This window comes from Pseudomonas sp. Tul2A7, from assembly GCF_054790505.1.
This window is the reverse complement of the sequence record NZ_CP186499.1, coordinates 5706761-5937446: the sequence shown is the minus strand read 5'-3', so window position 1 is coordinate 5937446 and position 230686 is coordinate 5706761. Positions and strand designations below refer to the sequence as shown.

Annotated in this window: 198 protein-coding genes, 3 tRNA genes, 2 pseudogenes and 2 riboswitches (1 of these 205 only partly in view); of the genes and pseudogenes, 110 read left to right on the top strand and 93 right to left on the bottom strand. The window is 59.6% G+C overall.

What is annotated here, in order from left to right; translation table 11 throughout:
- The 7 genes from araD1 to ACOYXJ_RS26355 form a co-directional block, all read left to right on the top strand.
- On the top strand, window positions 1-213 hold the end of the coding sequence (gene araD1 / locus ACOYXJ_RS26385) for an AraD1 family protein (RefSeq protein ID WP_150730912.1). The gene continues 780 nt to the left of window position 1, outside the view; the window shows 213 of its 993 coding nt (coding positions 781-993); the start codon falls outside the window, past its left edge; the stop codon is at window positions 211-213.
- Window positions 214-222: 9 nt separating this feature from the next.
- Window positions 223-1803 carry an aldehyde dehydrogenase (NADP(+)) gene (locus ACOYXJ_RS26380; protein ID WP_460372446.1) on the top strand — a complete coding sequence of 527 codons (1581 nt, stop codon included), beginning with the start codon at window positions 223-225 and terminating at the stop codon, window positions 1801-1803.
- A gap of 178 nt (window positions 1804-1981) precedes the next feature.
- Complete coding sequence (locus tag ACOYXJ_RS26375; protein ID WP_460372444.1) at window positions 1982-2293, top strand: DUF5629 family protein; 312 nt, start codon at window positions 1982-1984, stop codon at window positions 2291-2293.
- Window positions 2280-3455: a lactonase family protein gene (locus ACOYXJ_RS26370; protein ID WP_150751947.1), complete on the top strand. Its 1176-nt coding sequence runs from the start codon at window positions 2280-2282 to the stop codon at window positions 3453-3455. The genes ACOYXJ_RS26375 and ACOYXJ_RS26370 overlap by 14 nt, the downstream gene beginning before the upstream one ends.
- Window positions 3456-3611: 156 nt before the next feature.
- On the top strand, window positions 3612-3791 hold the full coding sequence (locus ACOYXJ_RS26365; RefSeq protein ID WP_007917967.1) for a hypothetical protein: 180 nt from the start codon (window positions 3612-3614) through the stop codon (window positions 3789-3791).
- Between the two features lie 348 nt (window positions 3792-4139).
- Window positions 4140-4352 carry a hypothetical protein gene (locus ACOYXJ_RS26360; RefSeq protein ID WP_095122900.1) on the top strand — a complete coding sequence of 71 codons (213 nt, stop codon included), beginning with the start codon at window positions 4140-4142 and terminating at the stop codon, window positions 4350-4352.
- Entirely contained in the window at window positions 4349-4606 is a 258-nt protein-coding gene (locus ACOYXJ_RS26355; protein WP_038368124.1) for a hypothetical protein, read from the top strand. Before ACOYXJ_RS26360 ends, ACOYXJ_RS26355 begins: the two co-directional genes overlap by 4 nt.
- Window positions 4607-4742: 136 nt before the next feature.
- Here ACOYXJ_RS26355 and ACOYXJ_RS26350 read toward each other — a convergent pair whose 3' ends face one another.
- From ACOYXJ_RS26350 to ACOYXJ_RS26295, 12 genes are all read right to left on the bottom strand, one after another.
- Entirely contained in the window at window positions 4743-5327 is a 585-nt protein-coding gene (locus ACOYXJ_RS26350; protein WP_460372442.1) for a glutathione S-transferase, read from the bottom strand.
- A complete protein-coding gene (locus ACOYXJ_RS26345) occupies window positions 5324-8965 on the bottom strand; it encodes an AAA family ATPase (RefSeq protein WP_460372441.1) in 3642 nt (1213 codons plus the stop codon). The genes ACOYXJ_RS26350 and ACOYXJ_RS26345 overlap by 4 nt, the downstream gene beginning before the upstream one ends.
- The gene (locus tag ACOYXJ_RS26340; protein WP_460372440.1) at window positions 8962-10206 is read right to left on the bottom strand and encodes an exonuclease SbcCD subunit D C-terminal domain-containing protein; all 1245 of its coding nucleotides are present in this window, start codon (window positions 10204-10206) and stop codon (window positions 8962-8964) included. The genes ACOYXJ_RS26345 and ACOYXJ_RS26340 overlap by 4 nt, the downstream gene beginning before the upstream one ends.
- A gap of 75 nt (window positions 10207-10281) precedes the next feature.
- Complete coding sequence (locus ACOYXJ_RS26335; RefSeq protein ID WP_460372439.1) at window positions 10282-11412, bottom strand: hypothetical protein; 1131 nt, start codon at window positions 11410-11412, stop codon at window positions 10282-10284.
- Window positions 11402-14998, bottom strand: coding sequence for a toxin VasX (locus ACOYXJ_RS26330; protein WP_460372438.1), 3597 nt, complete (start codon window positions 14996-14998; stop codon window positions 11402-11404). Before ACOYXJ_RS26330 ends, ACOYXJ_RS26335 begins: the two co-directional genes overlap by 11 nt.
- A gap of 139 nt (window positions 14999-15137) precedes the next feature.
- On the bottom strand, window positions 15138-16775 hold the full coding sequence (locus tag ACOYXJ_RS26325; RefSeq protein WP_460372437.1) for a BatD family protein: 1638 nt from the start codon (window positions 16773-16775) through the stop codon (window positions 15138-15140).
- Window positions 16772-18511, bottom strand: a complete 1740-nt coding sequence (locus tag ACOYXJ_RS26320; protein ID WP_460372436.1) for a tetratricopeptide repeat protein — start codon at window positions 18509-18511, stop codon at window positions 16772-16774. The genes ACOYXJ_RS26325 and ACOYXJ_RS26320 overlap by 4 nt, the downstream gene beginning before the upstream one ends.
- Complete coding sequence (locus tag ACOYXJ_RS26315) at window positions 18508-19587, bottom strand: vWA domain-containing protein (protein ID WP_460372434.1); 1080 nt, start codon at window positions 19585-19587, stop codon at window positions 18508-18510. The genes ACOYXJ_RS26320 and ACOYXJ_RS26315 overlap by 4 nt, the downstream gene beginning before the upstream one ends.
- A complete protein-coding gene (locus ACOYXJ_RS26310; RefSeq protein WP_038369283.1) occupies window positions 19580-20077 on the bottom strand; it encodes a DUF4381 domain-containing protein in 498 nt (165 codons plus the stop codon). The genes ACOYXJ_RS26315 and ACOYXJ_RS26310 overlap by 8 nt, the downstream gene beginning before the upstream one ends.
- The gene (locus tag ACOYXJ_RS26305) at window positions 20074-21018 is read right to left on the bottom strand and encodes a DUF58 domain-containing protein (RefSeq protein WP_150652195.1); all 945 of its coding nucleotides are present in this window, start codon (window positions 21016-21018) and stop codon (window positions 20074-20076) included. The genes ACOYXJ_RS26310 and ACOYXJ_RS26305 overlap by 4 nt, the downstream gene beginning before the upstream one ends.
- A 5-nt stretch (window positions 21019-21023) precedes the next feature.
- Entirely contained in the window at window positions 21024-21983 is a 960-nt protein-coding gene (locus ACOYXJ_RS26300) for an AAA family ATPase (protein WP_007913915.1), read from the bottom strand.
- A 269-nt stretch (window positions 21984-22252) separates the two neighbouring features.
- Window positions 22253-22606 (bottom strand): hypothetical protein, encoded by a 354-nt coding sequence (locus ACOYXJ_RS26295; RefSeq protein WP_460372431.1) that lies wholly within the window; start codon window positions 22604-22606, stop codon window positions 22253-22255.
- 504 nt (window positions 22607-23110) lie between these two features.
- On the opposite strand from ACOYXJ_RS26295, the gene ACOYXJ_RS26290 reads away from it, so the two are divergent.
- Window positions 23111-28006, top strand: coding sequence for an NAD-glutamate dehydrogenase (locus tag ACOYXJ_RS26290; protein WP_460372429.1), 4896 nt, complete (start codon window positions 23111-23113; stop codon window positions 28004-28006).
- Window positions 28007-28171: 165 nt separating this feature from the next.
- Here ACOYXJ_RS26290 and ACOYXJ_RS26285 read toward each other — a convergent pair whose 3' ends face one another.
- From ACOYXJ_RS26285 to pdxR, 4 genes are all read right to left on the bottom strand, one after another.
- Window positions 28172-28885, bottom strand: a complete 714-nt coding sequence (locus ACOYXJ_RS26285) for an ATPase (RefSeq protein WP_460372427.1) — start codon at window positions 28883-28885, stop codon at window positions 28172-28174.
- A gap of 216 nt (window positions 28886-29101) precedes the next feature.
- Entirely contained in the window at window positions 29102-29506 is a 405-nt protein-coding gene (locus tag ACOYXJ_RS26280; protein WP_460372425.1) for a cupin domain-containing protein, read from the bottom strand.
- Between the two features lie 191 nt (window positions 29507-29697).
- Window positions 29698-29991, bottom strand: coding sequence for a putative quinol monooxygenase (locus ACOYXJ_RS26275; RefSeq protein ID WP_460372423.1), 294 nt, complete (start codon window positions 29989-29991; stop codon window positions 29698-29700).
- A gap of 123 nt (window positions 29992-30114) precedes the next feature.
- Window positions 30115-31548, bottom strand: coding sequence for a MocR-like pyridoxine biosynthesis transcription factor PdxR (pdxR, locus tag ACOYXJ_RS26270; protein ID WP_460372421.1), 1434 nt, complete (start codon window positions 31546-31548; stop codon window positions 30115-30117).
- A 313-nt stretch (window positions 31549-31861) separates the two neighbouring features.
- Between pdxR and ACOYXJ_RS26265 the strand changes: the two genes are divergently transcribed.
- Window positions 31862-32302, top strand: coding sequence for a carboxymuconolactone decarboxylase family protein (locus tag ACOYXJ_RS26265; RefSeq protein WP_150795771.1), 441 nt, complete (start codon window positions 31862-31864; stop codon window positions 32300-32302).
- A gap of 130 nt (window positions 32303-32432) precedes the next feature.
- On the opposite strand, the gene ACOYXJ_RS26260 is transcribed toward ACOYXJ_RS26265, so the two are convergent.
- Window positions 32433-32747, bottom strand: coding sequence for a hypothetical protein (locus ACOYXJ_RS26260; RefSeq protein ID WP_134173621.1), 315 nt, complete (start codon window positions 32745-32747; stop codon window positions 32433-32435).
- Window positions 32748-32954: 207 nt separating this feature from the next.
- On the opposite strand from ACOYXJ_RS26260, the gene ACOYXJ_RS26255 reads away from it, so the two are divergent.
- Genes ACOYXJ_RS26255 through ACOYXJ_RS26245 form a run of 3 tightly spaced genes read left to right on the top strand, consistent with a single transcriptional unit; the run spans window position 32955 to window position 35138 of the window.
- Entirely contained in the window at window positions 32955-33620 is a 666-nt protein-coding gene (locus ACOYXJ_RS26255) for a secretin and TonB N-terminal domain-containing protein (RefSeq protein ID WP_460373048.1), read from the top strand.
- The gene (locus ACOYXJ_RS26250; protein ID WP_064119825.1) at window positions 33617-34168 is read left to right on the top strand and encodes an RNA polymerase sigma factor; all 552 of its coding nucleotides are present in this window, start codon (window positions 33617-33619) and stop codon (window positions 34166-34168) included. Before ACOYXJ_RS26255 ends, ACOYXJ_RS26250 begins: the two co-directional genes overlap by 4 nt.
- Before the next feature lie 31 nt (window positions 34169-34199).
- Window positions 34200-35138 (top strand): FecR family protein, encoded by a 939-nt coding sequence (locus ACOYXJ_RS26245; RefSeq protein WP_460372419.1) that lies wholly within the window; start codon window positions 34200-34202, stop codon window positions 35136-35138.
- Between the two features lie 655 nt (window positions 35139-35793).
- Here ACOYXJ_RS26245 and ACOYXJ_RS26240 read toward each other — a convergent pair.
- On the bottom strand, window positions 35794-36474 hold the full coding sequence (locus ACOYXJ_RS26240) for a hypothetical protein (protein WP_460372417.1): 681 nt from the start codon (window positions 36472-36474) through the stop codon (window positions 35794-35796).
- Window positions 36475-36567: 93 nt separating this feature from the next.
- On the opposite strand from ACOYXJ_RS26240, the gene ACOYXJ_RS26235 reads away from it, so the two are divergent.
- Both ACOYXJ_RS26235 and ACOYXJ_RS26230 read left to right on the top strand, forming a co-directional pair.
- Window positions 36568-37092, top strand: coding sequence for a Crp/Fnr family transcriptional regulator (locus ACOYXJ_RS26235; RefSeq protein WP_460372415.1), 525 nt, complete (start codon window positions 36568-36570; stop codon window positions 37090-37092).
- A gap of 3 nt (window positions 37093-37095) precedes the next feature.
- On the top strand, window positions 37096-37239 hold the full coding sequence (locus ACOYXJ_RS26230) for a helix-turn-helix domain-containing protein (protein WP_460373046.1): 144 nt from the start codon (window positions 37096-37098) through the stop codon (window positions 37237-37239).
- Between the two features lie 9 nt (window positions 37240-37248).
- Here the strand turns inward: ACOYXJ_RS26230 and ACOYXJ_RS26225 are convergent, their stop codons facing one another.
- Both ACOYXJ_RS26225 and gspH read right to left on the bottom strand, forming a co-directional pair.
- Window positions 37249-37857 carry a prepilin-type N-terminal cleavage/methylation domain-containing protein gene (locus ACOYXJ_RS26225; protein WP_460372413.1) on the bottom strand — a complete coding sequence of 203 codons (609 nt, stop codon included), beginning with the start codon at window positions 37855-37857 and terminating at the stop codon, window positions 37249-37251.
- Entirely contained in the window at window positions 37854-38300 is a 447-nt protein-coding gene (gene gspH / locus ACOYXJ_RS26220) for a type II secretion system minor pseudopilin GspH (RefSeq protein ID WP_460372411.1), read from the bottom strand. Before gspH ends, ACOYXJ_RS26225 begins: the two co-directional genes overlap by 4 nt.
- 315 nt (window positions 38301-38615) lie before the next feature.
- Between gspH and ACOYXJ_RS26215 the strand changes: the two genes are divergently transcribed.
- The gene (locus ACOYXJ_RS26215; RefSeq protein WP_460372409.1) at window positions 38616-38930 is read left to right on the top strand and encodes a hypothetical protein; all 315 of its coding nucleotides are present in this window, start codon (window positions 38616-38618) and stop codon (window positions 38928-38930) included.
- Between the two features lie 59 nt (window positions 38931-38989).
- Here the strand turns inward: ACOYXJ_RS26215 and ACOYXJ_RS26210 are convergent, their stop codons facing one another.
- Window positions 38990-39127: a hypothetical protein gene (locus tag ACOYXJ_RS26210; protein WP_460372407.1), complete on the bottom strand. Its 138-nt coding sequence runs from the start codon at window positions 39125-39127 to the stop codon at window positions 38990-38992.
- A 56-nt stretch (window positions 39128-39183) separates the two neighbouring features.
- Window positions 39184-39255, bottom strand: a complete 72-nt coding sequence (locus ACOYXJ_RS26205) for a prepilin-type N-terminal cleavage/methylation domain-containing protein (RefSeq protein ID WP_460373044.1) — start codon at window positions 39253-39255, stop codon at window positions 39184-39186.
- Between the two features lie 118 nt (window positions 39256-39373).
- On the opposite strand from ACOYXJ_RS26205, the gene ACOYXJ_RS26200 reads away from it, so the two are divergent.
- A complete protein-coding gene (locus ACOYXJ_RS26200; protein WP_460372405.1) occupies window positions 39374-39805 on the top strand; it encodes a type II secretion system protein N in 432 nt (143 codons plus the stop codon).
- Window positions 39806-39894: 89 nt separating this feature from the next.
- On the opposite strand, the gene ACOYXJ_RS26195 is transcribed toward ACOYXJ_RS26200, so the two are convergent.
- Together ACOYXJ_RS26195 and ACOYXJ_RS26190 are read right to left on the bottom strand one after the other, a co-directional pair.
- Entirely contained in the window at window positions 39895-40617 is a 723-nt protein-coding gene (locus ACOYXJ_RS26195; RefSeq protein ID WP_460372403.1) for an HNH endonuclease, read from the bottom strand.
- Between the two features lie 141 nt (window positions 40618-40758).
- The gene (locus ACOYXJ_RS26190; protein WP_460372401.1) at window positions 40759-42381 is read right to left on the bottom strand and encodes a hypothetical protein; all 1623 of its coding nucleotides are present in this window, start codon (window positions 42379-42381) and stop codon (window positions 40759-40761) included.
- Between the two features lie 420 nt (window positions 42382-42801).
- On the opposite strand from ACOYXJ_RS26190, the gene ACOYXJ_RS26185 reads away from it, so the two are divergent.
- From ACOYXJ_RS26185 to ACOYXJ_RS26150, 8 genes and pseudogenes are all read left to right on the top strand, one after another.
- A complete protein-coding gene (locus ACOYXJ_RS26185) occupies window positions 42802-43584 on the top strand; it encodes a phage Gp37/Gp68 family protein (protein WP_460372399.1) in 783 nt (260 codons plus the stop codon).
- A gap of 31 nt (window positions 43585-43615) precedes the next feature.
- Window positions 43616-44845: a three-Cys-motif partner protein TcmP gene (locus tag ACOYXJ_RS26180; RefSeq protein WP_460372397.1), complete on the top strand. Its 1230-nt coding sequence runs from the start codon at window positions 43616-43618 to the stop codon at window positions 44843-44845.
- Window positions 44846-45492: 647 nt separating this feature from the next.
- Window positions 45493-45852, top strand: coding sequence for a DUF6124 family protein (locus ACOYXJ_RS26175; protein ID WP_460372395.1), 360 nt, complete (start codon window positions 45493-45495; stop codon window positions 45850-45852).
- A 306-nt stretch (window positions 45853-46158) separates the two neighbouring features.
- A complete protein-coding gene (locus ACOYXJ_RS26170; RefSeq protein ID WP_460372394.1) occupies window positions 46159-46578 on the top strand; it encodes a hypothetical protein in 420 nt (139 codons plus the stop codon).
- A gap of 317 nt (window positions 46579-46895) precedes the next feature.
- Window positions 46896-47279, top strand: a complete 384-nt coding sequence (locus ACOYXJ_RS26165) for a hypothetical protein (protein ID WP_460372392.1) — start codon at window positions 46896-46898, stop codon at window positions 47277-47279.
- A 53-nt stretch (window positions 47280-47332) separates the two neighbouring features.
- Entirely contained in the window at window positions 47333-47722 is a 390-nt protein-coding gene (locus tag ACOYXJ_RS26160) for a hypothetical protein (protein WP_457465828.1), read from the top strand.
- A gap of 123 nt (window positions 47723-47845) precedes the next feature.
- Window positions 47846-48226, top strand: a complete 381-nt coding sequence (locus tag ACOYXJ_RS26155) for a hypothetical protein (RefSeq protein WP_460372390.1) — start codon at window positions 47846-47848, stop codon at window positions 48224-48226.
- Window positions 48227-48662: 436 nt separating this feature from the next.
- Window positions 48663-49023, top strand: a pseudogene (locus ACOYXJ_RS26150) (DUF6124 family protein).
- 270 nt (window positions 49024-49293) lie between these two features.
- Here ACOYXJ_RS26150 and ACOYXJ_RS26145 read toward each other — a convergent pair.
- The 3 genes from ACOYXJ_RS26145 to gspI form a co-directional block, all read right to left on the bottom strand.
- Window positions 49294-49863: a LemA family protein gene (locus ACOYXJ_RS26145; RefSeq protein ID WP_150793524.1), complete on the bottom strand. Its 570-nt coding sequence runs from the start codon at window positions 49861-49863 to the stop codon at window positions 49294-49296.
- A gap of 3 nt (window positions 49864-49866) precedes the next feature.
- Window positions 49867-50970, bottom strand: a complete 1104-nt coding sequence (locus ACOYXJ_RS26140; RefSeq protein WP_460372388.1) for a hypothetical protein — start codon at window positions 50968-50970, stop codon at window positions 49867-49869.
- Between the two features lie 1103 nt (window positions 50971-52073).
- The gene (gene gspI / locus ACOYXJ_RS26135) at window positions 52074-52460 is read right to left on the bottom strand and encodes a type II secretion system minor pseudopilin GspI (protein WP_460372386.1); all 387 of its coding nucleotides are present in this window, start codon (window positions 52458-52460) and stop codon (window positions 52074-52076) included.
- Between the two features lie 147 nt (window positions 52461-52607).
- Here gspI and gspG point away from each other — a divergent pair, with 147 nt between their 5' ends.
- The 10 genes from gspG to ACOYXJ_RS26085 all read left to right on the top strand — a co-directional run bounded on the left by gspG (window position 52608) and on the right by ACOYXJ_RS26085 (window position 76329).
- The gene (gene gspG, locus ACOYXJ_RS26130; protein WP_460372384.1) at window positions 52608-53066 is read left to right on the top strand and encodes a type II secretion system major pseudopilin GspG; all 459 of its coding nucleotides are present in this window, start codon (window positions 52608-52610) and stop codon (window positions 53064-53066) included.
- Between the two features lie 8 nt (window positions 53067-53074).
- A complete protein-coding gene (gene gspK, locus ACOYXJ_RS26125) occupies window positions 53075-54034 on the top strand; it encodes a type II secretion system minor pseudopilin GspK (RefSeq protein ID WP_460372382.1) in 960 nt (319 codons plus the stop codon).
- Window positions 54031-55209 (top strand): type II secretion system protein GspL, encoded by a 1179-nt coding sequence (gene gspL, locus ACOYXJ_RS26120; protein ID WP_460372380.1) that lies wholly within the window; start codon window positions 54031-54033, stop codon window positions 55207-55209. The genes gspK and gspL overlap by 4 nt, the downstream gene beginning before the upstream one ends.
- Window positions 55202-55750 carry a type II secretion system protein GspM gene (gene gspM, locus ACOYXJ_RS26115; protein ID WP_460372378.1) on the top strand — a complete coding sequence of 183 codons (549 nt, stop codon included), beginning with the start codon at window positions 55202-55204 and terminating at the stop codon, window positions 55748-55750. The genes gspL and gspM overlap by 8 nt, the downstream gene beginning before the upstream one ends.
- Window positions 55747-58116, top strand: a complete 2370-nt coding sequence (gene gspD / locus ACOYXJ_RS26110) for a type II secretion system secretin GspD (protein WP_460372376.1) — start codon at window positions 55747-55749, stop codon at window positions 58114-58116. Before gspM ends, gspD begins: the two co-directional genes overlap by 4 nt.
- Before the next feature lie 151 nt (window positions 58117-58267).
- Window positions 58268-59674 carry a type II secretion system ATPase GspE gene (gene gspE / locus ACOYXJ_RS26105; RefSeq protein WP_460372374.1) on the top strand — a complete coding sequence of 469 codons (1407 nt, stop codon included), beginning with the start codon at window positions 58268-58270 and terminating at the stop codon, window positions 59672-59674.
- A complete protein-coding gene (gene gspF / locus ACOYXJ_RS26100) occupies window positions 59674-60882 on the top strand; it encodes a type II secretion system inner membrane protein GspF (protein ID WP_460372372.1) in 1209 nt (402 codons plus the stop codon). The genes gspE and gspF overlap by 1 nt, the downstream gene beginning before the upstream one ends.
- 472 nt (window positions 60883-61354) lie before the next feature.
- Window positions 61355-62467: a substrate-binding domain-containing protein gene (locus ACOYXJ_RS26095; protein ID WP_150793514.1), complete on the top strand. Its 1113-nt coding sequence runs from the start codon at window positions 61355-61357 to the stop codon at window positions 62465-62467.
- A gap of 96 nt (window positions 62468-62563) precedes the next feature.
- Window positions 62564-63619 carry a substrate-binding domain-containing protein gene (locus ACOYXJ_RS26090; RefSeq protein ID WP_460372370.1) on the top strand — a complete coding sequence of 352 codons (1056 nt, stop codon included), beginning with the start codon at window positions 62564-62566 and terminating at the stop codon, window positions 63617-63619.
- A 215-nt stretch (window positions 63620-63834) separates the two neighbouring features.
- Window positions 63835-76329: a filamentous haemagglutinin family protein gene (locus ACOYXJ_RS26085; protein WP_460372368.1), complete on the top strand. Its 12495-nt coding sequence runs from the start codon at window positions 63835-63837 to the stop codon at window positions 76327-76329.
- 53 nt (window positions 76330-76382) lie between these two features.
- Here the strand turns inward: ACOYXJ_RS26085 and ACOYXJ_RS26080 are convergent, their stop codons facing one another.
- The 3 genes from ACOYXJ_RS26080 to ACOYXJ_RS26070 all read right to left on the bottom strand — a co-directional run bounded on the left by ACOYXJ_RS26080 (window position 76383) and on the right by ACOYXJ_RS26070 (window position 78047).
- Window positions 76383-76604 carry a type II toxin-antitoxin system RelE/ParE family toxin gene (locus ACOYXJ_RS26080; RefSeq protein ID WP_256661311.1) on the bottom strand — a complete coding sequence of 74 codons (222 nt, stop codon included), beginning with the start codon at window positions 76602-76604 and terminating at the stop codon, window positions 76383-76385.
- Window positions 76605-76650: 46 nt separating this feature from the next.
- Window positions 76651-76845, bottom strand: a complete 195-nt coding sequence (gene relB / locus ACOYXJ_RS26075) for a type II toxin-antitoxin system RelB family antitoxin (RefSeq protein ID WP_102901959.1) — start codon at window positions 76843-76845, stop codon at window positions 76651-76653.
- A 254-nt stretch (window positions 76846-77099) separates the two neighbouring features.
- Window positions 77100-78047 carry a SphA family protein gene (locus ACOYXJ_RS26070; protein WP_460372366.1) on the bottom strand — a complete coding sequence of 316 codons (948 nt, stop codon included), beginning with the start codon at window positions 78045-78047 and terminating at the stop codon, window positions 77100-77102.
- Between the two features lie 211 nt (window positions 78048-78258).
- On the opposite strand from ACOYXJ_RS26070, the gene ACOYXJ_RS26065 reads away from it, so the two are divergent.
- The 11 genes from ACOYXJ_RS26065 (at window position 78259) to ACOYXJ_RS26015 (ending at window position 89329) form a co-directional block, all read left to right on the top strand.
- Entirely contained in the window at window positions 78259-79356 is a 1098-nt protein-coding gene (locus ACOYXJ_RS26065; protein WP_460372364.1) for an AraC family transcriptional regulator, read from the top strand.
- Between the two features lie 316 nt (window positions 79357-79672).
- Entirely contained in the window at window positions 79673-80560 is an 888-nt protein-coding gene (locus ACOYXJ_RS26060) for a Dyp-type peroxidase (protein WP_150793509.1), read from the top strand.
- A 23-nt stretch (window positions 80561-80583) separates the two neighbouring features.
- Window positions 80584-81552 (top strand): Gfo/Idh/MocA family protein, encoded by a 969-nt coding sequence (locus ACOYXJ_RS26055; RefSeq protein WP_460372362.1) that lies wholly within the window; start codon window positions 80584-80586, stop codon window positions 81550-81552.
- 210 nt (window positions 81553-81762) lie between these two features.
- Entirely contained in the window at window positions 81763-82530 is a 768-nt protein-coding gene (locus ACOYXJ_RS26050; RefSeq protein WP_460372360.1) for a GntR family transcriptional regulator, read from the top strand.
- The gene (locus ACOYXJ_RS26045; RefSeq protein ID WP_460372358.1) at window positions 82527-84257 is read left to right on the top strand and encodes a fumarate reductase/succinate dehydrogenase flavoprotein subunit; all 1731 of its coding nucleotides are present in this window, start codon (window positions 82527-82529) and stop codon (window positions 84255-84257) included. The genes ACOYXJ_RS26050 and ACOYXJ_RS26045 overlap by 4 nt, the downstream gene beginning before the upstream one ends.
- Before the next feature lie 28 nt (window positions 84258-84285).
- The gene (locus ACOYXJ_RS26040) at window positions 84286-84531 is read left to right on the top strand and encodes a 4Fe-4S dicluster domain-containing protein (protein ID WP_003225615.1); all 246 of its coding nucleotides are present in this window, start codon (window positions 84286-84288) and stop codon (window positions 84529-84531) included.
- A 211-nt stretch (window positions 84532-84742) separates the two neighbouring features.
- Window positions 84743-86155, top strand: coding sequence for an ABC transporter substrate-binding protein (locus ACOYXJ_RS26035; protein WP_460372356.1), 1413 nt, complete (start codon window positions 84743-84745; stop codon window positions 86153-86155).
- A gap of 312 nt (window positions 86156-86467) precedes the next feature.
- The gene (locus ACOYXJ_RS26030; protein WP_102901951.1) at window positions 86468-87247 is read left to right on the top strand and encodes an ABC transporter permease; all 780 of its coding nucleotides are present in this window, start codon (window positions 86468-86470) and stop codon (window positions 87245-87247) included.
- Entirely contained in the window at window positions 87247-88095 is an 849-nt protein-coding gene (locus ACOYXJ_RS26025; RefSeq protein ID WP_460372354.1) for an ABC transporter ATP-binding protein, read from the top strand. Before ACOYXJ_RS26030 ends, ACOYXJ_RS26025 begins: the two co-directional genes overlap by 1 nt.
- Window positions 88092-89054: a HEAT repeat domain-containing protein gene (locus ACOYXJ_RS26020; RefSeq protein ID WP_460372352.1), complete on the top strand. Its 963-nt coding sequence runs from the start codon at window positions 88092-88094 to the stop codon at window positions 89052-89054. Before ACOYXJ_RS26025 ends, ACOYXJ_RS26020 begins: the two co-directional genes overlap by 4 nt.
- The gene (locus tag ACOYXJ_RS26015; protein WP_460372350.1) at window positions 89051-89329 is read left to right on the top strand and encodes a DUF971 domain-containing protein; all 279 of its coding nucleotides are present in this window, start codon (window positions 89051-89053) and stop codon (window positions 89327-89329) included. Before ACOYXJ_RS26020 ends, ACOYXJ_RS26015 begins: the two co-directional genes overlap by 4 nt.
- Window positions 89330-89452: 123 nt before the next feature.
- Here the strand turns inward: ACOYXJ_RS26015 and ACOYXJ_RS26010 are convergent, their stop codons facing one another.
- Together ACOYXJ_RS26010 and ACOYXJ_RS26005 are read right to left on the bottom strand one after the other, a co-directional pair.
- Window positions 89453-90190, bottom strand: coding sequence for a TorF family putative porin (locus ACOYXJ_RS26010; protein ID WP_460372348.1), 738 nt, complete (start codon window positions 90188-90190; stop codon window positions 89453-89455).
- Between the two features lie 147 nt (window positions 90191-90337).
- Window positions 90338-92080 carry an amidohydrolase gene (locus tag ACOYXJ_RS26005; RefSeq protein WP_460372346.1) on the bottom strand — a complete coding sequence of 581 codons (1743 nt, stop codon included), beginning with the start codon at window positions 92078-92080 and terminating at the stop codon, window positions 90338-90340.
- A gap of 103 nt (window positions 92081-92183) precedes the next feature.
- Here ACOYXJ_RS26005 and ACOYXJ_RS26000 point away from each other — a divergent pair, with 103 nt between their 5' ends.
- The 8 genes from ACOYXJ_RS26000 (at window position 92184) to ACOYXJ_RS25965 (ending at window position 101031) form a co-directional block, all read left to right on the top strand.
- Window positions 92184-93101 (top strand): LysR family transcriptional regulator, encoded by a 918-nt coding sequence (locus ACOYXJ_RS26000; protein ID WP_460372344.1) that lies wholly within the window; start codon window positions 92184-92186, stop codon window positions 93099-93101.
- Between the two features lie 175 nt (window positions 93102-93276).
- Window positions 93277-93894 (top strand): transcriptional repressor LexA, encoded by a 618-nt coding sequence (lexA, locus tag ACOYXJ_RS25995; RefSeq protein WP_095121012.1) that lies wholly within the window; start codon window positions 93277-93279, stop codon window positions 93892-93894.
- Window positions 93894-94511, top strand: a complete 618-nt coding sequence (gene imuA, locus ACOYXJ_RS25990) for a translesion DNA synthesis-associated protein ImuA (RefSeq protein ID WP_095121011.1) — start codon at window positions 93894-93896, stop codon at window positions 94509-94511. The genes lexA and imuA overlap by 1 nt, the downstream gene beginning before the upstream one ends.
- Window positions 94512-94518: 7 nt before the next feature.
- Complete coding sequence (locus tag ACOYXJ_RS25985) at window positions 94519-95934, top strand: Y-family DNA polymerase (RefSeq protein ID WP_460372342.1); 1416 nt, start codon at window positions 94519-94521, stop codon at window positions 95932-95934.
- Entirely contained in the window at window positions 95910-99008 is a 3099-nt protein-coding gene (locus ACOYXJ_RS25980) for an error-prone DNA polymerase (RefSeq protein WP_460372340.1), read from the top strand. Before ACOYXJ_RS25985 ends, ACOYXJ_RS25980 begins: the two co-directional genes overlap by 25 nt.
- A gap of 280 nt (window positions 99009-99288) precedes the next feature.
- Complete coding sequence (locus ACOYXJ_RS25975) at window positions 99289-99975, top strand: CsgG/HfaB family protein (protein WP_176470095.1); 687 nt, start codon at window positions 99289-99291, stop codon at window positions 99973-99975.
- Between the two features lie 28 nt (window positions 99976-100003).
- Complete coding sequence (locus ACOYXJ_RS25970) at window positions 100004-100375, top strand: DUF4810 domain-containing protein (protein ID WP_150730713.1); 372 nt, start codon at window positions 100004-100006, stop codon at window positions 100373-100375.
- Entirely contained in the window at window positions 100372-101031 is a 660-nt protein-coding gene (locus ACOYXJ_RS25965) for a DUF799 domain-containing protein (protein WP_141130022.1), read from the top strand. The genes ACOYXJ_RS25970 and ACOYXJ_RS25965 overlap by 4 nt, the downstream gene beginning before the upstream one ends.
- Before the next feature lie 129 nt (window positions 101032-101160).
- Here the strand turns inward: ACOYXJ_RS25965 and ACOYXJ_RS25960 are convergent.
- Window positions 101161-101415, bottom strand: a pseudogene (locus ACOYXJ_RS25960) (flavin reductase family protein); the annotation flags it as partial.
- A 103-nt stretch (window positions 101416-101518) separates the two neighbouring features.
- On the opposite strand from ACOYXJ_RS25960, the gene ACOYXJ_RS25955 reads away from it, so the two are divergent.
- The 3 genes from ACOYXJ_RS25955 (at window position 101519) to ACOYXJ_RS25945 (ending at window position 107119) form a co-directional block, all read left to right on the top strand.
- Window positions 101519-102208 (top strand): GntR family transcriptional regulator, encoded by a 690-nt coding sequence (locus ACOYXJ_RS25955; protein ID WP_110719136.1) that lies wholly within the window; start codon window positions 101519-101521, stop codon window positions 102206-102208.
- Window positions 102209-102342: 134 nt separating this feature from the next.
- Window positions 102343-104454 carry a hybrid sensor histidine kinase/response regulator gene (locus ACOYXJ_RS25950; protein WP_460372337.1) on the top strand — a complete coding sequence of 704 codons (2112 nt, stop codon included), beginning with the start codon at window positions 102343-102345 and terminating at the stop codon, window positions 104452-104454.
- Window positions 104455-104485: 31 nt separating this feature from the next.
- A complete protein-coding gene (locus ACOYXJ_RS25945; protein WP_460372335.1) occupies window positions 104486-107119 on the top strand; it encodes an excinuclease ABC subunit UvrA in 2634 nt (877 codons plus the stop codon).
- A gap of 212 nt (window positions 107120-107331) precedes the next feature.
- Here ACOYXJ_RS25945 and ACOYXJ_RS25940 read toward each other — a convergent pair whose 3' ends face one another.
- From ACOYXJ_RS25940 to ACOYXJ_RS25915, 6 genes are read right to left on the bottom strand one after another with little or no spacing between them, the layout of a single operon-like run.
- Window positions 107332-109275 carry a response regulator gene (locus ACOYXJ_RS25940; protein ID WP_460372333.1) on the bottom strand — a complete coding sequence of 648 codons (1944 nt, stop codon included), beginning with the start codon at window positions 109273-109275 and terminating at the stop codon, window positions 107332-107334.
- Complete coding sequence (locus tag ACOYXJ_RS25935; RefSeq protein WP_077573176.1) at window positions 109265-110140, bottom strand: sensor histidine kinase; 876 nt, start codon at window positions 110138-110140, stop codon at window positions 109265-109267. The genes ACOYXJ_RS25940 and ACOYXJ_RS25935 overlap by 11 nt, the downstream gene beginning before the upstream one ends.
- Window positions 110133-111143 (bottom strand): ATP-binding protein, encoded by a 1011-nt coding sequence (locus ACOYXJ_RS25930; protein WP_460373042.1) that lies wholly within the window; start codon window positions 111141-111143, stop codon window positions 110133-110135. The genes ACOYXJ_RS25935 and ACOYXJ_RS25930 overlap by 8 nt, the downstream gene beginning before the upstream one ends.
- Window positions 111140-111544 carry an anti-sigma regulatory factor gene (locus ACOYXJ_RS25925; protein ID WP_077573175.1) on the bottom strand — a complete coding sequence of 135 codons (405 nt, stop codon included), beginning with the start codon at window positions 111542-111544 and terminating at the stop codon, window positions 111140-111142. Before ACOYXJ_RS25925 ends, ACOYXJ_RS25930 begins: the two co-directional genes overlap by 4 nt.
- Window positions 111541-111903, bottom strand: a complete 363-nt coding sequence (locus tag ACOYXJ_RS25920) for an STAS domain-containing protein (RefSeq protein ID WP_007912539.1) — start codon at window positions 111901-111903, stop codon at window positions 111541-111543. The genes ACOYXJ_RS25925 and ACOYXJ_RS25920 overlap by 4 nt, the downstream gene beginning before the upstream one ends.
- A gap of 4 nt (window positions 111904-111907) precedes the next feature.
- Complete coding sequence (locus tag ACOYXJ_RS25915) at window positions 111908-112759, bottom strand: STAS domain-containing protein (protein WP_095120999.1); 852 nt, start codon at window positions 112757-112759, stop codon at window positions 111908-111910.
- 248 nt (window positions 112760-113007) lie between these two features.
- Here ACOYXJ_RS25915 and ACOYXJ_RS25910 point away from each other — a divergent pair, with 248 nt between their 5' ends.
- Window positions 113008-113271: a hypothetical protein gene (locus ACOYXJ_RS25910; RefSeq protein ID WP_460372331.1), complete on the top strand. Its 264-nt coding sequence runs from the start codon at window positions 113008-113010 to the stop codon at window positions 113269-113271.
- Window positions 113272-113630: 359 nt separating this feature from the next.
- Here ACOYXJ_RS25910 and ACOYXJ_RS25905 read toward each other — a convergent pair whose 3' ends face one another.
- Together ACOYXJ_RS25905 and ACOYXJ_RS25900 are read right to left on the bottom strand one after the other, a co-directional pair.
- Window positions 113631-114152 carry a DUF4142 domain-containing protein gene (locus tag ACOYXJ_RS25905; protein ID WP_016983387.1) on the bottom strand — a complete coding sequence of 174 codons (522 nt, stop codon included), beginning with the start codon at window positions 114150-114152 and terminating at the stop codon, window positions 113631-113633.
- A 30-nt stretch (window positions 114153-114182) separates the two neighbouring features.
- Window positions 114183-114359 (bottom strand): hypothetical protein, encoded by a 177-nt coding sequence (locus ACOYXJ_RS25900; protein ID WP_460372329.1) that lies wholly within the window; start codon window positions 114357-114359, stop codon window positions 114183-114185.
- Between ACOYXJ_RS25900 and ACOYXJ_RS25895 the strand changes: the two genes are divergently transcribed.
- Window positions 114358-114600: a YdcH family protein gene (locus ACOYXJ_RS25895; protein WP_016983385.1), complete on the top strand. Its 243-nt coding sequence runs from the start codon at window positions 114358-114360 to the stop codon at window positions 114598-114600. The genes ACOYXJ_RS25900 and ACOYXJ_RS25895 overlap by 2 nt on opposite strands.
- Window positions 114601-114707: 107 nt before the next feature.
- A complete protein-coding gene (locus ACOYXJ_RS25890; protein WP_007912545.1) occupies window positions 114708-114872 on the top strand; it encodes a hypothetical protein in 165 nt (54 codons plus the stop codon).
- Window positions 114873-115059: 187 nt separating this feature from the next.
- Here ACOYXJ_RS25890 and ACOYXJ_RS25885 read toward each other — a convergent pair whose 3' ends face one another.
- The 4 genes from ACOYXJ_RS25885 to ACOYXJ_RS25870 form a co-directional block, all read right to left on the bottom strand.
- Window positions 115060-116136, bottom strand: a complete 1077-nt coding sequence (locus ACOYXJ_RS25885; RefSeq protein WP_460372327.1) for an SMP-30/gluconolactonase/LRE family protein — start codon at window positions 116134-116136, stop codon at window positions 115060-115062.
- Window positions 116133-117278 carry a sterol desaturase/SRPBCC family protein gene (locus tag ACOYXJ_RS25880; RefSeq protein ID WP_460372325.1) on the bottom strand — a complete coding sequence of 382 codons (1146 nt, stop codon included), beginning with the start codon at window positions 117276-117278 and terminating at the stop codon, window positions 116133-116135. The genes ACOYXJ_RS25885 and ACOYXJ_RS25880 overlap by 4 nt, the downstream gene beginning before the upstream one ends.
- 111 nt (window positions 117279-117389) lie before the next feature.
- Window positions 117390-118253 carry a LysR family transcriptional regulator gene (locus ACOYXJ_RS25875; protein ID WP_007912548.1) on the bottom strand — a complete coding sequence of 288 codons (864 nt, stop codon included), beginning with the start codon at window positions 118251-118253 and terminating at the stop codon, window positions 117390-117392.
- A 241-nt stretch (window positions 118254-118494) separates the two neighbouring features.
- Window positions 118495-120213, bottom strand: coding sequence for a hydrogenase maturation protein (locus ACOYXJ_RS25870; protein ID WP_460372323.1), 1719 nt, complete (start codon window positions 120211-120213; stop codon window positions 118495-118497).
- Between the two features lie 297 nt (window positions 120214-120510).
- On the opposite strand from ACOYXJ_RS25870, the gene ACOYXJ_RS25865 reads away from it, so the two are divergent.
- From ACOYXJ_RS25865 to ACOYXJ_RS25820, 10 genes are all read left to right on the top strand, one after another.
- Window positions 120511-121017: a sigma-70 family RNA polymerase sigma factor gene (locus ACOYXJ_RS25865; RefSeq protein WP_034152323.1), complete on the top strand. Its 507-nt coding sequence runs from the start codon at window positions 120511-120513 to the stop codon at window positions 121015-121017.
- Window positions 121014-121961, top strand: coding sequence for a FecR domain-containing protein (locus ACOYXJ_RS25860; RefSeq protein WP_460372321.1), 948 nt, complete (start codon window positions 121014-121016; stop codon window positions 121959-121961). Before ACOYXJ_RS25865 ends, ACOYXJ_RS25860 begins: the two co-directional genes overlap by 4 nt.
- A 91-nt stretch (window positions 121962-122052) precedes the next feature.
- On the top strand, window positions 122053-124962 hold the full coding sequence (locus ACOYXJ_RS25855) for a TonB-dependent receptor domain-containing protein (RefSeq protein ID WP_460372319.1): 2910 nt from the start codon (window positions 122053-122055) through the stop codon (window positions 124960-124962).
- 270 nt (window positions 124963-125232) lie between these two features.
- Complete coding sequence (locus ACOYXJ_RS25850; protein WP_180988161.1) at window positions 125233-125709, top strand: antitoxin Xre/MbcA/ParS toxin-binding domain-containing protein; 477 nt, start codon at window positions 125233-125235, stop codon at window positions 125707-125709.
- Window positions 125706-126209 (top strand): RES family NAD+ phosphorylase, encoded by a 504-nt coding sequence (locus tag ACOYXJ_RS25845; RefSeq protein WP_095120991.1) that lies wholly within the window; start codon window positions 125706-125708, stop codon window positions 126207-126209. Before ACOYXJ_RS25850 ends, ACOYXJ_RS25845 begins: the two co-directional genes overlap by 4 nt.
- 118 nt (window positions 126210-126327) lie before the next feature.
- Window positions 126328-128982: a TonB-dependent receptor gene (locus tag ACOYXJ_RS25840; protein WP_460372317.1), complete on the top strand. Its 2655-nt coding sequence runs from the start codon at window positions 126328-126330 to the stop codon at window positions 128980-128982.
- Between the two features lie 226 nt (window positions 128983-129208).
- Window positions 129209-131050: an extracellular solute-binding protein gene (locus ACOYXJ_RS25835; protein ID WP_460372315.1), complete on the top strand. Its 1842-nt coding sequence runs from the start codon at window positions 129209-129211 to the stop codon at window positions 131048-131050.
- Complete coding sequence (locus tag ACOYXJ_RS25830) at window positions 131037-132101, top strand: microcin C ABC transporter permease YejB (RefSeq protein ID WP_460372313.1); 1065 nt, start codon at window positions 131037-131039, stop codon at window positions 132099-132101. Before ACOYXJ_RS25835 ends, ACOYXJ_RS25830 begins: the two co-directional genes overlap by 14 nt.
- The gene (locus ACOYXJ_RS25825) at window positions 132101-133123 is read left to right on the top strand and encodes an ABC transporter permease (RefSeq protein ID WP_460372311.1); all 1023 of its coding nucleotides are present in this window, start codon (window positions 132101-132103) and stop codon (window positions 133121-133123) included. The genes ACOYXJ_RS25830 and ACOYXJ_RS25825 overlap by 1 nt, the downstream gene beginning before the upstream one ends.
- Window position 133124: 1 nt before the next feature.
- A complete protein-coding gene (locus ACOYXJ_RS25820; RefSeq protein WP_460372309.1) occupies window positions 133125-134744 on the top strand; it encodes an ABC transporter ATP-binding protein in 1620 nt (539 codons plus the stop codon).
- Window positions 134745-134887: 143 nt separating this feature from the next.
- Here ACOYXJ_RS25820 and ACOYXJ_RS25815 read toward each other — a convergent pair whose 3' ends face one another.
- Window positions 134888-135205, bottom strand: coding sequence for an SCP2 sterol-binding domain-containing protein (locus tag ACOYXJ_RS25815; RefSeq protein WP_150793477.1), 318 nt, complete (start codon window positions 135203-135205; stop codon window positions 134888-134890).
- 63 nt (window positions 135206-135268) lie between these two features.
- Window positions 135269-135979, bottom strand: coding sequence for a histidine phosphatase family protein (locus ACOYXJ_RS25810; RefSeq protein ID WP_116029025.1), 711 nt, complete (start codon window positions 135977-135979; stop codon window positions 135269-135271).
- Window positions 135980-136184: 205 nt separating this feature from the next.
- On the opposite strand from ACOYXJ_RS25810, the gene sohB reads away from it, so the two are divergent.
- Window positions 136185-137216 carry a protease SohB gene (sohB, locus tag ACOYXJ_RS25805; RefSeq protein WP_077573155.1) on the top strand — a complete coding sequence of 344 codons (1032 nt, stop codon included), beginning with the start codon at window positions 136185-136187 and terminating at the stop codon, window positions 137214-137216.
- A 68-nt stretch (window positions 137217-137284) separates the two neighbouring features.
- On the opposite strand, the gene ACOYXJ_RS25800 is transcribed toward sohB, so the two are convergent.
- Window positions 137285-137779, bottom strand: coding sequence for a DUF934 domain-containing protein (locus ACOYXJ_RS25800; protein ID WP_038368934.1), 495 nt, complete (start codon window positions 137777-137779; stop codon window positions 137285-137287).
- Entirely contained in the window at window positions 137763-139421 is a 1659-nt protein-coding gene (locus ACOYXJ_RS25795) for a nitrite/sulfite reductase (protein ID WP_007912574.1), read from the bottom strand. The genes ACOYXJ_RS25800 and ACOYXJ_RS25795 overlap by 17 nt, the downstream gene beginning before the upstream one ends.
- A gap of 526 nt (window positions 139422-139947) precedes the next feature.
- Here ACOYXJ_RS25795 and ACOYXJ_RS25790 point away from each other — a divergent pair.
- A complete protein-coding gene (locus ACOYXJ_RS25790) occupies window positions 139948-141021 on the top strand; it encodes an ABC transporter substrate-binding protein (RefSeq protein ID WP_460372306.1) in 1074 nt (357 codons plus the stop codon).
- Window positions 141022-141026: 5 nt separating this feature from the next.
- Here the strand turns inward: ACOYXJ_RS25790 and ACOYXJ_RS25785 are convergent, their stop codons facing one another.
- Window positions 141027-141245 carry a DUF2970 domain-containing protein gene (locus tag ACOYXJ_RS25785; protein WP_110719153.1) on the bottom strand — a complete coding sequence of 73 codons (219 nt, stop codon included), beginning with the start codon at window positions 141243-141245 and terminating at the stop codon, window positions 141027-141029.
- A gap of 180 nt (window positions 141246-141425) precedes the next feature.
- A complete protein-coding gene (gene metH / locus ACOYXJ_RS25780; RefSeq protein WP_460372304.1) occupies window positions 141426-145136 on the bottom strand; it encodes a methionine synthase in 3711 nt (1236 codons plus the stop codon).
- 155 nt (window positions 145137-145291) lie between these two features.
- Here metH and ACOYXJ_RS25775 point away from each other — a divergent pair, with 155 nt between their 5' ends.
- The 3 genes from ACOYXJ_RS25775 (at window position 145292) to nfuA (ending at window position 149423) form a co-directional block, all read left to right on the top strand.
- Window positions 145292-147574 (top strand): fatty acid cis/trans isomerase, encoded by a 2283-nt coding sequence (locus ACOYXJ_RS25775; protein WP_460372302.1) that lies wholly within the window; start codon window positions 145292-145294, stop codon window positions 147572-147574.
- Window positions 147575-147758: 184 nt separating this feature from the next.
- Window positions 147759-148781 carry an acyltransferase family protein gene (locus tag ACOYXJ_RS25770; RefSeq protein WP_150793473.1) on the top strand — a complete coding sequence of 341 codons (1023 nt, stop codon included), beginning with the start codon at window positions 147759-147761 and terminating at the stop codon, window positions 148779-148781.
- A 57-nt stretch (window positions 148782-148838) separates the two neighbouring features.
- Complete coding sequence (nfuA, locus tag ACOYXJ_RS25765; RefSeq protein WP_460372300.1) at window positions 148839-149423, top strand: Fe-S biogenesis protein NfuA; 585 nt, start codon at window positions 148839-148841, stop codon at window positions 149421-149423.
- Between the two features lie 144 nt (window positions 149424-149567).
- Here the strand turns inward: nfuA and cobM are convergent, their stop codons facing one another.
- From cobM to ACOYXJ_RS25745, 4 genes are all read right to left on the bottom strand, one after another.
- Window positions 149568-150314: a precorrin-4 C(11)-methyltransferase gene (cobM, locus tag ACOYXJ_RS25760; RefSeq protein ID WP_150793472.1), complete on the bottom strand. Its 747-nt coding sequence runs from the start codon at window positions 150312-150314 to the stop codon at window positions 149568-149570.
- A gap of 81 nt (window positions 150315-150395) precedes the next feature.
- A complete protein-coding gene (locus ACOYXJ_RS25755) occupies window positions 150396-150809 on the bottom strand; it encodes a cobalamin biosynthesis protein (RefSeq protein ID WP_460372298.1) in 414 nt (137 codons plus the stop codon).
- Entirely contained in the window at window positions 150806-151507 is a 702-nt protein-coding gene (locus ACOYXJ_RS25750; RefSeq protein ID WP_460372296.1) for a CbtA family protein, read from the bottom strand. Before ACOYXJ_RS25750 ends, ACOYXJ_RS25755 begins: the two co-directional genes overlap by 4 nt.
- An 11-nt stretch (window positions 151508-151518) precedes the next feature.
- Window positions 151519-151716, bottom strand: a complete 198-nt coding sequence (locus tag ACOYXJ_RS25745) for a CbtB domain-containing protein (protein ID WP_034152302.1) — start codon at window positions 151714-151716, stop codon at window positions 151519-151521.
- A gap of 124 nt (window positions 151717-151840) precedes the next feature.
- Window positions 151841-152062, bottom strand: a riboswitch (cobalamin riboswitch).
- A gap of 891 nt (window positions 152063-152953) precedes the next feature.
- Window positions 152954-153165: riboswitch (cobalamin riboswitch) on the top strand.
- A gap of 99 nt (window positions 153166-153264) precedes the next feature.
- Here ACOYXJ_RS25745 and cobW point away from each other — a divergent pair.
- The 6 genes from cobW to ACOYXJ_RS25715 all read left to right on the top strand — a co-directional run bounded on the left by cobW (window position 153265) and on the right by ACOYXJ_RS25715 (window position 163932).
- Window positions 153265-154338, top strand: coding sequence for a cobalamin biosynthesis protein CobW (cobW, locus tag ACOYXJ_RS25740; protein WP_105708975.1), 1074 nt, complete (start codon window positions 153265-153267; stop codon window positions 154336-154338).
- A gap of 3 nt (window positions 154339-154341) precedes the next feature.
- On the top strand, window positions 154342-158190 hold the full coding sequence (cobN, locus tag ACOYXJ_RS25735; RefSeq protein WP_460372294.1) for a cobaltochelatase subunit CobN: 3849 nt from the start codon (window positions 154342-154344) through the stop codon (window positions 158188-158190).
- 348 nt (window positions 158191-158538) lie between these two features.
- Entirely contained in the window at window positions 158539-159540 is a 1002-nt protein-coding gene (locus tag ACOYXJ_RS25730; RefSeq protein ID WP_460372292.1) for an ATP-binding protein, read from the top strand.
- A complete protein-coding gene (locus ACOYXJ_RS25725) occupies window positions 159465-160205 on the top strand; it encodes a vWA domain-containing protein (RefSeq protein WP_460372291.1) in 741 nt (246 codons plus the stop codon). Before ACOYXJ_RS25730 ends, ACOYXJ_RS25725 begins: the two co-directional genes overlap by 76 nt.
- A gap of 175 nt (window positions 160206-160380) precedes the next feature.
- Window positions 160381-162027: a phospholipase D-like domain-containing protein gene (locus ACOYXJ_RS25720; protein WP_460372289.1), complete on the top strand. Its 1647-nt coding sequence runs from the start codon at window positions 160381-160383 to the stop codon at window positions 162025-162027.
- A 345-nt stretch (window positions 162028-162372) separates the two neighbouring features.
- Window positions 162373-163932 carry a TerC family protein gene (locus ACOYXJ_RS25715; protein ID WP_460372288.1) on the top strand — a complete coding sequence of 520 codons (1560 nt, stop codon included), beginning with the start codon at window positions 162373-162375 and terminating at the stop codon, window positions 163930-163932.
- A gap of 245 nt (window positions 163933-164177) precedes the next feature.
- On the opposite strand, the gene ACOYXJ_RS25710 is transcribed toward ACOYXJ_RS25715, so the two are convergent.
- Window positions 164178-164615: a thioredoxin family protein gene (locus ACOYXJ_RS25710; RefSeq protein ID WP_460372286.1), complete on the bottom strand. Its 438-nt coding sequence runs from the start codon at window positions 164613-164615 to the stop codon at window positions 164178-164180.
- A gap of 337 nt (window positions 164616-164952) precedes the next feature.
- On the opposite strand from ACOYXJ_RS25710, the gene ACOYXJ_RS25705 reads away from it, so the two are divergent.
- The 8 genes from ACOYXJ_RS25705 to kdgK all read left to right on the top strand — a co-directional run bounded on the left by ACOYXJ_RS25705 (window position 164953) and on the right by kdgK (window position 171794).
- Window positions 164953-165801: a transporter substrate-binding domain-containing protein gene (locus tag ACOYXJ_RS25705; protein ID WP_460372284.1), complete on the top strand. Its 849-nt coding sequence runs from the start codon at window positions 164953-164955 to the stop codon at window positions 165799-165801.
- Window positions 165802-165852: 51 nt separating this feature from the next.
- Window positions 165853-166515 carry an amino acid ABC transporter permease gene (locus tag ACOYXJ_RS25700; RefSeq protein WP_003225455.1) on the top strand — a complete coding sequence of 221 codons (663 nt, stop codon included), beginning with the start codon at window positions 165853-165855 and terminating at the stop codon, window positions 166513-166515.
- 9 nt (window positions 166516-166524) lie between these two features.
- A complete protein-coding gene (locus ACOYXJ_RS25695; protein WP_150793463.1) occupies window positions 166525-167187 on the top strand; it encodes an amino acid ABC transporter permease in 663 nt (220 codons plus the stop codon).
- Window positions 167184-167975, top strand: a complete 792-nt coding sequence (locus tag ACOYXJ_RS25690) for an amino acid ABC transporter ATP-binding protein (RefSeq protein WP_110719164.1) — start codon at window positions 167184-167186, stop codon at window positions 167973-167975. Before ACOYXJ_RS25695 ends, ACOYXJ_RS25690 begins: the two co-directional genes overlap by 4 nt.
- A 29-nt stretch (window positions 167976-168004) precedes the next feature.
- Window positions 168005-168394: a RidA family protein gene (locus ACOYXJ_RS25685; protein WP_007912330.1), complete on the top strand. Its 390-nt coding sequence runs from the start codon at window positions 168005-168007 to the stop codon at window positions 168392-168394.
- Window positions 168395-168704: 310 nt separating this feature from the next.
- Window positions 168705-169469, top strand: a complete 765-nt coding sequence (locus tag ACOYXJ_RS25680) for an IclR family transcriptional regulator (RefSeq protein WP_110719165.1) — start codon at window positions 168705-168707, stop codon at window positions 169467-169469.
- Window positions 169470-169508: 39 nt separating this feature from the next.
- Window positions 169509-170723, top strand: coding sequence for an amino acid deaminase (locus ACOYXJ_RS25675; RefSeq protein WP_460372281.1), 1215 nt, complete (start codon window positions 169509-169511; stop codon window positions 170721-170723).
- Window positions 170724-170855: 132 nt separating this feature from the next.
- Entirely contained in the window at window positions 170856-171794 is a 939-nt protein-coding gene (gene kdgK / locus ACOYXJ_RS25670; protein WP_460372279.1) for a 2-dehydro-3-deoxygluconokinase, read from the top strand.
- Between the two features lie 108 nt (window positions 171795-171902).
- On the opposite strand, the gene ACOYXJ_RS25665 is transcribed toward kdgK, so the two are convergent.
- Both ACOYXJ_RS25665 and ACOYXJ_RS25660 read right to left on the bottom strand, forming a co-directional pair.
- Window positions 171903-172178 (bottom strand): peptidylprolyl isomerase, encoded by a 276-nt coding sequence (locus ACOYXJ_RS25665; RefSeq protein ID WP_007912322.1) that lies wholly within the window; start codon window positions 172176-172178, stop codon window positions 171903-171905.
- Window positions 172179-172229: 51 nt separating this feature from the next.
- Window positions 172230-174767 carry a PAS domain-containing hybrid sensor histidine kinase/response regulator gene (locus ACOYXJ_RS25660; protein WP_150731086.1) on the bottom strand — a complete coding sequence of 846 codons (2538 nt, stop codon included), beginning with the start codon at window positions 174765-174767 and terminating at the stop codon, window positions 172230-172232.
- A 128-nt stretch (window positions 174768-174895) separates the two neighbouring features.
- Here ACOYXJ_RS25660 and ACOYXJ_RS25655 point away from each other — a divergent pair, with 128 nt between their 5' ends.
- The gene (locus tag ACOYXJ_RS25655) at window positions 174896-176008 is read left to right on the top strand and encodes a PilT/PilU family type 4a pilus ATPase (protein ID WP_460372277.1); all 1113 of its coding nucleotides are present in this window, start codon (window positions 174896-174898) and stop codon (window positions 176006-176008) included.
- A gap of 4 nt (window positions 176009-176012) precedes the next feature.
- On the opposite strand, the gene ACOYXJ_RS25650 is transcribed toward ACOYXJ_RS25655, so the two are convergent.
- The 10 genes from ACOYXJ_RS25650 to ACOYXJ_RS25605 all read right to left on the bottom strand — a co-directional run bounded on the left by ACOYXJ_RS25650 (window position 176013) and on the right by ACOYXJ_RS25605 (window position 189006).
- Window positions 176013-177968 carry an acetoacetate--CoA ligase gene (locus tag ACOYXJ_RS25650; protein ID WP_460372275.1) on the bottom strand — a complete coding sequence of 652 codons (1956 nt, stop codon included), beginning with the start codon at window positions 177966-177968 and terminating at the stop codon, window positions 176013-176015.
- Window positions 177969-178038: 70 nt separating this feature from the next.
- Window positions 178039-178812, bottom strand: coding sequence for a 3-hydroxybutyrate dehydrogenase (hbdH, locus tag ACOYXJ_RS25645; protein ID WP_016984333.1), 774 nt, complete (start codon window positions 178810-178812; stop codon window positions 178039-178041).
- A 7-nt stretch (window positions 178813-178819) separates the two neighbouring features.
- Window positions 178820-180211, bottom strand: coding sequence for a GntP family permease (locus ACOYXJ_RS25640; RefSeq protein ID WP_460372273.1), 1392 nt, complete (start codon window positions 180209-180211; stop codon window positions 178820-178822).
- 294 nt (window positions 180212-180505) lie between these two features.
- Window positions 180506-181912 (bottom strand): sigma-54 interaction domain-containing protein, encoded by a 1407-nt coding sequence (locus ACOYXJ_RS25635; RefSeq protein WP_460372271.1) that lies wholly within the window; start codon window positions 181910-181912, stop codon window positions 180506-180508.
- A gap of 168 nt (window positions 181913-182080) precedes the next feature.
- Window positions 182081-183655 (bottom strand): ABC transporter ATP-binding protein, encoded by a 1575-nt coding sequence (locus tag ACOYXJ_RS25630; protein WP_460372269.1) that lies wholly within the window; start codon window positions 183653-183655, stop codon window positions 182081-182083.
- Window positions 183656-183664: 9 nt separating this feature from the next.
- Window positions 183665-184687, bottom strand: a complete 1023-nt coding sequence (locus ACOYXJ_RS25625; RefSeq protein WP_095047801.1) for an ABC transporter permease — start codon at window positions 184685-184687, stop codon at window positions 183665-183667.
- On the bottom strand, window positions 184687-185748 hold the full coding sequence (locus ACOYXJ_RS25620) for a microcin C ABC transporter permease YejB (protein WP_460372267.1): 1062 nt from the start codon (window positions 185746-185748) through the stop codon (window positions 184687-184689). The genes ACOYXJ_RS25625 and ACOYXJ_RS25620 overlap by 1 nt, the downstream gene beginning before the upstream one ends.
- Complete coding sequence (locus ACOYXJ_RS25615) at window positions 185748-187616, bottom strand: extracellular solute-binding protein (RefSeq protein ID WP_460372265.1); 1869 nt, start codon at window positions 187614-187616, stop codon at window positions 185748-185750. The genes ACOYXJ_RS25620 and ACOYXJ_RS25615 overlap by 1 nt, the downstream gene beginning before the upstream one ends.
- A 133-nt stretch (window positions 187617-187749) precedes the next feature.
- Window positions 187750-188031 carry a peptidylprolyl isomerase gene (locus ACOYXJ_RS25610; protein ID WP_003445034.1) on the bottom strand — a complete coding sequence of 94 codons (282 nt, stop codon included), beginning with the start codon at window positions 188029-188031 and terminating at the stop codon, window positions 187750-187752.
- 96 nt (window positions 188032-188127) lie between these two features.
- Complete coding sequence (locus ACOYXJ_RS25605) at window positions 188128-189006, bottom strand: lipase family alpha/beta hydrolase (protein ID WP_460372263.1); 879 nt, start codon at window positions 189004-189006, stop codon at window positions 188128-188130.
- 334 nt (window positions 189007-189340) lie between these two features.
- Between ACOYXJ_RS25605 and ACOYXJ_RS25600 the strand changes: the two genes are divergently transcribed.
- Window positions 189341-190420 (top strand): hypothetical protein, encoded by a 1080-nt coding sequence (locus ACOYXJ_RS25600; protein ID WP_460372261.1) that lies wholly within the window; start codon window positions 189341-189343, stop codon window positions 190418-190420.
- A 51-nt stretch (window positions 190421-190471) separates the two neighbouring features.
- Here the strand turns inward: ACOYXJ_RS25600 and ACOYXJ_RS25595 are convergent, their stop codons facing one another.
- Entirely contained in the window at window positions 190472-191542 is a 1071-nt protein-coding gene (locus ACOYXJ_RS25595; RefSeq protein ID WP_110719176.1) for a 3-deoxy-7-phosphoheptulonate synthase, read from the bottom strand.
- Between the two features lie 616 nt (window positions 191543-192158).
- Between ACOYXJ_RS25595 and ACOYXJ_RS25590 the strand changes: the two genes are divergently transcribed.
- From ACOYXJ_RS25590 to ACOYXJ_RS25555, 8 genes are all read left to right on the top strand, one after another.
- The gene (locus ACOYXJ_RS25590) at window positions 192159-192920 is read left to right on the top strand and encodes a carbon-nitrogen hydrolase family protein (protein WP_460372259.1); all 762 of its coding nucleotides are present in this window, start codon (window positions 192159-192161) and stop codon (window positions 192918-192920) included.
- Window positions 192917-193360 carry a GNAT family N-acetyltransferase gene (locus ACOYXJ_RS25585; protein ID WP_150793447.1) on the top strand — a complete coding sequence of 148 codons (444 nt, stop codon included), beginning with the start codon at window positions 192917-192919 and terminating at the stop codon, window positions 193358-193360. Before ACOYXJ_RS25590 ends, ACOYXJ_RS25585 begins: the two co-directional genes overlap by 4 nt.
- A gap of 127 nt (window positions 193361-193487) precedes the next feature.
- Window positions 193488-194129 (top strand): response regulator transcription factor GacA, encoded by a 642-nt coding sequence (gene gacA, locus ACOYXJ_RS25580; RefSeq protein ID WP_016984198.1) that lies wholly within the window; start codon window positions 193488-193490, stop codon window positions 194127-194129.
- Between the two features lie 2 nt (window positions 194130-194131).
- On the top strand, window positions 194132-195955 hold the full coding sequence (uvrC, locus tag ACOYXJ_RS25575; protein WP_095120948.1) for an excinuclease ABC subunit UvrC: 1824 nt from the start codon (window positions 194132-194134) through the stop codon (window positions 195953-195955).
- A 32-nt stretch (window positions 195956-195987) separates the two neighbouring features.
- Window positions 195988-196548 carry a CDP-diacylglycerol--glycerol-3-phosphate 3-phosphatidyltransferase gene (pgsA, locus tag ACOYXJ_RS25570; RefSeq protein WP_007950102.1) on the top strand — a complete coding sequence of 187 codons (561 nt, stop codon included), beginning with the start codon at window positions 195988-195990 and terminating at the stop codon, window positions 196546-196548.
- A 60-nt stretch (window positions 196549-196608) separates the two neighbouring features.
- Window positions 196609-196684 (top strand) — tRNA-Gly (locus ACOYXJ_RS25565).
- Between the two features lie 45 nt (window positions 196685-196729).
- Window positions 196730-196803: transfer RNA gene (locus ACOYXJ_RS25560), tRNA-Cys, on the top strand.
- Window positions 196804-196999: 196 nt separating this feature from the next.
- Window positions 197000-197086 (top strand) — tRNA-Leu (locus ACOYXJ_RS25555).
- A 65-nt stretch (window positions 197087-197151) separates the two neighbouring features.
- Here the strand turns inward: ACOYXJ_RS25555 and ACOYXJ_RS25550 are convergent.
- The 9 genes from ACOYXJ_RS25550 to ACOYXJ_RS25510 form a co-directional block, all read right to left on the bottom strand.
- Window positions 197152-197436, bottom strand: coding sequence for a hypothetical protein (locus ACOYXJ_RS25550; protein ID WP_460372256.1), 285 nt, complete (start codon window positions 197434-197436; stop codon window positions 197152-197154).
- 268 nt (window positions 197437-197704) lie between these two features.
- The gene (locus tag ACOYXJ_RS25545) at window positions 197705-197935 is read right to left on the bottom strand and encodes a hypothetical protein (RefSeq protein WP_008082703.1); all 231 of its coding nucleotides are present in this window, start codon (window positions 197933-197935) and stop codon (window positions 197705-197707) included.
- A 118-nt stretch (window positions 197936-198053) separates the two neighbouring features.
- On the bottom strand, window positions 198054-198284 hold the full coding sequence (locus tag ACOYXJ_RS25540; RefSeq protein ID WP_016984981.1) for a hypothetical protein: 231 nt from the start codon (window positions 198282-198284) through the stop codon (window positions 198054-198056).
- Window positions 198285-198480: 196 nt separating this feature from the next.
- A complete protein-coding gene (locus ACOYXJ_RS25535) occupies window positions 198481-199518 on the bottom strand; it encodes a DNA topoisomerase IB (RefSeq protein ID WP_095120945.1) in 1038 nt (345 codons plus the stop codon).
- 72 nt (window positions 199519-199590) lie between these two features.
- Window positions 199591-200670 (bottom strand): molybdenum ABC transporter ATP-binding protein, encoded by a 1080-nt coding sequence (gene modC / locus ACOYXJ_RS25530; protein WP_460372254.1) that lies wholly within the window; start codon window positions 200668-200670, stop codon window positions 199591-199593.
- 3 nt (window positions 200671-200673) lie between these two features.
- On the bottom strand, window positions 200674-201354 hold the full coding sequence (modB, locus tag ACOYXJ_RS25525) for a molybdate ABC transporter permease subunit (protein WP_460372252.1): 681 nt from the start codon (window positions 201352-201354) through the stop codon (window positions 200674-200676).
- A complete protein-coding gene (gene modA / locus ACOYXJ_RS25520) occupies window positions 201355-202122 on the bottom strand; it encodes a molybdate ABC transporter substrate-binding protein (protein ID WP_460372250.1) in 768 nt (255 codons plus the stop codon).
- A 168-nt stretch (window positions 202123-202290) separates the two neighbouring features.
- The gene (locus ACOYXJ_RS25515; protein ID WP_460372248.1) at window positions 202291-203355 is read right to left on the bottom strand and encodes an NAD(P)H-dependent flavin oxidoreductase; all 1065 of its coding nucleotides are present in this window, start codon (window positions 203353-203355) and stop codon (window positions 202291-202293) included.
- Between the two features lie 108 nt (window positions 203356-203463).
- A complete protein-coding gene (locus ACOYXJ_RS25510) occupies window positions 203464-205899 on the bottom strand; it encodes an autotransporter (protein ID WP_460372246.1) in 2436 nt (811 codons plus the stop codon).
- Between the two features lie 187 nt (window positions 205900-206086).
- Between ACOYXJ_RS25510 and acuI the strand changes: the two genes are divergently transcribed.
- Complete coding sequence (acuI, locus tag ACOYXJ_RS25505) at window positions 206087-207070, top strand: acrylyl-CoA reductase (NADPH) (protein WP_460372244.1); 984 nt, start codon at window positions 206087-206089, stop codon at window positions 207068-207070.
- A gap of 27 nt (window positions 207071-207097) precedes the next feature.
- On the opposite strand, the gene ada is transcribed toward acuI, so the two are convergent.
- The 5 genes from ada to ACOYXJ_RS25480 all read right to left on the bottom strand — a co-directional run bounded on the left by ada (window position 207098) and on the right by ACOYXJ_RS25480 (window position 210235).
- Entirely contained in the window at window positions 207098-208165 is a 1068-nt protein-coding gene (ada, locus tag ACOYXJ_RS25500; protein WP_460372242.1) for a bifunctional DNA-binding transcriptional regulator/O6-methylguanine-DNA methyltransferase Ada, read from the bottom strand.
- Between the two features lie 87 nt (window positions 208166-208252).
- Entirely contained in the window at window positions 208253-208918 is a 666-nt protein-coding gene (gene alkB, locus ACOYXJ_RS25495) for a DNA oxidative demethylase AlkB (RefSeq protein WP_095121022.1), read from the bottom strand.
- A 5-nt stretch (window positions 208919-208923) separates the two neighbouring features.
- Window positions 208924-209634 carry a 2OG-Fe(II) oxygenase gene (locus tag ACOYXJ_RS25490; RefSeq protein WP_460372240.1) on the bottom strand — a complete coding sequence of 237 codons (711 nt, stop codon included), beginning with the start codon at window positions 209632-209634 and terminating at the stop codon, window positions 208924-208926.
- Window positions 209635-209727: 93 nt separating this feature from the next.
- Window positions 209728-209904, bottom strand: coding sequence for a hypothetical protein (locus ACOYXJ_RS25485; RefSeq protein WP_095120937.1), 177 nt, complete (start codon window positions 209902-209904; stop codon window positions 209728-209730).
- 28 nt (window positions 209905-209932) lie between these two features.
- Window positions 209933-210235, bottom strand: coding sequence for a DUF1883 domain-containing protein (locus ACOYXJ_RS25480; protein ID WP_007912251.1), 303 nt, complete (start codon window positions 210233-210235; stop codon window positions 209933-209935).
- A 210-nt stretch (window positions 210236-210445) separates the two neighbouring features.
- Between ACOYXJ_RS25480 and ACOYXJ_RS25475 the strand changes: the two genes are divergently transcribed.
- Both ACOYXJ_RS25475 and ACOYXJ_RS25470 read left to right on the top strand, forming a co-directional pair.
- Window positions 210446-210802: a hypothetical protein gene (locus ACOYXJ_RS25475; RefSeq protein ID WP_095120936.1), complete on the top strand. Its 357-nt coding sequence runs from the start codon at window positions 210446-210448 to the stop codon at window positions 210800-210802.
- A 71-nt stretch (window positions 210803-210873) separates the two neighbouring features.
- Window positions 210874-211104 carry a hypothetical protein gene (locus ACOYXJ_RS25470; RefSeq protein ID WP_008082673.1) on the top strand — a complete coding sequence of 77 codons (231 nt, stop codon included), beginning with the start codon at window positions 210874-210876 and terminating at the stop codon, window positions 211102-211104.
- A 3-nt stretch (window positions 211105-211107) separates the two neighbouring features.
- Here the strand turns inward: ACOYXJ_RS25470 and ACOYXJ_RS25465 are convergent, their stop codons facing one another.
- Window positions 211108-211395, bottom strand: coding sequence for a hypothetical protein (locus ACOYXJ_RS25465; RefSeq protein WP_102901883.1), 288 nt, complete (start codon window positions 211393-211395; stop codon window positions 211108-211110).
- 137 nt (window positions 211396-211532) lie between these two features.
- Window positions 211533-211718, bottom strand: coding sequence for a hypothetical protein (locus tag ACOYXJ_RS25460; RefSeq protein WP_090283267.1), 186 nt, complete (start codon window positions 211716-211718; stop codon window positions 211533-211535).
- Between the two features lie 258 nt (window positions 211719-211976).
- Here ACOYXJ_RS25460 and galU point away from each other — a divergent pair, with 258 nt between their 5' ends.
- Both galU and gorA read left to right on the top strand, forming a co-directional pair.
- Complete coding sequence (gene galU / locus ACOYXJ_RS25455; protein WP_053120371.1) at window positions 211977-212816, top strand: UTP--glucose-1-phosphate uridylyltransferase GalU; 840 nt, start codon at window positions 211977-211979, stop codon at window positions 212814-212816.
- Between the two features lie 128 nt (window positions 212817-212944).
- Window positions 212945-214303, top strand: a complete 1359-nt coding sequence (gorA, locus tag ACOYXJ_RS25450) for a glutathione-disulfide reductase (RefSeq protein WP_460372236.1) — start codon at window positions 212945-212947, stop codon at window positions 214301-214303.
- Here the strand turns inward: gorA and ACOYXJ_RS25445 are convergent.
- Entirely contained in the window at window positions 214300-215316 is a 1017-nt protein-coding gene (locus tag ACOYXJ_RS25445) for a DNA-binding protein (RefSeq protein WP_460372234.1), read from the bottom strand. The two genes, gorA and ACOYXJ_RS25445, sit on opposite strands and share 4 nt — an antisense overlap.
- Before the next feature lie 177 nt (window positions 215317-215493).
- Between ACOYXJ_RS25445 and ACOYXJ_RS25440 the strand changes: the two genes are divergently transcribed.
- The 3 genes from ACOYXJ_RS25440 (at window position 215494) to ahpF (ending at window position 218820) form a co-directional block, all read left to right on the top strand.
- Window positions 215494-216432: a site-specific integrase gene (locus ACOYXJ_RS25440; RefSeq protein WP_460372232.1), complete on the top strand. Its 939-nt coding sequence runs from the start codon at window positions 215494-215496 to the stop codon at window positions 216430-216432.
- Window positions 216433-216569: 137 nt separating this feature from the next.
- Window positions 216570-217133 (top strand): alkyl hydroperoxide reductase subunit C, encoded by a 564-nt coding sequence (ahpC, locus tag ACOYXJ_RS25435; protein ID WP_007912224.1) that lies wholly within the window; start codon window positions 216570-216572, stop codon window positions 217131-217133.
- 124 nt (window positions 217134-217257) lie between these two features.
- Window positions 217258-218820 carry an alkyl hydroperoxide reductase subunit F gene (gene ahpF, locus ACOYXJ_RS25430; RefSeq protein WP_460372230.1) on the top strand — a complete coding sequence of 521 codons (1563 nt, stop codon included), beginning with the start codon at window positions 217258-217260 and terminating at the stop codon, window positions 218818-218820.
- 1032 nt (window positions 218821-219852) lie between these two features.
- Here ahpF and gloA read toward each other — a convergent pair.
- Entirely contained in the window at window positions 219853-220374 is a 522-nt protein-coding gene (gloA, locus tag ACOYXJ_RS25425; RefSeq protein WP_038368197.1) for a lactoylglutathione lyase, read from the bottom strand.
- Between the two features lie 139 nt (window positions 220375-220513).
- Here gloA and ACOYXJ_RS25420 point away from each other — a divergent pair, with 139 nt between their 5' ends.
- Complete coding sequence (locus ACOYXJ_RS25420; RefSeq protein ID WP_460372227.1) at window positions 220514-221032, top strand: DUF4946 domain-containing protein; 519 nt, start codon at window positions 220514-220516, stop codon at window positions 221030-221032.
- A 218-nt stretch (window positions 221033-221250) separates the two neighbouring features.
- Here ACOYXJ_RS25420 and ACOYXJ_RS25415 read toward each other — a convergent pair whose 3' ends face one another.
- The 3 genes from ACOYXJ_RS25415 to ACOYXJ_RS25405 all read right to left on the bottom strand — a co-directional run bounded on the left by ACOYXJ_RS25415 (window position 221251) and on the right by ACOYXJ_RS25405 (window position 224374).
- A complete protein-coding gene (locus tag ACOYXJ_RS25415; protein WP_077573093.1) occupies window positions 221251-221616 on the bottom strand; it encodes a histone-like nucleoid-structuring protein, MvaT/MvaU family in 366 nt (121 codons plus the stop codon).
- A gap of 234 nt (window positions 221617-221850) precedes the next feature.
- Window positions 221851-223386 carry an EAL domain-containing protein gene (locus ACOYXJ_RS25410; protein WP_460372224.1) on the bottom strand — a complete coding sequence of 512 codons (1536 nt, stop codon included), beginning with the start codon at window positions 223384-223386 and terminating at the stop codon, window positions 221851-221853.
- Window positions 223387-223504: 118 nt separating this feature from the next.
- On the bottom strand, window positions 223505-224374 hold the full coding sequence (locus ACOYXJ_RS25405; protein ID WP_460372222.1) for a LysR family transcriptional regulator: 870 nt from the start codon (window positions 224372-224374) through the stop codon (window positions 223505-223507).
- Window positions 224375-224452: 78 nt separating this feature from the next.
- Between ACOYXJ_RS25405 and ACOYXJ_RS25400 the strand changes: the two genes are divergently transcribed.
- Window positions 224453-225400: a DMT family transporter gene (locus ACOYXJ_RS25400; RefSeq protein WP_460372220.1), complete on the top strand. Its 948-nt coding sequence runs from the start codon at window positions 224453-224455 to the stop codon at window positions 225398-225400.
- Window positions 225401-225644: 244 nt separating this feature from the next.
- Window positions 225645-226721: a 4-hydroxyphenylpyruvate dioxygenase gene (gene hppD / locus ACOYXJ_RS25395; protein WP_016984437.1), complete on the top strand. Its 1077-nt coding sequence runs from the start codon at window positions 225645-225647 to the stop codon at window positions 226719-226721.
- A 177-nt stretch (window positions 226722-226898) separates the two neighbouring features.
- Here hppD and rarD read toward each other — a convergent pair whose 3' ends face one another.
- The 3 genes from rarD to ACOYXJ_RS25380 form a co-directional block, all read right to left on the bottom strand.
- Window positions 226899-227780, bottom strand: coding sequence for an EamA family transporter RarD (gene rarD / locus ACOYXJ_RS25390; protein ID WP_150707112.1), 882 nt, complete (start codon window positions 227778-227780; stop codon window positions 226899-226901).
- 234 nt (window positions 227781-228014) lie between these two features.
- Entirely contained in the window at window positions 228015-229028 is a 1014-nt protein-coding gene (locus ACOYXJ_RS25385) for an aldo/keto reductase (protein ID WP_460372217.1), read from the bottom strand.
- A 68-nt stretch (window positions 229029-229096) separates the two neighbouring features.
- Entirely contained in the window at window positions 229097-229996 is a 900-nt protein-coding gene (locus ACOYXJ_RS25380; RefSeq protein ID WP_460372215.1) for a LysR family transcriptional regulator, read from the bottom strand.
- 98 nt (window positions 229997-230094) lie between these two features.
- Between ACOYXJ_RS25380 and ACOYXJ_RS25375 the strand changes: the two genes are divergently transcribed.
- The gene (locus ACOYXJ_RS25375; RefSeq protein WP_460372213.1) at window positions 230095-230463 is read left to right on the top strand and encodes a VOC family protein; all 369 of its coding nucleotides are present in this window, start codon (window positions 230095-230097) and stop codon (window positions 230461-230463) included.
- The last annotated feature ends 223 nt before the right edge of the window (window positions 230464-230686 follow it).

Below are 230686 nucleotides of genomic sequence, written 5' to 3'. Positions count from 1 at the left end.
GAATATCACCACTTCAAATACCGCCAGTTCCTGCGTCCGGGCGACGTGCACATTCACTTCTTCGGCACAGCGACCCTGTCGTTCGCCGATGGCATTCGCACGCAACCGGGCGACCTGTTCGAAATCAGCCAGGCCGAATTCGGCGCACCGCTGGTCAACGGCATCGTGCCGATCGCGGCCGCTTTTGAGCCGGACAGCATCGGCACCCTTTAAGGAGATCCCATGACTCAGATTCTCGGTCACAACTACGTTGGCGGTCAGCGTAGCGCTGCTGGCGACGTCAAACTGCAATCTGTTGATGCCACGACGGGCGAGCAACTGCCGCACGATTTCATTCAGGCCACGGTTGAAGAAGTCGACGCCGCCGCCAAAGCCGCCGCTGCCGCGTACCCGGCGTATCGCAGCCTCAGCGCCGAACGCCGCGCGCAATTTCTCGATGCGATAGCCGATGAACTGGATGCGCTCGGTGATGATTTCGTCGCCGTGGTCTGCCGCGAGACCGCGTTGCCGGCAGGTCGTATTCAGGGCGAACGGGGACGCACCAGTGGGCAGATGCGTCTGTTCGCCAAAGTGTTGCGCCGTGGTGATTTCTATGGCGCGCGCATTGATCTGCCACTGCCGGATCGCCAGCCACTGCCACGTCCGGATCTACGCCAATACCGCATTGGTCTCGGCCCCGTAGCCGTGTTCGGCGCAAGCAACTTTCCGCTGGCATTTTCCACCGCTGGCGGCGACACCGCGTCGGCGCTGGCCGCCGGTTGCCCGGTGGTGTTCAAGGCCCACAGCGGCCATATGGCGACAGCAGAACTGGTCGCCGATGCGCTGATTCGCGCCGCAGAAAAAACCGCGATGCCGGCCGGTGTGTTCAACATGATCTACGGTGGTGGCGTCGGCGAATGGCTGGTCAAGCATCCGGCGATCCAGGCAGTCGGTTTCACCGGTTCGCTCAGGGGCGGACGTGCACTGTGCGACATGGCCGCGGCACGCCCGCAACCGATTCCGGTGTTCGCCGAGATGTCGAGCATCAACCCGGTGATCGTCCTGCCGCAGGCCCTTGCCGAGCGTTCGGAAACGGTTGCCCGCGACCTGACGGCTTCGGTGGTGCAGGGCTGCGGTCAGTTCTGTACCAATCCGGGTCTGGTCATCGGCATCCGCTCGCCAGAGTTCAGCGCGTTCGTCCAGCAAGTCGCCGGTCTGATCGGTGATCAGCCAGCGCAAACCATGCTCAATGCCGGCACCCTCGGCAGCTACGGCAAAGGCTTGCAGAAGCTGTTGGCGCATCCCGGCGTCGAGCATCTGGCCGGTAATCCGCAGCAGGGTAATCAGGCGCAGCCGCAGTTGTTCAAGGCCGATGCCAGTCTGTTGATCAATGGCGATGAAGTGCTGCAGGAAGAAGTGTTCGGCCCGACCACGGTGATTGTCGAAGTGGCGGACAAGGCGCAACTCAGCGCTGCGCTGCATGGCCTGCACGGGCAACTCACTGCGACGATCATTGGTGAGCTGACGGACTTCGAACAGTTTGCTGAACTGACACCGCTGCTGGAACAGAAGGTCGGGCGGATTCTGCTTAACGGCTATCCGACCGGTGTCGAGGTGTGCGATTCGATGGTGCACGGCGGGCCATACCCGGCGACGTCCGATGCCCGTGGCACGTCGGTGGGCACGCTGGCCATCGACCGCTTCCTGCGCCCGGTGTGCTTCCAGAACTACCCGGACAGCTTGCTGCCCGAGCCGCTGAAAAACGCCAACCCTTTGCGCATCCAGCGCCTCGTTGATGGCAAGCCCTCGCGCGACGCGCTGTAACTGCCAGCCAATATCCCTGTGGGAGCGAGCCTGCTCGCGAATGCATTCTTTCAGTCAGTCTTTCATGGCCTGACACACCGCATTCGCGAGCAGGCTCGCTCCCACAAGGGTTCCCATAAGGCCTCTGGATCACATTGAGCTATCATTGGCCCTTTCCCCCCTAGAAAGACTGTTTGCCATGACTGCCCAAACCCTTCTCAACGCCCTCGAACACTGCGGCATGGTCGAAATCGATGGCCTGCACGCCTTCGAATTCGCCCTCGACGAAGACGATAACCTGCACATCGAATGCATCGATGGCCGCGCGGCCAAGCATTGGGAATTCACTCCGGCGCAGGTTGCAGCGGCAACGTTTGATGACTCACTGCAAAGCTGGCTGATCGTCGGTTATTTCAATGAAACCAGAGCGATCGGCGAACACCGCCTGGTCTGCCATGGTGACGTAGTCAGCAGCAGCGATGATGAGGACGAAACTGATGAAAATGCGTAAATTCTGGCCGCTGCTGATGGCCGGCAGCGTCGGTGCCATGGGGCTTTCCAGCGCATCCGCCGAGAACTTCCAGCTGCTGGTCGGTTCCTACACCGCCAACACCAGCCAGGGCCTCTATCGAATGAACTTCGACAGCGCCACTGGCCAGATCGCCGCCAAACCGCTGCAGGTGGTCAAGAGCGAAAACCCGTCATGGCTGACCCTGTCCAAAGACCAGCGTCGCCTGTTTGTTGTCAACGAAAACGGCCCGGGCCAGAAAGACCCGGTCGGTCGCGTCAGCAGCTATTCGATCGATCCGAAAACCCACACGCTGACCCTGATCAATCAAGTGCAGAGTCTGGGCAACGAGCCGACCCATTCGAGCCTCAGTGGTGATGCCAGCCACTTGTTCGTCAGCAACTATTCGGTGATGGAAGATCCGGGTGGAACGCTGGCGGTATTGCCGGTCGGTGCCGACGGCAAACTCAAACCTGTCGTGCAGATGAGCGCGCATCCGGCGAGCCGGATCAATCCTGAGCGCCAGGCCTCCAACCACGTGCACTCGACGGTTTCTTCGCCTGACGGCCGCTACGTCTTCTCCAACGATCTGGGCGCGGACAAAGTCTTCGTTTACCTGTTCGATCCGAAGGCCAACCCGGACTTGCCGCTGACGCCGGCGATGACCGCCGCAGTGCCCTTGCCGGCCGGCAGCGGTCCGCGTCATCTGCTGTTCAGCGCTGACGGCAAACACGCCTGGCTGACCATGGAAATGAGCGCGCAAGTCGCGGTGTTCGATTACCACGATGGCGTGCTGACCCAGACGCAACTGGTCGATCTGGCCGCCGGCCAGCCGACCTCGGACAAGGCCGGCGCGGCGCTGCATGCCTCGGCGGATGGCAAGTTCCTCTACGTCAGCAACCGTGGTACCGCCAATCAACTGGTGGTGTTCGCGATCGATCCGGCCACCGGTCAGCTCAAAGAGCTGCAAAAACGTTCGGTGGACGGTGATCACCCGCGCGAGTTCAGCCTCGACCCGAGTGGCAAATTCCTGCTGATCGCCAACCAGAAGAGCAACGAAATTGTCGTCGTCGAGCGCGATGGCAAGACCGGTCTGCTTGGCAAAACCGTGCAGAAACTGCCGATGGACGCGCCCAGCGACCTCAAATTCATAGTGCGACAATAAGCCACAGGCCCCGGTTTACGGGGCCTGTCTCTTTGTATTAATCGCGCTGATATCCGGTAATGCTACAAAGCATTTCAAGCGATCAACCCTCGAGCGTTAAGTTTGCTTCACAGCCCAACCGGGCAAGCAAGCCAACCGAACACGAGGGTTACCGCCATGAACTTCAATCTCTTCTCCGTTATCGCCGCTTCCGCCATCTCCGCCACTGTCGTGCTGCCAGCCAGCGCCAACGTCGAAATCAACAGCAAAAAATCCCACACCCAGAGCTACACCCAGAAATACCTGCAACAGAGCGCCAACTTCTACGCCGCCTTGGATCACAAAGCCCAACACTGAAAGTCTGCACACAACTCCCCTGTAGGAGCTGCCGAAGGCTGCAGTCTTGATCTTGCCCTTGGGATCGTTCCCACGCTCCGCGTGGGAACGCAGCCCGTGACGCTCCGCGTCACTGGACGCAGAGCGTCCCGAGAGGCATTCCCACGCTGAGCATGGGAACGATCAGATCGCAGCCTTCGGCAGCTCCTGCACGTGTGTTTTTCGCGGCATGATAGGTTTCTTCAAGCACGCAAATAGACTGGCTAAATAATCAACGAAGCTGATGTTTACTATGGCAAACCCTGAGTGGTTAGCGCGGCTTTTTTGATTGATTCTGTGGACATCGAAACATGCCCACGGGAGAACACCATGGCCAGCGCAATCCTTCACTCAGCCAAACGCGGCGCCTACCTGGCCATTGGTCTGTACCTGGCCGTGGTGCTGGTCGTCAGCATCGCCTCGCAGATGGAACACACCTTCGACGCCCCGATTGAAGTTGCCCATCCCGGCATCCAGTTTGAAGTCCGCTCGCAAAGCGTGATGGTCGACCGGGCCGAACTCGCGGGAGTCGGCGGAGCATGAAAGGCTACAGACTTTGGGTTATCGCCGGTTTAGCGTTCTTTACCAACGGCGCGTCATTACTGGGAATCGGCCAAGGCTCGGTGGGTGCATTGGCCCGTGCCATAGAGGCCAATCACACCATCGCGCACAACATCGAACGGGCGAATACCCTGGGGCTGATGGCCGGCAATCCACCGGTCAAAGTCTCGGCGGATTTTCTCGGGCCATTCGAGATAGATTGCATGGCCCTCGGCATGTGCAACGCGCTGGCTTAGACGACGCGAGTGATCGTTCCCACGCTCCGCGTGGGAATGCAGCCCCGGACGCTCCGCGTCCGATTGGAACGCAGAGCGTCCCTTGAGGCATTCCCACGCAGAGCGTGGGAACGATCATCAATCAGGAAGGTGAGGGTTATTTCTTCATGATCGAGGTGAAGAGTTCGGATTCGAGGAAACGCTGCAACCAGGCCTGTAAGCGAACATAAGGTGTCTGCGCAAACCACTCGCGATCGACATGGGCAAACTGCCGAACGAACGGCAGCAGGGCGATATCCGCCAGGCTCGGATGATCGGCCAGCAGGTAATCGTGTTCGTTGAGCAACGCTTCCAGCCTCTGCAAATGCACGGCGCCCTCAGCCCGATAAACCTCCATCGGCTGCTCGGGATAACGCTCGGCGTATTTGTAGCGATTCAAATGCACCTTGAACACCTGATCATTCGCTTCGATCAGTTCGGCAATCCGCGCGTCATCCTCAAGCAACCAGTCACCCGGATCATTCTGCGCCAACGCCCAGCGCATGATCTCCAGGCTCTCATCAATCACTCGACCATCCGCATCCAGCACCGGCACCGTGCCCTTGGGCGAGATCGCCAGCATCGCGGCAGGCTTGGCCTTGAGGCTGACCTCAACGATGTCCACCGGTACACCCGAGTAACGCAGCGCCATCCGCGCCCGCATCGCGTACGGGCAGCGGCGGAAGGAGTACAGCGTGTTCATTTCACCTCCAGTGTGCTCAAGCCATTGCCCTGACGCTGCACCTGAATCTGCACCGGGATCCGCTCGTGCATTTCCTGCACGTGGGAAATCACCGCGACCTTGCGCCCCTGCGCCTGCAAACCGTCCAGCGCATCCATGGCCAGTTGCAGCGACTCCGGGTCGAGGCTGCCAAAGCCTTCGTCGATAAACAGCGATTCGATCTTCAGCGTGCTCGACGCCATCGATGCCAGGCCCAATGCCAGTGCCAGCGACACCAGGAACGTCTCGCCGCCCGATAACGAGTGCACCGAACGCAGTTCATCACCCATTTCGGTGTCCATCACCAGCAGCCCGAGCATGCTGCCACCGCGCTTGAGGCGATAGCGTTTGACCAGTTGGCGCAGTTGCACGTTGGCGTGATGCACCAACAAGTCGAGGTTGTAAGCCTGGGCAATCTTGCGGAAGGTGTCGCCAGTGGCCGAGCCGATCAAGGCACTCAGTCGCGCCCAGCGTTGATACTCGGCATACGCCGAGGCGATCTGCTGCGCCAGTGCCTGATTGGCGTTCTGTCGGCGCTGGTCTTCGACCTGTTCGGCACGCAGTTCGGCGCACTGCTGTTCGCTGACGGTGAACTGGTTCTGCACATCTGTGAGGGCGCTGGCCAGTTGTTCGGCATCAAGATTGCCGTTGTGCTGCGCCTGATGATCGAGCAGACGCTGGTCACGCTCCTGCAACAACACCTTGGCCTGTTCGATGGCTTTTTCGTTGTGCTGCAAGCGCTGGCGCAGCTCGGCGACTTGCGCGTCGTCGACCCGCAACAGGTCTTCGAGGCCACCGTCATCCAGCTCAGGATGGCGGGCGCGCCAGTCAGCAATCTTGCCAGCCAGATCCTGATCTTCGCTTTGCAGTGCCTGCAAACGCTCCTGCTGCGCATTGAGTTCTGCAGCGATTTGCACGAGTTGCGTGCGCAGGTTTTGCAGTTCCTGTGCGGTGCCGGTTTCGGCGCTTCGTGCCTGTTCAACAGCGTGCTCGAGCTGCTGCTGCCAGTGCTCGGCGCTGCTGTGTTCGCCGAGCAGTTGCGCCAGTTTCTGCTGGCAGGCGTGCTGCTGTTCGGTCAGCGCTGTGAATTGCTGTTCGGCGCTGAGCAATTGCTGTGCACGGGTCTGCTGGCGATCCTGTTCTTTCTCCAGCGTCTGTTGGCGTTGTTGCTGCTCGGCCTGTTCTTCTTTCTGCTGATCGACCTGCGCCAGGCGTTCGGCGATCTGCCGGTCGAGCTGCATGAATGTCGCTGCGGGCTCCTGGCGCAAGGCTTCAAGGGTGTCCGCTGGCAGCAGATTGCCGAACGCGCTGAGTTCTTCGTCGAGTCGTTGACGGTCGCTGCTCAATTGGTGCTGTTGATTGCTCAGGTGTTGGGCGGCTTGCTGGTGGGCCGTTTCCGTCTGGCGCAATTGCTGGGTCAGGCGCGCGGCATCCTGTTGCAAAGTGAGCAGGGCGCTCTGGCGCTGTTCGTCCTGAGTGATGCTCTGGGTCAACTGATCGTTTTGTCGGGCGAGCCAGGCATCGCGTTTGTCAGCGTCCTGATTGAGCAACTGCACAGCCAGTGGATGCGCGTTGAGACTTGGCGCTAACACTTGCTGCTGGGTCGCCAGTTGTTCTTGCTGTTGCAGTAATTCTTTCTGCTGAGCAATCACGCCACCGACTTCGGCACGCAACTCGATAAGCTTTTCCTTGAACTGATCGACGACTTTCTGGGCGTTAGCCTGCTCGCTTTCGTCGTGGCGACCGAGGCTTTGCAGCAGCGCTTCAGGCTGATGATACGGATGCTCGTTGCTGCCACAGACCGGGCACGGCTGATCGTCCTGCAACTGCGCGCGCAACTCTTCGACACTGGCACTGCGCGCTAACCGCTGGCGCTCAAGCAGCTCGCGGGTGACGTTGAGGGTTTGCTCGGCGACGGTCAGATCGGTTTTGGTTTTTACCCCGTCCTGAGTCAGGCGCTCGCGCTCCTGCTGGGCGCTGAGCTGACGCTGTTGCAGCTCGCTGCTGCGCTTGTCGAGATCCTGTTGCGTGGCCCACAGACGCGACAGGTCTTCGAAGGCGCGCAGTTGTTTGCGGTTGTCCTGCAGCAGCGTGCCGAGGATGCCGATCTGCTCGGCGACGGCGTCGGGTTCGGCACCGGCCTCTTTGAACAGCACTTCAAGTTGCTGTTTCTGCGAGGTCAGCTCTGCGGCGCTGCGCGTGGCGTTTTCTTCGAGGCTCGCCAGTTCCGCCTGTCCCTTGTTCAAGCGGTTACCGATCAGCATCAGCTGTTGCAGGCGATCGCGGTAGGCATTCCATGCATCGCTCAGCGGCGCCAGATGGGCGCTTTGCTCAAGTTCGGTGGCGATGCGTTGCAGGCGCTCGGCGACCTGAGTCTGTTTTTCCAGCAGGGCTTGAATGGCGTTCTGGCCCTCGGTGCAAGCCTGCTGCGCAGTGAGGCTGGCTTCGGCACTTTGCGCGACATCCTTGGCCAGACGGGCGAGGGTGCTTTGCTCTTCAAAGGCCTGCCGCAACAGCGGCGCGTTTTCACTTTGCCGTTGCTGCGCTTCGCTCAGGGCGACTTTCGCCGCTTCCAGAGTTTGCTCCAGTTGCGTTTGGCGCTCAGTCAGCTCGGCGTGTTGTTGGGTGTGCGCGGCTATTTGCGCGGCCAGTGGCATCAGTAGGGCATCGAGTTCGGTTTTGCGCGCGAACTGGTGCCGCTGCGGGCCGAGCTGCTCCAGGCGCGTCAGTTTCACCCGCTCGCCGGCCAGACTTTCCGATTGCTGCTGCGCACTGTGCAGTTGCTCGGCGGCCGCTTGCTGCGCGTCCTGCAAAACCCGCAAATCCTTGAGCCAGCCGTGCTGCTGCTCAAGCTGTTTGAGCTGTGCCTGCTGCAGTTTCAATTGCTGTTGTGCGGCATTGAAGCGTTCATCCAGCTCTTCCCGGGCCTCGGGTGCCAGTGGCGTGACGCCGGTGGCCTGATCCTGCAACAGCTTGTGCGCTTCGCGGGCCTCTTTGGTCTTGTCGAAGGCGCGGCGGCCGAGGCGGGTGTACAGCGCGGTGTCGGTGAGCTTTTCCAGCAGTTCGCTGCGGTCGTTGTCATCGGCTTTAAGGAACGCACTGAACTCGCTTTGTGCCAGCAGCACGGCGCGGGTGAACTGTTCGAAGTTCAGGCCGAGCGCAGCTTCCAGTTGAGTTTTGTATTCGCCTTTCTGGCTGGCGAGCAGTTGATCCTGATCGATATCGCGCAGGCTTTGACGACTGGCTTGCAGCTTGCCGCCGGCCTTCTCGCGGGCGCGGTTGGCTTCCCAGCGCGCCCGGTAGCGCCGGCCATCGACACCGACGAAATCCACTTCGGCATAACCTTCGCCGGTGCCCCGACGCAGCAGAGTACGCGGGTCGCCAGTGGCGATTTCACCGTCGGCATCCGGGACTTTGGCGTCACGGCCAGTGTTGTTCAGGCGCGGCACGGCGCCGAACAGCGCCAGGCACAAGGCGTCGAGCAGGGTACTTTTACCGGCGCCGGTCGGACCGGTAATCGCGAACAAACCGGCACTGGCCAGCGGTTCAGCGGTGAAATCAATCTCGAACGGCCCGGCCAGCGAGGCGAGGTTCTTCAAACGAATGGCGAGAATCTTCATGGCTGCTCGCCCTCCAGTTGCACGTCCTGCAGCAGTTCGGCGAAGTCTTTCAGCGTTTGCTCATCGACCTCGTTGCCGTAGTTGTCGAGCCAGGCGCGGCTGAACAGTTCTTGCGGGGTGAGTTGGTCGAGTTCGATCAGTGCGGCGCCGTCTTCGACACCGTCAGCACCACGACTGCCAGCGTATTCGGCGGCGATGCGCACCAGGCGTACGGCTTTGCCCTGCAGGGCGCTTTCTACCTGATGGCGCAGGTCCGGCTGCGGCTCGTCGAGGGTTACGCGCACTTCGAGCCATGGTTGACGCTGGGTTTCGGCGAGCAGGTCGATGTTCGGCAGGTCCGCCAGTTGCAGCAGAATCTCGGCCAGCGGTGCCGGCCCGATGCGTTGCAGATTGACCGAGCGCGGGATCAGTTTCGGCTCGACGCTGATCAGGGTTTCGCCGTCGAGGGTGACGTCGAGGATCTGGTGCTGATAGCCGATCTCCGAGAACGACAACGGGATCGGCGAACCGCTGTAGCGAATGCGCTCCTCACCATTGACCTTCTGCGGCTTGTGCAGGTGGCCGAGGGCAACGTAGCTGATGCTCGGCCCGAACAGGCTGGCAGGCAGGGCTTCGGCGTTACCGATGATCAGGCTGCGCTCGGAATCCTCTGAAACCGAGCCGCCAGCCATGTGCGCGTGGCTGATGGCGATCAGCGCCTGACCGGGTTTGCGCTTGGCGTTGGCCGCTTCGATCAGCCATTCGTGCACCTGACCGATGCCGCGCAAATAGTTGTCGCCCAGATGCGCGCCAGTTACCTCCGCCGGGCGCAGGAACGGCAGCGCCAGACACCACGCGGCGATCTCGCCTTGGGCATTGGGCAGCGGCAGCAGCAGGCGTTCGGCATCCAATTGCCCGTCGTCCAGCCACAACACCCGACCCAACGCGTGCGTGCGCAAACGGCGCATCAACGGCGCGGGCAGTTCGATCCGCGACCCGGAATCGTGGTTGCCGGCGATCATCACAATGGTCAGTAACGGTTGTTGTTCATGGGCGCTGACGATGAAGTCGTAGAGGCGTTCCTGGGCTTTGACCGGAGGATTGACGGTGTCGAAGATGTCCCCGGCAATCAGCAGCACATCCGGCTGCGCCAGTTGCAGTTGGCGCAGCAGCCACTCGAGGAAGCACGCATGCTCGAAATCGCGCTCCTGGCCGTGCAGGTTTTGCCCAAGGTGCCAGTCGGAGGTGTGGAACAGACGCAAGGTGGACTCCGCATTTTGATCAAAGGGCCGCAAGGACGAATATGGCGGCGAAAAGAAGGGGAGTTTACTGGCAAATCACGCCCCTTGCTTTGTCGCGTGACCAGTCGCGCCCACCTCGGCGAATATTTCCGTGATCGGGCGGTGCGGCTGACGTTTTTGCATTTGCCGCACTTGCTCACTCAACCGCAGAAGTTCTTCGCTCGGTTTGGCCCATTGGTCTTGCGGCAGTGGTTCTGACCATTCGCGCATGACGTCGGGCAGTGCTTGCTTGCCGATTCTTTCGAGGCGGCGCACTTCCCATTCGACGAGGTGGTTGGGGATCGTCCACAGGGTCATGACGTGGTACAGGTACCAAAAGAACCCCGACAGCCTTGTTCGGGTGCCTTCGCGGATCTGCTGATGCATGCGCGCCCGGGCGTTGCGGAAAGTGTGCAGGCCTTCGTGGGGGGGATCGTCGGGGCCTTGCAGGTCTTGCAAGTCCTGAATCGATTTGAGGTCGTTGACTTCGTATTCCATGTAACCGCGAATGGCCTCCCAGTGGCTGATCGCGAGCGGCAGGCCGGCGCATTGGAACTCGAGGCTGGTGAGGGTTTCGCCTTGGTAGAAACCGATGCCCATGCCGTATTGGCGGTGGATGCCGTATTGGGTCGCGCCTTGGGCTTCGATGATCCAGGCGGAGAGTGATTCCCAGGGGACGAAGACGGGCTCGGTGGCGTCTTTGGGCATGAAGCAGACTTCGCGGCGTTGGCGGTTGAAGCGGGTTGGGATGATTGAGGCGCGTTTTTTGTGGTTGTGGTGCCAGACGCCGAGGCCGATAAGGAGCATTAAACATCCCACAAAGAATGAAACCCCTTTGCCTTCATTGAAAAGCCCTTCTATGGCATGAGAAACGTCGTCCCAACCCATCCCGAACAAAAAGAACATGAAGCCGCCTATTAGCGGGAAAAGGAACGCCGCCGAGAACGCAACGCTGAATGGTCCCCCCAACGTCATTTGCCACATAAAAACCTGCGGAGATCCCAATCCGAAGTCCATGAACACGTCATTCAGATCCCCAATATGTGGTCCATAAGCCGGCATTGGAGTTGGTAAGGGGAGCGGAGCGAGATAGGTAATTTTTCCGCTCGGAAACGGTTCAATGTCTCCAGCCTTTCGTGGCTGTCCGAACTGCGGCGTATCTGATAGTTGATCGTGCTTATTCGGCATGTTCGGCCTGCTCCAGATGTTGGGTTTCGACGAGCAGCATGGGTGGGTTCCCCTTGACCAGCTGGGGATCAACCACTGCAAAGTGGCCCTCACCGCGAGGATCTATATGGAGTATGCGAGTACGCGACACCCATTCACCTTTAGCATTCAGGGCCTGAATACAAACCGCCAATTCAAGCGTTTCTTTCGCTGAAGAGAACGTAGAGTCGGAATCCACTGGATACTGAAGGCAGAGCACCAATCCCTCCTGAGTGGACTCAACGACTCGCAGGCTACTGACGACGTCATCGCTGATCACATCTTTGCGTTCTCGTAGCACTCCTCGGCTTTGTATCGGTATGGAAATACGGTGAGCGCCAATACCTAGACGGTGCGTCGATTTACCGCCAAAGGGAGGTAAGAGGTCACTCAATGTCAATCTAGGTAGCACCAGATGGATATCGCTGGGCTTGGCTTTGAACAGCAAGTTTTTCAGCCAGGAGTCGTGTGGATTTGGCCCAAGTTGTGCGTAAGGCGCGTGGATCAGGAATGCCAGATAGCTTTGATAGTCCTTTAGGGAGTGGTCGCCGCGCATTTCCGTGTCCCGGCTCCAAGGCGTGATTTTTAGCCATTTGTCGTGGGCACTGATGTTGTAACGGTTGAACAACCAAGTACCACTGAACTCCAGAACAGTGAACAGCGCTCCCGCCAGATTGAAGCGGAAAAAAACTTTTGAAAGTCGTGTACCCGCAGCGGCCCAGGCTGCTGTTCGTGCGGCACTGTTTGGCGCGGAAATTACGGTATAGCCGGCGTACAACGTCTGCCCAAGACCATACGCATTGGCTGACATCATTCCTCCCGCACCCAGTGTGGCGAGCGCGGCCGCACTTTGTGCCGCATGATTACCACTGCGAATGGCCTGCTGCAGATTTAGATATTGATTCTTAAGACTCATAGTTGATGAAATCAGGCCCAAGCCATAGGTGAACAGGCCCAACCCAATATGCAACTTGCCCATTTGCACATCCACGTGCTGTAAGGCATCGGGTTGACGCGCAGCAATAAGCGCAGTGCCACGAGCTTCCATTGCTGTGTAAGCGAGACTTTGAGCCGCCGTGAACCCCGCCGCCCCAGTACTCGCCAATGCACCGTATAGTGGAGCCCACACCCGTTTGTTTTTAGCCTGTTTGGTCAGTTCTTTAATAGCCCCAACCAAATTCACCACCTGCACCAAAAGCACCACCAATCCCATCCCCTCCGTCTTCACCAAGCTCCCCGTGGATACCCGGCTCACGCCCAACCGAATATTCCCCAACAAACTCCCTAATTCCCGCTGTTGCGCCGGCGGAAACACCACCGTCACCCCCGCTCTTGCAGGCGTTGCGCCGTACAAGCGCGCCGAGCGATCCGGTAGTTCTTCGATCGGGCTCAACGCCGCAGCCAACCGTCCTTCGAACAGCGTCAATTGCGCCCGAACCCGCACAATCTCTTCCTGCAACTCCACCGCCCGTGCCGCTTTGTGGCCCTGACGATTCTTGTTGTGGGTGAGCTGGTTGCGTTCGCGGTTGAGGGTCTTCAGGTATTCGCGTTCTCTCAGCAATTCCTTGATCGCGCCTTGCAACGCGGTCTGTTCCGCCGGGCTGGCGACGGTGAAGGTCACGCCGCTGGTTTTTGCCGCGTCGAACAGGCGTAATTTCAGGCCTTTGGGCAGGCTCTGGAACAGTTCATCGAGCTCGGGGATTTTCTCGCCCGACAGGTCGAAGCCTTCCAGTACGCGGTTGAGGCCCAGGTTCAGTGCGGGGCTGTAGGTGTCCTGCACGGCTGCCGCGACGATGCGGGTGTGTTCGGGCAATTCGTCGAGGGCCGGCAGTTGCGGTTGTTCGATCTTCTTCAGTTTGGCCAGCCAGTCCGGCAGGTTGTTGAACATCGCCATGCCGGCGTTGAACAGCGTTGAGTATTGCCCGCTCTGCTCCAATTGCAGGCGCAGTGGCAAGGTGTAGAACAGGGTTCGGGTCAGTTCCGGGTGCTGTTCCAGGTAGCCGAGCATCTGTTCGCTGGCCGTGTCGCTGCGGCACAGGTCCTTGAGGCAGGCGTATTCGGTGCTGAGCGCTTGATGGAGTTGGGCCGAAACTTGCGCGTCGTAGTACCACGCCGCGCGGTGAAAGCACCCAGCGATCAGCAGTTGCGTACGATCGACGGTGATGCGTTCGAGCAGGCGGTTCCAACGGCCGAGGTTATCGCGGTGACGGTTGAGGACTTCGTCCATCGCCGGACGGTCGATCAGGTCGTTGACCCCGCGTTTACCGCTGAGGAACGGGCCGTCGAGCACGTCGCGCATGCGTCGGTCCTGATCCTTGCCGAGGTCGACCAGTGTCGAAAGGTGCTGCTCGACAAAGTCTCGCGGGGCGACTTCAGCAAAATACTCACGCGTATAAAAACGTCGATCCGCCTCGGCGGTGACGCGACCATGCGCGGTGAAATCCGGGGCGACGCCGTCAAACCGGTTCAGCGCCAGCGAATCGTCGAGGGCCTTTTCGCGAAGTTGCGAAAGCTCTGGCGTTGCTTCCGCAGAAGCGGGCTCAACCCTGCCGCCCTTGTTCAAATACTCAAGCAACGCCTTGCGGGTATTCTCCCGATCCGGCTCGGGCAGTTGCTCCAGTTCGGCATAAAAAGCCTTGGCCCGCGGATCGTCACTGGCCTTGGCCAGACTGTCGAAATCTGCGCTGCCGAGCTGGCTCAGGGACTCGATGTAACTGGCCAGCAGATAATCGCGCTCGTTGTTGCCGCTGTTGCTCCACTCTTCGACCCAGCCGACCACGGTGTCCTGATACTCGGCCAGATCACGCATCACGCCCAAGTCATCATTGACCAGCAGAAACAGCGTGTCGTCCTGATAAGGCCCGCGCACCCGACCGAGAAATTCACCGATGTGCGCCTCGCGAAAGCGTCGTGGCTGCTCCCACAAATAAGGCTCGCGCTCGTGCTCCGGCGCATCGCTGACCTGCACCGCCGGCATTCGCGTCGCATCGGTTTCGGTAATGGGTTCAGCGCCAGTCGCCACTTCTGCGAGCCACTGCTTTGCCTGCGCCACGGTCAACAAATGCTCGCCGCCAACCAGGCAATTGACCGGCCCCAGATCGACTGCCTGCATGAAGTGTTCGCGCTCCTCCGTGCTATCCAGCACCTGACGGCACTTGGCGGCGCTTAGCTGCACCTCGGCAAAAGTCACGTACAGCGTGCTCTTGCGCGAAAAGATCAACGCCGGACGCTCTTCGATCGCTGCACGCTGATCTTCCGTGACGGTTTTACCTTGGTGCAGCAACGCGGTGACGATGCCGTCGAGCACGCGGTATTCGTACAACTCGCCACCGAGGCTGTCGATGATGTACAGCCAGCCATCACGCAACCGGCGAATGCCCATTGGCCGCGCGGTCAAGGCATAGGGCAGCGTCAATTCAGCGGCCGGGTCGTGCGGTCGTTCCACCAGGCCATAAGCCAAGGGCAACAGTTGCACATGGGTTTGCCGCAATGGGCAGGCGCCGGGAGAACCGATGGGGGTTTTGGACGCGGCGGCAGCAGCGAGGTTGGCGGGATGGATCTTGGACATTTGCATATCCCGTGTCTGTTTGAGACAGGGAACTGTGAATGTATCCAAAATCTACAGCAGTCAGACGTTTCTAAATTTTGCGTAGGATGCGATCAGTCAAGAAGAGGCGTACACCCTAAAATCCCAAGTCCTACAGAGATTACTTAGGGTACAAGGGCGGCAATCCGCTTTCGCCCACCGGATCCTGCACCCGTTCCGCCGCTGGAATAGTCCGGATCGCCCGCCACAAATCCTCACCCTGCCAATGCTGACCGGTTTCGCTGTAGAGCGCGCCGTTGAGGCCGTCGAGGGCATCCGACAACGGCACAAACCGCGCCGCCATGTCCGCCAGCGTTTCCGGCTGCTGCCGCGCCCACGCATCCAGCGCCTGACGCGTTGCTTGCGGATCATTCGCCTGACTCGCACGCTTGATGTCGTCCATCAACGTGCGTGGGCTCGGGCCGGTTTGGGCGGCGCGATGCACCGCCGGTTGCCAGCGTGCGCGCCACCACAGGCCGAAGCCGAGGAGGGTGGTGCAGGCGAGGATCAGCGTGCTGAGCTTCCACCACCACAACACATCGTTATCGACGACGCTCGGTTGCAAATTGCCGGTCGGGGTGTCGACTTGCAGGCTTGGGTTATTGGCCACTTGCAGGGTGCGCGCCGGCAGGCTGCTGTGTTCCAGATGGTCTTCGAAGGTGTTCCACCAAACCACGTCCACCGTCGGCAAATCGATGGCGCCGCTGCGGCTCGGCACCAGGGCTTCACGTTCTTCGCGGCTGCCGACAATACCGCGGTCGGTGCTCTGGTTGCTCAGCACCGGTTGGTCGGGGTAGCGGCGCAGGCCGTTGAGGTCGGTGGCGGGCAGCACTGGCAGTTGCGAGCTGGCAAGGCCTTCGACTTTCAGGGTCAGGCTGCGCGTCATGGAGTCGCCGACCTGGATATGTTCCGGCTCCGGGTTCCAGCTTTCGCTGAGGCTCAGGCTGCGCGCGGGCAGCCATGGCGCGTCGACCGGATAAGTCAGGGGTTTGGGTTTGACGGTCAGGGGGATTTCCGCAGAACTGACGCGCATCAGTTTGCCCGGCTTCGGCCCCTGTGCATTGGCGTCCTGAGACGGCTGCGTGTCGACCAGTGTGGCGCTAAAGGTCTGCGGCGCAATGGTCAGCAAACCGCTGTGTTGCGGGTAGATTGCATAGCGCATTTCGATCACGCCATGGCGCACACCGTTGAGGTCTTTTTCGTAGGTGCGCGTGTCGCCCAGTTGTTCGATGCGCGCATCGGCGATTTGCAGCGGCGTCAGGCTGCTGTCGTCGTACAGCGACACCGAATGGTAGATGCGCAACGTCAGGATCGCCTGCGCCTGCACATAGACGCTGGACTGATCGAGGCTGGCTTCGATGAACACCGGATCAAGGCTGTTCTTGTTCTCGCGGGTGTCGCTTTCGACCACTTGCACGGTGATCGGCTGGCTCTGCGCGTCGCCCAGTTGCAGTGGCGGGATCACCACGCTGCCGTTCTCTTTGGGCAGCAGGGTGATGATCCAGCGCGTGGTCGCGCGGTTGTCGCCATTGAGGGTGTTGAGCTGGTTGACCTGCCGCGTGCCGCGCACTTCGAACAACGCTTCCAGCGCGGTCAGGTCGGGTTTGCCGAACTGCGTGACATCGCTGGTTTCAAGGGTGAGTTCGACCGTCTCGCCGGAGTTCAGGCGACTGCGATCCACACTGGCGGTCAGCTCGGCCGCCTGGGCGGTGGCCGTGCAGAGCAGCAGGGGCAGCAAGAGAGCGGTGAAGCGGGTCATCGAGTGTTTTCCTGATCCTGATGTTGTTGCTGTTCGTACCAGAATTTGCGTCGCAGCAGTTCGCCCGGATCATCCGGGATCTTGCCCAGCCATTGCTCCAGTGCCTGACGTTGCTCGCCTTCGAGGTTGTCTTCACTCGGGCGCAGCGTTGGCACGGTGTCCGTTTGTTCTTCCTCGGCGCTGCCTGGCACTTCGTTTGGACCTGGCTGCGGCGGCGTGGTCGGTGGCGGTTCGCTGGCCGATTCGCTCGGTTGCGCGTCGCTCTGGGTTTCACTTTTTACCGCCGGTGGCGGCGTGGTCGCGGGCGTTGGTTCGTCGCCCGGCAGACTTTGCTGCTCGCTTGGCTTGGTGTCCGGCTCGGCGGGCGGAGGGGCGTTTTTCTGCTTGAGCAGATTTTCCACCAGCGTCTTGTTGGTCTGCGCCGGACGTAAATCCGGTTGCTGTTCCAGTGCCTGCTCATAGGCGTCGATCGCCGCTTCCAGCTCACCGCTTTTCGCCAGCGCGTTGCCACGATTGTAGTGGGCGCGGGCGTCGCTGCCTTCGGCAAAGCGCTGGGCGGCGCCACTGTAGTCGCCGGCTTCGTACAACGCCACCCCTTGCCATTGGTGATCGTCAAAATGTTGCGCGGCTTCGGCCGGGCGCTTCTGTTTGAGCAGGTGCAGGCCCTGTTGGTCGGGGCGCAGCCACAAATCCTCGAAGTCAAAAGCGTAGCTCGGTTGCGGCAGGCACAGCAGCAACGGCAGGCAGAACAACCAGCCGCGACGCCCGGCACACGCGGCGAGCAACAACAGCGGCAACAGCAGCCAGTAACCTTGATCGGCCCAGGTATCGAGGCGCACGGTCTGGCCGTCGTCGCGCAGGCTGCGTGGACCGTTGAGCAGGCCGAGCGCGCCAAGATCCGCTTCGTCGAGGCGGGCCGGGTGGTATTCGCCGCCGACGCTGTTGAGGAATGCGCTCAGGCCCGGACTGTCGAGTTGCGGCACGCGGATTGCGCCTTGTTCGTCCTTGAGGAAACTGCCGTCCTCTTGGGCGATTGGCGCACCTTCGGCGGTGCCGACGCCGAGCATCAACAGTTGCGCCGACTGCCCGCTAAGTGCGCGGCGAATGCCTTGGCGTTCTGCTTCATCGAGCGACGAGCCGATTAACAGAATCCGCCCCTGACCGAGCGCGCCCTGTTTCAGCAGGGCCAGCGCTTTGCTCACGGCCAGATCGGCACGATGGCCGCTTTCCGGCATCAGTGACGGTTTGAGCGCGTCGAGCAGATTGCGGCTGGTCGCCAGGTCATCTGACAGCGGCACCAGCGTGTGCGCGCTGCCGGCGTAGACGACGATGGCGGTCTGCGCATCGCTGCGCGCCTGCAACAGATCGAAGAGCTTGCGTCGTGCCTGTTCCAGTCGCGTCGGCGGCGAGTCGGTGGCGAGCATTTCCGGGGTCAGTTCCAGCACCACCACCAGCGGATCGGCGGGCTTCTGGCTGGTCTGTTCGACGCGCTCCCAACTCGGCCCGAGCAGCGCCAGAATGGTCAGCAACCACGCCACGCCGAGGGCGACCCACGGCAGTTTGCTGTCGCGACCGTTACCGCCGCTGAGCAGAGTGGCGTGAAACGCCGGCGGCAGAATCATCTGCCAGCGCCCGGCGCGTTTCTGTCGGTGCCAGAGTTGCCAGATCAGCCAGCCCAGCAGCGGCAGTAACAGCAACCACCAAGGACGGAACCAGTGCGGCCAGAGCGCGATCATCGGCGCCTCCGCAGACGCAGGCGCTTGAGACGCTCGCGCCAGTCAGGCAACGGACTTTGCAGATAAAGCTCCTTGGTGAACAGGCGTTGCAGCGGGTTGTCCGGCCACAATTCACGGGCGACCAACAACAGACTCAACCACAGCGCCAGCGCCAAAGGCCAGTGATACAAAGCCTGAGCCGGGCGCGCCTGAGTCGGTTGCTGGGTGACCGGTTCGAGCTGATCGAGAGTGTCCTTGATCGCTTGCAGTTCCTTGCCATCGTGGGCACGGAAATACTGGCCGCCGGTGACCTCGGCGATGGCTTTGAGCGCTGGTTCGTCGAGGTCCAGACTTGGATTGACGCCGAGCAGGCCGGTTGAACCGCCGTCCTCAGGATTGGCGCCGATGCCGATCGGATAGATTTTTACGTCTTCGCTAGCAGCGAGTTTTGCTGCCGTCAGCGGATCGATTTCGCCACCGTTGTTGGCGCCGTCGGTGACCAGAATCAGCACGCGGCTTTGCGCCGGGCGCATGCGCAGGCGTTTCAGCGCCAGACCGATGGCGTCGCCGATGGCGGTGTTCTTGCCGGCAATACCGATGCGCGCCTCGTCGAGCCAGACGCGCACGGTGTGGCGATCAAAGGTCAGCGGCGCTTGCAGATACGCTTGGCTGCCGAAGAGGATCAGGCCGACACGGTCGCCATCGCGACTTTCGAGGAAATCACCGAGCAGATGTTGCACCAGCGTCAGCCGACTGACTTCTTCGTCCTGCCACTGCATATCCGGGAAGTCCATCGAGCCGGACACATCCACCGCGACCAGCAAATCCCGCCCGCTCGCGGCAATCGGCAGTGGTTCGCCGAGCCATTGCGGGCGCGCGGCGGCGGTCAACAGCAACAACCACAGGAGCATGAACGGCGCTTGTTGACGCCACGCGGGCAGGTTGGCGCGAGCGCGACGGCGGGCGAGGCCTTCGAGATCGGCGAGAAAACTCACTTTCAGCGCTGGCTCGCCACTGTCGGCGACCGGCAGCACCAGACGCATCAGCCACGGCAGCGGCACCAGCACAAAGATCCACGGCCAGGCGAACTCAAACATGTTTGCGAATCCACGTGTCGACCGCTTGGGTCAGGCCGGCGATGGCTTTGTCGTCGAGTTTGCATTCCGGTTTGTACGCGCCTTCGACCAGCACCATCCAGCGCGTCAGGCCGGCCGCCGGGCAGCGGTTATCGAGGAACGCCAGCCATTTACGCCCGTTGAGGGTGTGGCTCTGGCTGTAGGGGTAGTGGTTGCGGCACAGGCGTTTGAGCAGGCCGTTGAGTTGCTGCAGCCAGGCACCGGCCGGGGCGCCGTCGTAGGGTTTGGGCATTTGTGCGAGTTCAGCGAGGGCGGCGATGCGCACCGGGTCGAGCGGCTGTTCGGCACGGACGATCGGGCGTTTCTTCATCGGGATGAAACGGCGCAGTTTCCATACGGCGAAACCCAGTAGCGGCAGCAATAGAAGCAGCAGCCACCAACCCGGTGCCGGCGGCCAGAAAGCAATCGGTGGCGGCGAGATCAGCGGTTGCAGTTGTTCGAGGCCGTTCATCGACCTTTCCCCGGACGCTGCGGATTAAGGAATTCGCGCATCTGCTCGACCATTTCACTTTGCGTGCTCAGCGGCATCAGCAACACACGCAGCTTCTGCGCGAGCAGTTCCCAGCGCGCGATGCGTGCTTCGGCCTGGGCGCGATAGGTTTGGCGCAGGTCGAAGTTCAGCGTGTCGAGTTCGAGTTGCGCGCCACGCTCGGCGAACCTGAGCAGGCCGGCAGCGGGGAGGGCGTGATCCAGCGGATCGGAAATCGGCAACATCAATAAGTCGCAATGACGCGATAAGAGGCTGAGCTGTTGTTCGGCGCTGTCGGACAACGCACGCTCGTCGCAGATGACAATCACCAGGCTGCCCGGGCGCAAGACTTCGCGGGCACGGCGCAGGGCCACGCCAAACGCATCACGATCCGGCTCTCGCTCGCTGTGCAGCGACTGATTGACCTTGACCAGGCGGTTGAGCAATTGCAGCAGGCTCTGTTTGCTGCGCCGTGGTTTGATTTCGTAGTGCTCGTTGTCGCCGAACACCAGCCCGCCAACCCGGTCGTTATGACCCAGCGCGGCCCAACCGATCAGCGCCGCTACTTGCGCAGCCAGCACCGATTTGAACATTAGCCCGGAACCGAAAAACAGCCGCGTGCTTTGCTCGACCATGATGAAAATCGGCCGCTCGCGTTCTTCATGGAACAGCTTGGTGTGCGGCTCTTGCGTTCGTGCAGTGACGCGCCAGTCGATGGTGCGCACGTCGTCGCCGGCCTGATAGACCCGCACCTGATCGAAATCGACGCCACGACCACGAAATTTCGAGTGATGCAGGCCGATCAGCGGGCTGCGCTGGCTCGGCGTGGAAAACAGCTGCACCTCGCGCACACGGTGACGCATCTCGATCAGCTCGGCGAGGCTGACGCGGATGCCCGGTTCGGACGGCAGGGGGGCGTTCATGGGGGTCAAGCGACGGCTACGACGTCGAGAATCCGCTGCACCACCCGATCCTGATCGATGCCGGCGGCTTCGGCTTCAAACGACAGAATGATGCGGTGACGCAACACATCGAACAGCACCGCTTGAATGTCTTCCGGGCTGACGAAGTCGCGACCGGCCAGCCAGGCGTGGGCGCGGGCGCAGCGGTCGAGGGCGATCGAGCCGCGCGGGCTGGCGCCGTAGGCGATCCACTCGGCCATTTCCGGGTCGAACTTGGCCGGGTTGCGCGTGGCCATGACCAGTTGCACGAGGTATTCCTCCACGGCGTCGGCCATGTACAGACCGAGGATTTCCTTGCGCGCGGCGAAGATCGCCTGCTGGCTGACCCGGCGCTCGGGTTTGGTCTCGCCGTTCAGCGCTTCGCCACGGGCCTGCTGCAGGATGCGGCGTTCGACGGCGGCGTCCGGGAAACCGATTTTCACGTGCATCAGGAAACGGTCGAGCTGCGCTTCCGGCAGCGGGTAAGTGCCTTCCTGCTCGATCGGGTTCTGCGTGGCCATCACCAGAAACAGCGGCGACAACTCATAGGTGCTACGACCGACACTGACCTGACGCTCGGCCATGGCTTCGAGCAGCGCCGATTGCACTTTGGCCGGGGCGCGGTTGATTTCGTCCGCCAGCACCAGGTTGTGGAAGATCGGCCCTTGCTGGAACACGAAACTGCCGGTTTCCGGGCGGTAGATCTCGGTGCCGGTGATGTCGGCCGGCAGCAGGTCCGGGGTGAACTGAATGCGATGGAACTGGGCTTCGATGCCCTCGGCGAGCTCTTTGATCGCTTTGGTCTTGGCCAGACCTGGCGCGCCCTCGACCAGCATGTGGCCGTCGGCGAGCAGGGCGATGAGCAAACGCTCGATAAGTTTTTCCTGGCCGAGAATCTGCGTTGAAAGAAAGGTTCGCAGCGCCAGCAGCGCTTCACGATGTTCCATCGGTGACTGTTCCTGGAAAGGGGTGGCCACAGGCGTTCGGATAACGCCGGGGCTGGGGGCGTTACTTTAATCCATCGCGGGGGGTGGCGACTAACGGCATTTTGCGCAAAGTGCGGGAAATGACTGGGGGAATTGTTGGATTTTTGTAGCGGGGGAGTGATTGGTTGCCTGTGCTGGCCCTATCGCGAGCAGGCTCACTCCTACAATGGATCGTCGTACACCGACCTGTAGGAGTGAGCCTGCTCGCGATGGGGCCAGTCCGGACACCATCAAGCTTCGTTAATGAAGGTACCCGTCCCGTCAAGGATATTCGTCAAGGTCTCGACAACCTCATCCAGATCAACCATATCCGGGTTGAAGCTGATCTCCAGCACATCATCCCCGTTCAACGCATCGGCATCCGCCGCCGCAATCTCGATCTTCAGCAGGTTCGAAGTCAGCGTGACTTTTACTCCGTTGAGGGTCGAAGGCTCGCCATCCAGCGTGATCTCCAACTCGTCCTCGTCCGGATAGCGGCTCATCAGGAACATGTCGCCCTTGTCGCTGTGGCAGCAGAGCATGGCCATGTTGTCTTCTTCGTCATCGCACGGGTTGACGATCAGTAGGGCGGTGGTCATTTGCATGGTCAATTCCTGCCTCAAAGGGCGTGTCGGTCGCTAATGGGCGGGATTCTGCCAGTCCTCGGGATTTTCTGCATGTGAGAGTGTCAGAGGATGTGTCGTGAACGCGACGTGGGTCAATGGTCATTTCTGGCACGCATGTACCGTAAAAACGGGCATTCAGACCAGCGTTTTCCGCCACGACTGCTAGTGTTTACCGGTGCCAAACCCTCGGTTTACGTGCCAATGACCGAATATGTCGCAGCACCGCAAGCAGACACATTGTCGCACCCTTTAAGCTGCGCAACGGATGAGCACCCGTAAAGGCATTGTCGGCAGCACCGGCAGTCGCTTTTGCAGATGCTCATTCAATGGAAGGTGAATGTGACCTGAGTGTCCCGTCCAGCTTCACCCACCTGTCCCCCTGTTTCCTCTGCCCGAGAATCAGGAACAGGGCGACACAAGCCCCGAAAGGGGTGTTGCACGCGACGCTTTCCATCAATAACAAGCTTAAGCGGAGTACCACAGATGGCGTTCTTCACCGCAGCCAGCAAAGCCGACTTCCAGCATCAACTGCAAGCGGCACTGGCGCAGCACATCAGTGAACAGGCACTGCCACAAGTGGCGCTGTTCGCTGAACAATTCTTCGGCATCATTTCCCTGGACGAGCTGACTCAGCGTCGCCTCTCCGACCTCGCTGGCTGTACTCTTTCCGCGTGGCGCCTGCTTGAGCGCTTCGATCACGCGCAACCGCAAGTGCGCGTCTACAACCCTGATTACGAGCGTCATGGCTGGCAGTCGACCCACACCGCGGTCGAAGTGCTGCACCACGACCTGCCATTTCTGGTCGACTCGGTCCGCACCGAGCTGAACCGCCGCGGCTACAGCATCCACACCCTGCAAACCACCGTGCTCAGCGTGCGTCGTGGCAGCAAGGGCGAGTTGCTGGAAATCCTGCCGAAGGGCAGCACCGGCGAAGGCGTGCTGCACGAATCGCTGATGTACCTGGAAATCGACCGCTGCGCCAACGCAGCCGAACTGAATGTGCTGAGCAAAGAGCTGGAACAGGTTCTCGGTGAAGTCCGCGTCGCGGTCGCCGATTTCGAGCCAATGAAAGCCAAGGTGCAGGAAATCCTCACCAAGCTCGACAACAGCGCCTTCGCCATCGATGCCGACGAGAAGAACGAAGTCAAAAGCTTCCTGGAATGGCTGGTGGGCAACCACTTCACCTTCCTCGGCTACGAAGAATTCGTGGTCACCGATCAGGCCGATGGCGGCCATATCGAGTACGACCAGAACTCCTTCCTTGGCCTGACCAAACTGCTGCGCACCGGCCTGACCTACGAAGACCTGCGCATCGAAGACTACGCCGTTGCCTACCTGCGCGAACCGACCCTGCTGTCGTTCGCCAAGGCTGCGCACCCGAGCCGTGTACACCGTCCGGCTTACCCGGACTACGTGTCGATCCGTGAAATCGATGCTGACGGCAAAGTCATCAAGGAACACCGTTTCATGGGCCTGTACACCTCTTCGGTGTATGGCGAGAGCGTGCGGGTCATCCCGTTCATCCGCCGCAAGGTCGAAGAAATCGAAACGCGCTCCGGCTTCCAGTCCAAGGCTCACCTGGGCAAGGAACTGGCGCAGGTGCTCGAAGTACTGCCGCGTGATGACCTGTTCCAGACCCCGGTCGACGAACTGTTCACCACGGTGATGTCGATCGTGCAGATTCAGGAGCGCAACAAGATCCGCGTGTTCCTGCGCAAAGACCCGTACGGTCGTTTCTGCTACTGCCTGGCCTACGTGCCGCGCGACATCTACTCCACCGAGGTTCGTCAGAAGATCCAGCAAGTATTGATGGAGCGTCTGAAGGCGTCCGATTGCGAATTCTGGACGTTCTTCTCTGAGTCGGTACTGGCGCGCGTGCAGTTGATTCTGCGTGTCGACCCGAAAAACCGTCTCGACATCGACCCGGTGCTGCTGGAAAAAGAAGTCGTGCAAGCGTGCCGCAGCTGGCAGGATGATTACGCCGCACTGACCGTCGAAAGCTTCGGCGAAGCCCACGGCACCAACGTGCTGGCCGACTTCCCGAAAGGCTTCCCGGCCGGCTACCGCGAGCGTTTTGCCGCGCATTCGGCCGTGGTCGACATGCAGCACCTGCTGAGCCTCAACGAAAAAAATCCGCTGGTGATGAGCTTCTATCAGCCGCTGGGCCAGGTTTCCGGCCAGCGTGAGCTGCATTGCAAGCTGTACCACGCCGACACCCCGCTGGCGTTGTCCGATGTCCTGCCGATTCTGGAAAACCTCGGCCTGCGCGTGCTGGGTGAATTCCCGTACCGTCTGCGTCACACCAATGGCCGCGAGTTCTGGATTCACGACTTCGCGTTCACTGCCGCTGAAGGCCTGGACCTCGACATCCAGCAACTCAACGACACCCTGCAGGACGCCTTCGTCCACATCGTTCGCGGCGACGCCGAAAACGATGCGTTCAACCGTCTGGTGCTGACCGCCGGCCTGCCATGGCGCGACGTGGCGTTGCTGCGTGCTTACGCGCGTTACCTGAAGCAGATTCGTCTGGGCTTCGATCTGGGTTACATCGCCAGCACCCTGAACAACCACACCGACATTGCTCGCGAGCTGACCCGGTTGTTCAAGACCCGCTTCTATCTGGCGCGCAAACTCAGCGACGACGATCTGGAAGACAAGCAACTGCGTCTGGAACAAGCGATTCTGACCGCACTGGACGACGTCCAGGTGCTCAACGAAGACCGCATTCTGCGTCGTTACCTCGACCTGATCAAAGCCACCCTGCGGACCAACTTCTATCAGACTGACGCCAACGGCCAGAACAAGTCGTACTTCAGCTTCAAGTTCAACCCGCACGCGATCCCTGAACTGCCGAAGCCAGTGCCGAAGTTCGAAATCTTCGTTTACTCGCCACGCGTTGAAGGCGTGCACCTGCGCTTCGGTAACGTCGCCCGTGGTGGTCTGCGCTGGTCCGACCGTGAAGAAGACTTCCGTACCGAAGTCCTCGGCCTGGTTAAAGCTCAACAAGTGAAGAACTCGGTCATCGTGCCAGTGGGTGCGAAGGGCGGCTTCCTGCCGCGTCGTCTGCCTCTGGGCGGCAGCCGTGACGAGATCGCGGCCGAGGGCATCGCCTGCTACCGCATCTTCATTTCCGGTCTGTTGGACATCACCGACAACCTGAAAGACGGCGCACTGGTGCCGCCATTGAACGTGGTGCGCCACGACGATGACGACCCGTACCTGGTAGTCGCGGCGGACAAGGGCACTGCAACCTTCTCCGACATCGCCAACGGCATTGCCATCGACTACGGCTTCTGGCTGGGTGACGCGTTTGCGTCCGGTGGTTCGGCCGGTTACGACCACAAGAAAATGGGCATCACCGCCAAAGGCGCGTGGGTGGGCGTACAACGTCACTTCCGCGAGCGCGGCATCAATGTTCAGGAAGACAGCATCACTGTGGTCGGCGTCGGCGACATGGCCGGTGACGTGTTCGGTAACGGCCTGTTGATGTCCGACAAGCTGCAACTGGTTGCTGCCTTCAACCACATGCACATTTTCATCGACCCGAACCCGAACCCGGCGACCAGCTTCGTCGAGCGTCAGCGCATGTTCGACCTGCCGCGTTCGGCCTGGACCGACTACGACACCAGCATCATGTCCGAAGGTGGCGGTATCTTCTCGCGCAGCGCGAAGAGCATCGCGATCTCCCCGCAGATGCAGGAACGCTTCGACATCAAGGCTGACAAGCTGACCCCGACCGAACTGCTGAACGCCTTGCTCAAGGCGCCGGTGGATCTGCTGTGGAACGGCGGTATCGGTACTTACGTCAAGGCCAGCACTGAAAGCCACGCCGATGTCGGCGACAAGGCCAACGATGCACTGCGCGTGAACGGCAACGAACTGCGCTGCAAAGTCGTGGGTGAGGGCGGTAACCTCGGCATGACCCAACTGGGTCGTGTCGAATTTGGTCTGAATGGCGGCGGTTCCAATACCGACTTCATCGACAACGCCGGTGGCGTGGACTGCTCCGACCACGAAGTGAACATCAAGATCCTGCTGAACGAAGTGGTTCAGGCCGGTGACATGACCGACAAGCAACGCAACCAGTTGCTGGCGAGCATGACCGACGAAGTCGGCAATCTGGTGCTGGGCAACAACTACAAGCAGACGCAGGCCCTGTCCCTGGCGGCGCGTCGTGCTTACGCGCGCATCGCTGAGTACAAGCGTCTGATGGGCGATCTGGAAGGCCGTGGCAAGCTGGACCGTGCCATCGAGTTCCTGCCGACCGAAGAGCAACTGGCCGAGCGTATTGCTGAAGGCCACGGTCTGACCCGTCCAGAGCTGTCGGTGCTGATTTCGTACAGCAAGATCGACCTCAAAGAGCAGCTGTTGGGTTCCTTGGTGCCGGACGATGACTACCTGACCCGCGACATGGAAACGGCGTTCCCGCCGTCTCTGGTCAGCAAGTTTTCCGAAGCCATGCGTCGTCACCGTCTGAAGCGCGAGATCGTCAGCACCCAGATCGCCAACGATCTGGTCAACCACATGGGCATCACCTTCGTTCAACGACTCAAAGAGTCGACCGGCATGAGCCCGGCGAACGTCGCTGGCGCTTATGTGATCGTGCGCGACATCTTCCACCTCCCGCACTGGTTCCGTCAGATCGAAGCGCTGGACTACCAGGTCAGCGCTGACGTGCAGCTGGAGCTGATGGACGAGCTGATGCGTCTGGGTCGCCGTGCCACGCGCTGGTTCCTGCGTGCCCGTCGCAACGAGCAGAACGCTGCCCGTGACGTCGCACACTTCGGTCCGCACCTGAAAGAGCTGGGCCTGAAACTCGACGAACTGCTGAGCGGCGAAATCCGTGAAAACTGGCAGGCGCGTTATCAGGCGTACGTCGAAGCCGGTGTGCCGGAATTGCTGGCGCGTATGGTTGCGGGCACCTCGCACCTGTACACCCTGCTGCCGATCATCGAAGCCTCCGACGTGACTGGCCAGAACCCTGCCGAAGTGGCCAAGGCTTACTTCGCTGTGGGCAGTGCGCTGGACATCACTTGGTACCTGCAACAGATCAGCGCGCTGCCGGTTGAAAACAACTGGCAGGCTCTGGCCCGTGAAGCGTTCCGTGACGATGTCGACTGGCAGCAACGTGCGATCACCATCTCCGTCCTGCAACAGGGCGACGGCACCCTGGACGTGGAAGCACGTCTGGCGCTGTGGATGGAACAGCACGAAAGCATGATCTCGCGCTGGCGCGCCATGCTGGTGGAAATCCGTGCGGCGAGCGGCACGGACTACGCCATGTATGCGGTGGCCAACCGTGAACTGCTGGATCTGGCGTTGAGCGGGCAGGCGGTAGTGCCTGCGGTTGCTGCGAATGCCGAGCTTGAATTGGCGTAAGTAGTGGTTGAATGAAAAAGCCCCGGTGTCGTGAGATGCCGGGGCTTTTTTATGTCTGAGGTTTTTTTGGTGCCTGATGCGGCGCCATCGCGAGCAGGCTCACTCCTACAGGGGGAACGCATTCCAACTGTAGGAGTGAGCCTGCTCGCGATGGCGTTCTTTATATCAATACAACTTCTGACCTTGTTTACTATCCAGCATCGACATTTTATCCGCAGGCCTCGCGACTAAATTGTTGAGCGACTGGTCAAACTTCTGCAACGCCCGAACTTGCACATCCTGCTGCTGATTAATATCGGCAACAATCTCTTCCGAGCGCTTGAAATCCGCCCACACCGGCGTTAATTCTCTCGCCTCCGAACCTTTCGCCGTACCGATGTAGTTCAACTGCGCATCATAAAAGTCGGCCCTGACATCGGCCTTGATGTCGGAACTGCGCGAAGTGATCAACTGGCTGTGTGTATCGACAATCGCCACCACATCAGGTCTGGCCGCACGCAGGCTCTGCATATCCGGATACAGCGTCACTGAGCCAAACTGACGTTGCAGCGAGGCATTGACCCATTCCACCGCCATGTCCGGTTTCGAGCTGGCGACGTAGGCGTCGTGGATCGGCTGCACCAGCAAACTCTGGCCGAAACCGGTGCCGGCGTTGGCTTGATAGTCGCGCAGGTATTCGCGGTTGGTCTGGGTGCTTGGGCTGTAGACCACGCCGAGCGACACGCCGGGACCGCTTTTCACTTGCGTGGCGCTGCTGCGGCCGGTGGGATGGGGGAGCATTGTGTCCAGTGAGGAAACTGCTTGGGGCGCGGTGGGTACCGAACAGGCTGACAGAGCTAAAACCGATATCGCCAGTACACTGGTGATCGCAAGTTTCATGGTGTTTCTCCCGTGAAACAACATCAGTCGGAAAGTTTAAAAGTCGTTTATGACGACCGTTAATTCAGACTAAACCCGCCAAGCTGACAGTTTGCTGTAATAAAAGGCGACTAATAGTTTGATTCGCTTTAACCCATAACAGCTAATTGCCCCGGGAAATAAAAAGGCGCCAATCGTCGATTTGCGCCTGTTTATTTATGGCTGGTTGAACAGCCATCAGTTTTTCAGCGGGATCAGCACTTGCTCATCCGGGGCCAGCACCATGAATACCAGCAACTTGGCAGGCTTGGACTGGCTGGCATTTTTCGACACCAGATGCTCTGAGCCGGCCGGTTCGTACCAGAACTGGCCCTTCTTGTAGGTGATCGCCTGTTCCCCTTTCACTTGGGAAATCACTTCGCCTTCCAGCACATAGGCCATCGCGGTGCCGTCGTGCTTGTGGGCGATGGAAGACTGGCCGGGTTTGTAGTCGACTTCAATCATCATGGCTTTTTTGCCGGGGGCGTTTTTCAGCATCTGGTCTTGCAGGACGGTGACTTTTTCAGATGGATCGTGAGCGAAAGTGGCCGTGGCGCAGAGGCTCAAGACGAGGGCGGCGGTGAAGAAGGGCAGGGCTTTCATGGCGGGTTACCTGTGAGGGTTGGGGTTGCTGATCACAGTAGTCCGCAGGGCTAAGCATTCAAACGGCCAATATTCGGGAAGACCAGGTGACCAATTCAAGTATCCCCAAAATCAAAAGATCGCAGCCTTCGGCAGCTCCTACACCGATCTCTGTAGGAGCTGCCGAAGGCTGCGATCTTTTGATCTTGCTTTTAAACAATAGGGAAGCTATTGAAGTCGACGCTATTGGCCAACCGACTATCGATCAGGTCAATAAACCCCTGCGCCTCGGGCCGGTTGAAATGCGCCTGCATCGCCGCTTCCGAATGCCAGCGGGCACTGACCGTCCAGCGGTGGCTGTCGTCGGGGCAGCGGTCGACCAGGTAGGAATCGCAGCCCGGCGTTTCGCGCAGGGTTTCGACGATCTTCTGCAGTTGCCTGCCCAGTTCATCCGAGCGGCCGGCGACGGCCTGCACCTGGACCGTATTGATCACTTGATTGGACATTGCTCACACTCCTGAATCAGGCCGGACGAATCCTGCTCATTGAGGGATAACGCCTGTGCAGGATAGGCCTGCACCCCCGGAACACCAATAACCAATCGGCGGTTAAATCTTCAGGCCAATCGCTCAGGCGACCTGCTGGAGAATGTCGCGCAGGCGATCCAGGGCGATATCGATGTCCAGGGTTTCGATGGCGCCGAAGCCGAAGTACAGACCGTTTTTCGCCGGTTGCTGATGATAGAAACCATTGATCGAGTACAGCCCGACTTCGACCTTTTTCGCCAGTTCGATTACCAGTGGCAGGTCGATCGGCACCTTGCAGAACACCGCCATATGAAACCCGGCGCTGGCCGGTACCGCTTCCAGCCATGGCGCCAGATCGCTGGCCATCCGCGCCAGAATCCGCTCGCGGCGTTGGGCGTAGATCGCATGACAGCGGCGGATATGCTTGAGCAGGCAGCCCTCGGCGATGAACTTGGCCAATGCCCACTGCGGCAGGGTCGAGGCGTGCAGATCGGTGAGTTGCTTGGCGCGGATCACCGCTTCGAGGATCGCCGGCGGCAGGATTGCATAGCCCAGTCGCAACTCCGGCAGCAGGGTTTTCGAAAAGGTGCCGACGTAAGCGACGATGCCGCGCTGATCAAGGTTGTACAGCGAATCCGTCGGCCGGCCTTCGTAGCGGAATTCGCTGTCATAGTCGTCCTCGATGATGATCGCGCCCAGCTCATGCGCGCGAGCCAGCAAGGCTTCGCGGCGCGCCTGACTCATCGGCATGCCCAGCGGAAACTGGTGCGACGGTGTGACATAGATGAGGCGCGTGCCATCGGGAATGTGCTCGACCTGAATGCCCTCGGCATCTACCGGAATCCCGAGCACCTCGGCGCCATGGGTGCCGAACAGCAGGCGTGCCGGCGGATAACCGGGATCTTCCATCGCCACCAGAGTGCCGGGGCGAATCAACACGCGGGTGATCAGGTCCAGCGCCTGTTGCGCGCCGTTGCACACGACGATGTCTTCGTCCTGACAGTTGATCCCCCGGGAAAACGCGATGTGCCGGGCGATCGCATTGCGCAGCGCCGGCAGGCCTTCGGCCACGCTGTAGAAACCCTTGGACTGGCCCATCTGGCGCATCGCATGGGCGACGCAGCGGCGCCAGTCATCCTGCGGAAACTGGCCCTTGCTGGTCGCGCCACCGATGAAGTCATAACGCAGCGAGCCTTCCAGCGTCGGGTGACGGAGAAACACCGGCAGATTGCGCCAACTCTCGATCACCTCGGCGCTGGCCAGTTCTGTGTGGCTTTGCTTGCGCTGGACCTGCGCCGGGCGCGCGTTGACGTAGGTGCCTTTGCCGATCACCCCGGTGAGGAAGTTTTCGTAGGTCAGTTGCGCGTAGGTGTCGGAGATGGTCTTGCGCGAGATGCCCAGTTGCTCGGCGAGCAGACGGCTGGGCGGCAATTGCGTGCCAGCGGCCAGGCGCCCGGATTCAATTGCACCGCGCAGCTGCTGATACAACTGACCGGCAAGATCCTTGCGGCCGTTGATCACGACATGAAGTTCCATACCGACGAGGCTCCCGAGGCTATTAGGCGTGCCCGCCAGATTACCGCTGTTGCGGAATCTGCAATAGTTGCCTAGCCGAAAAACCCGAAATTGGCCTAGATCACCTGTAGGAGTGAGCCTGCTCGCGATGACGGTGGCCCATCCGACATCAATGTTGCCTGACACACCGCTATCGCGAGCAGGCTCACTCCTACAGGGATTTGTGTTTGGCAGGGGGATGCAGTGGTGTAGCGGTTTTCCGTGCAATTGGGGCTGTAATGCATGGCTGTCGGCGTCTACGGTGAACTCATTATTCCGTCCACCGAGAACCGCCATGTCCCCGCGCCTGGATTACTACAACGCTTCGCCCAAGGCGATGAAAGCGATGATTGCCATGGAGGCGCTGACTGCCAACCTCAGTATCGAACAACCGATACTGCAATTGATCCGGATCCGTGCCTCGCAGCTCAACGGCTGTGCGTTCTGCACCGACATGCACTCGGTGGACGCGCGACGGGCCGGGGAGAGTGATCGGCGTTTGTATGCGATCGCGGTGTGGCGCGACAGCAACTTCTTCAACCCGCGCGAGCGTGCGGCGTTGGCTTGGGTGGAGGCGGTGACGTTGTTAGCGGAGAGTCGTGTGCCTGATGAGGTGTATCAGCAAGCGCGCGAGCAATTCAGCGAAGGCGAACTGGTTGACCTGACCATGGCCGTCACAACCATCAACAGCTGGAACCGCCTCGCGGTGAGCTTTCGCCAAACCCCAAGCGATTGAGCCCGCCATGATCGTTCCCACGCTCCGCGTGGGAATGCCTCAACGGACGCTCCGCGTTCGGCTCCGGATGGAACGCGGAGCGTCCCGGGCTGCATTCCTTTGCTGCGCGTGGGAACGATCAAGATCAAAATCATTGCGGTGGGCGTTGTGGTTTCACCGAGGTGCCGAAGGTGTTGCCCATCCGCGTACTGGTCGCGGCAGGTGTCGCCAGCCCAACCTGATTTGGCGGCCGCTTATTCACCGGTACATTCAGCGCCTCCTGATTCTTCTGCGCCGCCGCAGCGCCTTCCGGGTTGTTGCCCATCTGCTGGCTCAAACAGTCGTAATTCGGCGCCTTGTAGCCGCCGACCGTCACTTCCACGCAGCCCAACGGCTGCTCGGCATAAGCGCTCGACAGCGCCATCAACAACAGCCCGCCAAGGCTCAATCGCCACAGTGTGTTCATGCTCGCCTCCTGGCCGGCCCGACGGGGCCGCGCTTTGGCTTGAGTCTAGTGCAAGCCGTGCGCAATTCCCGTGATGGTTTTTTTGCACCGCCCGTCACACCAGATTCATAAACAGCCCTCAGGATGACGATTTGCAAGGATTCGTCAGCCGTGCAGCGAGGCAATTCCACGGACGGTTTTCAGCGTTCAACGAGGCTTGTGCGCCGGATGTGTCTGGGGTGGCTGCTCGGCTGTGCGACGGGCCACGCCGTAGCCGACGCGGTGCCGGCGGACTTGCGCATGACGCTGCACATTCCGGCACAGGATCTGGCGCACGCGCTGGATCAGTACAGCCACGCCACCGGCGTTGCGGTGCTGGTCGACAGCCAGTTGAGTCGCGGTCGTCGCTCGCTGGCGGTGGACGGTGAATACACCGCCGCCGATGCCCTGCGTCGGTTGCTCGGCGGCAGTGGTTTGATGGCGCGTTATGCCCGCGACGATGCGTTTACCTTGCAAGTGGCGCAGGTCGAAGACGTACCAGCACCATCGCAAAAACAGACGCCTGAAAGCGTCGCCGTCAACCGCAGTTACGCGACAGCGGTGCAGGCAGCGATCGAGCGCAACCTGTGTCGCTCGCCGCTGACCCGGCCGGGCAGTTATCGCGCGGTGTTGCAGGTGTGGGTCGGCCGCGACGGCTTGGTGCAACACAACCGGTTGGTCACTTCGACCGGTGATGTACGGCGCGACAACGCGCTGGTGGAAAGTTTTCGCAATCTCAAGATCGACCGGCCGACGCCCAGCGCCTTGCGTCAACCGGTCACGTTGCTGTTGTTACCGGAGTCGTCAGGGAAACGCATGGAATGCACCAAATGGGAAGGAGTTTCCGGGGGATGAAAGACACCGGACAAGGTTCGATGGTCCAACTGTTCCTGACGTCCTACGAGGACTTTCGGGTGCGCCTGCGCAGGCGTCTCGGTTCGGAAGATCTGGCCAACGACGTGCTGCACGAAACCTACCTGCGCGTCGACCGCATGGAGACGCCGCCGAATGTCTTGCGGCCGAATGCCTACCTCTATCGCATGGCCCTGAACATCGCCGCCGACCGCCGCCAGGCCGATGCGCGCCTGCTCACCGGCGAGGAAGTCGAGGAGCTGCTGCAAATCGGTGACGAAGCCCTCGACCCGGCGCGGGTGGTCGGTGGGCAAAAGGAAATCCAGTCGCTGCTCAGCGCCCTCTACGAACTGCCCGCACGCCGTCGCCGAATCTTCATCGCCGCGCGTCTGGAAGAGGCACCGCACCTGGAGATTTCCCAGCGCTTCGGCATTTCCACGCGCATGGTCGAGAAGGAAATCAAAGCCGCGTTGGGCTTCTGCGCGGCGAAACTGGAAAGAAAAGTGTTTCAGCGGTTCGGTCGCGGGGCCGGAAAACCGTCTTCTGAATAGTGCCCGATCAATTCGTTGAGAATCTGCGCGTTTGAACATCTTTCGACTGACACCTGCCGAGCCATCGGCGGCCGACAATCTGCACAGCGAAGCCCGCGACTGGCTGGTCCTGCTGACCTCCGGCCGCGCCACCGTGGCCGACGCCCGCGCCTTGCGCGAATGGTGCGCGCAGAGTGCCGAGCATGCCCGCGCGTTCGAAGAGGCCAAGCGGTTGTGGCAGCAACTGCAACCGGCCGTGGAGCAAATGCAGGCGCCGCGTGGGTTTGGTCGACGTGCTTTTCTCGGTGGGGCGATTGCTGCGTCGGCGGCGTTTTTGCTGGTGCGCGGGACGATTCCTGGTGGTTTTGAAGGGCTGGGCGCTGACTACATCACTGAAGTTGGCCAGCAGCGTCGTTTTGAACCGGCGCAGGGTGTGAGTCTGGAGCTGAATACTCAGACGCGGATCAATCAGCGTGCAGTGTCTGACGGCGTGCAGGGTTTTGAGTTGGTCAGTGGTGAAGTTGAAGTGCAGACCGCGCGGTTGCCGCTGGCGATGCAGGCTGGGGGAGGGTGGTTGCGCGCGAGTCAGGGGCGTTTCAACTTGCGTAATACCGATCAGCAAGTCTGTGTGACTTGCCTTGATGGCGCGGTTGAGGTGGATGTTGAAGGTCGTAGTTTGCGACTTGAACCGGGGCAGCAGGTGACCTATGACGCGCGGCAGGTTGGCAGTGTGCAGAGTGTCGACACGGCGGCGGTGATGAATTGGCGTCAGCAAGTGTTGGTGTTTAACGGCGCTACGCTGAGCCAGATGATTGATGAGATCAACCGGTATCGGCCGGGGATGTTGTTGCTGCTTAATCGTGAGCTTGGGCAGCGGCGGGTGCAGGCGCGCTTCAGCCTTGATCAACTTGCTGGCGTTGCATTGCTGATTCGGGATGCCTATGGCGTCAAGTGCACCGAGTTGCCGGGTGGCGTCGTTGTTTTGAGCTAGTGGGTTTGACCGTGTATATATCCGTTGCTGCGGTAACGGCGGCTTAGGGTTCCGCCCTTACGGCGGGTCACTTTTTCCAGACGCCGAAAAAGTAACCAAAAAGGCTTGCTCCTGCGTGCGGCCCGCTCGCTGAGGCTCGGGGTTCCTTCGCTCCGGGATCCATCCGGGCGCATCGCCTACGGTTTGCTTCGCTGCACCTCCTCTCGATGCATTTGGCTGCGCCAAACGGTCGCTGCGCTCCCACCCCCGGATGAATCCCTCCACTCAGCCTTCCGACGTCGCCCGTGGATCAAGATCAAAAGCTGCAGCCGAGCTAACGCTCATCCTGTTGAGTGGGGCGGCTTTGCCGCTTGGGTTGTACGCAAATTTAAAACTGTGGGAGCGAGCCTGCTCGCGAAGGCGGCCTGCCAGCCGACCAATCTCTTGTTGATGTACCCGATCCAACTGTAGGAGTGAGCCTGCTCGCGATGACGTCCTAACAGCCAACCAATCCCCAACTGACCTCACCCAATCCCAATGTAGGAGCTGCCGAAGGCTGCGATCTTTTGATCTTGGCTCTTTTCAAGGATGACCGAGTACATATCCATTCCTGTACTAAAGGCCCGTCAACTTGTTACGGCGTCTAGCCAAGCCGTCCAGATAGCAGCCGGTTGAGTCATGCAAGACGAGACGCCGTACGCTCACGTCTATCCAAAAGCCACGACATCAGCAGCCCTGGAATCAGAAAGCCCAACGAGACCAAAACCCCGTGAAGCATATGCGCCATCGGCTCTTCAAGCGTGGCAACAAGCTTCATGGGCGAAGCGACCGGCGATAGCTGCAAGAACAAAACCCCCAACACCACACAAGGCCAAATCAAATTCACACCGCGTCGCGCGCTGAGCCGCCATGCATAAGCCGCCAGCACAGCCGAGAAAACACCTTCGAGCATCCAGGAGACGGTCCCCAGCTTGCCCCAAAGGCCATAACCGTAATGCTCGATCGAGTGGGGATACAGGGCCAAATCGCTGTTGTGCATCGGCCAATCAGCGATGAAGTGAGATAAGGCCGCCAACGCTGCCACGACGGCAACGGGTCGATGCTTAATGAAAAACAGTCCCCAAATCGCTGACCAGAACACCGCAGCCAGTAATGAGTGATCCCAATCAATAAAGGTCAGATCAAAGAACAAGTACGGCCCGCTGTTCAAATTTGCGGTGACGGTATTGAAGCCAAGCATGATGAAAATCCCATCGAGCAGATCCAGAAAACCGACGCCCATCATGATCGGTATCGCGGGGATCTTGGGATAGCGGGCCTTGATTACCAGGCCGATGGCGAAGTGACCTACGTACATTCTGCGTTCCTGATCCAGACAGGCCTGTCGTCTACAGGCCAGAGGCGTCTGATACTATCCGAGCCCTCAAACCAAGATTGTCGGGTTTTGGCAATGTCCGAATTGTCTGCTGAAGTTATAGCCTCATCCTTTTCCCTGCCCCCAGAGGTAGACGCGATTTTGCTTGAGGCCTCGCGGATCAGGACATTGGTAAAAGCAGAGGAACTGTTCCCTCAAGGCTCGAAACCACTGGGCATGTTTCGTGTGATTAAAGGCACCTTGCGGGTCGATAGCCTGGGCGCGAGTGGACACCAACTCTTGCTTACGCAATTGGTCGCTGGAGACTGGTTCGGCGAAGTACCACTTCTAGATGGCTTACCGAGGAAGTACGACGTTGCAGCCGTCTCGCCAGCGCGTATTGCAGTGCTGCCTGCCAGCGCATTCTGGCAAATCATTGAACGCCGACCCGATGTTCTGCTAGCCATTACGCGTCTGGTCTGTGGCAGGTATCGAATGGCGCTCGATTGGGCAGGGAACACGATCAGCAATCCTTTGCCTGTCAGGTTGGCCAGCCGACTCGTTTCCTTGATCAAACGTCCAGGTCTCGAAGAAGCGCCATGCCTGAAGGTCAACCAGTAAAATATCGCCCAACAACTGGGTGTTTCTCGTCAGAGCGTCAACCGCCAGCTGAAAATCTGGGAAGCCGAAGGCCTGTTAGCTGTTCGATACGGCGCCGTCACCCTTCTCGATCTGCAAAAACTCAGAGAGGCAGCACAAGGGAGTTAGCCTGTCCGTTCAGTTCAGCGGGCCGATCACTTGTCGGTATTTTTCCGGGCCTTGTGGCGTCTGACGGGTCAGGCGGATCTCCAGTCCGGCCGGATCTTCACGACGATTGCCACTCAGTTGCCGCCAGCCTTTATCGATTTCCCAAACGCGTACTTGCACATCACTGACATCACTCAAAACAGCAACCCCATTCCCAGGCGCCGGCAGCGGATACCGACTCCGCGCCTCAGCCACCGCCCGATACAGCGTGTCACCCTTGACCCACCAGCGCACCCGCTGCAAAGCCCCCGGCTGATCCGCTGCCGTGCGAATGATGTCCAGCCGAAACCCCTTACTGTCGCTACTGCGCACAGTCAAAGCGGGCGGGGCGCTCGGTGGCTCATCATCCACGCCAACCTTCTTCGGCTCGGTCAGCTCAACCCCCGCCCGCATCTCCACATCCCGCTGCAACTGATTCAACGCCCGCAACAAACCGTCACTCTGCTCACTACTCGCCTGCAAATGACTGTCCGCCCGCGTCACACTGTCCAGCCCCCGCCAGGCAATCAAACTCACCACCGCCATCAACAGAATCGCGACCATCACCTCAATCAACGTAAACCCTTGCTGGCGCTTCATTGCAGGCTGATCCTTCCACTGCCATCACGCAGCACACTCAAGCGATTCAACCCATCCGACAACGTCAATTGCAGCGGCGGATTAATCCACTCAGCGTTCAGCACAACCCTCTGTTTCGGCTCCACCCGCACCTCCATCTTCGGACTCTGCCAGGCACGCGGCCGTAACTGCGGATCCTGCGCGAAATGATCAAACCCCTTGCCACTCTCACTGCGCCGACTAAACCGAAAACCCTTGGCATCACTCACCCACACAATCGGCCGGCCATCCGCGCGCGCCTCCGCCTGCGCCACCTGCAGCAACTGCGCCACACGCTCGGCATCCTTGCGCAGCAACTGCAACGGATCGGGCTTGATACTCAAGCTTATCGCCGCACTGGCGATGCCGATGATCACCAGCACCACCATCAACTCGATCAGCGTAAAACCCTGTTGCCTGTTCATCGCGCGCGCGCTCCTTTGCGTCCTGCGCCATCGTGCACGGCCAACATGTAAGGCGTGTGAAATAAAACGAAGAGAATTGCCGCGTAGGCTGACAGCAGGGATAAAAAGGAAATTCAACCCATGACCTTCACCGCACGCGTTTCCCCACCCCAAATGGTCCAGGCACTCGCGCTGCTCGCGGCGCTGACCGACCCTGAGTGATGACGACCGCTCGTCGGAAAAGGACTGCTACCTGTCAGATCTGACAGGTGTCCATTTGCGTTTTTTGGCGTTGAATTACTCCGTTCCATTTATCTCACTATCGGAGTTTTCACCATGTCGACATCCCAACCTAACGCAATTGCACCCACTATCACTTCGGTCAAAGGAGCCAACGGCGTTGAAATTGCGAATGGCGCTAAAACCACCGAGACCAGCGTGATACTTGCCGGTAACGCGCAACCAGCGCAGCAAGTTGAAGTGTTTGATGGCACGTTTGCCAAAGGTGCAGTCGTTGTTGATCCAACGGGGAAATGGACCTTTTCCTTGACTGGATTGAGCGTAGGTTTGCACAGCATTACAGCCAAGGCGTTATACGGTGCTGGAGACGTTTCCCAGCCGCGGACCTTCAATGTGGTTTCAAACAAGTAGGCTAAAAAATGGCTCCTGGACTGGTCCTTTTCTAAATATGAGGGCCAGGTTCAGGAGCTTTATGGGCTGCCCAGCAGGGTATCGAGTGTGGTCAACAGTAGTGCCTCCTGACTACGGTCGAACACCTCCACGCCAACCTTGAGCAACCGCCCATTCCCCGCCGCACCAATGACCTGTTCACTGCGCAACAACCGCATAACCCGGCCATGCAAACTTCGCAATCAGGGCCATCGAGCGCTCATTGCTCCGCGTCTCAAACCGGCCCCACGATGATCACCAGCACCACCATCAACTCGATCAGCGCAAAACCCTGTTGCCTGTTCATCGCGCGCGCTCCTTTGCGTCCTGCGCCATCGTGCACGGCCAACCTGTAAGGCGTGTGAAATAAAACGGAGAGAATTGCCGCGTAGGCTGACAGCAGGGATAAAAAGGAGATTCAACCCATGACCTTCACCGCACGCTTTTCCCCACCCCAAATGGTCCAGGCCCTCGCGCTGCTCGCAGCGCTGGTCGGCGTGGCGACATGGTCGTCGCTGCTGCTGACCTCCGCCGAATCCCACACCCCGGCAGCGGCCCCGCAATTGCTGGCGGCGCGCAGTGATAGCCCGGCGTTGCAGTGGTTTTCCAATCAAACGGCGCCGATGGATATCAAGGTGAGCGGGGTGATGGCGGGGAGTCGCGGGGCGGTGGCGATACTGAGCCTGAACGATGGGCCGCCGCGTAGTTTTTTGCAGGGGGAGAAGGTTGGGCCTGGGGTGAAGTTGGTGGCGGTGGAGGGGGATGGGGTGGTGATTGAGCAAGGTGGGGAGAGGGTAAGGTTGGGGGTGGAGAGGTTGGTGGAGGGGGTGGAGTTGCCTAGGTTGGTCAGGCCGTGATTTTCGGGGTTCTCTTCATTACGAGAGACTACTTTCAACTCTAAGCTGCCAGCTAACTAACACTCACGTTCTAACTTCCTTGAGCTACATCAGCATGTAGCTCGTATGACTCGATAGTGAGGCTCCGGCAGGCTTCCCGGCGTTGGCGCCAAAGCTCGCTTTTCCAGCGGGACTATAGTCGTGACTCCAGGGAGGCGCATGACCGAAACAAGTACTCCTTCGTGCTCAGTTATTTCAATGGCAACTTGATCTTTAACCGTCGTAACCAGTATCTCGCTAGGCTCAGTGCAGAGAATACACCACCAGTTATCGCCTCTCCCTGGTCGCCGAGCGAAAGCTCGAGCCTCTCCCACACGATCAGAGACTGCGACGTCATAAAAGTGCTTACCTAGTTGCTCAAGTCCAATTTTCAGTAGCATACGAACCATTGCCAATGGCTCCGAGACTTCAGCGATTAAATGAAACTGGCAGACCCGCCCCCGTTCGACGAGATTTCTCAATTGGTCGTTTCGCGGTTCGAGCTGAATGATTCCAGATGCTCCCGATGCCTCCACTTCGCCAAGCTCGGTATCCATCCGAACGAAGCGTCCTTTCTTCGAAGGCACTCCTTGCAGAAGGCGGTACCCGCTAAACGGGAAGCTCTGCAGCGCCTTAGACTCAACTTTTTGCCCGAAGTATTGATTGCAGCGATCACAGGTAACTCCCGGTCGGCCAATTGGGGAATATTTCCCACCTAACGACTCTGGGACAATGTGGGCTACTGACGAGCTCCCACTGCTGTGACAAAAAATGCATGAGAGGTGGGGCGGCATATTTATATGATCCGAAGAGATTTAGACGACACTCAAACTGCGGTGTCGCTCGAATGAATATGACTGAGCCGTAACAAGATAGCTAATGGACGGCAGTATTGAATACTGGTTTTGCTTATACCCTGAACACAACGTGGTTATTTAATGCACACCTGCATAGGCTGCATTGAGCTCCTCACTAAAAATCCTCAGTTGAGCCCGAAGGACATGGTCCTGTTCATCGAAGCACTGCTTCAAGATATAAAGATAGTTGTTCTGCTCCCTGTAACCATAAGGTTCTAGGAGGTGTGCTCGCATCACTCTGGTCAACGGTGCTAGGTGGGCATATTGTTCCAAGTTCTTTAGGGTGGTGAGCACCACGCAAAGCAGTTCGTCTTTGAGTCGACGGGGTACGCGCGGCGAAATAAGAATCGTTCGGATAACACGACCAGTAGCTTCTGCGGCTTGGAAGGAAATATAAACATGACTGCCTTCACGCTGTTCCCGAAGTAGCAGGTCACCAGGCTTTGTTAGAGCCTCGGCGTCCCTCACCCACACCGTAGTAGTGTCAACGACTTCGTACAGTAGATAACACAGCGGCGTTGGGAACTCGTAGTTTTCGTCTTCTGCCCGAACTTCGCGAGCGCGATCGACTAGGCGGCTGGCAAAATGAGGCATGTAGTGGAGCCACAAGTGATCGGCGACACGTTGATGCAGGCCTTCTAGAATCATGATCCTGAAGAACAAAATTCCCGCATAAACCGGGTCGTGGTGCTTTCCAACATCTTGAAAGGTCATTAACCGTCCATTGAGCTTTCTTTCAAGAACATCGTCTGTGTCAATCCGTGAGAGTACTGCCTCGCCTACCGACCGATAGACCCCGAGACGAGCAGCCACATCAACATCTACACAGTAGAACCGCAGGAGTCGATTCTCAGCAGGAAGCGCAAGGCGGTTTCCTCCCTCGCCGAAATTGTCGTTGTTATTGAGCTCGCTATAAAAGATGCTGGCCTCATTCGCCAATAGAGCGTTGAAGAAATCGTCTTGAAAGCCTCTTGCAAGACGTGTTGCGCGCTCCATGATTTCCATACAAAGGTACGGTCTCGTGATTGCGAGGTGTCCGGCCAATCGACGGGATGACAGCAACCGTTTCAAAACAATGACAGCACGGCGCTGCACCCGCTGCGAAGAACCGACGACGTCGGCAACCCATTCGCGAAAGCTGAACCATTTGCGGAATAGCCAGTTTGTCGGAGCCCCTTCACCCAACAAGAAGGAGCCGTCGTCTCTGAAGACTACTTGGAACTCGGGATGCGGTGGTCGGATGATGCTGGCTAAACGACTTCGAACGCTTGTCGACGCTGTTAGATTTAGCGCTAATGCGAGATGACGATGTAGTAATTCAGTGAGTTCCTCGAGCTTCCCTGCGTGCAGGAGCGACGTTGTCAGATCATCGAAGAGCCCAAGGTTCCAGCGAGTCAGCTTAGTTCGACGTGATCGCCAGTAGATAAAAGCAGCCAGTAGCAGGAACAAAAGGTACTGGGTAGCGCTCTTGTCGAAACCCCACAACCAAGGTCCAAGGGTTGGGAACCCAAGCGCGACAAGTACGGGCTCGAAGAAAAGCCCGTGGATGGTGAGCAGTATGGCAGAGATGACCAGCCAGTCAGCCCAGTCAAGGCTTAACCGAAAGCTGAGCTTTGCAGTGCTAGGTACGACCGACCACACTGCAGCAATCAGGCCCAGCATGGTGAGTAGTGCACTAGTGTCGATGCCTGCAGGATTCATCTGGTGATCCAAAATTTAGAAGGGGCTGATTGGGCGCAAACGCTTGGGTGAAGTGATTTCTGCATGATGAGGAGTATCACCGTCGTCACTGGCCTGCTGATGACATAACAAGGTTGGGGGAACGATCTGTTGTCTGAATAATAGATCCGTCCCTATTTTGGATCCCTATTTCGCCTATTTTGCAGTTCCTATTTTGCTACTGCAAACTTGCGCCATTGGGCAGGAAATATCAGGGAAGAGGTGTTTTATCGAGCATATGACACTAATCTGTATATCCATACAGCGTCGTATTGGTTGAGCTGAGATTGTTGCGTCTTAGCTGCCCTATCGGGAGGTTATTCATTATGATGGCCATCGAATACGGCTCGCTCGGTCAGAAATGCGCCAGTTAGGAATGCAAACGAGGGGCTAGGAAAGGATATGGCAGAGACACAGATTGAGTGGACGGACTCCACATGGAATCCAGTAGCTGGCTGCTCCATCATTAGCGCCGGGTGCAAGAATTGCTATGCCATGGAGATGGCGCGTCGACTCGAAGCCATGGGTACCCCGAAGTACGTGGGGCTGACCCGCAAAAAGAACAAGCGAATCGTCTGGAACGGCACCATAGTCGAAGACCACGACGCTTTGGCGATCCCTTACCGGTGGAGAAAACCGAGAAAGGTGTTTGTGAACTCCATGAGCGACCTTTTCCATGAGAAAGTCAGCGACGAGTTCATTGTCGCCGTCTGGAAGGTCATGCGAGAAACCCCGCATCACAACTACCAGATTTTAACCAAGCGGCCAGAACGGATGAAGCAGATCCTCAATGAAGTCATCATAGAGGTGCTACCCAATGTGTGGCTAGGCACCTCTGTTGAAGATCGTGATGCTGCCGGGCGCGTTCAGTTTCTGAAAGACACGCCTGCCCAGATCAGATTCATCTCCTTTGAGCCATTGATTGGCCCCGTAGGCAGCATTGATCTCTCACAGATTGACTGGGCTATTGTCGGCGGGGAGAGCGGGAATAAAGCGCGGCCTGTGAAAGAAGGGTGGATTGATGAGATCTACACCCAGTGCCTAGAAAGCGGCACAGCGTTTTTCTTTAAACAGTGGGGGACATGGGGTAAAGATAATGTCCGCCGTTCGAAAAAAGCTAACGGTCGTGAATACCGTGGCAAAACCTGGGATGAGATGCCTGTGAAGCTGGTGGGCATGGCCTAGTAGAAACACCGTAGCCTGACAAGGAATATCCATGGCTAAGAAGAAGTATGATTGGGAAGAAGGTGCGACTCTTGAAGAGCACTCAAGGAAGAAGCATCAAATACTTCGCGATTATTTTTATCAGTACGTAATCACACGATGCAAGCACCCGCAGGTTAGAAAGTTTCGCCTGGCTGTGGTAGATGGCTTCAGTGGCGCTGGTCGATACAAATGTGGCACTGCCGGTTCACCCATCATCTTTGTGGAGGAACTGAGTAGAGCGTTAACTGACATAAACACCTACAGGGCAGTTAACAATTTGCCCCTCGTTGATATCGAGTGCAGCCTGTTCCTGAATGACGCTGAAAGGATGGCAATTGACATTCTTGAAGGAGTCCTGAATCCGATTATTCTTCACCATAGCATCTCGAACAGCCGGCTTAAAATCCAAGCCCGTTACTCGACAGAGTTGTTCGAACAGGCCTATCCAAGAATAAGAGCCCAAATCAAATCAGAGAAATATCCGAATATCATCTTTAATCTCGATCAGTGTGGGCACAGCCATGTTGACACTGCGACCTTGGTCGACATGATGAATCTGAATGAGTCAGTGGAGGTTTTCTATACCTTCGTCATCTCTTCCCTGCTGGCCTTCCTGAAGCAGCATGATCCAAAAACGCTGTCGAGCCAATTGGCATACTTGCAGCTAAGCAGCCGGGACTTCGAGATCCTTGAAGAGAAGCAATCGAAGACAGCGTGGCTCGGCGTGGCGGAAAGCATTGTCTTCGAAAACTTCAAGAAATGTGCAAAATTTGTCAGTCCTTTTTCAATCAACAACCCTAGTGGTTGGCGATATTGGCTAATACACCTCGCCAATTCGTATCGTGCTCGCCAGGTTTACAATGACCGGCTCCATCAAAACAGCGAGACACAAGCTCATTTCGGCAGATCTGGCCTTGGCATGCTTGCGCACGACCCTAGCGAAGGAAAGACGCTTTACCTCTTCAATGAGTCGGCTAGAGATCAGGCAAAAGACCAGCTCAGGGAGGACATTCCAAAATTCCTCCACGATTCGGCACCCGCCTTATCCGTTAGGGATTTTTTCGAAAGGATCTATAACAACACTCCAGCCCATAGCGATGACATCAATGCTGCACTACTAGGCAGCAACGAGATCGAGATTCAAACTGCTACCGGTGGAACAAGACGCAAAGCCAACCAAATCCATACGACGGACATCATCGCTTTCAAAAAGCAACGAAGCTTCTTCTTCCCCAAATGAAGTGGTGTCGGCCATGGAGCGGCATGATGAGGCCGACCACCTTCCTCTTGTTTTAGGTATGCGCTTTCGACTCCCGAAGTGTATTCACTAAACCCAGAAACTCTTTTCCGTGTGCTAGCGGCTTCTGAATATCGCAAAACTCCGGATGACGTGGAAATGTGCCGGAAAAAATAGAGCTGTTCATTTGGCCTAGGTTGTCAGTTACGACTGGCAATTTGGGCAATTTTGCTCCATCTGGTGGGATAACGGGACGGCTCTGTCGAAGGATACGTGAAGGAATGGGGCCTAGATAAACGCCAACGTTTAAAAAGACATCTCCAGACACTCTCTCAGGCTACACACCCTTGCGCCTTTGCCTACAGCTACGCCAGAATCCGCCGGCTTGTGCGCTTTGTACCTGGTCTTTATCGTCTACGTGTCGCTGGCAACCCAGCGACCGGGTTTAGCGACCTGACCAGGTATAAGTACAACGACGCTCCAGTTTGTCGCAGACGTTTGCGACGACGATATGGTGGCTGTGCGTGGGAGACCTTCGGGTCTGCCGGGTCTTATACCTCTCGGTTCGCTAACCCGCGTACAGCTGCCACCCTTACTTGTTTAGCGACAGGTGCTGGTGGTTCCACTAGGTATAAATTTGGAGCTTCACCATGATCAAACCAACACCCAACCCGCCCGAAACCGCCTCGGGTTCCCCCTACGAATCCATCGATTCCAAAAAACTCCACGAAGCCGCCGACCGCGCGCTCGACCATTACCTCTGTCCACCCGGTTCCACGCCGCCCCCACGTAAAAACCGTGGGATGTATGCCGTCACCGCCGACAACAAAACCGAAGAACTGCTGGTCGATGCCAGTGCAACACTCGCTTCGGCCAAAACCATCGCCCAGAACGTCTCCAGCCTGTTGCCGGCATCGCAGCGCCATGCGCTGGCGGGGATTGCGCAGTTGATCATGCTCGGGGAGCTGGCGGTGAATCGGGCGTTGGATAATTTGCAATTGCCGGAGTGATGCGGGTGCCGGGATCACTTGGTGATTGATCGGGTGTTCATTCTGGTGCCTTCGCGAGCAGGCTCGCTCCCACAGGGTTTTATGCTGATTGCAGATGTTGTGTACGACGCTGATACCTGTGGGAGTAAACATTGGCTACGGATCTATTTTCTGCCCCACCCAGTACCGCCATAAAACATTGATGGTTTGAGCGCGGCGTCTGCAAGTCAGAAAGCCGGATTTTCCCTACAACGAACACCGATCCATCCTGCATTCAAACCTGAGTCCGTTCGCCAAAGTCCTGCGTTTTCAGAACGGGACACGGATGTGACCAGACTCATCCCGCTAAGCGAGTTCCATGGGCAGCGAGAGCAGATCCTCGATGCCTACGAAGCCATGGAACATTTCCGACAGGCATTGAATCGTCCGGACGACTTGCCCGGATTCGACGACTTGTTAAACGCCATGGGCCTGCATCGTTCCAACTACATGCAAGGCGCGAATGAGCGAAAACTCATCGATGCTGTGCTTAACGGTGATTGGGCACTGGTGAAGCCACGCATGGCTACAGACAACGGCGGCGCCTCTTGGAATGCCTTCAACCCCAAACCCGAGCCACCTCCTGCACAACACTTGGTGGAGGAACACGCCTACACCTGCATCGATGGGGCAAAGCAGGCGCACCGGCACAACTGCCCGGATATGCAACCAACATTGCGGGCGTTGCCAGAGCAGCGAAGTTCATGAAGGGAGGTGGTTACCTCGGCATAGGTCTGCAACTGGGCGCATCCAGCTCAAAAATCTACGAGGTTTGCGCGTCCGACCGCGAGGCGGAATGCAGGCAAGTGAGGTTTGTAGAGGGAGGGAAAATGGTCGGCGGTACCGCTGGAGCTCTTGCTGGTGGATATATCGGAGGGAAAGTAGGTTTGGCGGTATGCGCGAAATTGAAAGGAATGGGAAAACTTGTGTGTGCTAGTGGTCGGCGCGGCAGGGGCCGTGGAGACAGGAACTCGGATGACTGAAGGTGGTGAGTATTTAGGACAAAAAATCTACGAGTATTCCGAATGATAGACGTCGACGGCACTGTATATGCCTGGGCTTGGGGAGCGCTGATCCTATTAGGCGTGATCAACTGCGCGATGATTTTCTACGCCGTTTATACAAAACTCGATGCTCTGGAAAAACACTTTGATGAGTGGCTGTACCTATCCATGGACTGTGGTTCATCAGGTGGGAGTTTTCATTGGAGAGCTCATCGAATGGCCGCTGTCAGCAGGTTGATTACATCCAAGAGTATCCAACGGCAGGAACCGTTGCTGATCGACGCCGTTCAACGCCTTCCCAGAGGACTCAGGTTCTGGGCGACGAGTCCATTTCATATCGGCTATTTCGTGTGCGGTGCAACGTGGGTGCTTTGGCTTTATGGGAAATACAGAGGTTTTTTGTAAAGGGGCAGAGAGAAGGTCAGTCCGCGGTGAAATCGTTTACGAAGCAACCTCAAATGACTGAAATCAAACTTCTGTTCGCCGCCACTGGCATTGCGTTACTGGTGCTGATCATCTCCAACGTTCTGGTGATGATCTATGTCGGGTATTTCAAGCTTTCCGAAATTGAATTGCACCTTGAAAATTGCTATCTGCTCCACAACTGCCCGCAGAAGGGACGTTCCGGTTTTTGGGCGCGCAGGTACAGGCTCACTCTGATCACTGCTTTGCTTCGTAAACGTCCTTCGCGCCTGTTGCTGGATAATCCGAGCGCCCTCGAAGATGTCCGGAGCCTTCCGCTGAATTTGCGGCGGTGGGTCGAAATTCCATATCGATTGAATGCGTTTTCTCTGCTGGGAATTCTGGCTTTGTATGGCTGGGCGGAATATTTAGGATTGTTCGAGTAAGCACCCTGAGAAACGGTCGTCTATCAAGTGTTATCGCGAATCGCCAGGGTGCCGTGGAGACAGAAAAAAGATGTTTGATGATGATGAGTTTTCAGGACAAGAAATTCATGAGTATTCCGAGTAATGGAAATCACCAGCACAGTATTTGCCTGGGCATGTGGGGCGCAGATCGTGATGGGCGTGATCAACTGCGCAATGATTTTCTACGCCGTTTACACAAAACTCGATGCTCTGGAAAAACACTTTGATGAGTGGCTGTACCTTTCCATGGACTGTGGTTCATCAGGGGGAAGTTTTTACTCGAGAACTCAGCGGATGACCGCTGTCAGCCAGTTGATAACATCTAAGAGTATCCAACGGCAGGAACCCTTGCTGATCGACGCCGTTCAACGCCTTCCCAGAGGACTCAAGTTCTGGGCGACGTGTCCGTTTCATGTCGGCTATTTCGTGTGCGGTGCAACATGGGTGCTTTGGCTTTACGGAAAATACAGAGGTTTTTTGTAGGAGTAGATTAGTTTGATGGTTCGACGTTTCGGGAGAATCAGGGCGATTGGTTCTCCGGGCGGCTTAGCAACGTCTGATGCGATAAACACCAATGTTTAAAAACACATCTCAAGACACTCTCTCAGGCTACACATCCTTGCGCCTTTGCCTACAGCTACGCCAGAATCCGCCGGCTTGTGCGCTTTTGGGGCGGATTCTATTGTGGTCCGGTCGCTGACGAATCAGTGATCGGATTTGACCGTCCGCCCAATATCAAGGCGCGCCAGCGTTCTGCACGTGTTCAGGCATTGTCTGAAATCATGTCGCGGTGGCTGTGCGTGGGACACCTTCGGGTGTGCCGGATTCCTTGATGTCCGGTCGGTCAACCCGCGTACAGCTGCCACCCAGTTTGTTTGACCGCGAACGGTGGCGGCTCCAGTCATCAAGGAGCTTCACCATGATCAAACCAACGCCCAACCCGCCCGAATCCAACTGCACGTCCCCCTACGAATCCATCGATTCAAAAAAACTCCACGAAGCCGCCGACCGCGCGCTTGATTCATTACCTTTGTCCGCCCGGTTCCACGCCCCCGCCACGTAAAAAGCGTGGGATGTATGCCGTGACTGCGGACAACAAAAATGAAGAACTGCTGATCGATGCCAGTGAAACGCTAGCTTCGGCTCAAACTATTGCGCAGAACGTTGCCAGTCTGTTGCCGGCGTCGCAGCGTCGGGCGTTGTTGGGGATTGCGCAGTTGATCATGCTCGGGGAATTGGCGGTGAATCGGGCGTTGGATAATTTGCAATTGCCGGAGTGATGCGGGTGTCGGGATCACCTGGTGATTGATCGGGTGTTCATTCTGGCGTTTTCGCGAGCAGGCTCGCTCCCACAGGGTTTTATGCTGATTGCAGATGTTGTGTTTGGCGGTGAGATCTGTGAGAGCGGGGCGGTTGCTTTTCTGCGTCGTTTTCATGTGGTTTGTTGCTGCTTTCGGCATTGCGCCTGGAAAAATCAGCGGCGGATCTATTCAAGGAGAGAGGTGATCGACCACCACCCTCACGGGTGATGGTTCGATGCTTAACGCAGGTTAGATATTCGGGGTGTAAGAGAAACTCTGCGAAGCTTCGGTATCGGTGAATGGCGTAACGCGAGTTTTCTTGTTGAACAGGCCATTGACGACCGAGCCGGGGAACATCTCGATGGTGTTGTTGAACAGTTCGACGTTGCGGTTGTAGATGGTGATGGCTGCGCCGACGTTCTCTTGTTGTTCGGCAATTTCACGCATCATGTTGTTTGCCGCTTCTGATGCTTTCAGGTCAGGGTAGGCCTCGAAAGCGATGCGCAAGCCACCCATCAGCTCCCGGGTGGCGGTTTCAACGGTCGTTAGGGCATTGCCATTGGCGCCCGCAGGCAGGGCGTTGACCGCGCTGCGAAGGCCGGTGATCTTTTCCAGGAGGCTGGCCTCATAGACCATGAAATCTGCGAGCACTTTTTGAAGCTGGTCGAGAACTTTGGTCTTCTGGCGTTCGTAAACGAGGACGTCCGACCATGCACGTTGTACCCGGTTGTGTCCCCCGATGATGCCGTTGTAGATGCTGAACCCCCCGATGATCATGACGACAGCGATAACAGCGGCGAGGATGAGTGCAATGTCCATGGCTTACTTCTCTTTGCGGTTTGTAGGGGTAAGGGAGCTGAAGTTGTCATCGTGCAGCTCACTGAGTGCATGGCTCCATTGGAGCGCAGACATCAGTCGCGGCAGTTCGATACCGGCAGAAATTTCTGCGTAAAAATTTTTGGGGGAAGCCAGCGAATACTGAGCACCGTACGCGAACAGGTCGCTGCTCTCAAAGCTGAGGCAGAGCTCTCCACTGTCAGAGAACTCCAGGTTCGGACGATGGAGGATGTCGAACAGCTTCAGCAAGTGGAGCACCGTCGAAGGCTTGATGAATTTCGCACAGAGCATCTCGCTGCGACCGGTCAAACGGAATGCTTTATTGAAATCCGGAGAAGTCGTGTCCATGGGGTGCGAATAGTCGTTCTTTGACTGGTGATCCGATCTAACTGATATTCCGGTGACCCATGGAAAGTCGATGACCAAACTGTAGCGATCGTAGTGGTCATGAACCACCCGAGTCTCCGTTTTGGTATTGCCCTTTTCGTCGGTAACCGTGGTATGCACTTCTCGTTGGTTGACATAGTGCAGCTGGCGGTACGTGTAAGGGAGGTCGCGCAACGTGCCGGTAAATACGCCCTGTATCGACTCGACCAACTTGCGGCTGTAGTCGCCCCGGCGGTAATCACCAAATTCCGTGTCCAGCTCCTTGAGAGTCGCGGCCGAGTCTTCTCTCCGGAAAGTCAGTCCGTTGTGGAAGTAGGATGACAGTCGAGCAATTCTTTTACTGAGCGACGGCAACCGATCAGATTTGGATTTCATCCATGTCAGACTCCAAACGGCAATCACGATGCCAAGAAAACCAGTACCCATGCCGAACGAGTCGGGATCAATTTCCAACCGGTAAAAGAACAGAGCGACGCTAGAGATATTCCCAATCCAATAAAGGACCACAGCACTCGCAAGCAATAACAGGCCAGTGCCGAAAAACCACCATGCGCGTGTGTGATCGAATTCGAGCGGGCCACGGTACGAGGCGAACTCATGGATCACCTTCAATAAGTCGGTGTTGGACTTAGCCCTGGCAACACTGGCTTCGCTCATGGCCAGCAACTTATTTAACTTCGTGTTCTGCGATAAGTTGGGCATGTCAGGTATCCATTGATTCAGGGATGCCTGGTGTGGGAGCCACGACCCGGATTGAGGATTTGGTGCTATTCATAATCTGTCAGAAATTTGAAAAAGGAGGGGACGATACCATTGTCATGGCAGTGATGGCTTCTGGCCTGTTTCAGTCTGAAGGGCAAAAGCTACCCTCACCCCAGCCCTCTCCCGGAGGGAGAGGGGGCCGACCGAGGTGTCTTGTGGGGGACGCCGACCTGAAAGATTTTGGCGATTATGGTTTTGGTGATTCTGGAGGCTGCGCGAGTAGAAGCGGCCCTCACCCCAGCCCTCTCCCGGAGGGAGAGGGGGCCGACCGAGGTGTCTTGCGGGGTACGTCGACCTGGAAGATTTTGGTGATTATGGTTTTGGTGATTCTGGAGGCTGCGCGAGTAGAAGCGGCCCTCACCCCAGCCCTCTCCCGGAGGGAGAGGGGGCCGACCGAGGTGTCTTGCGGGGTACGTCGACCTGGAAGATTTTGGTGATTATGGTTTTGGTTATTCTGGAGGCTGCATGAGTGGAAGCGGCCCTCACCCCAGCCCTCTCCCGGAGGGAGAGGGGGCCGACCGAGGTGTCTTGTGGGGGACGCCGACCTGAAAGATTTTGGCGATTATGGTTTTGGTGATTCTGGAGGCTGCGCGAGTAGAAGCGGCCCTCACCCCAGCCCTCTCCCGGAGGGAGAGGGGGCCGACCGAGGTGTCTTGCGGGGTACATCGACCTGGAAGACCTTGGTGATTATGGGTTTGGTGATTCTGGAGGCTGCGCGAGTAGAAGCGGCCCTCACCCCAGCCCTCTCCCGGAGGGAGAGGGGGCCGACCGAGGTGTCTTGCGGGGTACGCCGACCTGAAAGATTTTGGCGATTATGGTTTTGGTGATTCTGGAGGCTGCGTGAGTGGAAGCGGCCCTCACCCCAGCCCTCTCCCGGAGGGAGAGGGGGCCGACCGAGGTGTCTTGCGGGGTACAGCGACCTGAAGGACCTTAGCGATTATGGCTTTGGTGAGCTTTGGTGATTTTGGATTCAATGAAAGACGTTCAAGTCGGTGTAGCTCTCGAATATCCCCCAATCGGTCCCCTCTACCTCTGGGAGAGGGCTAGGGTGAGGGGCTTTCCGTTCGGGACAACAAGGTCTCAAGCCTGGCCAACGGAGGCGCATCCTGGTTGCGGTCAAATACCTGAATCCCAACCTTGAGCAATCGCCCATTCTCTGCCGCTGCGATTACCTGTTCACACCGCAGCAATAACCGCCCCTGATCACATTCCTGCGCCTTCATCCCCATCGGCAACTTCCCTTCCAACCGTAACTCCGCCATCCGACTCTGCGCCGCAATCATGGCAACAGAGCGATCCCGCAAAACCCCGCTACTCTGCGTCATCAACCCCGCCACCCGCACAGCCGCCGACATCGCCACGGCAATAATCGCCAGCGCCACCAGCACCTCAATCAACGTGAAACCCTCTTCCCGCGAACGCGCACACATAAACGGCCCAAAGCCAAAGCCCAGCCCTCGACGCTAACCCGCGTCCTTGACGGCTTGACGACGAAAACACCCGAGGATTTTCAACATCACTGACATATCTTCTTGCAACACTGCGCGTCGAATCGAATCAAGCCAGGGTATGTCGAGATGGATATCGCACCTTTCAAATCGCTTCAGCAACCGTTGCTCACGCCGCGTGGTCAGCGGGGTTTTACCCTGATTGAGATCATGGTGGTCGTGGTGATTCTGGGGATTTTGGCGGCGATGGTGGTGCCGAAAGTGCTCGACCGGCCGGATCAGGCGCGGGCGACGGCGGCGAAGCAGGATATTGGTGGGTTGATGCAGGCGTTGAAGTTGTATCGCCTCGATCACGGCACTTACCCGAGCATGAATCAGGGTTTGAAAGTCCTGGTTGAGCGGCCGGCGGATGCGAAGAACAGCAATTGGCGTTCGTACCTGGAGCGCTTGCCGAACGATCCGTGGGGGCGTCCTTATCAGTACCTCAACCCCGGCGCCAATGGCGAGATCGACATCTTTTCCCTCGGTGCCGACGGTCAGCCGGACGGCGACGGCGTGAATGCCGATATCGGTTCCTGGCAGTTGTAAGGCCGGCCATGAACAGCCGCTCGCCTGAGGGGGCGAAGCAACAGGGCATGGCGATTATCAGCGCGTTGTTGATTGCGGCCGTGGTGGCGGTGATTGCGGCGGGCATGTTGACGCGCCAGAGCGTGGCGACCCGTGCGCTGGAGGCGGATCAGCAGCGGGTGCAGGGGCGTTGGCTGGTGCATGGTGGGTTGGAGATCAGTCGTCAGTTGCTCTGGGACGCACGTCAGCGCGATCCGTTGACCCGGCTCGATCAGCCGTGGGCGCAGCGTCTCTCCGCGCAAGGTTTTGAAGGGTGGCTGGAGGATGAGCAGGGCAAGTTCAACCTGCGCAATTTGGTGGCCAATGAGCGGGTGGATGAGGCGCAGGTGGCGGCGTTTCAGCGCTTGTGCGAGTTGATCGGGGTCAGCGCCGGGTTGAGTCAGCGTATCAGTCAGCGGGTGATTGCTTCGTACCCGCGACTGCTGAATGCGCAGATTGCCGAGGCGCCGAAAAGTGGTTTCGACAGTGGTCGCGCGACTTCGCCAAACGCTTCACACAAACCACAGAAGCCGACGTTGCCGATGCTGCGCAGCATCGATGATTTGCGCAGTGTCGACGGCGTGAATGAGGCGCTGATCGGCAAACTGGCGCCGTACCTGACGGTGATCCCCGCGACCACTTGGCTCAATGGCAACACCGCCACCGCGCCGGTCTTGGCTGCGTATGTGCCGGGGCTGTCGCTGGAGCGCGCCAATGCGCTGATTGCCGAGCGCGATGCCGGGCGCTGGTTTATCAACCGGGGCGATTTCGTTAACCGTTTGCGTATGCCGCAACTGGAGCTGACCAGCGTCAAGGTCGGCATCACCAGTGACTGGTTTCGCCTGCGCGGTGAGGCGCGGCGCGATCAGCGCAGGGTCAGTCTTGAGGCGTTGTTGCATCGCAGCCAGGACCGCTTGCCGCAAGTGATCTGGTCGCGGGTGGGCGTATGAGCCAGTTGAAGGTGGCGTTGCCGCCCTTGGCGGAACTGGATCTGCACAGTCAATTGCACTGCGCCTGGCTGGATCGACAGGGCCAGGTCACGCGGGAAGAACGCCACAGTCTCAGCCAGTTGAGTCAGCAGTCGAAACTGCCACCGCTGGTGTGTTTTCTGCACCCGGCTGACAGCCTGTTGGCGAGTCTCGATTTACCGCCGTTGCCTGCGAACAGGATTGTCGCGGCGGTGCAATGTGCGGCGCAGGCGTTGATGTTGGGCGACAGCAGCGAGATGCATATTGCGCACAGCTCGCGGGACGAGGCCGGGCAGGTGCAGATTGCTTGGGCGCCTCGGCAGCACTTGTTGCGGTTTGGCCAGTTGCTCAAAAGCGCCGGGCTGAACCTGCGCGGACTCTACCCGGCGCCTTACAGTTTGCCGGTGCTGCCCGGCACCGTCGCGTGCGTGCAAGACGCGCATTTATTGCTGCGCGACAGTGTGCAAGCGGCGCGGGTGCAGCCGTTGTTTGATGACGGCCTCGACGGTGTCGTGTGGGAGCCGGGCATCACTTTGCATTGGATCGGTGAGCAACCGCCGCCGGGCGCTGAGCTGCCGATGGCGGATGTGCAGCGCTGGACCGGGCCGCTACCGGGTTGGGGACTGCATGGCGCGGTCCAGCAGGAAAAAACCGAGCATCGCGGTTGGGGCCGAGCCATTGGTTTGTCTGCCTTGGCCGTGGCGGTGTGGGTGATCGGTCTGAACCTGTATGCCGCTCGCGAAGCCGGGCAGGGCCAGCAGTTGAAAACCCAGATGAACCTGCGGGTAAAGCAGGCCTTTCCCGAGTTGCCGGTGATCCTCAATCCGTTGCAACAGGCGCGTCAGCAATTGGCGGCGCGGCAGAAGGGCGCGGCGGATGATCCGGCGCAGACTTTCAATCGTCTGGTGTTGCAGGCCGGCAGCGGCATGCCGTCGATGGCCGGCAGTGTCGAGCGGCTGGCGTTTGTCGACGGCACCTTGCAACTGAGTCTGCTGAGTGAAGCCCGCCGTGGCGGCAATGATCAGGAGTGGCAAAGCACCTTGGCTCAGGCCGGTATCAGCGTGACGGCAGATGACGAGGGCTGGACCTTGCGCCCGGCCACTGAGGCCACTCCAAGCGACAGCGATGACAGCGGCGGAGCAGAAGAAGATGAATAAGGCCTCGCTCGCGGTTAACCGCGCCAAGTGGCAACGCTTTAACGCTCAGGTGCAGGCGCGTTGGCAGCCGTTGGCGTTGCGCGAAAAACGTATGGTCGGCGGCATGGCCGTTGCGCTGGTCGGCCTGTTGCTTTGGGTCGCGCTGATCCAGCCACCGCTGAAGAAAATCACTTATTGGCAAGCCGAAACGCCAAAGCTGCGTGCGCAGACCGAGGCGCTGGAAGTGCTGCTGCGCGAAGTCAGCGTGCGCCCGGACGGGCAAAACGTGGCGCAGTCGCTGGAGCAGACTCTGCAGGCCAGCGGCCTCGGCGGGCACTATCAATTGCAATCCGGGGAGGCGGGTTCTTGGCAGTTGACCTTCGACGCGGCGCCGGCCGACGCCGTGCTCGACTGGCTGTTGAGCAACCCGGCACAACTTTCTCTGCAAGTGGTCGAGGCCCGTTTGCAACGCGCGGACAACCCCTCGACCGAAGTCACTGCCGGCACTTTGTCAGGCACCGTTCGCATGGATCAGGCGCTGGGCGCTAAGGAAGCTTCATGAAGGGGTCAGGATCCAAACCGGCACGTCTGGCGTTGCCGATGCTGCTGATGGCGTTGAGCGCGTGCAGCAACACCACCACCACGCCGCAGAACCAGCCGCCATTGCTGGTCGACAGTGAGCTGGGCCGGCCGTTGGCCAACACCCAGCGCAGCGGCGACGCGGTGCTCGACCGCGAGCGCGCACAGGCCCAGGCGCGACCTGTGCCGAAGCAATTGCACAACATCAGCAAGAGTGCGCGCAGCGGCGCAGCGCCGTCGGGCATTGCCTTGCCGAGCAATCCTTTGGGTGATCAACCGGTGACGCTGAATTTTGTCGATGCGGATATTCAAGCGGTGGTGCGGGCGTTGTCGCGTTCGACCGGGCAGCAGTTTTTGGTCGATCCTCGGGTGAAGGGCACGCTGACGCTGGTCTCGGAAGGTCAGGTGCCGGCGCGGCAGGCTTACGACATGCTGTTGGCGGCGTTGCGCATGCAGGGTTTCAGTGTGGTCGATGTTGGCGGTGTGGCGCAGGTGGTGCCGGAGGCTGATGCGAAGCTGCTGGGTGGGCCGATTTACAGTGCTGACAAACCGGCCGGCAACGGCATGCTCACGCGCACGTTTCGCCTGCAATACGAAAACGCGGTGAACCTGATTCCGGTGCTGCGGCCGATCGTTTCGCCGAACAATCCGATCAATGCCTATCCGGGCAATAACACCATTGTCATCACCGATTACGCGGAGAACCTGACCCGTGTTGCGCAGTTGATCGCGAGCATTGATTCACCGAGTGCGATCGACACCGATGTGGTGCAGATCCAGAACGGCATCGCTGCGGACATCGCGCCGATGGTCGCGGATTTGCTCGATGCGCCGGGTAATGATCCGACGCAGAAAATTGCCGTGATTGGTGATCCGCGTTCCAACACCATCATCATTCGCGCTGGCAGCCCGGAGCGTACCGAGCTGGCGCGTAACCTGATCTACAAACTGGATAACGCGCAGAGCAATCCGAGCAATCTGCATGTGGTTTATCTGCGTAATGCGCAGGCAGCGAAACTGGCGCAGGCCTTGCGCGGTTTGCTCACGGGCGAGAGTGACAGCGGCAGCAGTGACAGTGCGCGTTCGGTGCTTAGTGCGATGGGTGCAAGTACTGGCGGCAGTGCTGGGCAGAACGGACAGAGCGGCACGCAAAGCAGCAGCACGACATCGACCAGCAATAGCAGCGGTAGTACCGGTGGCAGTTACGCACAAGGCAGTGGCGGCACCAGTAGCAGCGCTAATCAGGCGAGCGAACAGAACGTCGCCTTCAGTGCCGGCGGTGTGACCATTCAGGCTGACGCCACCACCAACACCTTGCTGATTTCTGCGCCGGAGCCGTTGTATCGCAACCTGCGCGAGGTGATCGATCTGCTCGACCAGCGTCGCGCGCAAGTGGTGATCGAAAGTCTTATCGTCGAAGTCGGCGAGGACGATGCCAGTGAATTCGGCGTGCAGTGGCAGACCGGTAACCTCGGGGGTAATGGCGTGATCGGTGGTGCGAATCTGGGTGGTTCGGGGCTCAACACCAACGGTAAGACCAGCATCGACGTGCTGCCGCAGGGGTTGAACCTGGGTTACGTCAACGGCACCGTCGACATTCCCGGTATCGGCAAGATTCTCGACCTGAAAGTGCTGGCCCGGGCCTTGAAGAGCAAGGGCGGCACCAACGTGCTGTCGACGCCGAACCTGCTGACCCTCGACAACGAAGCGGCGAGTATTTTTGTGGGGCAGACCATCCCGTTTGTCAGCGGCAGTTATGTGACTGGCGGTGGCGGCACCAGCAACAACCCGTTCCAGACCGTGACCCGTGAAGAGGTGGGCTTGAAGCTCAACGTACGCCCGCAGATTTCCGAGGGCGGCACGGTGAAGCTCGACATCTATCAGGAAGTCAGCAGCATTGATGAGCGGGCTTCGGCCAGTTCGACCTCGGCGGGGATCGTCACCAATAAACGCGCGATCGACACCAGCATCCTCCTTGATGACGGGCAGATCATGGTCCTCGGTGGGTTGCTGCAGGACGGCTACAGCCAAAGTAACGACGCGGTGCCGTGGCTGGGCAGCTTGCCGGGCATTGGCGCGCTGTTTCGCAACGAGCGCCGGGCGATCACCAAGACCAACCTGATGGTCTTTTTACGGCCGTACATCATTCGTGATAGCGAAGCGGGGCGCAGCATCACCCTCAATCGCTACGACTTCATGCGCCGCGCCCAAGGTGGTTTGCAGCCTGAACGCAGCTGGGCGATGCCGGACATGCAGGCGCCGCAGTTGCCGACGGCGGCGCAGGGTGTGCCGGCGGTGTTACCGAGTTCCGGCCCACGCGCAACCATCAAAGCGGTGCCCATCCAATGACGCCGACATCGCCTCCTGATCTGGAAAACCGACCTGTAGGAGCTGCCGAAGGCTGCGATCTTTTGATCTTGCTCTTCGACGGACCCAAACGTCCAAAGATCAAAAGATCGCAGCCTTCGGCAGCTCCTACAGGGATTGGGGAGGGCTTGAGATGAGTGCGCTGCCTTACGCCTGGGCCAAGGCGCAGCGGATTTTGTTGTGTGATGGGGTGTTGACGGTGTGTCCGTCAACGCCCGGCTGGTCGATCAGTGAGGCGCGGCGGCAGTTCGGTGCGACCACGATTCAGCGGGTGCGCGATGATGAGCTGGATGGCTTGCTCGCCGCCGCTTATGCCGACACTGGTAGTGCAGCGGCGGTGGTTGGGGCTGCGGAAAACGAAGTCGACCTCGACCGCCTGATGCAAGACATGCCGGAAATCACCGACCTGCTCGACACCCAGGACGGCGCGCCGGTGATTCGCATGATCAACGCCTTGCTCACCCAAGCGGCACGCGACGAGGCCAGCGACATCCACATCGAACCGTTCGAAACCCATTCGGTGGTGCGCTACCGCGTCGACGGCACGCTGCGCGATGTGGTCTCGCCGCGCAAGGCGTTGCACGGTGCGCTGGTGTCGCGGATCAAGATCATGGCGCAGCTCGACATCGCCGAAAAGCGCTTGCCACAGGATGGTCGCATCGCCTTGCGCGTGGCCGGTCGACCAATCGATATCCGTGTTTCCACCGTACCGACCGGGCATGGTGAAAGGGTGGTGATGCGTCTGCTCGACAAGCAGGCCGGGCGCCTGCATCTGGAAACCCTCGGCATGGACGCGCAGGTGCTGGCCAAACTCGACCACCTGATCCGCCAGCCCCACGGCATCGTTTTGGTCACCGGGCCCACCGGCAGCGGCAAAACCACCAGCCTCTACGCCGCACTGGCACGGCTCGATGCGAGCACCAGCAACATTCTCACCGTCGAGGATCCGGTGGAATATGACCTGCCGGGCATCAGCCAGATTCAGGTCAACGCCAAGATCGACATGACTTTTGCTTTGGCGTTGCGAGCGATCCTGCGCCAAGACCCGGACATCATCATGATCGGCGAAATCCGCGATCTCGAAACCGCACAAATCGCCGTGCAGGCCTCGCTGACCGGACATTTGGTGCTGGCGACCTTGCACACCAACGACGCAGTGTCGGCGGTCAACCGCTTGATCGACATGGGCGTCGAGCCGTTTCTGCTGGCCTCGTCGATGCTCGGGGTGCTCGCACAACGACTGGTGCGACGCCTGTGCAATCAGTGCAAGCAGGAAGACACGGCGACACCGGGCACGTGGCGACCGGTCGGCTGCCCGGCGTGCAATCAAACCGGCTACAGCGGCCGCACCGGCATTCACGAATTGTTCTGCATCGACGACGATATCCGCACACTGATCCACCAAGGGGCAGGGGAGCAGGCTCTGCGCGCATCTGCTGCCAAGGCCGGGATGTTCAGCCTGCGCGAGGACGGTGAACGCTGGATCCGCAGCGGCGCCACCGCGCCTGAAGAAATCCTCCGTGTGACACGGGACGCCTGATGAATCGCTATCGTTTTGAAGCCGCCGATGCGACCGGCAAGATCGAATCCGGGCACCTTGAGGCGGACAGCCAGGCTGCCGCGTTCACAACATTACGCGGGCGCGGTTTGACTGCGTTATCGGTGCACAAGGAAAGCAACGTCGCCCAGCATGGTGGTGGATTGTTCAGTGCCAAGCTCTCGGACAACGATTTGGCGTGGGCCACGCGGCAATTGGCGAGTCTGCTCGGGGCCAGCCTGCCGTTGGAAGCGGCGCTCAGTGCCACGGTCGAACAGGCCGAGAAAAAGCACATCGCCCATACGCTCAGTGCCGTGCGCGCGGATGTGCGCAGCGGCATGCGGCTGGCGGAATCACTGGCGGCGCGACCACGGGATTTCCCCGAGATCTATCGCGCGTTGATTGCGGCGGGGGAAGAGTCCGGCGATCTGGCGCAAGTGATGGAACGGCTGGCGGATTACATCGAGGAACGCAACAACCTGCGTGGCAAGATTCTCACCGCGTTTATCTATCCGGGTGTGGTTGGGCTGGTGTCGATCGGCATTGTGATTTTCCTGCTCAGTTACGTGGTGCCGCAGGTGGTCAGCGCGTTTTCCCAGGCGCGGCAGGATTTGCCCGGGCTGACGTTGGCGATGCTCAACGCCAGTGATTTCATCCGCAGTTGGGGCTGGCTGTGCGCGGGGATCATGGCTGGCGCGTTTTGGAGCTGGCGCCTGTACCTGCGCAATCCGGCGGCACGTTTGAGTTGGCATCATCGCGTGCTGAAGTTGCCGCTGTTCGGGCGTTTCATTCTGGGCCTGAACACCGCACGTTTTGCCTCGACCCTGGCGATTCTCGGCGGCGCCGGGGTGCCGTTATTGCGCGCGCTGGAAGCGGCGCGGCAGACCTTGTCCAATGATCGCTTGAGTTTGAGCGTCACTGAGGCCACGGCCAAGGTGCGTGAAGGCGTGAACCTTGCCGCTGCATTACGCGTGGAGAATGTGTTCCCTCCGGTGCTGATTCACCTGATCGCCAGTGGCGAAAAAACCGGATCGCTACCACCGATGCTCGAGCGCGCAGCGCAAACCCTGTCGCGGGATATCGAACGGCGGGCGATGGGCATGACGGCGTTGCTGGAGCCGCTGATGATTGTGGTAATGGGTGGGGTGGTGCTGGTGATTGTGATGGCGGTGTTGTTGCCGATCATTGAGATCAATCAGCTGGTCCAGTAGTGGTGTGTCTGAAATATTGATGGTGACTGGGCTGGCCTCTTCGCGAGCAGGCTCGCTCCCACAGGGGGAACGCATTTCAAATGTGGGAGCGAGCCTGCTCGCGAAGAGGCAAGTCCGGGCAACAAAAAATCCAGATTTTTTTCCAGGACTTCAGCATCACCCGACCCTCAAAAGAACCATCCTCGGGTTCTCCTTTCTGTCATCTGCAACCACCCGCCAACGCCTCCAGCCCGATTCAGCCAAACCCGCGATCCAGACGCTGCGCGACACCCGACAAACACCCGAGAAAATCCCTTCAGAAACACCACGCACCTCCCGAGGTTTTTTCCTTTATCTGTCACCGGAAGCTGCGAATTTCTCAGTGCGACTTAACCAAGGCCAACGCTAGCGAGGGCCCCGGTGAGTCCTCCCAGTGTCATGCAAGTCACCCGAAAACCTGTGTTCCCAAACCTAGTTGAAAAGGAGATTCTTCATGTTCAAGCGCACTCTGATCGCAGCTTCCCTGACCGTCGCCGCTCTGGCTTCCGCTCAAGCCATGGCCGTTACCGGTGGTGGTGCAACTCTGCCTGCCGCTCTGTACAAAGGTTCTGCCGACAGCATCCTGCCAGCCAACTTCTCCTACGCCGCCATCGGTAGCGGCGGTGGCAAAACTGCCTTCCTGACCAACAACCCGGCCGGCTTCAGCACCACCGGCACTGTGCACTTCGCCGGTAGCGACTCGATCCTCAGCGCTGCGGAACTCAACACCTACACCACCACTTACGGTGCTTCGTTCGGTCCGTTGATCCAGCTGCCTTCGGTAGCCACTTCGGTTGCCATCCCTTACAAAAAAGCCGGTCAGACTGCTCTGAACCTGACCAGCGCTCAGTTGTGCGATGCCTTCTCCGGCGCTAAAACCACTTGGGGCGCTTTGCTGGGCACTGCTGACACCACCCCGATTCGCGTGGTTTATCGCAACGTTTCCAGCGGCACTTCGGAAATCCTCAGCCGTCACTTGAACTCGGTCTGCCCGACCCAGTTCGCTACCAGCTCCACCTTCACCAACGCTCGTCTGCCAGCCGGTTCGGCACTGCCGTCGAACTGGGTCGGCGTCGCCAACACTTCCGATGTCGCCACTACCGTAAACGCGGTTGACGGTTCCATCGGTTATGTCGGTCCGGACGGCGTTGACGCTACCAGCAACGCTGTCGTTGCTCGCGTCAACGGTGTTCAGCCTACTTCGCTGAACGTGACTCTGGCCCTGTCGTCGGTGTCGGCTCCTTCGACTCCAGCCCAGGCTGCCAACCCTGCCAACTGGTCGCCAGTGGTGGCTAACCCGGCTTCCGGTTACAAACTGGCTGCCTACACCAACTTCATCTTCGGTCAATGCTACAAGGATGCAGCCGTGGCCGCGAGCGTCAAAGCCTTCCTGACCACTCACTACAGCAACCCGGGCAACAACACCGCGACTCAGGCTCACAAATTCGTCGCAGTGCCTAACGCCTGGAAAACCGCTGTCACCGCCAACTTCATCACCAACTCTTCGGGCAACAACCTGGACATCAACAACGCCAGCGTCTGCAACGCTATCGGTCGTCCTTTGTAAGTCGGTTGGTTCAGTCTGATGTGTAGATGGCGGCCCTTCGGGGCTGCCATTTTTTTTGGCTCCCGTTTGAGGGGGCGTTCGATAAGGAGATTGAGCATGTTCAAACGTATTGAAATGGTTTTAATGTCGGCTGCTGTGGCGCTGACATCGGCTCAGGCGATGGCCGTGACCGGTGGCGGCTCGACATTGCCTGCGGCGCTGTACACAGGTTCGGCGAACAGTATTCTGCCCACCAGCTTCAGTTACGCAGCCGTCGGTAGCGGCGCCGGCAAGACGGCGTTCCTGACCAACAATGCAGCCGGCTTCAACACCACTGGCACGGTGCACTTCGCCGCGAGCGATTCGATCCTCAGCGCTGCGGAACTCAGCACCTACAACAGCTACTTCGGTGTTTTGTTCGGCCCGCTGATCCAAGTGCCTTCGGTGGCCACTTCGGTTGCCATTCCCTACAAAAAAGCCGGTCAGACTGCACTGAACCTGACCAGTGCTCAGCTGTGCGATGTGTTCGCGGGCAACAAAACCACGTGGGGCGCTTTATTGGGCAGCGCTGACAACACACCGATCCGTGTTGTTTATCGCAACATTTCCAGTGGCACCACGGCCAGTACGAACTTCACCAATGCTCGCCTGCCATCCGGTTCGGCTCTACCTTCGAATTGGGTGGGTGTAGCCAGCAACTTTGATGTTGTCACGGCGGTGAACGCAGTTGACGGCTCCATCGGTTATTCCGGCCCTGATGGCCTCACCGTGGCGAACAATGCTGTGGTCGCCCGGGTTAACGGGGTGTTGCCGACGTTGGCCAATGTCACCCTCGCGCTGTCATCAGTAGCGTTGCCGAACACGCCTTACAACCCCGCGCAATGGGCACCGGTGGTGCCTAATCCGGCGGCGGGATACAAGCTGGCGGCCTATACCAACCTGATCTTCGGCCAGTGCTACAAGGATGCGGGTGTAGCGAGCGATGTCCGTGCCTTTTTGACCAGGCATTACAGTGTGCCCGGCAACGTCGCCGCCAGTGTGGCGCACGGTTTTGGTCCACTGCCCACGAACTGGAAAAACGCGGTAACCGCCAACTTCCTCAGCAACACCTCTGGCAACAACCTCGACATCAACAACCCTTACGTCTGCAACGGCATCGGCCGTCCGCTTTGAACACATGCACCTTTGATTCACGGCAGCCCTTTGCGGGCTGCCTTTCTTTTGAGCGCTCGGCGCTCCAGGTCCGCGAATACTCCCCCAACATGAAGTTTGTGTGACATCCGTTCGGTCGCGCCCCTCGCCAACTGCCTATGACGTAACAGCAGGTTTTTGCAGGCCTGCGGCATCTTTGGCAACCAAAGTGTGGCAATCAAAAGGATCTCGTAGTGATGCTCGCTCGCCCATCCCGTCGTCGTACCAACGTTCAGTCCTTCAAGCGTGAAGCCGTGGATCCGGCGCTGTGGCTGCTCAAGCCGCTGGCGCACGCCGTGGCGTTGTGTCTGGTGGCGGGCAGCGCGCAGGCGCAGACGGCGTTCAGTTCGAACTGGTTTGCCGCCAAGGGCGCCGCGCAGCAAGCGGCAGCAGCACGGCCGAGCGTGGGCGGGTTGCCGGGGATGACGCCGCCATTGGCCCAGCAGCAGAAGGCCAATCAACAGTTGCAGCGTTCAATCCAGACCTTGAACAACACCGTCGCGGCGATTGCCGCGCAACAAGCGGCGCAGGCGGCCGGGCGTGCTGCCGCGTTGGGCACGGTGCAGGTTGTGCCGGACGGGCTGGGTGAGGGCGGTTTGAAAGTCGATAACAGCCTGGCTCAGGGCTGGCAGAACGCCAAAGGCCCGCAACAGACCCAGGCCGACGGCAAGACCACAGTGAAGATCGAGCAAACCGCCGACAAGGCGATTCTCAACTGGGAAACCTTCAACGTCGGGCGCAACACCACCGTTGAATTCGCCCAGCAGTCGAACTGGGCGGTGCTCAACCGGGTCAATGACCCGAGCGCGCGGGCCAGCCAGATTCAGGGCCAGATCAAGGGCGCCGGCACGGTGATGCTGATCAACCGCAACGGCATCGTCTTCAGCGGCAGTAGTCAGGTCAACGTGCGCAACCTGGTGGCAGCGGCGGCCAACATCACCGACATCCAGTTCCGCGATCGTGGCCTGTATTTCGACAGCATCGGCACGCAGCCGACCTTCACCGATGCTGCCGGCAAGGTGTTGGTGGAACGCGGTGCTGCCATCGCAACCCACCAGCCGGCGTCGTCTACCGATGCTGGCGGCTATGCGTTGCTGCTCGGCAACGAAGTGCAGAACGACGGCAGCATCAGCACCGCCAAAGGCCAGACCGTGCTGGCCGCCGGTGACCGTTTCTACATTCGCAAAGGTTCGGGCACCGAGGGTAATGCGCTGTCCACCACCTTCGGCAACGAAGTCATCCCCGGCTTCAAGGCCGGCGCGGTGACGGGTAAAGTCACCAACAACGGCTTGATCCAGTCCGCCACCGGCGACATCACCCTGACCGGCCATGAGGTGGTGCAGAACGGTGTGTTGCTCGCCAGCACTTCCGTGGCTACGCGCGGCACGATTCACTTGACCAACCCCAGCACCGACAGCAACGGCAGCGTTACGCTGGGGCAGGGCAGCGCCACGGCCATCATGCTCGACAGCAGTGATCTCAGCGCCCTCGACAGTCAGCGCGACGCGAGCCTGACCAATGTCAGCGCGAACAACCGGATCCGTGGCGACCAGTCACGCATCGAGTTGCAGAGCGGCGGTACCGTCGAGTTCCAGAGCGGCTCGATCACCCTGGCCACTGGCGGCCAGGTCGCGGTCAGTGCACAACGCCGCAGCCTGGTGCGTGACGGCGCGATGATCGATGTGTCCGGTGCCCTTGGCGTCAAAGTGGCGATGGAAAACAACAGCATCAAGATCAACGTGCAAGGTAACGAGCAGCGCGATGCCTCGGTCAACCGCGAGAAAGGTGCGCTCAACAGCAATGACATCTGGGTCGATGTGCGCGAGCTGGTTTATGTGCCGGCAGGCACCAACGGTTATGCCACCGATCGCTGGTACACGGCGGGCGGTTTGCTCGAAGTCGGCGGTTATCTCGGCACGCAGGGCCACAGCGTTGGCGAGTGGATGGCCCAGGGCGGCACGGTGAGTTTTGCCGGCAACGACGTGGTCACGGAAAAAGGGTCGTTGATCAATCTGTCCGGCGGCACCCTGGATGTGCAGAGCGGCGAGATCCGCCAGAGCTGGCTGCGCGGCGCCGACGGCAAGTTGTATGAAGTGTCCCGTGCGCCGGGGGATCTGCTCTACACCGGCCTGTACAAAGGCTATGAGGACAACAGCGAACGCTGGGGCCACACCAGCTATTTCTACAATCCGCTGATCGCGCCGCGCTCACGCTTCGAATCGGGTTACACCGTCGGCCGTGACGCCGGGCAACTGGTGGTCGCCACCGCCAATGCGGTACTCGACGGGCAAATGATTGGCGAGGTGTATCAGGGCGAACGGCAGAATCAGGCAGCGAAACCGGTGCTTGATGGCTATGAACAGAGTCAGACCGCACTGGCGCGCCGCGCGCAGTTGATTGTCGGCAGTTATGACCCGACCTATGTCGCCGCCGCGAGCGGCTTGTTGTACACGCTCAATCCGACGCTCGACCAAGTGCAAATCGGCGGCGAGCGCCCGGTCGCTGGCAGTGATCTGGATCTGGGCGGTGCGGTGTCCGATGCGCGCAAGGGCAAGTTGTATCTCGATAACGATCAACTCAATGGCTTCCGGCTCGGTGCGCTCAAGGTCGCGGCCAGAGATCAGGTTGTTGTTGACGGTGCGCTGACGGTCGATAGCGGTGGCGACATCACCTTGTATTCCCCGGACGTGCAGATCGGCGCAGACCTGACCGCGCGCGGCGGTAGCCTGCGCCTGGGCAACGTGCTCAATCAGTTCCTCAGTAGCGACACTGCCGACACTCGGCTCACGGCGAAGGTCGATAAGGCGACGCAGGTAAAAGTGGCCGACGGTGTGCGACTCGATACTCGTGGCGTGTGGAGCAACCTGCGCACCAACCCGGACGATGGCGCCAGCCTCGCGTACTTGAATGGCGGTCTGCTGTCGATCCGCAGCAGTGGCGATATCGACATTGGTGCGGGCAGCTTGCTCGATGTGTCTTCCGGCGGTGCCGTATTGGCCAACGGCAAGACCCGCGGTGGCAAGGGGGGCGATTTGACGCTGGAATCCAGTGCGATTTCGGCGCCCGGTAAAACCCACCTCAACCTTGCGGGCGATTTGCGTGGCTACGGTGTCACGGGCGGCGGCACGCTGACGGTGCAGGCCAACAAAATACTCGTCGGTCAGACCGACAAGGTGCTGGCCGACAACACCCTGCAGCTGTCTGCCGATCTGTTCAGCAAGGGTTTTTCCGCTTACAACCTGATCGGCCTGAGCGGGCTGGATGTGGCCGAAGGCACAGCGATTGACATCACACTTCCGGTGTACCGATTTGGTGATGCCGCGCCGAATCAGGTCAGTGGTGTCGACCCGCAAACGGCGCTGGAGTTGTGGACGCCGTCGCTGTTCCAGGAAAACCCGACCAAGGGCCTGCTGACCCAACGCGGCGGCGCCAGCCTGACGTTGCAGGGCGGCGCCAGTCTGATCGGTTTGATCGATGCCGCCAACAGCGCGTTGACGCTGGGTCGCGGTTCGCGCATCAGCGTCGATCCGGGGCAGAGCATCAAACTGCGCGGTGCCGGGCAGATTACGGTTGAAGGTGAACTGAATGCCTGGGGCGGTACGATTGATATTCGTCAGCAGCAGTTCGGTTCGAACAAACCGGCGACCGCCATTATCGTGGCCGATCCGAACGCCCACGACCGGTCTATATGGATCGGTGAGCAGGCTGTCCTCGATGTCGCCGGGCGCGCCAACACGGCAATCGATGCGTTGGGCCGAACTTACGGTCAGGTCGGCAAGGGTGGCAGCATCATCATCGGCGGCGAAATCGATTCGAAACTGGCCACTGCCACGGCCGCCGATGCCTACGTGATCGTGCGTCAGGGCGCCCGGCTGGACGCCTCTGGCGCCGAAGCCATGCTCGATATCGCCGGCCAGGGCCTGACCCGCGTTGCGACGGATGGCGGGCGTATCAGCCTGAGTGCTTACAACGGTCTGTTCCTTGATGGCAACTTGCGTGCGGCGGCGGGCGGTGTCGGCGCTGCTGGCGGTCGTCTGGACATCGCCCTGGAAACGCCGCTGTATGCTGACTCGGCAAGCAATGCAGTACGCGCGCCGAGAGAGATGATCATTGGCCAGGGGGCGGGCGACAAGTCGCTCGCGCAGGATCTGCGGCCGGGCGAGGGCGCCGATGGCCTGCGTTATGGTCAGACGCGCTTGAGTGCAGACAGCTTGATGGCGGGCGGCTTCGATAACCTGAGCCTGTTGAGCAACGGTTTGCTGTCGTTTGACGGCGACGTCAATCTGCATATGAAACAGAGCCTGACGATGTACGCCGGGGCGTTGTCTCTGGCGCAAACCTCCGAGAGCACGAGTCGCGTCGATTTGAGCGCGCCGTACCTGCGCTTGTCCGGCGTGGGCACTTACCACGCGGGTTTCGGCCTGATACGGCCGCGATTGACCCTGAATCCGACGACTGAGCTGTCAGACGCGACCTTCAATGCGTCGGCGAACCTGCTGGACGTGGGCAATGGTCTGTCGTTCGGTACGCAGGGTTCGATCCTGCAGCTCAGCGCGCCGGCGGTTGCGTATAGCCGACGGGCATTTGGTCTGGTGAACTTCGATAGCAGCGGCGATCTGCGTTTCCTTGCGCCCAATGATGGTGCCGAAAAAACCCGGCTGTGGACGCCGGGGGACTTGAACCTGGGGGCTGCACAAATCTATCCCGCCAGTGGTGTCCAGGCTGAAGTGCGCGTCGGTTATCAGGGCGCCGTTGTGGTGTCCGACCACACGCTGCGGATCAGCGGCCGCGGCGCTGCGCCCGCTGCGGTGCCGTACTCGGTCTTCGGCAATCTGAGTTTTTCCGCTGCGTACATCGAGCAGGGCGGTGTGGTGCGGGCGCCGCTGGGCAAGATTGTCCTGGGCGACGATTTGCTGAGCACCAGTCATGAAGTGCGACTGCTGTCCGGCAGCACCACGTCGGTCAGTGGCGCCGGGCTGGTCATGCCATACGGTGGCACTACGGACGGCATCGACTATCTCTACAACGGTAAATCGGTGGTGTTGAACGGCGTCACGGGCGAAAGGAACGGCGTGGCAATCGGTGGGCAATACGTTGAGGTGCAGAACGGTGCGCTGATCGATCTGTCCGGTGGTGGCGATCTGCGCGGCGCCGGTTTCATCTCCGGGCGCGGCGGTTCTACCGATGCGCGCTTCAATCCACTGGTGCGCAATGCCACCGATGGCACCTTCAGTTTGCCGGGGCTGGCGAGCAACCCGGTCTACGCCATCGTGCCGGGCAATCAGGGCAGCTACGCGCCGATACTGGCCGAAGCCGGAGCGGTCGATCCGCGCATCGGCCAGCAGATTACTATTGGTGCCGGCGTGCCGGGGCTGGCGGCGGGTACTTACACGCTTTTGCCATCCACCTTTGCCTTGTTGCCGGGAGCGTTCCGGGTCGAGGTCAACGGTCAGGCAGCGCCGGGTGCGACGACGGCAGCGTTGCAGCTGCGCAATGGGTCGTGGACCAGCAGCGGGCAGATGTCGATTGCCAACACCGGTCTGCGCGACAGCCTGGCCAGTCAGGTGATCCTGACGTCGGCGGACGTATTGCGCCGCTACTCGCAGTACAACGAAACCGGTTTTACCTCGTTCATCCGCAGCGATGCCGCTCGGCGCGGGGTGCCTCAGGCGTTGGCGCCGATGGACGGCAAGACCCTCGATCTGCGTCTGAGCAGCGGTGGTCAGCAAGACATCGCTTTGCAGTTCAACGGGCGTGCACTGTTCAATGCCGCCGAGGGTGGTCGGGTCGGGACGGCGGTGGTGCGCGGCGGTTATGCCGGCAGCAACCTGGAAATCCTCGGTGCCGGGCAGGCGCCGACGGCGGACGCCAGAGGTGTGTCGTTGTACGCCGACACGCTCAACAATCTGAATGCCGGGCGTCTGACCCTCGGTGCCATGCCGGATGTTCTGTACGGCACGACCGGCAACATCATTGGTTTCGTCGGTTCCACCAACAATATTGTTTTGCGTGAAGGCGCGGTCCTGTCAGCGCCGGAAGTCTTGTTGCGCACCACTGCGGCCACGGGCGGCATTACGGTCGAGGCGGGGGCCGGGATCAACACGCTCGGTCGCGGCAACGTGCCTTACGATTCAACGTCAGGGTTTCTCTATGAGCCCGGCAAGGCAGGGTTGCTGGTGGTTTCGAACGGCTGGACCAATGTCCTGGCGCCCGCGCTGGGTAACAATCTCGACGGTGCGGGGGCGATCCGTATCGGCCTCTGTTCGACCGGGGATTGCAGCAGCCCATCGCAGCTCTACTCAAACGGCAGCATCACGGCGGCGACCGACAAGCAGTTTGAATTGGGCGAAGCCGTGCGCTTCGGTACTCGCCAACTGGCGCTGGCTGTCGGCGCGGTCAATGCCGGGAGTGCCGAGGCGCTGGCGGCGGCGGGCAGTCGCGTGCCGGCCGGTTTGACCTTGAACCAGAACGTGCTTGATCGACTGCTGCGCGGTGACACGCAATTCGGCGCACCCGCCCTGGAAACCCTGAGCCTGACCACTCGCGATGCCTTCAATTTCTATGGCAGTGTGATCCTCGACACGCTTGATCCACAGACCGGCCTGAGCAAACTGCAGAACCTGGTGCTGGTCACGCCGGCGATCTACGGTCTGGGCGATGCCAATGATGTGGCGACCATCCGCACCAACAACCTGATCTGGAACGGTGCCACGCAGAGCCCCGGCGGGGTGATCACCGCCGGCGCCGGCACCGGGCAGGGCACGCTGGATATCCAGGCGCGGCGCATCGAACTGGGTTACGGCCCGATGCCACAACCGAGCGGGCTGGATCAGAACAATCGTCTGGCGCTAGGCTTTGCCAACGTCAACCTGACAGCCAGCGAGCGCATTACCGCCAACCACAAGGGCAGCCTGGCGGTGTATCAGCAGCAGGGCGCTTACGACCCGCTCACGGGCTACAGCTACAGCGGTGGTGACCTGAATCTGCGTACGCCGTTGCTCACCGGTGAGGCGGCGTCGGTCAACCTGCTCAAGGCCGGCAATAACCTGACGCTCAGCGGTGGTGGCACTTCCGGGGTCGCGGAGGCATTGGGTGCAGAACTCAATCTTGAGGCGCGCAACATCGTGCTCGACAGCCGTATCGCCTTGGCCAGCGGCAAACTGACGGTGAAGTCCGAAGGCGATTTGACCCTGGGCAGCGCTGCGGTGCTGGACATGGCCGGGCGCACGCTGCCGTTCAACGATGTGAACAAATACAGCTGGGGCGGCGACGTGTCGCTGTACAGCGCCAACGGCAATATCCGTCAAGCGGCGGGCTCGCGGATCGATCTGTCGGCGAAGAACAACCAGGCCGGTAACCTCAGCGCCATTGCGTTGGCCGACGCGGCCGGGACAGTCGATTTGCAGGGTGAAATCCTCGGCGGCAGCAGCGGTTATTACGATGCCGGCGGCACGCTGGTGCCGTACAAGGCCGGGGGCGTGGACATTCGCGCGCAAAATCTGGGCGCAGATGCCAGCGCGCAGTTTGCCGCGCTCAATCAGCGCCTGAACGCCGGGCAGGTGTTTGGCAGCCGCAGCTTGCAACTCAAGCAAGGTAATCTGCTGATCGGCGATGGCCTCAAGGCCAGTGACATCAGTGTCTCGGTGGACAGCGGCAGCCTGACCGTGGCCGGTCTGATCGACGCCAGTGGCGAGCGCGTCGGCAACATTCGTCTGTCGGCGAAAAATGGTCTGGCGCTGGCTGGCAACAGCGTGCTCGACGCTCATGGTCGAGTCCTGCGCGTCGACAGCTACGGCAAGATCATCGACGCGCCGAACCGCGCCACGGTGGAACTCAATTCCGGTGAGGGTGTACTCACGCTGGCGTCCGGCGCGCGGATCGACCTGCGTCACGGCACCGATGCGGTGCCCGGTTTCCTTGCAGGACAAAACGATGGAATGCTGCGCGGCACTCTTGAACTCAACGCGCCGCGTCTGGGCAGCAATGACATCGCCATCGACGCCAGCGGTGCGTTGACCATTCAGGGTGCTCGCTCCATTGGCCTCAACGGTACACGCCGCTACACCGATGCCCGCGATGGCGTCGATCAAGCGGTCAGTGGCCGACCGTATCAAGTCATCGATCAAGCCATGCTCGAGCGCATTCACGCTGACAGCGACACCTTTATCAACGCCGCGCTGGGCAACAGCGATCTGCTGCAACGCAAACTTGCCGGGCTGAACAACGCCAATTACGCCGACGCTTTCCATCTGCGCCCGGGGGTGGAAATCGCCAGCAAGACGGCTGACGGCGACCTGGTGGTGGAGGGCGATCTGGACTTGTCCGGTTACCGTTACGCCAGCCTGAATCCACACACGCGCCTGAATCCGTCGATCTACGGGTCAGGGGAGGCTGGCAGTCTGGTGATCCGCGCCGGCGGCAACCTCGACATTTACGGCAGCATCAACGACGGCTTCGCGCCGCCGCCAGAAACCCAGGATGACGCCGGCTGGAAACTGATCGCCGGTGTGCAGCCGTTCGGTGGCGACCTGATCGTGCCGGGCACTGGTGTGTCGCTGGCCGAAGGTACGCAGTTCCCGATAGGCGCCACACTCAATTACGACGTGACCCTCCAGGGGGCGGTATTGGCCAGCGGCACGTTGTTGCCGACTCAGGCGGTGCTGGGGGAGGCGTACACCTTCAGTGCGGGCACCGTGCTGTCGGGGGCGATTCACGACCAGAACGGTAACCTGTTGTACGCCGCCGGCACGCTGCTCAGCGACAGTGTGACGCTGCTTGCCGAAACACGTCTGGGTGCCGGTATTCGCTTGAACAAGGCCACCGCCCTGCAAGCGCTGAACTGGCCCAAGGGCGTGCCGTTGCCAAGCGTTTACGATGCAGATCTGACGACCTTCTCCGGCGTGAAGTTAAAGGGCGAGCTGGCCTTGCTGCGTGGTTCGCTGATTCCGTCGATGACCGATGTAAAGCTCGCCGAAGGCACTTCGCTGATCGAATTGCGCCCGTTCAACGGCACGCAACAAGGCAAGAACTGGGCGGTGGCCAGCATGCTACCGTCGGGCAGCGCTTCCTGGTCGATGCGCGTGGTGGCCGGTGCAGATCTTGATGCTGCCGACAGCCGTGCGGTCAAACCGCTGACCCCTGAAGGCAATCTGCGCTTGGCGGATACTCACTACGGCGTCAACATCACCACGGCGGCGGGGAAGCTGGTCTGGGCTCCAGATAATCCGTTCTTTACCCCCTACGAGCCAGTGCCTGATGACATGCTCGAGTATTGCCAGCAGATTGCCGACTTGTGCGTACCCATGGCCCGTTGGGTCTGGGCGCCAGGCAGCGGAATGGGACCGGACTACGAGCCGGTTCCCGATGACGCTCAATTCATCTGTGATCTACAGCCGGAACTGTGCATCGGCAACAATCCCGGGAAAACGGCCAAAGCCCATACGCAGATGTTCAGTGTTCTGCGCACCGGCACGGGTGATCTCGACCTGATCGCTGCAGGCAATCTGAGCATGGATTCACCGTTCGGCGTGTACACCGCCGGCACACAGTCAGCGGATATCGATCCGCTCTATAACCAGCCGCGCGCGCATCTTTCGGATAACAATTCGGTGCTCGGCACGGCCGGTGCCGCTTATGAAAAATGGGTCGACGGCGGTAGCGACAGCCTTTATCAGGCCTGGTATCCGCAATTGGGCGGCAATCTGAACATCAATGCCGGTGGCTCGGTTTCCGGAGATTCCGTCGGTGCGAAAGCGCAATCGTTGAATGGCGGTTTCCGCGAGCAGATCGCCAGTGCGTCAGTGGGCAACTGGCTGTGGCGCCAAGGCACGGGAAACCCGGATGTGCCCACCGCCTGGTGGATCAACTTCGGCAGCTACGCGACGCAGTTGCTGACATCTGACGGTAATACCGAACCGTATCTGATGGGCTTCACCGGATTCGGCACCCTGGGCGGCGGTAACATCAGTCTGCGTGTCGGTGGTGACGCCGGTATGCTCAGACCGTTGGGCGATGCGGGTAATTATCCGCGCAGCCAAGGACTTATCGTTGCCGTAGGCAGCACCGGACGTGTCGCCAACGATGGCAGCGTGCAGATGACCGGCGGCGGCGACATGGACATTCGCATTGGTGGTGCACTCAACCCTTCGCTGCAGGCGCGGGCCGGAGACAACGGGACCGGGCAACCCAGACATGACCTGCAAGGTGCACTGATCAATTTGCGTGGTGCGGCGCAATTGACAGGAGGGGCACTGGGCGGCATCAACCTGCAATACGGTGCCTTTTCCCGGTCGCATGATGTCCGCGAAACTCGACCGCTGGATCCGTTCACCTCCACGACCAGCAACGCCTCCGGTGGCCTGGTGCTGATTCCCGGCGATTCGGGCATGAGCCTCAGCACCCGTGGTGACCTGGTGCTGGGCGGCGCGGGCGATCCCGGTCGCGTGGGCCTGTTCAATGCCACGCCACTGCTTGATGACAACGGCAATATCCGTACTGGCGGTATCCTGAGCGGCTTCTCGCTATGGACCGATCACACTGCAATCGATCTGTTTTCCGCCGGAGGCAATCTCACTCCCAGCACTCAATTGGCCGAGGCCGATGCGAATCTTACCCCTGTGAGTGGCGCCAATTCGTCGCCCACCGATGGACGTTTTGTGTACCCGTCGATTCTTCGGGCTGTGGCTGCTCAGGGGTCGATTTATGCCGGGCCATCGGCGGCGTACAGCGAGCGCGACTTGTCGCGGACAACCGCTTATTCATTGTTATTGGCCCCTTCGACATCCGGACAACTCGAACTGTTGGCGGGCGACTCCATCTACGCGGGCGGCTACGCAATCAATCAGTCGGGTGCCAGCCCGCTGGCCATCGCCACGCCGTTCAGGCCGTCATTTCTCGCCTTTGCCAGCAATAACCCCAACACGCCATTCGATAGCAACTACGGCAGTGACGGCGTTAAACCGGACAGTAATTTGCGTTATCCATTGTTCGCTTTTGGACCCGACAGCTTTTCCGGTTTGAATGATGTGCAGGGGCCGGCACGGTTCTATGCCCTGACAGGCGATCTGGTGGGGATACGCAGTGGTGAGACGTTGAGTTTCGATACGTCGAAACGCACCTGGTACGAAGCCGCCGGCCCTGTCTGGATGATTGCCGGACGTGACATCGTGGCATCCGGGACCAACCTGGGCCAACCGACAGCCGTGCAGCCCGATGAGATGGGCGTGGGTCGGGAGGGCATCATCTCGACCGGCAACCTGTTCGTTCATAACGATCCGCGAGATGTATCGCGGGTGTCGGCAGGACGAGACATCCTTTATAGCAGCTTCGATATTGCCGGTCCGGGTACGCTGGACATTAATGCCGGGCGCAACATCCTCATGGAAAACCGTGCCAGCATCACCAGTCTCGGCTCGATAGTTGCCGGGGATCAGCGCCCTGGTGCCAGCGTGGTATTGCAGGCGGGCGTGGGCGCGCAGGGGCCGGATTACACAAGGTTCATCGCGCGTTACCTGAACCTGCAGAACCTTGCTGATCCGAATGCCACGCTCAACGGTCAGCCGGGCAAAGTGGTCAAGACCTACCTAGACGAGCTGCAGAGCTGGCTGACCCTCGGCTACGGCTTCAGCGGCAACGCAGAGCAGGCACAGACGTTCTACGCCGCGCTGCCGAGTGCCGAGCAGGCGATCTTCGCCCGCCAGGTGTACTTCGCCGAACTGCGTGCCGGCGGCCTGGAATACAACGATGTCGACGGTCCGCGCCAAGGCAGTTATCTGCGTGGTCGCAACGCCATCGCTGCGTTGTTCCCGACCACTGATGTGGCCGGTAATCCGATCCGTTACGACGGCGACATCACGCTGTACGGCGGGGCAGGGGTCAAGACCCTGTTCGGCGGCGACATCCAGATGCTTACGCCGGGCGGCGGTCAGGTGTTCGGCATCGAAGGCGCGGCGCCACCGTCGACAGCGGGGATCATCACTCAGGGGTCGGGCAACATTCAGCTCTATTCGCAGGGCAGTATCTTGCTCGGCCAGAGCCGGATCATGACCACGTTTGGCGGCTCGATTCTCGGCTGGTCGGCCGAGGGCGACATCAACGCCGGTCGTGGCTCGAAAACCACTGTGGTCTACACCCCGCCGAAACGCGTCTACGACACCTGGGGCAACGTGACCTTGTCGCCGTCGGTGCCAAGCACCGGCGCGGGTATTGCCACGCTCAACCCGATCGCCGAAGTGGCACCGGGCGACATCGACCTGATCGCGCCGCTGGGCACCATCGATGCCGGAGAGGCGGGGATTCGCGTGTCGGGCAACGTCAACATCGCCGCGCTGACGGTGGTCAACGCCGCGAACATTTCGGTGCAGGGCAAGGCGACGGGTGTGCCGGTGGTGTCGGCGGTGAATACCGGGGCGATTACTTCGGCCAGTTCGGCAGCGTCGTCGGCCACCCAAGCGGCGGAAGACGTGGCGCGTCAGCAGCAAGCGGCAGCGCGGCAGAATCAGGCGTCGGTGTTTACCGTGCAGGTGTTGAGTTTCGGCAATGAGCAGCTCGCGCCGTCGCGCGATGGCGCCAGCCGCGCTCCGGCCCCGGGTTACAACCCGAACAGCCCGGTGCAGGTGTTGGGCGCCGGGGCGCTGGATGATCAGGCGAAACAGCAGTTGACCGAGGAGGAGCGTGGGCAACTGACGTTGTAAAAGACTCTCGTGTAGTACGTTTGGGCGGCCTGTTGGTCGCCCTTTTTTTATATTTATGAGGTTCGTGGGTATTGTTGTCGGGTGTGGACTAACGTCAGGATTTTGATGCGCCCGTTCACTCGATAGACCAGCAGATAGTTTGAATTGACCACCATTTCCCGAGTGCCTGGCACTCGGCCGGACCTGTAACCAAAGGGAATTGATGAAAGCCTTTGCGTTGCTGCACCCACCTTGCGCTGCAAAGCCGCTGAAGCGTTGGAATTGTGTTGTTCAATGTAATCGATAATGTCAGCCAGATCGTCCAGAGCCTGATCGCTCCATTCAAGCGGCAGCGAGTCGATTCTTGCGTTTCTCTTCTAATAATTGGTCGAGCCGCACCATGGCTTCCTCATGGGGAATGCCCGGGCGAGGATCATCCAGTGCAGCCTGCACCTTGGCACGAAACCAGCGATCGTAGCTCTCTGCCTCTTCTTCGGATTCGAACTCAGAATAAAACGGGGAAAGCAATATGCTCATATGACCTCCGTGATCAATTTCAAGCAGTCTAAGGCGGGAACGGCCCATTGTCGTCACTGGCTGACGATGCTTCCCATGAGCCCTTGAGGAGCCATGGGATAACGGAGCCCAGTATCTGCAAGCACACCCTTTAAATCTGCCAGACGTTTCCCTCTGTTGTCCGGTAATCTCGACCGCCGCTGTAGGCGTATTCCACCCATGCGGTTTTCAGGTTTTCAGGCTACAAATCCAGGTGCGCTTTCCTACAAATGCACTCAGAACGCATAGGGAATACTCACCTTCGCCCACAACATTTCGCCTTCCGGGCGGTTCTCCACATCAAATTCCTTGGCCCAGCGAATCTCCGCACTGGCGTACTTGAGAAAGGTGAAGTGCAGCGCCGGGCCAATCGCGAACACTTTGCCGCGCACGCCGTCATCGACGTCCTGTCCGGCAAACTGCACGGTGTGGCCGAACTGTTTGTCGTCGGTGGTTTGCTTGAGGTAGTAGCCGTTGATGCCGAGCATCAGGTCGTCGGTGATCTTGTAGCTGGCCGAATAATCGAAGTGGAAGATCTGCCCGGACTTGTAGTCGGTGTCTTTGTTTTTCTCGTTGAAGCTGTAGGTGGTCTTCATCGAGACTTCGGTGCGTTCAGTCGGCAGCCAGGTAAACGAGAACAGCGGCTTGTACGTGTAGAAATTGTTACTGGTGTTGGCCAGTCGATCGACGCTGTATTTGCCGGTGGGCACGGTGACTTCCACGGCGGCACCGAGGGTCAGGTGCTTGCCCATGTCCCACAGAATGATCGGTGCGAAGGTGGTATCGCCCATGCCTTCGCGGGTGTCGCTCAAGCCGAACACCGAGACTTCCTGCTTCAGCCAGGGCTGGGCAATGTAGCCGGCCAGGCGTCCGCCGAACACCCGCACCGGACTCAAGTAATCGATGCGCGGGATCACCGCGGTGGACTCGATTTCGACATTCGGCACCTTGCCGCCGAACGAGCTGATGTTGAGCTTTCGCGCCTTGTAGTGGTTGTAGTAGAGGTTGAACGCAACCATGTTCTCCGGAAGGCTGTCGACTTCCAGCGGCAGCATGAAGAAACCGTCGGTGCCGGTGCCGATGTTGTCGACCCCGGCTTCGGTGGCCAGCGCCGGTACGGTCACGGCGCAACCCAGCAAGGAAAAGGCCAGGCGCAGGGGCAATGTCGCGCGGTTCGGGTGCATATCCGTCCTCATTATTATTGTGTTTTGGGCGCAACGCCGGCACGCGGCACGCCCGGCACTATAGAAATAAGCGCTTGGCGCCCGGCGGGGCAGGGTATTGGCGGACAGTTAGGGGGACTTCTGCGGACAGTCGGCCAACCCTGTGCTAACTTCCTTCGACATAACCGGTTACAAAAATAACAATCAAGCGTGATCCGGAATGTCAGCCCCCATGAATGTAAAAGTCCAAGACCCGACCTTCGAATTGGCGCTGGTCTCGCCATTTCTTTTGCAAACCCTCGCCGAAGTTGCGCAGAACAAAGGCATCGATCCGCAGAGCCTGTGCCGTGGGCTGGGTTTTACCCTTGAGGATCTGCAGGATCCGGCGCAGCGGATTTCTTATCGTCAGGCGGTGGCGATGATTCAGCGCGCACTCAAAGTGTTGCCCAATCAGGGCTTGGGGCTGTGGGTCGGGGCGCAGAATGTACTCGGTACTTTGGGTCTGCTTGGGCATGTGCTGTCGCTGTGCAAGAGCTTGCGCGATGCCTTTGCGCTGGGGATTCGTCACCAACACACCTCGGGTGGAATTGTGGTGTCCAGCGTCGATGTGGTCGACGGGCAGGTGCATCTCGATGCTGAATGTCGTCTGCCATTTGCCGATGTGCAGGTGTTTGCGGTCGAGGAGTTTTTTGCCAGCCTGCTGGTGTATGGCCGCGCACTGGTCGGGGCTGAGTTCAAGGCGATTGCCGTGGAATTCGTGCATGCCGCGCCGGATTATCTGAGCGAATACCAGCGTTTGCTCGGGCCGCAGGTGCGCTTCGGCTGTCTGCACAATCGCATGCTGATCGATGCGCAGTGGCTGGACGTGAATCTGCCCAATCATCATTCGCTGGCGCTGCGTCAGGCCGTTGCGTTGCTGGAACTGGAAGCAGCGCAGGTGCATCAGAAACTTGATTTGATTCAGGCCGTGGAGCGGGCGATTGCCCGGGATCTGAGCAGCGGCAGCCATATTGAAAAGATTGCTGGTGATTTGAATATGAGCAGCCGTACCTTGCGCCGGCGGTTGACCGAGCATGCGCTGACGTTCGAGGCTTTGTTGGAACAGGTGCGCCAGGCGCGGACGCTGAGTCTGTTGGCCAATCCGGATATGCCGATCGAGCGGATTACCGAGGAAGTCGGGTACAGCGATGTGCGCAGTTTTCGCCGGGCGTTCAAGCGCTGGACGGGGTTGAGTCCGAGTGCCTGGCGTAATGACGCTAACCCTCACCCCAGCCCTCTCCCGGAGGGAGAGGGGGCCGACCGAAGTGTCTTGCGAGTTACATCGACCTGAAAGATCTGTGTCGATTTTGGATTCACAGGTGCACGCTCAATTCGGTGTCTCACCTCGATCATTCCCTCACCCCAGCCCTCTCCCGGAGGGAGAGGGAGCCGACGGGAGTGTCTTGCGTCATGCATCGACCTGAAAGATCTGTGTCGATTATGGATTCGGTACAGCACGTTCAAGTCGGTGCAGATCCTCAAGATCCCCCAATCAGTTCCCTCTCCCTCCGGGAGAGGGCTAGGGTGAGGGGCTTTTGACTCCCGCCAAACCCACACAAACCCTCCGGCCACAGGTAAACTCCCGCGCACTTTCCCAAGGAGTTCACATGAGTTACTACCAGCCGGGCATTCTCGCCACCCCAGTTCCTGCGCAAGCGCGTCACCTGTTTTTCGCCCTTGAGTCGGTGGAAGCCCTGCCGCAGGCGATCGACAACCTGATCAATCAGGTGGACGGCCAGTCGGCGGTGGTCGGTTTCGGCGAATCCCTGGCCAAAGCCCTTAACGTGCAGATCGACGGCCTGCGCAGCTTTCCGGCCATGACGGGTGTCGGCGTCGAGAACCCCTCGACCCAACACGCGCTATGGGTCTGGCTGCACGGCGTCGACCGTGGTGACCTGCTCAACCGCTGCAACGCCCTCGAAGCCGCACTGGCCCCGGCCCTGCGCCTGGTAGAAATGCAGGAAGCCTTCCGCCACAAGGACGGCCACGATCTGACTGGCTATGAAGACGGCACCGAAAACCCCCACGATGACGCCGCCATCGCCGCCGCTCTGCAAAGTGCAGGCACTGACGGCATGGTCGGCGGCAGCTTCGCCGCGATCCAGCAGTGGCAGCACGACCTCAAGGGTTTCCACAAACTCTCGTCCGAGGACAAAGACAACATCATGGGCCGTCGCCTCAGCGACAACGAAGAGATTGACGATGCGCCAATCTCCGCCCACGTCAAACGCACCGCGCAGGAAAGCTTCGCGCCGGAAGCGTTTGTCGTGCGCCGCTCGATGCCGTGGATCGAAGGTGATCGCGCCGGCCTGATGTTCCTCGCTTTCGGTTTCTCGCTGGATGCCTTCGAAGCGCAACTGCGCCGTATGAGCGGTCTGGAAGACGGCATCACCGATGGCCTGTATCGCATCAGCCGACCGATTACTGGCGGCTACTACTGGTGCCCGCCGCTGAAGGACGGTCACCTCGATTTGCGCGCTTTGCGCATTGGCTGATCTTGAAAAAAAGGGACTGAAAAATGAACGTGGTGCGCTGGGGTATGATCGGTTGCGGTGATGTCACTGAACGCAAGAGCGGGCCGGCCTTCTACAAGGTGCCCGGTTCGGCCTTGGTGGCGGTGATGGGCCGACGGCTTGAGGCGGTGACTGACTACGCCGCGCGCCATGGCATCGCCCGGGTCTACACCGATGTCGATGCGCTGATCAACGATCCCGAGGTGGACGCGGTGTACATCGCCACGCCACCCGACAGCCACCACGCCTACAGCCTGAAAGTCGCCGCGGCCGGCAAACATTGCTGTGTGGAAAAACCGATGGCGCTGAACGCCGGGCAAAGTCGCGAGATGCAACAGGCGTTTGCCGAGGCCGGTTTGCACCTGTTCGTTGCCTACTACCGTCGCTCATTGCCGCGTTTTGCGCAGGTGCGGCAATGGTTGGAGGAGGGACGCATTGGTGACGTGCGGCACTTGAGCTGGACGCTGACCAAAGCGCCATCGCCGGCAGATATGGACGGTCGCGACAACTGGCGCACCGATCCGGCGGTAGCCGGTGGCGGGTACTTCGCTGATCTGGCCAGTCATGGCTTTGACCTGTTCCAGTATTTGCTTGGCGACATTGTCGACATCGCCGGTTTCACCGCGCGTCAGGCCGGGTTGTATGCGGCAGAAGACGCGGTCAGCGCCAGTTGGCGTTTCGCCTCCGGGGCGCTGGGCATGGGCTGCTGGAGCTTTGTTGCGGATCGGCGTGAGGATCGGGTCGAGATCATCGGCAGCCTTGGGCGGATCAGTTTTTCGGTGTTTGATGAACATCCGGTGCAGTTGCAGGCCGATGAACACATCAGCCTGGAAATCCCCCATCACGAGCACATTCAGTGGCATCACGTGCTGGGCATGAATGCGCATATTCGTGGCGACTCACAACATCCCGCCGTCGCCGAACATGCGCTCAAGACCGACTGGGTCATGGACCAGATCCTCAAACGCCAGTAGCACATAACTCCCCTGTAGGCCTTCGCCTGCTCGCGATAGCGGTGTGTCAGACAACACATCAATGACTGACCGATCGCTATCGCGAGCAGGCTCACTCCTACAAAAAGCGATCGTGTGAAGCATCTAAGGTTATGCCCATTCGGTATTTCTCAACCTTGTCATAACAACTCTAAGATCACGTCATAACTCGTTATAACAAGTGATCCCGTGATGACCGATAACGTTCTCTCTTTAAGCCCGCTCTCCTTATCAAGTGTCCCGCTGCACACCCAGCTGCGCGACGTCCTCCGTGCGCGGATCCTCGACGGCGAATACCCGCAAGACAGCCAGATGCCCTCCGAGAGCGAACTCGGTGCACTGTTCAAAGTCAGCCGCATCACCGTGCGCCAGGCGCTCGGCGATCTGCAAAAGGAAGGGCTGATCTTCAAGATCCACGGCAAAGGCACCTTCGTCGCCAAGCCGAAAACCTTTCAGAACGTCAGCAGCCTGCAAGGCCTCGCCGAGTCGATGACCGGCCGTGGCTACGAGGTGATCAACCGCCTGCGCAGCTTCAAATTCATCCCGGCCGACAAGCGTGTCGCCGAGCGTTTGCAGATCGCCGAGGGCGAGACCGTCGCGCAGATCAAACGTGTACGGCTGATCAACCGTGAGCCGATCTCGCTGGAAATCACTTACCTGCCGAAAGCCGTCGGCGAGCGTCTGGAGAAGGCCGATCTGGTCACCCGCGACATCTTCCTGATCCTCGAAAACGACTGCGGCATCGCCCTCGGCCACGCCGATCTGGCCATCGACGCGGTGCTGGCCGACAGCGACCTGACCCAGGCGCTGAACGTCGAGGCCGGCTCGCCGATCATGCGCATCGAACGTCTGACCCACGACGCCCAAGGCCAGCCGCTGGACTTCGAACACCTTTACTACCGTGGCGATGCGTTCCAGTACCGCCTGCGGATCGACCGGCAAAAAGGGGAGCAGGCATGACCCGCAACGTTCTCGAACAGGAATACGACATCGTCGTCATCGGCGGTGGCACCGCTGGCCCGATGGCCGCGATCAAGGCCAAGGAAAACAACCGCGACTTGCGCGTGTTGCTGGTCGACAAGGCCAACGTCAAACGCAGCGGCGCGATCAGCATGGGCATGGACGGCCTGAACAACGCGATCATTCCCGGCCACTCGACACCGGAGCAGTACACCAAGGAAATCACCATCGCCAACGACGGCATCGTCAATCAAGCCGCCGTTTACGCCTACGCCACCCACAGCTTTGAAACCATCGAGCAGCTGGACCGTTGGGGCGTGAAGTTCGAGAAAGACGAAACCGGCGATTACGCGGTGAAAAAAGTCCACCACATGGGCGCCTACGTGCTGCCGATGCCGGAAGGGCACGACATCAAAAAAGTCCTTTATCGCCAGTTGAAACGTGCGCGAGTGAGCATCACCAATCGCCTCGTGTGCACGCGGTTACTGACTGACGCGGAGGGCACCGTCAACGGTGTGATGGGCTTCGATTGCCGCACCGCCGACTTTCATGTGATCAAGGCCAAAGCCGTGATCCTCGCCTGCGGTGCCGCCGGACGCCTCGGTCTGCCGTCGTCGGGCTACCTGATGGGCACCTACGAGAACCCGACCAATGCCGGCGACGGCTACGCGATGGCCTATCACGCCGGCGCCGAACTGGCCAACCTCGAATGCTTCCAGATCAACCCGCTGATCAAGGATTACAACGGCCCGGCCTGCGCCTACGTCACCGGCCCGTTGGGCGGCTACACCGCCAACAACAAGGGCGAACGCTTCATCGAGTGCGACTACTGGAGCGGGCAGATGATGTGGGAATTCCACCAGGAACTGGAGAGCGGCAACGGCCCGGTGTTCCTCAAGCTCGATCACTTGGCCGAGGAAACCATCCAGAACATCGAGGAGATTCTGCACAGCAACGAGCGCCCGAGCCGTGGTCAATTCCACGCCAATCGCGGCACCGATTACCGCACGCAGATGGTCGAAATGCACATTTCCGAAATCGGCTTTTGCAGCGGTCACTCGGCGTCCGGCGTGTGGGTCAACGAGCGGGCAGAAACCTCGGTGAAAGGTTTGTACTCGGCCGGTGACATGGCTGCCGTGCCGCACAATTACATGCTCGGTGCCTTCACCTACGGCTGGTTCGCCGGGCATAACGCCGCCGACTTTGTCGCCGGGCGCGAGTTTTCTGCGCTGGATGCCGAGCAGATCGAAAAGGAAAAGGCCCGGGTCTACGCACCGCTGGATCGTGAGCACGGTCTGCCGCCGGCCCAGGTCGAATACAAGCTGCGGCGCTTCGTCAACGATTACCTGCAACCGCCGAAAGTCACCAAGAAGATGCAAATCGGCCTGCAACGCTTCAGCGACATCGAACGCGATCTCGAGCAGATGAAGGCCAACAACGCCCACGAACTGATGCGCGCGATGGAAACCAGCGTGATCCGCGACTGCGCCGAAATGGCCGCGCGCGCCTCGTTGTTCCGTGCCGAAAGCCGCTGGGGCCTGTACCACTATCGCGTCGATCACCCGCAGCGCGACGACAGTGAATGGTTCTGCCATTGCCATCTGAAGAAGGGCGATGACGGCCAGATGACCAGTTTCAAGAAAGCCGTCGAGCCTTACATCATCCCGCTTGATGCCGAGGAAATGCAGGCTTACGACCGCTTGCGGGTCGGCGCTTTCGCCGCTTGATACATCAATAAATCAAAGAGTCCGAACCATGGCCTATCAAGCTCAGGAAATCTTCTTCCGCTCCAACGCCCCCGTCACCGTGGACGAGGACAAATGCATCGCCGAAAAGGGCTGCACCGTGTGTGTCGACGTTTGCCCGATGGACTTGCTGGCGATCAACCCGGCGACGCAGAAGGCCTATATGGCGTTCGATGAATGCTGGTACTGCATGCCGTGCGAGAAGGATTGCCCGACGGGTGCCGTCAAAGTCGATATCCCCTATCTCCTGCGTTGAAACGTTTTCCCCTGTAGGAGTGAGCCTGCTCGCGATAGCGGTGGGTCAGATGTAGATGTGCTACCTGACACACCGCTATCGCGAGCAGGTTCACTCCTACATTGGATTTGTGGCAAGCCATTAGCCATCCGGAAATACCCGGACGCTGGATTCACCGAAAACCCCTCGTTTCCCACCGCGCCCTGATCGCGGCGGAGACGAACTCAAATAAATGATTCGAGGGGAAACAACCATGTTGCGTGCAGCAATCGCCGGTCTGGTACTGGCTTCGTTCACCGTGTCGGCCTCGGCCGAAACCATCCGTATCGCCATCGGCACCCAGGACACCACCATCAACTGCGCCGCCGGCGGCTTGTTGATTCGTGAGCTCGGTCTGCTCGACAAATATTTGCCCCACGACGGCGCCTACAAAGACGCCAAATACGACGTGCAGTGGAAGAACTTCACCAGCGGCGCGCCGCTGACCAACGAGATGGTCGCCGGCAAACTCGACTTCGGCGCCATGGCCGATTTTCCCGGTGCGTTCAACGGTGTCGCGTTTGAAACCGCCGGCAAGCACAGCCTGTTTATCAGCGTGTTGTCGGGGAGCATCAAGGGCAGCGGCAACGGCATCGTTGTGCCGAGCGCGTCCGGCGTGCAGGCGCTCAGCGAACTCAAAGGCAAGACGATTTCTGTGCCGTTCGCTTCCACCGCCCACGGCATGTTGCTGCGCGCGGTAGCGGCGCAGGGCTGGGATCCGCTCAAGGACGTCAACATCATTGCCCAGCCGCCGGAAGTCGCCGGCTCCGCGTTGCAGGCCGGCAAGATCGACGCCCACGCTGATTTTGTGCCGTTCGCCGAACTGTTCCCGAGCCGGGGTTTCGCCCGCAAGATTTATGACGGCGCTCAGGCCAATGCGCCGACGTTCCATGGTGCGCTGGTGGATCAGGCGTATGCGAAGAAGTACCCGGAAGTCGTCGTCGCGTACCTGCGCGCGAGTATCGAGGCCAATCAATTGCTCGCCGCCGAGCCTGAGAAGTACAGCGAGCTGATCGCCAAAGTCACCGGCGTCGATGCCGAGGTGAATTACCTGTTCCACGGCCCGCTCGGCGTGCAGACCCGCGACCTGAGCTGGAAGCCGGAATATCGTCAGGCGGTTGGTACGGCCATCGATACGTTGAAGCTGTTGAAGAAGGCTGATCGTGGGCTCGATCTGAATACGTTTATTGACGATCAGTACATCCGTGCGGCGTTCAAGGCGTCGAATCTGGATTACTCGGCGCAGTTGGCCAACTACGCGCAGACACCGTTGAAGGCTACCGGTAAAGCGATCACTGACTTTAGCCACGTTGCAGAAATCTGGGTGCGCGGTGAGAGCAAGGTGCGGCAGTACGCGTCTGCGGAAGAGGCGTTCGCTGCACTCGCCGCATTGAAGCAGGAAGGCAAAACCATTCGCGCGGTGTATGCGCAGGCCAGTGACAGCGGGATCAAGTTGCTCGCCGAGCAGGCGTGGTTTGCCAGTGATGCGAAGGGACGGTTAAGTGCGTTTTTGCTTAAGGGGCAGGCTCAGCAATATGCCTCGGCACAGGGTGGCAAGGTTTTTGACTTCAGCGATGCCACGACCCAAGCGGTTGCTGCTCGCTGATTGAAGATCAAAAGCCCCTCACCCTAGCCCTCTCCCAAAGGGAGAGGGGACTGACCGCGGTGTTTGGGCAAGGTACGCCGACCTGAAATACCGAGTCGAACTCAGGTTTGAAAGGCATGAAGATCGGCTCCTTCTTGAGCCGAACTCAGGTTTGAAAGGCGTGAAGATCAGCTCCCTTTCAAGCTGAGCGCAGGTTTTGAAAAGCTCGGAGATCGGCTCCCTTTCCCCCTCGCCCCCCCTTGGGGGGAGAGGGCTGGGGTGAGGGGGGTAAATCTCAACCACAACACAGATCCAGAACTGGAAACCCGCTCCATGAAAACACCCATCCGCTGGACATCAAGAGCCGCCTCACTGCTGCTCTGCCTGCTGTTCTGGCAACTCGCCGCCAGCCACCACTGGAACCTCGGCCTCGTCACCTTCGCCAACGTGCCGACACCCATCGCGGTGATCGAAGCCGCATTGGGCCTCGGCGACTCCGGCAAGCTCCTGCAACACCTCACCGCCAGCCTCAGCCGCGTCTTCGCCGGTTACCTCGCTGCACTAGTCATCGGCATCGCCCTCGGCCTGGCCATCGGCCGTTCAAAATGGGCCGAAGACCTGCTGCTGCCACCCCTCGAAGTCCTGCGCCCGATCCCCGCCGTGGCATGGATTCCATTGGCCATCCTGATGTTCCCATCGTCCGAGCTGTCGATGGTCTTCATCACCTTCACCGGCGCGCTGTTCCCGATCCTGCTCAACACCGTGCACGGCGTCGAAGGCGTCGACCCACGCCTGATCGCCTCAGCGAAAAGCCTCGGGGCAGGGCGCCGCGCAATCCTGCTCGAAGTGATCCTGCCCGGCGCCGCACCCAGCATCATCACGGGTCTTGCGATCGGCATGGGCACTTCGTGGTTCTGTCTGGTCACCGCGGAAATGATCTCCGGCCAGTTCGGCATCGGTTACTACACCTGGGAGTCCTACACCATTCAGAACTACGCCGACATCGTCGTCGGCATGCTGCTGATCGGCGTGTTGGGCATGGGCAGCAGTCTGCTGATCAAACGTCTGGGCGGGTTGTTCACGCCTTGGCATCGACCGCGAGGAAAAGCCTGATGAGCGTGATGCAAACCCCGGAAGGGCGGATCGACATTCGCCAAATGTCCATCGTTCTCGGCGCAGGGCGGGAAGCGTTCGAAGCGGTGCGCGAACTCGATTGCCAGATCGAACCGGGCCAGTTCGTCTGCATTCTTGGCCCGTCCGGTTGCGGTAAATCGACCTTGCTCGGTGCGTTGGCCGGGCATCTGCAGGCGCACGCCGGCAGCCTGAAAGTCGATGGCGCCGCGGTGTCCGGTCCTTCACCGCAGCGCGGCATGGTGTTCCAGCATCACACGCTGTTTCCGTGGCGCACGGTTCGCGACAACGTTGCCTTTGGCCTGAAGATGCGCGGCATCGGCAAGGCTGAACGGCATCGCGCTGCCGATGACATCCTCAAACTGGTCGGCCTCGAAGGTTTCGCCGAGCGCTGGCCCGATCAACTCTCCGGCGGCATGCAGCAACGCGTCGAAATCGCCCGAGTGCTGGTCAACCGTCCGCGTTTACTGCTGATGGACGAACCGTTTGGCGCGCTGGATGCGCTGACTCGTTTGAACATGCAGGAACTGTTGCTGGACATCTGGACGCGGATCCGCACCACGGTGGTGTTCGTCACTCACGACATCGACGAGGCGCTGTTCCTCGCCGACCGCTTGTTGGTGATGAGCGCACGACCGGGGCGAATCATCGAAGACTTGCGCCTGGATTTCGCCCGGCCACGCACCAGCGAACTGGTCACCAGTCCTGAATTCTCGCGCCTCAAACGCCACTGTCTCGACCTGCTGCGCCACGACGATGACCGACCGCTGCCGCGCCTCAATCCGCTCGGCCTGCCTCCCGAAAACCCTTTGCCGCGATTTGCCCTATGACCTCTATTTTTGCTGTGACCGATAACCAAGACATTCTCGATCTGCAACCGCGCCTGACCGCTGAAGACGCCGGCGTGCGGCGCATTGCGCTGATTGATCTGGCCGATCTCGAAGAGCCGGATGGCTTGCTCTGGCTGGTCGATCGCCTCGGCCAGGATTCTGCTGAAGAAGTCCGCGCTGAAGCCGCGCGTTTGCTGGAGGCCTGGGAGGATGAAGACGTTGTGCAAGCCTTGTGCGAGGCGCTGACCGACTCGTCGCCCGCCGTGCAATCCGCTGCTGCGCAGAGCTTGAGTCTGCTCAAGACTGAAGCAGCGGGGCGGGTGATTCTGCCGTGGACCGATCACGCTGACGTCAGCGTGCGTATCGCCGCGTTTCGCGCCTTGCGCGAGTTGCGTTTCGCTGAAGCGGCTCCTTCAGCCGTCGCGGCATTGAACGATGCCGACGCCAATGTCCGTCGCGAAGCCGTGGGCGTGCTCGGCTGGCTCAAGCAACTCGACGCACTGCCAGCCCTGGCGCGATTGGCCAGTGACGATCCGGACACCGAAGTGCGCCGCGCGGCCACCGGTGCCCTCGGTTTGGCCTCCAGCGCCGAAGTCCTCCCGGCCCTGCGCCAGGCCTTGCAGGACAATGCCTGGCAAGTGCGCGAAGAAGCCGCAACGACACTGGGCAAAGTCGGCCACCGCGACGCGGGCCCGGCGCTGGTCGAAGCCTTGAGCGACGATTACTGGCAAGTTCGCCTGCGCGCCACTCGCAGCCTCGGTCGGCTGCGTTTCGCTCCAGCGCTGGACGCGTTGATCGAGACCCTCGGCCATCGCATCAGCAACCTGCGCAAAGAGGCCGCGCTGGCCTTGGGTGAATTGAATGATCGTGGTGCTGTGGCGGCATTACAGGCCGCCAAGGACGACGGCGACCCGGAAGTGCGCAAAGCCGTGCGCATTGCCTTGAGTCAATTGCAATGAACCCGCTGTCGGTGGGTAATTCACAGAGTGAAGGGACGCTACGCCTGAGCTGGCCGGATGGCCGCGAACAACAGCTCAACCACGCCGAACTGCGCCGCCAATGCCCGTGCTCGCAATGCCGCGCGTTTCGCCTCAAAGGTCTGACGCCCATGGTCGATGACCGCGTACGCCTGATCGAACTCAACCCCCAGGGCTACGGCGTGCAACTGGTGTTCAGCGACGGCCATCAGCGCGGCATCTACCCGTGGCCCTATCTGGCACAACTCAATTCTTAACCCGACAAATATCCAAATGTGGGAGCGAGCCTGCTCGCGAATGCGGTGGTTCATTCAGCATTGATGGCGACTGATATACCGCCTTCGCGAGCAGGCTCGCTCCCACAGGTGGTCAGCGTTTTTTCAGAAAGATTTGCTGACGCTGGCAACGACGGTGGCGGTGCAGACGTCTTTGAAACCCCAGTTGCTCAGACATTGGGTTTGTGAGAGATCGGTGTCGATGTAGCTCAGGCCCAACACCACCCCCGCCAGATTGTGGGTGAGTTTCACCTCCCATTCGCGGTACGACTCTTCGGCGCTACCGGACGCCGAATACAAATGCGGATCCTTGAAATCCATATTGCCGTAACGCAGCTTCAAGCCTGAATCGTACGGCAATTCAGTTTCATAACTGATGTAGGTATAGAGCGAGTTCTGCTGGCTATCGATCCCCGGTGCATCGCTGGAGTAATACGCCGCCAGTTTCACCCCATAAACTCCGAGAATCCCGTAGACCTCGCTTTGGTTGAACTGGCTTTCCTTGGGGTAGGCGTACTTGATGTAGCCCAGATCGAGGCTGACCTCCTCGGTCGCCTGCCACAGCCAACCGCCGTAGTAATCGACCTCCTGCCGGGTTTTCAGACCACCGCCGAAATCAACGTTGGAACTCCACGCACCGAGGTACAGACCGCTGCTGTGAGCGAGAGTCAGACCGGCCTGCACCGCTGGGTCATTTTGCGTTTGCGAGATGCCGCGGGTGCGGTAATCGCTGGCCAGGGTCAGGTCGACCAACAGCGCAAAATCATCGTTCAAAGGGATCGCTTGGCTGCTCAAGGGCAGCACGCTCAAGAAACTCAGGGCGAACAGGGGCAAGGCTTTCATGTGAAGTCCCGATGTTGTGATTATTTTTGGGCAGTACGAAAACCTTGTAGGAGTGAGCCTGCTCGCGATAGCGGTGTGTCAGGTGTCGATGTGTTGTCTGACACACCGCTATCGCGAGCAGGCTCACTCCTACAGGGGATTTTGTTGTTATTGAGTGGCGGCGTAGACCTGACGGCCGCCGAACCAGGTCTGCAACACCCGGGTGTCATGCAGGGCCTTGTTGTCGACGCTGAACACATCGCGATCGAGCACGATGAAATCCGCCTGTTTACCCGGCGTCAGCGAGCCGATCTGTTTTTCCAGGCCAATCGTGCGCGCCGCATTAACGGTGTAGGCATAAAACATGGTGTCGCGATCCAGACGTTCCTCGGCGTTGAGCACGCCCAACGGCCCGACACGAGTAATCGCCTGGGCCATGGCATTGAACGGATTCGGCGTCGACACCGGCCAGTCACTGGCGCCGGCAATCGTCGCGCCCTGTTTCAGCAACGAGTGCGCTGGATATTGATAGCGAAAGGCGAGGGCACTGACGTAGGGTTTGATCATGTCGGTGGTGTAATCGTCGGCGCTAGCCCACAGCAGTTGCATCGAGGCGATGACATTGAGCGGTTTGAAGCGGGCGAACTCTTGCGGGTTGACCATTTGCAGGTGAGTGATCGAGTGGGTCACGCCGCTCTGGCGATCCTTGCGTGCCTGAGCGATGCCGTTCAGTGACTCACGCACCGCGCGGTCGCCGATCGCGTGGATATGCACCAGCCAGCCGCGCTGGTCGATGGCACTGACCAGTTCGCCGAAATGTTGCGGGTCGATCAGCAGTTCGCCCTGTTTGTGCGAGTTGCTGTACGGATCGATCATCGCCGCGCTCTGCGCCGGGAACTCGATCACGCCGTCGGCGAAGATCTTGATCCCGGGCAGGGTCAGGTTGGGGATGCCCTGAAATTGCTGGCGCACCTTGTCCAGCGTGTCGAGGTCGGCCGGCACGCTTTTCGGGTTGGCCACCAGCAGCGCGGCGACGTGCACGCTCATGTCGCCGCTTTCCGACAGTGCTTTATAGGCCGGTAGCACGCCGACGGTTTTCTCGGTGGGTTTGAGGGCGAACACTGCTTCGCCCGGTGCGGCGTTGGCGGCCGGATCCATCCACGCGGTGATGCCGAGGCTGTTGTTGTAGCGCACCGCTGATTTGGCGGCGTTCAACATGTCGGCGGGGCTTGGCACCGGCATTTTCGAGGCGACCCGATCCCAACCGGCGTCGACCACAAAGCCGTTTGGCTCACCGTTGGCCAGTTTGCCGATGGTGTCTTTTTCCGCGTCGGGCAGGGTTTTCAGTAGCGCCGCGTCGATGCCGGCGCGCTTGAGCATCACATTGTTGGCCCACGCCGTATGGTGGTCGCTGCCGATAAATACCACTGGCACATTGGCCCATTCGCCACTGTTGAAGGTGTTGCCCATGGTTTCGGCCTGCGCCCAATAAACCGAACTCATGCCAGCGATGCTTAACACATCACCGTGTCTGGCCTTGCCGTCTTCACGCCAGGCGCGCAGACGTTTTTGCAGTTCGTCGAGGTCGACGACTTCGTCTTCCATGTTCGCCGAGACCATTTCCAGTCCGCCGAAAATCGCGTGGGAATGGCTGTCGATCAGACCGGGCATCAGCGCTTTGCCCTTGAGATCGATGACTTTTGTGCCGGGTTCGATCAAGGCTTTGATCTGCGCATCGCTGCCGACTTTCAGCACTTTGCCGTTCTCCACGGCCAGCGCTTGTACTTTGGGTTGCGCGCGGTCGGCGGTGAAAATCTTGCCGTTGAGCAGGATCAGATCAGGTGCTGCCATGGCTTCCATCGAGGCAAAACTTACAGCGGCTACCAGCAGACTCGGGATGAATCTTTTCATTGAAGATTTCCTTGTTATTGCGTCTGATCGCGAGATTAGTGGCTGGTGGCGCCGGACAGAACGCCTCCCTCACGAAAAACGTTTTTGCCTGAATGGAAAAAGCATGGACAAGTTGGGTGCTTTGAAAATGTTCGTCGTCACTGCGCAACTCGGCAGTTTCAGCCGCGCCGCCGAGCAGTTGGGCAAGACCCCGTCGGCGCTGACCAAAGCGGTCAATCACCTGGAATCGGAGCTCGGCGCACGGCTGTTTGAGCGCAGCACGCGGCGGATTTTGCTCACTGAAATTGGCCGGGTGTACCTGGAAACCGCGCGACTGGTGCTGCAGCGGCTGGACGAGGCCAGCGAGGAAATCGAGCAGTTGCAGCACGGTTTGCGCGGCAGCCTGAAAATCACCGCGCCGCTGGCGTATGGGCGGGCGTTTCTCGATCAGGTGTGTGACGGCTTTTTGCAGCAATACCCGCAGATCAGCCTGCAAGTGGACCTGTGCGATGCCTTCGTCAATTTGCTGGAAAGTGGCTACGACCTGGCATTGCGCGAAGGCCACGATGATTTGCCGGGGCTGATTGCACGGGTGGTCGGCAGCAATCGTCTGGCCTTGTGCGGCAGCCCGGAATACCTCGCGCGCAAGGGCTTGCCAGTGAATCCGCAAACCCTTGAACAGCATGAATGGCTGCTCTATCAGCACCCGTTGCTTAGCCGCGAATTCTGGTGGGCCGAGCGCGACGGGCAGCGCTTGAGCCTGGCGCAACCGGCGAATCCGCTGTTGCGCAGTGACAATTACGATTTGTTGCTGGCCAGTGCCCTGGCCGGGCGCGGTTTGCTGCACACGCCGCTGTGGAGCGCCGCACCGTACATTGCCGACGGGCGGCTGGTGCGGGTCATGGCCGATTACGAGATCGATCCGGACACCTTTGGCCCGCACATTCTCGCGGTGTACCCGAGCCACCGCCGGGCCACGGCCAAGGTCGTTGCTTTCATCGACTACATCGCCGAATTCCTCGCCGAACGCGGCCTTAACTGACACCCCCGCACTGATCGTTCCCACGCTCTGCGTGGGAACGCCTCTGGGGACGCTCTGCGTCCAGTGACGCGGAGCGTCACGGGCTGCATTCCCACGCGGAGCGTGGGAACGATCAAATCAACGTCGGCATAGGCCGACTGGCGGCGCTTGTCAGGAAAATCCTACAGGAGTACAAATGTACTCCATGACCAATCTGACTCCCCGCCGTACCGCCATCCTGACGTTTATCCGCGATCGAATCGCCGAACACGGTCAGCCCCCAAGCCTCGCTGAAATCAGCGAGGCTTTTGGTTTTGCCTCGCGCAGCGTGGCGCGCAAGCATGTGCTCGCGCTCACCGAAGCCGGGTTTATCGAGGTCAATCCGCATCAGGCCCGCGGCATTCGCCTGCTCGGGCAACCGCCGCGCCCGGAGCTGCTCGACATCCCCGTGCTCGGCCGCGTCGCTGCCGGTGCGCCGATTGGCGCCGATGCCGACATCCATAGCCGCTTGCTGCTCGACCCGGCGCTGTTCTCGCGCACGCCCGACTACATGCTGCGGGTGCAGGGCGATTCGATGATCGAGGACGGCATTCTCGACGGTGATCTGGTCGGCGTGCGGCGCAATCCCGAAGCGCTCAACGGCCAGATCGTGGTGGCGCGGCTCGACGGTGAAGTCACCATCAAACGCTTCGAACGGCTCGGCGCTGAAGTGCGGCTGTTGCCGCGCAACCCGGCGTACCAGCCGATTGTCGTGCGTGATGATCAGGATCTGGCCATCGAAGGGGTGTTCTGTGGTCTGGTGAGGCAAGGCTGATGGGCGCCGTCGTTGCGTTGGATACGCTGTTCAATGGCGGCCAGGTCTGGAAAGGCCGGCCTGCGCCACCCGCTGCCAGCCCGCAACCGACCGGGCACGCCGCGCTGGACGCGGCATTGCCCAGCGGTGGCTGGCCGGAGGCGGCGCTGAGCGAAATCCTGTTGGCCGGCCCCGGTGTTGGTGAGCTGCAACTGGTCTGGCCGACGCTGGCGCGGTTGTCGGCGGCGGGCGAGCGCATTGTGCTGGTGGCGCCACCGTTTGTGCCGTACCCGCAGGCGTGGGAAAACGCCGGGGTCGATTTGCGCCAGTTGTCGGTGATTCAGGCCAGCGAGCGCGATGCCTTGTGGGCGGCGGAACAGTGCCTGCGTTCAGGCAGTTGTGGCGCGGTGTTGTGCTGGCCGCACAAGGCCGATGACCGCGCATTGCGCCGTTTGCAGGTGGCGGCGGAAACCGGCCAGACCTTGGCGTTTGCCTGGCGCCCGTTGAGTGAAGCAGTCAATCCGTCACCGGCGGCGTTGCGCATCGCCATCGACGCCAAACCTGCGCAGTTGCGCGTGCTCAAGTGCCGTGGCGGTTTGGCGCGTGCGGCGCCGATTGCCTTTGCCGTGGGTCATTGAGGTCGCCATGCGCTGGGTGTGTATTCTGTTCCCGCAATTGGCCCTCGACGCCGTGCTGCGTCAGCGCCCCGATCCTGATGAACCGCTGGTGCTGCTCAACGGCCCGGCCCAGCGCCGTGTATTGCAAGCGGTCAACCCGGCGGCACGCAAACTCGGTTTGCGTCCCGGCCAGTCGATGACCGCTGCGCAGGCCATGAGCAAGGGTTTTGCCACCGCCGATTACGAGGCTGCCGAGGTCGAGCACTGGCAGCAGTTTCTCGCCGCGTGGGCCTACGGTTTCAGCGCGCAGGTCAGCGTGCATTACCCGCGCACCGTAGTGTTCGAGATCGAATCCAGCCTGGGTCTGTTTGGTTCCTGGGCACAGTTCGAAGCACGGTTGCGCAAGGAACTGAGCGATCTGGGTTTCCGTCATCGCATCGTTGCCGCACCGAACCCGGTGGCGGCGCGGGTGCTGGCCAACGCCTATGACGGCTTGGTGGTGCCCGACGGCGAGGCTTTGCAGCATCACCTCGGCCAGTTACCGGTCGACCGCGTCGGCCTGGAACCAAGCGTGGCCACGGCGTTGTCGCGCATGGGCCTGCGCAATCTCAGTCAGGTGCAGAGTCTGCCGCGTCAGGCGCTGGCTCGGCGCTTCGAAGCGCAGATGCTCAAACACCTCGACACCTTGTTCGGTGCGCGACCCTTGGCGCTGGAATTTTACCTGCCACCGGATCGTTTCGACGTACGCATCGAACTGAATTTCGACGTGCAGTCGCATCAGGCCTTGCTGTTCCCATTACGCCGTTTGACCGGCGATCTGTCGGCGTTCCTCTGCGGGCGTGACAGCGGCGTACAACGTTTCGACCTGCATCTGGAGCACGCCGGGCTGCCGGACAGCGTGATCAAAGTCGGTTTGCTCAGCGCCGAACGTGATCCGGCGATGCTGTTTGAACTGGCGCGCGGGCGGCTGGAACAGGTGCAAGTCGAGGCGCCCGTGCGCGGCTTTCGTCTGCGCTCCGAGGACCTGCCTAGATTCGTGCCGCAGTTTCAGGAACTGTTCGACGATCGTCCGCAGCAGACCTTGCCGTGGGAGCAGTTGCGCGAACGCCTGCGTGCACGCTTGGGCGATGACGCCGTGCAGGGGCTGCGTTTTCAGGCTGATCATCGGCCGGAGTGCGCGTGGCAGCACGGCGTCGACAAACAACGCTGCGCAGCTTTGCCCAGCGTGCATCGCCCGGGCTGGTTGCTCGGCGAACCGCAGAGCGTGGCGCAAGGTTCGGCGCGGATTCTGATGGGGCCGGAACGTATCGAGTCCGGCTGGTGGGACGGTGACGATGTGCGCCGCGATTATTACCTGATCCAGAACCGCGCCGGCCAACAGGGCTGGGCTTATCGCGCGGTGGGCGAGGGCGGTCCGTTGTGGCTGCAGGGCTGGTTTGCATGAGCGACGGTTACGCCGAACTGCACTGCCTGTCGAACTTCAGTTTTCAGCGCGGTGCGTCCAGTGCGCTTGAACTGTTTCAACGGGCAAAAAAGCACGGCTATCAGGCGCTGGCGATCACCGATGAGTGCACGCTGGCCGGGATCGTTCGCGCCTGGCAAGCGGCGAAATCGGTTGAGCTGCCGCTGATCATCGGCAGTGAAGTGCGCATTGAAAACGGTCCGAAACTGGTGCTGCTGGTGGAGAATCTTGCGGGCTATCAGGCGCTGTGCGGCTTGATCACCCGTGCACGCCGGCGCACGCAAAAAGGCCAGTATCAGGTGTTGCGCGAGGACTTCGACGAAGCGCTGCCGGGATTGCTGGTGTTGTGGGTGCCGGACTCGCTTGATCAAGCGGAAGAGGGCCGTTGGTTGCAGCAGACCTTCGGCCAACGCCTGTGGCTGGCGGTGCAATTGCATCGTGGGCAGGATGATCAGCAGCGGCTGGCGGCGTTGTTGCGTCTGGCCGCCGAGTTGCAGATTCCGGCCGTGGCCAGTGGCGATGTGCATATGCACGCCCGTGGCCGCCGCGCCTTGCAGGACACCATGACCGCGATCCGTCATCACGTGCCGGTGGCCGAGGCCGGGCTGCGTTTGCATCCCAATGGCGAGCGGCATTTGCGCAGCGTTGAGGTGTTGCGCGAGTTGTATCCGCAGGCCTTGCTGGATGAGTCGGTGAGGCTGGCCCGGCGTTGCACATTTGATCTGGGCGAATTGCGTTATCAATACCCCAAAGAGTTGGTGCCCGAGGGGCACAGCGCCAGTTCCTGGCTGCGTCATCTGAGCGAAGAAGGCATTGCCTGGCGCTGGCCCCAAGGCCCGCAAGCCAAAGTGCTCAAACAGATCGACGATGAATTGCAGCTGATCGCCGAACTCGGCTACGAAAGCTACTTCCTCACCGTACACGACGTGGTGCGTTTTGCCCGTGAGCAAAAAATCCTCTGTCAGGGCCGTGGCTCGGCAGCCAACTCGGCGGTGTGTTTTGCCTTGGGCATCACCGAAATCGACCCGGATCGCACCACGCTGCTGTTCGAACGCTTCATGTCCAAAGAGCGTAACGAGCCGCCGGACATCGATGTCGATTTCGAACACGAGCGCCGCGAAGAAGTCCTGCAATATGTGTTTCGCCGTTACGGCCGTGGGCGCGCGGCGCTGACGGCGGTGGTCAGCACCTACCACGCTGCCGGCGCCGTACGCGATGTGGCCAAGGCCCTGGGCCTGCCGCCCGATCAGATCAATGCACTGGCCGATTGCTGCGGCCACTGGAGCGATGAAACCCCGCCACTTGAGCGCTTGCTCGAAGGCGGCTTCGACCCGGACAGTCCGGTGCTGCGCCGGGTGTTGAGCCTGACCGGGCAACTGATCGGTTTCCCCCGGCACCTGTCGCAACACCCCGGCGGTTTCGTGATTTCCGAGCAGCCGCTGGACACGCTGGTGCCGGTGGAGAACGCGGCGATGGCCGAGCGCACGATCATTCAGTGGGACAAGGACGACCTCGACGCGGTCGGCCTGCTCAAGGTGGATATCCTCGCCCTCGGCATGCTCAGTGCAATCCGCCGCTGCTTCGACTTGCTGCGACGTCACCGCAATCTGGACTTGAGTCTGGCGACGATTCCGCCTGAAGACAAACCGACCTACGAGATGATCAGCCGCGCCGACACCATTGGCGTGTTCCAGATCGAGTCCCGCGCACAGATGTCGATGCTGCCGCGCCTGAAACCGGCGAAGTTCTACGATTTGGTGATCGAGGTGGCCATCGTCCGCCCGGGGCCGATTCAGGGCGGGATGGTTCATCCGTATCTACGCCGCCGGAACAAGGAAGAGGAGGAAACCTACCCGTCGCCAGAACTCAAGGTCGTTCTGGAAAGAACCCTCGGCGTGCCGCTGTTTCAGGAACAGGTCATGCAGATCGCCATCGTCGCCGCCGACTACAGCCCCGGCGAGGCCGATCAATTACGTCGCTCGATGGCCGCGTGGAAACGCCACGGTGGCTTGGAGCCGCACAAGGAACGCCTCGCCGCCGGCATGAAGAAGAATGGCTACACACCGGAGTTCGCCGCGCAGATTTTCGAGCAGATCAAAGGCTTCGGCAGCTACGGTTTTCCCGAATCCCACGCCGCCAGTTTTGCTTTGCTGACCTACGCCAGTTGCTGGCTCAAGTGCCACGAACCGGCGGCGTTCGCCTGTGCGTTGATCAACAGTTGGCCCATGGGTTTCTACAGCCCGGACCAGATTCTCCAGGACGCACGCCGGCATCAATTGCAGATCCGCCCGGTCGACGTGCGCGCCAGTGACTGGGATTGCAGCCTGGAAACCACCACTGCGGCGCAACCGGCAATTCGCATGGGCCTGCGCATGATCAAGGGCTTTCGCGAAGACGATGCCCGGCGCATCGAGGCGGCGCGGGCGCGCGGGGCGTTTGCCGATGTTGCCGACCTGGGCGAGCGGGCGGCGCTCGACAGTCGGGCGCAGGCGTTGCTCGCCGATTCCGGGGCGTTGCGCGGTTTGGCCGGGCATCGGCATCGGGCGCGTTGGGAAGTCGCCGGGGTGCAGAAACAGCTGGGCCTGTTTGCCGGGTTGCCGAGCCAGGAGGAGGCCGAGGTGGTGCTGCCCAAACCCAGCGTTGGCGAGGATCTGCATGCCGATTACAGCACCGTCGGTACCACGTTGGGGCCGCATCCGTTGGCGCTGTTGCGCGGCCAGTTGAAGGCATTGCGCTGCCGCAGTTCGCAGGAATTGCTCGACGTCGAGCACGGTCGGCCGGTGAGCGTCGCCGGGCTGGTGACCGGACGCCAACGACCGGGCACTGCCAGCGGTGTGACGTTCGTAACGCTGGAAGACGAATTCGGCAACGTCAACGTGGTGGTGTGGCGCGATCTGGCCGAGCGTCAGCGGCAAGTGCTGGTCGGTTCGCAATTGCTCAAGGTCGATGGCCGCTGGGAGCGAGAGGGCGAAGTGCGCCATCTGATCGCTGGCCGGCTGAGCGACCTCAGCCCGTTGCTAAATGGCATCCGCGTACAGAGCCGCGATTTCCATTAGCGCACCGACCCCTTGTCTGATCGTTCCCACGCTCTGCGTGGTAACGCTTCCCGTGACGCTCCGCGTCACAGCGGACGCGGAGCGTCCGTGGCTGCATTCCCACGCAGAGCGTGGGAACGATCAGTCAGGGTTTTGCTTCTGTTCAAGGCAGCCAATTCACTGGCGTCAAAAAAACCTGTCACGAATGATGGCACTTTGTCATAATGCCGCCCCTTTTCAGCTCCCGCCGCGCATTGCCGTGCCGGGACATCCCCGTTTTTCAAAGGAATACTCAGTGAGAATGATCTCCCGGATGCTGGTCTCAGGCGTCGCAATTGCTGTGCTTGGCACGATGGCTGGCACACTCTCAGGTTGCGCGACGGAAAGCTCCCGCGCCTTGCCGGTGGCCAAGGTGGAAAGCGCCACGCAAGTCTGGACCGGCGTTCGTGTACCAATGGCTGTGGGCAAGTTCGACAACCGCTCCAGCTACATGCGCGGGATCTTCTCCGACGGCGTCGACCGTCTCGGCGGTCAGGCCAAGACCATCCTCATTACCCACCTGCAGCAGACCAACCGCTTCAGCGTGCTGGACCGCGACAACATGGGCGAGATCCAGCAGGAAGCGGCGATCAAGGGCCAGGCCCAACGCCTGAAAGGCGCTGATTACGTGGTCACCGGTGACGTCACCGAGTTCGGCCGCAAAGAGACCGGCGATCACCAGTTGTTCGGCATTCTCGGCCGTGGCAAAACCCAGGTCGCCTACGCCAAGGTCAACCTGAACATCGTCAATATCAGCACCTCCGAAGTGGTCTATTCGACCCAGGGCGCCGGTGAATACGCTCTGTCCAACCGCGAAATCATCGGTTTCGGCGGCACCGCTGCCTACGACTCCACCCTCAACGGCAAAGTACTGGATCTGGCCATGCGCGAGGCGATCAATCGTCTGGTCGATGGCATGAACGCCGGTGCCTGGAAACCGGGCAACTGATCGACGCCCATTGCAAGGAGCAACACCCATGAATCTGACTTTGTCGCGCTCGCTGATGGCGCTGACGCTGGCCGCCAGCGCCTTGCTGACCGGTTGTGCCCCCGGCCCGCAAACCCTGTACCAATGGGAAGGCTACGAACCCCAGGTCTACGAATACTTCAAAGGCGAAGAGCCGAAGGAAGCCCAGGCCGAAGCGCTGGAACGTGACCTGCAGAAAATCCGCTCCACCGGCAAGGCCGTGCCGCCGGGTTACCACGCGCACCTTGGCCTGCTCTATCTGAGCATGGGTAAGGACGACCAGATGGTGCAGCAGTTCAAAACCGAGAAAACCCTGTTCCCCGAGTCCGGCACGTACATGGATTTTCTGCTCAAGAACGCCAAGAGCGGAGACGCGAAATGATCGCGCGTACCTTGAAACTGCTGGCCGCCGGTCTGGCCCTGACCGTGCTGGGTGGCTGCGTCGCCCCGAAAACCGTGGATTACTCGGCCTACAAACAGGCGCGGCCGAAGACCATTCTGGTGCTGCCACCGCTGAACACTTCGCCGGATGTGAAGGCGTCGTACAGCCTGCTGTCGCAAGTGACGTTCCCGCTGGCCGAGGCCGGTTACTACGTGCTGCCGATCGCGCTGGTTGACGAGACATTCCGCCAGAACGGCCTGACCACCCCGGACGATATCCATCAGGCACCGCCGAGCAAACTGAAGGAAATCTTCGGTGCGGACGCGGCGCTGTACATCACCGTGACCGAATACGGTACGCGTTACATGGTGATCAGCAGCGAAACTGCGGTCACTGCGACGGCGAAACTGGTTGACCTGAAAAGCGGCACCACGCTGTGGACCGGTTCGGCGCGGGCGTCGAGCGAAGAGGGCGGCAACAACGGCGGTGGCGGTCTGATCGGCATGCTGATCACGGCGGCGGTAAAGCAAGTCATCAACAGCGCCACCGATGCCGGCTACCCGATTGCCGGTGTGGCGAGCAATCGTCTGCTCTCGGCCGGGCATAGGGCAGGCCTGCTGTACGGTCCGCGCTCGCCGAAGTACGGCACGGACTAAGAAACGACATAAATCCCTGTGGGAGCGAGCCTGCTCGCGAAGACGGTCTGTCATTCAAAGATTATTTGTCTGATATACCGCTATCGCGAGCAGGCTCACTCCTACAGGGGAATGCGTTTCCCTGCTGGGTTATTTGGCGGTGGGCCAAAACCGCTCGCCACCGCCCGCTGCTTCCGTCCACGCTTGCAACGAGCGGGTCGGCAAATCGAAGTAATCTCGGGTTCGTGCGTAACCATGGCCACCCATACGGCCGATCGCATCCAGGCCCAACTGATCGATGTACAGCGTCTTCGCATCGATCTGCTCATCGCGTACATGCGCCATCAACACCTCGCCAAAAATGATCTCCCGCGACTGACCGATGTTCAGCGCCATCGTCCGCCGGTATGCAATATATGAATGCAATTTGCAAAGGCCCGGATTAATCTGCGTTTCCATGGCCAGGCATCGCCAAGGGCTGGTTGCCTGACGCTAAAGGAGGGTTCGAATGACCGAGAAGAAACTGGAAACCACGGTCGACCGCGTCTACCAAGGGGTTTACGAGGCGATCAGCAAGCGTTCGTTGCGCCCGGGGATGAAACTGGGCGAGGCCTCGCTGGCCGAGTTATTCAATGTCAGCCGCACGTCGGTGCGCGCCGCGTTGAAGCAATTGGAGGCCGATGGGCTGGTCACCACCGAGCCCAATAAAGGGGCATCGGTGTCGCTGCCGAGCAATGAAGAGCTCCGCTCGCTGTTTGAAACCCGCCGGCTGATCGAGATCGGCATCGTCACCGAACTGTGCCGCCGCAAGGACGGCGCGGCGATGCAGGACCTGCGCGAACACCTGCTGCTGGAAGATGAAGCCCACGCGGCGGGTGATCACGAACGCTTGATTCACCTGCTCGGCGAGTTCCACATCAAATTGGCGCGCAGCCTCAATAATCCGGTGCTGCTCGACTGGTTCCAGAAGCTGATCTCCCGCGCCTCGCTATACGCCGCCGCGCTGGACGACGACAGTCATGAGGTGTGCCGCGACAACGAACACCTGCGCCTGATCGAGTACATCGAGGCCGGCAATCAGAGCGCCGCCATCGAGCTGACCTGTACGCATCTCAACGGTATCGAGAAGGCCATTCTCGACGTCGCCGCGAAAATGAAAACTGGCTACCATCCGCTCAAACACCTGATCGGAGTTTAGGCTCCAGGCGGAGATTAAATCGGCTATACCTCAAATGAAACCAATGCGACTACAGACGCTCGAAACAGACGGGCGTCGCGTCGATACGGCGTCGCGATTTATCGGGCAATCACCACAGGACACTGAGTCAGTCGATGCAGTTTTTATCCGATAGCCATGGTTGTGACGGCTGGAAAGGCGAAATGGCCGGGCGCATCAGTGCGTTCGACTGGAGCCACACCGAACTCGGCCCGCTGAACAGCTGGCCGGCAAGCCTGTGCAGCGCGGTGCAATTGATGCTGGCCTCGCCACTGCCGATGGTCATGCTCTGGGGCCGTCTCGGCTACATGATCTACAACGACGCCTATTCGATATTTGCCGGTGGCCGCCATCCGTATCTGCTCGGTTCGCCGGTGGAGTTGGGCTGGCCGGAGGTCGCCGATTTCAACCGGCATGTGGTCGACACCTGTCTGGCGGGCGGCACCTTGTCTTTCCGCAACAAAGAATTGGTGCTGTTGCGCGACGGCGTCCCCGAAGACGTCTGGATGGATCTGTATTACAGCCCGGTGGCCAATGATGACGGCAAGCCGGCCGGGGTCATGGCCATGGTGGTGGAAACCACCGAGTTCGTGCACTCCGAACGTCGGCGTCAGGCGGCGGAACAAGCCTACCGCGCCGACAATGAGCGGGTCCGTCTGGCGTTGAATGCCGGGGCTTTGCTTGGCTCGTTTGTCTGGGACGTGAAAAACAACACGCTCTCGGCAGACGAGCGTTTCGCCCGCACGTTCTCTTATCCGCCGGATCATGACCTGAGCAATCTGGCCCAGGACATTGCCGAGTCGCGCATCCATCCCGATGACCACGCCTGGGTCCAAGAGCGCGTCGCCCATTCCGTGCAGACTGGCGAGCCGTATAACGCTGAATACCGCGTCCGGCGCAGCGACGGCAGTTATCTGTGGGTGCTGGCCAGCGGCGGTTGCGAGTTCGACGAGCACGGCGAGCCGTTGCGCTTTCCCGGCGTGCTGATCGACATTCATGAGCGCAAGATTGCCGAAGAATCCCTGCTCAAATTTACCCGCAACCTCGAACAGCGCGTGGGCAAGGAAGTTGAGGCGCGGCTGGCGGCTGAAGAGCAGTTGCGCCAGTCGCAGAAACTCGAAGCGATCGGCGGTCTCACCGGCGGCGTCGCCCACGACTTCAATAATCTGCTGCAAGTCATCGCTGGCAATCTGCATTTGCTCGCCCGCCACGAACCGGACAACGCCAATGTGCAGCGCCGGGTCAGTGCCTCGCTGGCGGCGGTCGAGCGCGGTGCCAAGTTGTCCTCGCAACTGCTCGCGTTTGCCCGCCGCCAACCGTTGTCGCCGGCAGTGTGTAATCCGCGACAGATTTTCGAAGGTGTCGGTGAATTACTGCAGCGAGCGCTGGGCGAAACCATTCAGATCGACGTGCAGTTGCCGCAGCAACCGTGGCACATCAACGTCGACCGCAACCAGTTGGAAAACGCCATTCTCAACCTGGCGATCAATGCCCGTGATGCGATGAAGGGCGAGGGCACCATTGCGCTCAGCGCTGCCAACGTGCGCCTCGACCGTGAATTCTGTGCCGGCAAAGGCATCGTCCCCGGCGAGTTTGTCCGCGTCGCGGTCAGTGACTCCGGCGCCGGCATCGCGCCAGGCATTCTCGAGCAGGTGTTCGAACCGTTTTTCACCACCAAGGCTGACGGTCAGGGCACCGGTCTGGGCCTGAGCATGGTGTTCGGTTTCGTCAAACAGAGCGGTGGCCACGTCGAGATCGCCAGTACCGTCGGCGAGGGCACGCAGGTGCAGTTGTACTTCCCGCGCAGCCTGCGCCCGATACTTGATGAATCGCCCAACCTGCAACGGCAGCAGAGCGGTGGCCACGAGACGATTCTGGTGGTCGAGGACAACGACGCGGTGCGCGCTTCGGCGGTGGAATTGTTGCGCGAGGAGGGCTATCGCGTGCTGACCGCCGGTCACGGCGATGCGGCCATGCAAATGCTCCTGGAAGGCACCGAAGTCGACCTGATCTTCACCGATGTGGTCATGCCGGGGCTGATCAAAAGCTCCGACCTGTTCGCCTGGGCCAAGGTGCAGACGCCGCCGGTGGCGGTGCTGTTCACCTCCGGGCACACCCGCGACATCATCTCGCGCAATCACCAGTTAAGCCCTGACACCCATTTGCTCGGCAAACCGTACAGCCCCGAAGCCTTGTTGCAGATGATTCGGGTGGTTCTCGGCAACTGAGTGCTGAACATTCCTTTATCAAGGCAGGTCGATGACTTCCAAACGCACCTCCAAAGCACCCGCCGGCATGGTCCGAGTGCGCGGCGCCCGTGAACACAACCTGAAAAACGTCGATGTCGACATTCCCCGCGATGCGCTGGTGGTGTTCACCGGCGTGTCCGGTTCGGGCAAATCCTCCTTGGCTTTCTCGACCTTGTACGCCGAAGCCCAGCGCCGCTACTTTGAATCGGTGGCGCCCTATGCGCGACGGCTGATCGATCAGGTTGGCGTGCCGGATGTCGATTCCATCGAAGGCTTGCCACCGGCCGTGGCCCTGCAACAGCAACGCGGCACGCCGAGCACACGCTCGTCGGTGGGCAGCGTGACCACGCTGTCGAGCCTGATCCGCATGCTCTATTCGCGCGCCGGCAGTTATCCGCCGGGGCAGCCGATGTTGTATGCCGAGGACTTTTCGCCGAACACCCCGCAAGGCGCCTGCCCGGAGTGCCATGGCCTCGGCCGCGTCTATGAAGTCACCGAGGCGCTGATGGTTCCCGATCCGAACCTGACCATCCGCCAGCGCGCGGTGGCGTCCTGGCCGTTGGCGTGGCAGGGCCAGAACCTGCGCGACATCCTCGTAACCATGGGCATCGATGTCGACATCCCGTGGAAGAAATTGCCGAAAAAGCAGCGCGACTGGATTCTGTTCACCGAAGAAACCCCGACCGTGCCGGTGTACGCCGGGCTGACCCCGGAAGAAACCCGCGTCGCCCTCAAACGCAAGATGGAGCCGAGTTATCAGGGCACCTTCACCGGTGCGCGCCGCTACATCCTGCACACGTTTACCCATTCGCAAAGTGCGCTGATGAAGAAGCGCGTTTCACAGTTCATGCTCGGCAGCCCTTGCCCGTTATGCGACGGCAAACGCCTCAAGCGTGAAGCGTTGTCGGTGACGTTTGCCGGGTATGACATCGGCGAGCTGTCGCAGATGCCATTGCTGCAAGTCGCCGAAGTATTGCGGCCGGTGGCGGCGGCCAGTTATCTGGAACATGCCGAAGAAACCGGCGAGACCTTGAGCCATGCGCAAACACGCGAGGCCCGCCAGCAGCGCGTGGCTCACGGTGCCAGCGGGCATGGCAGCGCGCCCGACGTGCGCCACACGCCCAATCTGTCGCTGGAAAAACGTCTGGCGGCGCAGCGCATTGCCGAGGATCTGCTGGAGCGCGTCAGCACGCTGACCGATCTGGGCCTCGGTTATCTGGCGCTGGAGCGCAGCACGCCAACGCTGTCGTCCGGTGAGCTGCAGCGTTTGCGCCTGGCGACGCAACTGGGCTCGCAATTGTTCGGGGTGATTTACGTGCTCGACGAACCTTCCGCCGGTTTGCATCCGGCCGATGGCGAAGCGTTGTTCGAGGCGTTGCAGCGCTTGAAGGCTGATGGCAACACGCTGTTTGTGGTCGAGCATGACCTGGAAACCATGCGCCGCGCTGACTGGCTGATCGACGTCGGCCCGGCAGCCGGCGAGCAGGGTGGGCAAGTGTTGTACAGCGGCCCGCCGGCAGGTCTGGCCGCGATCGAAGCGTCGCAGACGCGGGCTTATCTGTTTGCCGAGTCGCAGCGTCAGACACGTACTGCGCGCAAACCGACGGCGTGGCTGAAGCTCGACGGCATTACCCGTAACAACCTGAATAATCTCAGTGCCGAATTCCCGCTGGGCTGCTTCACGTCAGTGACCGGCGTGTCCGGCTCCGGCAAGTCGAGTCTGGTCAGTCAGGCGTTGCTGGAACTGGTCGGCGCGCAGTTGGGGCGGCCGACAGTGGACAGCGAGCCGGAAGAACTCAGCCTCGAAGACGACGCGCCGCAGGTCAGCAGCGGCCAGGTCACGTCCGGGCTGGAGTCGATCAAACGCCTGGTGCAGGTCGACCAGAAACCCATCGGCCGCACGCCACGCTCCAATCTGGCGACCTACACCGGGTTGTTCGATAACGTCCGTAAGCTCTACGCCGCGACTGACGCTGCTCGGGCCGCAGGTTATGACGCCGGGCAGTTTTCCTTCAATGTCGCCAAGGGCCGTTGCGCCACCTGTGAAGGTGAGGGTTTTGTCAGTGTTGAATTGTTGTTCATGCCCAGTGTTTATGCGCCGTGCCCGACCTGCCATGGCGCACGCTACAACCCGCAGACCCTGGCGATTCTGTGGGAGGGCTTGAGCATTGCCCAAGTGCTGCAACTGACCGTCGATGAAGCGGTGACGGTGTTTGCCGGGCAAGCGGGGATTCGCCGTTCACTGGAAGTGTTGCGCGATATTGGTTTGGGTTATCTGCGCCTTGGGCAACCGGCCACGGAACTGTCGGGTGGCGAAGCGCAGCGGATCAAACTGGCTACCGAGTTGCAGCGCAACCAGCGCGGCGCGACCTTGTACGTGCTCGATGAGCCGACCACCGGGCTGCATCCGCGTGATGTCGATCGGTTGCTGGAGCAGTTGGATACGCTGGTGACGGCGGGGCATACGGTGATTGTGGTCGAGCACGAAATGCGCGTGGTCGCGCAGAGTGACTGGGTGATCGACATCGGACCGGGGGCGGGGGATCAGGGCGGCAGGATTGTCGTGGCGGGCACGCCGCAGAAAGTGGCGGCGAGCAAGAAGAGCCGGACGGCGCCGTTTCTGGCTCGGGCTTTGAGCCGATAGGTGGGTTGGCAGAGCTAACGTCTTCGTCGGAACGCCGCCCGGAGCAAGCTCGCCCACCCATATCCCGCGTGCACGCCGAACCCTGTAGGAGTGAGCCTGCTCGCGATAGCGGGGTGTCAGCCACAGATGAATTGGCTGACCTGACGCCATCGCGAGCAGGCTCACTCCTACAGTGGATCTGTGTTCGACATCAGTTCCTGTGGGGGCTGCAGTCAGGCGCCATCGAGCGTGCGGCGGACCTTGTCGAGCAGTTCACTGATCTGAAACGGCTTGACCAGCATGTCCATGCCGCTGCCCAGAAACACCTGACGATTGATCGCCGTTTCCGCATACCCGGTCATGAACAGAATCGGCAATCCGTCACGCCAACCCCGCGCCACATCCGCCAACTCCCGCCCGCTCATGCGCGGCAGACCAACGTCGGTCAGCAACAGGTTGATCGACGGATCATTCTGCAATCGCTCCAGCGCCGTTTCGATATCCGCCGCCTGGGTGCAGCGATAACCCGCGTCCTCCAGCACTTCAGTGACAAACATGCGCACCGATGGCATGTCCTCGACGATCAGTACATGCTCACCGCTACCTTGCGGATCAACCACTGGCGCGGGGATGTCGGCCCCTGTCGGATCGGTGGTAGCCGGCAACATGATGGTCACTTCGGTGCCGCGCCGCGCGACGCTGCGGATGTGCGCATCACCGCCCGACTGACGGGCAAAACCATAGATCGTCGACAACCCCAGCCCGGTGCCCTGGCCCAACGGTTTGGTGGTGAAAAACGGATCGAAGACTTTATCGATGACGTTGTGCTCGATCCCGGTACCGTCGTCGCGCACCGACAGCGCCACGTAAGCGCCATCGGCCAGATTCGGATCGCCGTGTGAGTACGCGGAGTAGGTGTTGACCCAGATATTGCCGCCCGTCGGCAGGGCATCGCGGGCGTTGATCACCAGGTTCAATACCGCACTTTCCAGCTGCACCGGATCGACCAGCGCGATGGCCGGTTTGTTGGTCAGTTCAAGCTTGAGGTTGATCCGTTCGCCGATGGTGCGCACCAGCAATTCTTCCAGCGAACGGACTTGCTCGTTGATGTCCACCGGCCGTGTATCCAGCGGTTGCTGACGGGCAAAGGCCAGCAAGCGGTGGGTGAGGGACGCGGCACTCATCGCTGAATTCAGCGCCGCTTCGGAATAAAACTGCACCTTGTCCAGACGCCCATCGCCCACGCGTTTCTGGATCAGCTCCAGGCTGGTGATGATTCCGGTCAGCAGGTTGTTGAAGTCGTGGGCGATACCGCCGGTGAGCTTGCCCAGTGCGTCCATCTTCTGCACTTGCAGCAACTGCGCTTCGGCGCGTACACGTTCGGCGACTTCCTTGGCCAGTTGCGTGGTGGTGTCGTCCAGGCGCGCCAGATGCGCGCGCTCGCGATGGCGGTGTTCGGTAACGTCTTCGACAAACACCAGGCTCAGCTCTGGCGTGCGGTACGGCGAAATCTGCCATTCGGTCTCGCGTATTTCACCCTGCACGCGCATGTTCAGCGTGCCTTTCCAGCGTTCGCCATCGACCAGACGCAGGCGCAGCTCATTGAGGATCGCGCTTTGATCCTCGGCGAAGCATTCACGCAGGATTTGCGGGTCCTGATTGTCGATAATCAGTTGTGCGAAGGCCTGGTTGCACTCATGCACCTTGAGGCTGGCATCGAGTACCGCGATCGGCGCGGACACATTGGCGAAAATTTCGCGGAACCGCGCTTCACTTTCGCGCAGGGCATTTTCCGTATAGCGAACCCGCAATAGCGTGCGCAGGGTCGCCAGCAGTACATCCGGGTCCACCGGGTGAATCAGGTAGGCATCGGCGCCGGCATTGAGGCCGGTGATGATATCGCCAGTCTGGATCGACGCCGCGGACACATGGATCACGGGCAGCAGGGCAGTGCGCGCATCAGCGCGCAGAATGCGCACGATATCGAAGCCACTCATGTCCGGCAGATTGACGTCGAGAATCAACGCATCGAGTGCTTCGCTGTCGATCAGCGCGAGCCCGTCGCCGCCGGTCCCGGCCTCAAGGACTTCGTAACCGTGGCGCTCCAGCCGTCGACGCAGGGCGTAGCGGGTGGCGACGTTGTCATCGACGATCAATAGGCGGATGTCACGTTTCATCGACGTTCTCCAGAGCGATCGCCAACGGGATGATCACGAAAAAGGTCGAGCCGACCCCCGGCGCACTGTCCATCCCGACTTCACCGCCGAGCAGGGCGGCGAAGCGTTTACACAGCGACAGGCCCAGCCCGGTGCCGCGCAGACGTTTCTGCAACGGCGAGTCGACCTGGGAAAAGTCCTCGAACAATGCGCCATGCAGCTCGGCAGCGATACCGATTCCGGTGTCACTGACGGCAAATCGCACCTTGTCTGCACCTTCGAGCCGCGCGGACACCCGCACTTCGCCACGGGTGGTGAACTTCAGCGAGTTGGAAATGAAGTTGCGCAGGATCTGCGCGAGTTTCTTGTCGTCGGTGTACAGGCGCGGCAAACCGACCGGCTCTTCGAAAATCAGATCGACGGCGGAGGCATCGACAATCGGCCGGAACATCCCGCGCAGGGCGGAGAACAGGTCGAACATGTCGAACCACGCCGGGGAAATGCTGATACGCCCGGCCTCGATCTTCGCCAGATCGAGCAGGTCATCGACCATATCGCTGAGTTCACGTGCGGCGGTGCTGACGAACGCTACCTGCTTGTGTTGCTCGGGACTGAGCGGGCCGTCGAGTTCATCGGCGAGCAGGCTGTTGATGCTCAGGATCGAACCCAGCGGCGTGCGGAACTCATGGCTCATGTACGACAGGAAACGGCTTTTCAAGTCCGAGGCCTGGCGCAATTCCTCAGCCTGTATGTCGAGTTCGGCGTACAGGGCCAGCACGCCTTGGTTGGTTTCATCGAGTTCTTCGCGCAGGGCTGCAGTCTCGCTCTGCAACTGCGCAATCAGTGCGGCCTGTTCGGCACTGCTCAGAATGGGCGACTCAGCCATGGGCGGCCTCCAGGGCAACGACCAGTACCGTTACATCGTCGCGCCCGCGACAGAAATCGCGGTGCAGGACGGCGGCTATCACGGCGGGATGGCGGTGCACCAGACCGGGGTAGTCTTGAAGATTCCAACGGGACTGCAAGCCGTCGCTGTACATGATCAATAGATGTCCGTTCACGTGAGCATAGTCAAAGGGTCTGGCTTTCCGATACTGCACGCCGACAATGCCTGGGTGCGAGGCCAGTCCACGGGACTTGTCGGCGTTGATCAGGCTGGCGCCGATGTTGCCGACGCCGGCAAAGGTCAAGTGGTCGCGCCGCGCATCGAACTGGGCGAACGCGACAGCGCCGCCGCGAGTGCCGATCATGTCGCGGTGCATGTCCTCCATCAGCATCACCGGCTCGGCGAAGGGCGTCAGGGCGAACGTTTGCGCTCCGGCGCGGCCGGCGCGTTCGGCTTCTTCACCATGACCGAGGCCGTCGATGATCAGCGCGCTGATGCTGCCGTTGTCATACGCCAGGTGCCAGACATCGCCGCAGGCCGGATCGTTGTGCAACGAATGCTGGCTGACCCCAAAGAGCATGTCAGGCTCGTGATCCGTGCGTGGATAAAATCGGGCCAATAACACCGCACCACGGGCATCGGCGTACACATCAAACACTTCGGTCTGACGCGATATCGAGCCGAGGCCGATGCCTTGGGTGCCGCCGGTAGAAAACCCGTCGGCCATGCAGGCCTCCAGATCAAACCCCTGCGCACGGTCGATGGCGAGCAGTTCAATGCCAAAACCATTGGCGCGCGGCAACACCCGCAGGTGCATTTCACCGTGGCTCGCGTGCTTGAGCACGTTACTCGCCAACTCCGTAGCCACCAGAGCCACGCGTCCGGCATCGCGCTCGTCAAAGCCATGTTGTTCGGACAGTTGTTGCGCCGTGCGCCGTGCGTGGCCGATCTGGCTGCTGTCTTCGATCAGTAAAACCTGGGTCATCGACCCGCTGATATTCATGTCCATCGGGTAATCGTTATTCGGGTGCCCTTGCCGGGCTCGGTTTCCAGTTCGAACTCTTCGACCAGACGTTTTGCCCCGGTCAGGCCCAGGCCCATGCCGCTGCCGGAGGTCCAGCCGTCGGTCATCGCCAGTTTCAGGTCGGGAATGCCCGGGCCTTCGTCGCGAAAAGTCAGGCGCAGACCGACCTTGTGATCCTCATCGAGGATCTGCCAGTCCATGTCGCCGCCGCCACCGTAAACCATGGTGTTACGCGCCAGTTCGCTGACCGCCGTGACCATTTTCGTCAGGTCGATCAGACGCATGCCGCATTCGGTGGCCAGTTTGCGTGCGGTCTGGCGCGCGAGCACGACATCCTGCTCGATGTGAATCGGTTGAGTACCGCTGCTGCGTACTGTCATTGCCGGTCTACTCGTTCCTGCAGCAGTTTCATCCCGCGCTCGACGTTCAATGCCGTGCTGACACCGGGCAGGGTCAGGCCGAGCTCGACCAGGGTGATCGCCACGGCCGGCTGCATGCCGACCAGCATGGTTTCGGCGTCCATGATTTTCGACAGGCCGGAGATCGTGCTGATCATCCGGCCAATGAACGAGTCGACCATGTCCAGCGCCGAGATGTCGATCAGCACCCCGCGCGCCGAGGTCTTGCTGATGCGCTCGGACAAGTCGTCCTGCAAGGTGAGGGCGAGTTGGTCATGCATGTCGACCTGAATGGTCACCAGCAGGAACTTGCCCATTTGAAGAATCGGAATTCTTTCCATGGGTTCAGACCGCTTTGCCGATGCTGATGCCCAGACGGGTCAGGGCCAGTTTCAGCGCATCGGCCAGGTTGGCCTTGGTCACCACGCCTTGCAGGTCGAGACCGAGGTGGACGATGGTTTGCGCGATTTGCGGACGTACGCCGCTGATGATGCAATCGGCGCCCATCAGGCGGATCGCGGTGACGGTTTTCAGCAGGTGTTGCGCGACCAGGGTGTCGACGGTCGGCACACCGGTGATGTCGATGATGGCGATTTCCGAACCGGTGTCGACGATGCGTTGCAGCAGCGATTCCATCACCACTTGCGTGCGTTGCGAGTCGAGGGTGCCGATCATCGGCAGCGCGAGCACGCCGTCCCACAGCTTGACCACCGGGGTCGACAGCTCCAGCAGTTCTTCCTGTTGACGCTTGATCACCGCTTCGCGGGATTTCTGGAAGGTGCGGATGGTGTGCATGCCGAATGCATCAAGCAGCTCGGAGACTTCCCAGAGTTGTTCTGCGAGCAGCGCCGGCTGGTCTTTGTAATGGCTCTGCAGCAGGTTAAACAACGGGCCTTTTAGGGCGAAGATGAAACTGGCGGTCTGCTGCGAATCCTGGCCGAGCAGGGCGCGGCTGTGGGAGAGCTTTTCGAGGAACTGGCGGGTGGCTTCCCAGCCCGGTGCGGCAATGTTGGTGCCGTTGTCGTTCTCGATGCCACTGACCACCAGTTGCAGGAATTCTGTGGTCTGTTGCTGCAGATCGTGGTCTTTCAGGTTGCGGGTGGCGCCGCTGGCTTGCAGGCCGTTGATCCATTCGCCCAGCAGTTGTGCTTGTTTGTTTTTCATCGCATCGAGTGTGCTGTTCTGCAGTGCTGCCATGTGCCTGTTGCTCCGTAGCGAATTGGGGGGCGATCGTGAAAATGATCGCCGCGAAGTGATCGACATTTGCCGTTCGAAATAGTTGTTCGTTCGCGCACGTATATTTTTGATCTGGCGCAAGGAACGTCCCGGTAACTCTAGTCGGCGTGGCCGGGCGCGGCGAAGTTTTGAACGTTGGCGTGGGGCAGGCTTCGAATCTTTAACACCCGGCGGATGTGCGCCGGGGGTGTTTGACCAACGAGGTGGCCATGAACGAGCAAACGAAGCAGAGCCAATCTGGCGAACCGATCAATCGAAATGATCCGGCGATTGACCCGCAGGTGCCGGGGCAGCCGGCGCCGACGCAGCAGCAGGGCGATGGCGGGCAGGCGCAGAGTGCTGATCCGGCGGTGGATCAGAAAAACCAGCATACGGACAATGACAATGAGTTCAGCCCGGGCTTCGAACCGCAGCCGGATCGGGCGAAGCCGGGGGAGGAGACGGATGCCGATATTGATACGGATGGCGGTTGATGTTCGGTGAAGATGACAAGGCCGCATCTTATGGATGCGGCCTTTTTTTGCTTTGGATTTGTGGTGTTGCTGAGATCGATCCCCCTCACCCCAGCCCTCTCCCCCAAGGGGGCGAGGGGGAAAGGGAGCCGATTGGGGGATGTTCAAATCCTGCGTTCAACCCAAGACTTTCAGGTCGGCGTAACTCGAACATTCACCTCGGTCGGCTCCCTCTCGCTTGCTCAAAGGGAAAGGGGGCCGATCGGGGGCTGTTCAGAGCCTGAGTTCGAAGCAAGACTTTCAGGTCGATGTAACTCGAACATCCACCTCGGTCGGCTCCCTCTCCCTCCGGGAGAGGGCTGGGGTGAGGGTAAGGCTTTTTACTTGCTCGGATGTTTGGCCTGCAGTTCTTTAGCGGCGGCGAGGTGTTTTTCCAGCCCCGGCAGCATTTTCTGCGCAAACGCTTTCAGTTCAGTCGCGCCTTTGACCTTGTCATCGGTCACGGTATTGGCTTGCTTCTTGAACAGCTCAATAGTCTCTTCGTGCGCCTTCACCTGATTGTTGGCGTACGCCGCATCGAAAGACTCATCACGCACTTCGAGGATTTTTTCCTTGGCCTGTTTGACCAGTGTCGTGGTGTCCGGAACCTCGATGTCGTTAGCCTTGGCAATGGTCGCCAGCTCATCGTTGGCCTTGCCATGGTCGGTAATCATCATATTGGCGAAGGCCTTGATGTCCGCCGATTGGCTTTTTTCCAGCGCCAGTCGGCTGGTTTCGATTTCAGCGATCCCGCCGGCCGCGGCGTTATCGACAAAGTCATTGTCGGTGGCGGCAAACGCGCTGCCCATGCCGCTGCTCAAAGCGACAGCCAAAACCAGATGACGCAGGTTGAATCCGTCCATTGGTGTATCTCCACGCAGTTATTGTTGGTGTTAACCAATGGAGACGATGCGGTGAATAAAGGTTTGATCGCATTTGCGACAGGGCGACGAACGGGCACCGCTGGTCTGACAGGTGGTCGACAGAACCGTGCAACCGAGGCCATTCTGATAACTGGCCAGCGCAATCGGTCGCGTCGGCCAGCCGATCAACTGACGGAGGTGTTCCATGCCGGTGACCCATGATCTGTTACAGGACTTGAAGCTTACAAAGGAAGAGATCCAGCAAAAACGCACCGCGGATCCACATCTGGACGCACTGATCAACAAGTACTCCCAGGCGGACGCCGAAGTAGTCAAGGCCGAGACTGCCACCTCGGATGCTCCCAGCGACGACACGCTGAAAAAACTCAAAGAAAAGCGCTTGCAGGTCAAAGACAAGATCGTCGAACAATTACAGGCGCGAACCTGAGGCCCTGTTGATCCGCCGACCTGCGGTCGCGGATTGACGGGAACGACAGCCACGACCGGCACCTCGAATGTACAGAGTCTTCCATCCGACTCATTGCGAGGTGCCTTATGAACGATCCCAAATTCCCCAGTGAAGAGCAGGGCGCATTCGACCCGGTTCCCACGCATCCCGAACCCAATAGCCCGGCGCATACCACGGCCAACCCCGAAGAGCCGGATGAGGATCTGCCGGAAGACGAAGATCCGGACAAGTTCGATAAATCCAGTAACTGACAGACCGCTTTCGCGAGCAGGCTCGCTCCCACATTAGATATCTGTTGGCCACAAATGCTGTGACCAGCAAATAACCCTGTGGGAGCGAGCTTGCTCGCGAAGGCGCTCCCACATTTGAAATGCGGTCCCCTGTGGGAGCGAGCCTGCTCGCGAAGGCGTCAGCCCATTCACCACAAAACTGCCAGGTTCACTTCAGGGCCGCATCCAACGGCATCCGTGCCATATGCGTCGCCTTCAACGAGCCAAAATACAACCACGACCCATACTCGCGCACCGTGGTGATCGGCGAGTAATTGCCACTGCTCGCATCCTGCAAATTGGCAATCACCTTGCCGTCCAGATCCAGCCCCAGGACAAACCCGCGCTTCTCCACCGGCTTAGGCAAAACCGCCAACGCCCGCACGATCATCTTGCGCACGAACGGATGTTCTGCTGTGGCATCCAGCAGTTTGTTGCGCGGCGCATACAACGCTACCCAGAACCGGTTACTGCCATTGAACGCAAGGTTGTCCGGCAACCCCGGCAAGTTATCGATAAACAGGTCATGAGTGCCGGCTTTCGGCCCGGTCAGCCAGTAACGGCTGATGCGATAGGCGCCGGTTTCGTTGACCAGCACATAGGCGTCGTCCGGGCCGAGGGTCACGCCGTTGGCGAACTCAAGCTTATCGAGCAGGACACTGGTTTTACCGCTCTGAAAGTCATAGCGCAGCAGGCGTCCGTCGCCGCCGTGCTCGATGATTGCCTCGCCGTCGTGGCCGTAGCCCCAGCGGCTGGAGGCATCGCTGAAATAGGCGTAATGCCCGGACTTGTCGATGGCCACGTCATCGGTGAAACCGAAGGCCAGACCGTTGGCCTCCGTGGTCAAAGGAATCAACTGACCTTGCGCATCAAGGGACAGCAAACCCTTGACCCCGTCGGCAATCACCAGCAAACCGTTCGGGTGCCGGGCCAATCCCAGCGGGCGGCCACCGGTGTCGGCGAGTACCTTGCGTTGCTGGCCGTCGAGGCTGGTACGGATCAGTCGACCGTCGTGCAGCCCGGTGATCAAAAAGTCACTTTCCAGCAGCAAGGCTTCCGGCCCTTCGATGTCGCTCGGCCCGATCTGCGCTATGCCTTTGAGTTTCTGGTTCTCGGCATACATACCTTCTGTCAGCGAAGGTGCCGGCGGCGGCGTCCAGGCCACCGGTTCGACTTTGGTCGGCATCAACAATAAGAACGCGATGACGATGAGGATCAGCAGCAACAACAGATGCCGTAGCTTCACGCGCTGGCCCTCGCCGAAGCCAGGTAGCGGGCAGCCATGTCACGCAACGCCAGCATCGACGCGGCGGATTCGCGCTCGATGCGACGTTTGAGCAGCAGGTGATTGGCGATGCGCATGGCCAAACCATTGAAGCGATAATCCAGCGTGCGCACGAACCGCGTGCCGCTGCCCTCGGCGGTACATTCATACGTCAACAGCAGCGACAGTCCATGATCGCCTTGCGCTCGCGCGCACCAGCGCCGGCCGGGCAAGTACTCGGTGACTTCCCAGCTTAAATGGCCTTCACGTCCGCCGGCATGAATGTCCTCTTCAAAGCGCGAGCCGGCATGTAGCGGGCCGTGGGCGCCATCGATCTTCAGCGACGAGGGGTGCCACTCCGGCCAGCAACCGACATTGGCGGCGTAGGCCAGTACGGCAATCGGGTCGCCAGCGATATCGACGGTGTGCTGCATGCGGGTCATGGGCATTCTCGCGTAGCTCAAAGGGGCGGTTTCCGGCTCCCAGTAAAGGGTGCCGAACAGATAGTCCATCAGTGGCAGGACGATGTTGAAGTTGCGCTCCTGCATGCGCTCGCGGCGGTGATGCAGCTCGTGCAAGCGGCGCATCTGGCGGATCCATGGCAGGCGGGTGAGCGGGTTGTGCGGCGGCAGGTGTTCGCAGGCATGGAATATTTCGTAAGTCAGATAACCGAGCACCATGCAGCCGCCGAACAGTCCGGCGACGTTGGCGTTTACCTGTGCCAACAGCCACCACAGCGGCAGGGTAATCAGCAGTGTGTGCAGCACGATCAGCCAGGCGGGGAACAGGATCACCCGCCAGTCGCGGGCACTGTCGTAGGTCATGTGGCCGGGGGTGAAGAAACTGTGATGATCGCCGGCATGCCGGGCGTAGAACATTTTCGCGAAGGTTTTTTTGTGGTGGCCGAGATGGCGATGGACCATGTACACGCCGAAATTGAACAGCAGCAGGGTCAACGGCACCGTCAGCCATTCCAGCAGGGCGACCTGCTGCACGCTGCTCCAGAACCCGCCGATGGCCAGCACGCCGAACAGCAGCACGAAGGCGCCGTGCAGCCACGGGTTGTACAGCGGATGAATGGCCGCACGGTAGCGACTGCGGAATATTTCGGTGGTCTGCCTCACTGCTTCACCTGCGGGTATTGTTGTTATACCCGGCAGATTAGCCGATCCGGCCGTTTGTGCAGGCCGGACCTCGATGGCACATGCGCCATGCTCCGGTACGAAGCCGCCGCTTTAGCTCAGCGGGTTCCAGCGTTGTGACCAGTCGTCATCGGTGCGGATCACTTCGCGCAGCAGATGGAAGGCTTGTTGCAGCGTTGCCGAATCGCGATCGCGAGAGTAAACGAGGTAGGTCGGATAGCCGAATTCCGGGGCTTTGGTCACCGCTTCGAGGGCGCCGCTTTCCAGATAGGTGCGCACCACACGAGTGCGGAAGTAGCCGCTGCCGCCGTGTTCGAGGATGTATTGCAGGGCCAGCGGGCCGAGGTTGAAACTCAGCGCCGCTTTGGCTTTTTCCGGCAGGGCGGCGTCATGCTGGCGGCGGAAGTCCGGGCCCCAGTCGATGTAGACGTAGGGATCGGGACGATCGGGCGCACGCACCAGAATCAGTTTTTCTTCCAGCACTTGCTCGACCTGCAATCCGGGCCAGTATTCCGGTTGGTAGACCAAAGCGGCGTCGAGCACACCGAGTTCCAGTTGGCGCAGCAGGTTTTCGCCGTCGCGGATTTCCATGCGCAGGGCATGTCCCGGAATTTTCTCACGCAGCTCCGCCGCCCAACTGAGCATCAACGGATTGCACAGGCTGACTTCGCCGCCGATGTGCAGCACGTTGTGATAACCCTCGGGCAACGGCAGGTCGCGGCGTGCGGCTTCCCAGGTCTGCACCAGTTGATTGGCGTAGACCACAAAGGCCTCGCCATTGGGCGTCAGTTTCGCCCCGGCGCGGTTGCGCACGAACAGCGTGCTGCCCAGCTGACTTTCGAGTTTCTGCACCCGGGCGGTGATCGCCGTTTGCGTGACGAACAGCTTCTGCGCGGCCGCGGCGAGGCTGCCGTGACGGACGATTTCCAGAAAGGTGCGAGCGAGGTCGATGTCCATGGGCGGGCCGGTGTTTGAAGTGTCGGGCATTGTAAAGGCAAAAGCCCCTCACCCTAACCCTCTCCCGGAGGGAGAGGGGACTGACCGAGGTGTCTGGCGTCATACATCGACCTGAAAGATCGGGTCGATTATGGATTCAGAACATGAATCTCACGTCGGTGTAGATCTCCAATATCCCCGGCTCGGTTCCCTCTCCTTGGGGAGAGGGCTAGGGTGAGGGGCAATGCAGTCACCGCCAAAATCAACTGGCCAACTCGGTCAAACGCACCCGCGCCCACTCTTCAATCAACCGCGCCGGCGTGCCACACACCTTGCGCTTGTAGACAAAATTTCGGCACTTCTCGGCAAACTGATTGCGGTTGTAGAGCATGTCTTCCTGCATCTCCTGCAACTCGGTTTCGCGACACTTCTGGATCAATACCTGATCAACCCGCGCCTTGCGCTCACGCACCGCGGCATAGGTCGGATCGCTCAATACGCCGTTGGCCCGTTGCAGCAACCACAGAGAAAACTCGTCCGGGCAACGCGGGCCGATTTCCTGAACCATGCCCAGTTGCCACGCCTGCACCGCGCTCACCGGCAGGCACGCCTGAGTCAGTTGTTCGGCCATCGCCGGGCCGACGGCGCGGGGCAGGCTGTAGGTCCAGTATTCGGAACCATACAAACCCATGCTCTTGTAATGCGGGTTGAGCACGATATCGGCGCGGGCAAAGACAATGTCGGCCGCCAGTGCGAGCATCACACCACCGGCGCCCGCGTTGCCGGTAACGCCGCTGACCACCAGTTGCCGGGCCGTCAGCAGTTCTGCGCAGACATCATCGATCGCCTGAATATTCGCCCAGGCTTCGGCGCCCGGATCCTGCGCGGCTTGAATCACGTTCAAATGCACGCCGTTGGAAAAACTGCCGCGTCCGCCCTTGATCAGCAACACCTGCGTATCACGGGATTTGGCCCAGCGCAGCGCGGCGACCATGCGCTGGCATTGCTCGGTGCTCATGGCGCCGTTGTAGAACTCGAATGTCAGCTCACCGACGATGCCGGATTCGCGATACCGCAGCGGTTGATAGGCTTCGTCACTGAACGGCTGTGTAGCAATCGACCAGTCCAGCACCGGCACGTCGGCCAATTGCTCAGCCAACAGGTGCCGCGCCGGTTGCTTGAAGGTTTCTTCGCCAGGTTGCGGTTTACGGCGTAGCGAACCAATCCACAAACTTTGATCACCCGCCGCAACCAGCACGGCATCGTCATGCACCGCGAGTATTTCGCCGGGCACGCCGCTGCGCGAATCGAGGTGTGCGTCGTAAACGTAATACTGACCGCCGGCCAGGCTGGCCAGCACGCCGGGTTGGCCGTCAGCGGCATCGATGCAGCGTTTGATGAAGCGCGCGCAGTCGTGCCAGCTGAAACTGCGGTCGACCTGTTTCATGTTCGGCTGCAAGCGCCCGCGTACTTTTGTATCGGCATAGTCGAGGGCAACCGGTTCAAACCCTTCGACGAACTTCTCCACCACTTCGCGTATGCAACGAATCGCCGCATCACTGACCCGGCCGTTGTACAACTCGGATTTGCGCAGGCCCGCCGGCAGGTTGAATTCGCAGGTGGCCCACACCGGGCCGGCGTCCATTTCTTCGACCGCTTGCAACGCGGTAACGCCCCAGCTCGACAATTCATTGGTAATCGCCCAGTCGAGGGCACTGGCGCCGCGATCGCCGACGATGCCGGGATGAATGATCACCACCGGACGCTGTGCATTGCTCCACAGTGCCTCGGGCACACGGTCCTTGAGGAACGGGCAGATCACCAGATCCGCGCCGCTGTGTTCGATCTGTTCGCATACAGCGTTTTCATCGGTAAACAGCACCACGCTCGGCGAGTGCCCGGCCTCGCGCAGCTCCAGCCAGGCACGTTGGGTCAGGCCGTTGAACGCTGACGACAGCAGAATGATGTTGAGTGGTCGCATGCTTGCTCTTCCTTGAGTGGGTTCAGCCGCGGGCTCTCGCTGAGCCGTCCCTGGCTTTCGATGGAGCCGCGAGATTAATCAGTGGCCGGCCACGCGCCAGTGACCGAGGTCAACGTTGTGTCAGCCAATGTTTCTGCGGCGACGAAGCGGCTTATGCTCAATGGTTTGCTTATGCTGATTTTTTATTACTTCAAATGTCTTCGAGGCTATTGCACAGTCGCGCCTGATCAGAGCCGGACGATCCCGGCAGAACGATGGTTTTTCGCAGCGGGTGGGACCCGTTTCAGGGAGCAAGGCATGGGTGGGTACAACCCGCATTACCAGATCATCGGGCAGATGTTCCAAAAGGATTATCGCTGGCTGTGCGCTGCCGTTGGCCGCACGCTGGGTTGCCCGCACAGTGCGCAGGACATCGCTTCGGAAACCTTTCTGCGGGTGCTGGCACTGCCGGACCCCACGGCCATTCGCGAGCCACGCGCGCTGCTCACTACCATCGCTCGCCGACTGGTGTACGAAGGCTGGCGTCGTCAGGACCTTGAGCGCGCCTATCTGGAAAGCCTGGCGCTGGCACCCGAACCGGTGCATCCGTCTCCGGAAGAACGGGCGCTGGTGATCGAAGCGCTGCTGGCGGTCGATCGATTGCTCAACGGGTTGTCGGCCAAGGCCAAAGCGGCGTTTCTCTACCATCAACTCGACGGCTTGACCTACAGCGAGATCGGCGAACGCCTCGGGGTGTCCACCAGTCGCGTGCAGCAATACATGGTCGAAGCGTTCAAGCGCTGCTATCAGGCGATGCAGGCATGAGGCCGGACGACGCGGTGATCGACGAGGCGGCGCAATGGCTGGCGTTGCTGCAATCGGGCGAGGCGGGCATGGCCGAGCGGGCAGCGTTTGAGGCCTGGCGGCTTGCCGATCCACGGCATCAGCAGGTCATCGAACAAATGGGCGGCGGCCTCAATCTGCTGCGTAATCCAACCTTGCGCAGCGTGCCGCGTAGCAGTTTGTTGCACAGCCTCAATGCACCGTCGAGTCGTCGACGCTTTATCAGCGGCAGTTTGAGTGTGCTGGGTATTGCGCTGTTGGCCGGGTTGCTCGGGCGACGCTACGGCTGGCTGCCGGAGGCGGGGGAGTTGTCGACCGGCACCGGTGAACGACGTGACTTCACCTTGGCCGACGGCAGTGCGCTGACCCTCAACGCGCGCAGTCGTGTGGTGCCTTTGTTCGATAGCCAACAGCGCCTGCTCGCTTTGCGCAGCGGCGAGTTGTTGGTCGATGTGGCGAAAGAGTCGGCGCGACCCTTCGTGGTCGAGATCGAGCACGGGCGCATGCGTGCGCTGGGGACGAAATTTCTCGTGCAGCACAGCGAAGAGGCGACGCGATTGGTGCTGCTCCATTCGCAGGTTGAAGTGGTCACCACCAGTGGCGCACGGCAAGTGGTGCAGGCCGGCGAGAGTCTGCTGTTCAACGGCGCCGGACTGCTGGCGCTGGAGCGCAGCAGTGGCCAGGAAAGCGCTTGGGTGCAAGGACGACTGGAGGTGCGCGACCGCCCTCTGCGCGAGGTCATCGACAGCCTGCGCCGCTACCGTCGCGGCATCTTGCATCTGAGTCCGGAAGTCGCCGACCTGCGCCTCAGCGGCCTCTATCCGCTCGACGACAGCGATCGTACGTTGCAGTTGCTGGAGCGCTCGCTGCCGATCCGCGTGACCTGGCATAACCCGTACTGGGTCAGCATTGACGCGCGGTTATAAACCCATAACTTCTTGGCCTAATCGCCGCCCTATAAAAAGCGCTGGCCCGCTGCTCATTCCCTGCAGATGCCTTCAACAGGGAAACCCTTCGATGTTCTCATTCAAACAACAATTACCTCGACTGACCCTCGCCGCTGCCTTGGCGCTGGGCGTCAGTCCATTGGCGGCGGTGGCCCAGGAATCGGCAGCGGCGGTGTTTACCTTCGACATCGCTACCGGGCCGCTAGACGAAGTGCTGCTGGACATCTCGCGGCAGAGCGGTGTGCCGATTTCCTTCAGCCAAGAACTGGTGCAGGGCAAACGCAGCGCGGCGGTGCGCGGCGCGTTGGGTGGCCGGCAGGCAGTCGAAAAAGCCTTGCTCGGCAGCGACCTGCAAGTCGAGCAAAGCGCTCAGGGCCTGACCGTTCGCGCAGCCGATGCGCCGGCGAAAGTCACTGCCGTGGCACCGGTCACCAGCGCCGATTACCGCATGGAAAAAGTCACCGTGACTGGTTCGCGCATTGCTCGCGCGCAGAGCGATGGCGCCACACCGGTCAACGTCATTACCCACGAAGAAATGGAAGCGCGCGGCTACAAAAACGTCTACGACGCCCTCGCGACGCAGACGCAAAACACCGGCATGACCCAAGGCGAAGATTACGGCAACACCTGGCAACCGGCGGCCAGCGCGCTGAACCTGCGCGGCCTCGGCCCGAACCATACGCTGGTGCTGATCAATGGCCGTCGCGTCGCCGACTACCCGACGCCGTACGACGGCAAGGTCAACTTCACCAACCTGGCGAACATTCCGTCGGCGGTTATCGAACGCATCGAAATCCTCAGCAGCGGCGCCTCGGCGATTTACGGCTCGGACGCGATTGCCGGGGTGGTCAACATCATCCTCAAGGACAAGATCAACGGCGTCGACGTCAATCTCAAGGGCGGCACCAGCGAGCGCGGCGGCGGTGACAACCAGCGCTTGCAGATCAGCGGCGGCGGCAGTTGGGGGGATTTTGACGGCTTGTTCGGTCTGGAACTGACTAACCGCGATCCGATCTGGGCCGATGACCGTGGCTTTATGCAAAACGGCCCGCTGGCGGACGTCGGTTACCGCCGCGACCTGAGCAACAGTCGTTATCTGGGACCGGGTTGCGGTGCTTATCAGGGCACCTTCGACAACAAACTGGTCAACAGCGGCGGGCGCTGCCGCACCGACCAGATGTACAACGATTACTGGACCGTGCAGACCCAGAAGGAAAACTACGACGGCTACACCCGTGGCACCTGGCATTTCAGCGACAGCGGTCAGGTCTTCGCCGATTTGATGTACGGCCTCGACCATATCCAGAACAACACGCGCGGGCCGACCTTCACCTCGCCGGACTTCATCAACCAGAACAGCGGCAATCTGGAGCGCTGGTATCGACGCTTCGGCGAAGAGGAAATCGGTGGTCGCACCAGCAACAACAGCAAGTGGCGCGACACCTCGTGGACCGGCACCCTCGGTCTCTCGGACAAGATCGCCGACACTGGCTGGAGTTACGATCTGGCGGCCAACCGCTCGGAATATCGCAGCGTCAGGACCACGCGCTACACGCCACTGTCTTCGATTCAGGACTTTTACCTCGGCCCGCAACTCGGTGTCAGCGGCGGTTATCCGGTGTTCGCCCCGGATGCTTCACGGCTCGACCGGCCGCTGACGCCGCAGGAGTGGCAGCAGTTTCGCGGCAACCTCACCCAGAGCAGCAAATCGGTGTCGACCAGTTACAACGCTTCGGTCAACGGTGATCTGTTCGACTTGCCGGCCGGCCCCGTCGGTTTCGCCGGGGTACTGGAGGCGGGTAAACAGGAGTATCGCGTTGACCCGGACGATGGCCTCAACGACGGCACGTTTTACGGGGTAAGCCCACAGCAAAGTTCCGGTGGCTCGCGCAAGCGTTATGCAGCGGGCGGCGAGTTCAGCATTCCGGTGACTGACACGATTCTGGCGACCGCCGCCGGGCGCTGGGACCAATACAAATTCAGCGGCCGCACCGAGCAGCAGAAAACCTACAACCTGGGACTGGAATGGCGCCCGGTCACCAGCCTGTTGCTGCGCGGCAGTTACGGCACCAGTTTCCGTGCGCCGGACCTGAACTACATCTATCAGTCCGACAGCAATGGCTACTACCCGGCGCAGATCGATTACTACGGTTGCAGCCAGGGTGTGGAAGGCGCGTGTGATCGTGGGCGGGTCGATTACACCCAGAGCGGTACGGCGAATCTGGAGTCTGAACGCGGCAAATCGTGGACCTACGGCTTTGTCTGGTCGCCGTCGCGCAACTTCGATTTCTCCACGGATTTCTGGCGTGTCGAGATCGATGATCTGCTGACCACCGTCGATGAAAACCGCTTGCTGCAACAGGAAAACGAATGCCGCAACGGTACGCAGGACATCAATTCGGCCAATTGCCAGTCGACCCTGGCGCGCATCGATCGCAACGCTGGCAATGCTGCGGTCGATCCCAACCAGTTGCAGCGCGTGCGGGTCAATGCGATCAACGCCGCCAGCGAGCGGGTCAGTGGTCTGGACTTCAAGAGCAACATTCGCTGGGGCGCTGGGCAGTACGGCGCATTCAGTTCGGCGCTGGGTTACACCCTGGTGCTTTCGCATTACTACAAGGAATCGGAAGAAGCACCGACGCAAGACTGGCGCACTTCACGCACCAACTACGACTGGCGCAGCAAGGTCAACGCCAGCCTGACCTGGGATTATCAGAAAGCCACGGCGACGCTGATGGGCATTCGTTACGGTTCAGTCACCAACGGCGCAGGAGACGGGCGTCTGTCGCCGTGGACAGTGTTCAACGCCAGTGCGCGTTACAAACTCAATGACCGGGCAAGTGTCGGTCTGACCGTGAACAACGTGCTCAATCAGGTCAAACACGATGATTCAGCGGGGTGGCCGTATTACCCGACCGGCAACTATGACCCGTACGGGCGGCAATGGTGGCTGGACGTGAGTTATCACTTCGGCGGCTGAGGGCAGGAATCTCGCGTTGACGTCCTACGGAAAATGGCGGGTTTTGCGGAAAGCAGGGGATATTTCCGACGACTTTTTCAGGTTGGTCGTCGGAAGCGCGATCTATAGCATCGGACCTGACATTGAAGTCGCTGAGCGGCTTGAACGCTCAGGCTCCCAGATCAAGGATCAATTATGCGTACACCACACATTCAGCATGAAACCTCTGTTTATTCCCTGCGCAATTTCTGGATCGACGATCGCGCCAGATGCCCCATGGAGGATGTCGCGATGCCCACAGCAAAAGTGCCTCGGCTGACGGGGCTGAAGAAGGTCGCGGGCAAGCCTGTCGATTTGCTCGTGCATGGCCAGGACCTCGGTGACGACGCCATGCTGATTGTCCGCCTTACCGAGGAGGGCTTTGAGCTGAGCGACGTCGTCAACATGCTTTCAACTTCCGAAATGTACCTGCGCGAAGACATGGTCAAACGCATCACCGGCCGGTCTGTCAGAACCGTGCAGCGGCTGTTGAAGGAAGGCAAGTCGATACGGCTTGACTCGCAGCAGAGTGTTGTCGCCTACCAATATGCGCTGGTGCTGGAGATGGCTACTCGTGCGTTCGGGGGGCTGCCACAGGCGGAGGTATGGATGCAGAAATCCACCCCTTATCTTAACGGCTACGTGCCGTTGGAACTGACCCACCATCCGCTCGGTTTCCAGATGGTCGAGCAATACTTGTGTCGGCTCCTGTACGGGGGTTACCCATGAATCCCTTGCCTTGGGAAGGGCACTGGTATGGCTGGCGCCTGGATCAGGAGGCCTACGGAGAGACGTGGGACAGCGGGATGGGTTCAAAACTGAAGGGCGGTCGATGGAATGCGCCTGGCCGGCGAGTCGTCTATGCATCTGTAGATCCGTCGTCGGCCATTCTGGAGGTGGCAGCCAATAACAGTTTTGATGCGCTGGACAGGGAGCCTTATGTGCTGACGTGCTTTGAAGTCATTCGCGATGCTCGGGTCAAAGTCGTTCAGCCTGAAGAGGTACCGAATCCTTACTGGTTGAGTCCCGCGTGGCCGTCGCCCAATCAACAGCGGTTTGCCGACGCTTTACTGGATGAGCATCCGTTTGTCCTGATTCCCTCTGCGGCAACCCGTCACTCGTGGAATCTGCTGGTGAGCTGCGACCTGGCAGAGGGGCAGTTCAAGATGGTCTCCCAGGAGCGATTTGGCCTGGATACCCGGTTGTTGAGGGAGGTGACATTGGCTTGATGCGGACGCACGGCATTTTGTGCATAACCTCATCACCCAACGGTCTAAACCGCCCTCTATAAATCCTTATTCGTCATTGCACATCCCTGCATAAACCAAAACGCAGGGATGGCTGTTCATGATTCAGTTTTCACCCGTCAAATCACCTTTGAGCCTGGCCTTGCTGCTGGCAATCAACACGCTGCCGGCCATCGCCGCCGACAGCACGGCAACCGAACCGACCACTCAACTGCAGCGTGTCGAAGTCACGGGGACGGCAATCCGCCGGGTCGATGCAGAAACGGCGGTGCCGGTGACCATCCTGCGCGTCGAAGAGTTGCGCGAGCAGGGCGTCACCACCACCGAGGAACTGGTCAGCCGGATATCCGCCAACCAGTCTTCGGTCGGCTCCGGGCGTTCGGTGGGGTCGAGCAGTGGTGGGGCGTCTTATGCGGATCTGCGCGGCATCGGCGCCAACAAAACCTTGGTGCTGCTCAATGGCCGGCGTCTGAGCAACAATGCCACCAATGCGATCAACGGCTCGGGTGTCGACCTCAACACCATTCCGTTCGCCGCCATTGACCGCGTGGAAGTGCTGCGTGATGGCGCCTCGGCGCTGTACGGCACTGATGCGATTGGCGGGGTGATCAACTTCATCACCAAGACTAGCCTGACCGAAGGGCAAATCAGCACCAACTACGACACGCCAACGCATTCGGGTGGCGGTGAAAGTCGAAACTTCAGCGGCAGTTGGGGCTTCGGTGATTTGCAGGATGATCGCTTCAACGTGTTTGGTGTGGTCAGTTACGACAAGCAGCAACGCCTGGCCGCTGAGGATCGCGGCTACACCTACAACTATCAGCCCAACCGCGGACTCGATTACACCTCCGGCACCGCCTCGCCGGCCAACTGGAGTCAGGGCAGTAACGCCACCAACCCTTTGGCCGGTTCTGGCTGCAACGCACCGGGTTTGCTGGCGCGCAACGGCATCTGCCGGCAGAGCCTGTGGAATTACCTCGATCTGGTGCCGGAAACGGAGAAGACCTCGGCCTTCGCCAAAGCCACCGGCAAGCTGTCGGACGACCACAACGTCAGCCTCGAATACTTCTGGGCGCAAAACGAAAACCGCACGCAAATCGGCCCCGGCACTTTGATGGGTAATCAGGTCAACCCCGGCACGGCGTTCTATCCGGGCAACGGCATCACCCCAGGACCGAACGGTTTTGCCCTCGACCCGACGCAACCGGTCGACGTGAACTGGCGCGAAACTGCCGTCGGCGCGCGTCAACACGAAGACGACAACACCAGTCAGCGTTTGCTGCTGAGTTTCGACGGCACGCTGGTCGGCTGGGATTACAACCTCGGCGCCTCGTATAACCAGAACAAAGTGGTCAACAGCATTCAGGACGGCTACGTCAATGACCGTGCCGTCAGCGCCGGTATTGCCAATGGCGTGATCAACCCGTTCGGTCCGCAGACGGCTGCCGGTTCGGCGCTGTTGGCAGCCAACGCAGTGGACGGCGATTACGCCACGGCGGTAGGGCGGGTGAAGGCCATCGACGGGCGCATCAGTCGTGAAATCGGCGACTGGTTCGGAGCCGGTCCTTCGGCATTGGCGCTGGGCGGCGAGTATCGCAAGGAAAACTTTCACCAGGATTTCGCGCAGTTTGCCGGCGACGTGCAAAGCCTCGGCGTTGATCCGAATGGCAGCGTCGCCGGGGATCGCAGCGTCTCGGCCGAGTACGCCGAGGTCAACGTACCTGTGCTCGACAGCCTGGAACTGTCCGCCGCCGTGCGTCACGACAAGTACAGCGACTTCGGCAGCACCACCAACCCGAAATACTCGTTCCGCTTCCAGCCGTTCAAGGAACTGGTGGTACGTGGTGCCTACAGCGAAGGGTTCCGTGCGCCGTCGTTGTATGAGCTGTACAACCCGACCTTTACCAGTTTCACCAATGCCAACTACAACGATCCACGTTTGTGCGCTGGCGGCAATCCGAGCAATGGCGGCATCGCCAACCGTGATTGCGCGCAGCAGTTCAATCGCACCAGCGGCGGCAATACCGACCTGAGCCCGGAAACCGCGCGCAACGTTACCCTCGGGTTTGTCTATCAACCGTTTGAGCGCCTGAGCGCCGGGCTGGATTTCTGGTGGATCGACATCGCCAACCAGATTGCCGAGTTCCCGGAATCGGCGGTGTTCGAGAATCCTGAGCTGTACCCGGATCGGCTGGTGCGCAAGCCGGATGGCTCCATCGATCACATCGTCACCGGCCTGGCCAACCTCGGCAAGATCAAGACCAACGGCGTCGACGTCAGCTTCGATTACCGTTTGCCGAGCACGCCGTACGGCAATTTCGGCATCGGCCTGCAAGGCACTTACGTCACCCGTTATGACTATCAGCAACAACTCAAGGGCGACTACATCGACAAGCTGGGCGATTTCCGTGGCGGTGACTTTGCCTCGGCGGGTGCCGTGGCGCGCTGGCGCCACAGCCTGACCGGCAGCTGGAATTACGGCCCGTTCGGCGCCGCGCTCACCAACCGCTACACCAGCGGTTACCACGACTCCGATCGCGACACTCACGATTACGTCGGCTCTTACAACGTCTGGGATCTGGCCGGCACCTACACCTGGCGCAAGTCCCTGAGCGTGACCCTCGGCGCGAAAAACCTGTTCGACCGCGAGCCACCGTTCAGCAACCAGACCTACACGTTCCAGAGCGGCTACGACCCGAAATATGGCGACCCATTTGGCCGAACGCTGTACACGCGGGTCAGTTACAAGTTTTGAAAATGCTCAGAGATGGCGGGTTTTAGTCACCTATTGATCTAAAGCCTGCCCTATAAAAATCGCCGGCCTGTTGCACATCACAGGTAGGCAGGATGTGTGGTGACTGTTCCGGCGTTATCGCGAGCAGGCTCACTCCTACATTGGCTTTGTGTTCACCGCAGACCCTTGTAGGAGTGAGCCTGCTCGCGATGAAGCCAGTAGCAGCACCGTGTAAAAGGATCTGCCCATGTTCTCCAGGCTCATTTTATTCAGCGCTTTCGCGCTTTTAACCCCGTTCAGTTGGGCCGCCCCGCAACCGGCGTTAACCGTGTACGGCGAACCTCCCAAATACGCCCCCGACTTCCAGCACCTGGCCTACGCCAACCCCGATGCACCGAAGGGCGGCAGCCTGCGCCGTTCTTCGCTGGAAAGCGGCCCGTTCGATCACCTGATTCCTTACACCGACAAAGGCACCGGCGTGGCGGATATCGATGGCTGGCTGTACGCACCGCTGGCCTATCGCAGCAAGGACGAACCCTACAGCGTCTACGGTCTGGTGGCGCAGCAGATGGAGCTGGACCCGGATCGCCGCTGGATACGCTTCTACCTGAACCCGAAGGCACACTTCGACGACGGCACGCCGATCACTGCCGAAGACGTGCGCTACACCTTCAACATGTTCACCACCCAGGGCAGCCTCAAATACCGTCAGCAGTTTCGCGATGTCGCTGAAGTCGTTGTGGAGTCACCGACGCAAGTGCGCTTCCTCTTCAAGAACAACGACAGTCGCACATTGCCGCTGGACCTGGCGACACTGCCGGTGCTGCCCGAACATTGGTGGCGTAGCCGCGACTTTGCCGAGGGCGGTGGTTTCGAGATCCCGCCGGGCAGTGGCCCGTATCGTATCAGTGCGGTGGATGCCGGGCGCAGCGTGAAATTCCAGCGGGTGCGGGACTGGTGGGCCAAGGATCTGCCGATCACCCGTGGGCTGTACAACTTCGATCAGTTAAGCGTGGAGTTTTTCGCCGACACCGACGTGTCACGGCAGGTGCTCAAGGCCGGCGGCTTCGATTACAACCGCGAGTTCTCCGCCACCAGTTTCACCATCGGTTACGCGGGCGCTGCACTTGAGCAAGGCAAATTGCTTCGTGAACATCTCGCACCCGGTGCTGCGCAAGGCGCGCAGGGCTTTGTGTTCAACCTGCAAAAACCGCTGTTTCAGGATCGCCGGGTGCGTCAGGCCATCGCCATGCTTTGGGATTTCGAATGGAGCAACCGGCAAATGATGCGCAGCATGTACCTGCGTCAGCGCAGCTTCTTCTCCCACAGCGCACTGGCGGCCACTGCATTGCCGGATGCCGAAGAGCTGAAGATTCTTGAGCCGTTGCGCGGAAAGATTCCCGATGAAGTGTTCACCACGGTGTTTGAAGCACCGAAAACCGACGGCAGTGGCAACATCCGCGCGGAACAATTGCAGGCGCTGAAACTGCTGGAGGCCGCTGGCTGGAAACCTCAGGGCGATCAGTTGGTGAACGCCAATGGCGAGCCGCTGCACTTCACGTTTCTCAATGGCCAGAAAGGTTTCGAACGACTGTTGTTACCGTTCAAACGCAACCTGGCGCAGATCGGCATCGGCTTCGATATCCGCCAGGTCGACACCGCGCAATACACCAACCGCGTGCGCAATCGCGATTACGACATGATCGTCGCCGGTTACCCGGTGAGTCAGGCGCCGGGGCGCGAGATGTTCAATTACTTTGGCTCCGACGGTGCCGCTGATCCCGGCTCGAACAATTACATGGTGCTGCGTGATCCGGCCGTCGATGTCCTGCTCGAAGGGTTGGTGCAGGCCGACAATCGCGAGAGTCTGTTGCGCCATGCTCATGCACTGGATCGGGTGTTGCAGTGGGGCTATTACTGGGTGCCCAACTATTACCCGCCAGGCATTTCCACGGTGTGGTGGAACCGCTTCGGCCGACCGGCGATTGCCCCGCTGTACGACGCCGGTCTCGACACCTGGTGGGAAATCAGCCCGACTGCACTGACGTCAACGCAGATGCACAAGGAGTACAGCCATGTGGGGTTATAGCCTGCGCCGTTTGCTGCTGATCGTGCCGACCTTGCTCGCGATCCTGTTGGTCAATTTCGTTATCGTGCAAGCCGCGCCCGGTGGCCCGGTCGAGCAGGCCATTGCGCGTTTGCAGGGGATTGGCGTGGGTGCAGCGGTGGGTTCAAGCCATGTCGAAACCGTCGGTGGCGAATCCCGCGCCACCCGCGGACTCGACCCGAAACTGGTGGCTGATATCGAGCGTCAATACGGCTTCGATAAACCGCCCAGCGAGCGCTTGTGGCTGATGCTCAAAAGCTATGCGCAACTGGATTTCGGTCAGAGTTTCTTTCGCGGTGCCAGCGTCACTGAGCTGATCTGGCAGAAGCTGCCGGTGACCTTGTCGCTGGGCCTGTGGGCGACGTTGATCACCTATCTGGTGTCGATTCCGCTGGGTATTCGCAAAGCCGTGCACAACGGCTCGGCGTTCGATGTCTGGAGCAGCGTGGCGATCATCATCGGTTATGCGTTGCCGGGATTTCTCTTTGCGCTGCTGCTGATCGTGGTGTTTGCCGGTGGCACGGCGCTGGACTGGTTTCCGGTGCGCGGGCTGGTCTCGGACAACTTCGCCGAGCTGTCGCCGTGGGCCAAGGTGGCTGACTATTTCTGGCACTTGGTGCTGCCGGTGATTGCCCTGGTTATCGGCGGTTTTGCCACGTTGACGATCCTCACCAAGAACAGCTTTCTCAACGAGATCTCGCGCCTTTATGTGGTGACCGCGCGCGCCAAAGGGCTGAGTGAACGGCAGGTGTTGTACGGCCATGTGTTTCGCAATGCGATGCTGCTGGTCGTCGCCGGTTTGCCGCAAGCCTTGGTGACGGTGTTCTTCGGCGGTTCGCTGCTGATCGAAGTGATCTTCTCCCTCGACGGCCTCGGTCGCCTCAGTTACGAAGCGGCGGTCGCCCGCGATTACCCTGTGGTGTTCGGTTCGCTGTTCATCTTCACCTTGTTCGGCCTGCTGATAAAACTGCTCGGCGACCTCTGTTACACGCTGGTCGACCCGCGCATCGACTTCACCGCGAGGGCTGCCTGATGCTGACGTTATCTCCAATCGGCCAGCGCCGCTGGGCGCGCTTCAAGGCGCATCGCCGTGGCTGGTGGTCGCTGTGGCTGTTTCTTGCGCTGTTCGGCCTGAGCCTTGGCGGTGAACTGGTGGCCAACGATAAACCGCTACTGGTGACGTATCAGGGCGACTGGTATTTCCCGGCGTTCAAGCGCTACACCGAGCAGGATTTCGGCGGTGAGTTGCCGTTTCAACCAGACTATCGCAGCGCGCAGGTGCGGCAATTGATCGAGGGGCAGGGCGGGCGGCTGTGGTTTGCGCCGATTCCGTTCGCGTTCGACACGGTCAATTACGACCTCACGGAGCCGGCGCCGAGTCCGCCCAGCGGCGAGAATTGGCTGGGCACCGATGATCAGGCGCGCGACGTGCTGGCGCGGGTGATATTCGGCACGCGTATATCGCTGCTGTTTGCCCTGGCGCTGACCGCAGCGAGTGCGCTGATCGGCATCGCTGCCGGCGCGTTGCAGGGTTACTACGGCGGTTGGGTCGACTTGATCGGTCAGCGCGTGCTGGAGGTGTGGTCGGGGCTGCCGGTGTTGTACCTGCTGATCATTCTGTCCGGATTTGTCGAGCCGAATTTCTGGTGGTTGCTGGGGATCATGGCGCTGTTTTCCTGGTTGAGTCTGGTCGATGTGGTGCGTGCCGAGTTCCTGCGCAGTCGCGGTCTGGAGTATGTGAAAGCGGCGCGGGCACTGGGTGTGGGCGATGCGCAGGTAATCGTTCGGCACATCCTGCCCAATGCCATGAGCGCGACGCTGACCTACCTGCCGTTTATTCTTACCGGGGCGATCGCGACGTTATCGGCACTGGATTTTCTCGGTTTCGGCATGCCGGCCGGCAGCGCTTCTCTCGGCGAGTTGATCGGTCAGGGCAAGAGCAATCTGCAAGCGCCGTGGCTGGGTTTGACCGCGTTCTTTGCCTTGGCGCTGATCCTTTCATTGCTGGTTTTTATCGGTGAGGCCTGCCGCGATGCGTTTGATCCGAGGACTTGATATGCCGGAACATCTGATCGAAATACGCGACCTGCGCGTCGCGTTCAATGGCGAGGCCGTGGTGCATGGCATCGACCTTGATATCCGTCCCGGCGAATGTCTGGCGCTGGTCGGCGAATCCGGCTCCGGTAAATCGGTGACGGCGCACAGCATTCTGCAATTGCTCGACCCGGCCATCACCCGGATCGACGGCAGCATCCGTTATGCCGGCGAGGAGCTACTTGGTGTGCATGAGCGCTACTTGCGGCAATTGCGTGGCAACCGCATCGCGATGATTTTTCAGGAGCCGATGAGTTCACTGAACCCTTTGCACACGATTGAGCGGCAACTGGGCGAAAGCCTTGCGCTGCACAAGGGGCTGGCCGGGGCGGCGGCGCGGTTACGGATTTTGGAACTGCTGGAATTGGTCGGTATTCAACATCCGCGCGAACGGCTCAAGGCTTATCCGCATCAACTGTCGGGCGGTCAGCGACAACGGGTGATGATTGCCATGGCGCTGGCCTGCGAGCCACAGTTGCTGATCGCCGACGAGCCGACTACGGCGCTGGACGTGACCGTGCAACGCAAGATTTTGTTGCTGCTCAAAGAACTGCAGGAGCGGCTGGGCATGGCGTTGTTGATCATCAGTCATGATCTGAATCTGGTGCGCAATATCGCTCAGCGAGTGGCGGTCATGCGTGGCGGTCTGATCGTCGAACGGGCGTCGTGTGAACAGTTGTTCAGCGCGCCGCAACATCCCTACAGTATCGAGTTGCTCAACGCCGAGCCGGGTGGCGAGGCGTTGTGTCGGGAACCCGCCGAGGATTTGCTGGAGGTGCGGGACCTCAATGTGCGCTTCCGTTTGGGCGGTGGATGGCTGCGCGCGAAGTCGTACTTGCACGCGGTCAACGGCATTGACTTGAATCTTCAGCGTGGCAAAACCTTGGGGATTGTCGGCGAATCCGGTTCCGGCAAGTCGACGCTGGGCCAGGCGATTCTGCGTTTGCTCGATGCGCAAGGCAGTATTCGCTTTCAAGGCGAGGCGCTGGAGCACTTGAGCGGCAAACAACTCCGGCCACTGCGCAAACGCCTGCAAGTGGTGTTTCAGGATCCGTTTGGCAGCCTCAGTCCACGCCTGTGCGTGGAGCAGATCATCGCTGAAGGTTTACAGGTGCACAGCGATTTGACCGCCAGCGAGCGCGAGAGCGCAGTGATTGAGGTGCTGCGTGAAGTCGGCCTCGATCCGGCTACTCGCCATCGCTATCCCCACGAGTTTTCCGGTGGGCAGCGGCAACGCATCGCGATTGCCCGGGCGCTGGTGCTCAAGCCCGACTTGATTCTGCTGGATGAACCGACGTCGGCACTGGATCGCACGGTGCAAAAACAGATTGTCGCGTTATTGCGGCGTTTGCAGGCGGAACACGGCTTGACCTATCTGTTCATCAGCCACGATCTGGCGGTGGTGCGCGCGTTGGCCCATGACTTGATTGTGATGAAGGACGGTGAAGTGGTGGAGCGTGGCGAGACGAATGCGCTGTTTCATGCCGCGCAGCATCCGTATACCCGAGAGTTGCTGGCCGCTTCGTTCACTGACGACCCCATATCAAATGTGGGAGCGAGCCTGCTCGCGAATGCGATGTGACAGGTAACGGTGATGTCGACTGAGTTGACGCCTTCGCGAGCAAGCTCGCTCCCACAGGTCTTGGGTGCGAGCAGTAATCCTCAGCGCTCGAATGTAAAAATCCCGCCATGAAGGCGGGATTTTTGTGTCACTGAACGTCGCTATTACGACGGGAACAGCTCGGACAGTTTCATCGACAGCATCATGTCGCCTTCAACGCGCAGCTTGCCGCCCATGAAAGCCTGCATGCCGTCGGTTTCGCCGCTGACGATACCTTTCAGGGTTTCGCTGTCCAGCACCAGCGTGCAGTTGGCGTCCGGGTTTTCGCCTTCCTGGATGTCGCAGGTGCCGTCTTTGACGATCAGCGAGTACTGCTTGTTTTCGTCAGTGATGTTGAAACCGAAGACCAGATCCAGACCGGCAGCAGCGGCTGGGTTGAACTTGGCTTGCATTGCTTTTACGGCATCGGCTACGGAGGTCATGGTTCGATCCTTTCTTGGTAATAGGAGCTGGTTGATTACAGCAAGGTTCACAGTTAACCGGACTCAACGGAAAGTGATGAGTTCCGGAGCCTTCAACAGCTGCAGATGTACATGACTGTTAAAGGAGGCCAAAGCCACCTCGCGACCGCGGAACTTCAGCTGGTTGAGCGAGGTGTTGACGATTTGCCAGTTCAATTCAAAGGCCTGTTTCGCAGGCATTTGCGTAATGAGGTGGAGCAGGGCAGTGATGGTGCCGCCGGAGGTGAACACGGCGATTTTCTGATTTTTATCGGCCAGATCGAGTATCCGCTGCAGCCCGGCCTGAACCCTTTCGACGAAACCCAGCCAGCTTTCGAGCCCCGGCGTGTCGTAAGTGCCGGCCAGCCAGCGCTCGATGATCAGGGCGAAAATGCGTTGGAATTCACCACGGTTCTGCGCGGCGTTGCGCAGGATGTCGAGAGCTTCCGGCTCGTCTGCCAGCATGTCCGGGAGCAGGGCACGGATCACCGCGTCGGCATCGAACTCGTTGAAAGCGGAATCGGTTTCCAGCGTCGGTACCGGCAGCCCTTTGGCGGCGAATTGCGCCAGCGCGCTGGTGGCCGTGTGCTGCTGGCGACGCAGGTCTCCGGCGAGGCAGCGATCGAAGCTGATACCCAGTTCAGCGAGGTGCTGACCGAGGATTTCTGCCTGGCGCACACCGGTCGGCGACAGGACGTCATAGTCGTCTGCACCAAAGGAGGCCTGGCCATGTCGAATCAAATAGATGCTGCCCACGTCCGCGTCATCCCGGTACGTTGAAGGTTGTGGCGAGGTTATGAGGATGACGGTTAGCTGTCAATGAAAAAACATACGCTTGTTTGAAATGCCCGTTACAGGGGTGTTGCCAGAGGTTTCACGGCTGGCCGATGAGCCGGCGCATGGGTATGCTGGAGCCATCCCGCGTGTGTTTCACATCCACGCACTGTTCTAAGGAGTCTCTGTGGAGTTTTTCACCGAATACGCCAGCTTCCTGGCCAAGACCGTCACCCTGGTGATCGCCATTCTGGTGGTGCTTGCCAGTTTTGCTGCATTGCGCAGCAAGGGCCGACGCAAATCCGCCGGTCAGTTGCAGGTCAGCAAACTCAATGATTTCTACAAGGGCCTGCGTGAGCGCCTGGAGCAGACCTTGCTCGACAAGGATCAGCTCAAAGCTTTGCGCAAGGGCGAGGCCAAGTCCGAAAAAAGCGCGAAGAAGCAGAAGAAACAACCCGAAGCCAAGTCCCGCGTATTCGTCCTCGATTTCGACGGCGACATCAAAGCCTCGGCCACCGAGAGCCTGCGCCATGAAATCACCGCGCTGCTGACCTTGGCCACGCCAAAAGACGAAGTGGTCCTGCGTCTGGAAAGCGGAGGCGGCATGGTCCACAGCTACGGTCTGGCATCCTCGCAATTGGCGCGTATCCGTGAAGCCGGCGTGCCGTTGACCGTGTGCATCGACAAGGTTGCGGCCAGCGGCGGCTACATGATGGCGTGCATCGGCGAGAAGATCATCAGCGCACCGTTTGCGATTCTTGGTTCGATCGGCGTGGTTGCGCAGTTGCCCAACGTCAACCGCTTGCTGAAGAAGCACGACATCGACTTTGAAGTCCTCACCGCCGGCGAGTACAAGCGCACTCTGACCGTATTTGGTGAAAACACCGAGAAGGGCCGCGAGAAGTTCCAGGAGGACCTGGACATCACCCATCAACTGTTCAAGAACTTCGTCGCCCGCTACCGCCCGCAACTGGCGATTGACGATGTCGCCACTGGTGAAGTCTGGCTCGGCGTCGCGGCGCTGGATAAGCAACTGGTCGATGAGCTCAAGACCAGTGATGAATACCTGGCAGACCGGGCCAAAAAGGCTGAGGTCTATCACCTGCACTACGCCGAGCGCAAAAGCTTGCAGGAGCGTATCGGCATGGCCGCCAGCGGCTCGGTCGACCGCGTGCTGTTGAGCTGGTGGAGTCGCTTGACCCAGCAGCGCTTCTGGTAACTCGAACAGGCATAAAAAAACGCCGGTCACATGACCGGCGTTTTTTTGTCCGCGCTAAACCTGAAGACTTAGCGGCGACGGAACAGCGGCAGTGGTTCGTCAGTGGCAGCCTGATAGGTCACCGAGAAGTCCTTGAGGCCTTCAAGCGCTTCGTACGGGTCTTTGTCCGCGCGAATGGCAAAGGCATCAAAACCGCAGCGATGCATGTAGAACAGCTGATCGCGCAGCACATCACCAATCGCCCGCAGTTCGCCTTTGAAACCGTAACGGTCACGCAGCAGACGGGCGTTGGAGTAGTTGCGGCCGTCGGTGAACGCCGGGAAGTTCAGGGCAATCACCTGAAACTCGGCGACGTCTTCACCGATTTCTTCGGCTTCTTCGTCGGCGTCCAGCCAGACACCCAGGCCACCGTCGCGGGCCTTGAGCATGCGGCTGTGTTCGCGCCACAGTTGCAGCGGCACGATCAGATCGTCGCAGTTACTGATCTCGTCGATGTTGAAATCCTTGGGCAGCAAGTGCCAGGTTTCGTCGACGACCTCGTTGTTCTTAATGATTCGCTGCATAGACGCGTTCCTTGAAGAGGTCGATGCCAATACGCTGGTAGGTGTCGATGAAGCGCTCGTCTTCGGTACGTTGTTCCACGTACACGTCGATCAGCTTCGAGATCACGTCAGGCATGGCTTCCTGAGCGAAGGACGGGCCGAGGATCTTGCCCAGGCTCGCATCCCGGCTGGCGCTGCCGCCGAGGGAGACCTGATAGAACTCTTCGCCTTTCTTGTCGACGCCGAGGATGCCGATGTGGCCGACGTGGTGGTGACCACAGGCGTTCATGCAACCGGAGATGTTCAGGTCCAGCTCACCGATGTCGAACAGGTAGTCGAGGTCGTCGAAGCGGCGCTGGATCGATTCGGCAATCGGGATCGACTTGGCGTTGGCCAGCGAGCAGAAATCACCGCCAGGGCAGCAGATGATGTCGGTCAGCAAACCGATGTTCGGCGTGGCGAAACCGCCTTCGCGCAGTTCGCCCCACAGGGTGAACAGCTGGCTTTGCTCGACGTCGGCGAGAATGATGTTCTGCTCGTGCGAGGTGCGCAGTTGACCGAAGCTGTAGCGGTCGGCCAGATCGGCGACGGCGTCGAGCTGCTTGTCAGTGATATCGCCCGGGGCAACGCCGGTCGGTTTCAGCGACAGGGTTACGGCGACATAGCCCGGCTTCTTGTGCGCCAGGGTATTGCGGGTGCGCCAGCGGGCGAAACCCGGATGCTCTTTGTCGAGCTCGGCCAGTTGCGCGGTCTGGTTGTCCAGCGCCTTGTAATCCGGGTCGACGAAGTGCTTGGCGACACGCTGCAGTTCGGCGTCGGTCAGAGTGGTCTGGCCACCGCGCAGGTGTTCCATTTCCGCATCGACTTTCTGTGCGAACACTTCCGGCGTGAGGGCTTTGACGAGGATCTTGATCCGCGCCTTGTATTTGTTGTCGCGACGGCCGTAGCGGTTGTACACGCGCAGGATGGCGTCGAGGTAGCTCAACAGGTCCTGCCACGGCAGGAATTCGTTGATGAACGCACCGACCACCGGAGTACGGCCAAGGCCACCGCCGACCAACACGCGGAAACCCAGTTCGCCAGCGGCGTTGTGTACCGGCTCAAGGCCGATGTCGTGGACTTCAATGGCGGCACGGTCAGCGGTCGAACCGTTGACGGCGATCTTGAACTTACGTGGCAGGTAGGCGAATTCCGGGTGGAATGTAGTCCACTGACGGACGATTTCGCACCATGGGCGCGGGTCGATCACTTCGTCGGCAGCGACACCGGCGAACTGGTCGGTAGTGACGTTGCGCAGGCAGTTGCCGCTGGTCTGGATCGCGTGCATCTGCACGGTGGCCAGTTCAGCGAGGATGTCCGGGATGTCTTCCACCGCCGGCCAGTTGAACTGCACGTTCTGCCGCGTACTGATGTGGGCGTAGCCCTTGTCGTAGTCGCGGGCAATCTTCGCCATCATGCGCGTCTGACGCGAAGTCAGCTGGCCGTAAGGCACCGCCACACGCAACATCGGCGCGAAACGCTGGATGTACAGGCCATTTTGCAGGCGCAGGGGGCGGAATTCTTCTTCGCTCAGCTCACCTGCCAGATAGCGTCGGGTCTGATCACGGAACTGCTTGACGCGGTCCTCGATGATCCGCTGATCGTACTCGTCGTATACGTACATATAAGTCCTGTTCTCAGGCTTGGGCCATTCGGAGTAGCACTGCGTTTTCGCTTGCTGGAGTCCGATTGTGCCTCTGCAATTCTGCGCGCACGGCCGCGCACTCCCTAACGGAGCCGGGGCAATATACCCGTTTGCAGTTATGCGCAAAAGTGATGTTTGAGTATATGTAAAGAACCAAATCGCCTAACGAGAACGACTGTCAAGTAATCCACATTTGTCGTGCGGACAATCATCGTCTTAACTGTGGTCGAGTCTTTCTGCAATCACCGATAAAACCGACAAGAGGCGATGCAATGAGCAACCCGACCAAGGCAAGAAAAAGCGACAGCAGTGTCGATGCGTGGGCCATCCTGTTCCTGATCATTCTCGTGGTAGGAACTGCGGTATTTTGGGTCAGTCATCAGTAAACGACCGATCCGGGCCTCGCTTGCGACAGATTGTCGGACAAAAAGCGGGATCAGGCATCAATAGCCGATGAAACGAGGGCTATAATGCGCGGCCATTTTTCGTTGGGCCCGGATGCTTCATGTTCAAGTTTTTCCATATCAGTCTTCTGTTGTTCGGCGCGTTGTTCCAGAGCAGCGCGCGGGCAGAGTCTGTGCTGTTTTTGAATCCGGGTTCGACGCAGGAAGCGTTCTGGGTGAGCTATTCGCAATTCATGCAGGCGGCCGCCCATGATCTGGGAATCGACCTGCAGATTCTCTATTCCCAACGCCAGCCCGAACTGACCCTCGCTCAGGCGCGCCTCGCATTACAGGGGCCGAATCGTCCCGAGTACCTGATTTTCGTCAACGAACAATACGTCGCCCCGCAAATCCTGCGTCTGGCGCAGAACAGCGGTGTGAAGCTGTTTATGGTCAACGCCGCACTGACGGCTGACCAGCAGGCCATGGTCGGCGAGCGTGACGACCGCATTGGCAGCCTGGTGCCGAACGACGAGGAGGGCGGTTACTTGATGATGAAGGAGCTGATTCGCCTGCACCCGTCGACGCCAGGCACTGAGCCGATTGAAGTGTTGGCGTTCTCCGGGCTGAAGGTCACGCCCTCGGCGCAATTACGCGAGCGCGGCATGCAACGGGCGCTGGCCGAACATCCACAGATTCGCCTGCGGCAATTGGTCTACAGCGGCTGGACCCAAGAGCGCGCCTATGAACAGGCCAAACAGCTGTTCGCCCGTTACCCGAAGGTGTCGCTGGTGTGGTCGGCCAATGATGAAATGGCCTTCGGGGCGATGCGCGCCTACGCCGAGACAGGCAAAGTCCCCGGCAAAGATGCCTTGTTCAGTGCGGTCAACACCTCCCCGGCGGCTTTGCAGGCACTGGTTGACGGGCGCCTGAGCGCGTTGGTCGGCGGACACTTTACCCTGGGCGGCTGGGCGTTGGTCGAGTTGCATGACGTGGAGCAGGGCGTCGATTTGAATCGCTACGGCGGCCGTGATCGGCAGATTCCGTTGCTGCAACTGATCGACAAACGTCACGCCCGGCAAATGCTGGCCATGGGCAAGTCGCCGAACTACGGCGTGAATTTCCGCAAGCTCTCAGCCAAAGGGCAACCGGCGTCGTATCGCTACCCGTTCACCTTGCAGACTCTGATGCGCTGAACGCGTCAGACCCCGGCGAAGTGCAGCACCAGTTTGACGATGGCAAACAGCGTCAACGCGAAGATGGCGGTGAACACAATCCCCAGCATCACGAAATGGCTGGGCTTGCCATGGGTGAAGTCCCTTGCCCGATTCTTGCCGCTCTGCACCCCGAAGGCTGCCGCCATCACGCTGTGCAGCATCTGCCAGAAGGTCGGCGGTTTGTTGTCGACTGGATCGTCCATAAACCCCTCGTCTGCCGTGTGTGTCAGACAAGCATAGCCAACCCTTTCAAGGCCACCGCAAAAACAACTGTGGGAGCGAGCCTGCTCGCGAAGGCGTCGTGTCAGTCAGCATCAATGCTGAATAGTCGACCGCATTCGCGAGCAGGCTCGCTCCCACAGGGGTGATGCGTTGAAGCTGGATTAGTTGTCGTAACCCAGGTTTGGCGCCAGCCAGCGCTCGGTCACGCTCAACTCCTGGCCTTTGCGCGAGGTGTAGCTGGCGACCTGATCCTTGTCGATCTTGCCCACGGCAAAGTACTGCGCCTGCGGATGGGCGAAGTACCAGCCGCTGACCGCTGCCGCCGGGAACATCGCGTAGTGCTCGGTGAGGAACACGCCGCTGCGACCAGCGCGCATCTCTTCAGCTTCCGGATCGAGCAAGGCGAACAGCGCCGCCTTTTCCGTGTGATCCGGGCACGCCGGGTAACCCGGGGCAGGGCGGATGCCGCTGTATTGCTCTTTGATCAGCGCATCGTTGTCGAGGGTTTCGTCCTTGGCATAACCCCAGTGCTCTTTACGCACCTGCTGGTGCAGCCATTCGGCACAAGCCTCGGCCAAACGGTCGGCCAGCGCCTTGACCATGATCGAGTTGTAATCGTCGCCAGCGTCCTGATAAGCCTTGGCCACTTCCTCAGCGCCGATGCCGGCGGTGGTGATGAAACCGCCGACGTAATCGGTCACTTCGCTGTCCTTCGGTGCCACGAAGTCGGCCAGCGAGAAGTTTGGCTTGCCGTCGGTCTTGATGATCTGCTGGCGCAAGTGATGCAGTTTGGCCAATGGCTGGCCGTCATCGCCGTACAGCTCGATGTCATCGTCATGCACCTGATTGGCCGGCCAGAAACCGAACACCGCACGGGCGCTGATCAGCTTCTCGTCGATCAGCTTGGCGAGCATTTCCTGCGCGTCCTTGTACAGCGCGGTGGCGGCTTCACCGACCACTTCGTCTTCGAGAATGCGCGGGAACTTGCCGGCCAGATCCCAAGAGATAAAGAACGGTGTCCAGTCGATGTACTCGGCCAAGACTTTGAGGTCGATGTTGTCCAGCACCTTGCTGCCGGTGAAGGTCGGTTTGACCGGTTCATAAGTTGCCCAGTCGAACTGGGGTTTCTTGGCGATGGCCGCTGCGTAGCTCAAGCGCTCGGTACGGGCGCTGCGGTTGGCGGTGCGTTCACGCACTTCAACGTATTCGGCACGGGTTCTCTCAACAAAACCGGCCTTCAATTCTTTCGACAGCAACTGCGTTGCCACGCCCACCGCGCGGGAAGCGTCGGTCACGTAAACCACGGCATCGTTGCTGTACTTCGGTTCGATCTTCACCGCGGTGTGCGCTTTGGAGGTAGTCGCGCCACCGATCATCAGCGGCAGATGGAAGTCCTGACGCTGCATCTCGCGAGCGACGTGAACCATTTCATCCAGCGACGGTGTGATAAGACCGGACAGGCCGATGATGTCGCACTTCTGCTCTTTGGCCACCTGCAGGATCTTCTCCGCCGGGACCATCACGCCGAGGTCGACGATGTCGTAGCCGTTGCATCCGAGCACCACGCCGACAATGTTCTTGCCGATGTCGTGCACGTCGCCTTTCACGGTCGCCATGAGGATCTTGCCCTTGGCTTCCGGCTTGTCGCCCTTTTCCAGTTCGATGAACGGGATCAAGTGCGCCACGGCCTGCTTCATCACGCGGGCGGATTTCACCACTTGCGGGAGGAACATTTTGCCGGCGCCGAACAGGTCGCCGACGATGTTCATGCCGGACATCAGCGGGCCTTCGATCACTTCGATCGGGCGCGCGAACGACTGGCGCGATTCTTCGGTGTCTTCAACGATATGCGTGGTGATGCCTTTGACCAGCGCATGTTCCAGACGCTTGTTGACCTCCCAGCTGCGCCACTCTTCGGTCTCGGCTTCCTTGACGCTGCCGTCGCCCTTGTACTTGTCGGCGATGGCGAGGAGGGCGTCGGTGCCTTCCGGGGTGCGGTTGAGGATCACGTCTTCAACGGCGTCGCGCAGCTCGACCGGGATCTGGTCGTAGATCTCCAGTTGACCGGCGTTGACGATGCCCATGGTCAGGCCTGCGCGGATCGCGTAGAGCAGGAACACCGAGTGGATCGCCTCACGCACCGGGTTGTTGCCACGGAACGAGAACGACACGTTGGACACGCCGCCCGAGGTCAGCGCATACGGCAGCTCGTCGCGAATGTAGGCGCAGGCATTGATGAAGTCCACTGCGTAGTTGTTGTGTTCTTCAATACCGGTGGCGACGGCGAAGATGTTCGGGTCGAAGATGATGTCTTCCGGCGGGAAGCCGACTTCGTTGACCAGAATGTCGTAGGAGCGTTTGCAGATTTCTTTCTTGCGCGCTTCGGTGTCGGCCTGGCCGGCTTCGTCGAACGCCATCACCACCACCGCCGCGCCGTAGCGCTTGCACAGTTTGGCGTGATGGATGAACTGCTCGACGCCTTCTTTCATGCTGATCGAGTTGACGATGCCCTTGCCTTGAATGCACTTGAGGCCGGCTTCGATCACTTCCCATTTCGACGAGTCGATCATGATCGGTACGCGCGAGATGTCCGGTTCACCGGCGATCAGATTGAGGAAGGTCACCATGGCCTTCTTCGAATCGAGCATCCCTTCGTCCATGTTGATGTCGATCACCTGCGCGCCGGCTTCGACCTGTTGCAGGGCGACTTCCAGCGCTTCGGTGTAGTTGTCTTCACGGATCAGGCGGGCGAACTTGGCCGAGCCGGTGATGTTGGTGCGCTCGCCGACGTTGACGAACAGCGAGCTGCGATCGATGGTGAACGGTTCCAGACCCGAGAGGCGGCAAGCCTTCGGGATATCCGGAATCTGCCGCGGCGCGTAACCGGCGACGGCTTTGGCGATGGCTTCGATGTGCCCCGGCGTGGTGCCGCAGCAGCCGCCGACGATGTTGAGGAAACCGCTCTGGGCGAATTCTTCGATGACTTTGGCGGTTTCCGACGGCAGTTCGTCGTACTCGCCGAATTCGTTCGGCAGGCCGGCGTTCGGGTGCGCGGATACGTGGGTGCTGGCCTTGTTCGACAGCTCTTCCAGGTACGGACGCAACTCACTGGCGCCGAGCGCGCAGTTCAAACCGACCGAAATCGGCTTGGCGTGCGCCACCGAGTTCCAGAACGCTTCGGTGGTCTGGCCCGAGAGGGTACGGCCGGAGGCATCGGTGATGGTCCCGGAAATCATGATCGGCAGTTCGAGGTGCAGCTCTTCGAACACGCCTTGCACAGCGAAAATCGCCGCTTTGGCGTTGAGGGTGTCGAAAATGGTTTCGATCAGGATCAGGTCGGCGCCGCCCTCGATCAGGCCTTTGGTGGCTTCGGTGTAGTTCTCCACCAGCTCATCAAAGGTGACGTTGCGGTAGCCCGGGTTGTTGACGTCCGGCGACAGCGAACAGGTGCGGCTGGTCGGACCGAGCACGCCGGCGACGAAACGCGGCTTGGCCGGGTTCTCGGCGGTCTTGGCGTCGGCGACCTTGCGGGCCAGACGTGCGCCTTCTACGTTTAACTCGTAGGCCAGCTCTTCCATACCGTAGTCGGCCATGGAAATGCGCGTAGCGTTGAAGGTGTTGGTTTCGAGGATGTCGGCGCCGGCATCCAGGTAGGCTTTCTCGATGCCGCCGATCACGTCCGGACGGGTGATCACCAGCAGGTCGTTGTTGCCCTTGACGTCACTCGGCCAGTCCGCGAAGCGTTTGCCGCGATAATCCTGCTCTTCGAGCTTGTAGCTCTGGATCATCGTGCCCATACCGCCGTCGAGTATCAGGATGCGCTCTTTGAGAGCTTGCTTGAGAGCTTGAAGGCGGACGCTGCGATCGGACATTTGGACTACTCGGAAAGACCATTACGAAGGAGCGGGATCATAGCAAACCTGTGCGCTTTTAGAGCATGTGAGGCTTTTGCATGAATATCGCTCATGTTGGTACGAGCGTCATACTGTAGACTCGCGGCGTTTTTTTCACGATCGGGATCAAGGGCATGTCGTACCGCGTCATCAGCATTGTTTTGCTGTTTTTAAGCTGGGGCGCCGTGGCGCAAGAGCCCACGATCTCATACAGCCGTGACATTCAGCCGATCTTCACCGAGAAGTGCGTGGCCTGCCATGCCTGCTACGATTCGGCCTGCCAGTTGAACCTTGGCAGCGGTGAGGGCGCGGCCCGTGGTGCGAGCAAGATGCCGGTCTACGATGGCGAACGTACACAAGCGGCACCGACCACCCGACTGTTTTACGACGCCTTCGGTAAACGCGCCTGGCAGCAGAAAGACTTTTATTCGGTGCTCGACGCCCAAGGCAGCCAAGCGGCATTGATGGCGCGCATGCTCGAATTGGGGCACAAGACGCCGCTGACACCGAACGCCAAACTTCCGGAAGACATCGTGTTGGGCCTGAATCGCGAGAACATGTGCGCGCTGCCCGCCGAGTTCGAGGGCTACGCCGGCGCTCATCCGAAAGAAGGCATGCCGCTGGCGGTGACCGGGTTGACCGACCAGCAATATCAGACATTGCAGCGCTGGCTGGCGTCTGGCGCGCCGATTGACGAGCAAGGCCTGGCACCGAGCGCCAAAGAGGCGCTGCAAATCGTCCAGTGGGAAAACCTGCTGAACATGCCTGGCGCGCGGCAGAGTCTGGTCGGCCGCTGGTTGTACGAGCACTGGTACCTCGCGCACATCTACTTCAAGGATGGCGAGCCGGGGCATTACTTCCAGTGGGTACGTTCGCGCACGCCCACCGGTCAGCCGATCGACCTGATCGCCACCCGTCGCCCCAACGACGATCCGGGCACTCAGGTGTATTACCGCTTGTGGCCGGTGCAGGGTGTGATCGTGCACAAAACCCACATCACCTATTCGCTGAGCGCGGCGAAGATGGCGCGGGTGAAAAGCCTGTTTTACAGCGGCAACTGGCAGGTCAATGCCTTGCCGGGTTACGGCCCGCAGAGCCGTGCCAATCCCTTCGCGACGTTCGAAGCGATTCCGGCGCAGGCGCGTTATCAGTTCATGCTCGACAACGCCGAATACTTCGTCCGCACGTTTATTCGCGGCCCGGTGTGCCGTGGACAGATTGCGACCGACGTGATCCGCGACAACTTCTGGGCACTGTTCCAGGCACCGGAACACGACCTCTATATCACCGACCCGAACTATCGCGGCCAGGCTACGCCGCTATTGGCCATGCCCGGGCAGAACGACGATGTCGGCAGTGTGTTGAGTCTGTGGCACAACTATCGCAACAAACGTAACGAGTACGAGGCCTTGCGCCGCGACAGCTACGCCGATGTGCCCGCGCCGAGCTGGTCGACCTTGTGGGCCGGCAACGATAACGCCTTGCTGAGCATTTTCCGCCACTTCGACAGCGCTTCGGTGACCAAAGGCCTGATCGGCGAGGTGCCGCAGACAATGTGGCTGTTCGATTATCCGCTGCTGGAGCGCACCTATTACCAGTTGGCGGTCAACTTCGATGTGTTCGGCAACGTCTCCCATCAGGCGCAAACCCGCCTGTATTTCGATCTGATCCGTAACGGCGCCGAGCAAAACTTCCTGCGCCTGATGCCCGCCGATTCCCGCGAGGACTACCTCGACGATTGGTACCAGAGCAGCGGCCAGTTCAAGATGTGGCTCGATTACGAGGCGATTGACGACGACAAACCGACTGCGCTGAAACTCGACGAGAAAGACCCGAAACACGACTTCGCCATGCAATTACTGGCGCGTTACGGCGATCTCAATGCGCGGCCGGACCCGATCAATCGCTGCGATGGCGCTTACTGCTCACGGCCGAATATTGACCCGGCGCTGCAAAATGCCGAACAGGCATTGAGCCGCCTGACTTCGCGTCCGGCGGCCGGTTTGAAGGTGATTGATCAGCTCCCGGAAGCGACCCTGCTGCGTGTTGAAACCGCCAGTGGCAAACGCGAGGTGTACAGCCTGTTGCGCAACCGCGCGCACAGCAACGTGGCGTTCCTGCTGGGCGAGTCGCTGCGCTATCAACCGGGGCTGGACACGCTGACCATTTACCCGGGCGTGCTCAGCAGTTATCCGAACTTCATCTTTAATGTCCCGGCCGATCAGGTGCCGGCGTTTGTCGATGCAATGGAAAACGCCAAGGATGCCAATCGCTTCGAGAAAATCGTCGAACGTTGGGGGATCCGTCGCAGCCATCCGCAATTCTGGTTCTATTTCCACGATTTGAGTCAGTACATCCACGAAACCGACCCGGTGGAAGAGGGTGTGCTGGACATGAACCGCTACGAGAATCTTTGATCGTTTCAGGCGAGGCTGCTGTCCCAACTTCAAGTGACACCGCAAAACCCCTGTAGGAGTGAGCCTGCTCGCGATAGCGGAAAATCAGGCACTGGAGATGTTGAATGTGCCGCCGCCATCGCGAGCAGGCTCACTCCTACAAGGGATCTGCGGTGGTTTCAGGAATTGTGGACGGGAGCGGCAGATGTTGATTTCAGTGCAAGCCCTGCGTGCGCTTGCCGCGTGGACGGTGGTCTGCCATCACTTCATGCAGATTTTCTTCGACTTCAAGGCACACGGGCCGATCGGGCAATTGTTCATCGACAAAGGCGCAGTGGGCGTGGATATATTCTTCGTCATCAGCGGCCTGGTGATTTTCCTCTCGACCGAAAACAAACCACTGCCGCCCGCGCGGTTTCTGCTTTATCGGCTGTTTCGCATCGTCCCGGCGTATTGGCTGTACACACTGCTGATGGCGCTACTCGTGGTGTTCGCCCAGCCGTTGCTGCCGGATCAGTCTGTGGACTGGGGGCATCTGCTGCTGTCGTTGCTGTTCATTCCGACTGAGAACCCCGGCGGCTACGGTATCTATCCGACGCTGAATGTTGGCTGGACGCTAAATTACGAAATCCTGTTTTACGTGCTGTTTGCCTGGGCGTTGCTGTTCCGCCTGCAGGTGCGCCTGCTGGTAGTCGCGGCGTTGCTGTTTGCAGTGAGTCAGGCGTGGACCGGGTTTGGCTGGATCAGCGAGTTTTACCGTTCGGACATCGTCTATGAGTTTCTGCTGGGGATCGGCATCGGCATGCTCTATCGCCGGGGCTGGATCGGTGCGGGACTGTGGCTGCCACTGGCCACCATCGTCGTGGCGTTGCTGGCGATTTATCATTTGGCACCGGCGCCGAGGTTGCTCAACTGGGGCGTACCGAGTGCGGTGCTGGTGATGGCGTGTATCTCACTTGAGCGTTATGTCGAGCGCAGTCGCGTCCTCAAGCTCCTCGGCGATTGCTCGTATTCGGTGTATCTGATGCACGTTCTGGTGCTGTCGGCAGGCGGTTATCTGGCCCGGCGCTACGGCATCAATCCGTATTTGATGTTTGTCGTGTGTGCGCTGGCCATCGGCGTCGGCTCCTGGTTGAGCTACGAATGGGTGGAAAAACGCAGCTATCGCTGGCTCAAGGCGCGAATCGACGACGAGCCCGACGAGAATCTTTCCCGACAAAAATACTAGGACTTTGTCCGGCGCAACGATTGGCGTAAACTGCGCCCAAGCCTGCGAGGAGTTTCCATGACCGCTATTACCATTACCGACGCCGCCCACGATTACCTGGCTGATCTGCTCTCCAAGCAGAACACCCCGGGCATTGGCATCCGCGTCTTCATCACCCAGCCTGGCACCCAGTACGCCGAAACCTGCATTGCCTACTGCAAGCCGGGCGAAGAAAAACCTGAAGACACCGCGCTGGGGCTGAAAAGCTTCACCGCGTATATCGATCACTTCAGCGAAGCGTTTCTCGATGACGCCGTGGTCGACTACGCCACCGACCGCATGGGCGGCCAGCTGACCATCAAGGCGCCAAACGCCAAAGTGCCGATGGTCAACGCCGAAAGCCCGGTCAACGAGCGCATCAACTACTACCTGCAAACCGAAATCAACCCGGGGCTGGCCAGCCACGGCGGTCAGGTCAGCCTGATCGATGTGGTTGAAGACGGCATCGCCGTTCTGCAGTTCGGAGGCGGTTGCCAGGGCTGCGGCCAGGCGGACGTAACCCTGAAGGAAGGCATTGAGCGCACCTTGCTCGAGCGCATCCCTGAACTGAAGGGCGTTCGCGACGTGACCGACCACACGCAGAAAGAAAACGCCTACTACTAAGGTGTTCGCTGCGGACATGAAAAACGGCGCCCCGTGAGCGCCGTTTTTTTATGGGTGACATTCAGGAATGCATTCGCGAGCAGGCTCGCTCCCACATTTGATCGCATTCCAAATGTGGGAGCGAGCCTGCTCGCGAAGGGGCCTTCATGGGCGATAGAGGTGAGCATGCCCGGCGCGATACAACGATGATTCGCTAAACACCTCACTGCCCAAAACGCGACCCACCAGAATCAACGCCGTACGCCGAAACCCCTTGGCCTCAACCTTTTCAGCAATATCTGCCAGCGTCCCGACCACCCAGTCCTGATCCGGCCACGTCGCCCGGTGAATCACCGCAATCGGGCAGTCGGCGCCGTAATGCGGCAGCAGTTCCGCCAGAATCTTCTCCAGATGATTGACCCCCAGATGAATCGCCATGGTCGCGCCGTGCTGCGCCAGACTGCCGAGTTCTTCGCCTGCCGGCATGGCGGTTTTATCGGCATAGCGGGTCAGAATCACACTTTGTGAAACATCCGGCAGGGTCAGTTCCGCTCCGAGCAACGCGGCACAGGCTGCCGTTGCCGTCACTCCCGGGATGATTTCGAACGGGATATTCAACTCACGCAGATAACGAATCTGCTCACCAATCGCGCCATACAGGCTCGGATCACCGGAATGCACCCGCGCCACATCGTGGCCCTTGGCATGCGCGGTTTTGATCAGTTCGATGATCTGTTCCAGATGCAATTCAGCGCTGTTGACCACCGTTTCGGCTTGATGGCCGTCGAGCACTGCCGCCGGCACCAACGAGCCTGCGTAGATAATCACCGGGCAACTGCGGATCAGCCGCTGGCCTTTGACAGTGATCAATTCCGGGTCGCCGGGGCCGGCGCCGATGAAGTAGACGGTCATCGTTGAATCCTGAGTAAAAAAGGGCACGACCGCGTTGCAGATGAACAACGCTCATGATCAATGGCGGGGATTATCGGGATTTTACGCCGCGCCGGCCAATGCCAACGTTGCCTGAGCGTATTTTTGCCGGGAAATCAGCAGTTTTGCCGGAGCCTGAATCAACTGTTCGGCGAGGGCCAGCGCAGCGCTTTCGGCAACGCCATAGCAGCCGGTTCGTTCGTAGGCGATTTGCGAATGGTGGCTGAGTCGTTGCTGATAACTGGCCAGTTCCTCACTGCTGAAGTACAGCAAGGGCAAAGCCAACTGAGCGGCAAGTTCTTGCAGGCCTGGCTCGTCGCGCTTCAGGTCGATGCTGGCCAATGCCTTGACCGTTTGAAGTTCAATGCGATGTGCCTGTAGGGCTTGGTCGAGTAACGCGCGCAGCGTGCTGGCAGGGCAGCCGCGCTGGCAGCCCAGACCGACCACGAAGGTCGGCGCTGCGCGGTCATGGGTCATGCGTGGTATTGGCCAGCGCTTTTGCGGCGGAACAACCAGGCGCTGATCAGGCCCAGGGCCAGCCAGAACGCTACGTTGGTCAACTGCGAAGCGATTTTGAACTGGGCTTCCAATGCCTCGGGAGCGAGCATCGAATGCACTTGCGGCTGCGGTGCGCCGATCACGTGCGGTACGGCAAGAATCGCCACGCCGAGGATCTTCATCAGCCAGTGACGGCTGAACGCGATCAACGACAGCCCGACCGCAGTCGAAGCGGCCGTGCCGATCCACCACATCTGACGCGAGGCCAGATCCGCAGCGGCTGTGCCCGGCAACTCAGGCGGCAGGCCCAGGGTCGGCGCGAGGACGAAAGTGGCGTAACCGGCCAGGCCCCAGAGCAGGCCTTGCGAGGTTTTGGTCGGTGCGCGCAGGGTGTAGAGGCCGGCGAGCATCAGGGCGAAACCGACGGCTACGACCAGATTACCGCCAGTGGTCGAGACTACGCGCTGCCAGCCGTTTTCCGGCTCCCAGGCCTCGGCATCGTGGGTGTGCGCAGCGGCGCCGGCGGCGTGTTCGTGAACTTCAGCCACGGGTTCGGCTTTTTCGAAGGTCTCTGCCTGAAGAATCAGCGGCGAGACCCAGAAGCTTTGCAGCAGGGTGAGGAGCAGGGCGGCCAGCAGACCGGTGAAACCTGCGGTTTGCGCAATACGCTTGATCATGTCGGCAGGTCTCAGTGGCACGGGAACGCGGCGCTGTGGCGGGTATCGTGGGCGGCGTTGTGCACCGCTTCGATGTGCGAGAAACCGGCGAAGTAGACCAGGCTGGCGCCGAGGATCGACGCAAAGATCGCGGCGCTCAGGCGTTGACTCAGGGTGGCGGTGCTGGAAATTTTGTCCGTGTTGCTGCCGGTGCTGCTGATGATCGACATGGCGCTTCCCTCTGGAATGTCAGTGGGTGAATCGAGCGCATGAAAACCCCTGCGGGTCGGGCTCGCAGAGGTTCGAACAGCGCCCGCCCACCGCGGGTTTGTTATGTTCAGCGACGCACAAGGTGCGGGCTGTGTGTTGCGGGCCGGTCTCCGGGCTCACGAGGGGTTGGCGTCAGGCCGACCTGCAAGCGTCACCTTCCCATGCCTTGCTGACACAGTGGTTTTGACGCTTCGCTCGCTTACCGTTGCGGGGGCAGCACCGGACTGACATGGGCTTGAGTAAAGCACATGATTCACCGGTTTCCCGTTTCACCCTGTGAAGGGCACCCGTAACAAGTTGTGTAGGAGAGCATGGGTTGGGGATTTTAGTCAATTTTGTGGGTGTATATCCGTTGCTGCGGGTGTGGCTGATTACGGTTCCGCCCTTACGGCGGGTCACTTTTGGCAAACGCCCCAAAAGTAACCAAAAGGTCTTCGCCCTGACGTTCGGCCCGCTCGCTAAAGCTCGGGGTTCCTTCGCTCCGGGATCGATCCGGGCGCAGCGTCTCCGGTTTGCTTCGCTGCACCTCCTCTCGCTGTGTTTGGCTGCGCCAAACGGTCGCTGCGCTCCCACCCCCGGATCAATCCCTCCACTCAGCCTGCCGATGGGCTCCAAGATCAAAAGCAGGCGAGCTGCCACTCGGCCTATTGAGTGGTGAAGAGCGCGGGTGTTCGGCTGTTGATTTGCGTTGTTGCTGCCCCTCACCCCAGCCCTCTCCCGAGGGAGAGGGAGCCGATTTTTGGGCTTTTCAAAATGCGCGTTCGACGCGGTATCGCACGTCGGCGTACATCTCCCAAACCACTCGGTCAGTCCCCTCTCCCTCCGGGAGAGGGCTAGGGTGAGGGGCTCTTGATCTGGCTTTGGCTCTTGATCTGGCTTTTGATCTGGCTTTTTTGCCCCTTCGGCAGGCCGAGCGAAGGTGTTCATCCGGGGGTAGGCGCGCAGCGCCGTGCGGCGTAGCCGCATACATCGAGAGGAGGTGCAGCGAAGCAAACCGTAGGCGATGCCCCCGGATGGACACCGTAGCGAGGGAACACTGAGCCTCAGCGAAGTGCCGTACGCCGGGGCAAAGCCTTTTGGGTTACCTTTTCGGCGTTTGGAAAAGGTGACTCGCTGTAAGAGCGAAACCGTCAGCGGCCGCACCCGCAGCAACGGATATACCCCCAATCCAAACATTGACCCAAAACCACACCATGCGTAGCCTTGCGCCTTCGAGGTTCTTCGGCCCACGCCGAAGCTAAGAAGGGAACGCGGTCAATGCCGCGGCTGCCCCCGCAACTGTGAACGGTGATGTTCGCTGCCACGCCACTGCCAGCTCAATCGATGAGCCAGCGGGAAGGCGCAGCCAACGCCAGGCCCAGCGCCTGAACACCGTCAGCCAGGAGACCTGCCTCGTCACAGTTTCTCACTACAACCGGGCGGGGTGATCCGGTGGCGAACGCTTCCGGCGCGCACGCGCGTTGCCGGTTCTCGTCCCGTATGCCCGCCGCTTGCCAAAGGGCATACCGATGAAAACACTGGCCAAACTCCCCGTCACCATCGTCACCGGCTTCCTCGGCTCGGGCAAAACCACATTGCTGCGGCACATGCTCGACAACGCGCAGGGCCGGCGCATCGCGGTGATTGTCAACGAGTTCGGCGAGTTGGGCATCGACGGTGAAATCCTCAAGCAATGCACCATCGGCTGCACCGAAGAAGAAGCCACCGGCCGCGTTTACGAACTGGCCAACGGCTGCCTGTGCTGCACCGTTCAGGAAGAATTCTTCCCGGTGATGCGCGAACTGGTCGCCCGTCGCGGCGATCTCGACCACATCCTCATCGAAACCTCGGGCCTGGCCCTGCCAAAACCGCTGGTGCAAGCCTTCCAGTGGCCGGAAATCCGCAGCGCCTGCACCGTTGACGCAGTGATCACCGTGGTCGACAGCCCGGCCGTGGCCGCTGGCACCTTCGCCGCATTCCCGGATCAAGTCGATGCGCAGCGCAAACTCGACCCGAACCTCGATCACGAATCGCCGCTGCACGAACTGTTCGCCGACCAACTGGCCAGCGCCGACCTCGTCATCCTCAACAAGGCCGACCAGACCAGCCCGGAAGATCTCGCTCGCGTGCGCGCTGAAGTCGCCGAAGAGCTGCCACCGGCGGTGAAAATCATCGAAGCCAGCAACGGCCGTCTGCCGCTGGATGTGCTGATCGGCCTCGGCGCCGGTTCCGAAGAACACATCGACAGCCGTCACAGTCATCACGATCACCACCATGGTGAAGGCGATGACGATCACGATGACCACGATCACGACGCTTTCGATTCAATCTCCATCGAACTGCCGCAAGCCGACGAAAGCCTGCTGCTCGACGCGCTGACGCAACTGGTGGTCAAGCACGGCATCCTCCGTGTCAAAGGTTTCGCCGCCATTCCAAACAAGCCGATGCGCCTGTTGATCCAGGGCGTGGGCACGCGTTTCGACAAGCATTTCGACCGTCAGTGGGGCGCCGATGAAGCGCGCGTTACCCGTCTGGTATTGATCGGCCAGCAACTCGACGCCGCCCAACTCGAAGCGCAACTGCGCGCTGCGCTCAGCGTTTAAGCCATGCACCTGCTCAGGACACAGCCCGGCGGTTTCGTCTCGGATGACAACATTGCCGACCTTGGCCAAACCCCCGCCGAGCTGGTGATCCTGTGCAGCGGCGACTCCAGCCTGGCGCTGCTCGCCGAAGCGGCGCAGCAGTTGCCGGAAGATTACCCGAGCCTGCGTCTGGCCAATCCGATGCAGGTGCAGAATCACGCTTCGGTCGATCTGTACGTCGACGAAGTGCTGCGCCACGCCAAGGTGATCCTGATCTCGCTGCACGGCGGCATCGCCTATTGGCGTTACGGTGTCGAGCGTCTGATCGAGTTGTCCGAGCGTGGTGTGCAGGTGATTCTGGTACCGGGCGATGACCGTCCCGATCCGGAGCTCAGCGACTTGAGCACCGTCAACGCCGAGGATCGCGACCGGCTCTGGCAGTTCTTGCGTCAGGGCGGTCTTGGCAATGCGCTGGATTTCTTCCGCTGCCTGGCCAACCGTTGGCTCGCCCGTGATTACGCTTGGGACGAACCGCAAACCCTGCCGCGCACGGCGATTTACCATCCACAAAAAACCACCGCCGCATTGAGTGACTGGCAAGCCGAATGGCTGCCCGAGAACCCGGTCGCGGCGGTGTTGTTTTACCGCTCGCATTTGCAAGCGGCGAACACCGCGTTCATCGATGTTTTCTGCCAGCGCTTGCAGGCGGCAGGGCTGAATCCGCTGCCGATCGCCGTGGCCAGTCTGAAAGAGCCCGGCTGCCTGACGGTGGTCGAGGATTGGCTGGACGAAGTGGAGGCGGGGGTGATTCTTAACACCACCGGGTTCGCCCAGTCCAGCCCGGAAGCGCCGCACTTGCGGCCGTTTCGCCGCAATATTCCGGTGATTCAAGCGATTTGCGCGCAAGACAACGAGCCCGGTTGGCGCGACAGCGAGCAGGGCCTCGGCCCACGTGATCTGGCCATGCACATTGCCTTGCCGGAACTCGACGGGCGCATCATCAGCCGACCGATCAGCTTCAAGGATCTGGCCTGGCGCAGCGAGCGCAGTCAGTCCGATGTGGTCTGCTATCGCGCGCAACCCGAGCGCATGGATTTTGTCGCTGAACTGGCAAGGCGCTGGATCGATCTGGCGCGGGTGTCGAATGGCGAAAAACGCATCGCGTTGATTCTCGCCAACTACCCGACTCGCGATGGGCGCATTGGTAACGGCGTCGGTCTCGACACCCCGGCGGCGGCGCTGAACATCCTGCGGGCATTGCAAGCCGAGGGCTATCCGATCACGGCCGAACTGCCGTTCAGCGGCACCGAGTTGATCCAGCAATTGCTCGGTGGCGTCAGCAACGATCTCGACACGATTGATCTGCGCCCGTGCCAGCAAAGCCTGGCGATGGACGCTTACCTGACGATGTTCAACGCGCTGCCTGAGGCCAATCGCAGCGCCGTGATAGAACGCTGGGGTACGCCAGAAAACGATCCGATGTGCCGCGACGGGCGCATGATGATCGCCGGCATTCGCTTCGGCCTGACCTTCGTCGGCATCCAGCCTGCACGCGGTTATCTGGTCGATCCGAGTGCGGTCTATCACGACCCGGATCTGGTCCCGCCGCACGCTTATCTGGCGTTCTATTTCTGGTTGCGCAACACCTACGGCGCGCACGGCGTGATTCACGTCGGCAAGCACGGCAACCTCGAATGGCTGCCGGGCAAAGGCGTCGGGCTTTCGGAGAACTGCTGGCCGGATGCACTGCTCGGGCCGCTGCCGAATATCTACCCGTTTATCGTCAACGACCCGGGTGAGGGCGCGCAGGCCAAACGACGCACCCAAGCGGTAATCATCGACCACCTGATGCCACCGCTGACCCGTGCCGAAACCTACGGCCCGCTGCGCAATCTGGAGCTGCTGGCCGACGAGTATTACGAAGCGCAACTGCTCGATCCACGCCGCGCCCGTGAGTTGCAGCGCGACATTCTGCAACTGGTGCGCGAAACGCAGATCGACCGCGAACTGCAACTCGATGCCGCTCTGGACAGTGATTCCGATGCGGCGATCTGGTTGCCGCGTCTCGATACGTATTTGTGTGATTTGAAGGAATCGCAGATTCGCGACGGGCTGCACATTTTTGGCGAGTCGCCGACCGGTCGTTTGCGTATTGACACGTTGTTGGCGCTTCTGCGTATTCCACGAGGCGACGGCAAAGGCGCGCAATCAAGCCTATTGCGAGCACTCGCCAAAGCGTTCGAACTCGGTTTCGATCCACTCGACTGCGCGTTGGCCGACCCATGGACAGGCCCACGCCCGACAGAGCTGCAATCGCAAAGCGACGAAGTCTGGCGCACTGCCGGCGACACCCGCGAACGCCTCGAACTGTTCGCCACTGAACTGATTTTCCAGACGCTGCAATCCCCTTGTAGGAGTGAGCCTGCTCGCGATAGCGGAGTGTCATTCGATACAGATTTGCCTGATACACCGCCATCGCGAGCAGGCTCACTCCTACAAGGACCGCGTTGGGCTGAAGTCGGCGCAATCATCGAGAATCTGCGCGAAGTCGTCGCCCCACGCCTGGACGCTTGCGGCCCCGCCGAAATGCGCGGCCTGCTCGACGCCCTCAGTGGTCGCTTCGTCCCCGCCGGCCCGAGCGGCGCGCCCAGCCGTGGTCGCCTCGACGTGTTACCGACCGGCCGCAATTTCTACTCGGTCGACGTACGCAACCTGCCGACCACCACCGCGTGGCGCATCGGTTTCCAGTCAGCGACGTTGATTCTTGAGCGACACCTGCAAGACCACGGCGATCACCTGCGCCAGCTCGGTTTATCGGTCTGGGGCACCGCAACCATGCGCACCGGCGGTGACGACATCGCTCAGGCGATGGCGTTGATGGGCGTGCGGCCGGTGTGGGCCACTGGCAGTCAGCGTGTCGATGATTTCGAGATTCTGCCGCTGAGCCTGCTCGACCGCCCGCGCGTCGATGTCACGCTGCGAGTTTCCGGATTTTTCCGCGATGCGTTTGCCAATTTGATCCGCCTGTTCGACGCGGCGGTGCAAGCAGTGGCAGCGCTGGACGAGCCGGATGATCTCAATCCGCTGGCGGCGAAAGTTCGGGCCGAACGCGAGGCGTTGTTGCAGTCGGGTCTGGATGAGGACAGCGCGCGGCGCCAGGCCGGTTGGCGCATTTTCGGTGCCAAACCCGGCGCTTACGGCGCAGGTGTGCAAGGGGCGATCGATGGGCGTTTGTGGCAAAGCCGCGAAGACCTTGCCGAGGTCTATCTGAACTGGGGCGCCTACGCCTATGGCGGCTCCGATGAGGGCACTGCCGCGCGCGAACAGTTCGTCCAGCGCCTGAGTCAGGTGCAAGCGGTGCTGCAGAATCAGGACAATCGCGAGCACGACTTGCTTGATTCCAACGACTACTACCAATTCCAGGGCGGCATGCTTGCTGCTGTGGAAACCCTGCGTGGCGAGGCGGCGGCCAGTTATCACGGCGATCACAGCCAACCGGATCTGCCGAAGATTCGCACGCTGAAAGAAGAGCTGAACCGGGTGATCCGCTCGCGGGCGGCCAATCCAAAGTGGATCGACGGGGTCAAGCGCCACGGCTATAAAGGCGCGTTCGAAATGGCGGCGACGGTTGATAACCTGTTTGCGTTTGATGCCACCACGCAGTTGATTGATGACCACCAGTACGCTTTGTTGGCAGAGGCTTATTTGCTCGATCCGGCAACCCGGGAGTTTGTTCGTGAGCATAATCCGCACGCGCTACGGGATATGACCGAGCGGATGCTGGAGGCGCAGCAGCGGGGGATGTGGCAGGAGCCGGGGGCTTATAAAGAGGCGTTGGAGAATCTGCTGCTGGATATTGAGGAAGATATGTAGCGTCCTCAGGAAAGTCACCCCCTCACCCCAGCCCTCTCCCCCAAGGGGGCGAGGGGGAAAGGGAGCCGATTTGTGTGCTGCTCAGAATGGAAGTCAACTCGATAATTCAGGTCGGCGTACCTTGAAATAACGCCTCACCCCAGCCCTCTCCCCCGGGGGCGAGGGGGAAAGGGAGCCGATTTGTGTGCTGTTCAGAATGGAAGTCAACTCGATAATTCAGGTCGGCGTATCTCGAAACAACACCTCGGTCAGTTCCCTCTCCCTCTGGGAGAGGGCTAGGGTGAGGGCCATCCCAACTGACACACCACAACGCCAAGAACACCAATGACCACGACAGAGAAAACCCAAATGACCGACATCCCACATTTCCCGCTCTCCGCCGTGGTCGGCGCCGATGACCTGAAACTCGCCCTGTGCCTCACCGCCATCGACCCGAAAATCGGTGGCGTGCTGATCGAAGGCCCGCGCGGCATGGCCAAATCCACCCTGGCCCGTGGCCTGGCGGATCTGCTCGCCAGCGGCCAGTTCGTCACCTTGCCACTGGGCGCTACCGAAGAACGTCTGGTCGGCACCCTCGACCTCGACGCCGCCCTCAGCGAGGGCCGCGCGCAGTTTTCGCCAGGCGTACTGGCCAAGGCTGACGGCGGCGTGCTCTACGTCGATGAAGTCAACCTGCTGCCCGATCATTTGGTGGATCTGCTGCTCGACGTTGCCGCCAGCGGCACCAACCTGATCGAGCGTGACGGTATCTCCCATCGGCATTCGGCGAAGTTCGTGTTGATCGGCACCATGAACCCGGAAGAGGGCGAGTTGCGTCCGCAGTTGCTCGACCGCTTTGGCTTGAACGTCGCCCTCAGTGGTCACACCGCACCGACCGAGCGCGGGCAGATCATCCGTCGGCGTCTGGATTTCGACAGCGACCCGCAAGCGTTCTGCGCGCAGTGGGAAACCGAACAACAAAACCTGCGCGCGCGTTGCGAACACGCTCGCGGCGGCTTGGCCAATATTGCGCTGGACGATGCCGCACTCGCGCAGATCACTGAGCGTTGTTTCGCCGCCGGAGTCGATGGTTTGCGTGCCGACCTGGTCTGGTTGCGCGCGGCGCGTGCCCACGCGGCATGGCGCGGGGCTGAGGAGATTGGCGAAGAGGACATCGACGCCGTCGCCGAGTTTGCCCTGCGCCATCGTCGCCGTGAGCAAGCGCCGTCGAGTCCGCAACAACCGGCTCAGGCGCCGGCCGAGACTCAAGCCTCGTCGAGTGAAGGGCAGGGCCAGTGGGGCGATATGCCGGCGCCCGCGCTGGCCACCGGCGCTCGCCGCGAAGTGCCGAGCTGGCCAAAAAAGCCTTAGGCATTCGCCCCCGATCCGATGCGGGGGCGAATGCCAGACCCCGCGCCGGACGGCTGGACAACGGACGCCAGGGCAAGCGCCATACCGCGCGCAGCGGCACGGTGAACTGGCCGGGCACGTTGCTCAACGGGCGTCCTCGGACCCGTGAAGATCTGGTCTTTCAACTGCGCACGCGTTCGCCGCATGAACTGTGGCTGGTCATCGTCGATGCCTCAGCTTCGACGCGGCGTCATCATGCTTTGAGCGATGCCAAAGGTCTGCTCGCGCAACTGTTCGATGACGCCTATCGCCAGCGCGCGCGCCTCGCATTATTGACGGCCAGTGGTTCGGCGCCGAAATGGCAGGTGCAGGGATTGAAGGCATCGAGCGGCTTGCGCGTCTGGCTGGAGGCCTTGGGTGCCGGTGGCGGCACCCCGTTGCTGGCGGCGCTGGGGCAGGCAGAGCAATGGTTGGCGGTGCGGCGCAAGCGCTTTCCCGCTGAACAGCAACGCTTGCTGGTGGTGACCGATGGGCGTTTGAAACAGTGGTCGGGGTTACCGGCGCTAGCGTGTCCAGGGTTGTTGATCGATATCGAGCGCGGGCCGATCCGGTTGGGGCGGGCACGGGATCTGGCTTCAGCATTGAGTGCAGAGTATCGACATATCGATGAGCTGATTTCTCTCTGAGTTTTTTTGCGACTGGTCGGGCCTCATCGCGAGCAGGCTCACTCCTACAGGGGAACGCATTCCAAATGTAGGAGTGAGCCTGCTCGCGATTGCATCGACCCGGTCTAGAGCCGATCAGCCAGAAACCGCATCACTGCTCTATGCTGCACCCAGCCCCAATCACAAGGAGTGAGCGATGCGCGTACTGGTCAAAAATCCCGCGGACGATTTCCGCGTCAAAGCCTACGCCGGCACCAACGGCGTGCTGCTGGCCATGGATCTGGCCGAACCGCGGCGCAAGGGCCTGCTAGGGTTTTCCATCGAAAAGCAGCAGGGCAGCAAACCCTGGTTGTTCCTGTTCAACAGCCTGACCTTCCCGAACAAGGCTCAAACCTTCCCCCGGTTCCACGCCACACCGAGCGATATCGCACCACTGCAGAAATTTCGCTGGGCCGATTACGCGGTCAATCCGGGCATGACCCTTCATTATCGCGTGCATCTGGCCTACGGCACTGCGGACGCCGTGCAGTTGGGCGAGTCGCTGCAACTGACGATCACTTCCGATGACGGGCAGCCGAGCAATCAAAGCGTGATGTTCAATCGTGCTGTCGCCGCCAGTCAGGCCTTCCAGCGCAAGTTTCCCGAACTGGACGCACTGATCAGCGCCAACAAGCACATGCCCATCGAAGCCTGGCCCGACGCGCCACGGCAATGGCTGGAAAACGGCTTGCTCGCACGCTTGCTCGGGTTTATCGAGCGTGCGGTCGATGACCAGTGGGCGCTTGATATCGCGATTTACGAGTATCAGTTACAGGCGATCATCGATGCGGTGAACGCGGCGTTCGCGCGGGGTGTGCAGGTTCGGGTGCTGTATCACGCCCGGCCGGATGATGAAGACACCACGATCAACGAAGTGAGCCTGGCGGCACTGCCTTCCGCGAGCAAGCGCGGGCGAGTGACCCACAATATCTTTCACAACAAATTCATGGTCCTCAGCCGCGTCGGCGTCAGTGGGGAGCAGCAGCCTGAAGCGGTTCTGTGTGGCAGCACCAATTTCACCGCCAACGGGGTTTATCGTCAGGCCAACGTGGTGCATGTGCTGGACGACGAATCGGTTGCTGCCAGTTATCTGCAGACGTTCGAGCAGATCTGGGTGCAGCCGGATGATCTCGGCGCCACCCGTGACTGGGTGTCCGAACACAACCCGATGAATCCGCAGCAACCGTTGTTCGCCGGGTTCTCACCGCGTACCGGTGGGGCTGATCTGCAGGAGTTTGTGCGGATCATCGGTGCGGCGAAAAAGGACGTGCTGTTCGTCACCGCGTTCTCGCTGCCTGACGCGGTCCTCAATGCCTTGCTGGGTCAGCCCCACGACGACATTTTGCGCTATGGCCTGCAAAACACTGCCAGTCGCATCACCGGCTTCCATGCCGACCGCAGCGCCGAATTCGCCGCCACTGCGTTGCTCAACACCGGGCTCGAAGGCTGGTTGCGCGAGAACATGAAAGGTCAGAAAGGCAACCTGCTGGTGCACACCAAAGCGGTGGTCACCGATTTCACCAGCGACTCGCCGACGATCATCAGCGGCAGCCACAACCTCAGTGCTTCGGCCAGCAATGGCAACGATGAAAATTACCTGATCATTCGCGGCGACACCGATCTGGCCGATCGCTATGGTCTGGAACTGCTGCGGTTCTACGAGCATTACCGTTTTCGTTATTTCGCGAAGAAACTGGCGTTGAAACAGGTGAGTCCATTGGCGCCGGACGATAGTTGGACCAATGATTACTACCTCGAAGGGGATTTGCGCCAGCTCTCGCGATTGCGCTTCGCCGGCCGTTGACACGAAGTTGCAATACGCCCCTGTAGGAGTGAGCCTGCTCGCGATGAGGCCAGCACAATCAACACATCTCTCCAGACTGTACAGATTTTGAAATGATTTGCCGCTGTAGGAAATGTTCCCAAAGCCTGTACGCTCCAAGGCCATTTTTCATTCAGGATTCGCATGAACACCCTCTCGGAGCCTCCCAGTTACCGCTTCCCCTCGCGCCATGGCGCGGTCTTGACGCACTCGCAGCATCCGGTTTTCCGACACCCGACTATCGTAGATAACGCGGCCCCAGAGCCTTCGCGTTGCGCTTTGCCGTGTCCGGCAGCCTGAATTCACCGAGAGAGATAGAGACGTTTTATGGAATGGTTAGCGGATCCCACGGCCTGGTTAGGCTTGTTGACTTTGATCGTGCTGGAACTGGTGCTGGGTATCGACAACCTGGTGTTCATCGCAATTCTGGCGGACAAACTGCCACCGCATCAGCGTGACCGTGCGCGGATTATCGGCCTGTCGCTGGCGCTGATCATGCGCCTTGGTCTGTTGGCGAGTATTTCCTGGCTGGTGACCCTCACGCAGCCGTTGTTCGAGGTGTTCGACAAGAGCTTCTCCGGCCGTGACCTGATCATGCTGTTTGGTGGTGTGTTCCTGCTGTTCAAGGCGACGATGGAATTGCACGAGCGCCTTGAAGGCCACATCGGTGAACGCACGACCAACGCCGCTTATGCCTTGTTCTGGCCGATCGTCGCGCAGATTGTGGTGCTCGACGCAGTGTTCTCGCTGGACGCGGTGATTACCGCCGTGGGCATGGTCGATGAACTGGCGGTGATGATGATCGCGGTGATCATCTCGATTGGCTTGATGATTGTCGCCAGCAAACCGCTGACGCGCTTCGTCAACGCGCACCCGACGGTGATCATGCTGTGTCTGGGCTTCTTGATGATGATCGGTTTTGCCCTGACGGCCGAAGGTCTGGGCTTCCACATTCCGAAAGGTTATCTGTACGCCGCCATCGGTTTCTCGATTCTGATCGAAGTGTTCAACCAGATCGCCCGGGCTCGCCGCAAACGTTCGATGCAAGGCCTGCGACCGATACGCGAACGTACTGCTCACGCGGTCATGCGCTTGCTGGGCGGGCGCAAACTGGCGGCGGAAGAAGTCGGCGAGGAAATCTCCGACCTGCTCGACGACGGTGACGCGCCAAGTGCCGAACTGTTCGACCGTCGCGAGCGGGTGATGATCAGCGGCGTGCTGCAACTGGCCGAGCGGCCGATTCGCGGGCTGATGACCGTGCGCGCCGATGTCGACACGATTGATCTGGCCGATGACCGCGAGGCGATTCGTACCCGCTTGATGCACTCGTCCTATTCGCGTCTGCCGTTGATTCGCAACGGTGCGGTGGATGAGCCCTTGGGCTTCGTGCACAAGAAGGAACTGCTCAAGGAGTATCTGGCCGGCACCGAGCCGAATCTGGAACATCTGGCGCGCAAGACCATCAATTTGCTCGACAGCTATTCGATCCTCAATGCGCTGGAGCAGATGCGCGCCGCTTCGACGCATATTGCCTTCGTGGTCAATGAATTCGGTGATTTCGTCGGGGTGTTGACCATGACTGACATTCTCGAGTCGATTGCCGGGGAATTGCCGGACGCCAGCGAAATCGAAGGCCCGGATGTGGTTGAGGAGCAGGGCGGGTTTATCGTCAGTGGTGCGTTGAACCTTGCGCGTGTGCGTCAACGCACCGGGTTTGGTGCGCAGCCGACCGAGGACTATCAGACCATGGCCGGGTTGGTGATGAGCTTGCTGGATCGATTGCCGGTGATCGGTGATCGTCTGGAACTTGAAGGCTGGCACATGACGGTCAAAGCCGTTGAGGAACGGCGGGTGACGCGGGTGTTGTTGGTGCGCGCCGCCGCGTAATACTTGAGTTCTCTGGCGACTGTACTGTCCTCTTCGCGAGCAGGCTCGCTCCTACATTGGAATGCGTTGCAAATGTGGGAGCGAGCCTGCTCGCGAATGCTTGGATTCAGGCACCGCAGTATTCACTGATGAAAAGTGTAGCGATCCTTCCTGTTCCCACCCGAGTGCGAGAAATATCTGACGGACAACGCAGAAACGTCGTTGGAAATCACGTGGTATCGTCAAATGGATCGAAGTTAAGAACTTCAGGGGTGACTCCGCAGGCGCGCACGTGCAACGGTGCACAAAGTGCGAAGTGTCTGACGCAGCCAAAGCAGATCATGTGTTCGTTTGCGGGGCGCAGTGGGCACTTTGACTTTGGTCTTGCCGACATGCTCGGCGAAATCCCGCGCGAGGCTTTCTTCAGTGCCGATGCCTTTGAGTTTTTTCACCAGCCTGCCGTTCTTGTAAAACAGCACGGTGGGCGTCCCCGTGACCAGCGGATGGCGCGGAGATTCGCTGGTATTGAGCATGTAGATATTGGCGCGATGCCGGTATGGCTCGGCAGTCTGGCGAAAAATCGGACCGGCCCACTCGCAGGCGGGGCAGTGCTCGTTGGCGAAATACAGGATCACCGGACGCCAGGTTTTCAGGGCTTTGCGGTAGGTGGGGGGCAACGTGGCGAGAGGGATATTCGCGCTCATGAGAATCTCCTTTTCAGTTGTCGCTGTTTCGCTAAACGGTAATCCAGCGCGCTCCGCAGGCCTACTGTCAGAGTTGACAGGTGTCACGCGCATTGTTTTGTGTCATGCGCCCCGCAATGTGGCGCGAATACCCGGCGTGTGTAGCCAACGGTAGCGAGTCTGCATGGTGTCTTTGGTAACAGCGCCATTGTCTTTTTCTGCATCTCTTTGATTTCGAAAACTTTTAGTTCCACTACAGATTCCCCAACAATCCTGTGGCACACTTTCTGCTGTCTATTCCGTAGTAACAAACCGTGTTCCGGTATAGCGGAATAAACACCATTCTGGAGTGCTTGCCATGCATCGCCGTCCTTCGTTGTTCAAAGCGTGTGTTTTTGTTCTTGCGGCTTCGTCCGTTGTCATGGGTATGGCCCAGGCAGCCGACAGCAAGCTCGACAGTGTTCTGGCCCGTGGCAAGTTGATCGTGGGGACTGGCAGCACCAATGCGCCGTGGCACTTCCAGGGCGCGGACGGCAAGTTGCAGGGTTTTGATATCGATATCGCGCGGATCGTCGCCAAGGGTCTGTTCAACGACCCGAGCAAAGTCGAGTTCGTGGTGCAGTCGTCCGATGCGCGGATTCCCAATCTGCTCACCGACAAGGTCGACATGAGCTGCCAGTTCATCACCGTCACCGCCAGCCGTGCGCAGCAAGTCGCGTTCACCTTGCCGTACTACCGCGAGGGCGTCGGCCTGCTGCTGCCGAACAACAGCAAGTACAAGGAAATCGAAGACCTGCAAGCTGCCGGCGACAGCGTCACCGTGGCCGTGCTGCAAAACGTCTATGCCGAAGAGCTGGTGCATCAGGCCTTGCCCAAAGCCAAGGTCGATCAGTACGACAGTGTCGATCTGATGTATCAGGCCGTTAACTCCGGTCGCGCCGACGCCGCCGCCACCGACCAGTCTTCGGTCAAATACCTGATGGTGCAGAACCCTGGCCGCTACCGTAGCCCAAGCTATGCGTGGAGCCCACAAACCTACGCCTGCGCAGTCAAGCGTGGCGATCAGGACTGGCTGAACTTCGTCAACACGGCGTTGCATGAAGCCATGACCGGCGTTGAATTCCCGACATACGCCGCTTCGTTCAAACAATGGTTCGGTGTAGATCTGCCTTCCCCAGCCATCGGTTTCCCAGTCGAATTCAAATGATCCCGTGAGAGTGGGGCGATTCCCGTCGCCCCGCTCAAGGTACTGCTGACCATGAACTATCAGTTGAACTTTGCCGCCGTGTGGCGCGATTTCGACACTTTGCTGGCGGGGCTCGGTCTGGGTCTTGAGCTGGCTTTGGTGTCGATCGCCATCGGCTGCGTGATCGGCCTGCTGATGGCGTTTGCCTTGCTCTCCAAGCATCGCGCCTTGCGGGTGCTGGCCTCGGTGTATGTCACGGTGGTGCGTAACACGCCGATTCTGGTGTTGATTCTGTTGATCTACTTTGCCCTGCCGAGTCTCGGGATTCGTCTGGACAAGATCCCCTCGTTCATTATCACGCTGTCGTTGTATGCCGGGGCCTATCTGACAGAGGTGTTCCGTGGTGGCTTGCTGAGCATCCCCAAAGGGCAGCGCGAAGCCGGGCTGGCGATTGGTCTCGGTGAGTGGCAGGTCAAGGCTTACGTCACCGTGCCGGTGATGTTGCGCAACGTGTTGCCGGCGCTGTCGAACAACTTCATTTCACTGTTCAAGGACACCTCGCTGGCCGCCGCGATTGCGGTGCCGGAGCTGACCTATTACGCGCGCAAGATCAACGTCGAGAGCTACCGGGTGATTGAAACCTGGCTGGTGACCACGGCGTTGTATGTCGCGGCCTGTTACCTCATTGCCATGCTGCTGCGTTACCTCGAGCAGCGTCTGGCGATCCGCCGATAGGAGGCTGCGATGTACGAATCTCCGAGTTGGTTACATGAATTGTGGGTCGCGCGTGAGCCGCTGTGGCAGGGCTTTTTGACCAGTGTGCAAGTGTCGGCGCTGGCGATTCTGCTCGGCACTGTGCTCGGCGTGGTCACCGGTCTGGTGCTGACCTACGGCAAGTTCTGGATGCGCGCGCCGTTCCGTTTTTACGTCGACCTGATTCGCGGTACACCGGTGTTTGTATTGGTGTTGGCCTGCTTCTATATGGCGCCGGCACTTGGTTGGCAGATCAGCGCATTTCAGGCCGGGGCCTTGGGGCTGACGCTGTTTTGCGGCTCCCATGTCGCTGAGATTGTCCGTGGTGCGCTGCAAGCCTTGCCGCGCGGGCAAATGGAGGCGAGCAAAGCCATCGGTCTGACGTTCTACCAATCCCTCGGCTACGTGCTGTTGCCTCAGGCCTTGCGGCAGATCCTGCCGACCTGGGTCAACTCGTCCACCGAAATCGTCAAGGCTTCGACCTTGCTGTCAGTGATCGGCGTCGCCGAATTGTTGCTCAGCACGCAACAGGTCATCGCCCGGAACTTCATGACCCTGGAGTTCTACCTGTTCGCCGGTTTTCTGTTCTTCGTCATCAACTACGGCATCGAATTACTCGGCCGGCACATTGAAAAGCGGGTGGCCCTGCCATGACTCAAGCTCAAGTTTCCTCACAGCCTCAAGCGTTGCTGGACATCCGTGGCCTGCACAAACAGTACGGTGCGGTCGAAGTACTCAAGGGTGTCGATCTGAGCATGCAGCGCGGCAACGTGGTGACGCTGATCGGCTCCAGCGGCTCGGGTAAAACCACGCTGCTGCGTTGCGTGAACATGCTCGAGGAATTCCAGGGCGGGCAGATCCTGCTCGACGGTGAATCCATCGGCTATGACGAGGTCAATGGCAAGCGTGTGCGCCACGCGGAAAAAGTCATCGCCCGCCATCGCGCGATGACAGGCATGGCGTTCCAGCAGTTCAACCTGTTCCCGCATCTGACCGCGTTGCAGAACGTTACCCTGGGCCTGCTCAAGGTGAAGAAGATGCACAAGGACGAAGCCGTCGTCCTCGCGGAAAAATGGCTGGAACGCGTCGGCCTGCTGGAGCGGCGCAATCACTTTCCCGGTCAGTTGTCCGGCGGTCAGCAACAGCGCGTGGCTATTGCCCGGGCGATTGCGATGAACCCGAGCCTGATGCTGTTCGACGAAGTCACTTCGGCCCTCGATCCGGAACTGGTCGGCGAAGTGCTCAACGTGATCAAGGGCCTGGCCGAGGACGGCATGACCATGTTGCTGGTGACCCACGAAATGCGTTTCGCCTTCGAGGTCTCGGACAAGATCGTTTTCATGAATCAGGGGCGAATCGAAGAGCAGGGACCTCCCAAGGAACTGTTCGAACGCCCGCAATCGCCGCGTCTGGCCGAGTTTCTCAAGAGCACGCGGTTTTAACTTTCGATTTGTAATCAGGAGAAGTACCCATGAGCATTACGCGTTACGGCACCGGCAGCACCGCCGCTGGCGGCCAGCCACGTCCCTTCGCTCGCGCTGTTGAAGCGGATGGCTGGCTGCATGTGTCCGGCCAGGTGCCGGCGGTGGATGGCGAGATCATTGTCGGCGGCATCGTCGAGCAGACCCACCAAACCATGAAGAACCTGATCGCGATTCTCGAAGAGGCCGGGTATGGCCTCGAAGACGTGGTGCGTGCCGGGGTGTGGCTGGATGATCCGCGGGATTTCAGCAGTTTCAACAAGGTCTTCGGCGAATACTTCAAACCTGAACACGCACCGGCGCGGGCCTGTGTGCAGGCGAGCATGATGGTTGATTGCAAGGTCGAGATCGATTGCATCGCCTACAAGAAAAAGGCTTGAAAATTGCTGCGTTGCTTAGGCCGCAGCCCCTCACCCTAACCCTCTCCCAAGGGAGAGGGGACTGATCTGTATCGATGCGGATTTTGCGTATGACGCTTACATTTACATCGATACGGTCAGGCTCTTTCTCTCTGGGAGAGGGGACTGATCTCTGTCGATGCAGATTTTGGCAAATGACCACAACATGTGCATCGATACGGTCAGGCTCCCTCTCCCTCTGGGAGAGGGCGGGGGGTGAGGGCAGCAATCCAACTGACACAACACCAAGGGCCAGTTACCATCCGGCGACTTTGAATGGGGACCCACTGAAATGACCGAAGACACCATCAAGCGCCGGGCACGCGGTCTGGACCGGGCGTTCGATATCCTCGATTTCCTCAAGGAGATCGGCCAGCCGCTACGTCCGAACGACATCGCCAACGGCATCGGCAGCCCGAAATCCACCGTCTACGAACTCGTCGCTTCGCTGCTGGAACGACGGATTCTGGAACCGGTGGGCAAGGACGGTCACGTCTATCTGGGCCGGCAGTTGTACTTCCTCGGTCAGGCGCATTTGCGTCACTTCGACCTCAGCCGCGAGGCCGATCACGCCTTGCAGGAGATCGTCAGCCAGACCCGTGAAACCGCGCAGATGTGCCTGCTCAACGGACGCAAATACACGGTGGCGTTGATGAAGGAGGGCGAGCGGCATTTCCGCATTTCCTCCGACATCGGCGAAAACGCGCCCATCCCGTGGACGGCTTCCGGGCGCCTGCTGCTCGCGCACTTGAGCGATCAACAGATCATTGACCTGATCGACGAAGACGACTTCATCCTGCCCGATGGCGAGCGTTTGCCTCTAGAACGTTTTCTCGCGGAAATCCGTCAGGCCGGCATCGATGGATTTTTCTCCTTCGACAGCGTCGCCGACACCTTTACCCATTGCTTTGCCGCCCCGGTCAAAGATCCTCAGGGCGTAGCGATTTGTACTTTGTGCATCGTCGCTCCACGGGCCGATGCGAAGAACAATTACAACGACTATCGCCGGGTGCTGATCGAGAGCGCCAACAGCCTCGCCCGGCGGATCAACGAATAACCGCGGCTGCCTGCGGCCGCGAAAGTGAGGAGTTCGACCATGACGACTGCCAACAAAAACGCTGCGGAAAAGGGCAACGCTGCGATCGGCGCGCACCTGACGCGTGACGTCAGCCTGCCGGCGCTGGTACTGCACCGCGAAGCGCTGGAGCACAACATCCACTGGATGCAGAAGTTTGTCAGCGACAGCGGCGCGGAACTCGCGCCCCACGGCAAAACCAGCATGACCCCGGCACTGTTCAAACGTCAGCTCGACGCCGGCGCGTGGGGCATCACCCTCGCCAGCGCGACCCAGACCCGCGCTGCCTACGCCCACGGCGTGCGCCGCGTGTTGATGGCCAACCAACTGGTCGGCACGCCGAACATGGCGCTGATTGCCGATCTGCTCGCCGACCCGACGTTTGATTTCTACTGCATGGTCGATCACCCGGACAACGTCGCCGATCTTGGCGCTTACTACGCCTCGCGCGGCGTGAAGCTCAACGTGATGATCGAGTACGGCGTAGTCGGCGGCCGTTGCGGCTGCCGCAGTGAGCAGGAGGTCATCGAACTGGCTAAAGCGATCAACGCGCAACCGGCGTTGGCCCTGACCGGTATCGAAGGTTATGAAGGCGTGATTCATGGTGATCACGCGGTCAGCGGTATCCGCGAATTCGCCGCGTCACTGGTGCGTCTGGCCGTGCAGTTGCAGAACAGCGGCGCGTTCGCCATCGCCAAGCCGATCATCACCGCCTCGGGCTCGGCGTGGTACGACCTGATCGCCGAATCGTTCGAAGCGCAGAACGCCGCCGGCCGCTTCCTCAGTGTGTTGCGTCCAGGCAGTTATGTGGCGCACGACCATGGCATCTACAAAGAGGCGCAATGCTGCGTGCTCGACCGTCGCAGCGATCTGCACGAAGGCTTGCGCCCGGCGCTGGAAGTCTGGGCCCACGTGCAATCGCTTCCGGAGCCGGGTTTTGCGGTAATTGCACTGGGCAAGCGCGATGTCGCGTTCGATGCCGGTTTGCCGGTGCCGTTGTTGCGTTACAAGGCCGGAGTGGTACCAGCGGTGGGCGAGGATGTCGGTGCGTGCAAGGTCACGGCGGTGATGGATCAGCACGCGTTCATGACTGTGGCGCCAGGGATTGAGTTGCGGGTCGGGGACATCATTTCCTTTGGTACGTCGCACCCGTGCCTGACGTTCGACAAGTGGCGCGTGGGGTTGTTGGTGGATGAGCAGTTGTCGGTGATCGAAAGCATGGAGACCTGTTTCTAACGCTTGAGACCGAGTCGCGGCCATTCGCGAGCAGGCTCGCTCCCACAGGGGAATGCATTCCAGATTGTGGGAGCGAGCCTGCTCGCGAAGGCGCCAGTCCAGACACCCGCGCATCAACAGAGACAGCACAAGATGAACACCCTCAGCCCCCTCGGCCCGAACACCCCGCGCATCGCCCTGATCGGCGAATGCATGATCGAACTGCAGCACCGCGCTGACGGCAGCCTGCAGCAAAGCTTCGGCGGCGACACCCTGAACACCGCGGTGTACCTGTCCCGCGCCATGGGCGACAAGGCGCAGGTCGATTACGTCACCGCGCTGGGCGATGACAGCTTCAGCGACGCCATGTGCCAGATCTGGACCAGCGAAGGCATCGGCCTCGATCTCGTCCAGCGTCTGCCCGGGCGTTTGCCGGGCCTGTATTGCATTCAGACCGACGCCAACGGTGAGCGGCGTTTCCTCTATTGGCGCAACGAAGCGGCGGTTCGCGACTGTTTCACCACCCCGGCCGCCGAGCCGATTCTGGCCGCGTTGCCGGATTACGATGTGCTGTATTTCAGTGGCATTACTCTGGCGGTGCTCGGTGCGCTGGGGCGTGAACGCTTGATCCAGACCCTGGTCGAAGCGCGCCAGCGTGATGCGCGGATCGTTTTCGACAACAACTATCGGCCACGCTTGTGGTCCTCGGTGGAAGCCGCGCGGGACGCTTATCGCAGCGTTCTGCCGTACGTTGATCTGGCGTTGCTGACGGTGGATGACGAACAGGCGCTGTTCGGTTTCGCCGATTGCGAAGCGGTGTTTGCCGCTTGCGCGCAGTTCGGCACGCCGGAAGTGGTGCTAAAGCGTGGGGCCGAGGCGTGTCTGATTCGTTGTGATGACGAGACATTTGAAGTGCCGGCGCAGAAGGTCGAGAAGGTGGTGGACACCACGGCGGCGGGGGATTCGTTCAGTGCGGCGTATCTGGCCAGTCGATTGCTGGGCGGCAGTCCGGCGGAGGCTGCCGAGGCCGGGCACTTGCTGGCCAGCCAAGTGATTCAGGTGCCGGGTGCATTGATTCCGAAAAAGGCTTGAATGGCCGATTGCTGCGCAATCGGTTCGCGAGCAGGCTCGCTCCCACAGGAGAATGCATTCCAAATGTGGGAGCAAGCCTGCTCGCGAAAGGGCCCTGAAGCCAACCCGTCAATCGCGGTAAAACACCTGCACCAGGTGATACCCGAACTTGCTCTTGATCGGCCCATGCACCGTGCGCAGCGGCTTTTTGAAAATCACCGCGTCGATCGCACCAACCATCTGCCCCGGCCGCACTTCACCCAGATCGCCGCCGCGCTTGCCGGACGGGCAGGTCGAAAATTTCTTGGCCAACACGTCAAACGCTTCACCTTTGGCAATGCGTTGTTTGAGCTGTTCGGCCTCTTCGGCGGTTTTCACCAGAATGTGGCGGGCTTGGGCTTTCATCGTGCGGTACCTGATAACGGGGTGACGGCGGGGCGCGGATTATGCCTCAAGTCACGGGGTTTGGCTGATCATCGTGCGGATCTTGCTGGCCAGAAGCTCAATCGAAAACGGTTTGGCCACCATGTCCATGCCATCCTCCAGGAAGCCCTGACGCTCGGCGGCGTTCTGCGCATAACCGGTCATGAACAGCACTTTGAGGGTCGGCCGATGCTGGCGGGCGATCTCTGCCAGTTGCCGACCATTCATGCCCGGCAGGCCAACGTCGGTGACCAGCAGATCCACGCGCAAATCCGACTCCAGCAGCGGTAGGGCGGTCTTGGCGTCTTCCGCTTCATGAGCCAGGTAACCCAGGCTCTTCAACAGATCGGTGACCAGCATGCGCACCGCCGGGTCATCCTCGACCACCACCACGGTTTCACCTGTTGCAGTGGGCGACGTCTGCTCGATCGGCTCGACATACGGGCATTCAGGCTCGATGCCATGCAAACGCGGCAAGTACAGGCGCACGCAAGTGCCCTGGCCCGGCAAACTGTCGAGGCTGACATGGCCGCCGGATTGCTGGGCAAAACCATAAATCATCGACAACCCGAGACCTGTGCCCTGGCCGATGGGTTTGGTGGTGAAAAACGGATCGAAGGCCTTGGAGCGCACCGAAGGCGTCATGCCAGTGCCGTTGTCGCTGACCGCCAACATCAAGTAGTCGCCAGCCTTGACCGGTTCAAGCGTCGTAAGGTCACTGCCATCGAGATAGACATTGGCCGTTTCGATCAGCAGCTCACCGCCCTCGGGCATGGCGTCGCGGGCGTTGATCACCAGATTGAGCAGGGCATTTTCCAGTTGGCTGACATCGGTGCTGACCGGCCACACGTCTTCGGCCAGACGCAAGGTGAGTTCGATCGGATCGCCCTTGGTGCGACGGATCAGATCCTCCAACGAATGGATCAGCTCGTTGACGTTCAGGGTCTTGCGATCCAGCGACTGGCGCCGCGAAAACGCCAGTAAACGGTGGGTGAGGGCTGCTGCACGGTTGGCCGAGGACACCGCTGCTTCGGTGAAACGGCCGATCTCGTCGGCCCGACCATTTGCGATATAGCGCTGCATCAGGTCGAGGCTTCCGATGATCCCAGTGAGCATGTTGTTGAAGTCATGGGCGATGCCGCCAGTGAGCTGGCCGACCGCTTCCATCTTCTGCGCATGGCGCAACGCATCTTCGGCGCGCTCACGCTCGAACATCTCGTTCTGCAAACGTTGATTGGCCTGCGCCAGTTGATCCGTGCGAGCGCTGACCCGCTCCTCAAGGGTTTCGTTGAGATTGCGCAGTGCTTCTTCGGTCTTTTTGCGTTCGGTTTCGTCGATCACGAAAATGTAGAAACCGTTGACCGCCCCATCGGGGCCGTGACGCGGCAAGTAGTTCATCAGCGCATGCCGGGCGCTGCCGTCACGGTGATGGGTATAGAGGCTGAACGAACAGGGGCGGCCGGCCAGCGCTTCGGCGATATACGCTGCGCGCAGAAAATAGGCCTCTTCGCCGATCACTTCGCGAATTGTGCGGCCGTACAACTCCTGCGGAGTCAGCCCGTACCAGTCGAGATACGCCGCGTTGTTCAGGCGAAAACGTTCCTCGTGGTCGACGTAACTGATCAGGATCGGCATGGCGTTGATGATCAACTGCAGCTCGGTCTGGCTTTGGCGCAATGCCTGTTCGGTGTGTTTGCGTTCGGTCAGATCCAGTGCAGCACCGAGGAAACGCACCGGGCGGCCATGGTGATCCTTGTAGCAGCGCCCGCGGGCAAACACCCAGCGCTGTTCGCCACCGGGCAGCAACAAGCGGTATTCCTCCGCATATTCAGTGCCGTGAGTGATGCAATGCTTGATGCTGCGGGCGACCAGCGCGCGGTCTTCGGGATGCACGCCTTGCAGGTAATCACTGATGGGCAATTGCGCGGCGCGCGCCGGATCAATGCCGTGCAACTGGGCGAAATGGGCGTCGGCAATGAAGCGATCTTCGCCGATGTCCCAGTCCCAAGTGCCGACGGCATCAGTTGCGGCAAGCGCCAGTTGCAGGCGCTCTTCGGTTTCGCGCTGGGCCTTGAGGCTGTCATCGGAGCGTTGTTGCAGTTCCAGCGCGATGCGCCGGCGCTCGTTGGTTTCGATGGCGGTCACCAGAATCCCGGCCACTTGCGCGCTCTCATCGCGGATCGGACTGTAAGTCAGATCAAGCCAGAAATCCGATTCCTTGCCCTCACGCTGCAAGGTGAAACGCCGCTCACTGTAGGTGCGCACCTGGCCTTGTAGGACGGCGCTGTAAATTGGGTCAGTGAAGTCTCGAAGTTCTGGCCATATCTGGTGCGCAGGTTGTCCGAAAGCGTGCGGATGCTTGCTCCCGGCGAGCAGGGCAAAGCCGTTGTTGTAGATCTGCGTCAGCTCCGCGCCCCACAGCAGCAGCATCGGCATCGGCGAGTGAATCACGATGTCCACCGCGGTTCGCAAGCTCTGCGGCCAAGTGCCAGACGCGCCCAACGGAGTACGACTCCAATCCGTTCGGGCGATCATTACTTGGGCATCGTCAGTGGTCGGTACAGCATTCATTACATCAGTCCTGAGCGTCAGTCGGTGAGACGGCGTCTACTATCCTAGTTCGGTAGACGCGGTTTGGCCCCGTGCGTCACGGCGCGGCCCCTCTCTGTTCATTGCAAGCTTCACGGGTGCTTTTTGTCATGGAAATCGACGCACTGCTTAAACAACTGGCAAGCCGGCACGGCTCGGATCTGTTTCTGTCCACGGGCGCGCCACCCAGTGCAAGGTTCGATGGTGTGCTTGCGCCGCTAAGCGGGCAACCCTTCAAACCCGGCGAGGTGGCGAATGTCGCCGCCTCACTGATGGACGCCGAGCAGCGCCGGGAGTTCGACCGGGATCTGGAAATGAACCTGGCGATCTCGCGTACCGGGATTGGCCGCTTCCGGGTCAACATTTTCAAACAGCGCAACGATGTGTCGATCGTGATCCGTAACGTCAAACTCGACATCCCGCGCTTCGAAGACCTGAAACTGCCGCCGGTGTTGCTTGAAACCGTGATGCTCAAACAGGGCCTGATCCTGTTTGTCGGTGCCACCGATTCGGGCAAATCGACCTCGCTGGCGGCATTGATCGACCACCGCAACCGCCATAGTAGCGGGCACATCGTCACCATTGAAGACCCGATCGAGTACATCCACCGGCATCAGCGCTCAATCATCAACCAGCGAGAAGTCGGCGTCGACACCCGCAGTTTTCACGCCGCATTGAAGAACACCCTGCGTCAGGCGCCGGACGTGGTGCTGATCGGCGAAATTCGTGACCGCGAAACCATGGAACATGCGCTGGCGTTTGCCGAGACCGGGCATCTGGTGCTTTCAACGCTGCATGCAAACAATGCCAACCAAGCGCTGGACCGGATCACCAACATGTTCACCGAAGAGCGTCGCCCGCAGTTGTTGCACGCGCTGGGCAATAACCTGAGAGCCTTTGTCTCACAACGGTTGGTGCGCACGCTGGACGGACAGCGCAGAGCCGCGGTCGAGGTCATGCTGGGTACACCGACAGTGACGGATCTGATTTGTCGAAACGAATTCACCGAGTTGAAGGGCATCATGGAGAAGTCTGCCGAGCTCGGCATGCAGACGTTTGATGCCGCACTGTTTGCGTTGGTGGTGGAGAAAGTGATCAGTGAGGAAGAGGCGCTCAAACATGCGGACTCGGTAAACAACCTGCGGTTGCGTTTGAAATTGCATGACGATGCCGGCCCCGGGTTGCCGCCATCCTCCTCGGGTGAGTGGGGATTGATGGACTAGAGGATCAACAGCTCAATTCGTTTCTGTTGCGAAATTGTTCTAACGCTTGCGGGTTGGCCAGTGCATCGGTGTTCTTCACCGGTTCCCCGTGCACCACGTTTCTCACGGCAAGTTCCACGACCTTGCCGCTGATGGTGCGCGGGATATCCGTAACCGCGACGATCTTCGCCGGCACATGACGTGGCGTGGTGTTGGCGCGGATCACTTGGCGAATCTGCTCCTGCAGGGGGGCATCCAGTTCAACGCCATCCTGCAAGCGCACAAACAACACCACTCGCACGTCATCCTGCCATTGCTGCCCGATGGCCACGCTGTCGAGCACCTGCGGGACTTTCTCTACCTGCCGATAAATCTCCGCCGTGCCGATGCGCACGCCTCCCGGGTTGAGCACTGCATCGGAGCGACCGTGGATCAGCATTGCGCCATGTGGCGACTGTTCAGCGTAATCGCCCTGCGCCCAGACACCGGGGAACAGGCTGAAATAGGATTTTCGCAGCTTTTCGCCATCAGCATCGTTCCATAGCCCGATCGGCATCGCCGGAAAATGCCGGGTGCAGACCAGTTCGCCTTTTTCGCCGACCACCGCCTGGCCGGCGTCATTCCACACTTCAACGGCCATGCCCAGACTCTTGCCCATGATTTCACCGCGACGTACCGCCGACAGCGGATTGCTGTTGACGAAGCACGAGACGATATCGGTGCCACCGGACATCGAGGCCAGGCAGACATCGGACTTGATGTCGCGGTAGACGAAATCGTAACTCTGCGGCGACAGGGCAGAGCCGGTGCACAGCAGGGTTTTCAAACTGCCCAGATCATGAGTTTCGCGGGGGTTGCTGCCACTGCTTTCCAGGGTGGCAAGGAACTTGGGACTGGTACCAAACACGTTGATGCGCTCGTCGTCGATCAAATCCAGCAAGCGATCATTGGCGGGATGAAACGGTGAACCGTCGTACAGCACCACGGCGCTGCCGACCGCGAGTGCCGAAACCAGCCAGTTCCACATCATCCAGCCGCAGGTGGTGTAGTAAAACAGGCGATCAGCGGGGCCGAGGTCAACGTGCAGCCCGTGTTCCTTGACGTGCTGCAGTAGCACGCCGCCGCTGCTGTGGACGATGCATTTCGGAACGCCTGTGGTGCCGCTGGAATACAGCACGTACAGCGGATGATTGAATGGCACCGGTACGAAACGCGGTGCTTCGCCGGGTTGGTAGAAATCATCCCAGAGCGTGACGTTGGCCTGCGTCCGGTAATCCTCGCAGCGGGCTTGTGCACGGGCATACGGCACGATGATCAGCTGTTGCAGCGACGGCAGTTGCGCAAGGATTTCGTTGAGCTTGGTGGTTTGATCGATTTCTTTGCCGGCATAGCGGTAACCGGCGCATGTGATCAACACCTTCGGTTCGATCTGGCCGAAGCGGTCGATGACGCCGTGGGTGCCGAAGTCCGGTGAAGAGCACGACCAGATTGCGCCGAGGCTGGTGGTTGCGAGCATCGCCACCAGCGTTTGCCAGGTGTTGGGCATGCACGCAGCCACCCGGTCACCGAGGCCAACGCCGGCGGCTTGCAGGCTGGCTTGAAAACCGCCGACGTGCTCTGCGAGTTCGGCCCAGGTCAGTTGCTCACGCTGGCCATTTTCGGCCACGGCCACTACCGCTACGGCGTCATCGCGACGGCGCAACAGATGCTCGGCGAAATTCACGGTTGCGCCGGGAAACCATTCGGCGCCGGGCATTGAAGGGCCTTCGCGCAGCACGGCATCTGGCGGGTTATGGAAACGAATATCGAAGAAATCGACGATGGCCTGCCAGAACGCTGCGCGCTGATCGATACTCCATTGGTGCAGGGCAGGGTAGTCATCAAGGTCCAGCGAATGGCGCTGATTGACGAAGCGTCGGAACGCGTCCATGCGCGATCGGGCGATACGATTGGCGTCGGGTTGCCAGAGGATGTCGGACATTGCGTGCCTCTTGTTATCTGATTCATGCACACAGTCTGTGTGCCAAAGACCCATCTGTGCCGAGGGCGAATTATTGCGCCAGCCAGCCACCATCGATATTCCACGCCGCCCCACGAACCTGACTGCCGGCCTCGCTGCACAAAAATAATACCAACTCGCCCAGATGCTGCGGTGTGACGAACTCCAGTGAAGGTTGTTTCTCGGCCAGCAGATCATGCTGCGCCTGCTGTGGATCGACACCCTTGGCGGCGCGATCATCGATTTGTTTCTGTACCAGTGGCGTCAGCACCCAGCCCGGGCAGATCGCGTTGCAGGTGACGTTGCTGGTCGCGGTTTCCAGACCGACCACTTTGGTCAGACCGATTACGCCGTGCTTGGCGGCCACATAAGCTGCCTTACCCGTCGAGCCAACCTGACCATGCACCGAGGCGATATTGATGATCCTCCCCCAGCCTTTGGCGCGCATGCCCGGCACGCTCAGGCGCGTGCTGTGAAACACCGAGGACAGATTGATGGCGATGATCGAATCCCAGCGCTCGACAGGGAACTCTTCTACGGCGGCGACATGCTGGATGCCGGCGTTGTTGACCAGAATGTCGACACCGCCGAACTCGCGCTCGGCGTAATTGATCATGTCGGCGATCTGCGCCGGGTCACTGACATCGGCCGGATGATGGCCGACCTTGCCGCCGAACCGGGCGACTTCGGCGATGACTTTCGAGGCATCACCGAAGCCGTTGAGAATCAGATTCGCGCCAGCCTTGGCCAGGCTCAATGCAATGCCCAGACCGATGCCGCTGGTGGAACCGGTAACCAATGCGGTCTTGCCGGAAAGAGTGGTCATGAATACCTCACACAATGCCAGTGGCGTAGAAAGTGCCGATCACTACGAAAACCGCCAGGGTCTTGATCAGCGTAATACAGAAAATGTCTTTATAGGCTTCACGGTGGGTCAGGCCGGTGACGGCTAGCAGGGTGATGACGGCGCCGTTGTGCGGCAGGGTGTCCATGCCGCCGCTGGCCATCGCGGCCACGCGGTGCAGCACTTCCAGCGGAATGTTCGCCGCGTGGGCCGCACTGATGAACTGCTCGGACATCGCCGCCAGCGCAATGCTCATGCCGCCGGATGCGGACCCGGTGATGCCAGCGAGCAGGGTCACGGTGATGGCTTCGTTGACCAGCGGATTGGGGATTTGCTTGAGCCAGTCGGCCAGCACCAGAAAGCCTGGCAGTGAGGCGATCACTGCGCCGAAGCCGTATTCCGATGCAGTGTTCATCGCCGCCAGCAATGCACCGCTGACCGCGCTTTTGCTGCCTTCGGCGAGCTTGCTGCGAATCGCCTGAAAGCCGAACGCCAGCACCATCAGAATGCCCACCAGCAAAGCCGCTTGCACCGCCCAGATCGCCGTCAGTTTGGCGATTTCAGTGGTGACTGGCGTGGTCATGCCCGGCAAAGCCAGGCTGTGGGTCTTGCCGTACCACTGCGGGATCCACTGGGTGAACAGCAGGTTCATGATGCCCACCGCCAGTAGCGGTGACAGGGCAATCCACGGGTTTGGCAGCTTCAGGTCCTCAGCGGTTTCCGGCTCGTTGCGCAACTCGCTGCCATAACCCTCACCCGCGCGCATCGCCTTGTTGCGCTGACGCTGCAAAAACAGCATGCCGGCGCAGAACACGAAGATCGTACCGATCACACCGAGCCACGGCGCCGCCCATGCGGTGGTGTTGAAGAAGGTGCTGGGAATGATGTTCTGGATCTGCGGCGTGCCGGGCAGGGCGTCCATGGTGAACGAAAACGCGCCAAGCGCGATGGTGGCCGGGATCAGACGCTTGGGAATATTGCTCTGACGGAACATCTCGGCAGCAAACGGATAGACCGCAAACACAACGACGAACAGTGATACGCCGCCGTAGGTGAGCAGGGCGCAGACCAGCACGATCACCAGCATTGCCTGTTTGGTGCCAAGCAATCGGATGGCGGCGGCAACGATCGAGCGGGAGAAACCCGACAGTTCGATCAACTTGCCGAATACCGCACCGAGCAGGAATACAGGGAAATACAGTTTGATGAAGCCGACCATTTTCTCCATGAACACCCCGGTGAACGCAGGGGCGACGGCGGAAGGGTCGGTGAGCAGGACTGCGCCGAGGGCGGCAATCGGTGCGAAGAGGATAACGCTGTAGCCACGGTAGGCAGCCAGCATCAGCAGCGTAAGGGCTGCCAAGGCAATGATCACACTCATGGTGTGTCTCTCCAGAATTGTTATTTTTGTGGGTGGAACGGGTGTGGGAGAGGCGTTAGCGAAATCTGTGCCAGTTATCTAACACGTTGAAATATAAAGGTATTGTGGTGCAAGTAGGGCAGGCTTCAGAGTTTTTGTCTCACTATAGAGACGGCATTAAGCCGAAAAGATCGCAGCCTTCGGCAGCTCCTACAGTGCGGACCCGATATTCTCTTGTAGGAGCTGCCGAAGGCTGCGATCTTTTGATCTTGACGAATTTTCTAATTAATGAGATTCGCGTCTTTTTATAGAGACTCAAGCAATCCCCAGCGCCACCATTTTCTTGTACAGCGTCGACCGACCAAGCCCCAGCCGAGCAGCTGCTTGCGGTACATTTCCGTTGCATTGCTCGAGGGCAGACTGAATCAACTGCCGATCAAACCGCTCGCGTGCCTGGGCGAATGTTTCCTCTGGCACCACCTCAGCCAGTGGGCCAGAACCACGCTCGACCGGCGTCAAGGTACCAATCGCCGCACGAATATCCTGTTCAGACAGCATCAAGTCATCACTGAGCAACGCCGCCCGTTCCAGCACATTGCGCAACTCGCGAATATTCCCCGGCCACGCATGCTGACCCAGCAACGCCAGCGCATCGCGGTGCAACTCGTGCTGACTGCGCAGCTCTTCAAGGATCGCTTCGCTCAGCGCCGGCAGGTCATCAAGTCGTTCACGCAACGGCGGTACCTGGATCGGTAACACATTGAGGCGATAGTACAAATCAGCGCGAAACTCACCGCGCTTGATGGCTGCTTGCAGATCGGTCGAGGTGGCGGCAATCACGCGAACGTCGCTCTGAATGACGTCATTGGAGCCCACGGGTTCGAACTCCTTTTCCTGCAACACACGCAGCAGTTTGCTTTGCAGTGGCAGCGGCATATCGCCAATCTCGTCGAGAAACAACGTCCCGCCCTGAGCGATTTGCAGCTTGCCGGTACGACCCTTGCGATCGGCACCGGTGAAGGCGCCCGGCGCGGTGCCGAAAAACTCGGCTTCCAGCAATGCCTCGGGAATCGCTGCGCTATTGATACTGACGAAAGCTTTGTGTGCCCGTGGCGACGCACTGTGGATGGCCTGGGCCAGCAGCTCCTTGCCGGTGCCGGTTTCACCGAGCAGCAACACCGGTGATTCAGCGCTGGCGCTGCGCCGGGCGCGGCGTTTGACCTCGAGGCTGGCGGCACTGGTGCCGATGAAGTGGGCGAAGTTGTATTTGGTCTGCCGTGCCCGCAGCAGAGAGCGGGTCGAGGCCAGCTCCTCTTGCATGCTCAAGTAACGTTTGAGCATTGGCGACAAGGTGCGCAGTTCGTCGAACAGGGCAAAGCCGATCGCACCGATCACCGTGCCGGCATCGTCGTGGATCGGCAGGCGCATCACCACCAATGGCTCTTTGGGTGTGTCTTGCATGTCCAGAAGAATGGGGCGGCCGGTGCGCACGACTTCGCGCAGCAAACTGCCGGGAATCACGCTCTCGCAGGGTTTGCCGATTGCGCCGGCAGCCGATTCGAGACCGAAACGCCGGGCGTAACGTTCGTTCATCCAGACGATGTTGGCATCGCGATCGACAATCACCGTGCCTTCGCTGGATTGCTCGATGATCTCGAACAGCGAGCGGATTGCCAGGGTGCGCACCCGTTGGTAGTCCTTGAGGCTTTCGGTGGTGTTCATGGAGGCTGATCCTGATTGTTTGTTGCCTGCGCCGGCCCTTTCGCGAGCAGGCTCGCTCCCACAGTGAATCGGGGGTGTTCACAAATTTTGTAAACGACCGTGAACCTTGTGGGAGCGAGCCTGCTCGCGGAAGCTGCGACTCGATTTCAAATCGATCGGCAATTATGCCTACCCCGGATGCGCCGCCGCCAACAGCTCTTTGGTATACGGATGCTGCGGCGCGTCAAACACATCATGACTGGCACCACGCTCGACCACTTTGCCGTCCTTGATCACGATCATGTCGTGGGCCAGCGCGCGCACCACCGCCAGGTCATGGCTGATGAACAGATAGGTCAAACCGTGTTTTTCCTGAAGCTGACGGAGCAGGGCGACCACTTGTTTCTGCACTGTACGATCAAGTGCCGAGGTCGGTTCATCGAGCAGGATCAGCGCCGGTTTCAGCACCAGCGCCCGCGCGATGGCAATGCGCTGGCGCTGACCACCGGAGAACTCGTGGGGATAGCGATGGCGACTTTGCGGGTCGAGGCCAACCTCTTTGAGTACGCGGATGACTTGCTCATCGCATTCATCAGCCGTCGACTCGCAGTGCACTTCGAGGCCTTCGCTGATGATCTGCGCGACCGACATGCGCGGGCTGAGGCTGCCGAACGGATCCTGAAACACTACCTGCATCTGTCGGCGCCACGGGCGCATCTGTTTCTGATTGAGACCGTCGAGCGCCTGGCCCTGAAAGCGGATACCGCCTTCGGAGTCGAGCAAGCGCAGGATCGCCTGGCCCAATGTCGACTTGCCGGAACCGGATTCGCCAACGATGCCGAGGGTCTTGCCACGCTGGATGCTCAGGCTGATGCCGTCCACCGCCCGCAGGTATTGCTTGCGCTGGAACAGACCGCCGCCGACGACAAACTCAACCTTAAGGTCGTCGACTTCCAGTACGTTCTCGCGCTCATCTCGAGGCAGCGCTTCGCCTTCGGGTTCGGCGTTGAGCAACACGCAGCTGTAAGGATGCTTCGGCTCGGTAAACAGGGTTTCGCAGGGTGCCTGTTCGACGATTTCCCCGGCTTTCATCACGCACACGCGCTGGGCAATACTGCGCACCAGATTGAGGTCGTGGCTGATCAGCAGCAGCGACATGCCCAGGCGTTGTTGCAGGGATTTGAGCAGCAGGAGGATCTTGCGCTGCACCGTCACGTCGAGCGCCGTGGTCGGTTCGTCGGCGATCAACAGCTCCGGTTCGCAGGCCAGGGCCATGGCGATCATCACCCGTTGCCGTTGCCCGCCAGAGAGTTGATGTGGATAGGCCTTGAGGCGTTCCTTGGGTTTCTGGATGCCCACCAGACCGAGCAGTTCGAGGATCCGTGCCTGCGCCGCTTTGCCGCCGAGGCCACGGTGCAACAGTAGCGTTTCGCCGATCTGTTTTTCGATGGTGTGCAGCGGATTGAGCGAGGTCATCGGCTCCTGAAAGATCATGGCGATGCGGTTGCCGCGCAACTCGCGCAAAACCTTGGGATCGGCGCCGATCAGTTCCTGTCCGCGATAGCGAATGCTGCCGGTGGTTTGCGCTTCGCTTTCGGGCAGCAATTGCAGAATCGAATGGGCAGTCACCGATTTGCCCGAGCCCGATTCGCCGACGAGCGCAAGGCACTCGCCGGGGCGAATGTCCAGGCACAGATCACGCACCACGCTCTGGCCGTGGAAGGCAACGTTGAGGTTACGGATTTCAATCAGGTTGTCAGTCATGGCCACGCTTCAGGATCGAGGGTCGAACGCGTCACGTAACGCTTCGCCGATGAACACCAATAAGGAAAGGATCAGCGCCAGGGTGAAAAACGCCGTCAACCCGAGCCACGGAGCTTGCAGGTTCTGTTTGCCCTGACCGATCAACTCACCCAGCGAGGCGCTGCCGGCGGGCATGCCGAAGCCGAGAAAATCCAGCGCGGTAAGAGTGGAAATCGCCCCGGTCAGAATGAACGGCAAGTAGCTCAGTGTCGCGTTCATGGCGTTGGGCAGAATGTGCCGGAAGATCACTTTGCGATCACTCAAACCCAGCGCGCGGGCGGCTTTGACGTACTCCAGATTGCGTCCGCGCAGGAACTCGGCGCGCACTACATCCACCAGTGCCAGCCATGAAAACAGCGCCATGATCCCCAGCAGCCACCAGAAGTTCGGCTCGACGAAACCGGAGAGGATGATCAGCAGATACAACACCGGCAGCCCCGACCAGACTTCCAGCACGCGTTGCCCGAGCAGATCGACCCAGCCACCGTAGTAGCCCTGCAATGCACCGGCGGCGATGCCGATCAGCGCGCTGACAAAGGTCAGCATCAAGGCAAACAGAATCGATACCCGTGCGCCGAAAATCACCCGTGCCAGCACATCCCGCGATTGATCGTCTGTGCCCAGCCAGTTGACTGACGTCGGCGGGCTCGGCGCCGGTTTGGTGAGGTCGTAGTTCGGCGTGTCGTCACTGAACGGAATCGGCGGGAACAGCAGCCAGCCACCGTCCTTGCGAATCAGGTTCTGCACGTAATCGCTGCGATAATCGGCCTGAAACGGCAGTTGTCCGCCGAACTCCTGCTCGGTGTGGCGCTTGAATACCGGGAAGTACCATTGGTCCTGATAGCTGACGACCAGCGGCTTGTCGTTGGCGATCAACTCACCGCCCAGTGTCAGCACAAACAGGCCGATAAACAGCCACAGCGACCACCAGCCACGGCGGTTTTTCTTGAAGCGCTCGAAGCGCCGACGCCCAAGAGGCGAGAGCTTGAACATCAGGCGTTCCTCGCGGCGAAGTCGATACGCGGATCGACCAGCGTGTAACACAGATCACCCACCAGTTTTATCAGCAGGCCGAAGAGGGTAAAGATGAACAGCGAACCGAACACCACCGGGTAGTCCCGCGAAACTGCGGCTTCGTAGCTCATGCGCCCGAGACCGTCGAGAGAGAAGATCACTTCGATCAGCAAGGAGCCTGCAAAGAACACACTGATAAACGCCTGCGGGATGCCGGATACCACCAGCAGCATCGCATTGCGGAACACATGGCCGTACAACACACGGCGTTCGCTCAGGCCTTTGGCGCGGGCGGTTACCACGTACTGGCGAGTGATTTCATTGAGAAACGAGTTTTTCGTCAGGATCGTCAGCGTGGCGAAACCACCAATCACCAGCGCTGTCACCGGCAGCACCAGGTGCCAGAAATAGTCGGCGATTTTGCCGATAGTCGACAGGGATTCGAAGTTGTCCGAGACCAGCCCGCGCACCGGAAACCAGTTCAGCGAGGTACCGCCGGCAAACACCACGATCAGGAACATCGCAAACAGAAACGCCGGCATCGCGTAGCCAATGATGATCGCCGTGCTGCTCCAGATATCGAAATGACTGCCATGATGCACGGCCTTGCGGATCCCCAGCGGGATCGACACCAGATAGGTGATCAGCGTCGCCCACAACCCGAGGGAAATGGTCACCGGCATTTTTTCCAGGATCAGATCGGTGACCGTCGCGCCACGGAAAAAGCTTTTGCCGAAATCCAGTTGCGCGTAGTTCTTCAGCATCAGCCACAAGCGCTCATGGGCCGGCTTGTCGAAACCGTACTGTTTTTCGATGTCCTTGATCAATTGCGGATCGAGGCCGCGACTGGCGCGTGAGGTGCTGCTCATTGTTTCGCTGGCGCCCCCACCGACACTGGCGCCGCCGATCCCTTGCAGGTGGGCGATGGCCTGTTCTACCGGGCCGCCGGGCGCGGCCTGAATGATCACGAAATTGACCAGCAGAATGATCACCAGCGTCGGAATGATCAGCAGCAGACGCCGCAGTATGTAACCCCACATCAGTGCGGCCCCCCGGGTCTGCCACGGGCAATTTTTTCCGCGGTCATCTGCTGATTGGTCAGCGGTGTGCTGCTGATTTCCCACCAGCTCTCGATGGCTTCGTCATTGCTGGCTTGCACCGACGGTATGCCGAAGCGGTTCCACCACACGGTCGAGGTGCCCGGTGGATAGTAGTTGGGAATCCAGTAGTAATTCCATTGCAGCACCCGATCCAGAGCATGGGCGTAATGCAGCATGTCGGACTGGGTTGAGGCGCGAATCAGGCCGTTGATCAGCGTATCCACCGCTGGGTTTTTCAACACCATGTAGTTGTTCGCGCCCGGGTCGTTGGCCGACGCGGAAGCAAAGTAATTGAGCAACTCGCCTCCCGGTGAAGTACTGACCGGGTAGCCCGTGACGATCATGTCGTAGTCGCGGCTCATCAGGCGATTGACGTATTGCGAGGAGTCGATGCGGCGAATGTTCAGGTCGATGCCGATCTGTTTCAGCGTGCGCTTGTACGGTAGCAGCAGGCGATCCATACCGTTCTGGCTGACCAGGAAGGTAAAGCTCAGTGGCTCGCCTTGGGCATTGACCAGTTGATCGCCATCCGGTTTCCAGCCAGCCTGTTCGAGCAATTCGAGGGCTTGCAATTGTTTGTCGCGGATCAGGCCGCTGCCGTCGGTTTTCGGCGCTTCAAAGACTTTGCTGAAGACTTCGTCGGGAACCTGGCCGCGCAGCGGTTCGAGGATTTTCAGCTCTTGCGCATCGGGCAGTTCGCTTGCCGCCAGTTGCGTGTTGGAAAAGTAGCTCTGCTGGCGGATATACATACCGCGCATCATTTGCCGGTTGCTCCACTCGAAGTCCCAGAGCATTGCCAGGGCCTGGCGCACACGGCGATCGGCGAACATCGGTTTCTGCAGGTTGAATACAAAACCCTGAGCCGACTGTGGCGCCTCCGTGGCCAAGTGTGCTTTTTGCAGACGCCCGTCGTTCAGCGCGGGGCTGTCATAGCCGATCGAGTAGCCAGTGGCCGAGAACTCGCGGTTGTAGTCATAGGCACCGCCGCGCAGCACTTGCCGGGCGACGTCGGTATCACCGAAGTACTCGATGCTGAAATGATCGAAATTGTAGAGGCCGCGACTGACCGGCAAGTCTTTGCCCCACCAGTCGGCGTTGCGTTCAAAGGTGATGCTGCGCCCGGAATCGACTTTGCCGACTCGATAGGGGCCGCTACCCAGTGGCGCTTCATAACCACCGCCATTGGCGAAATCGCGGCTCTTCCACCAATGCTCGGGGAATACCGGCAGGGTGGCGACGTCCAGTGGCAGGGTGCGGTTTTCATTGCTCTTGAAGTCGAAACGCACGATCAGCGGTGCTTCCACTTCGACGCCTTTGACATCGGCAAACTGCGTGCGATAACGCAGGCTGCCCTGGGTCATCAATAAATCGTAGGAGTAGCGCACGTCTTCAGCGGTGATTGCTTTGCCGTCGGCGAAACGGGCCTTGGGATTGATGAAGAACCGCAGCGACAGACCATCGTCCGAGCGCTCCATCTTTTGCGCGACCAGGCCGTAGACCGTGTAAGGCTCGTCCAGCGAGCGCTGGGCCAAGGGCGAGTACAGCATGCCGTCAATCTGGGTGACGCCGATGCCTTTGTCTATATAAGGAAGGACGTGGTCGAAGTGACCGATTTCAATCGCCGAGCGGCGCATCGTCCCACCCTTGGGAGCCTGCAGGTTGGTGTAGTCGAAATGACTGAAACCGGCAGGGTATTTGGCGGGTTCGCCATAAACGGTCAACGCATGTTGCGGGGCCGCGTTCACACCGGCGGCGCCTGAAAGAAGGGCTAGGGCGGTGAGCATCAATGAGGGGAAAACCAGTCGCATTGTCAGCCTTGGAACCGGGAAATCGATAAGCGCAAGTTTTACGCGAGAGGCACGCCAGTCGCCAGCCGTATGTGTAACTGAAACACAACGGCCCACCAGAAGGCGGGCCGTTGGCTAGCAATCAGGTGACGGATCAGTCCTGACGGCTGGTGACTTCCAGCAGGTGATAACCGAACTGGGTTTTCACCGGGCCTTGCACGACGTTGATTGGCGCGCTGAAGACCACGGTGTCGAATTCCTTGACCATCTGGCCAGGACCGAACGAACCCAGATCACCGCCCTGACGGCTGGACGGGCAGGTGGAGTTGGCCTTGGCGACTTCGGCGAAATCGGCGCCGCCTTCGATCTGGGCCTTCAGTTCGTTGCACTTGTCTTCGCTGGCAACAAGGATGTGGCGGGCAGTGGCTTTAGCCATGGGGAAACTCTCCAGTCTATTTCAGTAAAGTGTGGAGCCTACCGGATTCAGTGGGCGAATTCTCGGCAAAGTTCCGTTCGCAGGGTTGCGGGCTGATCAGAGATTCGCAGCTCGCAGGCGCGCGGCGTGTTCAACGTAAAGATCAATCGGATCGAGTTCGCGGATGGCTGCGCCAGCACTGCGGCGCAGACTGCTCAGGTGATCCAGCGGATAGTCGGAACGGATCACGTGCCCCAGATGAGAGCTGAAACGCCCGACGAAACCGTCATTCTGTTCTCCTTCAGTCATGAAATATTGTGACAGCGCCAGGCAAACGCTGCGTACCGGGTCGCCAATCGGCAGCTCGTTTGTCTCGTTTGTCGGCAGCACCCCGCTCCACGAGTAATAGTGCACGCCATTGACCTTTGCTGCGCCATGCCCGCCCCAGGTGCCGGGCAGCCCTTGGGGGAACCTGTCGTTGAAAGTGCCCACGCCCTCGGTTGTCAGTCCATTGAGCGCTGCCAGTGCATTTTGCGGCAGCGTGACGCTACCGCTGAGCAGTGACAGAAAATCGGCAAACAGTGTCGCCACGTTTTGCGCGACGATTTCCGGCAGCCGGCCTGGCACCAGCGCCTTGCGCAGGAAGTCCGCCAGTTCCGAACCGTGGTTCGGGCCGCTGACCGAAGTCACCGAGGCGATGGCGTCTGGCGCAAGCGCCGCAGCGTATCGTGCAGCCAAAGCACCCTGGCTGTGCCCGATGAGATTGACCTTCCTGGCACGCGTGCCGCGCAGGACACTATCGATCTGCTTCAACAGTTGCTCACCCCTGACTTCATTGTCGTGGGTTGCGCTGAGGTGGGGAACGAACACTCGGTTGCCAGCCGCTTTCAGGGCGCTCTTGACGTCATGGAACAGCTCGAAATGGCCGATGCGTTCGAATCCGAACAGGCCGTGTACCAGAAGGATGGGATAACGAGTTGTAGCATTCCGTTGCATGTTCTTACCTTTTTCTCAGAAGTTCATCGGGAAATCTGTGGGCCACTCTAAAACACACAACTCGTTTAAGAAGTAAGAAGAGGCTTCACTTGCCCGTTGAATCTGGACTATGGGCTGTATGATTTTTCGGATACTTGGGAAGTCCAAATCGGAAGATCTGGCGGTCTCGCGCCTGGCCGAAGTCGATTTAGCGTCGGTTGCCTACTGGGCTCGTAGCTTTTACTTCGTGTCTGCGGCGTATTGGGCTGATATCCAGAGCAGGAACAATCGCGTTGAATGTTGACTGTCGACGTCGTCAATGAAGACAGCGTTAGTCCAAGGCATGGAGCCAACAATGAACACGCATGAAATCGAGTTTTGCTACCGGATGCGCCACCCCGCCAGCCCTCTCACCGCCAAAGAGTTGCTGCCGGCAGCGACGCTCGAATCGCTGGAAGGGCGCGTACTTGATCCTTCGCTGGGCAAAGTCGCCGTCCGTATTGCCCCTTATCCGAACATGGCGTCTGGCGATCAATTGCTTTTGCGCTGGGAAGGGCTTGATATAGAGGGCTTCGCCTATCACCACGAAATGACGCGGCATGTCAGTGAGGCCCAGGTTGGCAAAGACATCATTTTCGTGATCAAGGGGCTGCATATCACCGCACTGGATGGCGGTTCACTGGAGGTCTACTGGACACTTTTCAGCGCCGGCCTGACCGAGCCCGCATCGTCTGCGCGCGTGCAATTGTCGGTAGGCGATACACGGCCTCAACTGCTGGCTCCACATATTGTGGACGCAGTCGCCGGGACACTGGATCCGGCACGGGTCACGGAAGGTGCACTCGTCACTCTCCAGCCTTATGCCCGCATGGCGGCAGGTGACCACGTTGCGTTGATGTGGTCTGGAGACACCTCGCCTCTATCATTCAGTGATCGATTGAAGGTCGAAGTCTTCGCTGTTGCCGACACCCTGTCTTTCTGGATCCCGCATGAGTACATAGCTGCACATCTTGGAGGCGAGGTGACGGTACGCTATCGAGTCGAGCGAGAGGGTGGAGCGGTGCTCGAATCCGATCCCGCGAGAGTTCTCATCAGCGCCTTGCTGCATGGTCAATTGGACGCACCCGATGTGCTTGAAGCTGAGGATGGCGTGTTATTGGTGCAGGATTGCATTGATGGCGTCACCGTTGTGATCGGCAATGCCCGGACGCAAGAAGGCGAGCTGGTCTATCTCAAGTGTGATGGCGATTTTTTCAATCACCGCGATGACCGCGAAATCACCCGGGAAACCGCCGGCAAGCCGCTTATCTTTATCGTGCCACAACGCTTCTGGCGCGAGCATCACGGGTCGATCGTGCGTGTTGCCTACACGGTTGAGCGTTTGGATGACGTCAGTCAGGAGTCTGCGGTGACGCAGGTCCGGCTGGAGGCGTAGCTGGAGCGGACCACCCTCCGGTTCTTTGACCGGAGGGTAGCGCCGTCAACTTCAGTGGTGCGCGCCAATGCGCTGAGCTGCATCAAGCAGCAATTGTTGCGTTGCGTCAAAGCCGAGACAGCCATCGGTGATCGATACACCGTACCGTAGCGAGGCACTCAGCGGCTGACAACCTTCGAACAGGTGAGACTCCAGCATCATGCCGATCAAAGAGCTATCGCCCTGCAAGCGTTGTTCAAGCACTTCATTGAAAATGCCTGGCTGGCGTAATGGATCCTTGCCGCTGTTGGCGTGACTGCAATCAACCATGATCCGGTTCGGGACCTTCAGTCGGTTCAGGTCAGCGTGGATTCTGGCAATGCTCTCGCGATCATGATTGGGGCCGTGATGACCGCCGCGCAGGACCAAATGAGTATCAGGGTTGCCTGGTGTCTGAATGATCGCCGGGTGACCCTGGCTGTCTACTCCGAAATGCCGATGAGGATGGGCTGCCGAACGCATGGCATCGACAGCTACTGCTGCGCCGCCGTCGGTGCCGTTTTTGAAGCCTACGGGCATGCTCAAACCACTGGCCATTTCGCGATGAATTTGAGATTCGGTGGTGCGTGCGCCAATGGCAACCCAACTGAGCAGGTCGTCAAGGTAGCCGGCCGCCAGGGGTTGCAGCAGCTCGGTCGCCACGGGCAGACCGAGGCGGATCATTTCCAGCATCAGCTCACGGGACAGTGCCAGGCCAGCGGCCATGTCATCACTGCCATCCAGGTGCGGATCGTAAGCCAGGCCTTTCCAGCCAACGGTAGTGCGCGGCTTCTCGACGTAGGCTCGCATCACCAGGAGCATTCTGTCGCTGACCTGTTCGGCCAGTCGTGACAGTTTGCCGGCATATTCGAGTGCAGACTGGGGATCGTGGATAGAGCAGGGGCCGACGATTATCAGCAGACGCTGATCATCACCGTTGAGGATCGCTCGAACCGCCTCGCGATGGGCAGCGACTTGTTGGCTCAAGGCATTGCTCAAGGGCAATTGCTGTTTGAGTTGCAACGAACTGGGCAGACGCACGGTCAGCGCTTCGTTGGCGCAATCGAGGGTGGACAATGGCAGAGCAGAAACGGACGAGTTCATATTCGGTCTTCCTGGGCTGGCGGCGGGTTCTTCCCGCGCGCTCGGCCCTACTGGGGTGTTCGACAATTGGCCGTATTGGCAATGTGGGCGTGTTTGCCACCTGTAGGTGACCGATCGGAGGCGGCAGGCTGTCCCGAGCGGAGGCTGGTAAATCGCCAGGCGCTAAAGCTGTCGTAACGGTAATAAGTGGCGTAGTTCATTTCGTGAATCCTCAAAGTATCTGGTGTGTTGCTGAAAAAGTTCGGGGCTGAAAAAACAAAACCCCCGGTCGGGAGGCCGACCGGGGGTTGAGAAATCTCTGGTAGGCGACCCGTTATCATGGGCGCCGTTTGGGTATCAGGCGCGCCAGTGGCTAAACCAATACCCAAAATAAAAGCTGACCGGAGCGCAAACGTCATTCACCCGGGCAGCCGCAACCGAGCGCAGGGCGCTGGCGGTACGAAGCTGTGAGAGGGTGTTGAACATGGTTTGTCTCCGATGAGTGGGCCGAGCTTACTAGAGGCCGATGTGGCTCAGCAATCAGAAATTGCTATCGCGTTATCAACAAAATGCCTATTGCCTGATTTGGGCAAGAGTGGTGACACTCAGCGTTTTGCTTGATTGCCAAGGATGAACCGTGTCGACACTGACCATTGCCGCTGCCCAAAGCCTCTCCCTTGCCGGGGACCTCCCCGGGAACATTGCCCGACATTGCCGCTTCATCGAGACAGCAGCGGAGCAGGGTGTTGAGTTACTGGTTTTTCCCGAGTTGTCGCTGACTGGCTATGAAGGAGAAACGGCCGCAGCGTTGGCGATCGAACCGCAAGATGCCGTGTTGCAACCTCTTAGGAATTTGGCCCGAAAGCTTGGGGTAACTGCCGTTGTCGGTATGCCCATCCGGTTGGAGGGCAGTGTTTCGGCGCTGATCGGCGCTCTGGTTCTGGGCGCGGATGGTTCTCTCGGCGTGTACAGCAAGCAGCATTTGCACACGGGCGAGGAACTTGTTTTTGCACCCGGTTTCGGTGGCCCGACGCTGAATATCGACGGGGACGTCGTCGCGTTGGCGGTGTGCGCCGATTTCACGCATGCCAGCCATGCCGCGGCGGCCGCCGATAAGGGCGCTGACCTGTACGCAGCCGGTGTATTGATCAGCGAGAAAGGTTACGCAGTTGATACGGCAATACTTCAGGGCTACGCCCGGCAACACTCGATGGCTGTGCTAATGGCCAATCACGGTGGGCTGACCGGCGGTTGGCAATCCGCCGGGCGCAGTTGCATCTGGTCTGAAGACGGTTCGCTGATTGTTGCCGCTCCGGGGACGGGCGATCTTCTGGTCGTCGCTCAGCGTAATGAAGGTGTATGGCAGGGACGGGTTGTTCCTGTTACGCAAGCCCGATGACATTCCACTTGCGTCTTGCCGCTTCAGAAGACCTGGGATTTGCCCGCGATCTCACCTGTCAGAACATGCTGCGTTACTACATTCACCATGACCTGTTATGGCAGGATGAAGCGTTTGAAGTAGCGTGGCCGGGGCGGCAGAACTGGCTGATAGTGCGGGGTGAACTGGCGCTGGGGTTTCTCAGTCTCAGCCGGGATCTGCGTGCACTCTACATTCGGGAATTGCAGATTGCTGAAGCGTTTCAGGGGCAGGGCGCTGGTTCCTGGGCGATTGATCAGGTTATCGACATGGCCATTAAAGAAAGGCGCCGGACTCTGCGGCTTACCGTGTTCGAAAATAATCCGGCAAGAAACTTGTACGAAAGAAAAGGACTACAGGTTCAGGGTGCGGACGAGTGTTTTCTGCGAATGCAGCTTGATATAAGTACACCTGTGCTCTGAAACCCGCAGCCGGCAAGCCTTCAATGATGAATTGAAACTTTTTAAATGAAGCTTTCCGCTAGGTCTGTGTGGCACTTTTTGCTAAGGTGTCCGGCATCCCAATATGACCATATCGCGAGGTGTCTGCTTGATAAGGGTGCTAGTGGTCGATGACCATGATCTCGTTCGTACAGGCATTACACGTATGCTGGCCGATATCGATGGCTTGCAAGTGGTTGGCCAGGCCGAATCCGGGGAAGAGTCCCTGATCAAGGCCCGAGAGTTGAAGCCCGATGTGGTGCTGATGGACGTCAAGATGCCTGGCATCGGCGGCCTCGAAGCCACGCGCAAACTGTTGCGCAGTCATCCGGATATCAAAGTGGTCGCGGTTACGGTGTGTGAGGAGGATCCTTTTCCGACACGCTTGCTGCAGGCTGGCGCTGCGGGGTATCTGACCAAGGGTGCGGGTTTGCCGGAAATGGTTCAGGCGATTCGCCTGGTGTTTGCCGGACAACGCTATATCAGTCCGCAAATCGCCCAGCAATTGGCGATCAAATCCTTTCAACCGTCCAACGATTCTCCTTTCGATGCCTTGTCCGAGCGCGAAATTCAAATCGCGTTGATGATCGTCGGCTGTCAGAAGGTGCAAATCATCTCCGACAAGTTGTGCCTGTCGCCGAAAACCGTGAACACCTATCGCTACCGTATTTTCGAGAAGCTTTCGATCAGCAGCGACGTCGAGTTGACACTGTTGGCGGTTCGTCACGGCATGGTTGATGCCAGCCTCTGACCATGACTGACACATTCGATTCCGGCGCGTTTCTGTCGACAGTCAGCGGCCGCCCGGGCGTCTATCGCATGTTCGACAGCGATGCACGCCTGTTGTACGTGGGCAAGGCCAAAAATCTGAAAAAACGCCTGGCCAGCTACTTTCGCAAAACCGGTCTGGCGCCTAAAACCGCAGCGTTGGTGGGTCGCATTGCGCAGGTCGAAACGACCATCACCGCCAACGAAACCGAAGCGCTGCTGCTTGAACAAACGCTGATCAAAGAGTGGCGGCCGCCGTACAACATCCTGTTGCGCGACGACAAATCCTATCCCTACGTGTTTCTTTCCGACGGGCAGTTTCCGCGCCTGAGCATTCATCGCGGGGCCAAAAAAGCCAAGGGCAAGTATTTCGGTCCTTATCCGAGCGCCGGCGCCATACGCGAAAGCCTGAGTCTGCTGCAAAAGACCTTCTTCGTTCGCCAGTGTGAAGACAGCTACTACAAGAACCGTACCCGGCCATGTCTGCAGTATCAGATCAAACGCTGCAAAGCGCCTTGCGTCGGGCTGGTCGAGCCTGAGGTCTATGCTGAAGACGTGCGTCACTCGGTCATGTTTCTTGAGGGGCGCAGTCACGCGCTGACCAACGAATTGTCGACGGCGATGGAAGAGGCGGCGATCAACCTGGAGTTCGAGCGAGCTGCCGAGTTGCGCGATCAGATCGCGCTGTTGCGCAGGGTCCAGGATCAACAAAGCATGGAAGGCGGCACGGGAGATATCGACGTCATCGCGGCTTTCGTCAACCCGGGTGGTGCCTGCGTGCATTTGATCAGCGTCCGCGGCGGGCGCGTGCTGGGCAGCAAGAATTTCTTTCCGCAAGTCGGTATCGAAGAGGATGTGTCGGAGGTCATGGCCGCGTTTCTCGGCCAGTACTTCATCAGCAGCCCCGAGCGGGACTTGCCGAGCGAACTGATCGTCAATGTGGTTCACGAAGATTTTCCGACGTTGATCGAGGCGATCCATGAGTTGCGTGGCCGAGAGCTGGCCATCAGTCATCGGGTGCGTGGTACACGTGCGCGCTGGCAGCAACTGGCCGTGACCAACGCAGAGCAGGCATTGGGCGCACGCCTGGCCAACCGTCAACACACGGCAGCGCGGTTTGAGGCATTGGCCGAAGTGTTGAATCTGGATGAGCCGCCGCAGCGTCTGGAGTGCTACGACATCAGTCATTCCAGTGGTGAGGCAACGGTTGCTTCCTGCGTGGTGTTTGGCCCGGAAGGCGCAATCAAGTCGGACTACCGGCGCTACAACATCGAAGGAGTCACGGCGGGTGACGACTATGCCGCCATGCATCAGGCCCTTACAAGACGCTTCAGCAAACTCAAGGAGGGCGAGGGCAAGCTGCCGGACATCTTGCTGGTCGACGGTGGCAAGGGTCAGCTGTCGATGGCTCGTGATGTTCTCAATGAACTCGCCGTGCCGGATCTGATCTTGCTGGGTGTCGCCAAGGGGGCCACGCGCAAGGCAGGCTTCGAAACGTTGTATCTAAATGATGCGGCGCATGAGTTCACCTTGCGTGGCGATTCGCCGGCGCTGCACCTGATTCAACAAATCCGCGATGAAGCCCACCGTTTTGCAATTACCGGACACCGCGCCCGCCGCGGCAAAACCCGCCGTACGTCAACGCTGGAAGGCGTTGCGGGCGTTGGCCCGACCCGGCGTCGCGACTTGTTGAAACATTTTGGTGGATTGCAGGAGCTGACTCGTGCAAGCATCGAAGAGATCGCCAAAGCCCCGGGAATCAGTAAAAAGCTCGCAGAGTCGATTTATGCAAACCTGCATAGCGAGTAGAATGCCCCTTCACCTCGTAGCCAGTTGTGCCGATGAATATCCCTAATCTGATTACCGTTCTACGCGTTCTGCTCATTCCGATCTTCATTTTGCTGTTCTATCTGCCTTATCAGTGGAGTTACATGGCCTCCGCCTCGGTGTTTGCCTTTGCGGCAGCGACTGATTGGCTGGACGGCTACCTGGCGCGCCGCCTCGAACAAAGCACTCCGTTCGGTGCGTTTCTAGATCCGGTGGCCGACAAACTCATGGTTGCCGTGGCACTGGTGCTGCTGGTGCAGGAGCACGGCAATCTGTGGCTGACATTGCCTGCGGCCGTCATCATCGGTCGTGAGATCGTCGTTTCGGCACTGCGTGAATGGATGGCCGAACTCGGCGCCCGTGCTCACGTCGCAGTCTCGAACCTGGGCAAATGGAAAACCGCTGCGCAAATGCTGGCACTGGTAATCCTGTTGGCCAATCCAAAGGACTTCAGCTTCTGGGTGATATTGGGTTACGCGTTGTTGATGGTGTCCGCAGGCCTGACTTTATGGTCGATGGTTCAATACCTTCGTGCGGCCTGGCCACATCTGAAAACCGATGTAGAAAAGAAATAAAACTTTTTTGAATCAAAGGGTTGACGGGGCTTCTGAAATCTATAGAATGCGCCACACCAAGCGGGAATAGCTCAGTTGGTAGAGCACGACCTTGCCAAGGTCGGGGTCGCGAGTTCGAGTCTCGTTTCCCGCTCCAGTTTGTACGTGTTTGTTGTTGTGCTACTGACAGCAAATGCTTTGAGGCCGAGTAGCAAAATGGTTATGCAGTGGATTGCAAATCCACCTACGCCGGTTCGATTCCGACCTCGGCCTCCACTATAAACAAGCTCCGTAGATCCATGATTTACGGAGCTTTTTTATTTGCACTGCGCTGCAAGATTTAGTCTTGAAATACGGCCATTGCAAACTTGCTTCGCCGGGAAGTGATGTATATATTTCCCGCTCTGCTGTTCTAGGTTGGATCCTGTCAGGGTCGCGACTGTGCAGCAGGAAGCAGCAACACCGCGCTACCGCCCGAATGGCGAAACTGGTAGACGCATGGGACTTAAAATCCCCCGCTCGTAAGGGCGTGCCGGTTCGATTCCGGCTTCGGGCACCATGAATATCAAAGGCCTGCATGAGTTTTCTCATGCAGGCCTTTTTTTGTGCCTTTTTTATGCAGGGCTAAACGAAAGTCTGCCCGCTAAAACCCCGAGGCAAGCGCTGAAGTCCGGCCATTGCTGTCAGCCGCTCGACCCATTCTGTGCGCCAGCTTGCTTCGCCATGCGTGGCTTTGGCCTGGCGGGCCATTCTGCGGGCGGCATTGCGCTGATCTTTTCGTGCCTGTTTGTAGGCATCGGTATTGCGGCAGCTGCGGCATTTCACACGATTGAGCTCTCGACTTGCCGACAGTTGTTGGCCTTTGTGGCCACAGGCCAGATGCCCGTCAACGTTGAAATGGATAACCATGAACTGTCTCCTTTGCGACGTGTATTGCTTTTGACAACTCACCTCCTGTGCCGTTCGGCAATGGGGCGCAGGCAAAAAAACACCCGCATGCGGGCGGGTGAGAGGGGTGTTTTGCAAAGGAGTGGTTTCACTGTAGACGCGCAGATGTGATCGTTATGTGAAAACGCATTCGCGGGGGGGAGAATAAACATTTCGGACAGACAAATACGCGGTGACCTGTGTGTCACCGCTTGTGAGGCAAGTTCCTGAGACCTTGGCGAAGTCGCTGTCATCTGAACCGAGGCAGTGGCCGATCGACAGGCTTGAGCGCCGACAGCGTATTGCGAATCAGCGGAGCATCCTTCTCTATATCGTTCAGCCGGTCACGGATGCGCAGGGCGGTCGGATGCCCGCCTTGGTGGTCGACCCAGTCGGCGATCTCTTTGCAAGCGGCCGCGAGGCGTGCCTGACGGGCGTCGAGCAGGGTGAGGAGGGTGGTGATGGACTCTTTTTCGGACATGAAACACCTCCGTTCTATGAAACCTGAGCTGCAGCAAAAAGCCCGCGTGTTGCGAGCCTTCTACCGTGGGGCGCTGCTCCTTCAGCTGGTTTCAGTATAGACCCGCTTATGATCGGCATCAGCCGGACGATTCGCGGACCGCTTTTGGGGAACTGGCTGCGTTGAGGCGTTTGCATTCACGTCGTGCGTCCTCTTCAACGTCGTAGCCATCGCCGATGAAGCCGTTGGTGCGGGTATCGCAGATGCGAAACCAACTCAGGGCTTCGGCGGGATCATGCTGACTGTCTCCGGCGCGTCGACCATGAATAATGATCTTGTTGCAACGCTTCACAACGAAAATGTCTTCCATGGCGTCACCGCAGCTGATTCGTGTCAGATCAACTATAGAAGCCCCCGGCAATCGTGCAAAAAATAGACAGGTCAACTCGTCGGTTGCCGACGCTATTCTCAGCGCACCGATCAATCCAGACGTTGGTCAACGGAAACGAATCTTCGACGCTGGTGAGCTGCCGGTCCTGGGCTGTTGCTGGGTGATAAATTGTCGATCAAGGCGCGGTGGTGATGTCGCTCATGCGTTCAAGAAACATTGCCAAAGCCACTTCTTCGGCGCGCAGGCCTTTGCGCACGCGGGGGCGCGGTAATTCGGCGAGGGTGCCGAGCATGAAATTCTCCACCACCGCCGGGTGGATATAGCACTTGCGACACACCGCCGGGGTGTTACCCAACTGCCTGGAGACATTTTTCACCATCTCCACCACATGCCGTTTGGCCTCGGTCTCGGATTCATGCTTGAGTTCGCGCAATACCGCCAACGCCAGGGCGCTGCCAGCCCAGGTGCGATAGTCCTTGGCGGTGAAGTCGGCGCCGGTCAGGGTTTGCAGGTACGCATTGACGTCGGAAGAACTGACGGTGTGCCGCTCACCGTTTTCATCCAGATACTGAAACAGGTTCTGCCCGGGAATCTCCAGACAACGCTTGATGATGCGCGCCAAACGTCGATCCTTGACGGTGATCTGATGTTCGATGCCGCTCTTGCCGCGAAACTGAAACAGGATCGCACTGCCGTTGACTTCGACATGCCGGCTGCGCAGGGTGGTCAGGCCGTAGGAGCGGTTGTCGCGGGCGTATTGCGTGTTGCCGACCCGAATCAACGTGGCGTCGAGCAGGGTGATTACGGTGGCCATGACCTTGTCGCGACTGAAGCCGGGCGCGGCCAACAACGCTTCCAGTTGCTTGCGCAGTTTTGGCAAGGCCAGACCGAACTCGCGCAGCCGCGAATATTTATCGGCATCGCGCACTTCGCGCCAGCGAGCGTGATAACGATATTGCTTGCGGCCACGGGCATCACGGCCGGTGGCTTGCAAATGACCTTGCGGATCGGGGCAGATCCACACATCGATGTAGGCCGGCGGTACCGCGAGAGCATTGATGCGTTTGATTTCGTCGGTGTCGGTGATGCGCTGGCCTGACGGCTCGAAGTAGCAGAACTTGCCGCGCAGTTTCTTGCGGGTGATACCGGGCTGGGTGTCGTCGACGTAATGCAGGTCGGATGGCAGGTCGGCAGTCAGCACGGTGTCGGGCATGGCAGTTTCCTTTAATGGCGCGGCGGTCTGTAAAACGATTGACCGCACGCCGTTGCCGTGGTGCCGAATGATTTAGGCGAGGACCGCGACCGCTTTGATCTGCGCCCATAAATGCTGGCCCGGATGCACGCCCAATTGGTCTCTGGAGTAGCGCGTGATGCGTGCGACCAATGGAGTACCGCCGGCGTCGAGACGAATCAGCACGTGGGCGGCATTGTCTGCTGATTGCTCGCTGACCACGGTGACCGGCAGTCGATTGAGAATGCTGCTGAACTCGCTGTTCTGCAGGCTCAGGCTGATGTCCCGGGCGTGCACTTTGCAGCGTAGGGGCTGACCCAATGCAATTGGCGCGTGGGTGACGCGAATGCTCATCTCGGTGGCCGGCAATTGCAGGCTCAGTAATTGGTAGTCCGCGTCGTAAGCGCTGACCTGGCCTTCAATGATCACGCCAGCGTCATCGCCCATCGCCATCGGCAGGTCGAGACGCGCGAGAGTTTCACCGATCGGGCCGCTGGCCAGCGCCTTACCTTCGCTGAGCAACACCAGATGGTCGGCCAGCCGCGCGACTTCGTCCTGCGCATGACTGACGTACAAGACTGGAATGTCCAACTCGTCATGCAACCGTTGCAGGTACGGCAGGATTTCGCTTTTGCGCTGGCCGTCGAGAGCAGCCAGTGGCTCGTCCATCAACAGTAGTTTCGGGCTGGTCAGCAGCGCGCGGGCGATGCCGACGCGCTGGCGTTCGCCACCTGACAAGTGCTGTGGATGGCGTTCGAGCAAATGACCGATGCCCAAGAGTTCGGTGGCCTGCGCCATGTCTACCCGACGTTGGGAGCGGACGATACGCTTGAGGCCGAATTGCAGATTGGCCAGCACTGACAGGTGGGGGAACAGGCTGGCTTCTTGAAACACATAGCCGAGCGCACGTTTGTGTGGCGGGACGAAAATGCCGTTGTCGCTGTCCTGCCAGACTTCGTCGTTGATCTGCACGAAGCCATGTTCAGCGCGTTCAAGGCCGGCGATACAGCGCAGACAGGTGGTTTTGCCCGAGCCGGAATGCCCGTAAAGCGCGGTCACGCCACGGCCGGGCAAGTTCAGGTCGACATCGAGGCCGAAGTCCGCATAGACCCGTTTCAGACGTACATCAATCATCGGTCAACTCCAACCTGCGCGGGTCTTGCGGCTGGAGTACAGCGCCAGCAACACCAGAAACGAAAACACTAGCATCGCCCCGGCCAGCCAATGAGCCTGTGCGTATTCCATTGCTTCGACGTGATCGTAGATTTGCACGGAAACCACGCGGGTCTTGTCGGGAATGTTGCCGCCGATCATCAGCACCACGCCGAATTCACCGACGGTATGCGCGAAACCGAGAATCGCCGCAGTGATAAAGCCGGGGCGCGCCAGCGGCACGATCACGCTGAAAAAAGTGTCCCACGGATTGGCGCGCAAGGTCGCGGCGACTTCCAATGGGCGGGTGCCGATCGCCGAGAACGCGTTTTGCAACGGTTGCACCACGAACGGCATGGAATAGATTACCGAACCGATCACCAGGCCCGTGAAACTGAAGGTCAGGGTGCCCAGACCCAGCCATTGGGTGAATTGGCCGAGAAACCCGTGCGGCCCCATCACCAACAATAGATAGAAACCGATCACGGTCGGTGGCAGCACGAGGGGCAGGGCAACGATCGCCCCGATCGGGCCGCGCAACCACGAGCGGGTACGCGACAACCACAGGGCAATCGGCGTGCCGACAACCAGCAGAATCACGGTGGTCAGGGACGCCAGTTTCAGGGTCAGCCAGATCGCCGCGAAATCGGCACTCGTCAGCGACATTTACAGCTGGTATCCATAGGACTTGATCACCGCAGCGGCTTTCGGGCCTTTGAGGTATTCAACCAGCGCCTTGGCGGCGGCGTTGTCTTTGCCCTTGTTGAGAATGACGGCGTCTTGTTTGATCGGGTCGTGCATGCTGGCAGGGACGATCCAGGCCGAACCGCTGCTGACTTTGCCGTCCTTGTAGATCTGCGACAGGGCCACGAAGCCCAGTTCGGCGTTACCGGTCGAGACAAATTGGTAAGCCTGGGTGATGTTCTGACCTTCAACGATCTTGGCTTTGGTCGCCTCGGTCAGTTGGAGTTTTTCCAGCACTTGCGTGGCGGCCAGGCCATAAGGTGCGGCTTTCGGATTGGCGATGGACAGGTGCTGGTACTCGTTCTTTTTCAGCACCTCGCCTTTGTCATCCACATAACCCTCTTTCGCCGACCACAACGCCAGTGTGCCGACGGCGTACGTGAAGCGCGAGCCCTTGACGGTGTCGCCTTCTTTCTCGAGCTTTTCCGGGGTGGTGTCGTCAGCGGAGAGGAACATTTCGAACGGCGCGCCGTTCTTGATCTGGGTGTAGAACTGGCCGGTGGCGCCGTAGGCTGCAACCAGTTTGTGCCCGGTGTCTTTTTCGAAATCGGCGGCGATGGCCTGGATCGGCGCGGTGAAGTTGGCCGCAACCGCTACCTGAACTTCATCAGCCTGAACAGCGCCGACGGCGAAGACCGCGAGCAAGGAGGCCACGCAGGCAGGGGCAAAACGTGAGGCACAAATGGTCATGTAACAGCTCCGTATTGGCGAGTGCAGAGCGCAGCTATTGTTGGAAGTGGACTGCGCCCATGCAAGGTGTGAATTCGCTATATAGCGGAATATATAGCGAAATGCCGCCAAACAGGAAGTGTTGGTTGAAACCCGTGTGAGGACGCCTGAATCCTCACACTGCGCAGCTCAATGACCAGTGAGTTTTGCCAGTGCACCTTCAGCTAATTGTCGGGTCAGTTCAGCGCTGCCCATGTCTTTGCCCAGGGTAAATGCCTGACCCGCCCAGAGGTTGGCAAATTCTGCCTCGTTGATTGCCCGCAATGGCATCAGCGCCCCACCGGCCAAGGGAAACGCCGGTGCTTTCGAAGACATCGGCCCCAGCTCACGCATGACGCGGTTGAGAATGCCCCGCGCCGGCCGCCCGGTGAAAATATTGGTGACCGCCGTTTCGCTTTCCTTGGCGGTGCGCAGTGCCTTGTGGTGAGAAGCGCTGACTTTCGCTTCTGGCGTGAACAGGTAGGCAGTGCCAACCTGTGCGGCTGAGGCCCCCAAGAGGAACGCTGCTGCCACGCCGCGTGCATCGGCAATAGCCCCGGCGGCAATCACCGGCACTGTCACCGCATCGACTATCTGAGGCACCAAGGCAAACGTGCCGACCTGACTGCTCAGGTCATCACTGAGAAACATGCCGCGATGGCCGCCGGCCTCGTAACCCATGGCGATAATCGCGTCGCAGCCGTGCTGTTCCAGCCAGATCGCTTCATCGACAGTGGTGGCCGAGGAGAGAATTTTTGCTCCGGTTGCCTTGACCCGATCGAGCAGGGATTTCTCTGGCAGCCCGAAATGGAAACTCACCACCTGCGGCCGAAATTCTTCCAGCACCTCACAGGCTGCCGCATCGAACGGCGCGCGGTTCGACACCGGCGTCGGCGCAGCGAAATCGACACCCAGTTCACGGTAATAAGGCTCCAGCAGATGCTTCCAGTCATGTGCACGTTGCTCATCGGCTGTCGGTGGCTGATGGCAGAAGAAGTTCACGTTGAAGGGCTTGTTGGTGTGCTGGCGAATGGTTTTCAGCTCTTCGCGCAATTGCTCGATGCTCAGCATCGCCGCCGGCATCGACCCCAGACCACCGGCATTGCACACGGCGATGACCATGGACGAATTCGTCGCACCGGCCATCGGGCCCTGGATGATTGGCAGTTCTATGCCGAGCAGATCAAGTATGCGGGTGTCTGGCCATTGGCTCATGAAAGCTGTTCTCCGAACGAGGTAGCGGGCAGGGACGGCAGAACCGGTTTTTAACAGCAAAAGCGGATCCGCAGCCAGTTCGAAATTCAGAACAACCCGTGCAGTTTTTCAGCGTCGATGAAGTCCGCCACCACCACCGCCAAACGAGCGATTCATCAATTGTGAGGAGTTGTGAAAGTTGTTGGTGCGCTGGTTGCCGAAGTTGCGTGCGGCAGATTCACGGTTGAGATTCTGCAACTGGGCATTGTTATTGACCGGTGCAGTCCGGGTCGCGCCACCCTTGACCATTGGTTGCCAGCCGTTATCGGTTTTTTTGTACACGTTGCCATCGTGACCCGCGTAAACGTTGTCACCCACGCGTGCAGCGCCGCCATTGCGCCCGCGAACGCCACCATATTGTGTGGTGTTGCCAGTGTTGGGGTTGTACACGGCGCCACGATTGGCGGTGACCTGCGTACCGCTGCGCGCATTGCCGGCGGTGACGCGCTCACCGGCAATGGCGCCACCGTTCGGTCCGACGGCCACGCCGCTGCGCCCAGCCGCGTAATTTCCGGTGTAGACGTTGTGCACGGCCCCGCGTTGACCGGCAGCCGCGACGCCAGTGCGTGAGTTATAGGAAGAACCCACCTGACCGGCCCAGCGATTGCCGGTCCAGGCGTTGTAGCCAGCGCCATAGCGGCTGACCGTGGCCCGTTCACCCCATTGGTGATAGATGTTGCCGGTAGTGCCCGCCCAGCCACCGGGACCCCAGGCCACCGCGCCACCGCGGTAACCGTAAGCGGCGCCGCTCCAGGCCAACGGCGCTGGGTACAAGTGCGGACCCCAGGCGTAACCCCAGCCGTAATTGCCCCACCACGGGTAGGCGCCCCAGCCCCAACCCATGGCGACAGTGCTGCCGCCCCAGCTCCAGCCAAAACCGAAACCGAAGGTCCAGCCCGTCCACGGTGTATAGCGAATGGCGACGCCAAACCCATAAGTCACCGGCGGGCCATACCAGACGCTGCCCACCCAGGGTGTGTAGGGATAACCGGTGCCATAGACCACGACGCCCGTGGCCGGATCAAGATTCGAACCCTGATAACCGGGCGTGTAGCCGACTACCACGGTATCACCGCTGGACTCGTAGACTTTGACGTAGGTGAGGTAGTGCATGGGCGAGCTCGGCGGGATCGAATAGATCACCGCCGGCACGGAACTGGCGACAAGCCAAGGGCCGCTCACGCTGGTGGCGGTGAACCAGATACCGTTTTCCACGGCGTACCAACTGTTGTTGTCGACGCGGATGATGGGCGTTGCGCTGTTGACCACGTATTGCAACGTCGTGCTGTTGATGGCTTTGAGTTGCGGCTCGCCATCGAACTGTGGCGCGGTCATTTTTACCGCGCTTTTCTTGATCGCCGAAGTCTGTGGAATGGTCGCGGCGATGGCCGCTTCTTTGGCTTGCGGCGTGCCGGCTACCGACGCCTTGATGTTTTCTTTCGGGCTGTCGTCGGGGATGTTGGCGAAATCTGCCGGCAGTTTGTCTGCCGGGGTAAACGTCCACGGGCCATTCATGTCAGTGGCGCGGAACCAGCGGCCGGAGATCAGCACATAGCTGTTCTGGTCACCGATCTCCTTGAAGATGTGCCCGGTGGTATTGGTGACATACAGCAAGCCTGTGCCTTGAATCGGTGACCACTGCGCTGCGCCATCGGTGACCAGCAATTCGGTGGGAGTGGTGGCGATGAAAATTTTCGGTTGTGGCGGTTTGGCCAGACTGGGGACCTTGTCTTTCGGGTCGCTTTGCCCGGTCAGCAGATCCACTTGCCGGCTCTGAATGGCAGCCTGTTTGGCTTTCGCCAGATCCGCCGGCGGTGTGGCCAGACGCGTATAGGCGCCATTGAGCTGATCGGCGACCATCCAGCCATCGAAGACGTGCAGGTAATGTTTGCCCTGCGCGTCTTTCAACAACAGCGGGCGAGTGTTGATCACCCGTTGCAGCGCCGTGCCGTCTACCGGCCGGTAGGCCGCGTCGCCATCGATATAGACGAGCAGGGCGGGGACGTCGGAGCTGATGATCGTCGGTGGTGTGTTCTCCAGCGGCGCGCTGTCAGCTTTCTGCTCGGCTGAAAGTACGCCGACGGCCGCTTCGAGTTGATCCAGCGAGATGGTTTTCTTGCGGTTTTCGGCGTCTTTCTGCAAAGCCGCGAGCCACGTGGTGGCTTGACTGGCATCAGCCGGGAAATCGGCCTTGATGATTTTGTACTGATCCAGCGCGACCCAGCGCGTGGCCTTGTCGACCAGCGTATGCGCACTGAATTGCACAATGCCAAAGGTGGATTTGCCATCCGCGCCGGTGGCTTCAACGGCTGCGCGGGCATTGAGGGTGTAGCCGTCCCAACTGTCGAGTTGCGGCTGATATACGGTCAGTTTCGCTTTGCCGCTGCTGATGACTTGTGGCCAGGTCGGCTCGATCGGGGCCTCGGTGGCCGGTGCCGCCGAGGCGCTGCTGAACGCCAGCAGAAAGAGCATCAACAGCACGAAGCACGAGCGCGGGTAAGACATTGTCAGCTCCATCGACAGGCCTATTTCTAAAGGAATAACGGCAAAAGCACGACCGTCGAAAAAGCATAGCCGCCCGCCATGGAAATACCCGGCGGATTCGCCGATTGGCGCAAAGTCGAATGTGGCAGGGTGTTGCGATGTGGTATTTCAAGGCACGACATTCTGAAAACAGTCATGCGAGGCAGTCATGTTCAACGCCATTGTGATCGACAAAGACGACAACGGTTATCGCGCCAACTTGCAGCAGGTCAACGAAGAGCAATTGCCCGAGGGCGACGTTACCGTGGCCGTCGCGTACAGCACCCTGAACTTCAAGGACGGTCTGGCGATTACCGGCAGCAGCCCGGTGGTGCGCAAATTTCCGATGGTGCCGGGGATCGACCTGGCGGGCACCGTGGAAGCCAGTTCGCACCCCGACTATAAGGTGGGTGATCAGGTGGTGCTGAATGGCTGGGGCGTTGGCGAAAATCATTGGGGAGGTCTGGCGCAGAAGGCGCGGCTCAATGGCGACTGGTTGATTCCCTTACCCAAGGCCTTTACCGCGGCGCAAGCCATGGCCATCGGTACGGCCGGTTACACGGCGATGCTGTGCATTCTGGCGCTCGAGCGCAATGGCGTGACGCCAGAGCAGGGTGAAGTGCTGGTCACGGGAGCCAATGGCGGCGTCGGCAGTTTTGCCATCGCCCTGCTGAGCAAGCTTGGTTATCGCGTGGTCGCGTCCACCGGCCGGGTTTCCGAGCATGAATATCTGCAGCAATTGGGCGCCAGTGAAATCATCGACCGCGCCACGTTGTCAGCGCCCGGCAAGCCGCTGGCCAAAGAGCGTTGGGCAGCGGTAATCGATTCGGTCGGCAGTCACACGCTGGCGAATGCCTGCGCAAGTACTCGCTCCGAAGGCACCGTCGCTGCCTGTGGTCTGGCGCAAGGCATGGATTTCCCGGCTTCAGTGGCGCCGTTCATTTTGCGCGGCGTGACCCTGGCTGGCATCAACAGCGTGACCCAGCCCAAGGCCCGCCGCCTGCAAGCGTGGGATCGTCTGGCCAAGGATCTGGATTTCTCCTTGCTGGCATTGATCAGCCATGAAATCGGCTTGAGTGAAGCCATCGATGCGGCGCCGAAATTGCTCGCCGGGCAACTTCGCGGACGGGTTGTGGTGGACGTCAATCGCTGACAGTCGCCGACGGCGCGGGACAGCCTCTCAGGACGTTGTCTCACGCTCCAGCAACTGACGCTTGCGCTCGACACCCCAGCGATAACCGGAAAGATTGCCATCGCTGCGCACCACGCGGTGGCAAGGGATCGCCACCGCCAGGCGGTTGGCTCCGCAAGCCTGGGCCACCGCGCGCATGGACGTCGGTGCGCCGATGCGCTGGGCAATTTCGGCGTAGCTGGCGGTGCTGCCCAACGGAATCTCCCGCAGCGCTTGCCAGACACGTTCCTGAAACGCTGTCCCACGCACGTCCAGTGGCAGGTCCAGGCCAATGGCCGGCGCTTCGATAAAGCCCACGACTTTGGCGATCAACTGTTCAAACCCGCTGTCTGCGCCAATCAGGTTGGCTTTACGAAACTGATCCTGCAGGTCGCACACCAGTTGATGCGGGTCGTCACCCAACAGAATTGCGCACACCCCACGTTCGCTTTGCGCCACCAGAATCGCGCCGAGCGAGCATTGGCCGACGGCAAAATGAATGTCGTTGTTCTTTCCGGCAGCGCGATAGTCACCGGGTTTCATCCCCAGCAAGTGGTTGGCTGATTCATAGAAACGACTGTTGGAGTTGAAACCTGCTTCATACAGGGCGTCCGTCACCGAACTGCCGTCCGCGAGATGCTCGCGCACTCTGCGCGAACGATGGGCCGCCGCGTAGGCTCTGGGTGTGAGGCCGGTGGCGGCTTTGAACACCCGATGAAAGTGAAACGGGCTCAAACCGGCCGTCTCTGCCAGCTCGCTCAGGGCGGGCGGATTCTCGGCCGTTTCGATTTGCCGGCAAGCTGTGGCGACGGTCGCGGCATGCTGCGCGGCGACATCACTTTGATCCTTGCTTGCACGTTTGCTAGGCCGGTACCCCGCTGCTTCGGCTTGTTGGGCGGTGTCGAAAAACTCGACATTCTGCGGTTTCGGCAGGCGTGCCAGACTGCTCGGGCGGCAGTAGATGCCAGTGGTTTTCACCGCGTAGACAAACTGCCCGTCCGCCTGCGGATCGCGCGCAAGCACGGCGGCCCAGCGAGGATCATGTTCGGTGTTGAGCGGGGTCGAAAGCGTTTTCATGATGAGTGATCCGTTGACCTGTTTGATTCAGGTTAACCAGCCTCGCCTGGCACAACACTCCGGGCCTTGCGGTCAAACTTTTCGAGCTCAGCGAGCAACCCGAAACGTCAGGTTGATCCGTTGTTCACCCAAGCGTGGATGCTGACCTTGCTTGATCGGCAATACGCCGTGGTAGCGCAATCGGTCAACGCCGCCCCAGACCACCAAGTCACCGTGCAGCAGAGGGATTCGCCGGGTCTTGTCGCTGCGCGCAAAACCACCGAACAGAAACATGGCCGGCAATCCGAGTGACAGGGAAACGATCGGCGCGGCGTAGTCCTTTTCGTCTTTATCCTGATGCAATGACATTTTTGCGCCAGGGACATAGCGATTGATCAGACAGGAATCTGCAGTGAAGTCAGAAAAACCAGCTCGCTCGGCTGCCGAATGCGCCAGAGCAGCGAACGATGTTGGCATCTGCGGCCAAGGCTGCCCGTTGAGCGGATCGACAGCCGAATAACGATAGCCGCTGCGATCGGTGATCCAGCCCCAGTCACCGCAACTGCTGGTGCCGACTGACATGCTGAAGCCGCCAGGTGTCACCATGTGACGCAAGGGCGACGCGGCGAGAACGACGTCCAGTGCCGGCAGCAACTGATCGACAATCGGCAGGGCGAAGCCGCGCAATAACCAGGATTGCTCGCCAATCTGTTCGGCTCGGGCTTGTTGTTCGGGTTCGTGGTCAGCGAACAGGTCGAATGTTGTTGAAAACATAGCCATCAGGTTGCGTCGTGAAAGATGATGCCTAGGGTATGCCTTTTTCCACTGTGCAGGCGACTGACGCCATGACGCATGGTCACTCGATAGTCGCCGCGCCCGCCTTTGACCGGGCGTTGATTCACGGCAAAAATCAGTGCGTCGCCTTGTTTCAGGTCTTGCACCAATGGGCGCGATTGCATGTGCGGGCGTTGTTCGGTGAGCACGAATTCGCCGCCGGTAAAATCCTTGCCCGGTTCTGACAGAAGAATCGCCACTTGCAAGGGAAATACCAAGTCGCCGTACAAGTCCTGGTGCAGACAGTTGTAATCCTGCGGGCCGTACTGCAATAGAAGCGGAGTAGGGCGCGTCTGGCCGGCGGCATGGCAGTGTTGTAGGAACTCGCTGTGGGTCTCGGGAAAGCGCTTTGCCAGGTTCATGCGTTCGAACCAGCGGTTTGCCAGCGGCACCAGATGAGGGTAAAGCGCAGTGCGCAGGCGTTCTACGGTTGAGGGAAGCGGATAGCGGAAATACTTGTACTCGCCACGACCGAAACCGTGACGCGCCATGATGACCTGCGAGCGAAACGGTTCGGCTTGCGGATAGAGCGCACTTAAACGCTCGCAGCTTTTTGACGACAGCAGTGAGCGGATAATCGCGCAACCATCGTGATCCATTTGCTGCTCCAGACTTGCCCAGTCGAGCAACTCCAGCCGGGAGGGTGACATTGACATGCTGACGCCTTGACTCATGGTCGAGGCGGTCAGTTTAGGCAGGGCCTTGCGGCAGAACACTCCGCCGCTTGCGGTCGAATTCGTGGTTGCGCCTTACAGTGCTTTGCTGACGCTGATTTCGCTGATCACGTCGTCGCTCTGACCGTGGATCGCGTCCAGGGCAACTTTGGCTTCTTCTTCGGTGCCGTTTTCGAGCTGCGCGAACTCAAAGCGGCGCTCACCGTTGAGTTTGTACTTGATGACGTATTTGGTCGTTTGGGCCACGGTCATGCTTTCCTTTCTGGTTGGATGGCGCGTCTCAGCTGAGTTTGGTGCTGGAGCGACGGATGATCTTGATCGAATGGGTCAGCGTCGGCTTGCGGGTGACGCTGATCGCACGGCGGTTGACGGTGTCGATGGTGATGTTCCAGAAACCGGTGCTCGGCGCGGTGATACGGGCCGGAAACGTGTCGAAGGCGCCGCCGTGATAGGTGTGACGGCCGCCATTCTTGAAGCTGCGGAAGTTGGCGTCGTTCATCAGACGGATGTTGCACATTTGCGAGCATTGGATGACGACGATGTCGTCTTCGTTGAGGTGCTCGCGCTGGTGAATGAATTTCATGGGCGCCTCCAGAAGGGCTTTTTCTACAAAATCAAAACGATAGCTTGTAATTGCGCGCAGTTTATCAGCCTGCACGGGTTATTATCTGGCCGTCGGGCGTTGGTTTGACAATTTTGAACAGATATTCGCGATCGGATGCGAGTTAAATGCAGAAGGCCCCGGAGAAAAACGGCATTTGTGCTGTCGGACGGTCTTTAACGGAGGAATTGTATGAAGTGGGGTGTGGTGTGTCTGCCGTTGGTTCTGGCTGTGGGTGGTTGTGCGAGTGTTTCCGAAATCAATGAAACGCTGCCGACCGTGAGCGTAATCTCCGGCAAGAAACCCCATGAATATGCTCAATGCCTGGCCGAGAAGCTGGCGGACAGCCGCGGCGCGCTGCAAATGCAGCCACACAAGGACGGTGTTCGGGTCATCGTCCCGGGGAAATTTTCCACCGGCGCGGCAGCGGTATTTGATATTGAAGATCGCTCCGGCGGCAGCAGCATCAAGCTGCATGAGCGCATGTCGAATGTGCCAGTGCGTCCGCGTGACGTGCGAAACGCTGCCAATGCATGTATTTCCGGCTGATAGACTGACAGTCATCAGCACCGATGCCGTCGCAGTCATGCTGTGACGGCATTTTCATTTATGGAGCCGCGATGAAGCGAGAGCAAGTACGGGAACGCCACGTAGAGGGGCTTATCTCTGCCACCCACGTCATCCAGAACCCGGCGAATCCGGGAGAATGGATTGTGTTTTTCAAGAAAAGCGCTGGCCGCAGTTATTTCCTGGTGGACGATAACGACGAGGTCGAGTCTTTCAATCGACTCGACGATCTGATCGAGGTGGTGCGCGGACTCGGAATCAAGTTCGCCGAAATTCATATGTAAGGTCTATTTGCAGACCACGACGACGCTGCGGTTTTTGTAGTTGCCGACATCGACGCCGAGGGTTTTGTCGCTTTCTTTGGGCGCAGGCGTGCCGTCAGTACCAACGATGCGATAGCCAGTGCCCGCGCAAGAGGCATCGGCTTTTTCATAGCAGGTCGCCCAGGAGTTGGCTTCGCCGGAGCAATCGATGGACAGCCCCTGTTCACCGTTATTCAGGTAAGTAGGTTGGGAGGTGGCGCAGCCGGCCAGAGCCAATACCGCAATCAGGGGCAGCCATTTTTTCAAGGTCATGTTCGTGGTCTTCAGCAAGGGGGACTAGACGCTGTGACAGCGCCGCTGTGAAAAGGTTATAGCGTTTGGCCACTTGTTTTTAGGTGGGCACAAAAAAGCCCTGCTCAAAGGCAGGGCTTGGGGCGTATCGCAGCAGATCAGTCCTGATCTTTGCCGCGGCGCTTGGCCGATGCCGGAGTGTCGGTGAACACTGCCGCTACATCGGTCGCCATTTGTTCGCTGTCGAAAGGCCCGGCGATGTGTTCGCCATTGGTGGTGGTCAGCGTCCACTTGCCGTCTTTCTTGTCGATCACATACCCGTTGACGATTTTTACCGCAGCCATCTATTTGTCTCGTTCGCTGGTTCAAAGGCGCCATGATACCGGCAAATGCTGGCATTGGGGTGCGATGAGCGTATGGTAATCCGGATTGTCGACAGCTTTGAGCTACGCTGATCTGGCTGCGCCAGGATGTCGATGGAACTATCGGCGAGAATATTTCTCTATGTTGGCATCGGTTAGCCAGTGCGGGGCATTGTAAGGTGCACGCCGCCTGATTAGACTGCGCCGAAACTCGTACACACAGCCCTTTCAAGGACTTATATGATCAAGAAATGCTTGTTCCCAGCAGCCGGTTACGGTACTCGCTTCCTGCCAGCGACTAAAGCCATGCCTAAAGAAATGCTGCCGGTGGTAAACAAGCCACTGATCCAGTACGGCGTTGAAGAAGCTCTGGACGCTGGCCTGACGGAAATCTCCATCGTGACCGGTCGTGGCAAGCGTGCTCTGGAAGACCACTTCGACATCAGCTACGAGCTGGAAAACCAGATCAAAGGCACCGACAAAGAGAAATACCTGGTCGGCATCCGCAAACTGCTCGACGAGTGCTCGTTCTCCTACACTCGCCAGACCGAAATGAAAGGTCTGGGCCACGCGATCCTGACCGGTCGCCCGCTGATCGGTGACGAACCGTTCGCCGTGGTCCTGGCGGACGACCTGTGCGTCAACCTCGACGGCGACGGCGTACTGACCCAGATGGTCAAACTGTACAAGCAGTTCCGCTGCTCGATCATCGCCATCCAGGAAGTCGATCCGCAGGAAACCAGCAAGTACGGCGTTATCGCTGGCGAGATGATCCGCGATGACATCTACCGCGTTCACAGCATGGTCGAGAAACCAAAACCGGAAGACGCGCCATCGAACCTGGCGATCATCGGCCGTTACATCCTGACCCCGGACATCTTCGACCTGATCGAACAGACCGAGCCAGGCAAGGGCGGCGAAATCCAGATCACCGACGCCCTGATGAAACAAGCCCAGAACGGCTGCGTCATGGCCTACAAGTTCAAAGGCAAGCGTTTCGACTGCGGTGGCGCTGAAGGCTACATCGAAGCCACCAACTTCTGCTTCGAGAACTTCTACAAGACCGGCAAGGCTTATTAAGAGCGCTTGACCGGTTTGCAAGAAAAACCCGCTTCGGCGGGTTTTTTCATTTTACGCCCCCATATGACTGGCAGTGCTTGCCCAATAGGTGTCTGCAGGTATGCTGATCCCCTGCCGAGGAGATAGAAATGGCCTACGATTTTGACCTTTATGTGATTGGTGCTGGTTCCGGCGGTGTGCGCGCTGCGCGGTTTGCGGCCGGTTTCGGCGCGAAAGTGGCGGTGGCGGAGAGCCGTTATCTGGGCGGCACCTGCGTTAACGTCGGCTGTGTACCGAAAAAGTTGCTGGTGTACGGTGCGCATTTCGCCGAAGACTTTGAGCAGGCGTCCGGTTTTGGCTGGAGCCTGGGTGAAGCGAATTTCGATTGGGCGACGCTGATCGCCAACAAGGATCGCGAGATCAATCGTCTCAACGGCATTTATCGCAATCTGCTGGTCAACAGTGGCGTGACTTTGCACGAGGCGCACGCGAAGATCGTTGGCCCGCATGAAGTTGAAGTGAATGGCGAGCGCTTTACCGCGAAGAACATTCTGATTGCTACCGGTGGCTGGCCGCAGATTCCGGAGATTCCGGGGCGCGAGCACGCGATCGGTTCCAATGAAGCGTTCTTCCTCAAGGAGCTACCAAAGCGTGTGCTGGTGGTTGGCGGCGGTTATATCGCGGTCGAGTTTGCCGGCATCTTCCACGGCCTCGGTGCGAACACCACGCTGCTGTATCGCGGCGATCTGTTCCTGCGCGGTTTCGATGGTTCGGTGCGCAAGCATTTGCAGGAAGAGCTGACCAAGCGCGGCCTGGATCTGCAGTTCAATGCCGACATCGCGCGTATCGACAAGCAGGCCGACGGCAGCTTGAAAGCCACCCTCAAGGATGGTCGTGTGCTGGAAGCTGACTGTGTGTTCTACGCCACAGGCCGGCGCCCGATGCTCGACAATCTGGGCCTGGAAAACACCGATGTGCAGCTCAACGACAAAGGCTTCATCAAAGTCGACGAGCAATACCAGACCAGCGAGCCATCGATTCTGGCGCTGGGCGATGTCATTGGTCGCGTGCAACTGACGCCGGTGGCGCTGGCTGAAGGCATGGCCGTGGCGCGCCGTCTGTTCAAGCCTGAGCAGTACCGTCCGGTGGATTACAAGATGATTCCGACGGCGGTGTTCAGTCTGCCGAACATCGGCACGGTCGGTTTGACCGAAGAAGAAGCGCGCGAAGCTGGTCACGATGTGGTGATTTTCGAAAGCCGTTTCCGGCCGATGAAGCTGACGCTGACCGAGTGTCAGGAAAAGACCCTGATGAAGCTGGTGGTCGACGGCAAAACCGATAAGGTGCTCGGTTGCCATATGGTCGGCCCGGACGCTGGCGAGATCGTGCAGGGCCTGGCGATTGCGCTGAAGGCTGGCGCGACCAAGCGTGACTTCGACGACACGATCGGGGTTCACCCAACGGCCGCCGAAGAATTCGTCACCATGCGTACGCCGGTCGGCGCTTAAGCGTCTTTCGGCTTGGCTGAGTCTGGCGCTGCCGCAACGGTAGCCGCCAGACGCTGGCTTTCTTCCAGGCTTGCGTGAGCCTTGTTCAATTCCTTTTCCAGTGACTGGTTGAGCAGCGTCTGCTCTTCGACGCTCTGTTTGAGTGTCTGGCTTTCCAGTGTCGCAACGCGCAAGCGTTCCTGGAGGAGGGTGCGCTCACTGTCGACGCGGGTCGCTTGCTCGAGCAGTTGATCCTGACGCTGATTGCTCTGCTTGAGCTGATCCTGCATCAGGCTCAGTTCGCGCTGCGTGCCACGGTTTTCCGTGAGCAGGCGTTCGTTGTCGCGGTGCAGTTGCGTGATCTCGTCCTGGCGGACCAGTGCACTTTGCTGCGCCTGACGCAACTCGGCCTGAATCTGCTGCACCTGTGCTTCGTGACGGCTCTGTTCCTGCTCGCGCTGCTCCTTGGTGGCGTTGCGATAGTGCTCTAGTGCGTCACGGGCGTGCAGGTGTTTTTCTTCCAGCGAGCGGATCTGCTCGTCCTTGTCCTGCAAACGCAATTCAAAATCGGCCAATGCCTGATTCAGCCCGGCATTGCGGGTTTGCTCGGTTTGCAGCATCGAGCGGGTGTTGCCAAGCGCTTCGGACTCGCGCTCCAGTGCGGCGCCTTGAATGTCGTGCTCGTGTTCGAGCTTTTCCAGGGCCTGGCGAGTCTGTTGCAGCTCCGATTCCAGTGCTTCGCGCTGTTCCTCGAACTGCTCGCGGGCTTGCTCGATAGGCTCTTGCGCCTGTTCTTTGAGGCGCTGGGCGAGGCGCGAGACGAGGGCAGTCAACTCATCATCGATGGGTTCTGCCGAGGCTTCAATCGGCTGCGCGCCGTCATCCAGCTCTTTCAAATAGCGATGGATCGTGGTTTTCGAGCCGGTGTTGCCCATTTCAATGCGTACTGCATCGATGCTCGGGTGTTCGCCACGGGCGAGGATCGCTGTGCGCGCGATCTGCACCAGGGCTTTGGTAATGCCGCCACGGGCCATGTCAACTCCTACGGTTACGTACTGTGGTACATGCCACTAAAGTACGCAGTGTACCATTCAGAAAATAAAGGTAAACCTTTGATAATAAAGACACGGGATATACTGGTATTACCCAGTGTCAGACGGCAAAATGCGCTTCTGCATCCCAGCCTCAGTACGCCAGCGAGAAAACAGCCCATGAGCGATCTGGATCGCTATCTGCAAGCCGCCACCCGTGACAACACTCGCCGCAGCTACCGCGCGGCCATCGAGCATTTCGAAATGAAGTGGGGCGGGTTCTTGCCGGCAACCGCAGACAGCGTTGCGCGGTATTTGGTGGCGCACGCTGAGGAGTTGTCGATCAACACGCTGAAGCTGCGTTTGTCGGCGCTGGCGCAATGGCACAACAGCCAAGGGTTTGCCGATCCGACCAAGGCGCCGGTGGTGCGCAAGGTCTTCAAAGGCATTCGCGCATTGCATCCAGCGCGAGAGAAACAGGCCGAGCCATTGCAGTTGCAGGATTTGCAACGCGTCATCGATTGGCTTGAGCATGAAGTGCAAACCGCGAGAGAGCAGCAGGACCGCCCGCTACTCCTCAAGGCTTACCGCGATCGTGCCTTGATTCTGCTGGGATTCTGGCGCGGCTTCCGCAGCGACGAGTTGTGTCGCTTGCAGATCGAGCACGTGCAGGCGCACGCCGGCAAAGGCATCACCTTGTATCTGCCACGCAGCAAGGGAGATCGAGAAAATCTAGGGCAGACTTATCAAGCCCCGGCGCTACTCAAGCTTTGCCCGGTGCAGGCCTATATCGACTGGATCACCGAAGCGGCGCTGGTGCGTGGCCCGGTTTTTCGCAGTATCGACCGCTGGGGCAATCTGAACGAGGAGGGGTTGCACGCCAACAGCATCATTCCTCTACTGCGCCAGGCCTTGCAGCGTGCGGGCATTGCCGCCGAAAACTACACCAGCCATTCCTTGCGTCGAGGCTTCGCGACTTGGGCGCACCAAAGTGGCTGGGATCTGAAATCGTTGATGAGCTACGTCGGCTGGAAGGATATGAAGTCCGCGATGCGCTATGTTGAAGCCAGCCCATTCCAAGGGATGGCTCGGATTACGGATAACCCGGCTTCGTCGTAGATATCGTTTTCTTCTATTAATACAGTCAGCTAATAGCGAAAACAAATCAGCAGCATCAGGTTTGCCAATGAGCCATCCGTCGAGTGAGTGGGTAGGATTCACCCATCAACTTCATAACCCCTGACGGAGAGTCATCAATGCCTATCATCAACAGCCAAGTAAAACCGTTCAAAGCTACCGCGTTCAAAAACGGCGACTTCGTTCAAGTCTCGGACGCTGACCTGAAAGGCAAGTGGTCGGTCGTGTTCTTCTACCCAGCCGACTTCACCTTCGTTTGCCCAACCGAGCTGGAAGACCTGGCTGACAACTACGCTGCTTTCCAGAAACTCGGCGTAGAAATCTACAGCGTTTCCACCGACACCCACTTTGCTCACGCTGCCTGGCACAACACTTCGCCAGCCATCGGCAAAATCGAATACACCATGATCGGCGACCCGACCCACGCCATCTCCCGCAACTTCGACGTGCTGATCGAAGAAGTTGGCCTGGCTGACCGTGGCACCTTCGTGATCAACCCTGAAGGCCAGATCAAAATCGTTGAACTGAACGATGGCGGCGTTGGCCGTGACGCTTCCGAGCTGCTGCGCAAGATCAAGGCTGCTCAGTACGTCGCTGCTCACCCAGGCGAAGTTTGCCCAGCCAAGTGGAAAGAAGGCGAGGCCACTCTGGCGCCGTCCCTGGACCTGGTCGGCAAGATCTAAGTCTGTGACACGCAACTCGGGGCGGATCTCCGCACCTACTTAAGTTAGCTGCACCGCCCCATAAAAATGCCCGGGCGAGATTCGCTCGGGCTTTTTTTCGCCTCAAATAAAGGAAATCGCCCGTATGTTGGACGCCAATCTTAAAGCCCAGTTGAAATCGTACCTGGAACGGGTCACCCAGCCGATCGAGATCGTTGCCTCCCTCGACGACGGTGCGAAATCCCGTGAAATGCTGGACCTGCTGAAAGACGTTGCCAGTCTTTCGAGCCAAATTACCTTGATCGACAGCGGTGATGATGCACGCAAGCCATCGTTCTCGATCAACCGCCCGGGCGCTGACATCAGTCTGCGTTTCGCCGGCATCCCGATGGGCCACGAGTTCACCTCGCTGGTGCTGGCCTTGCTGCAAGTCGGCGGCCACCCATCGAAAGCCAGTGTTGAAGTGATCGAGCAGATCCGCTCGCTCAAAGGCGAGTTCAGCTTCGAGACGTACTTCTCGCTGTCCTGCCAGAACTGCCCGGACGTGGTCCAGGCGCTGAACCTGATGGCCGTGCTTAACCCGAACATCCGCCACGTCGCTATCGACGGCGCGCTGTTCCAGGACGAAGTCAACGATCGCAAGATCATGGCCGTGCCGAGCATCTACTTGAACGGTGAAAACTTCGGTCAGGGCCGCATGGGCCTGGAAGAGATTCTCGCCAAACTCGACACCGGCGCGATCGAGCGTCAGGCCGAGAAGATCAGCGCCAAAGAGGCCTTCGATGTGCTGGTCGTCGGCGGTGGCCCGGCCGGTGCTTCGGCAGCGATTTACGCTGCACGTAAAGGCATCCGCACCGGCGTCGCGGCTGAGCGTTTCGGCGGGCAGGTGCTCGACACCATGGCCATCGAGAACTTCATTTCCGTACAGGAAACCGAAGGGCCGAAACTGGCCACCGCGCTGGAAGAACACGTCAAGCAGTACGACGTCGACATCATGAACCTGCAACGCGCCGACAAGCTGATCCCGGGCAAGAACGGCGAGTTGCACGAAGTTCACTTCGCCAGCGGCGCCACCCTTAAAGCCAAGAGCGTGATTCTGGCGACCGGTGCGCGCTGGCGTGAAATGAACGTGCCGGGCGAGCAGGAATACCGCAACAAAGGCGTGGCGTACTGCCCGCACTGCGACGGTCCGCTGTTCAAAGGCAAGCGTGTGGCGGTGATTGGCGGCGGTAACTCCGGCGTTGAAGCAGCCATCGACCTGGCCGGGATCGTGTCGCACGTAACGCTGCTGGAGTTCGACGTACAACTGCGAGCCGACGCCGTATTGCAACGCAAGCTGCACAGCCTGCCGAACGTCACCGTGATCACCAGCGCGCAAACCACTGAAGTCACCGGTAATGGCGAGAAGGTCAACGGTTTGCGTTACAAGGATCGCAATACTGATGAGTTGCGCACTGTCGAGCTGGAAGGGATCTTCGTGCAGATCGGGTTGCTGCCGAACACCGACTGGCTGAAAGGCACCATCGAGCTGTCGCCGCGTGGCGAGATCATTGTCGATAACCGTGGTGAGACGTCGATCCCGGGGATCTTCGCTGCCGGTGACGTGACGGCTGTGCCGTACAAGCAGATCGTGATTGCGGTGGGCGAGGGTGCGAAGGCTTCTCTGAGCGCTTTTGATCATTTGATCCGCACTTCGGCTCCGGCATAACTGTCAGGCCAGAAATGAAAAAACCCGTGAGCGATCATGGGTTTTTTTATTGCGCGAAAAAAGCGGCCCCTCACCCCAGCCCTCTCCCGAAGGAGAGGGGGCCGACCGAGGTGTCTGGCGTTGTCCGCCGACCTGAACGATCCAGTCGATTATGGATTCAATGCCAATCGTTCAAGTCGGCGTAATTCTCCAATATCCCCCAATCAGTTCCCTCTCCCGAAGGAGAGGGGGCCGACCGAGGTGTCTGGCGTTGTCCGCCGACCTGAACGATCCAGTCGATTATGGATTCAATACCAATCGTTCAAGTCGGCGTAATTCTCCAATATCCCCCAATCAGTTCCCTCTCCCGAGGGAGAGGGAGCCGACCGAGGTGTCTGGCGCTGTCAATCGACCTGAAAGATCCAGTCGATTATGGATTCAATGCCAATCGTTCAAGTCGGCGTAATTCTCCAATATCCCCCAATCAGTTCCCTCTCCCGAGGGAGAGGGAGCCGACCGAGGTGTCTGGCGCTGTCAATCGACCTGAAAGATCCAGTCGATTATGGATTCAATGCCAATCGTTCAAGTCGGCGTAATTCTCCAATATCCCCCAATCAGTTCCCTCTCCCGAGGGAGAGGGAGCCGGCCGAGGTGTCTGGCGCTGTCCATCGACCTGAAAGATCCAGTCGATTATGGATTCAATGCCAATCGTTCAAGTCGGCGTAATTCTCCAATATCCCCCAATCAGTTCCCTCTCCCGAGGGAGAGGGAGCCGGCCGAGGTGTCTGGCGCTGTCAATCGACCTGAAAGATCCAGTCGATTATGGATTCAATGCCAATCGTTCAAGTCGGCGTAATTCTCCAATATCCCCCAATCAGTTCCCTCTCCCGAGGGAGAGGGAGCCGACCGAGGTGTCTGGCGCTGTCTATCGACCTGAAAGATCCAGTCGATTATGGATTCAATGCCAATCGTTCAAGTCGGCGTAATTCTCCAATATCCCCCAATCAGTCCCCTCTCCCTCCGGGAGAGGGTTAGGGTGAGGGGCTTTTGCTTTTACAGCGGCGCAGGCTGAATGATCTCGACCCAGTAACCATCCGGGTCCTTGATGAAGGCCAGGCTTTTCATACGGCCATCGGTCAGGCGCTTCTGAAAGTCGCAACCCAGCTCTTCAAAGCGTGCGCACGCTGCCACGATATCCGGAACCGAAATGCAGATATGGCCAAAACCACGCGGATCGGTATTGCCATTGTGATAGGCGAAATCGGCGTCGTTCTCAGTACCGTGGTTGTGAGTCAATTCCAGAATGCCTGGAATCGACTTCATCCACTCGGTGCGCGCAGCGGCGTCGGCCGGGATCTGTGCCTTGTCGACCAGCGCGAGGAAATACAGGCTGAACTCGGCTTCCGGGAAATCACGCTTCTCAACCAACGAGAAACCCAGCACGCGGGTGTAGAAGTCCAGGGATTTGCTGATGTCTTTGACGCGCAACATGGTGTGGTTGAAGACAAAATTACGGGTGGCGCTGTCTGGCGTGGCGGTGACGCCGGGGAAAGTGTTGAGTTCGTGCAGGCTCATGGGCCCTCCAATAACTATGGGCGAGTGAATGGGCGCAATGATACGCATGCCTGTCGGCATCGCCAAATGAAAGGGCAGACTTGCCCTGCGTGCGGGCGAGCCTCAGACTTTACCGCTCAATCTGCGAGTGCGTCCGGCAATGATCCGACTGTTCAAATCCGTGTTTGTTTTTTCTTTATTGTCGCTTGCGGTGGTGTGCGCGTCAGCGGACGAACCGAGCATCACCTGGCCTGCCGGTTGGCAAGTCGAGGCGCTGCCTGAGGCGACTGCGCAGGTTTTCCGCCAGCGTGGGGTCAAAAACGACGCCGATGGCAATCAGGTGATGGTGATGGAATTGACCATGACTCAGGTTGAGAAGGGGCATCAGGTCAATCTGAAAGGCGTGCTGCTGGAAATGCGCAAGTCGATACAGAAGGACTTCTTCCAGGGTGGCTACCAAAGTGTCTGCAACAAAGTGCATCCGGCCACGCTGGGTACTTTGTCAGCACTGGAAACCACTTGCACGATCACCGAAAACGGTCGGCATGTGTTGTCGCAAACCTTGGTCGCGGCGGTCGAGGCGGACAAGGCTTATGTTCTTTCCTACGCTGGGCAGGCAGAGGTTTATAAGGCAAGCGCAGACGAGATAGTGGCGGTGAGAAACAGCTTGAAACTTTAAGTCGCTGTACTCTTCATGGCTTGATTAGATACCCGAAGGGATTAAGCACAAAGTTTAACGCAGGGCTGCGATCGCAACATTGCGCAGCAAAATGTTTAGCTGTCTGACTCAGCCACGTTACAGAAAAGTCGAAATTGTTAGATGAAATTCATTTCATTTGTTAGATATTGTCAATAAAAAAGCCCTGCATCATGCAGGGCTTTTTTGTTGGCGTCGGATTAACCGCGCAACCAGGAATCAACGGTAGCTGCACCGTATTGTTCCTTCCAGGCTTTCAGGCCGCGATGGTTGCCGCCCTTGGTTTCGATCAGTTCACCGGTGTGCGGGTTGTGATAAACCTTGACCACGCGAGCGCGGCGGGTTTTAGGTGCTGCAGAGGTCTGCAGACCGGATTTTGCCGGGTTCGGATCGAGAATGGCGATGATGTCTTTCAGGCCTTTGCCGTAGTGTTTCATCAGCCCCTGGAGCTTTTCTTCGAATTCGATTTCTTTCTTGAGCCCGGCATCGTTCTTCAGCGATTCCAGCTGCTTGAGCTGTTCCTGAAGGGCCTTTTCAGCTGCACGAAATTCAGCGAGTCTGGACAATATCTTTACTCCAATAGTGTATTTGGCTGATACCAACCGCAAACAAAGCTGTAAGCCAAGAGCCTTGAAGCGACTCGGTGATAAATGGCTCACCTGCCAATCTTGCTCAGGTTGAAAAAATTGTAGTAGTTAATGCGCCAAGAGTAAATCCTGATGTTGTCTTCATGTAACAACAGCGGTCTTTTGTATCAATTTGGTGCGTCTGGTCGGTACGCTCGTCTTAATCCGGCTTAGTTAATGGTGAGTTAATGCGCAGATGAAGTCCGCTGCCGGCATCGGTTTGCCGAACAGGTAGCCTTGCAGAAAGTTGACGTGATGTGCGGTCAGATAATCGGCCTGCGCCTGAGTTTCGACACCTTCGGCCACAATACCCAAATCAAGCTTGGCCGACAGTTCGATAATGGTGTCGAGAATGTGTCGGGACAGCGCATCGATGCCGATCATGGCGACGAAACTCTGATCAATCTTGAGGAAGTCCACATTGAATTTGCGCAAGTAGCCGAGGCTCGAGTGGCCGGTGCCGAAGTCGTCAATCGCGATCTTCACGCCCAGCGCGTGCAGTTGCTCGAACAATTGCCGGGTGATGTCGGTCGGCTCGATCAATTCGCGTTCGGTCAACTCCAGTACCAGGCTGATGCTGTCGGGCGCGAACGCGGCGAGGAACGTTCGGCAGTCGTCCACCAACTCCAGGTCTTTGCAGTGGCTCGCGGTGATATTGATGCCGATATGAAACGGCGGGGTGAGCGTCGGTGACAATGGGCCTAACAGCGCTGCGGTTTGTTGCATCAGTGCGCGAGTCATCGGCACGATCAACCCCGAATGCTCGGCGAACGGAATAAACAGATCCGGGCGCACCAAACCTTCTTTGGGATGAGTCCAGCGCATCAATACTTCGGCCCCCGACCATGCCTTGCTGTCGCCGTGCACCACGGGCTGAAAGTAAGGAATGAACTCGCCTGCCTCCAACGCGCGGAGCATCTCGTGGCTCGGTGAAGTGGAGCGCTTCTGTAAAACATGGCCGATGGCCCCCGATACCACGCCAAAAAAGATCAACAGACTGAACAGCGGCGGATACTCATCGGCCATGTAGCGCCAGGTTTCGCCCTCGGGGAAACCCGCAGAAACGCTGAACGCATAACGGGAGGAGTCCAAGCTGTTTTGCGCTATCGGCAATGCGGGCAGGGCGCCACTGTGCACTTTGCCGTCGGCCGACAGCCAGTTGTCGCCTACTTGCAACACCAGCAGCATGTGCCGGCCGATCAGACGCAACATGTTGCTTAGATGGTAACCGTCCAATGTTGTCAGGGCACCGCCGCGACCTTCGCTGAGCCGATAGACCAGCAGAGCGGTGTTGGGTGTCACCGGGTTGCCATTCATCAGCCACAACTTGCCCTGGTTGTAGTCGCCTGCGTTGACGGCCTCTTTATAGTCGCCAAACAACGAGCTGCAATAGAGGTTGTCGTCCCACACCAGATTGGTCGAGCGCACGAACGGGCGGCGGGTCACTTGCTCGCGCAAGGCGAGTTTGACGTTCTCGCAGGTCTGGCCGGCCAGTGGCAGCAATTGATGGGCGGCCTGGGCGGTGTTGTCGAGCATCAACTCGAATTGGCGCAACGCCTCTTCGGCAGTCTGTTGTGAGCCTTGCTCCAGCGTGCGTTCGGCTTGCATATAAAGAATTGCACTGCCCAGCAGCACCGGAAGCAAACCGCTGAGCAGTGTAAAAACGATGCGGGTGCTGCGCTTGCGGCGGGGTCTGACGGTCAACGGCATGGGCGCATCCTGTCGCGATGGAGTGGGGCTCTCGAATGCAGGCCGGATAACGGCGCGCCGCTGAAAAACGCATCAGCCAGAGGGGATGATAGATGGCAGAAGGCGCTCGCGCCGCTCATCAGTAGTTCATCCGCGTCGCCAATTCGATAAAAGCCAGGGTGGCAGGGGAGGCCTGGCGCTGATCGAGGACGGCAAGTCCAACCTCGCGCTGCACGGCGGGCAACAACGGCCTCTTCACGTAGCGAGGTGAGGCATCGTCCGGCAATGACCCTTCGGCGACAATCGTGATGGCATCGCCACGGCTGACCGTGTCGAGGGTGCTGAGCAGTTGCGAGCAGCGATACCGAATGTTCGGTTGCAAACGCGCGGCCGTGAACAACCGCGACACCAGTTCCGCTGAACCGGCCTCGGTCAGCACGAACGGGGTGTCGCACAAGTCCTTGAGGCTCAACGCCGACCGTGCTGCCAGCGGATGGCTGATAGGGAGAAGGGCAACCATCTGGTCTTCGATCAGGGCGAACGTGTCGAAACGCTCTTCGGGCAGCACTACGAAACCGATGTCGATCCGCCGTTCTTCCAACCATTGAGTCACTTGACGGTCCGGGCCTTCATCGATGTGCACTTCGATGCCCGGATGCGCTTCTCGATAGCGTCGCAGAATATTGGGCAACAGTTTGATCGACGAAGTTGGCCCGAACGAGCCGATGCGCAAGGTGCCGCTTTTCATCCCGCGAGCATCGGCGGCCTCCTGGCGCAGAGTGTTGGCCAGGCCGAGCATGGCGCGGGCACGCAGCAACAATTGTTCGCCGATATCGCTGAGTTCCACTGCCGACTGGTGCCGACGCAGCAGCTCGACGCCAAGTTCCTGCTCCAGCGATTTCATCGCGTGGGACACCGCCGACTGTGAAATCCCCAACCGATGAGCGGCGAGGGTAAAGCCGCGCAGTTCGGCGACCAGCGAGAAAATCTCCAGTTGCGTAAGGGTCATGAGTATTTGCTCATTTTACGATGACAGGGAATGAGGTGAATGATACGGCATTCCTCAAGTTCCCAGGTCTGGAGCGTCATGCGCAACGCCGAGCAGCTGCACACAATTTCATCCGACATACCCGTTTACCTGACGCTGGCGGCGGTCACCATGATCTGGGGCGGGACCTTTGTCGCCGGGCGTTTTCTGGCCGATAGCCTGAGCCCGGTATTCGCCGCCAGCCTGCGCTTTTTGCTGGCCAGTGCGGCGTTGCTCGGCTTTTTATGGCTGGCGCGGATCCCCTTGGCGCGGCCGACTCCACGGCAGTGGCTGCAACTGATGCTGTTGGGGTTCTTCGGGATTTTCTTCTACAACCTGTGCTTCTTTTACGGCCTGCAATACATCAACGCCTCGCGCGCCTCGTTGATCGTCGCGTTGAACCCGGCAGTGATCGGTCTCGCCTCGTGGTGGTTGTTCAAAGAGCGTCTGGGCCGGATGAAAGTCGCCGGCATCGCGACCTGTATTGTCGGCGCTGGTCTGGTGATCGTCAGTCGCAATCCGCAATTACTGGCTGCAACGCCCGATGCATGGATCGGTGATCTGTTGATTCTCGGCTGTGTCATGGGATGGGGCGTTTATTCGTTGTTTTCCCGAGAGCTGAATCAGACGCTGGGGCCAGTGCAGACCGTGACGTACTCGATCCTGATCGGCACGCTGATGTTGTGGGTTCTGGCGGCCGTACGCGGCGAGCTGAGCTGGGGTGCGCTGAATAACCTCGGCCTGCCGCAATGGCTGAGCCTGATCTACCTCGGCGTCCTCGGCTCGGCGCTGGCCTACATCGGCTACTACGATGGTATTCGTAAAATCGGCGCGACGCGCAGCGGCGTGTTTATCGCGTTGAACCCGTTGACGGCGGTCATCCTTGGCGCGCTGTTACTGGGCGAGCAACTCACGGCGGCCATGTGCATGGGCGGAGCGCTGATCCTGATCGGCATTTACCTGTGCAACAAACCCCTTGCGCGAGGCGCAAAAAAGCGGATTTTATAGAGAGAGCAGACAAGCCTATTTACGCTGTGTAGAATCGGTTTACGCATACAATAATAATCGTCTTCTGGCAGCAGAAGCCTCGCCCGCAAGAGCCTTGGGTCGACAATGAAGATATTCGGGTTTCAACTGATCTACGGTGACTTCCTCGCCCGCAGTGTGCGTGGCATCTCCTGTGCGCCACCCACCGACCTCGCAGACTGACAAATAACCCAGGTTAATTTGATAAGAATGATGAGGCGTCACCATGACAGATTTATACGAAAACCCAATGGGCCTGATGGGCTTTGAATTCATCGAGCTCGCATCGCCGGTACCGGGCACCCTGGAGCCGATCTTCGAGATCATGGGCTTCACCAAAGTCGCCACCCACCGCTCGAAGAACGTGCACCTGTACCGTCAGGGCGCGATCAACCTGATTCTCAACAACGAACCCAACAGCGTCGCTTCGTACTTCGCCGCCGAGCACGGCCCTTCGGTTTGCGGCATGGCGTTCCGCGTCAAGGATTCGCAAAAAGCCTACAACCGCGCACTGGAACTCGGCGCGCAGCCGATCCACATCGAAACCGGCCCGATGGAACTGAACCTGCCGGCGATCAAAGGCATTGGCGGCGCGCCGCTGTACCTGATCGACCGTTTCGGCGAAGGCAGCTCGATCTACGACATCGACTTCGTGTTTATCGAAGGCGTTGATCGCAACCCGGTCGGTGCCGGCCTGAAGATCATCGACCACCTGACCCACAACGTGTATCGCGGTCGCATGGCCTACTGGGCGAACTTCTACGAGAAGCTGTTCAACTTCCGCGAGATCCGTTACTTCGATATCAAGGGCGAATACACCGGCCTGACCTCGAAAGCGATGACTGCACCGGACGGCATGATCCGCATCCCGTTGAACGAAGAGTCGTCCAAAGGCGCGGGCCAGATCGAAGAGTTCCTGATGCAGTTCAACGGCGAGGGCATCCAGCACGTGGCGTTCCTCACCGACGACCTGATCAAGACCTGGGATCAGTTGAAGAAAATCGGCATGCGCTTCATGACCGCGCCGCCGGATACCTACTACGAAATGCTCGAAGGTCGTCTGCCGAATCACGGCGAGCCAGTTGATCAGCTGCAATCGCGCGGCATCCTGCTCGACGGCGCCTCGGAGCAGGGCGACAAGCGTCTGCTGCTGCAGATCTTCTCGGAAACCCTGATGGGCCCGGTGTTCTTCGAGTTCATCCAGCGCAAAGGCGATGATGGTTTCGGCGAAGGCAACTTCAAGGCGCTGTTCGAGTCGATCGAGCGTGATCAGGTGCGTCGCGGTGTACTCGCAACCGAGTAATCCGCCACTGAACTGAAAAAATCCCGGCCTGCAGAGATGCAGTGCCGGGATTTTTTTGCTTCATACAAAACCTGTGGGAGCGAGCCTGCTCGCGAATACGTCCGTTCAATCAGCAACGATGTTGAATGAAAGATCGCATTCGCGAGCAGGCTCGCTCCCACATTTTTGTAGTTGCAGTCAGGGGCGGCGTTGCCGCATCAGGTGTTTGAAGCCTTCAAAGACCAGCACCACAACCGCCAGCCAGATCGGAATGTACGTCAGCCATTCCCCGGACTTGATGCTCTCACCGAGCAACAACGCCACACCCAGCAACAGCACCGGCTCAACATAACTCAACAAGCCAAACAGACTGAACGGCAGCAAACGGCTGGCAATGATGTACACCACCAACGCCGACGCGCTGATCAACCCAAGCAATGGAATCAGCCACATCAGCCCCGGATATTGATCGAACACGGCCATGCCTTGTTCACCGCCCTGCACGAACCAGTACGCGACCGGCAACATCAGGGTCATGTCGACCCACAGTCCGCCGAGGTTGTCGGTTTTCAGGAATTTGCGCAGCACGAAATACAGCGGGTAGCCCACCACGACCACCAGCGTCGCCCAGGAAAAGCCGCCGACCTGATACAGCTCATTGAGCACGCCCAGGCTGGCGAAAAACACCGCGACTTTTTGCAGATACGACAGGCTCTCACCGTAGGCAATCCGCCCGGTCAGCACCATCGCCAGTGGCAGCAGGAAGTAGCCCAGCGAAACATCGAGGCTGTAGCCGTTGAGCGGCGCCCACATGAACAGCCACAATTGCACACCGAGCAGGGCCGCCGAAACGATCAGGCCTGCGATCAATTTCGGCTTTGCCGCCATCAGCCGAACCAGCTCCAGCACCCGCCGCCATTCCCCGGACACCAGCATGAACACGGTCATGCACGGAACGGTCAGCAGCATCCGCCAGCCGAAGATTTCCACGCCACTCAACGGCGTGAGCAACGAGGTGTAGTAATACATGACGGCAAACAGTACCGAGGCTGAAACCGATAGAGCGATACCTTTAGACAAACTGTCCTCGCGGGTTGATGGTCAAATGGGGCGCGAAGGATACGTGGTTTTTGTGCTGAATATTGGCCAAGTGGTCAATATTCCCCACATCCTGAAGATAAGCACAAAACCTGTGGGAGCGAGCCTGCTCGCGAAAGCGGTGTGCCAGACAACGCAGATGTTGAATGTGCCGGCCTCTTCGCGAGCAGGCTCGCTCCTACAATGGATTTGTATTGCGCCCCCAATCTGCTTACTTCAAGCCGAACGCGGTTTACGCCCAGACACAAAATGACTCACATCGTTGAACCCGGGTGTCGATGAGTGCCCCGGTGTTACCAGCGAATCGATAAACGCCTCATCCTCAGCCGTAATCTTCACAGTCTGCGCCAGGGTGTACGCATCCCATTGCGCTTCAGTGCGCGGCCCGACAATCGCCGATGTGACCGCGCCGTTGTTCAACACCCAGGCAATCGCAAACTCGACCATGCCGACCCCGCGTTGCTCAGTGTATTGCTGAATCTGTTGGGCAATGCGCAACGATTCCACGCGCCACTCGGTTTCCAGAATGCGCTTGTCCTGACGCCCGGCGCGGCTGTTCGCGTCCGGTGTCGCGTCCGGCGCGTACTTGCCACTGAGCACGCCACGGGCCAGCGGACTGTAAGGCACCACACCAAGGCCATAGGCGTGCGCCGCCGTGATTTGCTCGGTCTCGGCCTGACGGTTGACGATGTTGTAAAGCGGCTGACTGATCACCGGACGGTCAACGCCGAGTTTATCGGCGATTCGTATCACCTCGGCAATCCGCCAGCCGCGATAGTTCGACAAACCCCAATAGCGGATCTTGCCCTGACGAATCAGATCGCCAATCGCCGACACACTCACTTCAAGCGGCGTGTTGTGGTCTTCACGGTGCAGGTAATAGATGTCGAGATAGTCCGTGCCCAAGCGAGTCAGACTGGCCTCAAGACCATTGAAGATGTGTTTGCGGCTCAAACCGCTGCGATTCGGCACACCGTCCACGGGGCCGAAACCGACCTTGGTCGCCAGCACCCACTCATGTCGATGACGGGCAATCGCTTCACCGACGATCTCTTCGGAACGGCCGTTGGTGTAGACGTCGGCGGTGTCGATGAAATTGATTCCCTGATCCCAGGCCTTGTTGATGATGCGCAGCGAATCTTCGGCGCTGGTCTGCTCGCCAAACATCATCGTGCCGAGGGTGAGGGTGGACACCTGTAACCCTGAGTGACCGAGTGTGCGAAAGCTCATGCCGAAATCCTTTTGTCGGTGGGAAAGGGTTAATCAAATACCAGAAGCGTGCGATGCGGCAAAGTGAATTATTGGCTCAATCCTGCACAGCGCTGTTGCAGAAACCCCTGCAACACCCTGACCCGTTCCGACACCTGCACCCGATGCGGACACAGCAAATTGAATGGCACGCTTTCACCTTGCCAATCATCGAACAACGTTACCAAGCGCCCGGCGCGGACGTCTTCGGCAATGTCGAGCCAGGCTTTGTACGCGATGCCATGTCCGGCCAGCGCCCAGCGGCGGGCGACTTCGCCGTCGTCGCTGAGGTAGTCGCCATGGACTTCCACTTCCTGCGTTTCATCGCCGCGACTGAAACGCCAGCTGTTGTAGGGCCGGCCATTGCGCAGGTAGAGCAGGGCGCTGTGCCCGGACAATTCACCGGGATGTTGCGGGGTGCCATGGCGCGCCAGATAGTCAGGACTGGCACAGGCAACCCGCCGGTGTTGCGGCAGAATCGGCAACGCCACCAGCGTTGAATCGCTTGGCACGCCAAAGCGCAGCGCTACATCGACGGTCTCGCGAAACAGATCGGCGTGCCGGTCGTTGAGCAACAATTGCAGTTGAATGTTCGGATGTTCGCGCTTGAAATCGTCGAGCCACGGTAACAACACATTGCGCCCGAAGTCCGACGGCGCAGCCAGTTGCAACACGCCGCTCAGGCCTTCGCTTTGTTGTTTAAGTGCCTGTTCACCCTCGGCCAGCGCCGCCAGTGCCAAGCGCACGCTTTCAAGATAACGCCGACCTTCTTCAGTCAGACGAATGCTGCGGGTGGAGCGTGCGAACAAACGGATACCGAGGCGGGTTTCCAAGCGTTTCAACGCAATACTGGCGGCGGCTGGCGTCAGCTCCAGCGCGCGAGCAGCGGCGGAAATGCTGCCAGCATCGGCGACACGGACGAAAATTTCCAGATCGAGAATCGAGCTCATTGCTAAAAATCCTTTAAAGATCTTTGCGTTTTTGCGGGATTTTTTCGTGATTGGCAAGGTTGGATACTGCAATCAATCAACTATCGCAGGAGAGGCGTATGACCTGGACATTCGATCACCTGGCGTTCAATACCGCTGACGGGCAGACCTTGCAGGAAGATTTCGCCAAGTTGCTCGGGTTGAAGCCGGGCCGTCGGCCGCCGTTTCCGTTTCCCGGTCGCTGGCTGTATCAGGATGAGCACGCGGTGGTGCATGTGATTGAGCGGCCGTTGCCCGATGACACTGAATTGAGCCACATTGCTTTTCGAACCGATGAAGCGGCGGAAACGGTGTTGCAGCGGGTGCGTGACAGTGGATTGCCGTATCAACTGGCGCAGGTGCCGGGCGAGGGGATTGCGCAGATTTTTGTGCAGATGCCGGGTGGTCTGGTGATTGAGCTGGACGCCAAAGCACAGCCCTCACCCTAACCCTCCCGAAACGTCGGACCGCCCGAAGGGAGAGGGGACTGACCGAGGTGTTTGAACGAGGTACACCGACGTGCGATATCGAGTCGAACTCAGGTCTTGAAAAGCACCAAAATCGGCTCCCCCCTCCCGAGTCGAACTCAAGTCTTGAAGAGCACCAAAATCGGCTCCCTTTTCCCGAGTCGAACTCAAATCTTGAAAAGCACGGCAATCGGCTCCCTTTCCC

Coding starts and splice junctions, on each gene's coding strand:
- ACOYXJ_RS26380 (WP_460372446.1), top strand. CDS start 223: ATGACTCAGATTCTCGGTCACAACTACGTTGGCGGTCAGCGTAGCGCT.
- ACOYXJ_RS26375 (WP_460372444.1), top strand. CDS start 1,982: ATGACTGCCCAAACCCTTCTCAACGCCCTCGAACACTGCGGCATGGTC.
- ACOYXJ_RS26370 (WP_150751947.1), top strand. CDS start 2,280: ATGAAAATGCGTAAATTCTGGCCGCTGCTGATGGCCGGCAGCGTCGGT.
- ACOYXJ_RS26365 (WP_007917967.1), top strand. CDS start 3,612: ATGAACTTCAATCTCTTCTCCGTTATCGCCGCTTCCGCCATCTCCGCC.
- ACOYXJ_RS26360 (WP_095122900.1), top strand. CDS start 4,140: ATGGCCAGCGCAATCCTTCACTCAGCCAAACGCGGCGCCTACCTGGCC.
- ACOYXJ_RS26355 (WP_038368124.1), top strand. CDS start 4,349: ATGAAAGGCTACAGACTTTGGGTTATCGCCGGTTTAGCGTTCTTTACC.
- ACOYXJ_RS26350 (WP_460372442.1), bottom strand. CDS start 5,327: ATGAACACGCTGTACTCCTTCCGCCGCTGCCCGTACGCGATGCGGGCG.
- ACOYXJ_RS26345 (WP_460372441.1), bottom strand. CDS start 8,965: ATGAAGATTCTCGCCATTCGTTTGAAGAACCTCGCCTCGCTGGCCGGG.
- ACOYXJ_RS26335 (WP_460372439.1), bottom strand. CDS start 11,412: ATGCCGAATAAGCACGATCAACTATCAGATACGCCGCAGTTCGGACAG.
- ACOYXJ_RS26330 (WP_460372438.1), bottom strand. CDS start 14,998: ATGTCCAAGATCCATCCCGCCAACCTCGCTGCTGCCGCCGCGTCCAAA.
- ACOYXJ_RS26325 (WP_460372437.1), bottom strand. CDS start 16,775: ATGACCCGCTTCACCGCTCTCTTGCTGCCCCTGCTGCTCTGCACGGCC.
- ACOYXJ_RS26320 (WP_460372436.1), bottom strand. CDS start 18,511: ATGATCGCGCTCTGGCCGCACTGGTTCCGTCCTTGGTGGTTGCTGTTA.
- ACOYXJ_RS26315 (WP_460372434.1), bottom strand. CDS start 19,587: ATGTTTGAGTTCGCCTGGCCGTGGATCTTTGTGCTGGTGCCGCTGCCG.
- ACOYXJ_RS26310 (WP_038369283.1), bottom strand. CDS start 20,077: ATGAACGGCCTCGAACAACTGCAACCGCTGATCTCGCCGCCACCGATT.
- ACOYXJ_RS26305 (WP_150652195.1), bottom strand. CDS start 21,018: ATGAACGCCCCCCTGCCGTCCGAACCGGGCATCCGCGTCAGCCTCGCC.
- ACOYXJ_RS26300 (WP_007913915.1), bottom strand. CDS start 21,983: ATGGAACATCGTGAAGCGCTGCTGGCGCTGCGAACCTTTCTTTCAACG.
- ACOYXJ_RS26295 (WP_460372431.1), bottom strand. CDS start 22,606: ATGCAAATGACCACCGCCCTACTGATCGTCAACCCGTGCGATGACGAA.
- ACOYXJ_RS26290 (WP_460372429.1), top strand. CDS start 23,111: ATGGCGTTCTTCACCGCAGCCAGCAAAGCCGACTTCCAGCATCAACTG.
- ACOYXJ_RS26285 (WP_460372427.1), bottom strand. CDS start 28,885: ATGAAACTTGCGATCACCAGTGTACTGGCGATATCGGTTTTAGCTCTG.
- ACOYXJ_RS26280 (WP_460372425.1), bottom strand. CDS start 29,506: ATGAAAGCCCTGCCCTTCTTCACCGCCGCCCTCGTCTTGAGCCTCTGC.
- ACOYXJ_RS26275 (WP_460372423.1), bottom strand. CDS start 29,991: ATGTCCAATCAAGTGATCAATACGGTCCAGGTGCAGGCCGTCGCCGGC.
- pdxR (WP_460372421.1), bottom strand. CDS start 31,548: ATGGAACTTCATGTCGTGATCAACGGCCGCAAGGATCTTGCCGGTCAG.
- ACOYXJ_RS26265 (WP_150795771.1), top strand. CDS start 31,862: ATGTCCCCGCGCCTGGATTACTACAACGCTTCGCCCAAGGCGATGAAA.
- ACOYXJ_RS26260 (WP_134173621.1), bottom strand. CDS start 32,747: ATGAACACACTGTGGCGATTGAGCCTTGGCGGGCTGTTGTTGATGGCG.
- ACOYXJ_RS26255 (WP_460373048.1), top strand. CDS start 32,955: ATGTGTCTGGGGTGGCTGCTCGGCTGTGCGACGGGCCACGCCGTAGCC.
- ACOYXJ_RS26250 (WP_064119825.1), top strand. CDS start 33,617: ATGAAAGACACCGGACAAGGTTCGATGGTCCAACTGTTCCTGACGTCC.
- ACOYXJ_RS26240 (WP_460372417.1), bottom strand. CDS start 36,474: ATGTACGTAGGTCACTTCGCCATCGGCCTGGTAATCAAGGCCCGCTAT.
- ACOYXJ_RS26235 (WP_460372415.1), top strand. CDS start 36,568: ATGTCCGAATTGTCTGCTGAAGTTATAGCCTCATCCTTTTCCCTGCCC.
- ACOYXJ_RS26225 (WP_460372413.1), bottom strand. CDS start 37,857: ATGAAGCGCCAGCAAGGGTTTACGTTGATTGAGGTGATGGTCGCGATT.
- gspH (WP_460372411.1), bottom strand. CDS start 38,300: ATGAACAGGCAACAGGGTTTTACGCTGATCGAGTTGATGGTGGTGCTG.
- ACOYXJ_RS26215 (WP_460372409.1), top strand. CDS start 38,616: ATGTCGACATCCCAACCTAACGCAATTGCACCCACTATCACTTCGGTC.
- ACOYXJ_RS26210 (WP_460372407.1), bottom strand. CDS start 39,127: ATGCGGTTGTTGCGCAGTGAACAGGTCATTGGTGCGGCGGGGAATGGG.
- ACOYXJ_RS26200 (WP_460372405.1), top strand. CDS start 39,374: ATGACCTTCACCGCACGCTTTTCCCCACCCCAAATGGTCCAGGCCCTC.
- ACOYXJ_RS26195 (WP_460372403.1), bottom strand. CDS start 40,617: ATGCCGCCCCACCTCTCATGCATTTTTTGTCACAGCAGTGGGAGCTCG.
- ACOYXJ_RS26190 (WP_460372401.1), bottom strand. CDS start 42,381: ATGAATCCTGCAGGCATCGACACTAGTGCACTACTCACCATGCTGGGC.
- ACOYXJ_RS26185 (WP_460372399.1), top strand. CDS start 42,802: ATGGCAGAGACACAGATTGAGTGGACGGACTCCACATGGAATCCAGTA.
- ACOYXJ_RS26180 (WP_460372397.1), top strand. CDS start 43,616: ATGGCTAAGAAGAAGTATGATTGGGAAGAAGGTGCGACTCTTGAAGAG.
- ACOYXJ_RS26175 (WP_460372395.1), top strand. CDS start 45,493: ATGATCAAACCAACACCCAACCCGCCCGAAACCGCCTCGGGTTCCCCC.
- ACOYXJ_RS26165 (WP_460372392.1), top strand. CDS start 46,896: ATGATAGACGTCGACGGCACTGTATATGCCTGGGCTTGGGGAGCGCTG.
- ACOYXJ_RS26160 (WP_457465828.1), top strand. CDS start 47,333: ATGACTGAAATCAAACTTCTGTTCGCCGCCACTGGCATTGCGTTACTG.
- ACOYXJ_RS26155 (WP_460372390.1), top strand. CDS start 47,846: ATGGAAATCACCAGCACAGTATTTGCCTGGGCATGTGGGGCGCAGATC.
- ACOYXJ_RS26145 (WP_150793524.1), bottom strand. CDS start 49,863: ATGGACATTGCACTCATCCTCGCCGCTGTTATCGCTGTCGTCATGATC.
- ACOYXJ_RS26140 (WP_460372388.1), bottom strand. CDS start 50,970: ATGCCCAACTTATCGCAGAACACGAAGTTAAATAAGTTGCTGGCCATG.
- gspI (WP_460372386.1), bottom strand. CDS start 52,460: ATGTGTGCGCGTTCGCGGGAAGAGGGTTTCACGTTGATTGAGGTGCTG.
- gspG (WP_460372384.1), top strand. CDS start 52,608: ATGGATATCGCACCTTTCAAATCGCTTCAGCAACCGTTGCTCACGCCG.
- gspK (WP_460372382.1), top strand. CDS start 53,075: ATGAACAGCCGCTCGCCTGAGGGGGCGAAGCAACAGGGCATGGCGATT.
- gspL (WP_460372380.1), top strand. CDS start 54,031: ATGAGCCAGTTGAAGGTGGCGTTGCCGCCCTTGGCGGAACTGGATCTG.
- gspM (WP_460372378.1), top strand. CDS start 55,202: ATGAATAAGGCCTCGCTCGCGGTTAACCGCGCCAAGTGGCAACGCTTT.
- gspD (WP_460372376.1), top strand. CDS start 55,747: ATGAAGGGGTCAGGATCCAAACCGGCACGTCTGGCGTTGCCGATGCTG.
- gspE (WP_460372374.1), top strand. CDS start 58,268: ATGAGTGCGCTGCCTTACGCCTGGGCCAAGGCGCAGCGGATTTTGTTG.
- gspF (WP_460372372.1), top strand. CDS start 59,674: ATGAATCGCTATCGTTTTGAAGCCGCCGATGCGACCGGCAAGATCGAA.
- ACOYXJ_RS26095 (WP_150793514.1), top strand. CDS start 61,355: ATGTTCAAGCGCACTCTGATCGCAGCTTCCCTGACCGTCGCCGCTCTG.
- ACOYXJ_RS26090 (WP_460372370.1), top strand. CDS start 62,564: ATGTTCAAACGTATTGAAATGGTTTTAATGTCGGCTGCTGTGGCGCTG.
- ACOYXJ_RS26085 (WP_460372368.1), top strand. CDS start 63,835: ATGCTCGCTCGCCCATCCCGTCGTCGTACCAACGTTCAGTCCTTCAAG.
- relB (WP_102901959.1), bottom strand. CDS start 76,845: ATGAGCATATTGCTTTCCCCGTTTTATTCTGAGTTCGAATCCGAAGAA.
- ACOYXJ_RS26070 (WP_460372366.1), bottom strand. CDS start 78,047: ATGCACCCGAACCGCGCGACATTGCCCCTGCGCCTGGCCTTTTCCTTG.
- ACOYXJ_RS26065 (WP_460372364.1), top strand. CDS start 78,259: ATGAATGTAAAAGTCCAAGACCCGACCTTCGAATTGGCGCTGGTCTCG.
- ACOYXJ_RS26060 (WP_150793509.1), top strand. CDS start 79,673: ATGAGTTACTACCAGCCGGGCATTCTCGCCACCCCAGTTCCTGCGCAA.
- ACOYXJ_RS26055 (WP_460372362.1), top strand. CDS start 80,584: ATGAACGTGGTGCGCTGGGGTATGATCGGTTGCGGTGATGTCACTGAA.
- ACOYXJ_RS26050 (WP_460372360.1), top strand. CDS start 81,763: ATGACCGATAACGTTCTCTCTTTAAGCCCGCTCTCCTTATCAAGTGTC.
- ACOYXJ_RS26045 (WP_460372358.1), top strand. CDS start 82,527: ATGACCCGCAACGTTCTCGAACAGGAATACGACATCGTCGTCATCGGC.
- ACOYXJ_RS26040 (WP_003225615.1), top strand. CDS start 84,286: ATGGCCTATCAAGCTCAGGAAATCTTCTTCCGCTCCAACGCCCCCGTC.
- ACOYXJ_RS26035 (WP_460372356.1), top strand. CDS start 84,743: ATGATTCGAGGGGAAACAACCATGTTGCGTGCAGCAATCGCCGGTCTG.
- ACOYXJ_RS26030 (WP_102901951.1), top strand. CDS start 86,468: ATGAAAACACCCATCCGCTGGACATCAAGAGCCGCCTCACTGCTGCTC.
- ACOYXJ_RS26025 (WP_460372354.1), top strand. CDS start 87,247: ATGAGCGTGATGCAAACCCCGGAAGGGCGGATCGACATTCGCCAAATG.
- ACOYXJ_RS26020 (WP_460372352.1), top strand. CDS start 88,092: ATGACCTCTATTTTTGCTGTGACCGATAACCAAGACATTCTCGATCTG.
- ACOYXJ_RS26015 (WP_460372350.1), top strand. CDS start 89,051: ATGAACCCGCTGTCGGTGGGTAATTCACAGAGTGAAGGGACGCTACGC.
- ACOYXJ_RS26010 (WP_460372348.1), bottom strand. CDS start 90,190: ATGAAAGCCTTGCCCCTGTTCGCCCTGAGTTTCTTGAGCGTGCTGCCC.
- ACOYXJ_RS26005 (WP_460372346.1), bottom strand. CDS start 92,080: ATGAAAAGATTCATCCCGAGTCTGCTGGTAGCCGCTGTAAGTTTTGCC.
- ACOYXJ_RS26000 (WP_460372344.1), top strand. CDS start 92,184: ATGGACAAGTTGGGTGCTTTGAAAATGTTCGTCGTCACTGCGCAACTC.
- lexA (WP_095121012.1), top strand. CDS start 93,277: ATGTACTCCATGACCAATCTGACTCCCCGCCGTACCGCCATCCTGACG.
- imuA (WP_095121011.1), top strand. CDS start 93,894: ATGGGCGCCGTCGTTGCGTTGGATACGCTGTTCAATGGCGGCCAGGTC.
- ACOYXJ_RS25985 (WP_460372342.1), top strand. CDS start 94,519: ATGCGCTGGGTGTGTATTCTGTTCCCGCAATTGGCCCTCGACGCCGTG.
- ACOYXJ_RS25975 (WP_176470095.1), top strand. CDS start 99,289: ATGATCTCCCGGATGCTGGTCTCAGGCGTCGCAATTGCTGTGCTTGGC.
- ACOYXJ_RS25970 (WP_150730713.1), top strand. CDS start 100,004: ATGAATCTGACTTTGTCGCGCTCGCTGATGGCGCTGACGCTGGCCGCC.
- ACOYXJ_RS25965 (WP_141130022.1), top strand. CDS start 100,372: ATGATCGCGCGTACCTTGAAACTGCTGGCCGCCGGTCTGGCCCTGACC.
- ACOYXJ_RS25955 (WP_110719136.1), top strand. CDS start 101,519: ATGACCGAGAAGAAACTGGAAACCACGGTCGACCGCGTCTACCAAGGG.
- ACOYXJ_RS25950 (WP_460372337.1), top strand. CDS start 102,343: ATGCAGTTTTTATCCGATAGCCATGGTTGTGACGGCTGGAAAGGCGAA.
- ACOYXJ_RS25945 (WP_460372335.1), top strand. CDS start 104,486: ATGACTTCCAAACGCACCTCCAAAGCACCCGCCGGCATGGTCCGAGTG.
- ACOYXJ_RS25940 (WP_460372333.1), bottom strand. CDS start 109,275: ATGAAACGTGACATCCGCCTATTGATCGTCGATGACAACGTCGCCACC.
- ACOYXJ_RS25935 (WP_077573176.1), bottom strand. CDS start 110,140: ATGGCTGAGTCGCCCATTCTGAGCAGTGCCGAACAGGCCGCACTGATT.
- ACOYXJ_RS25930 (WP_460373042.1), bottom strand. CDS start 111,143: ATGAATATCAGCGGGTCGATGACCCAGGTTTTACTGATCGAAGACAGC.
- ACOYXJ_RS25925 (WP_077573175.1), bottom strand. CDS start 111,544: ATGACAGTACGCAGCAGCGGTACTCAACCGATTCACATCGAGCAGGAT.
- ACOYXJ_RS25920 (WP_007912539.1), bottom strand. CDS start 111,903: ATGGAAAGAATTCCGATTCTTCAAATGGGCAAGTTCCTGCTGGTGACC.
- ACOYXJ_RS25915 (WP_095120999.1), bottom strand. CDS start 112,759: ATGGCAGCACTGCAGAACAGCACACTCGATGCGATGAAAAACAAACAA.
- ACOYXJ_RS25910 (WP_460372331.1), top strand. CDS start 113,008: ATGAACGAGCAAACGAAGCAGAGCCAATCTGGCGAACCGATCAATCGA.
- ACOYXJ_RS25905 (WP_016983387.1), bottom strand. CDS start 114,152: ATGGACGGATTCAACCTGCGTCATCTGGTTTTGGCTGTCGCTTTGAGC.
- ACOYXJ_RS25895 (WP_016983385.1), top strand. CDS start 114,358: ATGCCGGTGACCCATGATCTGTTACAGGACTTGAAGCTTACAAAGGAA.
- ACOYXJ_RS25900 (WP_460372329.1), bottom strand. CDS start 114,359: ATGGAACACCTCCGTCAGTTGATCGGCTGGCCGACGCGACCGATTGCG.
- ACOYXJ_RS25890 (WP_007912545.1), top strand. CDS start 114,708: ATGAACGATCCCAAATTCCCCAGTGAAGAGCAGGGCGCATTCGACCCG.
- ACOYXJ_RS25875 (WP_007912548.1), bottom strand. CDS start 118,253: ATGGACATCGACCTCGCTCGCACCTTTCTGGAAATCGTCCGTCACGGC.
- ACOYXJ_RS25870 (WP_460372323.1), bottom strand. CDS start 120,213: ATGCGACCACTCAACATCATTCTGCTGTCGTCAGCGTTCAACGGCCTG.
- ACOYXJ_RS25865 (WP_034152323.1), top strand. CDS start 120,511: ATGGGTGGGTACAACCCGCATTACCAGATCATCGGGCAGATGTTCCAA.
- ACOYXJ_RS25860 (WP_460372321.1), top strand. CDS start 121,014: ATGAGGCCGGACGACGCGGTGATCGACGAGGCGGCGCAATGGCTGGCG.
- ACOYXJ_RS25855 (WP_460372319.1), top strand. CDS start 122,053: ATGTTCTCATTCAAACAACAATTACCTCGACTGACCCTCGCCGCTGCC.
- ACOYXJ_RS25850 (WP_180988161.1), top strand. CDS start 125,233: ATGCCCACAGCAAAAGTGCCTCGGCTGACGGGGCTGAAGAAGGTCGCG.
- ACOYXJ_RS25845 (WP_095120991.1), top strand. CDS start 125,706: ATGAATCCCTTGCCTTGGGAAGGGCACTGGTATGGCTGGCGCCTGGAT.
- ACOYXJ_RS25840 (WP_460372317.1), top strand. CDS start 126,328: ATGATTCAGTTTTCACCCGTCAAATCACCTTTGAGCCTGGCCTTGCTG.
- ACOYXJ_RS25835 (WP_460372315.1), top strand. CDS start 129,209: ATGTTCTCCAGGCTCATTTTATTCAGCGCTTTCGCGCTTTTAACCCCG.
- ACOYXJ_RS25830 (WP_460372313.1), top strand. CDS start 131,037: ATGTGGGGTTATAGCCTGCGCCGTTTGCTGCTGATCGTGCCGACCTTG.
- ACOYXJ_RS25825 (WP_460372311.1), top strand. CDS start 132,101: ATGCTGACGTTATCTCCAATCGGCCAGCGCCGCTGGGCGCGCTTCAAG.
- ACOYXJ_RS25820 (WP_460372309.1), top strand. CDS start 133,125: ATGCCGGAACATCTGATCGAAATACGCGACCTGCGCGTCGCGTTCAAT.
- ACOYXJ_RS25815 (WP_150793477.1), bottom strand. CDS start 135,205: ATGACCTCCGTAGCCGATGCCGTAAAAGCAATGCAAGCCAAGTTCAAC.
- ACOYXJ_RS25800 (WP_038368934.1), bottom strand. CDS start 137,779: ATGCAGCGAATCATTAAGAACAACGAGGTCGTCGACGAAACCTGGCAC.
- ACOYXJ_RS25795 (WP_007912574.1), bottom strand. CDS start 139,421: ATGTACGTATACGACGAGTACGATCAGCGGATCATCGAGGACCGCGTC.
- ACOYXJ_RS25790 (WP_460372306.1), top strand. CDS start 139,948: ATGTTCAAGTTTTTCCATATCAGTCTTCTGTTGTTCGGCGCGTTGTTC.
- ACOYXJ_RS25785 (WP_110719153.1), bottom strand. CDS start 141,245: ATGGACGATCCAGTCGACAACAAACCGCCGACCTTCTGGCAGATGCTG.
- metH (WP_460372304.1), bottom strand. CDS start 145,136: ATGTCCGATCGCAGCGTCCGCCTTCAAGCTCTCAAGCAAGCTCTCAAA.
- ACOYXJ_RS25775 (WP_460372302.1), top strand. CDS start 145,292: ATGTCGTACCGCGTCATCAGCATTGTTTTGCTGTTTTTAAGCTGGGGC.
- ACOYXJ_RS25770 (WP_150793473.1), top strand. CDS start 147,759: ATGTTGATTTCAGTGCAAGCCCTGCGTGCGCTTGCCGCGTGGACGGTG.
- nfuA (WP_460372300.1), top strand. CDS start 148,839: ATGACCGCTATTACCATTACCGACGCCGCCCACGATTACCTGGCTGAT.
- cobM (WP_150793472.1), bottom strand. CDS start 150,314: ATGACCGTCTACTTCATCGGCGCCGGCCCCGGCGACCCGGAATTGATC.
- ACOYXJ_RS25755 (WP_460372298.1), bottom strand. CDS start 150,809: ATGACCCATGACCGCGCAGCGCCGACCTTCGTGGTCGGTCTGGGCTGC.
- ACOYXJ_RS25750 (WP_460372296.1), bottom strand. CDS start 151,507: ATGATCAAGCGTATTGCGCAAACCGCAGGTTTCACCGGTCTGCTGGCC.
- ACOYXJ_RS25745 (WP_034152302.1), bottom strand. CDS start 151,716: ATGTCGATCATCAGCAGCACCGGCAGCAACACGGACAAAATTTCCAGC.
- cobW (WP_105708975.1), top strand. CDS start 153,265: ATGAAAACACTGGCCAAACTCCCCGTCACCATCGTCACCGGCTTCCTC.
- cobN (WP_460372294.1), top strand. CDS start 154,342: ATGCACCTGCTCAGGACACAGCCCGGCGGTTTCGTCTCGGATGACAAC.
- ACOYXJ_RS25730 (WP_460372292.1), top strand. CDS start 158,539: ATGACCGACATCCCACATTTCCCGCTCTCCGCCGTGGTCGGCGCCGAT.
- ACOYXJ_RS25720 (WP_460372289.1), top strand. CDS start 160,381: ATGCGCGTACTGGTCAAAAATCCCGCGGACGATTTCCGCGTCAAAGCC.
- ACOYXJ_RS25715 (WP_460372288.1), top strand. CDS start 162,373: ATGGAATGGTTAGCGGATCCCACGGCCTGGTTAGGCTTGTTGACTTTG.
- ACOYXJ_RS25710 (WP_460372286.1), bottom strand. CDS start 164,615: ATGAGCGCGAATATCCCTCTCGCCACGTTGCCCCCCACCTACCGCAAA.
- ACOYXJ_RS25705 (WP_460372284.1), top strand. CDS start 164,953: ATGCATCGCCGTCCTTCGTTGTTCAAAGCGTGTGTTTTTGTTCTTGCG.
- ACOYXJ_RS25700 (WP_003225455.1), top strand. CDS start 165,853: ATGAACTATCAGTTGAACTTTGCCGCCGTGTGGCGCGATTTCGACACT.
- ACOYXJ_RS25695 (WP_150793463.1), top strand. CDS start 166,525: ATGTACGAATCTCCGAGTTGGTTACATGAATTGTGGGTCGCGCGTGAG.
- ACOYXJ_RS25690 (WP_110719164.1), top strand. CDS start 167,184: ATGACTCAAGCTCAAGTTTCCTCACAGCCTCAAGCGTTGCTGGACATC.
- ACOYXJ_RS25685 (WP_007912330.1), top strand. CDS start 168,005: ATGAGCATTACGCGTTACGGCACCGGCAGCACCGCCGCTGGCGGCCAG.
- ACOYXJ_RS25680 (WP_110719165.1), top strand. CDS start 168,705: ATGACCGAAGACACCATCAAGCGCCGGGCACGCGGTCTGGACCGGGCG.
- ACOYXJ_RS25675 (WP_460372281.1), top strand. CDS start 169,509: ATGACGACTGCCAACAAAAACGCTGCGGAAAAGGGCAACGCTGCGATC.
- kdgK (WP_460372279.1), top strand. CDS start 170,856: ATGAACACCCTCAGCCCCCTCGGCCCGAACACCCCGCGCATCGCCCTG.
- ACOYXJ_RS25665 (WP_007912322.1), bottom strand. CDS start 172,178: ATGAAAGCCCAAGCCCGCCACATTCTGGTGAAAACCGCCGAAGAGGCC.
- ACOYXJ_RS25660 (WP_150731086.1), bottom strand. CDS start 174,767: ATGAATGCTGTACCGACCACTGACGATGCCCAAGTAATGATCGCCCGA.
- ACOYXJ_RS25655 (WP_460372277.1), top strand. CDS start 174,896: ATGGAAATCGACGCACTGCTTAAACAACTGGCAAGCCGGCACGGCTCG.
- ACOYXJ_RS25650 (WP_460372275.1), bottom strand. CDS start 177,968: ATGTCCGACATCCTCTGGCAACCCGACGCCAATCGTATCGCCCGATCG.
- hbdH (WP_016984333.1), bottom strand. CDS start 178,812: ATGACCACTCTTTCCGGCAAGACCGCATTGGTTACCGGTTCCACCAGC.
- ACOYXJ_RS25640 (WP_460372273.1), bottom strand. CDS start 180,211: ATGAGTGTGATCATTGCCTTGGCAGCCCTTACGCTGCTGATGCTGGCT.
- ACOYXJ_RS25635 (WP_460372271.1), bottom strand. CDS start 181,912: ATGAACACCACCGAAAGCCTCAAGGACTACCAACGGGTGCGCACCCTG.
- ACOYXJ_RS25630 (WP_460372269.1), bottom strand. CDS start 183,655: ATGACTGACAACCTGATTGAAATCCGTAACCTCAACGTTGCCTTCCAC.
- ACOYXJ_RS25625 (WP_095047801.1), bottom strand. CDS start 184,687: ATGTTCAAGCTCTCGCCTCTTGGGCGTCGGCGCTTCGAGCGCTTCAAG.
- ACOYXJ_RS25620 (WP_460372267.1), bottom strand. CDS start 185,748: ATGTGGGGTTACATACTGCGGCGTCTGCTGCTGATCATTCCGACGCTG.
- ACOYXJ_RS25615 (WP_460372265.1), bottom strand. CDS start 187,616: ATGCGACTGGTTTTCCCCTCATTGATGCTCACCGCCCTAGCCCTTCTT.
- ACOYXJ_RS25610 (WP_003445034.1), bottom strand. CDS start 188,031: ATGGCTAAAGCCACTGCCCGCCACATCCTTGTTGCCAGCGAAGACAAG.
- ACOYXJ_RS25605 (WP_460372263.1), bottom strand. CDS start 189,006: ATGCAACGGAATGCTACAACTCGTTATCCCATCCTTCTGGTACACGGC.
- ACOYXJ_RS25600 (WP_460372261.1), top strand. CDS start 189,341: ATGAACACGCATGAAATCGAGTTTTGCTACCGGATGCGCCACCCCGCC.
- ACOYXJ_RS25595 (WP_110719176.1), bottom strand. CDS start 191,542: ATGAACTCGTCCGTTTCTGCTCTGCCATTGTCCACCCTCGATTGCGCC.
- ACOYXJ_RS25585 (WP_150793447.1), top strand. CDS start 192,917: ATGACATTCCACTTGCGTCTTGCCGCTTCAGAAGACCTGGGATTTGCC.
- uvrC (WP_095120948.1), top strand. CDS start 194,132: ATGACTGACACATTCGATTCCGGCGCGTTTCTGTCGACAGTCAGCGGC.
- pgsA (WP_007950102.1), top strand. CDS start 195,988: ATGAATATCCCTAATCTGATTACCGTTCTACGCGTTCTGCTCATTCCG.
- ACOYXJ_RS25550 (WP_460372256.1), bottom strand. CDS start 197,436: ATGGTTATCCATTTCAACGTTGACGGGCATCTGGCCTGTGGCCACAAA.
- ACOYXJ_RS25545 (WP_008082703.1), bottom strand. CDS start 197,935: ATGTCCGAAAAAGAGTCCATCACCACCCTCCTCACCCTGCTCGACGCC.
- ACOYXJ_RS25540 (WP_016984981.1), bottom strand. CDS start 198,284: ATGGAAGACATTTTCGTTGTGAAGCGTTGCAACAAGATCATTATTCAT.
- ACOYXJ_RS25535 (WP_095120945.1), bottom strand. CDS start 199,518: ATGCCCGACACCGTGCTGACTGCCGACCTGCCATCCGACCTGCATTAC.
- modC (WP_460372254.1), bottom strand. CDS start 200,670: ATGATTGATGTACGTCTGAAACGGGTCTATGCGGACTTCGGCCTCGAT.
- modB (WP_460372252.1), bottom strand. CDS start 201,354: ATGTCGCTGACGAGTGCCGATTTCGCGGCGATCTGGCTGACCCTGAAA.
- modA (WP_460372250.1), bottom strand. CDS start 202,122: ATGACCATTTGTGCCTCACGTTTTGCCCCTGCCTGCGTGGCCTCCTTG.
- ACOYXJ_RS25515 (WP_460372248.1), bottom strand. CDS start 203,355: ATGAGCCAATGGCCAGACACCCGCATACTTGATCTGCTCGGCATAGAA.
- ACOYXJ_RS25510 (WP_460372246.1), bottom strand. CDS start 205,899: ATGTCTTACCCGCGCTCGTGCTTCGTGCTGTTGATGCTCTTTCTGCTG.
- acuI (WP_460372244.1), top strand. CDS start 206,087: ATGTTCAACGCCATTGTGATCGACAAAGACGACAACGGTTATCGCGCC.
- ada (WP_460372242.1), bottom strand. CDS start 208,165: ATGAAAACGCTTTCGACCCCGCTCAACACCGAACATGATCCTCGCTGG.
- alkB (WP_095121022.1), bottom strand. CDS start 208,918: ATGTTTTCAACAACATTCGACCTGTTCGCTGACCACGAACCCGAACAA.
- ACOYXJ_RS25490 (WP_460372240.1), bottom strand. CDS start 209,634: ATGTCAATGTCACCCTCCCGGCTGGAGTTGCTCGACTGGGCAAGTCTG.
- ACOYXJ_RS25485 (WP_095120937.1), bottom strand. CDS start 209,904: ATGACCGTGGCCCAAACGACCAAATACGTCATCAAGTACAAACTCAAC.
- ACOYXJ_RS25480 (WP_007912251.1), bottom strand. CDS start 210,235: ATGAAATTCATTCACCAGCGCGAGCACCTCAACGAAGACGACATCGTC.
- ACOYXJ_RS25475 (WP_095120936.1), top strand. CDS start 210,446: ATGAAGTGGGGTGTGGTGTGTCTGCCGTTGGTTCTGGCTGTGGGTGGT.
- ACOYXJ_RS25470 (WP_008082673.1), top strand. CDS start 210,874: ATGAAGCGAGAGCAAGTACGGGAACGCCACGTAGAGGGGCTTATCTCT.
- ACOYXJ_RS25465 (WP_102901883.1), bottom strand. CDS start 211,395: ATGACCTTGAAAAAATGGCTGCCCCTGATTGCGGTATTGGCTCTGGCC.
- ACOYXJ_RS25460 (WP_090283267.1), bottom strand. CDS start 211,718: ATGGCTGCGGTAAAAATCGTCAACGGGTATGTGATCGACAAGAAAGAC.
- galU (WP_053120371.1), top strand. CDS start 211,977: ATGATCAAGAAATGCTTGTTCCCAGCAGCCGGTTACGGTACTCGCTTC.
- gorA (WP_460372236.1), top strand. CDS start 212,945: ATGGCCTACGATTTTGACCTTTATGTGATTGGTGCTGGTTCCGGCGGT.
- ACOYXJ_RS25445 (WP_460372234.1), bottom strand. CDS start 215,316: ATGGCCCGTGGCGGCATTACCAAAGCCCTGGTGCAGATCGCGCGCACA.
- ACOYXJ_RS25440 (WP_460372232.1), top strand. CDS start 215,494: ATGAGCGATCTGGATCGCTATCTGCAAGCCGCCACCCGTGACAACACT.
- ahpC (WP_007912224.1), top strand. CDS start 216,570: ATGCCTATCATCAACAGCCAAGTAAAACCGTTCAAAGCTACCGCGTTC.
- ahpF (WP_460372230.1), top strand. CDS start 217,258: ATGTTGGACGCCAATCTTAAAGCCCAGTTGAAATCGTACCTGGAACGG.
- gloA (WP_038368197.1), bottom strand. CDS start 220,374: ATGAGCCTGCACGAACTCAACACTTTCCCCGGCGTCACCGCCACGCCA.
- ACOYXJ_RS25420 (WP_460372227.1), top strand. CDS start 220,514: ATGATCCGACTGTTCAAATCCGTGTTTGTTTTTTCTTTATTGTCGCTT.
- ACOYXJ_RS25410 (WP_460372224.1), bottom strand. CDS start 223,386: ATGCCGTTGACCGTCAGACCCCGCCGCAAGCGCAGCACCCGCATCGTT.
- ACOYXJ_RS25405 (WP_460372222.1), bottom strand. CDS start 224,374: ATGACCCTTACGCAACTGGAGATTTTCTCGCTGGTCGCCGAACTGCGC.
- ACOYXJ_RS25400 (WP_460372220.1), top strand. CDS start 224,453: ATGCGCAACGCCGAGCAGCTGCACACAATTTCATCCGACATACCCGTT.
- hppD (WP_016984437.1), top strand. CDS start 225,645: ATGACAGATTTATACGAAAACCCAATGGGCCTGATGGGCTTTGAATTC.
- ACOYXJ_RS25385 (WP_460372217.1), bottom strand. CDS start 229,028: ATGAGCTTTCGCACACTCGGTCACTCAGGGTTACAGGTGTCCACCCTC.
- ACOYXJ_RS25380 (WP_460372215.1), bottom strand. CDS start 229,996: ATGAGCTCGATTCTCGATCTGGAAATTTTCGTCCGTGTCGCCGATGCT.
- ACOYXJ_RS25375 (WP_460372213.1), top strand. CDS start 230,095: ATGACCTGGACATTCGATCACCTGGCGTTCAATACCGCTGACGGGCAG.